The organism is Hymenobacter miniatus (genome assembly GCF_016427455.1).
GTDB classification, from domain to species: domain Bacteria; phylum Bacteroidota; class Bacteroidia; order Cytophagales; family Hymenobacteraceae; genus Hymenobacter; species Hymenobacter armeniacus.
The window spans coordinates 113,597-344,282 of the sequence record NZ_JAELXR010000002.1; the positions used below are offsets into that span (position 1 = coordinate 113,597).

Here is a 230,686-nt window from a genome sequence, read left to right on the forward strand (position 1 = left end):
CGACCTGGAAAAACCGGTCGGGGTTTTCCTTTTTGAAGGCGTCCATTTTGAGCGAGCCGGTGAGGTCGGCGCAGAGGGCCACCACGTTGGGGTTGGTTTTGCCCAGCTCGGCCAGGCCCGCGCCGAAGCCGCTGCGGGTGTCTTTCGATTCGGTGTAGGGGAAGTCTTTCATGGGGTTGTAAGGGAGGTTGAGACGGTCAAAACTCCCCTCCTTACCAAGGAGGGGACGTTGTCGCGCCAGCGACAACGGGGGTGGTTGTGGGCGTTGAACAACAACCGTCAACGCCCGCTAAAACAACTTTCAATCGAGTGAAGCACGCTATCCAGCGCCGACCAAATCAGCTTGTTCTCAAACCGGATTACCCGAATGCCCACAGCATTCAGGTATTCGGTCCGCGCCGCATCGTGCAGATTGCCTGACGCAGTGAAATGGCCTGCTCCATCTAATTCTACCGCAAGCTTTTCCTGCGGGCAATAAAAATCAAGAATAAACTCACCGACGCTATGCTGGCGCCGGAATTTGCGGCCGTTGAGTTGGCTGTTTTTTAAGCGGTTCCACAGCACGGCTTCGGCGGTGGTGAGGTTGTGGCGGAGGTCGCGGCGCTCGTCTTTTTTGTGGGAGAGGTTGTTGAGGATGGTCATGAGGTGTTGTTCTACATTCGGTTCGTTCAACGCCTACAACCACCCCAGTTTTTGCTTCGCAAAAACGTCCCCTCCTTGGTAAGGAGGGGAGTTTATCGTTCTATTTCATTTTCCAAAAATGGCCACCGACGTCGTTTGCCCGCTCCGGATGGTGAAGTTGCGCACGTCGGTGAACTTGCTGGCGGTGCTGGTGGCCGTGCGGAACACCAAGCGGTAAGCGCCGGGCTGCATGGGCAGGTTGATTTTGCTGCTGCCCCCGTAGGGCAAGTCGTAAATCCACGTCTGCGACTCGTCATCATTTAACTGATACAGGCTGCCGTAGCCTTTCAAATCCGACGTGATGTTGAGCGTGCCGGGCGCGGCGTAGGTGAAGGTGTACTCCTGGCCCTGCTTGATGGTGATGCGGCGCACGGTGCGCGGCAGCGTGAGGGCTTCCACTTCATAGTTGCCGGCCAGCAGCTTCTGGCGGGTGCCGAAGGTGCCGGCCGTGACGGTGGCGCCCGCCTGGCTGCGCACCACCGCCCGGATGGTGCCGTAGGGGTTGGGCGTGAGGGGCGGGTTTTGCAGCCAGAGGGTGCCCTGCGGCGTTTTGAAGGTGAAGACGTTGGCCTTGCCGGGCTTGATGGGCAGGTTGGCCTGGCGCACGGGCGGCACGGTGTTTATCACGAGGTCGTAGCTCTGCAGCGCGTCGATGTCGAGCACGTCGGGCTTGCCCTGGGCGTCGCGGTAGTGCACGTAGTTGTACTCCGGCTGCTCGGTCACGTTGTTCACGAAGGTCATGTTCACGTTCGTTTCCACGGGCTTGCCGTTGGCGTCGGTCAGGTTGACGGAGACGGTGGTCTTGCTCAGGGTTTGGGCAATGACGTCGTCCATCACCGTGCGGAAAGTCTTTACCTCGGCGGCGTTGTAGTACTGGCCCAGGCATTCGAGCTGCTTGCCAAAGTCCCGCTCGGCCCCGATGCCGATGACGAAGGGCTTGAGGAAAACGTGCTTGCGCTGCAGGGCGATGGAGGCCGCGCAGGGGTCGCGGTTGCACGATTCCAGTCCGTCGGTAATCAGCAGCAACACGTTGCGCGACGACTTATCCGTGGGGAAGTCGTTGGCCGACTGCTCCAGCGAATAGGTGATGGGCGTGTTGCCCTGCGCCTTGAGCGTGGTCAGCTTCTCTTTGATGGCCTTGGCGTTGCGGGGCGCAAACGGCACCTCCAGCTTGGAATCCTGGCAGTTTTTGTCGGCGTTCGGAAACTGGTGGCCGTACACGCGCAGGCCCAATTCCAGGTTGGGATAGGCGTTGAGCGAGTCGACCATTTTGCTGAGCATGCGCTTGGCCACGGCCCAGCGCGGCTGGCCCTCCCACGGCGCCATCATCGAGCCCGAAGCGTCGAGCAGGAACAGAATGCGGGTAACTTTGGGCTTCTCGGGCGCGGCGTTTTGGGCCTGGGTGTTTCCCCCAAAAAGCAGCAATACAAGCAATAAGACAGGCCAGACGTGGCGTCTCACCCCCGGCCCCTCTCCCAAGGGAGAGGGGAGCCAGCCGATTTTCGTTTGGAGCAAAACCGGTGTCCCCTCTCCTCGGGGAGAAGGGGTCAGGGGGTGAGGCGCCACGTCCGAACGGTACCACATGTTAGTAGTCGCCGTCGGTGCCCACTTTCAGCTGGTCGAGGGCTTCGGCCAGCTGCTTGTCATTGGGGGCCACGCCGTGCCACTTGTGGCCGTCCATCATAAAGTCCACGCCGAAGCCCATTTTCGTGTCCATGATGAACATGATGGGGCGGGCTTTGCCCGTGGCGGCCACGCAGTTTTCCAGCGTGGGCAGCAGGGCGTCGAAATGGTTGCCGTCGCCCTCAATCACCTGCCAGCCAAAGGCTTCGAACTTGCGGCGCAGGTCGCCCAGGCCCCCGATTTCGTCGGTCGAGCCGTCAATTTGCTGGCCGTTGCGGTCCACGATGGCAATCAGGTTGTCGATTTTGTGGTGAGCGGCGTACATGGCGGCCTCCCAGTTCTGGCCCTCTTCCAGCTCGCCGTCGCCCAGCAGCACAAACACGCGCTGCTTGTCGCCGTTCAGCTTTTTGGCCTGGGCGGCGCCGCAGGCCACGCTCAGCCCCTGGCCCAGCGAGCCCGAAGCCACGCGGACGCCCGGCAGGCCCTCGTGCGTGGTGGGGTGGCCCTGCAGGCGCGAGTCGAGCTTGCGGAAAGTGCTCAGCTCGCTCACCGGGAAATAACCGGAGCGCGCCAAACACGAGTACATGGTGGCCGACGTGTGGCCGTTCGACAGGAAAAACAGGTCTTGGTCCTTGCCGTCCATGTCGAAGGGCTCGGGGTGGTGCTTCATCACCTTGAAGTAGAGCGCCACCAGCAAATCGGTGATGCCGAGCGAGCCACCGGGGTGGCCCGAGTTCACGGCGTGCACCATGCGCACGATGTCGCGACGCACCTGCGTGGCAATTTCCTTGAGTTCCTCGATGGATTTTTCGGGTTTTTCGACGGTTTTGGCGGTGGTGGTATCGGCCATGAGTATGAAAGAAATTGAGTTCAGTGAGGTAAAGGTAGTGAACGGCATACGGGCCGAACAGGCGTTTTTCACGGCTGACCTATTGCAATCGGTCCCGATAGCGAGGCCGCGAAAAAGGTATGGAAGTGCCCCTGGACGGCAGCGATTAGGCGGCGAAAGCGCCCGCCATTCGGAGCGGCCTTGGGCTGCGCAAGCGGTGCCGCCGAAGCGCCCTAGAGCAGCTGAGCTGCGTGCTCTTTGGTGTCCACCTTCTTGATAACTTTCTCAATCAGCCCGTTTTCGTCAATCAAGAACGTGGTGCGAACGGTGCCCATGTAAGTTTTGCCGTAGTTTTTCTTTTCCTGCCACACGCCGTAGTCCTGCACAATTTTCTTCTCCGTATCAACCAGCAGCGGGAAGGGCAGGTCGTATTTGAGAGCGAATTTCTTGTGGGCCACCTCGCCGTCGATGCTCACGCCGAGGACCTGAATGTTGCTCGCCTTTAGCTCCTCCTGGTGGTCGCGCAGGTTGCAGGCCTGGGCGGTGCAGCCGGGCGTGTCGTCTTTGGGGTAAAAGTAGAGGGCCACTTTCTGGCCGCGGAAGTCGTGCAGGCTGACGGTGTTGCCGTCCTGGTCCTGGGCGGTGAAATCGGGGGCGGGTTGGCCGGGTTCGAGGGGCATGGTGGTTGGGGTTGTAGCGCGGACTTTTAGACCGCGAGTGAAAGATGTTTGATTTCGTGCATTCGCGGACTAAAAGTCCGCGCTACAAGCTGAGCGGAATCACCCGCTCGTTGCCGGCCTGGTCGGTGAGGCGCAGCTCGGCGGGTCCGCGCAGGCGGGCACCCAACGTGTCGCTGGCCAGGGTAAAGAGCAGGGCTTTCTTGTGCTCGTAGCGCAATAGCCGGAATTTGCCGCCGATGAGCAACCGGTAGCTGGCCAGGCCCGACATGTCATCACCCACCGAAAAGGCCAGTTGGCCGCCGGGGCGCCCAACCAGGCTGGCGCGCGGCGCGGTGGTGTCGCGCAGAATGCGGTAGGAGGCAAACTGGCGGATTTGGGCCGTAATCTGGCCCCGGTCGTCCCATTTGCCGCCCAAGTAGGCCTTGCCTCCTTTAGCCGTGGCCGCGTAGATGGCCGTGCGCGCCGGGTCGGTGGGCGGGGTGGCGGGCTTGAGGGTGAGGGTGGCCGTGTGGTAGAGGGGCAGCAGCGGCGAGCCCACCGTCCAGAAGCCGCTGCCGGTGGGCTCGGGCTTGAAGCTGGTGCTCAGGTACAAGTTGCCGAACAGCGTTTCGGGCCCGAAAATCAGGTTGAGGTGGGCCGTGGCATAGCTCGTTTCCTTGCCCGCAGGTATCATCACCTGGCGGTCAAACTTTTTGGTGATGCTACCAAAGCGAATGGAGTCGGGCAGGCCGGCGCGCAGGTCGTAGAGGTACACGTTTTCGCTGTTCTGCGTGTAGCTGGGCCGGATTTCGAGGCGGCGGTTGCCGCGCAGCAGCGTCAGGTTGGCGCCCACCGAGTCGGCGCTGGGGTCGGCCGCCACGGCTTTGAGCAGGTTGCGCGTCACCTCAAAGCGCAGGGCCGGCTTTTTCACGGCCGCCGAGCGGGTTTTGAAGTACTCGGGCTGCTCGCCGCGCACCACCAAGTGCACGGGCGTCTGGTTGTTGTAGGAGTCGGCCAGCGTGATGTCGATGTTGTACACCTTGCCGGCTTCCACGTTCAGGCGGCCCTTGGTGGGGCCGGTGGTGTACATCTGCAGGTCATTGCCCTCGTCCACCCACAGCTTTTGCAGGGTGCGCCCCTGGGTGTTTTGGTACAGGAAATCGACGAAGTTGCCCACCTGCCGCGTGCCCGTTGGGAACGGCACGGCGTCGATGTTGTGCTGATAAAACGGCTGTCCGTTCACCGTCACGGTCACCCGCTGGATGCCGTTTTTGTTCCAGGCATTGTCAAACCTATCAAAGCCCTGCACCAGCAGGCCCACCGTGCCAAAGGCGCTGATGGTATCGGCCCAGGTGGTGGTAGCGCCTGGCGCGGGCTGCAGCTTGGGCACAAACAGCGCCTTGGCAAACACCTTTTTCACCCGCGCCTCTATGCCCAGCGGCTCCAGCGCAAACGCCTGCAGAATGGGCCCCAAATGGTCCTGAATTTCTGGGAAGCCGCCCCACTGCAGCGGGTTGTATTGGCGGTCCTGGGCGTCGCGCACTTCCCAGTGCAGGTGCGGGCCGGCCGAGCCGCCGGTGTTGCCGCTCAGGGCCACCAGCTCGCCGCGCTTCACCGGAAACCGGTCTTTCTCGAAGAAGGCTTCCAGCTCGTAGCTCTGCTTGTCGTACTGGCGGCGCAGCAGCTCGGCCGCCACCGGCCCCCGAAACTCATTCAAATGCCCGTATACCGTGGTGAGGCCGTTGGGATGCGTGATGTAGAGCACGTTGCCGTAGCCAAACGACGACTGCTTCAGCCGCGAGATGTAGCCGTCGGCGGCGGCGTACACGGGCTGGTTCACCCCGCCGCCGGTCTTGATGTCGAGTCCGCCGTGGAAGTGGTTGGGCCGCAGCTCGCCCATGCTGCCGGCCAGGAAATTGGGCTTGCCCGGCGCAATGGGAAACATGAAATAGCCGGGGGCTACCGTGGGCCGGCCGGCTCTCAGCAGCTCGCTCACGGTGTGGCCGCGCTCGGCGGTGTCGGCTTCCTGCCCCCCTACTCGGCCGGGCTGCCCGGCCAAAAAGGCCAGCGCCATGCCAATTATCAACTTCGCTTTCTTCTTCAAAATCAACTTATGTCAACGGTCATGCAGAGCGCAGTCGAAGCACCTCGCGGGGGTAATAATTAGTACCCTGGCACGCGAGATGCTTCGACTGCGCTCAGCACGACGGGCTATATTCAACACACAACACTTTTCTACCGCACGTTCAGCTCCAGCAGCTTCTCCCCTTCCAGGTAGCCGGTCAGCTGGTCACCCATCTGTACGGCGGCCACGCCGGCGGGGGTGCCGGTAAAAATCAGGTCGCCCATTTTCAGGGAGATGTATTTCGACACGAAGCTGATGATTTTGGCGAACGGGTGCAGCATCAGGCTCGAATTGCCGGTTTGGCGGGTCTCGCCGTTCACCTCGAGGTGAAAGTTGATGTTGGCCAGGTCGGCGAACTCACTCACCGGCTTGAAGGTGGGCGAAATTGGAGCCGACCCGTCGAAGGCCTTGGCCAGCTCCCAGGGCAGGCCCTTTTTCTTGAGCTCGCTCTGCAGGTCGCGGGCCGTGAAGTCGATGCCAAGGCCGATGGCGTCGAAGTACGTGTGGGCGAAGGCCTCTTCGATGTGGCGGCCGTTTTTGCTCACCCGCAGCACCAGTTCCAGTTCGTGGTGAATGTCTTGCGAGAATTCGGGCAGGAAAAACGGCTGGCCGCGCTGCAGCAGCGCCGTTTCGGGTTTGAGGAAGATGACGGGCGCGCTGGGCACCTCGTTGTGCAGCTCGGCAATGTGGTCGGCGTAGTTGCGGCCGATGCAAATGATTTTCATGGAAGGAACGGGGGCAACGCGGAAGGAAGTCAAAACTACGCCCCCGGGCGGCCTTGCGACAACCCGACGGGCGGTTTTTGTGCCGCCCGCCGCGCGGCGGCCACAACATTTACCCGCCCTGCTGCCGTATAGGCCGCAACCGCGGGCGGCGGCCCCCGGCGGGCGGGCCGGCCCACTGGACCACCGCCCCGCCGGGTATTGTTTCCTTCTTTCTCCTGTACCATGCTCAAGAAACTCACCCTCGTTGCCAGCCTGGCCTTCGTGGCCGCCTGCTCCACGGTGCCCATCACGGGCCGCCGCCAGCTCAGCCTCGTGAGCGATACCGAAATCAACACCTTGGCCGCCCAGCAATACCGCGAGGTCATTGCCAAAGGCCCGCTCTCCACCAATTCGCAGGACGTGGCCTTGGTGCGCCGCGTGGGCCAGCGCATCCAGACCGCCGTAGAAACCTACTTCCGCCAGCAAAATGCCTCCGACCAGCTGGCCGGCTACCAGTGGGAGTTCAACGTGATTCAGGACAAGCAGGAAAACGCCTGGTGCATGCCCGGCGGCAAGGTTGCCGTCTACACCGGCATTCTGCCCATCACGCAGGACGAAAACGGCCTGGCCGTGGTAATGGCCCACGAAATTGCGCACGCCGTGGCCAAGCACGGCTCCGAGCGCATGAGCCAGGGCCTGGTGCAGCAGCTCGGCGGGCAGGCGCTGTCGGCAGCGCTTTCCACCAACGCGCCGGCCACCCAGCAGCTCGCGCTGCAGGCTTTTGGCGTGGGTTCGCAGATTGGCCTCTTGAAATACGGCCGCAACCAGGAGTCGGAAGCCGACCACCTGGGCCTGATTTTCATGGCCCTGGCCGGGTATAACCCCGACGGCGCCATCACGTTCTGGCAGCGCATGGATGCCCGCGAAAACGCCGCTTCGCCGCCCGAATTCCTCTCCACGCACCCCTCCAACGGCACCCGCATTGCCGACATCCAACGCGAGCTGCCCGAAGCCCGTAAGTACTACACAGCCCGCTAGTGCGTTGTAAGAAAGCCAGAATTATCCGGTGATAATTCTGGCTTTTTCTGCCTTCCTCCCCTGCTATGAAATTGCTTCCTCGTCTACTCGGTTTGGGTTTGTTGGGCCTGCTGCTGGCTTTGGTCACGATGTCGTGCGAAAGCAGCAAGACGGCCACCAACGAATTTGGCAGCCCCAATCGCATCAAAGGCGAGGTAATTGCCAAGCCCGAAAGCCGGCAAATCGTGCACTTCACCGATTCCAGCACCGAGTACAAGACGCCGCGCAGCGAGCTGGCCAAAGCGTTTATACGCCAGTTCAACGACGGCACCGTAATCGACAAAATCCAGGTGCGCAAGGCGCCCGTCGACGCCGGGACCGTGGCCACGTACTACCTCATCGGCATGGGCCTGCGGTCGGGCACGTTCCGGGCCATGGCCCTGCCCCTCACCAGCGGCGGCGACAACACCTTCTACCTCCGCCCCTCGGCCGAGCGCTACACCCTGAGCAGCACCGGCTGCCCGGCCTGCTTTTTCAATTTCGAAAACGGCCGCATTGTGGGCACCAGCTGCTCCGAAAGCTCCCCCGGCAGCCACTGCGACCTCAAGATTGAGCCCAACAACGAGCTATTTGCCAACGCCCGATGACCACGCGCACCAAATGGCTGCTTCGCGCCGCCCTCACCGCCCTGGCCCTGCTCATCACCACCGACAAGAAGCCTGCTAAAACACCTCCCACGCCCAAAAAGCCCGCCGACTAGCGGGCTTTTTGGGCGCCCCGGTTTTCAAGAATGCGCCAGGGCAAAATGCCGGATTCGGCTGGCGACGTCGGCGAGGTCGGCCCGCTCAATGGCGTGCGGAGTGTTGGACAGCACGGCGTAGCGCAGCTGCGGCAATTGCTCGGCTAATAGCCGGCTGGCGTCTCCCCTCTCGGGGGTGAGGTCGCCGTCGCCCATCAGCACCTGCACGGGCACGGCAATGGCGGCAAAGTCGGCCGCTGCCAGCGGCGGGGCGGCACCGGCGGCTTCCATCAAGCGGGCCGTGGCGCGCACCACGTCGGCCCAGTCGGCCGGGGCGTGTCGCTGGCGCAGCGCCTCCACGAAGGCCGGCACTTTGGCCTGCATCTTTTCCGGGTCGAGGAATCTGGTTTCGGCCGCCGCGCTTTCCGGCGACCAGTCCAGCTTGGTGCCCAGCGTGGTGATGCTGGCAAACCGGGCCGGCTCTTGGCGAGCCGCCAGCAGCGCCGCGTAGCCGCCCATGCTGTAGCCGAACACGTGGGCCGGCGCAGTTTCGTGCGCCCGCAGAAAACCCAGAACTTCCTCGGCAAAGTGCGGCAGGGTGAAAGCCTCCGGGCGCACGGCGCCGCCACCGTGGCCAGAAAACGCGAAGGATTTCACCGTGAAATCAGCCGACAACAGTTCCGCCAGCGGCTCCAGAGTTGCGGGGCTGCCCAAAGCACCGTGCAGCAATAGCAGCGTGGGTTTCATGCTCAGCCCGTGATTTCAGTAGCCAGCGCCGTCAAATCCAACCCATCAAACGTGCCCGACGACATCAGGAGCAGGTTGGCATTGGCCCACGGCTGCGCGCGCAGGAAGGCCGCCAGCTCGGCGCTGTCGGTAATCACCCGGATGTCGGGGCGCTGGAAGGCTTCGGCCACGGTGGTGGCGGCCAGCGGCGGCAGGCGCTTGTGCTCCAGCACGTGGGGGTTGAAGTACACCACGGCCACGTCGGGGGCGTCGAAGCAGTGCGCGTACTGCGGCAGAAACTCGGGGTTGAGGCTGCTGAAGGTGTGCAGCTCCAGGCAGGCCACCAGGCGCCGCTGCGGAAACTGCTTTTTCAGGGCCGTGGCGGTGGCTTTGAGCTTGCTGGGCGCGTGGGCGAAGTCCTTGTACACCACCGACGTCGCGCCCTCGCGCACCAGCTCCAGGCGCCGCGCCGCACCGGGGAACGAGGCCACGGCCTTGAAGAAGTCCTTGCCTCTGATGCCCAGCTGCTTGCAGACCTCCTTGGCCGCCGAGATGTTGCGCAGGTTGTGCTCGCCAAACACCTGAATGGGCACTTCCTCGTCTTTCTTGTTGATGAGGTAGGTCTTGCCGTCGCGAATGACGTGCTCGTGCGGGCCGTAGCCGATGTAGGTCACGTCGGGGTTGGTGGGCACGCTCACCAGCTGCACCTGCTCGTCGTCGCGGTCGTAGATGAGCACGCCGGCCTTGGGCGTCATGTCGGCGAAAATGCGGAACTGCTCGCGGTAGATTTCCTCGGTCGGAAACACGTTGATGTGGTCCCAGCTGATGCCAGAAATCACGCCGATGTGGTGCTGGTAGAGGTGAAATTTCGGCCGCCGGTCCACCGGCGACGACAGGTACTCGTCGCCTTCGATGATGATGATGGGCGCGTCGGTGAGCTGCACCATCAAATCGAACCCGGCCAGCTGAGCGCCCACCGCGTAGTCGAACTCGCGGCCGTGGTAGCGCAGCACGTGCAGAATGCAAGCCGTGATGCTGGTTTTGCCGTGCGAGCCGCCGATGACGATGCGCTGCTTGTCGCGGCTGGCTTCGTAGATGTACTCGGGGAAGGAATACACTTTCAGGCCCAGCTCCTGGGCGCGCAGCAGTTCGGGGTTGTCGGGGCGGGCGTGCATGCCCACAATCACGGCGTCGAGGTCGGGGGTGATGCGGGCGGCGTCCCAGCCCTCCTGGGCGGGCAACAGGCCGGCGGCGGCGAGGCGGCCGCGGGCGGGCTCAAAAATTTCGTCGTCGGTGCCCGTCACCTGGGCCCCCTGCCGGTGCAAGGCCAGGGCCAGGTTGTGCATGATGCTCCCGCCCACGGCGATGAGGTGGACGCGCTGCGGCGCAGCGGATTGCGGAAGAAGGGTGTCGGAAGCCAAGCGGAAGGAACAAAAAAGCTAAGCCGCGAAAGTACAAACGCCCGGCCGCCGGGGCCATTCCATAGCCAAAAGAATCGATTTTTCCACCTGCACATTTTCCCCTCCTTCCGGGTTAGCTTTGTATACGAGGCATGCCCGCTGTTTTTTTTAATCGAGCCGCCCGTTTTTCCCTTCCCGCTCTAATTCCCATACCAACCGATGCAAGACCGGATGGACGACCGCCTGAAACAATCCGCCGCCCGCGCCAAAGCCGCGCTGGCCAGCCGCGGAACGTCGGGGGTGGTCCCGTTTAACGCCAGCGCCGCTGGCAAGCTGCCGCCCCAGGCCCCCGAGCTCGAAATGGCCGTGCTGGGGGCCCTGATGCTGGAAAAAGACGCCCTCACCTCGGTGATTGACCTGCTCAAGCCCGAGAGCTTTTACAAGGACGCGCACCAGCGCATCTACCGCGCCGTGATTCGGCTGTTCGACAAATCCGAGCCCATCGACCAGCTCACCGTGGTGCACGAGCTGCGCGAAATGGGCGAGCTCGAGGCCTGCGGCGGCCCCTTCTACGTGGCCAACCTCACGCTGAAAGTGAACTCGGCGGCCAACGTGGAATACCACGCCCGCATCATCACCGAAACCGCCATCAAGCGCGAGCTGATTCGGATTTCGAGCGAAATTCAAAAGGACGCCTTCGAGGACACCACCGACGTGTTCAAGCTGCTCGACGACACCGAATCGGCCCTGTTTGAAGTGTCGGAATCGAACATCCGCAAGAACTTCGACGACATGCGCAGCCTGATGGGCAAGGCCATCAAGGAGCTGGAAGAGAAGAAGAACCAGAGCGACGGCCTCACCGGCGTGCCCACCGGCTTCACGGCGCTGGACCGCGTTACGAGCGGCTGGCAACCTTCTGACTTGGTGATTATTGCGGCTCGCCCCGGCATGGGTAAGACGGCGTTCGTGGTTTCGGCCATGCGCAACGCGGCCGTGGATTTCAAGAAAGCGGTGGCTATTTTCTCGCTGGAAATGTCCTCGCTGCAGCTCGTGAATCGTCTGATTTCGGCTGAGGCGGAGCTGGATTCGGAAAAAATCAAAAAGGGCAGCCTCGCCGACCACGAGTGGCAGCAGCTCAACCACAAAATCACGGCCCTCTCGGCCGCCCCGATTTACATCGACGACACGCCTGGCCTGAGCATCCGGGAGCTGCGCACCAAGTGCCGCCGCCTGCGCTCGCAGAAGGACGTGCAGATGATTATCGTCGACTACCTGCAGCTGATGAGCGGCAACACCGACGGCCGCGGCGGCAACCGCGAACAAGAAATCGCCAGCATCTCGCGGGCCCTCAAGGGCATTGCCAAGGAGCTGAACGTGCCCGTGCTGGCCCTGTCGCAGCTCTCGCGCTCGGTAGAAACCCGCGGCGGCGACAAGAAGCCGCAGCTCAGTGACCTGCGCGAATCGGGCTCCATCGAGCAGGACGCCGACATGGTCATCTTCCTCTACCGCCCCGAATACTACGGCCTCGACCAAGACGCCGAAGGCAATTCGACGCAGGGCGTGGGCGAAGTCATCATTGCCAAGCACCGAAACGGCTCGTTGGAAACGGTGCAGCTCAAGTTTATTGGCAAGTACACCAAGTTTGCCGACCTCGACGGCATGGGCGGCTTCGACCCCAGCGGCTACCAGCCCATGGGCCTGCCCGCCAGCAACTTCGATAGCGAGCCCAGCCCCTTCGCGCCGAACACCATTCGCCTGGGCTCGAAGATTAACGAGTCGCCGGTGCCCTTCCCGAAAAGCAACTTCAACGCCCACGAGGACCCGCCTTTTTAATTAATGGAGCCTGACATTGAGCCAGCCGAAGCGGCGGAAGAACTCGAAACCGTCCCTTTAGTGCCCCTGTATTCTAGCCAGGCCATCAAGTGGTTTTCCATTATTTTCAGTCCCATTGCGGGCGGAATAATGACTTCGCAAAACCTGAAGGATATCGGTCAGCCACTGGCGGCAAGCAATGCTCTGCTGGGTGGCATTGGTTTTACCATAGCGGTTGTGGTTTTTGCCTATTTAACCAATTTGTCAGGTGGGTTTGGCGGCTCTTTCTTTATTGGCTATCTGGGGGCCTTCGGCTTGGAATTTTACTTCAGCTACTTCGTTAAGAATCGGGACGCCTTTCCAGCCAAAAGCATCACCAAGGCCTTAATCATCAGCTTAAGTATTCTAGCAATTTTCCTGGCACTGGTTTACTATTCCATCGTGCATATGCAGCAGCCCGTTTCTGCATGACCCCGGAAATCACCTCAGTTACCCTCCTGCTGTTGAGCTTCTTCGCCTTCCTGGCCGGTCTCATCGACGGCATGGTGGGCGGCGGTGGCCTCATCCAGTTGCCGGCGCTGCTGCTGTTGCTGCCCCAGGTACCAGTGCCCACGGTACTGGGCACCGGCAAAGTGGCCAGCCTGGCGGGCACTTCGGCCTCGGCGTTTCGGTATTTGCGGGGGCTGACGGGCGTGCCCATTCGCTGGCGCACGGTGGCGGTGGCGGCCGTGGTGGCGGGCTGCTTTGCGCTGCTGGGCGCCCGCGCCGTGAGCGGCCTCAACAAGGAACTGGTGAAGCCACTAGTGCTGGCTCTGCTCGTGCTCATGGCCGCCTATACCTTCTGGCGCAAGGATTTTGGCAGCCTGCACGCCCCACGCCTGCAAGGCCGCCGCGAGTTGTGGACGGGCGTCGCGCTGGGGGCCGGCCTCGGATTCTACGACGGCTTTTTTGGGCCGGGCACGGGCAGCTTGCTGCTGTTTGCTTTCGTGGGGCTGTTTGGCTACGATTTTCTGGCCGCCTCGGCCTCGGCCAAGGTGGTGAACGTGGCTACCAACATTGCCGGGCTGGCTTATTTCATTTCCACCGGGCAGGTGCTGTTCCACGTGGCCGTACCCATGGCCGTGTGCAACGTGCTGGGCTCGTTGGTGGGCGCGCGGCTGGCCCTGCGGCAGGGCACGGGTTTCGTGCGGGTGCTGTTTCTGGCGGTCGTCAGCGCGTTTATCCTAAAGCTGGGCTGGGAGACGTTTGCTTGAGGTAGCAACTGTTACGCGGCTTGCAGTTCCGGCTGCTTCTTGCCCTTTTTGCGAATGCGGTTCAGCCACATGATGGTGCCTGTGACGGGAAACGTGGCGCCCAGCAAGGCAATCACGAAGGCCAGGATTTTAGTGGGCAGCCCCCCAATGGCGCCCGTGTGCACCGGCTTGAACAGCCCGCGGATGCGCTGGCCTACGGGCCGCTGCGCATACGTCTGCCCGCTGATGACCTGGCCGTAATACTGGTCGAGGTACACTTCATCGGTGGCATTCTCGGTGATGGCGCCGGGGCTCAACACGGCCACGCGGATGCTGCCCGTGGGCTCCTTGGGCAGTTGCAGCGAATAAGATTCCGCATTGGGCGCCTGCTGGCGGGCCAATGCCAGCACGGCATCGGCGCCCACTTTGGCGGTGGGCCCGCCAGCCGCGGCGGGCACCGCGGATACCGGCGGCTCGGGACGCTTCAGGGGCGAGTTGGTAACTCTGTTGATGGTTTGGCCCACCCAATCGAAGGACATGCCCACGCCGGTAAGCGCCATTACGAACAGAAAGAGCGAAGCGTAAAAGCCCAGCACGATGTGGAAGTCGTGGTTGAGACGCTTCCAGCCGCTGCCCCACTTCACGGTGAGGCGCGACGTGAGGGCCTTGCGGGCGGCGGGCCACCACAGCACCAAGCCAGTGCCCAAAATGAACAGGAATATCGAGGCGCTCACCCCCATCACCAGCTTGCCAATTTTACCGGCTACGAGGCCGCGATGCAACTGCTCCACGGTGTGGAAGAAGTTGTCGCGCGGGTTTATTTCGCCCAGAATGGCGCCCGTGTAGGGGTTCACGTAGAGGCGGGGGCCGCCGCCGTCGCCTTTGCCCTTGCCTTTGCCGGGGCCGCCTTCGCCGGGCTTCCCCGCGGCTGGCCCAGGGCCCTCGGCGCGGGCGTTGCCCTTGCCGGAGGGGTTGCCTTTGGGGCCGCCTTCCTTCCCGCCGGGGCCACCAGCCAAGCTCACCTCCACGCTACGGGCGGGGTCGGCGTATACCTTGAAGCCACCGATTTTCGCCTTGGGCTTGTAGGCCTGCACGGCGGCCGTGAGCTGGGCCAGCGACAGGGCGGGCGTGGTGGCCGGGGCCACGGCGTAGCGCTCCGGGTGCCAGGCCTGCTCCAGTTCTTTTTCAAAAGCCAGGATGCTGCCCGTGAGGCACACGAACACAATGACCAGCCCCGAAGCCAGGCCCAGGTAGAGGTGAATGTTGCGAATGAAGCGTTTGACCGGGCTTTTCATGGCAGGCAAATTACTGCGGATTACAGCTTGTAGCTCAGCGTGGCCGAGAAGGTGCGGGGGGCAATGGGGTTGATGCTGTTGTCGTCGTGCAGGTTGTAGCTCAACTCATTGAGCAGGTTGGCCATTTTGAAGCGCATCGAAAACCGGTCGTAGGAATACCCCAGCGAGGCATCGAACAGGAAGTAGTTGGGCACCGAAATCAGCTGGAAGGCGTCGCTGCCCGAAGCCCAGGGGCGGCCGGTGCTGGGGTCGAGCAGGCGGGTGTTGCGGCCGCCCACCCGGTCGCCCACGTAATAGGCCGAGAAGCCGGCGCTCAGGCCGCGCAGGGTGGCGTTGTTGGCAAAAGCATTGGCGAAGCTGTAGAACAGGCTGGCGTTGGCCGTGTGGGCGGGGTTGTAGCGCAGGCGGCTGCCGTTTTCGTAAATGTTGCTCTTGGTGTAGGTGGTGGTGTTGTAGCTGTAGCCGGCAATGAGCGAGATGCCGTTGAGGGGGCGGCTCTGCACGTCTACTTCCACGCCCTGGCTCGTCACTTCGCCGGCCAGTTCCTGCGGGGCGGCCACGCGGCTGCTGGCAAAGCGCGGGTCGGTGGGCAGAATGGCCTGGGCCTGGTTGCTGTTCACGATGCGGTAGCCCGTCACGTTGGCCGACAAAGCGCCTTTGAACAGCTCGTTCTTCATGCCCACTTCGTACTGGTCGATGAGCGACGGCGCCAGTGCCCCGCCCTGCTCGTCGAAGCCGGAGTTGGGCGTAAAGGAGTTCGAATAAGACGCAAACAGCGAAGTGGTTTTGATGGGCTGATACACCAGGCCCAGGCGCGGCGAAAACGCGTTGTCGTAGCGGCGGTTTTCGGCCACAGTAGCGGCGTTGGTAGCGGGCAGCGCCAGGCCGGGGTAGGTGTACACGTCGGTGGGGGTCTCCTGATAGCTCCAGCGCAGGCCGGCCAGCACCTTCACGTGGTCGAAGAGGTTGATGAGGTCCTGGGCGTAGAAACCGGCGCGGCGGGTGTTGCCCAGCGTGCGGGTGTTGTAGCGCATGGCGTCGTAGCCGCTCACCGCACCCTTGGGGCGGCCCAGCGTCCGGCTGGGGTCCAGGATGTTGAGTGAGTCGTAGGCTTGCGCGATGAACGACAGCGCGTTGGTGTTGTACTGGTCGGCATCGGCGCCCACCAGCACCGCGTGCCCAATGCGGCCGGTGCGCAGGGTGCCGGTCAGGTCGATTTGGGCCAGGTAATAGTTTTCGGCCGTTTGGGTGCGCTGCAGGTTGCGCAGCCAGTTGCCGTAGTTGCGGCCGGGCTTGATGACGTTGGCGGTGGGCCGGGCGGCGCTACGCAGCTCGTTGTCGTAGCGTTGGAAGCCGGCCACGGCCCGCACCTGCCAGGTGTCGGTGAGGCGGCTGGTGAGGGTGGCCGTGGCGCTGCTTTGGTTGGTAGCGTTGGTAGCGTCGGCCGTGTTCAGGAAGCGGGTGCGCGAGTCGAAAATCTGGTAGTTGATGGCCCCGATGCCGTAGTCGGGCGTGCGGTTGTCGCGCAGGTAGTCGCCCTCAATGACGAGGTCCGTCTTGGACGTGAGGCGGAACAGCAGCGAGGGGTTGACATACACTCGGTTGCTCTTCACGCCGTCGCGGAAGCTGTCGCCGCGCTCGTATGTGCCGTTCAGGCGGAAAGCCACTTTCTGGCTCTGGCCCACGGCGCCGTACACGTCAAACTGCGGCTTCACGAAGCCGAAGCTGCCCACGCGCAGCCCCACCGAGCCGCCGCGCTCAAACTGCGGCTTCTTGGTCACCAAGTTCAGGATGCCGCCCGCGGCTACGTTACCATACAGAATGGCGGCGCTGCCTTTCAGCACTTCCATGCGCTCCAGGGAGCTTACTTCCGGCATGATGCCGTTGTTGAAGCGCACCCCATTTTTGAAGGTATTGGCGCTGCTATAAGCGAAGCCGCGGCTGGCAATTTCTTCCTGGGTGCCCCCGGTGGCACCCATCACGTACACGCCGCTCACGTTGGCCAGCACGTCGCTCAGGCGCAGAGCCTGCTGCTGTTCCAGCACTTCGCGCTCGATGGTGACGGTGCTCTGGGGGTTGTCGAGGGGCGCGATGGGCATTTTGCCCACGCTCGGAGTGCGCTGGTTCAGGCTTTTGGCCCCCCGCACGGTCACTTCCTGCAACTGCTGCTCGCCGGGAGCCAGCCGCACGGGCTGGGCGGCCACGGTTTGGCCGGCCTTTACTTCCACGGTCACTTCCTGCGGCGTGCAGCCCAGGCACGTCACCGTGAGCACCTGCCAGCCGGCCGGCGCCTGCAGGCGAAACGTGCCATCGGCCGCCGAATTGACGCCCACGGTCGTACCCTTCACACGCACCGAAACCTGCTCGGCGGCCTGACCATCGGCCAGTTCGATGCGGCCGGTTACCTCCCCCGTCTGGTCGTGGCGCTTGGCATGGCGGTGATGCGGGGCATCCGATTGGGCGGCGCTAACCAATGGCAACAGGCTACCAACAACGAGCAGAGGAAGAAGAGCTGAACGCATAGCTTATTTAGACAGATTCAAAATACGGTGCAAAGGTGCAGCCTATTTAGAATTGTTCCAAATAAAGAATGCCTAAAATTCATTCACCAGCCACCCGTTGGCAAAGCTCAGCTATAAATCGACGACATAACCGTTTGGTTAACAACGGAAAAAGCCAGCTATATAGCTGGCTTTTTCTTAAAATACTCAAACAGCTACTGCCGGCGTGGCTGCGGCGGGTTAATCGTCTCAGGCCGCCTCGGCTTCCTGTAGGGCGTTGGCAGGGGTCAGGTTGAAGGCTTCGGCCAGCAACTCATAGGAGCGGCGGCGGTCCTCGAAATCGGCGGTGATGGTGACGGCGGTCAGCTCGTCTACCTCATATTCGGCGGCCAGTTGAATGAATTGGTCATGCACCTGGTCGGGGGTGCCGCTCACCACGCGGTTGCGGTTGTGCGCCAGGTGCGCTTGGTCTTCGGCCGTGAACTGGTAGGCGCGCACTTCCTCGGCCGAAGGGAACGCGCGGAATTCGCCCCGATTGAAGCGAATGAGCTGCATGTCCATGGCCTTGCGAAACTCGTTGGCTTTCTCTTCCGTCTCGGCGCAAAGCGTGAATACGGCCATGTTGGCCAGCGGCTGGGCCAGCTCGAGCGAGGGCCGAAACCGCTGGCGATACTGGCGCACGGCTGCCGGGCCGCCGTTGCCATTGATGAACTGGGCAAAGGAAAACGCCATGCCCAGGTGCGCCGCAAACAGGCCGCTCTGGCCGCTGGAACTCAGTATCCAGAGCTCCGGCGCGGTGGGCGACTGCGGAATGGCCATCACCCGCTCGTGAATGGTGTCGGGCACTTTCTCGTCGCGCAGGTAGGCTTGCAGGTCCATCAACTGCTCCACGAAGTCCTTCTCGTTGAACTGGTTGTTGGGGTTGAGGGCGTAGGCCGTGAGGCGGTCGGCGCCGGGCGCGCGGCCCATACCCAAGTCGATGCGGCCCGGAAACAGGCTTTCGAGCATGCGGAAGTTCTCGGCCACTTTCAGGGCGCTGTAGTGCGGCAGCATGATGCCGCCCGAGCCCAGCCGGATGCGCTGGGTGTGGTTGCCGAGGTGGGCAATGAGGACTTCGGGCGTCGAGCCGGCCAGGGTGTTGGTGTTGTGGTGCTCGCTCACCCAGAAGCGGGTGTAGCCGAGGCGGTCGGCCAGCCGGGCCAGTTCCACGGTTTCGAGCAGGGCCTGGCGGGGCGTAGCGCCCGGCCGGATGGGCGACTGGTCGAGGACGTTGAGGCGAATATTGGAGGGAGTGGTCATATTCAGAAATCAGGAGGAATAAGTGTACAGAACCGCGCAAGGGGCCGGCCGGTTCGCGGGCGTTGAGGCTGGCACCGGCATGAACAATTGCCGGCTCGGTTGTTACGCACCCAACCTTTTATCCATTCCTTTCTAATGAGCGACCAGAACAACGTCATCATCTCCGTAGCCGACGGCACCGAAATGCACGCCTACGCGGCGTTCCCGAGCAGCACCGGGCCGGTGCCGGGCATCATTCTCCTGCAGGAAGCTTTCGGCGTGAACCACCACATTCGCAGCGTGGCCGACCGCCTGGCGGCTGCCGGCTACGCCGTAATAGCCCCCGAACTGTTTCACCGCACGGCCGCGCCGGGGCTGGAAATTGCCTATTCCGATTTCAACACCGTGGCCGCCCCGCACTTTCAGGGCATCACGGTGGAGGGCCTGACGGCCGACCTGCAAGCCGCCCACGCCTGGCTCACCAGCCAGGCCCTGGTGATGACCACTAAAATCGGCAGTGTCGGCTTCTGCCTGGGCGGGCGCGTGTCGTTTCTGGCTAACGCTGTGCTGCCGCTGGCGGCCGGCGTGTCGTACTACGGCGGCGGCACCCACTTGCTGAAAGACCGCGCCGCCGAGCTGCACGCGCCGCACCTGTTCTTCTGGGGCGGGCTCGATGCGCACATCAAAAAGGAGCACATCGCTGCCGTTACGGATGCCGTGGAAGCTGCCGGCAAGCCCTACATCAACACCGTCATTTCCTACGCCGACCACGGCTTCCACTGCGACGAGCGGCCGAGCTACCACCCGCAAGCCGCCGCCGAAGCCTGGGCTCTGACGCTGGCCTTCTTCAAAGAGAAGCTGGGGGCGTAAGGCCTGGGTTTTGTTATTAAGATAGGACGTCATGCTGGGCTTGTCGAAGCATGACGTTCTTTTTGTTCGGCTACGCCACGACCCGCTCTGGCTCCGCTACCGCCTGCCGGCCCAGGTACTGCGCCATGCTGCTGGCCAAGATGATTTGCAGAGCATGATACAGCATCAGCGGTAGCAGGATGAGGCCGGTGGCGGCGCTGGCCGGAAAGAGCAGGCTGGCCATCACGCTGCCGTGCACGAGCGACTTTTTCGAGCCGCAGAACACCGCCACCACCTGGTCGGCGCGCGAGAAGCGCAACGCCCGGCTTAGACCCCAGACGATGCCAAACACCGCGAGGTAGAGCGCCACCATGCCCACGCCGAGCTTGACGATGTCAGCCACGCGGTAGCGGGCGAAGATGCCTTCGGCAAAGGAATCGCAGAAGGCCGTGAAGACGATGAGCAGGATAGTGACCTGGTCGAAGATGCGCAGGCCAGCCTTGTGCCGGTCGACGAAGGCATGGAAGCGGGAATTGAGCAGCACCCCCGCCCCTACCGGCAGCACCACCTGCCACAGCAGCTGCGTTGCCAGGCCCCACAGCTGGCCGCCGCCCGTGCCGGTGTGCAGCACCAGGCTGGTGAGCAGCGGCGTGAGCAAAACGCCCAACAGGCTGGAAATACTGGCGTTGAAAATGGCCGCCGGCAGGTTGCCGCCGGCAATGCTCACCATCACCACCGACGTGGACACGGTGCTGGGCAACGCGCACAGAAAGAAGATGCTTTGCCAGAGCAAATCGCCGCCAGCGCTGCCGAAGAAGGGCCTGACGAGCAGCGCCAGCGCCGGAAACAGCGCAAACGTGGCCAGCTGCACCAGCAGGTGCAGGCGCCAGTTGCGCATGCCGGCGCGCAGTTTTTCCACGCTCAGCTTCAGGCCGTAGAAGAAAAACACGAGGGCCACGCCCACGGTGGTAATGGTTTTCCAGGGCACGGGGCTGGCTTTGCTGCCCAGGCCGGGCTGCCAGTACGCCAGGGCCACTACGCCAATGAGCGCGAGCAGAAACCAGTCGAGCCCGGCGCGGGACAATAAGGCAGTGAAACGGTTGGGGGCTGGGGCAACGGGCTGCGTCATGCGCAAGAATACGCAAGTGGCGGCCTTTGGTCATCTATCTCGCCTGGCGTCCTCATCTGGCGTCCGCAACGCGAAGGACCTTCTCACGCCAGCACAATTGAGGCAAACGAGACAAGGTCCTTCGCGGCGCGGACGCCAGATGAGGACGCCAGGCGATGTGGATAGAGCCGGGCTACTGGTCGCCAGGGCCACTGCCGAGGCCGGGCGGCGGGGTGCCTTGCACACCCTGCACGTTGGGCACGCCCATTTTCTCTTCGCGCTTGCGCTGGTACTTGGCAAACTGCTGGGGGGTGAGCACGTCTTTGATGGCCGCGAGGCGGGAGCTGCCCACGGTTTCGACCACGCCGGCCAGCTTGCGCGGGTCGGCTTTGTAGCGCAGGCGGGCCGACTCCACGGCGTCGACGCTGCGGCGGTTGATGGCGCGCACTTTCTCGGTTTGCTGGGGCGTGAGGCCGAGGTTCTGCTGCATGTTGGTGGTCAGACCGTTGCTGATGGCGTCGACCTTGGCGGCGTCGGCCACGGGCATGGGCTCATCGGGGACCGGGCGGGCGGGCACGGTGGTTTTGGATTTCACGCTGGCCTGGCCCACCGGCTTCGTCTTGGTTTTGACGGTGGTGGACCTGGCCGGTGCCTGGGCCAGCACGGCCGGTGCGGCGGCCACCGCCAGCAGCGAGGAGAGCAACAGAACTTTCATAAAAACGGAGGGGGAAACACAATCACAGAAAAAGCGGGTGGCTGCGACGGGGTAAATATCGGCCGAAAACCCCGCTCTTTCAGCCCTTAACGCCCCGCCAACCACGTTTCGTGCCAGACCCCGCCGAAAATCGGGCCCGCAGGCCTCGTCCGTGCAACCTTTCGGGCCGGTTTGGCATACAACCTCCCATGAAAAACGACAAGCGCACTTCCAAGAACTGGCTACTGGCCGCCGGCCTCGGCGCGGCGGCCCTGGCCGCTACGATGTGGGGCAACCGCCGCGGCTCCTACGACCTCACCCGGCGCGTCGTGCTCATCACCGGGGGCTCGCGCGGCCTGGGCCTCGTGCTGGCCCGCCAGGCCGTGGCTGAGGGAGCCCGCGTGGCCATCTGCGCCCGCGACGAGGCCGAGCTGGCCCGCGCCCGCCAGGACTTGCTGAACGCCGGCGCCGCCGAAGCCGACGTGCTGACCCTGGCCCGCGACATCACCAACGAGGTAGAAGTGCGCACCATGGTGGCCGAAGTCGAAAACCGCCTCGGCGCCATCGACGTGCTCATCAACAACGCCGGCATTATCCTGGGTGGCCCGCTTGATAACATGGACTCGCGCGATTACGAGGACTCCATGGCCATCCATTTCTGGGCGCCGCTGCACGCCATGCAGGCCGTGCTGCCCAGCATGCGCCGCCGCGGCGAGGGCCGCATCGTCAACATTTCCTCTTTGGGCGGCAAGGTGGCCCTGCCGCACATGGCCCCCTACAGCGCCAGCAAATTTGCCTTGGTGGGCCTGTCCGAAGGGTTTCGGGCCGAGCTACACCAGCACGGCATCACTGTGACGACGGTGTGCCCCGGCCTGCTGCGCACCGGCAGCCCCGACCATGCCCTGGTGAAAGGGCAGCAGCAAAAGGAGTTTGCCTGGTTCAGCATCGCCGATTCTCTGCCCGGCATCACGATGAGCGCCGAGCAGGCGGCCCGCCAAATTTGGAACGCCTGCCGCCGCGGCGACGGCGAAATCATTCTCTCGCTGCCGGCTAAGCTCCTGGCCGCGTTCCACGGCCTGCTGCCCGGCACCACCACCGACATCCTGAGCTGGCTAAACCGCGCCCTGCCCGCCACCGGCGAAAGCCCCGCCGCCAACGTGCGCCGCACCGGCTTCGAGAGCGAAACCGAGCTTACCCGTTCGCCCATCACCACGCTCACCCGCAAAGCGGCGCTGAAAAACAACGAGGTGTAGGGCGTTTTGAGCTAACCTGTTTCCTATAACAACCGGTCACGCTGAGCGCAGCCGAAGCATCTCTCCCGCAGTAGTGAAAATCACTCTTGCGGGAGAGATGCTTCGGCTGCACTCAGCGTGACCGGTTGTTGATTACTCGTCAACGTCCCAACTATTTACAGAGTGCCGCGGCGTTTGCCGCCCACTTTGGCGCCCGAAATCTTGGTTTGGCGCTTGCTGTGGATGCCCAGGAAGCCGTTGTGGAACAGGCCGTGGTGGCCGTAGCGGCGGTAGATGGGGCGGTGGTTGCCGGGCGCAATCTTGCGGTTGGGGTTGCGCTTGGCGGTGGCGGCCGAAGCATCGGCGCTGGCGAACAGGCCCAGCAGAAGGGCCAATACAAAGAGGTTGCGGAGCATCGTGGAATCCAATTAAGAGTGGTAATTCAACTGCTAGTAGCGCACCTCTGCAGCGGGTCGCTTCTGGGTGGTTAACCCCGGCGGCGCCAAAATTATTGCAGCTTCGCTCCTGCCGCTCGACCATTTGGCCATCTGAGTCGACCAAACCCCGAGCCTAAACCCGTTTCCGGCCGCATTCTATTTTGCCAAATACACCATTGATTACCAATGGGTTTTGACACCAAGAGCCTTTTATCGCTCACTCAAGCGAGACCCCGACGAAAAAATGTGAAAAAAAGTTGCTCGCCGCCGCTCATTTGCGCCAAAATGCGGCCCAATTCTACATGCTGGCCTGGGCAAACGGGTGACAGCCGCGGGTCTTGAGCGAGGCCAGCGCGGCATCGAGCGAACCGCCTTTGGAGCTGCACAGGGCGCTGCCGCTTTTCTTCTGGCAGAAAGGGCAAGCGTGCAGGTCGCCGTCGGTGTCGACGTACAGGAACCGGTCGGCGGCGCCGCCGCACCCCATGCGGCGCTGGTGGTAGCCGTAGTAGTGCACCATGGGCCAGTCGAGGTAGTCGGGGCCGTAGTTCATCTCCAGGTAAAATTCCTCCAGCAAGGCCACCTGGGCGTGGCTCAGGTCCACGGCTTGGCCGGCATAGTGCCCCACGGCCCGCGGCTCCAGTATCTGAATGAAGGTGACGCCCAGCTGCCGGGCCAGAGCGGCGTAAGCCAGGAGGTTGGCCGGGGTGGTGAAGTCCTGCGTGACGCACAGCGAGAGGTTTACCACCAGGCCGGCTGCGTGGGCGTGGGCCGCGGCCTGCACGGCGTTGGCGTAGGCATCGGGCGAGCCGCGGAAGGCGTTGTGCTGGGCCGGCTCGTGGTGGTCGAGGCTGATGCTGACGCCCGTGAAGCCGGCGCGCTTCAGGCGCTGGGCGTTGTCGCGGGTGAAGTTGAAGCCTGAGGTGAACACCCAGAAATCGGTGCCGGGCCGAGCGGCTTCCACCACGGCCACCAAGTCGTTGACGCGCAGCATGGGCTCGCCGCCGCTGAAGAAAATCTGCGTCACGTGCCGGGCCTGAAACTGGGCCACCATGTCCTGGATGTCGGCCCGCGAAAGCACTTCTTTCTGATTGAGCGCATCCCACTCAAAGCAATGCTCGCAGGCCAGCGGGCACTTTTTGGTGATGGCCAGGAACACCAGATTCAGCGTGTCGGCGTCGCCGCGGAAGGGCACCAGCCGGTTCACCGTAGAGGCTATGTAGGTGTCGTAGGCCGGGCTGGGCATGCCGGGCGCGAAGTATTCGCGGAAATAGCGGCCGTCGACGTGGGCCACTTTTTTCACCTGCAGCGCGCCGTAGTAGGCATGCTTGAGCTCCTCAATGTGCGTCTTGGCCAGCTGCATGCGGGCTCCCGAGCGCATAAACCGCCAGAGCAGGCGCGCATCGGTGAGGTAAAACAGGGCCGTGGCCCAGGCCCGCTGCAGCCGCGAGGCGATGACGGCGGGCGGCAACGTGGGCGTGACCACCGGCGCCTCGGTGGCAGCGGCGTCGAGAAAGGGCAGGTCGGTGATGAGCGTGGCTTCCATGGGCACTAGCGTTGGGCGATGGCGGGGGCAAATTGCTGACTGGCGCGGCGGTATTCTTCCTTGGAAAACGCCACGAAGCGGCCCGGCTTTTTGAAGGCGTACAGCTCGGTGAGCTTGGGCAGGCCGCTGAACTCGCGCACGTGCTCGTAGTAGCCGCGGGTGTGCAGAAACGCCGTGCGGCGCATACCGGCGGCCGGCGCGGGCAGCCGGGTTTCGTAGGTGAGGTCGACCACGGTGCCGGCGTGCAGCTGCTTGAGGCGCAGGGTGTCCGCGGCGCGCAGGGCGGCGCGGGCGTCGTCGCCGCGCTCGGTGCGGGCGCTTTGCAGGTGGCAGTTGTCGAGCTGCACGGGCGCATTGGGGCTGCAGTCGAGGGCGGCGTAATCGACCTCCCAAAACATGAAGCCGCAGGCCAGCTTCACCCGCACCGTGCCGGCGGCCGAAGCGGGAAAATCGAGCGGCACCACCACGTCGCGCGCGGCCAGCGGGCCCACGGTGGGGATGGTTTCGGCCAGCTGCCAGCCCTGGCCGGCCTCCACGTACACCTGCAGCGGAATGTGCTGGTCGAGGGCCCACTGCCGGTTGACGGCGGCGGGCTGGGTTTTCTGCTGGGCCGCCCAGCCGTTGTAGGCCGCGCCAAATTTCTCGATGAACCGGCCGTAGAGGTAATCGAGCCACAACGAGTTCTGGGCGCGCAACACCAGCTTGCCGTGGCGCGCCGCGGCGGGCTTGGCGAAGGTCAGCACCACTTCGTTGGGGGCGTGGCCGGGCAGGTCTTCGCTGAACAACTCCACGCTATGGTCGGCGGCTTGCAGCTGGGCGGTGCAGTCGTGGCCGCCCAGGGTGCGGGCCTGCGTGGCCGGCTGCGGGGCCGTGAGGGTTTGCACCTGGCCGCGCTGGTCGAGCAGCACCTGCGTGCCGGCCGGGTGCTGGGCCACCCACAGCTCGGCTAGGTTGGTGTACTGACGCTCCTTGAGCTCGTTGCTGATTTTGAGTCGGTACTGGTTGCCTTTGGGCTGCAGGGCGGGCACCGGCAGGTAGTCGTCGCGCTCGGCCGGGGCAAAAATGGCCCCGCCGTAGGCCTCGCCTTCGAAATGGTAGGTCTGGCCGTCGAAGGCGTACACAAAGGGGCACGAGCTTTTGGTGAGGGCCACAATGACCAGCAGCAGCGCAAACACCCCAGCCGTGACGCCCAGCGTGCCCAGCACATAGGAGGCGGTGGTGCGGCCCGAGTCCTTCTCCACCAAATCAATCTGCTTGATGGCCGAAAACGGAATACTCACCTGGTCGCCGGTTCCGGGCTGCGCGTCGTTGACGTACACGTGCACGATGTTCAGCGCCACTTTTTTATCCTTCGATAAATAGCGCGGTGTTTTGCGGCCGGTTGGCAGCTCGCTGTATTTAGCCAGCGTGCCAGTGGCAGACTCGCGGGTGCCTTCCAGCGCTTCACCATTGAAATGCGGCTGCCGCAGCACCCATTCCGTGCTGCCCTGGTGCACCACGAAGGTTTTCGACTGGGCCAGCAGGTTCACCGTTTCCTTATCGGCCGGCTGGGTTTTGGTGCGGTAATAGTTGCAGCCCGTCACGAGCGGCCCGAAAGCGGCCAGCACCACCCAGGCAACTACAGCAGATACCGTCCGCAGACGAAACAGCCCCAGCAACCCGGGTACATGAGCTAGAGGTGTAATAAGTTGCTTCATAGCAGGGCACTGGCGGAGTAGAAATTATTTACTCCAATAGTACAAGTGCTGCTATTATTGTCAATATAAATATGTTTCACAATTCGACTTTATCACAACGTCAATACCCAATAAAAACCATTGTTTTACAAGTATTTAATCCCATATTTTTGAGACTTTACCACTTATATACTTCCCCAACGTAGCCCACCCGTCGCATCAAGCCGGATTTCGTACTGGTTGGCGCACGCACCCCGGGGCCACGCACCGCCATACCCGGTAGCAACGCGCCGGGACACGGTTAATGAATCCTGACCAGCACGGGAAACATCGTCGTAAACATGAGCGCTGCCACGTTGCGCCCATATTTGCGTCATGCATTTTCCCGTCGAGCTAGCCCTGGGCCCCGCGCGCCTGCCCGTGCACCTGCTGTGCGAGGTGCTGGCCTACTCCCTCGGCTACCGCCTCTACACGCACCTGCGCGCCGGCCACGCCGACCGCATCAGCAGCGCGCACCGCCAATGGATTTTCGTGGGCGCGGCCGCGGGCGCCCTGTTGGGCTCGCGCCTGCTGGGCCTGCTGGAGCACCCCGAGCTGCTGGCCCACCCGCCCGGCGGCTGGGTGTATTATTTCACCAACAAAACCATCGTGGGCGGCTTCCTGGGCGGCCTCATCGGCGTGGAGCTCACCAAAAAGCGTCTGGGCATCACGGCCAGCAGCGGCGACCTCATGGTGTTTCCCATTCTGCTGGGCCTGAGCATCGGCCGGCTCGGTTGCTTCTTCAGCGGCCTCGAAGACGGCACCTACGGCACGGCCACTCCCCTGCCCTGGGGCATTGATTTCGGCGACGGCATCCGCCGCCACCCCACCAACCTGTACGAAATCCTGTTTCTGGGGGCGCTGGCGCTGCTGCTGTGGGCGCTGGAACGGTGGCGCGGGCCCCTGGCCGATGGGCGACGGTTTCAGCTGTTTCTGAGCGGCTATTTGCTATTCCGGCTGCTGGTGGAATTCATCAAGCCCACGGCGGCGCTACCGGGGCTGGGCCTCACGGCCATTCAGTGGGCGTGCGTTGCGGGGCTGGGGTATTATGTTTGGGTGTGGACCAAAAGGGTAATGAAAAATGCATTGGCTATTGACTAGGCACCTACTTGCAAGCTTTTCATTCTTCACACTGTTCAGTGCATCAAAAATAAAAGCACAAGTAGCACAAAGCGAATTACTTATCACTGCTGAAATAACAGGCGCTGGTGCAATCATTTATCAACAAAGCCCAGTAATCAATAGCAATGTGAGCGGCTTTTTTGTGAAGCTTGTGGTAAAAAATAACTCACAGCTTGAGAAGTCACTTTGGTTCATGAACTGCTCGTGGCAAGAGAACTGGGTGACCGACCGTGCTGCTACTTTTCTATACAATGGTGGATGCACTAGAAATTTTCCTAAGAAAACGGTATTAAAACCGCAAGAATCAATAGCGTTTTATGGAATCTTGGTTCAAGCAGTTCAGAAAGAGACTCGTAAAAAAGAAATTACATATGTCATTCCGATTTCGACAGTGCAGAGAAGCATCTCCAATCCACTGGCTGGAAAAATGAAGTTTGGTTTTAAAGAAATTAATAATTACGAACCCGACAAACCTTTTTCCGAGCAGCTTTTGGAAGCTAAAACGTGGTGGAGTAATTCTATTGATTTAGATTTTACTAACAACTCTTTTCACAAGCAATAGGTCCCTCCCTGCCCATGCCCGAACGTCCTTACACCTACTACGATTTCACCATCAGCCTGTGCCCGCACTGCCTGCGCCGCATCGAGGCCAAAATCGTCTTTGAGGACGGGAACGTGTACATGCTTAAGCGCTGCCCGGAGCACGGGCGGCAGAAGGTGCGCATTGCCACCGATATTGAGTACTACAAGAGCACCCGCAACTACGTGAAGCCCAGCGAGACGCCGCGCCGCTTCAACATGGCCACGCACTTCGGCTGCCCCTACGACTGCGGCCTGTGCACTGACCACGAGCAGCACAGCTGCCTTACGGTCATCGAGATAACCGACCGCTGCAACCTCACCTGCCCCACCTGCTACGCCGAAAGCAGCCCCACTCACGGCCGCCACCGCACCTTGGAAGAAGTGGAAGCCATGGTGGACTTGGTGGTGGCCAACGAGGGCGAGCCCGACGTGGTGCAGATATCGGGCGGCGAGCCTACGCTGCACCCGCAGTTCTGGGAAATTCTGGACATGTGCAAGCGCAAGCCCATCAAGCACCTGATGGTGAACACCAACGGCGTGCGCCTGGCCAAGGATGAGGCCTTCGTGGCGCGGCTGGCCACCTATGCGGGCGCGTTCGAGGTGTACCTGCAGTTCGACTCCTTCCGCGAAAATGTGCTGCTGACCATGCGCGGCCGCGACCTGCGCGAGGTGCGCCAAAAAGCCATCGAAAACCTCAACAAATACAACCTCAGCACCACGCTGGTGGTGACGCTGCAGAAGGGCCTGAACGACGACGAAATGGGCGACATCATCGACTACGCCCTGAAGCAGAAATGCGTGCGCGGCGTCACATTTCAGCCCACGCAGGCGGCCGGGCGGCTCGACAACTTCAACCCCGAAACCGACTCGTTTTCGCTCACCGAAGTGCGCCAGGGCATCATCGACCAGAGCCCGGTCTTCACGGCCGACGACCTGCTGCCCGTGCCCTGCAACCCCGACGCGCTGGCCATGGCCTACGCCCTAAAACTGGACGGCGAAGTCTTCCCCCTCACCCGCTACGTCGACCCCGCCGACCTGCTCACCAACGCCGGCAACACCATTGTGTACGAGCGCGACCCGCGCCTGCGCCAGCACATGCTCAAGCTCTTCAGCACGGCCAATACCGTGGACACGGTGGTGCCCGAAATCAACCAACTGCTGTGCTGCCTGCCGCAGGTATCGGCCCCCAATCTGGGCTACGAAAACCTCTTTCGCATCATCATCCTGCAGTTCATGGACGCGCACAATTTCGACGTGCGGGCCGTGAAGAAATCCTGCGTGCACATTGTGAGCAAGGACTTGAAAATTATTCCCTTCGAGACGATGAACATCTTCTACCGCGACCCGGAGAAACTGGCGCGGCTGGAGGAATTGCGGGCCGAGCGGGTGGGCATCGTGTAATGGCATATGGCTGCTGAACCAACTGAAAAAAGCAAACATCGTTACGCTTGGCCCCTGGGCATCAACCTGGCGCTTTTGCTGCTGCTAGTGGGCCTCAACTGGCGAAATGTGTCTAATAGTGGCTTGGGCCTGCTGCTGCTGGCGTGCCTGAATATCCCCATCGGCTTCGTGTTTCTCCTGTTTGAATGGCGGCGCGAATCGAAATTTGCGTCGGGCTTTTTTCTATCGTTTTTTCTCCTGTTGATAATCGGGTTTGGCATGTGCGCCAGAGGGTCTCATCCCCGTCATGAGGTTGAAATCATCGAAGACCCTGCAGAAATTCACTAAAATCGGTATTCGCTTATGAACAAGCCCACCTTTGGCAGCATCGTTCGCAACAACCTGCTGATTCTGCTGGCCGCGGCCGTGGTGCTGGGAGCGGCCGCGAACATGGGGGTCGATGCCGGCATTTTCTTGTTCGGCTTTTTTTACCTAGGCCAGGCGCTGTACAACCTGATTCTGGCCTTTGCGCACCTGGGCGGCGGCCCCGAAGACGTGGGCGCCGCGCCCTACTTCGTGAGCATGTTGCTGGTGCTTATTGTAGGTTTTGGGGCGTGCTCAGGCATTTTAGTTGTTGCGGGCATCAACGGCGGCATGCACTGAGACCGGCGCGGGCTGGCATTTGGGGCAGGTGTAGGTGGCCCGGCCGCCCACGTAGTATTTGTCGATTTTGACGCTTTTGTGGCGCGGGCAGAAAGTGTGCGCGTCGTCGCTGGCGGGCGTGGCCGACGTGTCCCACTCGCGGGCGTGAATGAGAAAGCTGGCCGGAAAATGCCGGTAGTTGGCTTCCTGATTGATGGCCGTATTCAGCACCAGCTGCACGGCATTGTGCAGGGCTTTGCCTTCCTTTTCGGTCAGGGTCGCGCCGATGCGCTCGGGGTGAATTTTGGCCTGAAACAGCACCTCGTCCACTATCCAGTTGCCAAGGCCGGCGGTGATGCTCTGGTCGAGCAGCAGCGGCTTGAGCAGCGTTTTGCGGCGGCTGAGTTTCTGGTGCAGCTCGGTGGCGGTTATTTCCAGGGCGTCGGGGCCTATTTTCTTGGCCTTTTGGTGGGCGGCGGCGCTGTCGGCCAGGCGGATGCGGCCGAATTTGCGCGGGTCGATGAAAGCCAGGCGCAGGCCGGAATCTTCGAGGTGCAGGGCTACGCGGGTGAAGCGCGGGGCGTCGGGCTCGTCGCGGTAGGCGCCCACGTCGCCGGTCATGCCAAAGTGCAGCACCAGCACGTGGCCGTTGTCGAGTTCCAAAAAGCAGTTTTTGCCCAGGCGGCTGGTGCCCGTGATGGTGCGGCCCACCAGGCCGGCGCGCAGCTGGTCTTCGGGCGTGGCCAGCACGTGCGCATCGTTCACCTGCACGGCGGCAATGGTTTGGCCCACGGCCAGCTCGTCAATAAATCGGCGGTAGGTTTCGACTTCGGGTAATTCGGGCACGGAGAGGGAAAGGCTGAACGTTCGACATAAATCGGTCATGCTGAGCGGAGCCGAAGCATGACCGGTTTTTCCACTTTGCTAACAGCCCAGCCCGTTGCGGAGTTGCAACGCACTCCCTACAAATTCCCGCGCAATCCGCCTTCCAGCACCACTACCCCCGTCCCGCCAATCTGCACCGCTTCAATGGCCTCGCGCGGGCCGCTGATGCGCACCTGCACCGTGCCGGCGCGGCCCAGGTCATGGCCTTGTTCGGCCACGAATTCCGGCGAATGCAAATAGCCGTGGTGCCACAAATACGCCGCCATGCCGCCCGTGGCTGACCCCGTCACGGGGTCTTCCGAAATATCGGGCGGCGTGCCAAAGTGCCGGGCAAAAGTGTGGCCCGCGGGCGTAGCCCCGCCCAGGCAAAATAGGTGCGGGCTGAAAAAGTCGCTCGCGGCGCGGTAGGCCGCCAGGCCGGCGGCATCGGCCACGTGGGCGCGGCGCAGGGCGGCGTGGTCGCGCAGCAGCACCATGAGCTGCGGCGTGCCCGTGCTCACCGTCTGGATGGGCGCGCCCGGCAGCAGGTCGTCGGGCGTGAGGCCGAAAAGGGGTAGTACAGTTTCGGGCGCGTGCACGGCGCCGAAAACGGGCCGGCGCTGGGTCATCCAGACCATGGGCGGCTGGCCGGCCGCGCTCGGCAGCACATCCACCCGAATGGGCCCACCCGCTAAGTGCAGGGTGAGCACCAGCGGGGAGCCATCGGCAGGCAGCGCCACCCGGCCCGCGTGCAGCAGCGCCGTCACGGTGGCAATGGTGGGATGGCCGGCCAGCGGAATCTCCTCGGCCGGCGTGAAATAACGCACCGTGAATTCGGTACTGTCGGGCGCGGCCTGGTTCACAAACGCCGTTTCCGACTGATTGAACTCGCGGGCCAGGCGCTGGCGCAGGGCGGAGTCGAGGTCGTCGGCGTCGAGCACCACGGCGCAGGGGTTGCCGCGCAGGGGCTCGGTGGTAAAGGCATCGACAAGCAGAAACGGGAGCATGTGCAGCGGAACAAGTGGGCGGAATGAAACCGCGAAGGAACGGCAAAGCCGCTGCAAACGAACAATGCCCGCCTGCTTGCGCAAACGGGCATTGTTCAGGTACTCTACAACGAATTAAGACGGGTCGTGCACCTTGGCCACGCGCTGGCCGGCTTTGTCGTACACGTCGCCGCGGGCCGTGATGAACAGGCGGCGCTGCTGCGTATCAGTGAGCACGTAGGGGAAGGTTTCGCTGGTGGTGCGCGTGATGCGGCCCACTTCCTCGGCGTTGTCCTCGTCGTCTACGCGCACCACTTTCAGGGCGTTGGTGAGGTAGTAGCGGCGGCTGGGGTCGTTGCGGAAGGTGAGCTGGCCCACCAGCTTCACGGCGTTGCCGTTGGCCTGGTTGATGGCCACCATTTCACGGGCTTCCTGGTCGGCCTCTTCGGTGGGGAACAGGCGCACGGGGGTGCTGTCATACACGGCGGGGCGCACAGGGGCCTGCGGACGGCTGGCGGCCACCACGGCCGGAGCTGCCGAGGGCGCGGCCGACCGGGCGCTGGCCACAATCTGGCCGTTGGCCCGCTGCCAGCCCTGGCCGATGGCCAGCAGGCGCGGCGCCCGGCCGGGGTGCGTGGCCGAGCCGCCATCGTCGGGCACGGTGGCCATGGCGGCTTGCGCCTGGGCCAGGCTGGCGCCCAGCTTGCGCAGCACAAAGCCCGAGAACTCATCGGCTTCCAGCTCATCGGCCGGCTGCGAGCCGCCGGCACGCAGGGTGTGGCCGTTGAGGTGGTGGCCCATCTCGTGGGCCAAGATGCTGATGCCGGCCCAGTCGGTGTGCCCGGCGCGGTTGATGTCGTTTAGGAAATCGGGGTTGTAGAGCAGAAACCGCTTGCCGTTATACACCACGGCCGCGGCGTTGTCGACGTCGCGCGTGGCCCGCAGTTCGAAGCGGGCTTTGAGGCCCACGGCGTCGGTGATTTCGCGGATAACGTCGGTGGGCGCCGGGGCCGTTTGAGCCTGCGCGGCAGAAGTAAAACCAATAGGCAGCGCCAGCAGCAGCGGAGCGGCGAGCCGGCGGAAAAAGCGAGGGAGCAAAGCCATAGCGAAAGACGGGAGGTGAATGACTACTGACTAAAACCTAGGCAACTGAAGTGCCAAATATGAGAATCAGGCCCGGAAAAAAGCCCCATTACCGGCACTCAAAACGACTGCGACGCAGCACCGAAAGCAGCCAAGCTACCAGCGCTTTTGCCTAACGGCCGCGCCCGTGCTCACATTGCGGAGCCGCCGGCAAAAAGGCGGGCTCGGCAACCACGGGCGGGGCTGCTGAAATAACGATTTCCGGGAGGTAGCAGTTCAATTAAAAGAGTCGCGCCGGGGGCTGAACGGTTGCGTGCCAGCGCCGGGCTTTGCAGCGGCTTGTAGCTTTGCCGGCAGCGCAGGGCCAGGCCCCACCTTACACACAGCATGAACCAAGCCCACCTCCACCTCCTCGTCAACCATTTGCCGATAATGGGCAGCTTGTTTTCGGCCGTGTTGCTGGGCGCGGGCCTGGTGCAGCGCAACGCCTCGCTGATAAAAGCGGGCCTGGTGGCCGTGCTGGCGGCGGGTGTGCTGTGCCTGCCGACTCAGCTCACGGGCGAGGGAGCGGCGGCCATTGTGCAGGACCTGCCCCGCGTGAGCCGCGCCCTCATCCAAACCCACGCCGGCGCGGCCGAGCTGGGCTTTTGGGTGCTCGAAACGGCGGCGGCGCTGGCCCTGTTTGGCCTGCTCCTGCTCAAGCAGGCTTCGCCGCGCGCGGTGCTGGTGGCCTGGGCGGCGCTGGCGGTGGCCGCGGCTGGCTTCGGCCTGCTGGCGCGGGCCGGCTACCTGGGCGGCCTCATTCGGCACACCGAAATCCGGGAAGGCTTCGGCACGCCCGACGAACTGTAACCCGGCCCCGGCGCCCGCGTACCTCCGCCCATGCCCTTCCCCTTCTTCGGCGACGATAAATCGACCGTGGCCCGCCTGCTGGCCACCCTGCCCCAAACCGGCCGCCTGGAGTGGATTGGCCAGCGCCCGCTGCGGCGCGAGCCCCTGCTTTCGGTGCCCGAAGCCGAGCTCAAAACCGATTCGCACATGCTGGGCGACCACGCCCGGCCCAAGACGGGCGGCAAGCGCCAGGTCACGCTCATTCAGCAGGAACACCTGGCGGCGGTGGCCGGCTACCTGGGCCTGAACGCGCCACTGGACCCCGCCCGCCTGCGCCGCAACCTGGCCGTGAGCGGCCTGAACCTGCTGGCCCTAAAAAACCGCCAGATTCAAATCGGCGAGGAAGTCATTCTCGACATTACCGGTGAGTGCCACCCCTGCTCGCGCATGGAAGAAGAGCTGGGTCCCGGCGGCTACAACGCCATGCGCGGGCACGGCGGCCTCACGGCGCACATTGCCCAGGGCGGCATCATTCGGGTGGGCGATGTGGTGCGGGTGCTGAGTTGAACCGGCGCCGCGCCCCGAATTGCGAAATCACAAACGATTTCGGTAAATTCATATAGCTAACCGATGGGGTAGTCATGCTGCCAGGCAAGATGGCGAAGTGTTTTCGGGAACCGGTGAGGTGCCGGCCGCTCTGTTGGGAATACGCCACAGGGCATCTTCTTTTACGCGAACCACGTACCTTGGCCAATAACGGTTTTTAGCCCTGCGGGTGCTTGCAATGGGCCTTTTTTTGTTCTTTCAAACCTTTAAATCTTCATACATGACCACAAACTTACCTGCGTTGTCGGCCCTGGGCCGGCACCTTCGCTACTTGGGGTGCGCTGTATTGCTGCTGGCCAGCGCGGCTACGGCCCGGGCCCAAGCGCCGGCCCAGGCTACTACACTTTACGGCCTGGGCACTGCTACGCAGCCTATCGCCCCCAATAGCACCTTGTTCTTCCCGGCCGGGGCGGCCGTTGGCGACCAGGGCCTCATCACTTTTTTCACCGCGAACGCCGGCGGAAATGCCAACCCCGCCGCCTTTCCGGTAAAGATTGCCGGCGTGCAGGGGGCGCAGAAGCTGGTCGGCATCGACTCGCGCCCCCTCACCGGGCAGCTTTACGCCCTGGGCTACGACGCCACCGTCGCCTTCGACCCCACCAACGCGGTGAAAAACACGCAGCTCTACACGGTGAACGTGAGCACCGGGGTGGTCACGCCGGTTGGGAGCGGCGTGTCGCTGGACCTGGGCCAACCCACCAACCCGCTGTTCGTCTTCAACATCAGCTTCGATTTCAATCCCGTAGCAGACCAAATCCGGGTGCTGAGCAGCAACCGCAACAATTACCGCATCAGCCCGGTCGACGGCTCGCTGGTGGCCACCGACACGCCGCTGGCCTACGTTGGCGGCACCCCGGCCACCCCGGGAGTGGTGACGGCGGCTTACACCAATTCCACCATCGGCAGCACCAGCACCACGCTCTACGACCTCGACAAGGCCAACGGCAACATCCTGACCATTCAAAGCCCCCCTGGCGCTGGCACGCTTACCCGCAACACGCCTACCCTCATCTACAACGGCTTTGATAACCTGACCAACTCGCTGGCCCTGGGCCTTGATATTGCGAATAACTCAACGTTGGGCTATCTGATTCAAACGACGGTGGCCAACGGCAGCGGCATTTCGAGCACCAACCTGTTCGACGTGAACCTGCAGACGGGCGTGGTCGACAACAAGCGCACCGTGATTCCCACGGCCCAGTCGGCCGGCTTCAACGTGTTCGACTTGGCCGTGCCCATTGCTGCGCCGGTGTGCGATGCGCCCACCGCCCCCGCATCCAGCGGCGTGACCAGCACCGGGGCCACCATCACGTTTACCCCCAACACCTTAGCCACCAACTATACCGTGACGGTGACGCCCGCCGGGGGCACCGCCACCACCCAAACCGTGACTACCTCGCCGGTGACGCTGACGGGCCTCACGCCCAACACCACCTACACGGTGAGCATCGTGAGCAACTGCTTCGCGGGCGCGCTGTCGTCGAGTGCCGTGAGCACCACTTTCACCACGCTGGCACCGGCGTGCACCGCCCCCAGCGGCCTGGCCGCCTCGGGCGTAACCAACACCTCGGGCACCGTGACGTTCACGGGCAGCCCTTCGGCCACGAGCTATACGGTGACGACCGCGCCCGCCACCACCACCCAGACGCTGCCGGCCAACGCCACTTCGGTCAACTTCACGGGCCTCACGCCTAGCACGACCTATACAGTTAGCATCGTGAGCAACTGCGCCGCGGGCGCCACGGCCGCGCCGGTCACCATCGACTTCACCACGGCCGCGCCCAACCCGGCCCCGGTTATCACCAGCCTCAGCCCGAACTCGGCCACGGCCGGGGGCACCGGGTTTACGCTCACGGTGACGGGCACGGGCTTCGTGTCGGGCGCCGTGGTCAATTTCAACGGCGGGGCTCGCACCACCGCTTTTGTCTCGGGCACCAACCTGACGGCCAGCATTCCGGCCTCCGATATCAGCACGGCCGGCACTTACAACGTGACCGTGACCAATCCCGCTCCTGGCGGCGGCACGTCGGCCCCGGCCACCTTCACCGTAAACAATCCGGCGCCGGCCATCACCAGCTTGTCGCCGGCTTCGGTAACGGCGGGCGCCGCCCCGCAAACGCTGACCGTGACCGGTACCAATTTCGTGAGCGGCGCTTCGCAGGTAACTTTCAACGGCACGGCCCGCACCACCACGTTCGTGTCGGCTACCCAACTCACCATTGGCCTCACCGCCGCCGACCAGGCCACGCCCGGTACCTACAACGTGACGGTGACCACCGCTGGCCCCGGCGGCGGGACATCGGCCCCGGCCACCTTCACCGTGAACGCGGCGCCCTGCAATGCCCCCTCGGGCCTGGCAGCCAGCAACGTCACCAGCAACTCGGCCACGGTGAGCTTCACCGGCAGCGGCACGGCCACGGGCTACACCGTGACGACTTCGCCCGCTACCACCACGCAAACGCTGCCGGCCGGCGCTACTTCGGTCAATTTCACGGGCTTGAACCCCAGCACCGCCTACACGGTGAGCATCGTGAGCAACTGCGCTGGCGGGGCCACTTCGAGCGCTGCCACGGTGAACTTCTCCACCACGGCCGCCCCGCTCACGGACCTCACGGTGAGCACGACGCAACCCGTGCAGGGCAACTACAACAACGTTATCATCACCAGCACGGGCCTGGCCAACCTCACGGGCCCGCTCACGGTGGCCGGCACCCTGACCGTGCAAACGGGCGGCACCCTGGTGCAGAACTGCCAGCCCATTACCGGAACGGGCAGCTTCGTGCTGCAAGCCAATGCTAACCTGGTCATTTGCGACCCGGCGGGCATTGCCGCCACGGGCGCCACCGGCGCCATCCAAGTGTCGGGCACGCGCACCTTCAGCCCCGACGCCAGCTATGGCTATGCCGGCACCGCGGCTCAGGTGACGGGCCCGGGCCTGCCCAGCCGGGTGTTGAACCTGGCCGTTCAGAACGCGGCCGGCCTCACCCTGAGCCAGGCCGTGAGCGTCACCCAACGCGTGGTGCTGCAATCGGGCGACCTCATTACCAACGGCCAGACCCTGACGCTGCTTTCCTCGGCGGCCGGCACGGCCATTGTGGTGAACACCGGCGGCGTGGTGAACGGCGCCGCCACCGTGCAGCGCTACATCGACCCCACCCGCAACGCCGGCCTGGGCTATCGCCACTTCAGCTCGCCGGTGCAAAGCTCTACCGTGGCCGACCTGGCCACCAGCACTTTCACGCCGGTGGTGAACCCGAACTACAACACCGTAGGCAACACCGTGGTGCCTTTCCCCACGGTATTTAGCTACAACGAAACCCGCGTGAACACCAGCGGCGGCGCCGGCTCCGCGGACTTTGACAAAGGCTTTATGTCGCCCCCGGCGCTGAACAGCCTGCTCATCGTCTCGCAGGGCTACACGGTGAACATCGGCGCCGGCCAAGTGGTCGATTTCGTGGGCGTGCCCTTCACCGGCACCCTGTCGGTCAACGGCCTCACCCGCGGCACGCAGGCCCAAAGCGGCTGGCACCTGCGCGGCAACCCCTACCCCTCGGCCCTCGACTGGAACTTGGTGGTGAACAACGGCCGCCTCACCAACGTCGACAACACGCTGTATGTCTTCAAGAGCAGCGGCCAGTACACCGGCAGCTACGCCAGCTACGTGAACGGCCAGAGCACCAACGGCGGCACCAACCTGCTGCCCGTGGCCCAAGGCTTTTTTGTGCGCACCAGCACGGCCGGGGCTAGCGGCAGCATCCGCTTCACCGACGCCGAGCGCGTGACGAATTACGACACCACGCCCTTCCAGCGCGGCACCGCCGACACCCGTCCGCAGCTGAAGCTCAGCCTGAGCAACGCCGCCGTGGCCACGCAGGCCGCCGTCTATTTTGAAGCAGGCGCCACCGCCGGCTTCGACCGCGCCTTCGATGCCTACCACCTGCCGGCCCCCAACGGCCTGACCCTGGCCACCGAGGCCGGCGCCGAAGCCCTGGCCATCAACGGCCAGCCCGCCCTCACCGGGGCCGATGTGCTGCTGCCCCTGCAAGTGGCTTCGCTCACGGCCGGCACCTATACCCTGGCCGTCGATAACCTGGCCAACCTGCCCGCCGGCTACCACGCCTACCTGCGCGATGCCCTCAGCGGCACCTACACCGACCTGGCCGCGACGCCCGCGCTGAGCCTCTCGCTGGCGCCCAACGCCGCAGCCGGTGGCCGCTACGCCGTGCTCTTCACCACGCAGGCCCGCGTGCTGGCCACGGCGCCCGCCGCGCTGGCCCAGCTGGCCAGCGTATACCCCAACCCGGCCCACGGCGCGGCCACGCTGCTGCTGCCGGTGGCCCTGCGCGGCACCCAAGCCACGCCGGTGTCGGTGGTCGACAACCTGGGCCGCACGGTGCTCACGCGCACGCTGGCCCCCGGCACGGCCGAGACGCTGGAGCTGCCCGTCGGCGGCCTGGCGGCCGGTGTGTACTCGGTGCAGGCCCGCACCGCCGCTGGCCTGGTAGTGAAACGCCTGGTGGTCGAGTAGCCTCTGCTGCGAAACCACAGGGGTTTTCAACAAAAAGCCCCGACTGCCTGCAGTCGGGGCTTTTTGTTGCCTAATGGTAGGAATACGTGTACTGTCGATAAATGTGCAAGCAAGGCAAAACAGCTGATTTGCAGCTTGTAATAAAAAACCTTCCGCCAGTGGCGGAAGGCTTTCCTAGCTATGAAAACAACTGTCTCCTGTAGAAGACTTGGCAGTATCTACGCCAGATAGTAGGTAATTGGTTTGTCGGGTTGGATTTTATTGTCGTTTGATAGGCTGAACGGCTGTGGGGCCAGCACATCAAGGGTGCAGCCAATGGCCGGCCCCGCGGGGTAGCCGATTTTGCGAAAGTCGTTGCCGCAAATCTGGTTCGACATGGGCGGAAAGGAGAAAGTAGCAAGCCTGCTGTACGCGGGCCCTGGGGCGATTTCCGGCTTCGGAAGAAATGGAAAAGCCCCGTCAGTAGCAACCGACGGGGCTTTTTTGATGGCTCTGGTGTTTCCTCAGCTTGGCCAGCAGCTGGTGTCCGCACTCCGGGGCAAGAAGCGAAGCAATGCCCACAATACCAAACACGGCCGTTGCGAGTGGCTGCTACGCCAGCCAGCATGTTTGCTATATGCCTTAAATACGCTGTTACAACGCAATCAGTTCGGAAAATGACCACGCAAGACGTGTCTTTTTCATTATGTTTTGCTAAGTAAATTGTGGCCTATTGCTAAGTAGCTTGGGTTGAATCTATTCCGTTAGCATAACGTGTAAATCAGTTTAACTTTTTTGTTGAAAACGGAGTCTACGCTGGTGTTCAAAAGCGTATCCGATAAACAAACACGGGCGTCTTGCTCAGCGCAATCGAAGCACCTCTACCGCTTCGTTGTAGTGACTCAATTACTCTCATGGTAGAGATGCTTCGACTGCGCTCAGCATGACTGGCTAAGCGAAAGCGCTATGGCCTACGCCCCGTCCATCCGCACGATTTTCGGGGTGAACGAGCCCAGCACGTCCACCAACTCGCGCTGGCTGGCCATCACGGTGTAAATGTCCTTGTAGGCCATCGGCGCCTCGTCGAGCCCGCCGCCGATGAGCTCGATGCCGTGTTCGGCCAGGTGCTTGCGCACGCCCGATTCGGTCAGCTCCGCCTTGGCCCGCGTGCGCGACATGAGCCGCCCGGCGCCGTGCGAGGCCGAAGCCAACGACTCGGCCAGGCCCCGGCCGCGCACGATGAAGCCGGGCGCCGTCATCGAGCCGGGGATGATGCCCAGCACGCCCGCACCGGCCGGCGTGGCGCCTTTGCGGTGCACCACCACTTCGCGGCCATCGGCCAGCCGCTCCTTCCAGGCGAAGTTGTGGTGGTTTTCCACCTTGGCCACGGGCCGCTCGCCCAGGGCTTTGGCCAGCCGCTGGTGAATCTGGGCGTGGCAGGCCGAGGCGTAGTCGCCGGCCAGGTTCATGGCGGCCCAGTACTCTTGGCCGGCTTCGGTGTCGAGGTCGAGCCAGGCGAGGTGCTGGGCTTCGGTGGGCAGTTGGCACACGTCTTTGGCCAGGCGCGTGTAGTGTTCGGCAATGCCGGCGCCCAGGCCCCGTGAGCCGGAGTGCGAGAGCACCCCCAGGTACTGGCCCACGGGCACGCCCAACTCGTTTTCCGCTTCGCTGATTTCGACAATGCCGAACTCCACGAAGTGGTTGCCGGAGCCGGAAGTACCCACTTGCTCGGCCGCCTTGTCGCGCTTGTTTTTCAGGAAAGGGATTTCCAAAAATTCGTCGCGCTCCAACACGGCTGCGGCCATGCGCTGCCCTCGCTCCCAGCCCCGGCCGGAGCCAAAGCGGGTATTATTGAGCAGCAAAGTCCGCAGCTCCTGCACGCGCTGGGTAAGGTACTTGGCCGGCAAGTCGAACACCGACAGCGCCATCCGGCAGCCAATGTCGACGCCCACGGCGTAGGGAATCACCGCATTGTCGGTGGCCAGCACGCCCCCGATGGGCAGGCCGTAGCCGTGGTGGGCGTCGGGCATGAGGGCCCCGGCCACGGTCACGGGCAGTTTCATGGCCGTTTCCATCTGGTGGATGGCGCTGGGGTCGATGTGCTCGGCGCCGAAGGTGGCGTAGGGCTTGCGCTCCACTAGCGCAATGTGCCGCGAGGGCGCCGGTAGCAAGGCCGCCGCGGTGTGGCTCCAGTCGAGGTCGGTGAGGTAGTCTTTGGGGTTGGCTAAAAGTTGACCTAGCAAAGCGAGCTGGTCGGTTTGCGAGAGTTTTTTGAGGTGCTTGCGCTGCAATTGCGCGAGGGCAAGCCCAATGGCCCGGCCTTCGGGAAACCCGAGGGTGCGAAGGTCGTTGCCGCGTAAAAGAGTGGCCATAACATGGTCGTTGCACGAGGCAGAGAGGCTTATTTGCGTCTCCATCGTTGATGAAAAAAAGATAAAAACGGACTGGGCAACAGGGCACACCGCCCACATATGTGCTCTACCAACTGAGCTACCGCGGGCCGAAACCCGCGAGCCGGACTCGAACCGGCGACCCCATCGACCTGAACGAAGTATGGCGGTGCTACGGCACCAGCCCGTTTTTACTGACAAAACCGGAGCGACAGACGACTTGCGTTGAGCCAAAAGGCGACTTAACAGGTCGAAGGAACGCAAGCCTACGGCATCCGGCTGAGGTGTAGAGACGCAATATGTTGCGTCTCCTCGTTGAACGACTCGCCGGACGATTTCCTGACGACGAGACGTAAAATATTGCGTCTCTACTTCGTTCAATTTCCCAAAATCCCCGCCCGGGGCAACAGGCGCCCGGCCTCCTAGTCCTGCTCTAACCAACTGAGCTACGGCGACAGCCTTGCGGCAACTACCGGCGGGACTTGAACCCGCGTCCTGGGCAATCACAATGCGAAGTATGGCCGGGCTACGACACCTGGACAGGAATTAGACATGAAGTTTCCAGAAGGGGCAACAGGCGCCCGGCCAGCTGGTGCGGCCCTACCAATTTGCAGTCGCCCTGCCTTGCGGCAGCACTTCGGGAGTCGAACCCGCGACCGCCCCGGAGGTTGGTGCGAAGGAAGGCCCGGCTACGGCACCCACCCGGAAACGTATTTTTCCTCGGCTTCATCCGCCAGTTCAGGGCAACAAGCGGCTGGCGCGTCAGCAGTTGCCGAGGCAACAGCAGGGGATTCGAACCCAATCTCTCTGATTAACAGTCAGATTTCAACCAACGAAGTATCGCCCGCCTACGGCACCTGAACCATGCGGATGTCACCAAGATGGAACGGGCTGCCGCAGCGGGCGCCCGTTCCGGTCGGCGACTGCCCTTTAGGGCAGCCGTCGTCCTAGTCGTGGAGTCTGTGTTTTAACGTCATGAACGTGTTTTTTATTCTGCCTTTCGACAGTAAGTGGCAGTGATGCCCATTGAGTTAGGCAAAAAATTATTCGGGGAAGTGGCTTTTCAGCGCCATCGATTAGGTTTTGCCGCGAAGCAAGGAAAACGAGCGGCGGGCTACGATGGACGAAGGGACTCGAACCCTCGCCGCCGAAGCGGCCACCCGCTGTGCGCCCGCGAAGCAGGCCCAGCCTACGCCACCTTGCGCCGCGGCGGCCGGGGGTTCCGCTTTGTTGCCCGGCCGTTCAGCGTGGTTGTTACAAGTCAATTTTATCGATTTCCGACAGCGCCGAGCCGCCGTTGTCCAGCGCCTGGAGCACGTCGAATACTTTGTCGGACCAGCCGGCGATGAGGGCCACGCCCGTTTCGGGGCGCACCTCCAGCGGGGCGGTGCCGTGCCCGGCCAGGTCGAAAAGGTAGAGGCGGGCGCCGGGGGCCACGGTGCGGCGGTACTCGGCCCATTCCTGGGCTAGGGTGCCGCCGTCGCCGGTGCTGTTCCACAGCTGCACGTCGGTGAATACCATCACTTTGTCGACCACTTCCCGGTGCTCGCGCAAGTCGCGCACCACGAGGTAGCCGTTGGTGGAGTAGCCCACCTCGCCTTCGCGGCGGTAAAACTCTTCCACGTTGCGGAGCACCGGCCCGCGGGGCAGGCTGATGCGCTTCCACGTGTTGCCGAACATGCCGGTGGTCACGTGCTGGCAGCGGCTTTGCAGCAACATGCCCAGCACGAGGCTCACGTCGTAGAGCAGCACTTTGCTGCGCGCCGAAATGGGCTGATGCATGGAGCTCGACACGTCGCAGGCCACCACCACGCGGGTGTCGGGCCCGAAGCCGCGCAGGTTCACGGCGCTGTGGGCAATGGCCGTTTCCAGGGCTGCCAACACGCTGGCCACGTGGCCGCTTGGCACGGCTTTGACCTCTCGGTAGGCGGCCAGGAAGCGGAACGGCAGCTGCTTGCTGCGCGCCACCGCAAACCGGTCGGCGAGGGTATCGCACACCCGTTCCATCGCCGCAGCCGAGACATTGGCTTCGAGAATGTTGCGCAGGTTGCGCAGCAAGGCCATGTAGCCCAGCTTACCGCTCGCAATGAGCGTTTCCCAGGTCTGGCGAACGGCCGCTTGCCGCTCGGCTTCGGCGGCGAAGGCTTGCTGCCCCACTGCCGACAGCTCGGTTTCCCAAGTGTAGGGCGTGGGCAACTCGCCGCGCACCAACTGGTCGAACAAGGCTTGCTGGGCTTCATCGCGGGCTTTGGGGTGCACCACGAACAAGGCATCGCGCAAGCGCACCGCCCCGGCGCGGTCGTACTTCGCCAGCTGGTAGCCGTCGAAACGGTTGAAGCTGAGCGCCAGGCCTTTTTGCAACTGCTTCGAGACGCGGTTGAGGATTTTGGTGCCGCCGCGGCCGTTGGCCTGGGCGTAGTAGGCCAGCAATTCCGTGATTTCGTCGGGGCGCTGCACCACCCGCGCCACCAGGCGGCTCAGGAGGCTGTCGCCGCGGTGCAGGCGGGCCAGCTCCACGCACAGCACCAAGGGCACCGAGCGCAAGTGCAGGCTTTCGCGGGCATACACCGCCAATTGGGCCACGAAAAGCGGCTCGTTTTTGGCCACCAACTCCCGCAAGCGCGTCAGGCGGGTGTCGGCTTTTTCGTAAAACAGGTCGCTGAGCGCCGCCGTGGCAACGGCCGCGTACAGCTCGACCTGGGGCGTGAGGATGAAGGCGGCCGCGCCCTCGTGGTTGACGGTGGTGGGGGCGCGGTTTCGGGAGAAGAAGTTGAAGCGCATAATGGAAGGGGTGGGATGTAAATGGTGTAAGATTGAGTTGACTGCAGCGCGTTAGTCCTGCCAGTCGATGCCGACGTGTTTCGACAGCACCAGGCGGGCTTCGTTGAGCCATTGCATTATCCAAACGTGCTCCTGCGGAGTCATCCAGCGGTTGTATTTGCCGCGCACCTGCACCACGGTGCGGTGCGCGGTTACTTCGATGGTCAGGCCGCGAGTGCCGTCCACGGTTAGCGAGAAGATGCCGCAGCGGCCTTGGCGGCACGATTGCAGATAAGTAGCCACACAGTTGCGCTGCGCGTTTCCTTCTTCATGCAGCTGGCCAGCAGTGGTAAGCTGCTCGATGCGCACCGGCCCGGCCTGGAAATTGGCCACCGGCAAACCAGCCCAGCCGACATCGGGCGACGTGACGCCGCCCGACTGACGGCGCTCCCGGGCCAGGCCTTGGTGCCACTGCTCGGTGTGAGCCAGCACGGAAGCCATGCTGCGGCCTTTCAGCGTGAAACCTGGCTGGGCCGGCTCCGGCCCGATGCCGACGCTGCGCTTCTGATGAATCCAGTCGCAGACGGGACCAAAATGGCACGGGTCGACCATGGGCGCGGCCACGAAAAAGTCCACTACGCTCAGCCAGAAGGCATCGTCGACCAAAGGAGCCCGGCCCAGGCGCGATTCCATCAATGGGCCCCACCACGCCAGCGCATCGCGGGCGGCGAGCTGGGCGTAGCGCAGGGCCTCGCGGAAGGTGCAACCAGCGGGCGCTTCCCGCATGCCGTGCTCCAGTCGTTTGCTGATGCGTACCGGCAACCGAGGATAACTGCGCAACGAGTGCCCCTGTCCGAGGTGCACCGTCAAATCGGGCAGGCTCACGCCGTCTTCCACCAACGTCGGGCGCGTCCAGGATTCAATCAGCCAGTCCGGTGTGTTGCCGTACGGGTCGAATAAATGCCTGACCAAACTCGTCAGCTGCCGGAATACATTGTTGGTTCTGGCTTTCCAGTCGGCTATTTCGCGCACTCGCTTGGCGTATCGCTCGGCGAGGGCCGCCACGTTTTGGGCCAGTTCGGGGCGGTGCAACAACCCGGTGCGTTTGGCTGCCAAGGCCCGCAACGCCCCCAACATGTTGCCTTCCTCCGCGCTGCTGCGGCCCACTACGCAAGCTGCGTATAGCTGCGCCAGGGCCGAATCGACGCCCAAAGCTTCGTAAAGCGCATGGGGCGAGCCAAAAGAAAACATGTACTCTATTTGCTTAGACTGGGGCCAATTGCGCCAGTCGACGTGCCGCGAAAGCGCGACACCGGCCTGTTTCCAGCGGTAAGCTTCCGCCGAAATCGGTTTGTTACGGTTTGCCATAAAGCGGGGGCCTGCCCGCGGGCAGTGCCTAGCTAGAAGGTGAAAAGGAGGCGGGCGCACGCAGTCGGCAGCCCGATTTCTGTCGGTTTCGGGGCCACTCACAGCGGCCCCGGTGTTTAGAATCGGCCACTACTTGCAGTGGCCGTGCCGCCCCAGGCGGAAATAAGACGGAGCTGAATACGTGGAGGCGCATGTTAAAAAATCGAATTGACTAAGCGTGAAAAAAACGGGATGGTAAAGGCAAGTATTTGTGATTAATTAATTAGTCAATCTGCATTTGAATGTTAATTCAATTTGAAATATACGCACCTCTCCTGTCAAATAAAAACGTCGTTTTATTTGGGCATTAATCACACGAAAAAGCCCGGCTTTTTGTGGGCCGGGCTTGTCTGGTTCGCGGGGTTTACGCCGAGGCTATCGGCGTTTCCAACAAAGAAGAGAAGCACGGCCACACCGATTCCAGCGGCCACCATCGGGCCGTTTCGAGAACTGCTGGGGCAGGTAACTGGGGCGGATATGGGGCATGGGTTCGTGAGGTAAGCCGTTGATAACCGGCTGGCAACAAAAAACCCGAGCTTGTGGGCTCGGGCGGTGTCGGGTTTCAGTGGGGACTGAAATCAGGCAAACGTACCGAGCGGAAGCAGCCGACCGGGCTGCATCTTATCCGAATTGCTGGTGAATAGTTCGTGGCGGTACATGGTTGTTTGCTTTTGGTGCGACAAAGGTTTGTAATTAATTTTTATTGCGCAAATTATTTTCAAAATAATTTTTAAATATTTTTCACAAACCACAAAAACGATTGAATTAAGCAGAGTTTATGCGCAAAAAATTCAGCTGAGTTAGTGCAGTCAATAAACTTCGCCTACGCATTACGGGTATTATGCCCACATGCCGTGCCTCGCCACTTCCGACCACTACACCCTCGAACTGCCCGCCGGGCACCGCTTCCCCATCGCCAAATACGCCCTGATTCGGGAGCAGTTGCTGTGGCAGGGCATTGCGGCGCCGGCGGATTTCTACGAGCCCGGGCTGTGCGCCGAGGAAGACGTGCTGCGCATGCACACCGCCGAGTATTGGCACAAGGTGCGCGACCTGCAGCTGAGCCCCGCCGAAGTGCGCCGCCTGGGCTTGCCGCAAAGCCCGCAGCTGGTGCGGCGCTCGCTGAGCAGCAGCGCAGGCACGCTGCAATCGGCGCTGCACGCCCTGCGCGACGGCGTGGGCCTGAACCTGGCCGGCGGCACCCACCACGCCTTTGCCGACCGGGGCGAAGGGTTTTGCGTGCTCAACGACCAAGCCATTGCCGCCGCGCACCTGCTGGCGCACGGGCTGGCCAAGCAAATTTTGATTGTGGATTTGGACGTGCACCAGGGCGATGGCACGGCGGCCATTTTCCAGCACGAGCCGCGCGTATTCACCTTTTCGATGCACGCCGGGGCCAATTATCCGCTGCGCAAGGAACGTTCTGACCTGGACGTGGCGCTGGAGCTGGGCACCGACGACGCCGGGTATCTGCAGCTGCTGACCACGACGCTGCCGCCGCTGGTGGAGCAAGTGCGGCCCGATTTCATCTTTTACCAGGCCGGCGTGGATGTGCTGGCCACCGACAAGCTGGGCAAGCTGGCCCTGACGCCCGCCGGCTGTCGGCAACGCGACGAATTCGTGCTCGGCTTGTGCCACGCCCGGCGCCTGCCGGTGGCCGTGAGCATGGGCGGCGGCTACTCCGAGCGCTTGGCCGACATCGTGGACGCGCATTGCAACACGTTTCGGGTGGCGTTTGAGCTATGGCCGTAAAAAGGCAAATGCCTACCCCGGCGACATTGCCCAGAGGCGACCCAGCGGGGCAACTTGTACCTTTGCATTGATGAAAAAAGCCGATTCTGCGCACCCCTCCCCCATCACGGTACCCGTTCGGGTTGCTGAAGCGCCTGCGGGCACGCCGGCTCAGTTGGCGTTTCGACAGGCCATTCTGGACGTGGAAAACCTGCGCGAGCGGCTGCGCGACCTGCGCGCCGAGCAGGCCGAAGCCCGCCGGCGCTACTGGCAGCAGGTAGGCCCGGCGGCCGCCACGGTGGTAGCCGCGCGGCGCAGCCTGTTTCCGCCGCTGGAAGAAGCCCTGCTACTGGGCTACTTCAGCCGCCTGGAGGAGCAGCAGATTACGGAGCTGATACTCGGCAATGCGCGGGCGCTGGAAGACCGGTTTGGTGAGGACGAGGAGGCTATCATCCGCAAGTATGCGCCGCACGGACGGCCTGCCGCAACCAATGTTGACGCGGCCGAGCCTAAGCCGGGCAAGGCCAACCCAGCACCGGAATACACCCCCGACCCCACCCTGCCGCCCCACGAGCAAGCCGCGGCCGCCGCCCGCGTCCGCCGCAAAAACAAGGCGCAGCGCAAACAGGAAGAAGCTGCCCAAGCCGACCAGAAGCAGCTCGAATCCAACGCCAAAACCATCTACCGCCAGCTGGCCCGCACCCATCACCCCGACTTGGAGCGCGACCCCGAAAAGCAAGCCCATAAAACGGCCCAGATGCAGCGCATCACCGAAGCCTACGAGGCCGACGACCTCTACGCGCTGCTGCAGCTGCTGTCCGAATCGGGCCCGGCCGACGCCGAGGCCGACGACGTGCTGGCCCGCTACACCCGCGCCCTGCTGCAGCAGCAAGCCCAACTAAAGCAGGCCATGAACGAGTTGAAGTACGGCCCCAACGGCTTCGTCACGGGCTCGGGCAAAAAGCAGGAGCTCGAATTGCGCCAGCTCAAGCGCGACCTCCGCGCTGAGGCGGACTACGTGCAGCACGTGGCCCGGCTCATGGGCGAGGCCGAAGGCTTGCGCGACGTGCTGCGCCAGCTAGCGGCCGAAGGCGTGGACGCTATTTAAGCCCACGCCCTTGCAAGGCAGCATCACCCGGCCGTGAAATGGCGCCGCACCGAAGCCGGCAGATACGGAATGCTGAGCAGCTCCTGCACCGCCGCGGGGCTCTGCAGCACGCCGTAGTACATATCGGTGACGTCTTGAATGGTCACGGCATACGGCGAGCGGGCACTTAGCTCGATGGCATCGCCGGCCTGCACCACGCCCGGCTGCAGCACCTGGAAATAGATGCCGCTGCGGCCGGCGGCCACGAAGCGCGACACCATTTCGGGGTCGTTGAAGCGCAGGTTGAGCTTGTAGCAGGGCTGCCGGGGCTGGGCGGCGCGCAGCACGGCCGTGCCCATCCTAAACTCATCGCCTATGCGCACGTCGCGTTCGAGCAGGCCGGCCGTGGTCAGGTTTTCGCCAAAGGCCGCCGGGCCGACCAGGGCGCCCGGTTGCAATTCGGCTTCCCAGTAGGCGTAATGCTCGCTGGCGTAGGCATACACGGCTTTATCGGGGCCGCCGTGCACGCGCAGGTCGGCCTGCTGGTCGCCAGCTAGGTTGTTTCCTTCCAGCGACACGGGGCCGGCAACGGGTTCCTTGAAAATGGCGGTGGTAATGCCCCGCCCTATCCATTCCAGCGTGCGGGGCCGGCCTACATTGACAGAAAGAATGCGCATGATAAAACGACCGGAAAGTGGAAGCCCAGATTGGGGAAGGAAGCGGTGAGCCTTTTCCGCCGCCAAGATATCCAGCATTTCTGAGGCTGCTCGGCGCGCAGGCTTCCGGCCCTACCCGATAAAGGCCACCCCGGCCCGCACGACGGCTTCATCGCGCAGAATGCGGTTGTGGCCAAGGCCTTTGGTGGCGTGCAGCACCGCGCCGGGCCAGGCCGCCGCAATGTGCCGGCCTTCGGCAAAGGGAATGATTTCGTCGTCCTCGTCGTGCAGCACCAGCACTTGCTCGGTGCCCGCCGTAGGGCCAGCTACTGCCGCGCCAAAAGAATCGGCGGAGCGGCCAGTGGCCTGCTGCACGTACTGCGCAAACTGTGTCACGAACGCGGCCGGCAGCTGCAAGAAATCAGCAAAGCGCCCGGCCACGGCCCGGGGGCCCACCGGCGCACTCATCAATACCAAACGCGGCAAGGGCGCCCCGCCGGGCAGCCGCACCGGCAGGCCCGCCACCGACGCGGCCCCAAACGAATGCGCCACAATGGCGCGCACCTCCCCCACCGTATCGACCACGGCCTGCACCGCGCCGCCGAAGTCCGTTAGCGTCACCAGCTTGCCGCCCGAGGCGCCGTGGGCCGGTCCGTCCAGGGCCACCACGCGGTAGCCGGCGGCCAGCAGCGGCTGCACCCAGGCCCGCCAAAAGCTGGCCCGGTGCTCCCAGCCGTGCACCAGTACCACAGCCGGCGCGGCGGCCGGACCCCACTCGTACACGGCCACGGAGCCGGTAGCGGCGGGCACAGCGCGGCGACGGGCATCGGCCAGCGCGGGAGCCTCCCAGCTTTTTTCGGGCAGGCGGCGGGGCGTGCAAAACACCTTCCAGGCCGTGCGGAATGCCACCGCCGGCGCCACCGCCGAGAGCACCTTGAGTTGCCAGCGCAGCAGCCGCAGGCCGGCGGGCGGCGAGGGATAGCGCACGCGCGGCGCCCGGGCAATGGCTGGTTCTTCGGCCAGGTAGTAGTCGTGAGCGGGCGAGAAGGTGTTGGTCATAGCGCAGGCAAAAAGAGGTGAAACAAAAGCAGCGGCCCGAGCAGCCGTTCGGGCATTAGGCCAGCAGTTCCAGGCGGAGCTGGCTCACGATGGTGTGGTACGGGGTTTCGTCGTGCACGCGAGCCACCTGCAGGGCGCCGGCCAGCGTGGTGAGCACCTGCACGGCCTTGGCCGAGGGGCTGCCCACGAAGCGCAGGGCACCGGTGGCTTTGCCCACGGCCAGCACCTGGGCCAGCCAAGCCGTCAGCTCGCCGTTGAACGTGCGCAGTTCGGCCTGCATGGGCGCCGGCAAGGTCCGGAAATCTGCCGCCAGCGCGCCGAACAGGCACACGCGGCATTCCTGCCGGGCGTGGTTGTCGTACACCGCAAACAGCGCTTCGAGCTGCTCGGCAGGCGGCAGGTCGGCCACGCGGGGCAGGTCGCGCCACTTGCGCAGCCGCCGGAGCTGCCGGGCCACAATGGCCGTGCCCAGGTCGTCCTTGCTAGGGTAATGGTAATGAATAGCGGCCGGCTTCATGCCAAGGGCTTTGGCCAAGTGCTGGTAGCTAAACGCATTGAAGCCGCGCTCCAGCAACAGGTTTTCGGCCAGGTCGAGGATGCGGGTGCGGGTGTCGGGCGCCAGGGCGCCAGGAGCAGCTTGAGTTGTCATCTGGTCCCAAAGATAATACTTACTTACTAATTAGTAAGTATTTTGCATTGCGCATAAAAAACCCCTTCTCACGATTGTGAGAAGGGGTTTTGCCGCCGACAAAGGCTTTAATTCTTTATTACGCGCACCGTGTAGGTGCCGGCGGCCGTGGGCACCTGCACCAGATAGAGGCCAGCGGGCTGGTCGCTCAAATCGAAGCTGCTGGCACCGGTCAGGCTTGCGGGCACGCGGCGTACCACGGCACCCAGCGTGTTGATTACCACAGCGGGCCCGGCGAGGGGCTGGCCATCGGCGTCAACCAGCGCAAAGCGGCCGGTGCCGGGATTGGGCACCACCGCGGGCATGCCAACCGCTGCCGAGCCGTTCACGGCCACCACTTGCGAGAAGGATTCCGTGCCGTCGAGGTCGGTTTGGCGCAGGCGATAGTAGGCCAGGCCGGCCAGCGGATGCTCGTCGGCGAAACGGTACGCGCGCGGGCCACTGCTGCTGCCTTGCGCGGCCACGCGGCCCAGCGGCTCAAACGAAAGGCCGTTGCGGCTGCGCTCCACGGTGAAGTCGCGGCTGTTGTGCTCGGTGGCCGTGGTCCAGGCACAGGCCACGGCCGTGCCGGCCCGCTGAGCGCCAAAAGCCGTGAGCACCACCGGCAGGGAGCCGTTCGGCAGCGACGACACGGCGAACGGCGAGAAGCTGGTGATGCCCGTGCGCGACACCACGCTCGAATTGGCCACGGTGCCCGCCGAAGCGCCCTGCTGGGCCGTGTACCGGTCCCAGGCCCCGTTCAGGTAGTGATTGATGTGGGCCAGCGAATTCTGAAAGCCCGTCACCACGTCGGCGTCGTTCCACTGCAGTTTGAGGGTGAGGTTGGAGTTACCGCTCACCTCTTCGCCCACGAACCAGGTTTTCTTCACGTTGCGGTCGCGGGCTTCGGTTCCCACCACGCCCACTTCGTTGGCGTAGCGCACATAGGCTTCCGGGGCCACGCGCACGCTGTAGGTGTCTTCCGACTGCGCCTGGGTCTGGCTGAGCAGGGCCGGCGTGTACGACGTGGCCGACGTGCCCACCGGAAACAGCACTTCTACGCCGTCGCTCGACACGGTGCGCTGCAGGCTGCCCTTGCCGTTGGTCACGAAGAAGGTGTTGGCGCCGTTCAGGCCCGTGAGGGCGGCGCCTTTAAGCAGCAGCAGGTTGTAATCGGCCAGGCTGAGGATGGACGCGCCGGTGGTGTTGAAGGCCAGGCCGGCGTTCACCAGCACGTTGCCGGTGAGCGACTTGGGGCCGGTGCCCGACAGCTTGAGCGTGCCGTAGCTGGCGCCTTTCACGTTCTGGGTGGTGGTGCCGCCGTTCACGTATTCCACGGTGCTGCTGGGGTGCAGCGCGCCCAGGCTCAGATTGTTGTTTACCTGGTTAATCTGCAGCGTAGAGCCCGCGCCCACGTCCACCGTGCCCTGAATGAAGTCGTTGGCATTCACGTAAAGCGAGGCCGGCGACGACGGGGTGCCCACCACAATTTTCGAATTGGCGCCGCTCACCGTCCAGGTGCCGTTGATGCGGTCGGCGGAGCCCGTGTTGCCCTGCACGTAATAAATGGTGTTGTCGGCCGTGAAATTGGTCGGCGCGGTGCCCGTGCCGTTCACGTTGGTGCCCCAGTTGTTCTTTGAGTCCAGGTTTTTGTTGTCGCCGGGCAAGGAATAAAAGATGTTGGTTTGCGGCGTAATAACGATGTCGTCGACGCTCAGGCCGTTGCCGTTGGTAGACGAATTGAACACGTAGCCGAAACGCACCATGATTTCCTGCCCCGCCAGCAGGTTGATGCCCACCAGCGTGGTTTGCTTCACGCGGCGGTTGGTGGCGGCGTTGCCGTTGCGCGGCGCAATGGCCGTCGACGTCGACGGTGCCGGCACGCCCAAGTCGGCGATGGGCAGCCACGTCCCCGCAATCAGCGAGTTGATGGTGGCGTTCGTCGAGGTGGTCCGCTGGTAGTCCACCGTCACGTTGGCAGCCTGGGTCTGGCTCGAATTGTACCACTGCTCCATCGCATACTGAATTTCCAGGTTCACGATGGTTTTCGTGGACGAGTTCTTCAACCGGATGCCCACGTACCCTTTGCCCGAGCCGGTGGTGGTGCCGGCAATGCCGCCCAACGCGCGGTCGGTGCCGCCGGGAGCCCCGAAATGATACCACGAAGGCCCGTGGGGGGTGCCATCGGCGTCGACGGTGCCCGCCGCGGTGGCGCCCTCCGTTCCGTCGTCGGGCCCCAGCTTGGCCGACGTGCCGGCTCGCGTGTACGATTCCAACTCCACTCCCGCAAAGGTCCCCGTGTCGAGCACGTACTTGGCGTACACGCCCGGCAGCGTCGAATTGCTGCCAAAGGTGGCCTTGGTGCCCGCCAGTGCGTCAAAATTCTGCGAGTAGGGCCCCAAGCCGTTGGAAGAAGCGTCGGGGCTGTCTTTGAAGACGTACTGCGCCCGAACCGGCAACGCCGCCAAGCTTATCAGCATCGCCCCAACTAAGCATTGCATAAAAGATTGTTTCATATAAAAGAGTCAGTGGTAAAAGAGAACAAATTATATTATTACGCTATTCCAACTCGAAATTGCGCAACAATATTACAACGCACTCTACAAACCATTCACCCAATTATTAAAACCATCTTATTTCACATCAATAAGTTACCATTAAAAATGATTAACCCACAACGGCTGCACACAAATTTTCAACCCAAGACCGGTGCTTACTCCACGGATATCAGTTTTACTTATTTCAAGATTCTTCCGCACCTAATCCGAGTGCATCCACGGCAGCCTGCACAGCTTCGGCCCGGTAGGCGGGCGCCGTGGCGGGGGCCTTTAGCAGGCGCAGTAGACGCTGGTATTTCTGGCGGCCTTCGGCCAGCATCTGCTCGCTCACTTCGATGGTAAACACGCCAAACGGCTCCACCTTCTGCACGCCCACCAGCAGGAACCGCTCGGCGCGCAAGGCATCGGTATAGAAGGCGGCCTGGCGGTCGTAGTCGTAGGCTGAGCACTGCCAGAGGAAGTGGTCGGCGTCGCGCGCCATGGTGGTTTTGAAGTCGATGATGGTGAACGGCTGGTCGGCGTGGTCCACGATGAGGTCGGCGCGCAGCTTGCAGAGCGTGTCGGTCTGGGGCTCGGTGAAGAGCACGCTCACTTCGGGCTGGCCCACGGCCAGCAGCTCGTTCAGGCGCGAGTCGAGCTTCACGCCGTCCACCAGCCACCACACCAGCGTGTCGTTGAGACCGGGCTGGCCGGCCACGTAGTCGTTGGGTTCGAGCAGGGCCGTATGGAAGGCCGTGCCGAAGCTCAGGGCGCCGTCGGCGGCACTGGTTTGCGGGCGCGGCGGGCGCCCGTCGAGGGCATCGCGCAGGCGCGAGAGGTCGGAGTTGGCCACGGCGGGCAGGGCCCGGTAGGTGTCGTAGTCGAGGCGCAGCAGGTCGGGCCGGCGGAAAGTAGAATCAGATTCGGGCATAGGTAAAAAGGTAACAGCAAACTCGGCATAATGGCTCCGCCTGGGCTAGTACTAGCCGCGGGGCCCGACGGTTGCGGGCCGTTGTGCGTAGGCTCAGCTACGGGCAGCTCCTTGCCCGCCCTCACGCTGGCTTTCTTATGGCCCCCTGGATTCCTTACGCCCTGTTTTCGGCCCTTTTCGCGGCCCTCACCGCCATTTTTGCCAAAATCGGCATCAAAGGCGTCGACTCTGACCTGGCCACCGCCATTCGCACGGTGGTCATCCTGCTGCTGGCCTGGGGCATCGCCGTGGCGCGCGGGGCCACGGCGGGGCTGCCGGCGCTGTCGGGCCGCACGTGGCTGTTTCTGGTGCTGTCGGGGCTGGCCACGGGGGCGTCGTGGCTGTGCTATTTCCGCGCCCTGAAGCTGGGCCCCGTGAGCCGCGTGGCGCCCGTCGACAAGCTGAGCGTGGCCCTGGCGCTGGCGCTGGCGGTGGCGTTTCTGGGCGAAACCCTTTCGGCCCGCGGCGCGCTGGGTGCGGGGCTCATTTTGGCGGGCACCGTGGTGCTGGCCTGGGCCTGAGCTAGCCTTTCACCCAGCGCCACGTCACCGACAGGTTGATGACGCGGCCCTCCACTGGGGCCCACAGCTCGCTGAACACAGGGTTGCCCAGGGGCGGGCTCACCACCCGCTCGCGCCGCGTCTGGCGGTAGTCGAGCAGGTTTTCGCCGTTCAGGGCCACCGTCCAGGCCTCGGTGTGGTAGCGCACAATGGCCGCAAACAGCGGGTAGCCGGGCGTGGTGCGACCGTCGGAGAGGTACTGCTGGCCGGTGTAGGAGGCCTCCACCCCGGCGTTGAAATTCTCGGCAAAATCGACCAGCGCCACGGCGGCAAACTTGTGGCGGGCCGACAAGGGCAGTCGCTCGTTCACGGCGTCGTACTGCTGGCGGGCATCGGTAAAGACGTAGCCCAGGTAGAGCTCGGTTTTATCGGCCCGCAGGCGCACGTAGGTTTCCAGGCCGCGCGTCGAGAGCGGGTCGGCGGCGTTTTGCCAGGTGAGAAAGTTCTGCCCACTAGGGCCGGCAAAACCGCTGCCGTTCAGCACCAGCGGGTCGGCCAGCCGCGTGTAGAAAAAGGACTGGTTCACGTTCAGCGTGAGCGGAGTATCGAAGCCGGCGAAGGTGCGCTGGAAATTCACGTCGCCGTTGATACCGAGCGACGTTTCGGCCCGCACGCCGCGCAGGGGCTGCACCAGCGGGTAGTCGCGCTCGTCGAGGCTGTTGATGTAGGGCACGGCCGCACGGTAGCCCAGGCCCCCGTTGAGGCGGGCCGTCACGGCCGGACTGGCTTTGTAGAGCAGGGCCACCCGCGGCAGCAAAAAGCCCCCAAACTGGTTGTGGTGGTCGTAGCGCAGCCCGGTTTGCAGGTTGAGGGCCGGCAGCAGGCGCCAGTCGTCTTGCACAAACGCGCCCACCGTGGCGTAGCGGTACGGGCTGCGCAACGGCGTAGCGCTGCGGTTGAACGAGCCCAGCTGCTCGCCGTTAGCATCGAGGCCGGCCACCACCGTGTGCCGCCCGTAGCCGTGCCGGTAATTGACTTCGGCGAAATACGTAGTCTGGAACGCCGTGAAACTGGCGATTGGCGTGTTCACGTCGCGCACAAAGTCGGTGCCCGTGGCCTTCACCGTAAGGGCGCCCCGCGCCACGCTGTCGTTCACATACAGCAGGTCCACGGTGTTGCGCAGGCTGGTGTTGTCCACGTAGAACAGCCGCCCGCTGGCGATGTCGGGGCCGCGCTGCAGTACCTGCAGGTCGCCGGCGCGGCGGCTCTCGGCCGTGCCGTTGTAGCCCAGCGCCAGCTGGCTGTGCGCGTTGGGGTAAAAGAAAAGGCGCGGGTGCAGATTGATGCTGCGGGCCCGGGGCACGTCCACAAATCCGTCGCCGTCCACGTCTTTTTCCTTTTGATTAACAAGGCCCACAAACGCGGTATAGCCCCAGCGCGCGCCGCGCTTGGCTGCAAAACCGGTCAGGTCGCTCTCACGCAGGGTGGTTTGGTTGAAGCTGAGGGCGTAGCTGGGCCGGTCGAGGGTGGGCGTTTTACTCACCAGGTTCACCAGGCCGGCAATGGCGCCGCCCCCGTACAGCGTCGAATTCGACCCCTTAATCAATTCCACCTGCCGCAAGTCGAGCGGCGGAATGGTGAGCAGGCCAAAGGAGCCCGCAAACCCGCCGTACAGCGGCACGCCGTCGCGCAAAATTTGGGTGTATTGCCCCGGCAGGCCCTGCAGGCGCAGGTCGGCGTTGCCGGTGGTGGGCGACGTGGGCTGAATCTGAGCGCCGGCAAAGTCCCCCAGCAGGCCCGCAATGTTGGCGGGTTTGATGCTGCTTTCCTCCTCCAGCTCCTCCAGGCCCAGCACTTCCACGCGCGTGGGCAGGTCTTCGATGCGGGAGTTGGTACGGGTGGCCGTCACCACCACTTCGTCAATTTCTTCGGCGCTGGGCGCCAACTGCACCGTGAGCGCACCACCCGCCGCGGGCGCCACTGCCAGCCGCGCCCGAAACCCCAGCGCGCTGATGCGCAGGCGCGTACCGGGCGCCGGGGCCGGGTCGAGCACGGCCGCGCCCATGACGTCGGTGGCGGCGCCCACGCCCGTGCCGGGCACCGCCACGCTGGCACCAATCAGGGGCTCGTGGCGGGCCGAGTCGCGCACCTGCACGCGCAGGCCCTGGCCCCGGCCCGTCAAGGGCAGCACAAGCACCAGCAGCAACCCCGCCACACGCCACAGCATCCGGAGACGGTAAGCCGTCGACATCATGTCATTCATAATGCATTTTTAAACAGCGGCGTGAATGGCCAATTTTACGCAGTAAAAAGCCTGCTTTTCCGCTGCCAGCGCTCCACTTTGGCCGCAATTTCTTTCAGGCCCAGGTTGTGAATGCTGCCGAGGTGCGTGGTCTGGAATTCGCGGTGCGGCACGTAGCTGCCGTCTTCCACGGCGCGGCCCACCTGCTGGTAGGCATCGCGAAACGGCACCCCGGCAATGATAAGCTGGTTGATATTTTCCACCGAAAAAATAGCGTCGTATTTCTCCTGCTCAATTGCCCCCGGCTTAATCTTGATTTCGGGTAAGGCAAAGAGGAGAATATCGAGCAAGTCCGCAAACTGCACCATGGGCCCGAACAGCAATTCTTTCAGCAGCTGAAAGTCGCGGTGGTAGCCGCTGGGCAGGTTGCTGGTGGCCAGGATAATGTCATTAGGCAACGCCTGCAGGCGGTTGGCGTGGCCGCGCACCAGCTCAAACACGTCGGGGTTTTTCTTGTGCGGCATAATGCTGGAGCCCGTCGTGAATTCCTTCGGCAGCGTCACAAAGCCCAAATCCTGGCTGTTGTACATCACCAGGTCGTAAGCCATTTTGCCCAGCGTGCCCGCCGCCCCGGCAATGGCAAACGCCAGCGTTTTTTCGGTTTTGCCGCGCAGCATTTGCGCGCCCACGCTGCTCACGGCCACGCTGCCGAAGCCCATTTCGCGGGTCGTCATTTCGCGGTCTATCGGAAAGCTGCTGCCGAAGCCCGCGCCGGAGCCCAGCGGATTCTGGTCGGCCACGGTATGGGCCGCTTCAAACAGCGCCAAATCCAGCAGCAAATGCTCGGCATACGCCGAAAACCACAGCCCGAAGCTGCTCGGCATGGCAGCCTGAAAGTGCGTGTAGCCCGGCAGAAAATCGGCATGGTGCGCCTCAGCCTTTTGCACCAGTACGCGCACCAACGCCACTATTTTCGTCGCAATGCGCTCGGTGTAATCCTTCAGAAACAGTTGAATGGCCGTTAGCACCTGGTCGTTGCGCGAGCGGGCCGTGTGTATTTTTTTGCCGGCGTCGCCGTACTTCTCGGTGAGGTAATGCTCGATTTTGGAATGCACGTCTTCAAAATCAGCCTCAATGGTAAACGTGCCCGCGTCTACTTGCGCCAGCAATTCATCCAATCCGGCAATTAATTGCTGCCGCTCTTGGTCAGAAATCAAACCGGCTTTGGCCAGCATATTGGCCTGCGCCTTCGACGCCAGCATATCAAACGGCGCCAGATACATATCCAATTCCCGGTCGCGCCCCACCGTGAATTTCTCAATGGTGTCGTTTACCGAAAATCCTTTTTCCCAAATTTTCATGGTTCCTGTCTATTAAATCAGTTCAGAGCGTCATGCTGCGCCGCAATGAGATGCAGCAGCGCTTTACTTCGCGGATGCTATACGAGCAACGCGAAGTAGTAATTCGTTTCACTTAGAAAGTAAAATCCGACAGCAGCGCGATATAATCCCGAATGCCTGCGTCAATTTCACTAAGCAAAATGTATTCGTTGGGTGTATGCGAGCGGGCACTCTCGCCCGGCCCCATTTTGAGGGTTTCAAACGGCATCATCGACTGGTCCGACAGCGTGGGCGAGCCATACATCTGTTTGCCCATGGCCTTTCCCTTTCGAATAAGCGGATGTTGGTCGCTGATGCGGGAAGAATTGAGATGAGTGGAGCGCGGCGTTATTTCCGACTGCACATTTGCCCGAATTATCTCCAGCACTTCCTGGTTGCTGTACAGTTCGTTGGTGCGCACATCGACCACAAATTGACAGCGGTCGGGCACCACGTTGTGCTGCGTGCCGGCGCTAATCTGCGTCACGGTCGTTTTCACCGGACCCAGTAGCGGCGACACTTTCGGAAACTGATAAGTGCGCAGCCACTGGATGTCATCAAGGGCTTTGTAGAGGGCGTTTTCGCCTTCGTCGCGAGCCGCATGGCCGGTTTTGCCATGCGCGGCGCCGTCGAGCACCAGCAGGCCTTTTTCGGCAATGGCCAGTTGCATGCCGGTGGGCTCTCCTACTATTCCCAGGTCAACTTTCCCAAATTCCGGCAGCACGCTGCGGATGCCATTAGCGCCGGAAATTTCTTCTTCCGCCGTTATTGCGCAAATTAAATTAAATGTATTTGGCTTATTCCGAAAATACAGAAACGTGGCGAGCAGACTCACCGCCGCCGCCCCGGCGTCGTTGCTGCCCAAGCCAATTAATTTATCGCCTTCTAGAACTGCCCCAAAAGGGTCGTAATTCCAGCCCGCACCGGGCTTCACCGTGTCGTGGTGCGAATTGAGCAGAATAGTGGGCTTCTGCGCGTCAAAGTTCTCCGAGAAAGCCCATACGTTATGCTGTCGCCGGTGCGGCGTTGCGCCGTGCGCATTCAGAAACGCTTCTATCAGGGCGGCCGTGCCAGATTCTTCCCGCGAAAACGAAGGCGTTTTTATCAGTTGAACCAATAACGCCACGGCAGCATCGCGCAATTCGGTTATTACGTCAGGCATAGCGTGGTATGAAGCGTGTCGTCGATGTAAAGCGCATGCTCAATAATTACTTTTTCCACCCCGAATTGTAGCGCGTCGAATGCGTTTTCTAACTTCGGCAGCATGCCGTCGGCAATTACACCGCTTTCCTTCAGCAATGCGTAATCGGCTAGATTAATTTTTGGAATTACCGACGTTTCGTCGGTAATATCCGTCAGCACGCCGCGTTTTTCGAAGCAGAAATGCAGCTCCACTTCGTACTGCTTGCACAAAGCCTTGGCCACCGAGGCCGCAATGGTATCGGCGTTGGTATTTAGCAATTGTCCCTGGCCGTCGTGATTGATGGGGCAGAGCACCGGCGTGAGGCCCAGCGCCAGAAACTGGTGCAGCATGTTGGTATTCACGCTGGCTTCGCTCAAATCGCCCACAAAGCCGTAGTCGATTTCCCGCACCGGGCGCTTCACGGCCTGAATAACGTTGCCGTCGGCGCCGGTCAGGCCCAAGGCGTTGACGCCCAGCATTTGCAGCGTGGCCACAATTTGCTTGTTGGTTTTGCCCGCGTAAAACATCGTTACCAAATCCAGCGTGGCGGCGTCGGTGATGCGGCGGCCGTTTACCATGCGCGGCGCTATGCCCAATTGCCGCAGCATGTCGCTGGCGCCTTTGCCACCGCCGTGCACCAATATTTTCGGGCCGCTAATGCCGGAAAACAATCGCAGAAATTCCTGCAATTCGGCTTCGTGGTCAATAATGCCGCCGCCTATTTTAAATATTTTTACTACCGAATTCATCAACCCTTCACGTTAGCGTTGGCCCGCGGTGCACGGAGGCCCAGTCAAAAAATAACACAGAAATGTTGCGGGCAAAAGTAGGGCCTTTTACCTTTGCGCCAGATTTGAACCACTTGGTTCTCGGCTTCGTTACAGCGCCGAATCGCCTCATTTTTGCCATGACCCGTTCGGTTTCCTTGTTCACTTTGCCCGCCCCCGCCGCCTGGCCGGGAGTAGCCGGCGTGTGCGAAACCGCTTGCGCACTGGTTCGACGACCCTAGCGGCTTCAACAGCCGCATGTTGGCCCCTTGGCCAGCCCTTTTGAGCCGGGCTAGTATCCGCTCACACTTACAGACAGGTTTGGGCTTTAGCAGGAGTTTCCCGTATACAGCGGGTTTCCGGACAGCCGCGTATCTATCCCTAAGTATTTCCTCAATCAATGACAATTCGGGTTGCAACGCCAGCGGACGCACAGTACGCTGAATTATTATGCCAGTGGTACATCGAGTCGGCGAAGACGCGCGGCACGGGCATCGCCAAGCGCGAGCCGGCCTACGTAGCCAAAAAGATGGAAACCGGCGACGCCATCATCGCCTTCGTCGACGACGAACTGGCTGGTTTTTGCTACATCGAAACCTTTGACGACAAGACGTTTGTGGTCAACTCGGGGCTGATTGTGAACGCCGAAATCCGCAAGGGCGGCGTGGGCCGAGCCATCAAGCAGGCCGTGTTCGAGCTGTCGCGCACCAAGTACCCGCAGGCCAAGATTTTCGGTATCACGACCAGCCTGGCCGTGATGAAAATCAACACCGACCTGGGCTACGAGCCCGTCACCTTCTCGGAGCTCACCACCAGCGAAGACTTTTGGAAAGGCTGCAAAAGCTGCAAAAACTACGGCATCCTGATGGAGAACGAGCGCAAGATGTGCCTCTGCACCGGCATGCTCTACGACACGCCCGAAAAGCAGCTCGTGCAGGTACAAGTGCCTGATTTTGCTGCGCACATCACGCCGCCGTTGCCCATCGGCACCGACCCCGCCCCTACTCCCTCTGAAACCGATTCTGCTCAGTAATAATGAAGAAAAAAGCCATTCTCGCCTATAGCGGCGGCCTCGACACCTCTTTTTGCGCCGTGTATCTGTCGCGCGAGCTTGATTTGGAAGTGCACACCGTCATCGTCAATTCCGGCGGTTTCACGGCCGAGGAGTTGGCCGCCATCGAGAAGCGCGCCTACGAGTTGGGCTCGGTGAAGCACGAGGTGATTGACGTGACCACCCGCTTCTACCAAGACTGCCTGCGCTATCTGCTGTTTGGCAATGTGTTGAAGAACGACACTTATCCGCTGAGCGTGAGCGCCGAGCGCATGTTCCAGTCGCTGGCCATTGCCGAATATGCGCGGGCCAACGAGGCCGACTACATCGTGCACGGCAGCACCGGCGCCGGCAACGACCAAGTGCGTTTCGACGTGGCTTTTGCGGTGATTGCGCCCAAAACGGAAATCCTCACGCCTATCCGCGACCTGAAACTGTCGCGCCAGGCCGAGATTGAGTACCTGCAAAAACAGGGCTTCGAGATGAGCTGGGAGAAGGCGAAATACTCCATTAATAAGGGCATCTGGGGCACCAGCGTAGGCGGCGTCGAAACGCTGACTTCGCACGAGGCCCTGCCGGAAAGTGCTTATCCGTCGCAGTTGCAGCGCCAGGATTCGGAGCGCGTGGAAATCACCTTTGAAAAGGGCGAGCCCGTGGCGCTGAATGGCGAAACGCTGGAGCCAGTGGCCCTGATTCAGAAGCTGAACGAGCTGGGCGCGGCCTTTGCCGTGGGCCGCGACATTCACGTGGGCGATACCATTCTGGGCATCAAGGGCCGCGTGGGCTTTGAGGCGCCCGCGCCGCTCATCCTCATCAAGGCGCACCACCTGCTGGAGAAGCACACCAGCACGCGCTGGCAGCTGCTGCACAAGGACTACATCGCCAACTGGTACGGCACGCTGCTGCACGAAGCGCAGTACCTCGACCCAGTGATGCGCGACATGGAAGCCTTCCTCACCTCGTCGCAGAACCACGTGTCGGGCAAGGTGTTCGTGCAGCTCAAGCCCTACCAGTTCGACCTGCTCGGCGTGGAGTCGAAATACGACATGATGCGGTCGAAAGTGGCCACCTACGGCGAGGAAAACAACGCCTGGGATTCGCGCGATGCAAAAGGTTTCATCAAGATTTTCGGCAACCAGCTGAAGATTAGCAACAGCCTGCACGATGAAAATTAAGGCCGGTATCGTGGGCGGCGCCGGCTATACGGCTGGCGAGCTCATCCGCATTCTGCTGCACCACGAGTTCGTGGAGTTGAGCGGCATCGTGAGCTCCTCGAACGCGGGCAACCCCGTGTACCAGGTGCACGACGACCTGGTGGGTGAAACTGATTTGGTGTTTGCCTCCGAACTGGCCGGCGATGAGGACGTGGTGTTTCTGTGCCTCGGCCACGGCAATTCCAAAGCGTGGCTCCAGAAAAACGCCCCGCCCGAAACCACGCACATCATTGACCTGAGCAACGACTTCCGCCTGAACGCCGATGCCGAGTTTGAAGGCCGCGAGTTTGTGTACGGTCTGCCGGAGCTGAACAAAAGCCGTATCCAGCAGGCGCAGAGCATTGCCAACCCGGGCTGCTTCGCCACGGCCATTCAGCTGGCGCTGTTGCCGCTGGCCCAGGCCGGCCGCCTCACCCACGACATCCACGTGTCGGCCATCACCGGCTCGACCGGCGCGGGCCAGAGCCTGTCGGAAACGGTGCATTTCTCGTGGCGCACCAACAACGTGTCCATCTACAAGCCCTTCACGCACCAGCACCTCGGCGAAATCGGCGAGAGCTTGGCGCAGCTGCAGCCGCAGTCGGAAACCGAGATGCACTTCATCCCCTACCGCGGCAATTTCTCGCGGGGCATTTTCGCCAGCGTCTACACGCCGTCGGATTTGACGCAGGACGAGGCTCGAGAGCTGTATAAGCAGTTTTATGCTGAAGCGCCGTTCACTACGGTTTCGGACAAGGAAATTCACCTCAAGCAGGTGGTTAACACCAACAAATGCCTGCTGCACGTGCAGAAGCAGGGCAAGCAGTTATTAATTGCCTCGGTGATTGATAATCTGGTGAAAGGCGCGTCGGGCCAGGCGGTGCAGAATATGAACTTGCTGTTCGGGCTGCCGGAAACGACGGGGTTGAATTTGAAGGCGGGGCTTTTGTAGTGTAATAGCAAACCGTAAATCATGTCTAGCGAAATCCGTCTTCTCTCCGAAATAATCCGATGCGTTCCAACTGGTTCTATCTGGCATATTTCAAGCGACTCTTGGGCTGGCATCAAGACAACTTTTGGCTCGCTTCTAGTTGACAATGCTGGTGATTGGCAGATATTGATTACGGATGAGAATAGAGATGCTGTAATTCAAAAAGCAGAAGAAGAGGAAGTAGCTGAAAAGGGAATCCACATGGATATAGAATCAGAAAATCAGACGATTCTATTCAGAAGCTATGATGCGATGTGCACCATCATACTTAATAAGGAATTTTACAGAGAGCTAAACACAACCAATGTTTCAAGCGAGCTTGAAATTATGCTCGATTAAATCTGCATAAAGATAATTCTCCCCTATAACCATGGAGCTTTTCAACGTTTATCCCATCGTCAACATCACGCCCGTGAAGGCGCTGGGCGCCAAGCTGTGGGACGACCAGGGCCAGGAATACCTGGATTTCTACGGCGGCCACGCCGTTATTTCCATCGGCCACAGCCACCCGCACTACGTGCAGCGCCTCACCGAGCAGCTGCAAAACATCGGCTTCTATTCCAACTCGGTGCAGATTCCAATTCAGACGCAGCTGGCGCACAAGCTGGGCCAGGTGTCGGGCTACGAAGACTACGCGCTGTTTCTGTGCAACTCGGGCGCCGAAGCCAACGAGAATGCGCTGAAGCTGGCCTCCTTCCACACCGGCAAAACCCGCGTGGTGGCGTTCAAAGGCGCGTTTCACGGCCGTACTTCGGGCGCGGTGGCGGCCACCGATAACCCGAAAATTGTCGCGCCTTTCAACGCCGGCCACGCCATCAGCTTCGTCGATTACGACCTGAAGGCGGTGGCCGAAATCCTGCACGGCGGCGATGTGTGCGCGGTGATTATCGAGCCCATTCAGGGCGTGGGCGGCATCATCATGCCGTCCGACGAGTTTTTGCAGGGGCTGTCGCTGCTGTGCGGCGCGCACAACGTGCTGCTCATCGCCGACGAGGTGCAGAGCGGCTACGGCCGCAGCGGTAAATTTTTCGCGCACCAGCACGCCGGCATCCGGCCCGACATCATCTCCGTGGCCAAGGGCATGGGCAACGGCTTCCCCATCGGCGGCATCCTGATTGCGCCACACCTGAAGGCCTCCTATGGCCTGCTGGGCACCACCTTTGGCGGCAACCACCTGGCTTGCGCCGCTGCGCTGGCCGTGCTGGAAGTTATCGAGGCAGAAGCCCTGGTAGCCCATGCCGCCGAGCTGGGCCAGTACCTGCGCCAGGAGCTAGCAGCCAACGCCGGCGCCGAAGAAATCCGGGGCCGCGGCCTGATGGTGGGCATCAAATACGATTTCCCCATCAAGGACGTGCGCGACAAACTCCTCTCGGAGCACCATATTTTTGTGGGCAATGCGTCTGACCCAACGGTCCTTCGCCTGCTGCCGCCCCTGAATATTACCAAAGCTGAGGTCGACCGGTTTCTAGAAGCGCTGTATGCGCTGACGGGAAAAATGGTGGAAGCCGTCCCGCAGGCCTCGGCACTCGACTAAATCATCTGCGGCGGAGACGCATCTTTGCGGCACCATGTTGAATTTGCTTTGACCCCAGGCCGATGAAAGCCTCAACCATTGTCATCATCGTGTGCTGCTTCTTGTCCATCGGGTACGGGCTCTACATAAAATATTTTGCCCAAGCCTACCAGGTGTACCAACGCGTAAATCGAGTGAAAGAAGGCATGACGCGGCAGCAGGTTGTTAAGGCCCTGGCTACGCCGGACTCGGTTTACTGGGAGAAGTCGAACGGCGACTCCCTGCTGGTGATGGACTACAACATTGGGGCAGACTCATCGGCTACCATGCAGGTTCTATTTCGCGGTGACAGCGTGCGGGTAGTAAAATTTCACGAATAGAAAACGGCTGAAACAGGCCGCCGTCAATCCGTCTTTAACTACAACAACACAGTGGAAAACACGAAATTGGTCAAACTAGTCCTCGAAGACGGCACCGAAATTCAAGGTTCCTCCTTCGGCGCATTTACCTCCGCCGCGGGCGAAGTGGTGTTCAGCACGGCCATGACCGGCTACCCCGAAAACCTCACCGACCCGTCCTTCGCCGGCCAGATTCTGGTGCTCACCTACCCCATGGTGGGCAACTACGGCGTGCCCGGCGAGGAGTTGTACGAGTCGATTTCGAAGATTTTCGAGTCGGACAAAATTCACATTGCCGGCCTCGTGGTCAATTACTACTCCGAGGAGCACAGCCACTGGAACGCCGCCAAGAGCCTCGGCGACTGGCTGGCCGAGTACAACATTCCCGGCATTTTCGGCGTCGATACCCGCATGCTCACCAAGAAGCTGCGCGAGAAAGGCGCCATGCTGGGCAAAATCGTGGCCGAAGACGACATTCCGCTGCACGACCCCAACCAGGACAACCTGGTGGCCCAGGTGAGCCAGCCCGAGGTGCAGCACTACGGCAGCGGCCAGCACAAAATCGTGCTGGTGGACTGCGGCACCAAAACCAACATCATCCGCTGCTTCCTGGAGCGCGACGTGGAGCTGATTCGGGTGCCCTGGGACTACGATTTCACGAAAATCGACTACGACGGCCTGTTTCTGAGCAATGGCCCCGGCGACCCCAAGATGTGCGAGGCCACCATCGGCCACCTCCAAACGGCCCTGCAGCAGGACAAGCCCATCTTCGGCATTTGCCTCGGCAACCAACTCATGAGCCTGGCCGCCGGCGCCGACACCTTCAAGCTGAAATATGGCCACCGCAGCCACAACCAGCCGGTGCTGCTCACGGGCACCAAGCGCAGCTTCATCACCAGCCAAAACCACGGCTTCGCGGTGGACACCGCCACGCTGCCGGCCGAGTGGGAAATGCTCTTTGAAAATTTGAACGACGGCACTTGTGAAGGCATCAAGCACAAGACCAAGCCCTTCTTCTCCACCCAGTTTCACCCCGAAGCCGCCGGCGGACCAGAAGACACCGAATACCTGTTTGATGACTTTTTGAAAGCGGTAGAAGAATATAAGGCCACCGCAAACTAGACCGGAAAGCTAGTTTTCTTCCTTGAGAAAGGCGGAAAACTAGCTTTCTAGCTTACGTCCCGCTTTAACATTTAACATCCAGCTCTCCTCTTGGTGAAGAGTAAGGCCGGGGGAACAACGCCCCGCCAGCACAATACGAAATGAACAAACCCAACAAAGTCCTCATCCTTGGTTCTGGCGCGCTGAAAATCGGCGAGGCCGGCGAGTTCGACTACTCCGGTTCCCAGGCCCTCAAGGCGCTGAAAGAGGAGGGCATCCGCACCATCCTCATCAACCCCAACATCGCCACCGTGCAAACGTCGGACAACATTGCCGACGACGTGTACTTTCTGCCCGTGACGCCCTTCTTCGTGGAGGAAGTCATCAAGAAAGAGCAGCCCGATGGCATTCTGGTGGCCTTTGGCGGCCAAACGGCGCTGAACTGCGCCGTGGCCCTGTTCCGCGCCGGCGTGTTCGAGAAATACAACGTGAAGGTACTGGGCACGCCTGTGCAGAGCATCATCGACACCGAGGACCGGGACATTTTCAAGGACAAGCTCGACCAGATTGGCGTGCTCACGGCCCGTAGCGTGGCCGTGACGACGATGGAAGACGCCCTGGCCGCCGGTGAGAAAATCGGTTTCCCCATCATCGTGCGGGCGGCGTTTGCGCTGGGTGGCCTGGGCAGCGGCTTCGCCAACAACATGGACGAGTTGCGGGCCCTGGCCCAAAAGTCCTTCACCACTTCCGACCAGATTCTGGTGGAAGAATCCCTGAAAGGCTGGAAGGAAGTGGAGTACGAAGTGGTGCGCGACCAGTACGATAACTGCATCACGGTCTGCAACATGGAGAACTTCGACCCCATCGGCATCCACACCGGCGAGAGCATCGTGGTGGCCCCGTCGCAGACGCTCAGCAACCGCGAGTACCACAAGCTGCGCAGCATCGGCATTAAGACCATTCGCCACCTGGGTATCGTGGGCGAGTGCAACATTCAGTACGCGCTGGACCCCGTTTCGGAAGACTACCGCGTGATTGAGGTGAACGCGCGCCTCTCCCGCTCCTCGGCGCTGGCCTCGAAAGCCACGGGCTACCCGCTGGCCTTCGTGGCGGCCAAGCTGAGCCTGGGCTACTCGCTGTCGGAGCTGAAAAACAGCGTAACGCAGACGACCTCGGCGTTTTTCGAGCCGGCCCTGGACTATGTGGTGGTGAAGTTGCCGCGCTGGGACCTGGGCAAATTTGAGGGCGTGAACCGGCAGATTGGCTCGGCCATGAAGAGCGTGGGCGAGGTGATGGCCATCGGCAAATCCTTCGAGGAAGCCATTCAGAAGGGCCTGCGGATGCTGGACACCGGCAAGCGCGGCTTCGTGGCCAACAAGCCCGAAACCGTGGACAACGCGACGATTGACAAGCTCCTGAGCGAGCCTAACGAGGAGCGCATCTTCGCCATCAACCTGGCCTTCGAGGCTGGCTACACGCTGCAGCAAGTCCACGACCTGACCAGAATCGACCACTGGTTTTTGCAGCGCCTGCTCACCATTTTTGAGCTAGGCAAGAAGCTGGCCGCTGGCCGCAGCAACGGCGTGGACGGCCTGGAAACCCAGCTGCTGCGCGAGGCTAAAAAAGCCGGTTTCTCCGACCAGCAAATTGCCGTAAAGCTGCTGGGCGAAGGCGATGTGAAGGCCGACGAGCTGCTGGTGCGTGCCCGCCGCAAGGCCCTGGGCGTGCTGCCCGTCATCAAGCAGATTGACACGCTGGCGGCTGAATTCCCGGCCAAAACCAACTACCTCTACAGCACCTACCACGGCACCGAAAACGACCTGGAGCCCGAAACCGACAAGTCGGTGCTGGTGCTGGGCTCGGGCGTGTACCGCATCGGCTCGTCGGTGGAGTTTGACTGGTGCGGCGTGAACGCCGTGCAAACGGCCGCCGCCGAAGGCTACAAAACCATCATCATCAACTACAACCCCGAAACCGTTTCGACCGACTACGACGTGTCGGACCGGCTGTATTTCGAGGAGCTGAGCTTTGAGCGGGTGATGGACATCCTGGAGTTTGAGCAGCCGGAGGGCGTCATCCTCTCCACCGGCGGGCAAATTCCGAACAACCTCGCCACCCGCCTGGCCGAGGCCAAAGCGCCCATCCTGGGCACCGCGCCGGCCCGCATCGACGAGGCCGAAAACCGCCACAAGTTCTCCAGCATCATGGACGAGCTGGGCATTGCGCAGCCCCGCTGGAAGGAACTGACTTCGCTCGAAGCCATGCACGAATTCGTGCAGGAAGTGGGCTTCCCAGTGCTGATTCGGCCGAGCTATGTGCTGTCGGGCGCGGCCATGAACGTGGTATCGAACCCCCACGAGCTGGACGCCTTCCTGCAAACGGCCGTGGAAGTGAGCGCCGAATACCCGGTGGTGGTGTCGGAGTTCATCCAGGACGCCAAGGAAATTGAGCTGGACGCGGTGGCCGACAAGGGCGAAATCGTTAGCTACGCCATTTCCGAGCACGTGGAATTTGCCGGGGTGCACTCCGGCGACGCCACCATGTACTACCCGCCCCAGAAGGTGTACGTGCGCACCATCCGCAAGCTGAAAGTCATCGCCGAGAAAATTGCCCGGCGCTACGAAATCAGCGGCCCGCTGAACATTCAGTTTCTGGACAAAAACGGCGAAATCCGGGTGATTGAGTGCAACATCCGCGCCTCGCGCAGCTTCCCCTTCGTGTCGAAAGTGTCGGGCCACAACCTGATTCAGAAGGCCACGCAGGTGCTGCTGGGCAAAAAAGTGGAGCGCGACGACAGCGAGCGGGTGTACGACCTGCCCTACGTGGGCGTGAAGGCCCCGCAGTTCTCCTTCACCCGCCTGCCCGGCGCCGACCCGGTGCTGCGCGTGGATATGGTGAGCACCGGCGAAGTGGGCTGCCTAGGCGACACCGCCGAGGAAGCCCTGCTGAAATCGATGCTGAGCGTGGGCTACAAAATCCCGCAGAAAACGGTGCTGATTTCCGGCGGTCCCCTCACCTCCAAAGTCGCCCTGCTGTCGGCCACGGAGCTGCTGGTGAAGAAAGGCTACACCATCTACGCCACGCAAGGCACGCACCGCTTCTTCGCCGAAAACGGCATCCCCAGCAGCCTGCTCTACTGGCCCGATGAAATGCAGGAGCCCAACGTGCTGACGTACCTGAAGGACAAGAAAATTGACCTGGTCATCAACATCCCGAAAAACCTGTCGAAAGGCGAGCTGGATAATGACTACAAAATCCGCCGCACCGCCATCGACTTCGGCGTGCCGCTGCTGACGAATGCGCGGCTGGCAAAGGCCTTTATTCAGGCCTTCTGCACGCTGGAGATGAAGGACTTGAAGATTAAGAGCTGGAACGAGTATAAGGCGATGTAATCATTAATCCCCACCAAAAACACATCTCGATAGAACGTCATGCTGTGCACAGCTCAAGCATTTCTGCCACGCAATCAGAGTTGGTTTGTGGAAGATGCTGCGCTTGGGCTCAGTATGACGTTCTTTTTTCCTGATACAAACGAATGAAAAACTTCACCTCCTTCGCCGACGCCGGCGATTACCACGCCCTCCTCAAGCAAGCGCTGGAAATCAAGGCCAACCCCTACGGCTACCAGCACGTCGGGCGCAACAAAACCGTCGGCCTCATCTTCTTCAACCCCAGCCTGCGCACCCGCCTCAGCTCGGTGAAGGCGGCCTACAACTTGGGCGCCCAAGCCTGGGTGCTGAATGCTGGCGCCGACTCCTGGACCTTGGAAATGGCCGACGGCGCGGTGATGAACGGCGGCACCCAGGAGCACATCAAGGACGCCATCGCAGTGATGAGCCAATACTGCGACGTGCTGGGCGTGCGCACCTTCCCCAGCCTGAAGGACAAGGCCGAGGACTACGGCGAAGTCGTATTTAACAAGATTCTGCAGTACGCCACTGTGCCCGTCATCAGCCTGGAAAGCGCCACTCTGCACCCGCTGCAGTCCTTCGCCGACCTCATCACCGTGGCCGAAACCAAGCAGAAGGAGCGCGTGAAAGTGGTGCTCACTTGGGCGCCGCACGTGCGCGCCCTGCCCCAGTGCGTGCCCAATTCCTTCTGCGACTGGTTCTCGGAAATCGATTGGGTTGATTTTGTCATCACCCACCCCGAGGGCTACGAGCTCGACCCCAAATTCACCAAAGGCGCCCGCATCGAGTACGACCAGCGCAAAGCGCTGGAAGGCGCCGACTACGTGCAAGCCAAAAACTGGAGCAGCTACCTCCAGTACGGCCAGGTGCTGCAAAACGACCCCGCCTGGATGCTCACCCCCGAGCACATGGCCCTGACCAGCAACGCCAAGTTTCTGCACTGCCTGCCCGTGCGTCGCAACGTGGAAGTGTCTGATGCCGTGCTCGACGCGCCCGGCTCGCTCATCATCCAGGAAGCCGGCAACCGCACCATCTCCATGCAAACCGTGCTACACGAACTGTTGAAGTAGCCGCGGTTGCTCCCATAATTAAGAAGCCCTGCAGCGAAAGTTTCTGCGGGGCTTTTTTCGTTTGCCTTGTTGTTGGATTGGAGCTACGCGTTCGGAACTTGCTGCAACTGGACCGACCGAAAACGAAAGCGCCCCATCCTGTTTCCAGAATGGGGCGCTTTGCTGTGATCCCGCTGGGATTCGAACCCAGGACCCGTACATTAAAAGTGTACTGCTCTACCAGCTGAGCTACAGAATCGTACTTTGCACCTTGGAAGGGCGTTTCCTTCTTTGGTGGCACAAAAGTACTACCAGCTCCCGAACTACACAACCTTGATTCAAAAAAAAGTATTCTCTTTCGCTCGGCGGCCCCTTTTAATCGGTTTAATCCTCCTGCCGCTCTGGGTATTGGGTGCGAACCCGGCCGCAAAAAAAAATTTGCAGGCTCCAGCCGTCAACCCTGCCGTGAGCCTTCGTCAGGCCGACTCGTTGTTTGCGGCGGGCCGGTTTGAAGCAGCTGCTGCCGGATACCACCGCCAAGTGTGGCGGCAGCGGCAGGTATCGTCCGAGCTATTGCTGAAACTGGCCTATGCGCAGCAGCAGTTGGGGCACTACCCCGCCGCACTTTTATACCTGAGCATGGCGCAGGCTCGGCAGCCGCGGGTGCGCACGTGGCGCCAAATGGCGGCCTTGGCGGCCCAACACCGCCTGGTGGGCTACCCAGCCACTTGGCAGCAGGAGCTGCGCGTACAGGCGCACCGCTATTATTACCCCGGGCTACAGGCGCTGCTGGGCGGCGCCATTGTGGGAGCCGTGTGGCTGCTGTGGCGCCGGGCGGGCCGCGCCGCCTGGCTGGGCTATGCGGCCTACGTGGCCCTGCTCGCAGCCTATTTGCAATGGTTGCGGCCCGTGCCTACGGGGCTGGTGGCCCGTGCGGGGGCGGCCCTGATGGCGGGGCCCAGCGCCGGCGCGGCCTGGCTGAGCACCGCGGCCACCGGCGACCGCCTGCCCGTGCTGGGCCGACAAGACATTTGGTACCGGGTGGAATGGCAGCGCAAGGTGGCCTTTGTGCGGGCTGCCGACCTGCTGGTGGTGGAATAACCCGCCAACGCGCATAGCCGGTGCCCAGGGTTGGCCCGGCGCCGGTACTTTTGTGCCATGTCTGCACCGCTCACCCTCACTGGCCTGTACCTCTACCCCGTTAAATCCCTCGGCGGCTATGCCGTGGCGGAGGCCGACGTGACCCCGCGCGGGCTGCGCCACGACCGCCGCTGGCTGCTGGTGGATGAGCGCAACCGCTTCATGACGCAGCGACAACAGCCCGAGCTGGCGTTGCTGGCCGTGACGCCCGCCTACAATGGCTTCCTGATTTCGCACCGGCAGCGGCCGGAGCTGCTGCCGCTGTTCATTCCGTTTGAGGCAACGCCTGACCGGACGCTGTTTGTGACCGTGTGGGACGACATTCTGTGGGCGTGGCGCGGCACGCCCGAAGCCGATGAGTGGTTCACGGAAGCCGTGGGCCGTCCTTGCCGCTTGGTGTACATGTCGGACATGGTGCGCCGCGATGTAGAGCCGGCCCTCAACCCCGAAGGCCAGTTGGTGAGCTTTGCCGACGGCTACCCCTTTCTGCTGCTGGGCGAAGCGGCCCTGGCCGACCTGAATACCCGCCTATCCCACCCCGTGCCGATGAACCGCTTCCGGCCCAACCTGGTGTTTGGCGGCGGTGCGGCCTACGAGGACGACCAATGGGAGCAGTTCCAAATTGGTGATTTGCCCTTTCGGGCCGTGCGGGGCTGTGGGCGCTGCGTGCTGACGACCATCGACCAAGCCACGGCCCAAAAAAGCCCGGTGGGCGACCCGCTGCGCACCCTGGCTACCTACCGCCAGGCTGAAAACAGCGCCCTGTTCGGCCAGAACGTGACCGGTCCGGGCCACGGCCGCCTGCGCGTGGGCGATGCCCTGACGGTACTCAGCCGCAAATAACCGGCGCGGATTCTGCTATAAGCTCTGCTATAGGCTCCGCTGCAACTCCTGCGCTGGCGGCCGCGTTGTGCTAAGCCCGGCCCTACGCCGGGCTTTTGCATGGAACTGGACTATTTGCTGCATTTCATGGCCGAGCTGGCGGCCAACAACAACACGCCCTGGATGGCCGCCCATCGCCCCGAGTACCAGCGGGCCCGCGCGGCCTGCACGGAGCTGGTGCGACAAGTATTGGCTCGCGTAGCCGCCACCGACCCCGACCTGGCCAACCTCACCACGGGCGACGTGATGTTTCGCCTCCACAAAAACGACCGCGCACACCGCGACCCGGAGCCCTACAAGCGGCGCATGGGCGCCGGCCTCAAGCTGGGCGGGCGGCACGCGCCGCGGGCGGGGTATTTTTTGGCCATTCAGCCCGAAGGCAAGAGCTGGCTGGGGGCGGGCACCTTCCACCCCACCCCCGAGATGCTGGCCGCCATTCGGCAGGAAATCCACTACAACGGCGAGGCCTTCCACCGGCTGCGGCAGGCGCCGGAGCTGCTGCGCTACTTCCCCGAGGGGCTTGACACCACCGGCCCGCAGCTCACCCGGCCGCCGCGCGGCTATGCGGCCGACGACCCAGACCTGGCGTGGCTGCGGCTGAAATCCTTCGGCGCCGGCCGGTTCTATACCGATGCCGAGGTACTGGCGCCTGGGTTTGTAGCCGAGATAGTGGCCGCTATTGCGGCGGCGCGGCCGCTGGTAGATTTCTTTAACGAAGCGCTGCCGGAAGCAGGGAAACAATAATACTCTTGAGCAACGCTCCGGCCCAGCGGAAATCGTTCCGCTGAACCGGAGCGCCGCTCCTGGGTACTCGTTCAGACGACGGCCGAGCGCTTAGAACAGACCGAACAGCGTGGTATTAATCTTGTCGATGATGGTGCCGAGGTCTTCGGGGTTGCGCACGTAGTCGAGTTCGCTCACGTCCACGATGAGGGAGCGACCGGCGGTGTAGGTGCTAATCCACTTCTCGTAGTGCTCGTTGAGGCTTTTGAGGTATTCGATGCTGATGCTGTTTTCGTAGTCGCGGCCGCGCTTCTCAATCTGGCTCACGAGCTTGGGCAGGTCGGCGCGCAGGTAGAGCAGCAGGTCAGGCGGCGCCACCAGGTCAATCATCGACTCGAACAGGGCGTAGTAGTTGTTGTAGTCGCGAGTTTCGAGCAGGCCCGACTCGTGCAGGTTGGCCGCGAAGATGTGGGCGTCTTCATAGATGGTGCGGTCTTGAATGATGCCCCGGCCGGCCTTCTGCAGCTCTTTGATGCGCTGGGTTTGGCGAAAGCGGCCGTTGAGAAAATACACCTGCAGGTGGAACGCCCAGCGGGGCATGTCGTGGTAAAAATCCTTGAGGTAAGGATTGTCGTCCACGTCTTCGAGGAAAACCTCCCAGCGGAAATGCTGGGCCAGTTTGTGGGCCAGCGTGGTTTTACCAGCCCCGATGTTGCCGACGATGGCGATGTGCATGCGCTACGAACGAAAAAGACGAGAGAAAAGCAGAACCCCAAAGGTAGCAGCGGGGCTGTACATCACCTTATCTATTCATCATCGTATATATTTGGGACTACCGGTGAAATGGTTGTAATTTCCTGCCATGCACTTCCCCGCCCCTACCCAACTATTGAGCCTGACGGATGGCCACGGCGCGCCCTTGGCCGAATATTTTTACTACCCCGAGCATGAACTGCTGTACGTGCGCTGGCACGGGCAGCTCACGGGCGCCGAGCTCATCCGCGGGGTGCAGCAAGGAGCGCAGTGGCGCGACAAGCTACATTATTCACTCATTCTCAACGACAAGAGCGACACCGGCGGCGACTGGAGCGACGCCCTGCCTTGGTTGCTCTACGAGTGGCTGCCCCAGGCCCTGAGCGCCGGGGTGCGGGCCATGGCCTACCTGTTTTCGCCCGACCGCGAAAACCAGTTTGCCAGCCACGAGTTCATTGCGGCGCTCAAACCCCACCTGGCCATCGAGCAGTTCGACGACCTGGAAACGGCCATGGCTTGGCTGGTGCAGCAGCGGGCCAACCAGTCGGCCCGGCTGGACTAGTCCAGCTTCTCTTTCACGGTGCGGGCGCTGCGCAGGGTGTGGAACTCGCCTTGGAAACTGCGGATGCGCAGGCGCTCTTCGAGGGGCAGGTCGGTGCGCACTTGCTCGTAGCGCTGGTTGAGGCGGGCGAGGACCTGCGCGGCGGCTTCCCACTGCTGGGCGTTCCACTGGCGGCGCTCGTCGCGGGTGGTGGCAATAAACCGCTCGTAGAGGTCGGGCAGTTGGTCGGCCGTGGTTTGGGCCAGGTTCACGTCAGAGTTGAGAAAGTGCTGCTGCACGGGGTCGGAAGCAGACTGGCGGCGCGCGGCAGAGGCCGCGCGGGCCTGGGCGGGCAGGCTGCTGGTGGGGCGCGAGCCAGTGAGTTCGCCGCGCTTCAACAATTCTTCCTGCGTCGCGTTTTGGGCCTGGCCGGCGAAAGGCAGGGCGGCAACGAACAGAAAAAAGAGGGAGGCAGATTTCATGGTGAGGCGAAAAAGGTGGTGCAATGGGCGGTTTTAACGCAAGGAGCGCGCCAACCGTATGAAACGGGCGGCCGGTTTCGGTTTTTTCGCCGCAATTTCGTGTTTTGCCGCTTATGACTTCTGACGCCCAACTCGCGCCGCCGCGCATCGAGCCCGCTACGCTCCAGGACATTCCCACCATCATCGGCCTGGCCGAAGCCACCTGGGAGCCCACCTACCGCTTCATCATCTCGCGCGAGCAGATTGAGTACATGTACCGCGTCATCTACACGCCAGCCTCGCTGAAGCGGCAGATGGCCGAGCAGCACCACTCTTTCCTGCTGGCGTATGTCGACGGCGAGCCGGCGGGCTTTGCGTCGTTCAGCCCGCTGCCGGCCGAGGAGGACGGCCACAACGGCTACAAACTGCACAAGATTTACGTGCTGCCCACCCGCCAGGGCCAGGGCCTGGGCGTGCACCTCATTGAGGCGGTGGAAAACGCCGCCCGCGCCGCCGGCGGCCAGTTCCTGGACCTGAACGTGAACCGCTACAACCCCGCCATCTCCTTCTACGAGCGGCGCGGCTTTGCGCGGCAGCGCGAGGTGGACGTGCCCATCGGGCCCTACTTCATGAACGATTACATCATGCGCAAGACGCTATAATTTACCTTTTTCAACCAACAACCCATGGCCACCAAACTCACCGTCCTTTCCAATGGCTCCCTCCGCGTGGAGGGCGAAGACATCGAACTCGTCGACGCGCAGGGCACCCCCTACGGCCTCGGCGGCCGCCAGCGCATCAGCATCTGCCGCTGCGGGCTCTCAAAGCAGAAGCCTTTTTGCGACGGCTCGCACAAAGGCCATTTCGAGCACGACGCCACCGCGTTCGACCTGCCCGCGCCCAAGCCGGTTGTGTAGCCCACCGCCTCCAGCAAAAAGCCCGCTGACCTATTTGGCCAGCGGGCTTTTTCGTTTTTGCGAAAGCCCCTACTCCACCACCAAGCGCTGCGATACCTGGCCGCAACGCAACACGTACACCCCGGCGGGCAGGCCGCGCAGGTCCAGCACAGCCTCGGCCCCGGCCGGGGCTGGGTAGCAACGCGCCACCCGGCCCAGCGCGTCGGTCAGCGTCAGGGACTGGCGGGGGGCGCCGGCGGACAGGCGCAGCGTGGCTGTGCCGTGGGCTGGGTTGGGGAACAGAGCCGCGAAACCAGCTTGCGCCGCGCCGCGGGCAGCTAGCGGGACGCTGGGGTCGTAGATGCCGAAGCGGGACATGACCTTGCTGCCATCGGCAACGCCGGTGAAGGCCCCGCCGACGTACACCTTGCCGCTGACTCCCACGGTCAGGGCGGTAACGTTACCGTCGAGGCCGGTGCCGAGTGGGCCCCAAGTAGTGCCGTCCCAGTGCGCGGCGCGGGCCGCCGCCACCCCGTCGAATTGCGTGAAATTGCCGCCCACGTACACGTCGCCGTTGCCGGTTAGTCTGAGCGCGGAGACGCTGCCATTCGTGCCGTTGGCGGCGCCCGTGCCGATGGGCGCCCAGGCGGTGCCGTTCCAGCGGGCCACGCGGTTGGCCGGCGCCCCGCCGGCCTGCGTGAAGCCGCCGCCCGCGTACACATCGCCGTTGGCGGCCACGGCCAGCGCATTCACGGTGGCGTCGATGCCGTTGGCCGGGCCCACCCCCAGGCTGCTCCAGGCCGTGCCGTTCCACCGGGCCACGTGGTTGGCGATGGTGCCGTTGGCCAGGCTGAAACTGCCGCCCGCGTACAGGTCCCCGTTGCTGGCCAGGGCCAGCGCGCTCACGCTGCCGTCGAAGCCGGTGGCGAAGGCCGCGCCCAGCGTGCTCCAAGCAGTGCCGTTCCACTTTGCGATGAAGGCAGCAGCCACATTCCCGGCCTGGGTGAACGTACCGCCGACGTACAGGTCGCCGTTGGGGGCCAGGGCCAGGGCATTCACGGCGTTGTTGACGCCGCTGGCGGCGCCGGAGCCCAAGCTGCTCCAAGCCGTGCCGTTCCACCGGGCCACGTAGCTGATGGCGGCGGAGCCGATTTGCGTGAAGGCGCCGCCGATGTACACGTCGCCGTTGGCGGCCACCGCCACGGCCCGGATGGTGTTGTTGACCGCGCCGGTGCCCACAGCGCTCCAAGTGGTGCCGTTCCAGCGGGCCAACCCGTTCACCACGGCGCTGCCGGCCATGCGGAGGTCGCCGGCCGCATACACGTCGCCGTTGGAGGCCGTCGTCAGCGCATAAATCGCGGGATTATAGGTAATGCCGAACACGCCGTTCAGGCCGGTGTTCACGGTGTTCCAGGCCGTGCCGTTCCACCGGAGCAGGTAGTAGGCGGCGGCCCCGGCAATGGAGTTGGCGCTGGTGCTGGCAGCGTACAGGTCGCCGTTGCCGGCCACGGCCAGCGCATTTACCGTGGTGCCGATGGCGTTGGCGGGGGGCGTGCCCACGGCGCTCCAGGCCGTGCCGTTCCAGCGGGCTACCCGGCTCACGGTGGTGCCTCCGGCCTGCGTGAAATTGCCGGCGATGTACAAGTCGCCATTGGCGGCCAGGGCCAGCGTTTCAACGGCCGCGCCCCCGTTGGTGGTACCCGTGCCCAAAGAGGTCCAGCCGGCACCGTCCCACCGGGCCACGTTGCCGGCGGGGGCGCCGCCCGCCTGCGTGAAGAAACCGCCCACGTACAGGTTGCCGTTGGGGGCCACGGCCAGGGCGTAAATGCCACCGTTGGTCCCGTTGGCCGTGCCCGCGCCCAGGGAGGTCCAAGCGGTGCCGTTCCAGCGCGCCACGTTGTTGGCCGGTAAGCCGCCGGCCTCGGCAAAATTACCGCCCGCGTACACGTCGCCATTCGGAGCCACGGCCAGCGCGGTAACGGGGCGCCCGCCCCCACTGCCCAAGCTGATGCCGGCGCCGAGGGCGCTCCAGACGGTGCCGTTCCAGCGGGCCACGTTGTTGACCGGCAGGCCCCCGGCCTGGGTAATGGTGCCGCCCACGTACAAATCGCCGTTCGGGGCCACCACCAGGGCGGTGGCAAAGCCGTCGAGGTCGCTGGCGGCGCCGGTGCCCAGGCGGCTCCAAGCGGTGCCGTTCCACCGGGCCAGGCCGTTGGCCGGCACGCCCCCGGCCTGACTGAACAGACCGCTCGCGTACACGTCGCCGTTCGGGGCCACGGCCAGCACCAGCACTTCGCGGTCGGTGCCGTTGGCCGCGCCCGTGCCCAGGGGGCTCCAGGCCGTGCCGTTCCAGCGGGCCACGTAGTTGGCCGCGATGTCACCAATTAGCCGGAACGCGCCCCCCACGTAGATGTCGTTGCCGGACCGCACCACGGTGTTGATGCGCCGCTCGGCGCCGTTCAGGCCCAGGCCATCTTGCCACCGCTCGTCCCCGGTCCCGGCCACGCCCGCGGGCCGAAACACGGGCCGCCCGTCGGAGGCGGTGCGCATCCGAAACTGGCGGGCGTCGAACGAACCGGCTGCTCCGGGTTTTAGGGTGCCGTCGGGGTTGAGGGCCGCGGCCAGCGAGGGCGTGGCGGCCCGCGCCAGGGCGGAAAGGCTCAGGGCGAACAGCAGCAGGAAGTAGCGTAACGGGTGTTTCATGCCGCGGCCAGAAGCAAATACTCTGCCTGAAATCCCGCACCGAAGCCGGTCCCCCACTCCACCACTAGGCACCGGGACACCTGCCCGCAGCGCAGCACGTACACCCCGGCGGGCAGCCCGCGCAAGTCCAGCACGGCCTCGGCGGCGGCCGGGGCAGGGTACTGCCGCACCGGGTGGCCAGCGGCGGTGTTAGTTTAGTTATCAGGCAAGTCCTACGCCTTTTTCAGGCCCGCTTTCGGGCCGTGACTGGCGTGTACGATGACGCGAGCTTTTTTGTACTGAGCCACCGGTTCGGGCAACTCGTCCACGAGGCTGGGCAGGCGCACGGCCAGCGAACGATTCCTCTGCCTACCCGGCGGCCGGCTTGGCGCCGGGGGCCAGCATCACCCACAGGTGCAGGCGCACGAGGTCGCCCATCGAGTCGCAGGCGTCGAACGCCTGGGTGTGGTGGTAGCGGTTGAGCTCGGTTTTGAGCTGTTCCACCTTGTCCGGCGGGGCCAGTTCGTGGGAGCGCATCACATCGAGCAGGGACTTGAGGCGGTGGCGCTCGGCGCGGGCGCGGCCGGCCATGAGGGCGCGCTCTTCGGTTTGGTACTGGCGCACGGTTTCGGGCTTGAGCAGGGCGGCGCACATGGCCACCACCGGGGCGTTGTCTTTGAAGGAGCGCGGCAAATACATGCTCCGGCGCCCCTCGTAGCTCTGCTGGTCGAAGTCGATGGCCCGCACCCGGTACTGCTCGTCCTCGAAGTCGGGCGTAACGGCGATGACGTAGTTGTAGGCGCGCATGTCGCCCAGCAGCCGCACGAAGCAGCGCTCGTTGAACTTCACAAACTCCTTGGCGATGCGCACCTGATTGAGGTGGGGCTGCGTGAGGTGCCGGGCAATGAAATCGTCGCCGGGAATGCCCACGATGTGCTCTTCAATCAGCGTGTCGCCGCTCACCAAGAAGTTGATGGAATTCGGCGAGAGCAAGTGCTCCAGTTCCAGGCCGTATAGGCGCGAGGCGTCGGCCTGCTTCACGTAGAAGTAGTCGTAGTTGTCGTTGAAGCGGTTCACGATGCGCACCCGAAACGGCTGCGAGTTGCCGAACTCGCAGTAGTCGATGCGGTCGGCCACGAGGTGTTGCGTGAACGACATATCTCCCGCCGTTTTCAGCTGCGCGTACACCTCGGTGAGGCCCCGGCTGAGGTCCTGCATTTCGGGGCCTTCGAAATAGACTGTTTGCCAGAGCGTGTCCTTGCCGGTGCGGTCCAGCAGCGGGAAGGAGTTGCTGAAGCGGCGCAGGTCGGCGTAGGCCACGGGCAGGGCCACGTCGCGGTCGTAGTCGCGCAGGTACTCGCGCAGGGCCTGGGTGAGCGGGTACGAAGGCTTTTTGCGGGAGATGTCCATGGCGGGGGTTGTGGGAGATGAAAAAAGAACGTCACGCACCTCTTGCGCCCGCGCAGCCGAAACATCTCTACCGCATTAGCACCTAATTACTAGCACGGTAGAGCTGCTTCGGCTGCGCAGACGCAAGAGGTGCATGACGTGCTGACGGTGTGCGTTACGCTTATCCGGCCAGCTCGTTCACCAGCTCCACGTATTGCTGGCGGGCGGCGTCTTTGCTGGTGCCGCGCAGGCCGTTCCAGGCGTCGTATTTGGCAATGGCTTTGAAGTCGAAGCCGCCGGGGCGGTCGCCGCTGATGTCGCCTTCGGTGGCTTGCTTGTAGAGGGCGTAGAGCTGCAGCAGCACCATGTTGGAGGGCTTGCTGGGCAGCTGCTGGGCGCGCTGGCTGGCGGCGTCAAATTCTTCTTGCGTGGTCATGGTTGGGGGTTGGTTTGCGGTGGATTTGAAGTAAGGCGGCCGGGTGTACCTTGGCAGCTCATTCACACAAACGTATGACGCGCCACTCTATTCACACACTCGCCACGGCCGTTTTTCTGCTGGCCACCGCCCCCGCTTTTGCCCAAAAAACCTACTTGCACTGCGGCAAGCTGCTGGACGTGCGAAGCGGCAAGATGCTGAGCCAGCAAACGATTGTGGTAGAAAAAGACCGAATTGTGGCCATTCAAAGCGGCTACACCGCGGCGGGCGGCGCGCAGGATAAAATCATCAACCTCGAAAACCGCACCGTGCTGCCTGGCTTCATCGACTGCCACGTGCACCTGGAATTTCAATCGAGCCGCAACACCTTCCGCGAGGGCTACACCCTCAACCCCGCCGACATCGCCTTTCGGGCCCAAGGACACGCCCTGACCACGCTGCGCGCCGGCTTTACCACCGTGCGCGACTGCGGCGGCACGGGCGTGAACACCAGCCTGCGCAACGCTGTGGCGCAGGGGCTGGTGCCTGGCCCGCGCATCTTTTCGGCCGGAATGCCCATTTCGGCCACCGGCGGGCACATGGATGAAACCGATGGCTTGAACGAGGACCAGATTCAGAAAGCCGGCCACCCGATAAACCTCGCCAACGGCCCCGACCAGTGCCGCCAGGCCGTGCGCGAGCAGTTCAAGCGCGGCGCCGACCTCATCAAAATTGCCAGCACCGGCGGCGTGCTCGACCTGAGCAAAGACGGCACCGGCGCCCAGTACACGGAGGAAGAAATAAGGGCCGTGGTGCAAACGGCCAAAGATTTGGGCCTGCCCGTGGCTTGCCACGCCCACGGGGCCGAGGGCATCAAGCGGGCCGTGCGGGCCGGCGTGACCAGCATCGACCACGGCTCGCTGATGGACGACGAAGCCATCAAGCTCATGGCCAAAACCAGGACCTGGTACGTGCCCACGCTCATCGCCGGCAAGTCGGTGGCCGACACCACGCGCACGCACCCCGGCTACTTTCCGCCCGTCATCGCCGCCAAGGCGCTGAACGTGGGCACCAAGATGCAGGGCACCTTTGCGCGGGCTTACAAAGCCGGCGTGCGCGTGGCCTTTGGCACCGACGCCGGCGTGTACCGCCACGGCCAGAACGCCAAGGAGTTCGGTTACATGACAGAGGCCGGCATGCCGCCGCTGGAAGCCATTCGGGCGGCCACACTGAACGCCGCCCAGCTGCTGGGCGAGCCCGACGACCTGGGCGCGCTGGAAGCCGGCAAATACGCCGACATCGTGGCCGTGGCCGGCGACCCGCTGCAAGACGTGGCGGTGCTGACGCAGCCCACCTTTGTGATGAAAGCCGGCGTGACGTACCGCCAGGAATAGCGCGCCCGCGGCGGCCATTCAAGCTCAACCTGCCTTATTTTTAGGCCTTAAGCGGTAGGCGCTAATAAGCTGGGCCGCAACCCCGGCAGCCGGCGGGGGCGTATGCGGTGGCCAAGCCCCACCTGTTTGCGCCATGAAAAAACCCGACGTCGAAGCCCTCGTTCAGCAGTTTCTCAAACACAAGCTCACCCTGGCCCTGGCCGAAAGCTGCACCTGCGGCCTGGCGGCGGCGCAGCTGGCCCCGGCCACGGGCGTGAGCGAAGTGTTGCTGGGCTCGGTGGTGACGTACCACACCGAGGCCAAGCAGAAGCTGCTGGGCGTGAAAAAGGAAACCCTGGCCACCTATTCGGCCGAGAGCCAGCAAACCACCAACGAAATGGCCCTGGGCCTGCAGAAGCACCTGCCGGCCGCCGACGTGCACGTGGCCGTGACGGGCCTGTGCGGCGACGGCGCCTCGGCCACGCCCGACAAGCCGGTGGGCACCACCTTCGTAACCATCTTACTGGACGGCCACGCCCACGAGTACCGGGCCGAGCTGACCGGGACCGCCGATGAGCTGCGCCAGCAGGCGGCTTCCCTCATCTACGAGAAGCTGATGGACCTGCTGGAGCGCCGGCAAGTGGCGGCCGTGGCCGCCCAGCCCAGCAGCACCCGCCCGGGCCGAAAGGCCAGCACCGCTGCTTAGCGCCCGCCCGCTTCGCGGTAGAGACGGGTGACGCGGAACAGCCCGGTTTTGCGGTCGAAGTCGGTCAGGCTTTGGTCGGGCCGGATTTTGCTTAGCGAAGACACAAAAATGGGGTTGCTGGCCCCGTAGGCCTCGCGCAGGTAGCGGGCCGTGAGCGGAAAAATGAGTCCGGTGAGGCCGCGGCTGAAAAAGTAGCGCGGAGCCGAGTACGGCCCCATGGCGTTGGCGCCGGGCGTGAGCACGGCCGGGCCGCTGCCGCCCCCGCCCCCCGGCACAACGCTGCTGGTGTAGATGGCCAGGGTGTCGGCGGCTTCGAGCTGAAACTCGCCGCCTTGGTAGAGCCGGCGCGTACGGCCCTTGCTCGACACATAGCCCCACACGCTGTCGGGGGCCACGCGCAACTTTTCGGTACGGGAGCCGCGCGGCACCACCACCACTACCATGCCGTGCTTGTCGGGGTAAAATGCATCGACGCCGGCCGGTGCGGGCTGGCGGCGGTGGTAGGCGGCAGCCGTGCGGTAGGCGCCCGGCGGAATAGCAAACGCCTGGGCACTGACCGGCCCGGCCAACAACGCCCCCACAACAACCAACGACCAGCGAGCAAACGACATAAGCAAAAGGGAAAAAGCGGCAACTGAGCCGCTAAAGATACACGGCCGCGAAGGCCGGGGGCTCCCAGCCTGCCCCTGCAAAAGGGCTAAATTTCCGAAGGACGGCAAATGTCCCGGGCATTGCCGAACTTTGGGCAGGGCCAGTGTGTCCGGTCCTCGCATCTTTCCATTTTTCATGAAAAAAACCATCCTGCCGCTGCTGCTTGCGGCCCTCATGCTTGCCCACGGCACTGCCGGCGCCTGGGGTTTTTTCGGCCACCGCACCATCACGCAGGTGGCGGTATACGAGTTGCCGTCGTCGCTGCAAGCCTTCTATTACCGGCACATGGGCGACCTGGTGCGCCAGAGCACTGCGCCCGATGAGCGCCGCAACGACGACCCCACCGAGGCGCCCAAGCACTACATCGACATGGACCACTACTCCGAAGACAACCCCTTCGGCAAGATGCCCCGGCAATACGACAAGGCAGCGGAAAAATTCAAGCCCGACACGCTCAAGAAGTATGGCACCGTGCCGTGGGTGGTGATGGAAGTGAAGGACAACCTCACCGAAGCTTTCCGCCAGCGCGACACCACGGCCATTATCAAGTATTCGGCCGAGCTGAGCCACTACGTGGGCGACGCCTTTGTGCCGCTGCACACCACCATCAACTACGACGGCCAGCTCACCGACCAGAAGGGCCTGCACAGCCTCTGGGAAAGCCAGCTGCCCGAGCGGTTCATCAACGACTACAAGCTGGTGGGTGAGCCGGCCAAGTACGTGAAGGACCCGCTGGCGGCCATCTGGGAGGTTATTCAGCAGAGCTACGGCTTCTTGGGTGAGACGTTTGACCGGGCCACCAAGATTGAGAAAACCATGAAGCCCGACGTGCGCTTCACGTTCTCGCACCGCTACGGCAAAACCTCGCGCCGCTATTCCGATGCCTTTGCCGATGCCTACGAGAAGGAAGTGGGCGGCATGGTGGACTACCGCCTCAAGGGCGCGCCCACGCTGGTGTCGTCGCTGTGGCTCACGGCCTGGCAAGACGCCGGCAAGCCCGACCTGAACGCGCTGATGACGCCCAGCAAGCCCACCAAAGAAGAAAAGGAGAAGCTCAGCACCGAGCTCTCGGCCTGGAAGAAAAACACCCTGGCTCAGGACCAGCTGCTGCTGGCCCAGCAGAAGGTGAAAAAGGTAGAAACCGCCGACGAAATCAAGTCGGCCAAGGAAATGGCCGAACCGGCCGCCACCGAAGCGCCCGACGGCGTACCCGCCTCAGCGCCGGCCGCTGCCCCCGCCCCCACGCCAGCCACCGACAAGGTGAAGGTAAAAACCAAAGGCAAAGACGGCAGCGAAAAAGTGAAGCTGAAGGGCGAGTAGCCTCGGCAAGGCTATGCCGTGACGAGGTGCTCACGAGCTAAGGCCGGCCTTTACGCGCAGAGAAGCGGCGCAGCAATCGCAGAACGTTCTGCGATTGCTGCGCCGCTTATTTTTGTACGCTAAGTGGGCCCCAAAACCGCCGGAAGCGTATTTTCGGCCATGAACCGCTTCCTCTTTGCCGGGCTGGTGTTGCTGGCCGCCTGCAACCAAACGCCGCCTCCCACGGCCGCGCCCCAAGCCAAGCCCGCTGTGCCCGGCCCCGACCTGGCCACCCTCGCCGATAGCACCGCTCCCGCCGCCCTGCTAGCCTACGGCCGCCAATACCCGGGCTCCGAAGTGCTGATAAAGACGCGGCTGGGCAACATCCGGGTGAAGCTCTACGACGACACGCCCATGCACAAGGCCAACTTTCTGCTGCTGGCCCGCAAGGGCGTGTTCGACGAAACCATGTTCAACCGCGTGGTGAAGGATTTTGCCGTGCAGGGCGGCCAGACCTACAACGCCCGCACCATTCGGCTAAAGCGCTACCGCCTGCCGCCCGAGTTCCGGGCCGAGCATTTCCACCGCAAGGGCGCCCTGGGCATGGCCCGCTACGACGACGAGCAGAACCCCGGCCACCTGTCGTCCAACACCGATTTTTACTTTGTGGTGGGCGAAAAGATGGCGCCGTTTCAGTCGCAGGCCATGGCCGGCCGCAAGCTCACGCCCGCCCAAGTAAAAGCATACGCCACGGTGGGCGGCGTGCCCTCGCTCGACGGCAAATACACGGTTTTTGGCGAAGTCATCGAAGGACAGGACGTGGTGGACAAAATTGCCAACGAGCCCGTGGAGTCGGATAAATGGCCAGTGACGGACATTCCGATGAAAGTGGAAGTGCTGAAATAGCCCCGCCCACGGCCGGAGCTAGTGCCAAGGCTCTTCGGCCAAAAAGGCTTCGAGCAGGGGCACCAAGTCGGCGGTGTGCTCGGGCAGCGTGGACGGCACAAACTGCGAAAACTGCGCCGGCTCCAAGCTGCGAAAGCCCATCGACCAGTCGGAAAACGCCCGGGCCTGCACCGGCCCATCGGCCAGCTTGGTCACGCTGCGGTGGCGGAAGTCGGCCGCGATGGTGTCGTAGAGAGCGTGCACCACTGTGGCTTCGCCTTCCAACACCTGCAAAATGTGGCCTTCGCTGTGCAGCAGCACGCCCGTCACGGCCAGGTGCGCATTTTTCCGGCGCCAGGCGTCTAGCTGCTGCTGGAGTTCGGTTTCGGAAAGGGCCACACCAGCGGTACTAGTGTAAACAAGTTGGTGCATGGTAGGGGCGTAAGGAGGGTCCAAAACTATGTGTATTCGTACGCTCTTGCAACCTCGACTGTAAGGCTCACTTTACCAAATAAAAAGGCCCGCCCCCAGGGGGAGCGGACCTTCTCGTATCAGGCGCGAAAACAGTTCTTCGTGCGAGATTCAGGTACAGCGTTGCAAAGAGCTTACCAGATTTTCGCGCGGTTCGATGCCGAGCGCACCATTTTGTCGCCGTCTTTGCACTGGAAGGCCTTGTGAAACTCCGGGAAGTTCTGCAGCGGCCCGATGGTGCGGTAGTGGCCCGGCGAGTGCGGGTCGGTTTGCACTTGCTGGCGCAGGGCCTCGGGGCGCTGGTTCACACGCCAGATTTGGGCGTAGCTCAGGAAGAAGCGCTGCTCGGGCGTGAAGCCGTCAATCAGCTTGCCGGCTTTGGCCTGGGGCGTCTTCATAAAGGCCTGGTAGGCGATGGTCAGCCCGCCGAGGTCGGCCAGGTTTTCGCCCATGGTCAGCTTGCCGTTCACGTGCACCGAGTCCAGCGGCGTGAAGGCGTCGTACTGCTTGCCCACCACGTCGGCCTTAGCCGTGAATTTCTCACCATCTTCTTTGGTCCACCAGTCGCGCAGGTTGCCTTCCGAGTCCACTTTGCGGCCCTGGTCGTCGAAGCCGTGGGTCATTTCGTGGCCAATCACGGCGCCGATGCCGCCGTAGTTCACCGCATCATCCGCTTTGGGGTCGTAGAAGGGCGGCTGCAGGATGCCAGCCGGGAACACAATCTCGTTGAGCGAGGGGTTGTAGTAGGCATTCACCGTGGGCGGGGTCATGCCCCACACGGTGCGGTCCACGGGCTGGCCAAACTTGCTCAGGTTGTCCATGGTGTAGAATTCGGACACCGCAAACAGGTTATTCAGGGCGCTTTCGCGGCTGACGGTCAGCTTGGAATAGTCTTTCCACTTGTCGGGGTAACCAATTTTCACCACGAAGGCATTCAGCTTTTTCAGGGCTTCGGCTTTGGTGGCTGGGCTCATCCACTCGGTGGCCTGAATGCGCTCGGCGTAGGCCTGACGCATGTTTTCCACCATGGCCTTGGCGCGGGCCTTGGCGGCGGGGCTGAAGTCCTGGTCCACATAAATCTGGCCGAAGGCTTCACCCAGCGCACCGTCGGTGGCGGCGAAGGCGCGCTTCCAGCGGGCCTGGGGCACCTTGGCGCCCGTGAGCACCTGCGTGAGGCGGAAGCTCTCGTCCACGTAAGCCTTGGGCAGCGCCGACGTCACGCCTTCCACCAGGTGGAAGCGCAGGTACTGCTTCTGGTCGGCAATGGGCTCTTCCTTAATCATCACGTTGGCCTCCTTCAGGTAGTCGGGCTGGCCCACGATGATTTCCTTGGCGCCGCTCAGGCCGCTTTCTTTCAAACGCAGCGGAATGTTGAGGTTGGGGTAGGCCGCGGCCACCTGGTCCACAGTCATCTTGTTGTAGTTGCTTTCGCGGTCGCGCAGGGCCACCCGGTCGCGGCTGGCTTTGGCCATGCGCGTTTCGATGCGCGTCACGGCATCGGCGTTGCGCTCGGCGGTGGCCTGGTCGTCGCCCAGCAGCTTGAAGGTGTTCACCTGGTAGGTGCGATAGGCGGCCCGAATGGCTTTCGAGCGGGCGTCGTCTTTCAGGTAGTAGTCGCGGTCGGGCAGGGTGAGGCCACCCTGGCGCATCTGCACGGCATACACGTTGCTGTTTTTAGCGTCCTGGCCCACGGCCAGGCCGTACCAGCCCTTGCCGTAGTTTTTGGGGTCGGCGAGGTAGCGCTGCACCCCGGCCACGTCCTGAATGGCGTTAATCTTGTCGAGGCGCGGCTGCAGGTATTTCAGGCCCGCCTTTTCCACGGCCACGCTGTCCATGGCAGCGGCGTAGAAGTCGCCCACTTTCTGGGCGTTCGAGCCGGGCTTGGCGGTGCGGTCGGCTGCTACTTTTTCCAGAATGCCGCGCACCACGTCGCGGTTGCGGTTGCGCAGCTGGTTGAAACCGCCCCAGCTGGTTTCGGACAGCGGAATGGGGTTGTTCTTCATCCAAGTGCCGTTGGCGTACTGGAAGAAGTCGTCGCAGGGCGACACCGAGCGGTCCAGGTTGGCCAAGGTGATGCCCACGCCCGACTGGCCCGTGGTGTTCACCGTCGTTTTGGTCTTGCCCGCGCTGCTGCTCTTGGTTTTAATCTTGGTTTGGGCCTGGGCAGCGCCAGCCGCCAGCCCCAGCACCGCTGCCGACAAAGCCGCGCGCCGCAAAAAAGAAAATTGGGTCATATTGAAAAGATTTGAGCGAAACGTTAGGAAGTGCAAGTTACAACGCCCATTTGGGCTTAAGAAATTCAAAAAAAGAAAAGAAAGAATGAAAGATTAGCAACAGTCGCCAATTCCTTCCTTCTTTCTTTTCGCATGCCAATCAAGCGTTCAGCTTACCAGATTTTGGAACGGTCGGCTTGGGCGCGCATCATCTTGTTGCCGTCCTGGCAGCCGAAGGCTTTGTAAAACTCCGGCATGTTCATGAGCGGGCCGTTGGTGCGGAATTGCGCTGGCGAGTGCGGGTCGACCTGCACCTGCTGACGCAGGAACTCGGGCCGCGCGTTGGTGCGCCAAATCTGGGCGTAGGCCAGGAAGAAGCGCTGCTCGGGCGTGAAGCCGTCAATCAGCTTGCCGGCTTTGGCCTGGGGCGTCTTCATAAAGGCCTGGTAGGCGATGGTCAGCCCGCCGAGGTCGGCCAGGTTTTCGCCCATGGTCAGCTTGCCGTTCACGTGCACCGAGTCCAGCGGCGTGAAGGCGTCGTACTGCTTGCCCACCACGGCCGCCTTGGCGTTGAATTTGTCGGCGTCCTCTTTGGTCCACCAGTCCTTCAGATTGCCTTCGGCGTCGTATTGGCGGCCCTGGTCGTCGAAGCCGTGGGTCATTTCGTGGCCGATGACGGCGCCGATGCCGCCGTAGTTCACCGCGTCGTCGGCCTTGGGGTCGTAGAAGGGCGGCTGCAGGATGCCAGCCGGGAACACAATCTCGTTCATCGGCGGGTTGTAATAGGCGTTCACCGTGGGCGGGGTCATTTCCCACTCGTTGCGGTCAATCGGCTTGCCGAAGTGCTTGATTTGGTCTTCGTTGGCCCACTCGCGGGCGGCCAGCATGTTTTTCAGGTAGCTCTCGCGCGTGATGGTCAGGCTCGAATAGTCCTTCCATTTGTCGGGGTAGCCGATTTTTACCACGAAAGCATTCAGTTTTTTCAGGGCCTCCTTCTTGGTGGCTTCGCTCATCCAGTCGGTGGCCTTGATGCGCTCGGCGTAGGCCACGCGCAGGTTCTCAATCATCTGCTTGGCACGGGCCTTGGCCGCGGGCGAGAAAGCTTTGTCCACGTAGAGCTGGCCGAAAGCTTCGCCCAGGGCGCCGTCGGTGGCGCCCAGCATGCGCTTCCAGCGGGGCTGCTGCTTTTTGGCGCCGCTCAGCGTTTGCGAAAACTTAAAGTATTCGTCGCCAAACGCCTTGGGCAAGGCCGGCACCACGCTGCTCACCAAGTGGAAGCGCAGGTACTGCTTCTGGTCGGCGATGGGCTCGTCCTTCAGCATGTTGCTCACTTCTTTTAGGAACTCGGGCTGGCCCACGATGACCTCCTTGGCGGCGCCCAGGCCGCTTTCTTTCAGCGTGAGCGGCAAGGCGAGGTTGGGGAAGGCGCCGTCGGCCTGGGCCAGCGTCATCTTATTGTAGTTGGCGTAGGGGTCGCGCAGGTCCACGCGGCTCTTGCTGGCCTTGGCCAGGCGCGTTTCGATGCGCTGTACGGCGGCGGCGTTGGTTTTGGCCGTGGCCTCGTTGTCGCCCAGCATTTTGAAGGTGTTCACGAGGTAGGTCTCGTAAGCCGTGCGGATGCTCTTGGAGCGAGGGTCGTCCTTGAGGTAGTAATCACGGTCGGGCAGCGAGAGGCCGCCTTGGTACATCTGCACCGCGTATTGCGTGCTGATTTTCTGGTCCTGGCCCACGCCCGAGCTGTACCACACGCTGCCCACGTGGGCTTTGGGGTCGGCCAGCAGGCGCTGCATCTCGCCCAGGTCCTTCACGGCCGCGATGCGGTTGAGGTGGGGCTGCAGGTATTTCAGGCCGGCGGCCTCAATGGCGGCCGAGTCCATGGCGGAGGCGTAGTAGTCGCCTACTTTTTGCGCGTTCGAGCCTTTGGGGGCCTTGGCGGCGTTCTTGGCGGCATCGTTGAGGATGGCGCGCAGGGTGGCGTTGTTGTGGTCGGCCAGTTCGTTGAAGGAGCCCCAACGCGACTCGGCGGCCGGAATGGGGTTGTTTTTGAGCCAGTTGCCCGACGCGTAGTGGAAGAAGTCCTCGCAGGGCTTCACCGAGGGGTCGATGTTGGCGATGTTGACGCCGACGCCTTTTTGCGCCGCAGCGGGTTTGGCGGTTTGGGCCGAAGCGCTGGTGGCCATCAGGCTGCCGAGCCCGAGCACGGCCAGACCAATGCGCCGCGCAACAGAAGTTGAAATCATGAAAAAAGTGTTGGAATGGGAAATGATGCCGTGAAGGTACAGACGGCCCTGCATCCGGAACGCTGCACCGCCGCAGAGAAAAAGCAGCCTGCCGGGCCCGGCACCGCCCAAAACACGCCCCCGTGCCATAGCCCATCCACACCGCCGCCCGTAACTTGCGCCAATGCCGCTCTACAACCGCCGCCCCGAGCTTCCATCCTTGCTGCCGCCGCCCCCGCTGGGACTGGCCGACCTGCTGGCCCGCGTGCGCCAGGCCCTGCAGCAGCAGTTGGCCGACTCCTATTGGGTGGTGGCCGAAGTGGCCGAGCTCACCGCGCCGCGCTTTGCCGGCGCGCACTGCTACCTCACCCTCACCGAACAAACCACCGACGGCCGCGGCACGCCCCTCAAAGCTCAGGCCCGCGCCACTCTCTGGAGCCAGCGCTTCCAACAGATAGCCCCGGCTTTTGAGCGGCACACCGGTCAGCCCCTGCGCCCCGGCCTGAAGCTGCTGCTGCGCGTGCAGGTGCGCTTCCATGAGCAGTACGGCCTCAGCCTTGACGTGCTGGCCATCGACCCGAGCTACACCGTGGGCGAGTTGGCCCTGCAGCGGCTGCGCACCCTGCGCCAGCTGGAAGAAAAAGGCTTGCTGGAACGCCAGAAGCTCCTGGCGCTGCCTTTGGCGCCGCAGCGCCTAGCCGTCGTCTCCTCCCCCACTGCGGCCGGCTTCCAGGATTTTGTGCAGCAACTGGACGAGGCGCCCTACGATTTTGCCCTCACGCTATTCCCGGCCACGATGCAGGGCGACGACGCCCCAGCCAGCATTCGCGCCGCGCTGGACGGCGTGCGCGCCCGCCGCCGCCAGTTCGACGCCGTGGTCATTATTCGAGGCGGCGGCAGCCGCACCGATTTGCTGGCGTTTGACGAATATGGCCTGGCGGCGGCAGTGGGGGCGTTTCCGCTACCCGTGCTCACGGGCATCGGGCACGAGCGCGACGAAGCCGTGGTGGACCTGGCCGCTCACCGCGCCCTAAAAACGCCCACCGCCGTGGCCGCTTTTCTGGTGGAGCGCCTAGCCCGCCTCGAAGCCGCCTTGCTGGGCTACGGCGAGCAGGTGGCTGCCCTGGCACGCCGCCAGCTCAGCCAGCGCCACGCCCGCCTCGACCAGCTTAGCGGGCGCAGCCGCTACGCCGCCCACCGCCAGCTCGATGCCGCCCGCGACGCCTTGCGCGAGCGCGCCCGCCAGGCCACGCTCAGCCCCCGCGAGCAGCTGCGTCAACTGGGCCTGGGCCTGGAACGCTACCGGCATCAGTTGCCGCGCGCCGCGCGCCGGCGGCTGGCCCGCGAGCAGCGCGGCCTGCGCCGGCGCGGCCGGGCCCTGCTGAGCCGCTTCATTCGCCACCACCGGCGCCGGCGCGAAGACGTGCTGCGCCGCCGCTTCCGGCTGCAGCTCACCCTGGAGCGCCACCTGCACCGCGCCGAGCTGCGGCTGGCCCGCGCGGCTGCCGTGCAGGAATACCTGGCCGGGCCTTCACAGCCCGCTCATTCCCAATCGTAATTATTGCCACCCCATGACGTATCGCGAAGCCATTGAAGAACTAGAAACCATATTGCGGGCCCTGGAAACAGACGCCGTGGATGTAGACGACCTCACCGCGCGGGTCGAGCGCTCGGCAGAGCTTATCCGGCTGTGCCGGCACAAGCTGCGACACGCCGAGGCGTCGCTCGACCGCGTGTTTGACACGCTGGACGAAGAAGACGATTCTGACGAATTGGCTGACGACGAAGAGGTTGAAGACGAAGAAGAACCAGAAGCGGACGACGACGACGACGACGAACACGACCATTTGCCCGGCGGCCCCGGTCGGGCGTGGTAAAGATTTTTTAATCCAAATATTGTTTGACGTCGCCACCGCCTATATTTGGCCTATCCATCCAACCCAAACTTTTTTTTATTACATTTTTTACCCCCTTTTATGGCATTTGACGGCAACGAAGGCAGTCCCATTACCGAAGCTCGCGCAACCGAGTTAACCAAAAACTACCGTGAAGCAAATCCCGGCCAGGTGCAATCCTACTTCTTGGGCCGCAAAATCATCGAAACCCTGCTGGGGCAGGGCGGCATGGGCATTCGCATCTATTACGGCCTCGACAGCGGTGTGCCGCAATTGCTGGCCGTAGGGGCCGATGCCAACGAGAACGACCAGTTGGGCGACGGCTTCATCATTGCCGACGAAGGCGTAGGTGGCCCGCCGCGCTCCGGCCAGTCCAACTTCCTGAACAGCTAACCGTTTTGTCCTAGTTTGCCCTACCCGGCCCGATGCTTACCAAAGAACAACTCCTTGTACTGACCGATTCGCTGATGCTGGTAATGCAAGCCAGCATCGTGGTGCCTATGGTGGTGGTCTGGACGCGGCGCAAGCATTTTTCGCCCGTGGTGAAGCTGCTGAGCAACTATGTGTACATCTCGGCCTTCTTCGTGGTAGCCATAAAGGTTTTGTTCCCGGCGTTCCTGCCCACCAATCTTTGGCTGATTGCCGGGTTCAACTGCAGCAAGGTGGTTCTGTTTTGGGCCGTTTACCGCCAGGTGCTGCACTCGGCGGTGCAGCGTCGGGCGCTTGGCATTGCCACCTTGGTGATGGTGCTGAGCACCGCAGCCGTGTACTGGCACGAAAGTATATTGGGGGTGGCCTATGGCCGCATCATGCAGTGTGCCCTGCTGGCCGCTGCCGCCATGGCGTATTTGGAGCAAACAATGAGCTACACGCCCACGCAACGCATGTGGCACGACGCGCTTTGGCTGCTCAGCGTGGGGCAACTGGTCTATTCGGCTGGTACGGTCACGGCCTTCAGCCAGGAGTACCTTTCGGTCACCATTTACGACCAAAACTGGAAGTTCATCATTGTGGCCCTGGTGGGGATGGTCTTCAATTGGTTTCTCACCCTGGCCTTTTTGCGAGCGAAGCGGGAGGAGGCCGCCGTTCCGCACACGACTGGCCCCCAAATGGCCACTTACTAGCGGCTGACCCGCTCCCGGCAACCCGCCCGCCAACGGTTGCGCTACAACTCCGGCGCTTGTGCTCCTGCCTTTGCTCATCATAAGCAGCTTTTTTTTTACTTCTTTGTGCCATCGCCCCCGGGGGCTTCCATGTGAATAGCCTTTTACCGTTGTTTCTCCTCACTCCGACATTGCTCCTGCTCGTGCTAGGGCTGGTGTGGTTTGTGGTACGCTACCAACGGGGACAGCTGCGCCAACAGCAGGAGGTGGCGCAGCTGCAGGAAGCCGCGCAGCAACAAGCCCTGGCCGCGGCGCTGGTGGCCCAGGAAGACGAGCGCCAGCGCATTGCCGGTGAGCTGCACGATGGCGTGGGCACCATTCTAGCCCTGGCCAAGCTGCACTTATTTGCCCCGGGCAGCCCGCCCTCGCCCGAAGCCAGTGCCCTCATCGACCAGGCCGTGGCCGAGGTGCGCCGCATTTCGCGCAACCTGCAGCCCGCTACCCTGCAGCAGCTGGGCCTGACGCAGGCCCTGCGGGCGCTGGTGCAGGCCGTGCCCGCCGACCACGGACCCGAGGTGCGCCTGGAGCAAGACGGCCACCTGGGCCGCCTCATTCCGCCGCACGAGCTCATGGTGTACCGCATTGCCCAGGAGCTGCTTACCAACGGCTTGCTGCACGCCCAAGCGTCGCACATTGTGCTGCGCGTGGGCGCCAGTCCCGGCCTGCTCACCCTCACGTATTCCGACGACGGCCAGGGCTTCGACCTAGCCGCCCTGGAGGAGCTGCCCCCGCCCGGCCCGCACGGCCAGCCGGTGGGCATGGGCCTCATCAACCTGCGCAGCCGGGTGGCCGTGCTGGGCGGCCAGCTGCACTACCAGTCCCAGCCCGGCGCGGGCACCCGCGTCGAGGCCATTTTACCCGTTACGCTGCTGCCCGCGGGCACGCCAGCGCCTACTTTCACGCTCAATACATGACCTCACCCTCCGCCTCCCCGGCCACGGCTGTGCCCGTGCGCCTGGCCATCGTCGACGACCACATTCTGTTCCGCAAGGGCCTGCGGGCGCTGCTGAGCGGCTACGCGGGCATCGAAGTGATATGCGAAGCCGGCAACGGCCAGGAGCTCCTGGAGCTGCTCGACCAGGGCAGCCGCCCCAACGTGGTGCTCATGGACATGCAAATGCCCATCCTCGACGGCCTGCAAACCACGCGCCTGCTGCGCACCCAGTTCCCCAACGTGCGCGTGGTCATCATTTCCATGCACGACGACCCTTCGCTGGTGACCACCGTGCTGGCCGAAGGCGCCCACAGCTACCTGGTGAAAAACACTTCGCCGGAAGAAATGCGCAGCGCCGTGCTGGCCGCCGCCGCCGCCGGCAACCGGTAGCGCTGCACTCCTGAGCACACAGAAAAGCCCCGCCTCCTGATGCAGGAAGCGGGGCTTTTCTGTGTGCTTGGGTGGCTGAACTACAGCGTGGCCGACAGGCCGAGGGTGAAGGTGCGGCCGCGGTTGAAGAAGGCCTGCAGCAGGTCGAGGCTGCTGCTGTTGGAGTTGGAGCGGTTCGACACGTCGGTGAAATAGAACTCATTCAGCACGTTCAGCACCGAGCCTTTGATGCCCAGGCGCAGGCGGTCCTTAATCACCGGCTTGAAATCGTAGCCGAAGTGAAGGTCGAGGTTGCGCGAGGTGGGCAGGCGGTACGAGTCGGTGCTGGTGGCCTGGTCGATAATGGTTTCGGGGTTGAAGTCGGCGTAGTACTTGGTGAAGAGCAGGAACGAAGGCCGGATGTAGGCGCCGCGGAAAGGCTCGTAGCGCAGGCCAATCTGGAACTGGTTCTGGGCGGCGTCGCCCACGTGCACGCCGTCGAGGTACACGGGCTGGTCCACCACGTCGGGGTTCACGAAGGAGCCGTCTTCTTTGGTCTGATTGAGCAGGCCCTTGCCGGTCCAACGCCAGTCGCCGAGCGAGATGGCCGCGTTCAGCTGCAGGCGGCGGCTGATTTCCTGGGCCACGCTCAGCTCCACGCCGGCGTGCCGAGCGTTCACGTTGCGCACGTTGCTGTAGATGGCCTCGCCGGTGGCCGTCGACACCGAGGTAGTGGTTTTGTTGGCCCACAACGTGTAGTAGGCGTTCAGGGTCACTTTCAGGCTGGGGTAGTTGATGCCATAGCCAATTTCAGCGCTCGAAATGCCCTCGGGCTTCACGTTGTCGTAGCGGCGGCCGGTGGTGGTGTAGAGCAGGTTGAAGAACGGCACCTTGCTGTTGTAGCCCACGTTGAAGAAAATGTTGTCGTGCTCGGTGAGGTTGTAGTTGGCCCCGCCTTTCACGCTGAAGCCCGTGAAGCTGGTCCAGTCCGTCGACACGGGGCTGCCGTCGGCCCGCACCTTCTGGTAGTAGTCGATGCGCTTGTAGCTCACCTGCGAAAGCGTGCCGCTGATGACGGCCGAGAGCAGCGGCGTCTTGTATTCGAGCTGCGAGTAGCCGCCCAGCCAGCGCGTGCGGCCGTCGTAGTTGTAGCCCAGCTTGTCGCCCACGTAGAGCTTCTTGTTGGGGTCGGCGTTCTGGTCGCGGCCAGCGGCGGGAGCCAGGGCGTAGTCGGCGCCCACCAGGTCGCGGATTTCGCGGTAGTGCAGGCCGGTGTAGTCGCGGCCGTCCAGGCCGGCCGACAGGGTCAGCTTGTCGCTCAGCAGGTAGTCGCCGCCCACCACGAAGCCGTACCAGCGGTGGCTGTTCACGCTGTTAATCAAGAACTGCGTGGCTTTGCGAGTGGGGTTGGCGGGGCTGTTGTAGTTGTCGTCGTAAATTTTCTGAAAATCGGTCTGGCCGGTGATGTTGTTCTGGCTGATGGTGGTGGAGTTGCCGCTGGTGAGGCCGCTACTGCCGCCGCCCGTGCCGTACGAAGCATACAGCACCGTGGAAATAAATAGCTTGTTATTCACCTGCCACAAGTCGTTGAGGTTAATCTGGGGCTTGTGATAGAAGTTGGTGCGCTCGTTTAGCACCTCCTGCCCGTTGCTGGTTTTCACGCCGTTGTTGATGGTGTAGCGGTCCAGCGTACCCCAGTAGGGATTGTACTTGAAGCCCCGGTCGCCGTACTTGTCGAAGCGAAGCTGGGAGATGCCCAGTTCGCGAGCCTTCTCGTACGACATCGTGCTCACCGCCACCGGAAACGAGCGTTGGCCATGCTTCTGGGGCGAGCCCAGGGCCGTCAGCGACAGGCTGTGCTTGCCCAGTCGCTTGCTCACATTGCCGAAGTAGGTCCAGGCGTCGTCGAAAGTCTTGTCAACCCAGCCGTCGGAGGTGCGGCGCGAGCCGTACACCGTCACGGCCCAGTCGCCTTTCAGTTGGCCACTGCTCAGCATGAGCGAATATTTCTGATAGTTGTTGGAGCCGCCTTCCACGCGGGCCAGCACCGATTTCTTATCGTCGAAGCCTTTGGTGAGCACGTTGATGGTGCCGCCCACCGAGGGCACGGCAATCTTGGAGGCCGACAGGCCGCGCTGCACCTGCAGCGACTTCGTGACGTCGCCCAGGTCCCAGTTGCTCCAGAACACGTTGCCGTTTTCCATGTCGTTCACGGGCACGCCGTTGATGAGCACGGCCACGTTGCGCTGGTCGAAGCCGCGCACGTTGATGCGCGAGTCGCCGGTGCCGCCGCCGCTCTGGGTGGCGTACACGCCGGGCGTCTCGTTGAGAATCATCGGCAGGTCGCGGTTGGAAAGCGTTTCGCGCAGCTTCACTTCGTTCACGGCCGAGAAGGCCACGGGCGTGGAGCGCTCCTGGGCCTGGGCCGCCACCACGGTCACTTCTTCCAGGCTCGCGTTGTCGGAGCTCAGGCCGAAGGTGGCCACCACGCTTTGGGTCGTGATTTTGACGGTTTGGGTGGCCGGCTTGTAGCCGATGAAGCTGGCCTGCACGGTGTAGGTGCCGGCGGGCAGGTTCGGAATTTTGTAGCCACCGTCGGCATCGGCGCCGCTACCGGTGTTCTGGCCGCTGCCGGTGACCTGCACGGTGGCGCCGGGCAAGGTCTCGCCGGTCACCTTATCCAGTACCCGCCCGCGGATGGAAAACGTGGTTTGCGCCATGGCCGGCAGGGAAAGCAACCCGGCAAAAAGGACAGTAACAAAGTGCTTCATACCAAAAGAAAAGACCCCGGCACAGTCCGGGGACAACAAATATACAGCACAGCCGGGGCCGGCAAGGGCGCCTCGAAGTGAAATGAGGGTATGAAACTGTCAACCAGCCAGGCCGCTCCGCTCCTTCCAGCGTGGCCTCACAAAGCCGATTTTGCGCTTTTCCGGGCAATTGGGAATCAGTAGCTTTGGCTCATGAATCGTTTGTTGCCTTTCTCTGCCCTGCTGGGCGGACTTTTGCTTGCTGCGTTGGCTGGCTACTCCCAGTCGCAGCCCTACCGCTTCACCCTGCAGGCCGAAAAGCTCGACGCGCCGGCCAGCCCCTGGCAGGTGACGCGCGTGCTCGACCTGCGCGCCGACCGCAGCCAGCTGGGCAAGGTGCGCCGGGGCCTCGGCAACGAAACGGCTTCGGCCGACTTTATCCACCCTTTGGCCGCCGAACTGACGCAGTTTCTGCGGGCTCGGCAGCCGGTGCAGGCGGGCGCCCGGCCCGTGCTCGTGCGCGTGTTCACGCTGGCTCTGGCCGAAGACCTGCGCGCCAACTCCGAGCACGCCGAAGCCGAGCTCGTGGCCGATTTCCTGCTGCCCCAGCCCGACAGCACCTTTCAGGTGTTGCTGCGGGTGGGCGAAACCACCCGCCGCGGGGGCCTCGACGTCACGAAGTTTCACCCGGCCAACGTGGCCTTGGTGCTGCAGCAGGGCCTGCGCAAGCTGGCGGCGCTGTCCGCCCCGCTCCCGCCCACCGAAACCCTGAGCCGCGCCGATGCGCTGGCCGGCCGCGGCGGCGTGGCCACGCAGCGCTTCGCCATTCAGGGCGCCGCCGAGCCCGCCCGGGGCTTTTACCGCAGCTACCAAGAATTTCTCAGCAATGCGCCCAGCGAGCCCGACTACCCGTTTGCCATCACGCACGTGGCGCACACGGGCAAGCGCTGGGCCGGCACCGACGAAATCCAGGTGAACTACCTCGGTACTGACGATGCCCACCCCACCCGCCCCCTGTATACCGGCAACCTGTGGGGACTGAGCGACGGCAAGGAGGTGCTGATTGCCTACCGCAACCGCTTCTACAAGCTGCTGCCCGCGGCCGATGGCCGGAGCTACACCTTCACGGGCCCGCCGGTGTTTGATGAAAAGGCGGCGACCAACGTGGCCGTGGCCGGCGTGATGGGCGGCGCATTGGGGGCCGCCCTGGCCGGCGCGGCCAACGGCACCAACGTGATGGCGCCGTACGAGCTGCACTTGGTCAGCGGCCGCGTGGTGGCTGCCCAAGACGCGGGCCAGACCGACGCCGACGGCTTTGCCACCGCCCCCGACACGGCCAAAATCTACGTGTACCGCCGCCCCGACGCGGCCAAAGACCACGTGGTAACTTTCAGCGCGTCGGGCCGGCCCGCGGCCACGCTTCAGGCCCGGCAGTGGACGGCTCTTACCTGGCAAGACCGGCGGCAGGAGCTCAAGCTCTGCGTGCAGGCGGGCCAGGGACCGGAGTCGTGCAAGGCTTTTGTGCCCGATTTTAGCCAACCCACTTACCTCGAATGCGTGGTGCCGGCCGGGGGTGGTGCTCCTACCCTGCGGCAAGTGCCAGCCAAGGAGGGCCTGTTTGAGCTGCGGCGCATTCAGCGCTTGGCCAAAGCAGATAAATAACGTCGCGCCCCGCCTTTCTACCACTTAGCCATGCCACACAACTTTTTTATTTCTAACACCTTGGCTCGTTTCGCACTCACGGTGTGCTTCGCGCTTGGGGCGCTACAGCTGGCGGCACAGTCGCCGCTTTCGCCGCAGGGCAGGCCCTTCTACCTCGACCTGCACGCCGAACGCATTGCGGTGCCCGAACGGCAATTTTACATCGAGCAAGTGGTAGACGGCCGGGGTGCGCAAACCGCCATTGGTCTGATAAACCATGGGCTGAACAACAACTTCGCGGCGGTGCTCTTCCGCAACGGCCTCGAACCCGAGCTCACCACCTGGCTTCAGCAACAGGTGACGCAGCGGCCCACCGACCGCCCGGTGGTGCTGTGTGTGCGCCAGCTGCGGGTGGGCGAAACCGTTACGGTGAAAACGCTGGGATATGCGAGCACGGCCACGGCCGACTTGGTGGCCGACGTGTACGAACACCGACCCGATGGCTACCACTTTGTGAGCAACGTGGCCGAACGCATCAGCACCCGGGGCGTGAGCGCCGACTATGAGCACATTCGGCACCTGGCAAGCCTGTTGGAAAAGTGCCTCTACCAAGCCAGTAAGGCCAATTTAGACGTAGCTGCCAAGCGCCCGGCCCGCACCCTGGCGCAACTCGTGGCCGAACGCCCGCAGGTTGTGCGGCCAGCCATTTTGCGGGCTGCTTATCCCCGTGCCGGCGTGTACTACACGGTGGAAGATTTCCTGGCCAACCGGCCCGACAGCACGGCCAATGTGGACCTCGATACGGTGCGGTCGGCCCGCGTGGGCGGCAACTCATCGGAGTGGGACGGCACGGTGCTGCTGAAGGCCCAGGTGCGCACCGCCGCGGGAGCCCGCGTCAACAAAAACAACGTGTGGGGCTTCTCCGACGGCTGGCAGTCCTACATTCGCCACGTAAATCTCTACCACCCCCTTTCGCAACAAGCAGAAATTTTCACCTTCGTCGGGGCGGCCCCCGTCGATGTGGCGGCCCAGAATCAACAAGCCGTCAGAACGGCCGAAAACCAAGGACGTGGTGGCGGCCTTTTCGGCGGGCCGATGGTGGGCACCACCGGCAAGCCCATTGTGTACGGGGTGGACTGGCGCTCCGGCCTGGCGGCGCCGGTGCTAGACGCCAGCACGCGTCCGCGCCACGACACGGCCTTTGTATACGTGTACCGCCCACCGGGTGGGTCGCCCGCCCCCCAACGCCTGCTGCTCAACGACCGCGAGGTGGGGCAGTTGAAACCGGGCCAGTATCTGGAACTGGTGTGGCCCCACTTCGGGCGGCCCATGCGCCTGAGCGTGGGCACGCCCGGCGGCCCAGCGCTGCTGCTGGCACCCAGCACCACGGCGGCCAACTACGTGCGGCTGGGACCCAAGACCGCCACGCCCTGGCAGTGGATGCCCGCCCGCCAGGGCGAAGCCGAAGTGGACGCCCTGGAAAAGCAGCGCAGCCGCTAGCCTAGGCCAGTTCCGTGCTGGGGTCCCAGAACAACTTGGCGAAGTCCACCACCCGGTCTTCCTCCACCCGTATGCCCTCGGCCTCCAGGGCTTCCTGCATGGCAAAGGGCGTGGCGTAGTGCAGGCGGCCAGTGAGGTGGCCCAGGCGGTTCACCACGCGGTGGGCGGGCACGTACTGGCCGGCGGTGTGGGCGGCCATCATGGCGTAGCCCACGGTGCGGGCGCCGTGCCGGGCGCCGAGGTAATGCGCAATGGCGCCGTAGGTACTTACCCGACCCCGCGGAATGAGGCGGGCCACTTCGTGCACGTCCTGAAAAAAATTGCGCGGCTCGGGCGGGTTGTGGTCGGTGGGCTTCATCGGGGCGAAGGTAGTCTCGGTCTGGGTGTTGGCCCTCTACGTCTAGTTTCAACACCCCGGACGCAACTTTCGGGGTAAAAACTGGACTTTTGCAGTCAGAATTCAATTCCGGATGACCCAAATTTCGCCTCCATTGGTTGGGGGCCGAACATCCGCCGGCGCTTGTGCGTTCTTGCCTACTATGCCATTGGAAAACACCACCGTTGCCTCGCCCAAAACCTGGGAAACCACTTCTACACCTGCTCTCAGCGCAGCTCCGCCACCCGCGCAGCCCGACCCCGAAACGCCGCCCTCCAAGGGCCGCGGCTGGCTGGGCTGGCTGATTGCGGCACTGCTCATTGGTGCCCTGGTATTTGTGAAAATGAAGTATTTCCCCAGCAACGCCGCCGGCGAAAAGAAAGGCGGCGACAAGGGCGCGGCCGGCAAAGGCGGCCCCGGCGCTGATGGAGCCAGCAAGGGCGGCAAAGGCGGCGGCGGCGGCGGCGGCCCGCTCCCGGTGCAGGTCTACGTAGTGAAAGCCACCAACCTCACCGACGAAGTGGCCGCCACGGGCTCGGTGCTGCCCGAAGAGTCGGTGGTCATCAAGAGCGAGCTGTCGGGCAAAATCACCAGCCTCAACATCAAGGAAGGCCAAACGGTGGGCCAGGGCCAGTTGCTGTTCAGCATCAACGCCGACGAGGCCCAGGCGGCCATTCGCAAGCAGGAATACAACATCAAGCTGTTTCAGGACCAGGAGCGCCGCCAGCGCATTCTGCTCGACAAAGAATACATCAGCGCCCAGGAATACGAGCAGTCCAACAACCAACTGCTTACGGCCCGGGCCGACCTGCAGGCCCTGCGCGCCACGCTGTCGAAGGCCTACGTGCGGGCACCGTTTGCCGGCGTGCTGGGCCTGACCACCGCCACGGTGGGCACCTACGTGAGCCCTGGCGCCGAAATCACGACGCTCTCGCGGGTGAAACCGGTGAAGATTGATTTTGCCGTCCCGGGCCGCTTCGCCACCAACGTGAAAGTGGGCGATGTGGTGAGCGTGCTCGACGAAGCCACCAACAAGAAGTACGACGCCAAAGTCTACGCCATCGACCCGCAGATTGACCCCGTGAGCCGCACCCTGCCCGTGCGCGCCCGCTACGCCAATACCAGCAACGAGCTGCGCCCCGGCGCCTTCGTGCGCGTGAACCTGCAGCTGGGCGAAACCACCTCAGCCCTGCAAGTGCCCACCGAATCGGTGATTCCGGAGGCCAGCGGCTACAGCGTGTACACGGTGAAACGCAACAAGATGGTGCCAAAGAAGGTGAAAATCGGCATCCGCTCCGACAAGGTGATTCAGATAACCGACGGCTTGGCCGTGGGCGACTCGGTGCTGCGCACCGGCATTCTGCAGGTGAAGCCCGGCGACCGGGTGAAAGTAACGAAGTAAGAACCTTCTCCCCGCCTTGCCAAGGAGGGGACATTTGCACGCAGCGAAATTGGGGTGGTTGAATCGTTGAACGATGCCCGAACGATGTGGCCGCGAGTCGTACAACGCCACAACCACCTCCGTTCGAGCCAAGGGCTCGAACATCCCCTTCTTTGGTAAGGAGGGGAGCTTTACGTTCTATCAGCAGCAGCTATGAGCCTTTCCTCAACCAGTATTAACCGGCCGGTTCTCGCCATTGTGATGAGCCTGGTCATCATCATCTTCGGGGTCATCGGCTTTCGCTACCTGAGCGTGCGCGAGTACCCGAGCGTGGACCCGCCCATCATCACGGTGCAGGCCACGTACACCGGGGCCTCGGCCGATGTGATGCAAAGCCAGGTGACCGAGCCGCTCGAAGAAGCGTTGAACGGCATCGCCGGCATCAAGAACCTGACGTCGAACAGCCGCGACGGCCGCACCCAGATTACGGTGGAGTTTGACCTCGACGCCGACCTGGAAAGCGCCGCCAACGACGTGCGCGACAAGGTATCGGGCGCCCAGGGCCGCCTGCCGCGCGACATCGACCCGCCCATCGTGAGCAAGGCCAACGCCGACTCGCAGCCCATTGTGATGACCTACCTGAGCAGTAACCAGCGCACCCTGCTGGAGCTGACGGACTACGCCAACAACACGCTCAAGGAGCGCATCCAGACCATTCCGGGCGTGTCGGAAGTGCGCATCTACGGCGAGCGCAAGTACTCCATGCGCCTGTGGCTCGACCCGGTGAAGCTCTCCGCGCTGCGCGTGAGCCCGGTGGAAGTGCAGTCGGCCCTCACCCGCGAAAACGTGGAACTGCCCAGCGGCGCCGTGCAGGGCGAAGCCACGCAGCTCACGCTGCGCACCATGGGCCGCCTGAGCACGGTGGAGGACTTCAACAACCTGATTATCCGCAAAGACGAGGTGTCGCTCATTCGCCTGTCCGACATCGGCTACGCCGAGCTGTACCCCGAAAACGACCAGACCATTTTCAAGGTAAACGGCGTGCCCATGGTGGGCCTGGCCGTGATTCCGCAGCCGGGCTCAAACCAGATTGACATCGCCTCGGAGTTCAACAAGCGCATCAAGCTCTACGCCAAGGACCTGCCCAAGGACCTGGTGCTGAAGCCGGGCTTCGACAACTCGGTGTTCATCCAGAAATCCATCAGCGAGGTGGAGCACACCATCATCGAAGCCTTTGTGCTGGTGGTCATCATCATCTTCCTGTTTTTGCGCGACTGGCGTTCCACCATCATTCCGGTGGTGGCCATTCCGGTCTCGTTGGTGGGCATTTTCTTCGTGATGTACCTGCTGGATTTCTCCATCAACGTGCTCACGCTGCTGGCCATCGTGCTGGCCATCGGCCTGGTGGTCGACGACGCCATTGTGGTGCTGGAGAACATCTACAGCCGCATTGAAGGCGGCGAGGACCCCAAAACGGCGGCCATCAAGGGCTCGGAGGAGATTCTGATGGCCGTGGTGAGCACCACGGTGGTGCTGGCGGCGGTGTTTCTGCCGGTGGTGTTTCTCACGGGCATCACGGGGCGTTTGTTCCGCGAGTTCGGCATTGTGGTGGCGGGCTCGGTGCTGATTTCGGCCTTTGTGTCGCTCACGCTCACGCCCATGATGTGCTCGAAGCTGCTGAAGCGCCAAGAAACGCACAACTGGTTTTACCGCAAAACTGAGCCCTTCTTCGAGAAAATGATTGGGGCCTACCAGGACAGCCTCAAAACGTTCCTCAGCAACCGCTGGCTGGCCTGGGTGATGATAGTGGTGACCGGCGGCGGCATTTATTTTTTCATGAAAAGCCTGCCGTCGGAGTTGGCCCCCATCGAGGACCGCAGCCGGGTAAACATCAACGCCACGGGGCCAGAAGGCGCTTCGTTTGAGTTCATGGACAACTACATGACTCAAATCACGAAGCTGGCCTTGGATTCGGTGGGCAATAAGGACCTGAGCAGCGTGTTCGCCGTGACGTCGCCGGGCTTTGGCGGGGGCTCAAACTCGGGCACTGCCCGCGTGCTGCTGGTAGAAGCCGACGCCCGCGAGAAGAGCCAGGACGACATTGCCAAGAAGCTGACGGCCGGCGTGAAGCGCCTGTCGGCGGCCCGCACTTCGGTGAGCCAAGACCAAAGCATTGGCGGCGGCGGGGGCGGCGGCGGCGGCCTGCCGGTGCAGTTTGTGATGCAGAACCAGAGCTTCGACAAGCTGCGCGAGGCCGTGCCCAAGTTTCTGGACCTGGCCCGGCAAGACCCCACCTTCCAGTTTGTGGACGTGAACCTGAAGTTCAACAAGCCAGAATTGCGCGTCAACATCGACCGCGAAAAGGCCCAAAGCCTTGGCGTGAATGTGCAAAGCATCTCGCAAACCCTGCAATCGGGCCTGAGCGGGCAACGCTACGGCTACTTCATCCGCAACGGCAAGCAATACCAGATTATCGGCCAGGTGGCGCGCGAAGACCGCAACCAGCCGCTGGACGTGCGCCTGCTGTCGGTAAAAAACGACAAGGGCGAGCTGGTGCAGCTCGACAACGTGATTCGGCTGGAGGAAAGCAGCACGCCGCCCCAGCTCTACCGCTTCAACCGCTACAACTCGGCCACGTTTTCGGCTTCGCTGGCGCCGGGCAAAACCCTCGGCGACGGCATCGCGGCCATGCGCGCCATTGCCGAGAAGAACCTCGACGAAACCTTCACCACCGAGTTGGCGGGCACCTCGCGCGACTTTGAGGAAAGCTCCTCCTCCCTCCTCTTCGCCTTCGGCCTGGCCCTGGTGCTGATTTACCTGGTGCTGGCGGCGCAGTTTGAGAGCTTTCGCGACCCCGTGGTGATTATGATTACGGTGCCGCTGGCTTTGTCGGGCGCCTTGCTCAGCCTGTGGTACTTCAACCAGACGCTCAACCTGTTCTCGCAAATTGGCATCATCATGCTCATTGGCCTCGTGACGAAAAATGGCATTCTCATCGTGGAATTTGCCAACCAGCGCGTGGAGAAAGAAAATGTGGACTACATGACGGGCCTCGTAGAAGGCGCCACGGCCCGCTTCCGCCCCATTCTGATGACGTCGCTGTGCGCCATTCTGGGCATTCTGCCCATTGCCATTGCCACCGGGGCGGGCGCGCTCAGCCGCCGGGCCATGGGCATTGGCGTGGTGGGTGGCTTGTTCTTCGCCACCGCGCTCACGCTCTACGTGGTGCCGGTGATGTACTCCTATTTCGCCACGGCCAAGAAACACAAGCCCAAAGTGGCCGAAGCCGCCTCCGAGCCGGTAACGGCGTAGGCCAATGCGCAATTCTTCTTCTTGCTAAGAAGGAGAATCAGCTGTTCTGAAATCTCTCCATGAAACGATTACCTCTTTTCTTTCTAGTGGTTGCTCCGCTGCTCGGCCACGCGCAGGTGCCTAAAAGCAGCGTGCCGAAAGGCGGTGTGCCCACGTCGCGGTCGCGGCAGCTCACCAAGCCCGCCAGCGTGGCCGATGCCCCGCCGCTGTCGCTGCAACAGGCCGTGGCCGAGGCGCTGCAGCACAACTTCGGCATTTTGCTGGCGCGGCAGGACGAGGCCATTGCCCAGAACAATGTGACGCGCGGCAACGCCGGGCAGCTGCCCAGCCTGACCGGCAACCTGACCCGTACGTTCAACAACAACAACATCAACCAGAAATTTGGCGAAAACGACCCACGCATCGTGAACGGGGCTACGTCTAACGCCTTCAACACCAACGTGACGCTGGGCTGGACGGTGTTCGACGGCTTTGGCATGTTCATCGCCTACGACCGGCTGAAAACCCTGCGCCAGCAGCAGCAGCAAATCACACGCGCCACGGTGGAGGAAACCGTGGAGACCGTGACCAACGCCTACTACGACGTGGTGCGCCAGGCCGGCAAAATCACCTCCCTGGAAGCCGCCCTCAAGATTGGCCAGGCGCGCATCGACTTGACACAGGCGCAGGTAGACGTGGGCGTGGCCGCCAAAGTAGAAGTGCTGACCGCCCGCGTGGACTACAACGCCGACCGCAGCTTGTTTCTGCAACAGCAGCAGGCCCTTTCGGCCGCCAAAATCCGGCTAAACAACCTGCTGGGCCGCAACACCCGCACCGATTTTGCCCCCAGCGACAGCCTGACCGTGACGCGCGACCTCAACGAAGCCGCCATCACCGAAGGCATCAAGACGCGCAACCCGCGGCTGGCGCAGGCCCGTCTCGGCACCGAAGTGGCCACCTACGACCGCCGGCTGGCCCGCTCGGCCCGCTTTCCGCGCATCGGGCTGGTGTCGGGCTACGGCCTCACGCGCAACATCAACAACGCCGCCTTTGCGGGCACGGTGCTCACGTCCAGCGTGAACCAGGTGCAGGGCCTGAATTACGGCATCACCGCTTCGGTGCCCATTTTCGACGGCTTCAACTTGCGTCGCCAGGAGCAAAACGCCCGCGTGGTCGAAGAGCAAAGCAAAATCAGCCTCGACCAAGTGAGCCTGCAGCTCGACGCCGACGCCGCCACGGCTTTCGCCCAGTACCAGAACTTCCTGCAGCTGCTCGACCTCGAAGAAGCCAACATTCAGCTGGCCCGCCAGAACGTGGACATTGCGCTGGAGCGCTACCGCCTGGGCCTGCTCACGCCGCTGGCCCTGCGCGAAGCCCAACGCACCCAGCTCGACGCCGAAACCCGCTTGCTCGATATCCGCTATTCGGCCAAACAAGCCGAAATTCAGCTGCGCCGCCTGAGCGGCGACCTGGTGCAGGCGCAGTAATAACGCCTGCTGCAGTGCACAAAAAAGCCCCGCTTATATAGGCGGGGCTTTTTTGTGCGCAAGGTCAGCGCTGGTCTGGCGTGTTACTCTTTCACAAATCGCTTGGTTTCGCTGCCCGATTTGGTGGTGATTTTGTAGAAGTAGGTGCCGGCGGGCAGGTCGTGCAAATCCAGCTGTTGGGCGTGGGCGCCTTTCTCGACCTGGCTTTCGGTGAAGAGCGTGCGCAGCTTGGTGCCGGTGGCATCGAGCAAATCGACCGACACGGGGCCGGCTTTCTTCACCTCGTACTCCATTTGGGTGGTGGCCGCGGCCGGATTGGGGTAGAAGCTGGTGGCTCCCAGCGTGGGCTCGGCGGCGGCGGCCGGGGCGCTAGCGTCCATCAGCAGGAATTTGGCAGCCCGGAAAAACCGCGGCTGACCGCCATGACCGCGCCCCTCGAAGCGGGCCAGGTGTGCTTGCTGCTCGGGCGTGGCGTTTTTGAGGACGATGGCGTGAATATCGGTGTTCCACTTTTCGCGCTGCGGCTGCATTTCTGCGGCCAGCTTCGTCAGGGCGGCGTCATACTTTTGCGCCATTTCGGACACTTTTAGCATGATGTCGCGCATGTCGCGGTGCAGCTGGTGCAGCTGCTGGCGCTGGGCGTCGGTTGGCTCGGGGCGCTGGCCGGAAGCAGCGCCGGCGGGGTGCAAGCTCTGGCGCAGGGCCTGGCCCTGGGCCTGCAGCGCCCGGAGCTGGGTGCGATACGTAGCCAGCTGGGCCCGGTCTTCGGCGGCAAGCTGGGGTTCCAGTTTCTGGCGCTGCTGGCGTAGCACGGGCTGCACGTTGGCCGCCATATAGGCTTGCACTTCGGCGCGGCCGGGGCCTCCGCCGGGCCGATGCTGGGGCTGGGCCAGGCTCGTTAGGCCCGTAGCCAGCGTGACAAATAACGACAGGCCCCATACTGCGAGTGAGTTTCTTTTCATAGGACTTCGGCTTAAGTGCTGGGATTTCAACGAATACTCCATAGACGCAGGGCTCGCCGCCGGGTTTAACTCCGGTCCTGTTTTTTTGCCGGCCCGACCTCCGCACCTTCCACCAATCCGGGATTTACAGGCACTCCCGGAACACGATGGGCGGCGTTTGGGCGATGACCGTGCTGCGGCCCGGCGCCGTGTTGCGATGCAGGTAGAAGTAGCATGTAAGCGGCCGCTTCAGGCGCGGGTTGGCCCAGATGCGGGCCAGCGGGTATTCCACCGTTAGCGTATCGTGGCGGCTCGATACCGAAATGACGCCCTGCTGGCCGCTGGAAAACGTCATGCGCGGGTCGGTGCTTTGAAATTTGATGGACACCGCAAAGCCGTGCTCCGACTGCTCCGGCCCGGCAATGGTATACACCACCTTGGCTTTGAACACCGACTGCGAGGTGGGCACCGTGCACGGCGGTTGGTTGAGGACCAGCAACTCGATGCTGCTCGGCGCCGGCCCCTGGCGCGCAGCACCGACGGGCGCTGAAGCCATCAACGCCGCTCCCAGCAACGCGCACAGCCAGGCAGTAAGTTGTTTTTTCATAGCAGGCGAGTAGTTCATTGCCTAAATAAACAGAAAAAGGCCGGCCCCGCGGCGGGACCGGCCTTTTTGCCGGTTTGTAAACGAGCGGATTACTCCACCACCACCTTGCGCACCACGGGCGTGCCGTCGATGCTCAGGCGCAGCGTGTAGACGCCCGCGGCCAAGCCGCGCACATCAAACTCCTCACTGATGCCTTGGCCGGACGGGGCGCTCAGCAGCTTGCTCAGCACGGTCTGGCCCAGCGCATTCACCAGCGTGGCCGACACGGCGGCCTTGCTGCTCAGCACCGGCAGCTGCAGGCGGAACGAAGTCGAGGCCGGGTTCGGGAACAGCTGCGTTTGGGCGGCCAAGGCCTGCGCGGGCGTGGCGGCCAGCACCCCGGCCGTGCGGAACTCCAGCGAGAAGCGGCCCGGAGCCGTGGTAGCGGCCAACGTGAAGGCGTAGTTGCTGCCCGTGTTCAGGGCCGTGCGCGTGCCGGTGAGGGCATCCACCAGCGTCACAGCACCGGTGAAGTTGGCCACGTTGGCGGCCTCGAAGCGGTAGCTACCGGCTTGGGGCACCTGCACCGCCAGGGGCACAACTACGGCAGCACTACCCAATAACGGCAACCCGTTGATGGCCATTTCCTGGCCATTGGCTACCGAAGCCAGGTTGAGGCCGCTGGGGTTGGCCAGCTTGGTGGCATCGAAATCCGCGTCGCGCCCGGCGGTGGCGCCGGCTTCAAAGTACACAAAGGCTTCGTCGAGGCCGGTGCCGGCGCCGCTCAGCTGCAGGTGCACCTGCGGGCGCACGTCCACGGTGCCGCGGCCAAACGCCGGCTGGGCGGCAAACGTGGTGACGCGGTTGGCGTTGTTCAGGTTCACGGCGCCAGCGCTGCCCTGGGCCGCCACCCGCACGAAATAGCCCGACGCCGTGGGGATGAGCGGGGAGCCGCCCAGGCCGTTGGCGTAGCTACGGTAGCTGCCGCCGTACTGGCCGCTGCTCTGGAATACGTACACGGCGGCGTCCATGCCGGGGCGTTGGGCCGCCGTCACGGTGCTCCAGTCCAGCGGCGCCGGGTACGGGTTGCCGAGGAACTGCCAGCCGCCGTCGGCGCTGGTGTAGGCCAGGCCGCCCACGGTCTGCGCACCGTTGTTGAGGGTGCCCACGAAGTCGACCAAGGCCGTGTTGGGCGCGTTCACGGTGTAGCCGCGGTTCGGCGTCATGGCCACGCCGGATGCGGGCACAAACCACCCCTTATCAAACCCGACGTAGTTGGACGTGACGGTGCCCACGCGGCCCTCATCGTAGCCAAACACGTTGGGGAAAGGCGTCACGGTGCCCGGCGTGGACGAGGTGTTGTAGGCGGTGGTGAAAATGGGCGAGAAGCCGGTCGTGGCCAGGTCGTTCACGGTGGTGTTGCTCACCGGCGCCGAATAGTGGCGGTAGCCAATGGCGTTGGTGCTGTTGATGTAGCGCTGCACCGTGGCCGGGCCGTTCACCACGCTGCCCTGGCTGCCGTTGTCGAGCACGGCCGTGCCGGCCGCCGAGGAGAGCAGCGTAAACGCTTGGCCGCTGGTGTTCAGATTGCCCACTTGCAGCGTCACTTGCTGAGCCACGGCCACGGCCTGGCTCAGGCTCAGGCCAGCGGCATTGGTCACGCCGAGGGCCGACACCTGCGCGGGTAGGCCGGGGCCCGTCACCTGGGCCACTGTGCCGTTGTAGATGTAGGCCGCTGCCGGGCTATAGGTGCGGGTGCCCGACACGCGAATAGCGCCCAAAGCCCCCGTCGTGTAAATGCCGGCCGCGTCGCAGATGGCCAGCCCGCCGCCGGCCTGCAGCGCAAAGTTGCCCGTCCCGGTAATGGGCTGGCAGTTCTGAATGAGCAAGCCGCTGGGCTGCACCGTGAGGGTGCCAGCCACGGAGAGCGGGCCGGCCACAATGGCGTTGCCACCAGCCGCAATGGTGACGTTGTTGTAATTGCCCGCAATAGGCGTGGGCGAAGTAGGCGTGCCGGTGGTCACCGTCAGGTCGGGCAGCGTGGCGGCCGTGGCGTTGCCGCTCAGGTTGATGACGTAGGTGGCTTCGTCGGCGTCGTCGTTGACGAGGGTCACAGAGCCGGTGCGCGTGCCGGGCGCCGTGGGCCCGAAGACGAAACTAAGCGCCAGCGAGCCGCCCACCGGAATAACATAGGGCGCCGGACCACTCGCCGCAACGGAAAAGTCGCCCGATGGCACCACGCTGCTAATCGTCAGAGCAGCCGACCCGGTGTTCAGGACCGTGAAGGCCACGGGGCTGAAGCTGCCCACTGTGGTGCTGGGAAAGCCGCTGAAGGTGCTGCCACTAGCGTAGCTGGTGCTGGCCTGCTGCACGTCGATTTCCGGCGTCGGCACCGCCGTGCCGTTGCCCGTCAGGTTTACGGTGTAGGTAGCGCCGGTGCTGGCATCCGAAGTGATAACCAAGGTGCCCGTGCGCGGGCCCAGCGCCGTGGGCGTGAAGGTCACGCTCACGGTAGCCGTGCCGCCGGCCGCTACGGTAGTGGGCGCCACGCCGCTCACCGCAAAATTGCCGGTGGTGGCAATGCTGCTGATGGTGAGGGCTCCGGTGCCGCCGTTGGTCAGCGTGAACACCACCGGTGCGCTGGTGGTGGCCAATGTCTGGTTGCCGAAGGCATACGCCGCGCCATTGCTGGGGTAGGCCGTGCCGTTTTGCGTCACGGCTAAGGTGGCCGTGGGCGCGGCCGCGGTGCTGAGCGTGGCCGCCGCCGACGTGGTGCTGGGGCTGCTGAAGCCCGCGTTGCAGGTCGAGGTAGCCGTCACGGAGTAGCTGCTGCCGGCCGTGAGGCCCGTGAGGGTCACGGGCGAGGCGCCCGACGCCGTGATGGAGGCCCCGCCCGCCGTGGGCGTGGCCGTCACGGTGTAGGGACCCGAGCCGTTCGGGCCGGGGGTCACCGTTACGTCGGCCGTGGTTTGGGTGATGTTGGTAAAGGTGGGCGTGCCGGGGGCGCTGCAGGCCACCAGCACGGGGTTGGCCGTCACCGAGAGGTCGTCCACGGCCAGGCCGTCATCGGCGCCGGAAGCATCAGCGTCCAGCCACCGAATGAAAAAGGTGGCGCCGGGCGCAATGGACAGGCCCGTAATCAGGCCCGAAACGGCCGTGCGGTTGGCGGCTGCGTTGCCGTCTTTGGCGCCGGTGGTGGCCGTGCTCGGCGTCACAAAGTCGAGCGCATTGAAATCGGCGTACGTGCCGGCGTTTACGCCCGTGGCCGTGGTGCTGTACTGAAAATCGAGCTGGTCGGCGCGGCCGGCCGTGCCCAGGCGCCATTCCTCACCGGTGTAGCTGATGCCCAGGCTCGTAATGGTTTGGCCGGTGTTGTTGACGTATTGGGCGCCGAAGCGCGAAGTCACCGAACCGCTGAGCACCGAGCCCAGGGCCCGGTCGGTGGGCACGGCGGTGCTGCCGAAGCTGTAAGTATCGCCGCTATTGGACGAGCCCGTGCCGGCCGTGTAGTTGGCGTCGCCGCCGGCTTCAAAAAAGTCGAAGCCCGTGGGCAGGGTGGTTTTGGCCGCGGTACCGGTGGCCGCCAGGGTGTTAAAATCCTCCGTCACGGGCGCATTCACCGCCGCCAGGCTGATGGGCACTAGCGTAAAGACGCCGGTGGCCGTGAGCGTGCGGGTGCCGCTGATGCCGCTGGGCGTGGTGACGGCTACCGGATAAGTGGCCGTGGCCGACTGCGCCGGCGGCGTGATGCTGGCCGTGAGCGTGGTGCTGCTCACAAACGTGGTGGCCAGCGTAGCGCCGTTGAAGCTCACCGTGGCGCCGCTCACGAAATTGGTACCCGTGAAGGTGACCGTGGTGGCCTGTCCGGCCACAATGGAAGTAGGATTGATGCCCGTAAGCGTGGGCGCCGGCAGCGGGTTCACCGTGAAGGCGGCCGCGGCCGAGGCCCCGCCGCCCGGCGTGGGGTTGGTCACCACCACGTTGTACGTGCCGTCGGTGGCCACGTCGCTGGCCAGGATGGCGGCCGTGAGCTGCGTGCCCGACACAAACGTGGTGGCCCGGTCAACGCCGTTAAAGCTCACCACCGCGCCGCTCACAAAGCCGCTGCCGTTCACCGTGAGCGTAAAGGCGCCATCGCCGGCCGTGGCCGACGACGGCGCCAGGCTGCTGATGGCCGGCGTGGGGTTCAGCCCCTCTCCTTGCAGGGCAAGGGAGTAAGTGCTTTCGTCCTGGTCGTTGCTCGTCAGCACGAGCGAGCCCGTGCGGGTGCCCGCCGACGTGGGCGCAAACACCACGCTCACCGTCACGGAGCCATTGGCGGGCACGGTGGCCGGCGTGGCAAGGCCCGACACCGAGAAGTCACCCGTGGCAGTGATGCTGCTGATGCTCAGGGCATCGGTGGTGCTCAGGTTCTGAATGGTGAAGGTCACCGCGGCGCTGGACGCGCCCGTAGCCGTATTGGCAAAGCCGCTGTAGGTGCTGCCCGTGAGGAAAGTAATGCCTCCCTGCTGCAGGTTGATTTCGGGGTTGGCCGTGGAGTTCTGCCCTTGCCCGCTCAGGTTGATGACGTAGCTACCCTCATCAGCGTCGCTGTTGGTGATGGTGAGCGTGCCGGTGCGCGTGCCGGCGGCCGTGGGCGCAAAGCTGACGCTGAACGTGGCCGAGCTGCCCGCCGCTACGGTAGTGGGAGCACCACTCACCGAAAAATCGCCGGTAGCCGCGATGCTGCTCACGGTCAGAGCCGTGCCGCCGGTATTTTCAATGGTAAATGTTTTGGTGTCGGCGCTGCCAATGGTAGTGGTGGAAAAGCCGCTGTAGGTGCTGGCCGTGAGGTAGGTAACGGCGCCGTCGGTCACGTTGATTTCGGCCGGGGTGGGGCACGGGTTGGCCGTGGTGGCCGAGTTGCGGGGCGCTGCCGCGGCCAGCGCGAAATCCGCGCTGTTGTTGTTGGTATCGGTGCAGCCGCCGGCCGCCCGGAAAATGGCCTGCTGGTTGGTGATGCTGGTGGCGGGAAACGGGCTGGTTTCCGACGCATTGGCCGCCGTGCCATAGCCCAAGAAATCCACCACGTTGGTGCCGGTGGGGGCTCCGGCGGCGTAGGTTACGGTGGTGGCGCTGTTGGCCAGCGCAATTTTGCCCGCCGTTGCGCTCAGGTTCAGGCCGCTGGCGCCTGTCACGTCCGACGTGATGGCCGCGCCCACCGTGGCACTGGCGGCGCCCACGCGCACCAACAGGTACTTGCCCGAAGCAATGCTCACGGTTGACCCAAAGGTTACAATCGAGTTGAAAGTACCTGTGCTCGAAGCATATTGTAACGACCAGCCACTTAGCGACTGCGCGCCCGTGCCGCGGTTGAACAACTCGACGTAGTCGGAATTATACGTGGCGCTCGCATTACCGCCCGCCCCGTACACTTGGCTGATGACGACCTGGGCCCGCCCCGTCAGGGGCAGCAGCAAGGCCAACGCATACAACAGTTTCAGCCAGCGAGCCGGCCGATGATACGTAAGGAGTTTGCTCATATGAAGAAGATGAAAGTGAGAAATAGAGTATGCACAAAAACCATGAAGCCTGTCTCTGATGTCCGGCTCCGCCCGCCCGGCGCACGCCAAACTTGCATCTAAAGTAGGATATATTAGACGTATCGCCCAGGCCGGTAACGATTCCTTTACCTCAGGGCCCGCAGCTGCTCCAACGCTTCCTGCGTTTGCTTCTGCTTGCTGGCCTCTTTCTCTTCTTCCGACAGCGGCTTTTTGGGCGCAGTGCCGTAGAATGCCAAGATGTTTTGACGGGCCACCGGGTTCAAGTTCTCAAACTTCTTGTTGGCCAGCTTGCGCACCCATTCGCCGTAGGTTTCGTCGGCCAGGCCGTATTCGCCGGCGTGGGTGGGGTGGCCGGTATCGAAGTCGATGTTGGTCAACGTGAGGGGCGCGGCGGCCGTGTCGGCGGGCTGGCGGGCAACGTCGGAGCAATACTTCGCCATCACCGAGCGGAAGCTGCCACGGAATATCTTCTCGGCCTCCGGCGTGGGCAGCTTGAAAGCGAACGGCTTGAGCGGCCCGATTTTGGGCAGCACACGAATGAAATAGGAAATAATGCGCGCCCCAAAGCCCGGCCGCTGGTAGTCGTTGCCGTACTCTTTGCGGAAGGCCTTGGGGTGGTTGCGCTGCATGTAGTCGCGCCGCCGGGCGCCGGGGCTCAGCTTCAGAATGTCTTTGCGCTTGTAGTGCCACGCGGCCCGCGCCGCCTGCGGAATGAGCTGGCTTACGGCAAAGCGAAAGCTGGCAATGCTCAGGTCCACGTTCACGATGACCTGGCCCAGCTCCAGGCCGTAGGTTTTCACAAAGGCACGCTCCAGCGCCGATTTACTCACTTGAAAACCAATTTTTTGGTGGTAATCCTGGCTGTGGTACTTGCCGCTGGCCAGCTGCACCACGTCAAAGGAGAACTCCAGCTGCCCGTGCTGCACCTTGCCTTGCTCATAGGTCACCACGTCGCCGTACTTGGCTTTCAGGTCGGGGTACACCAGGGGCACGGCGCGGTTGGTGCCTTCGGAATGGCCGTTGCGGTCGGCCGCGTAGTGGGCCAGCGCCCCCAAGGCAAAGGCGTAGTCGTTGCGGTCCTCGGCTTCCAGCAGCAGGTTGCGCACGAAGTCGCCCGAGCGCACGTAGTGCGTCAGGTTGGTGAACAGGGCCGAGCCGAACGGGTAGTAGCCCATGTCCTGGATAATGGCCCCACCATAGGCATAGGCCTTGGCATCAATCAATTGCTCCGGGGTGGAAGTCGGGTAACGCTTCAGAATGGCCGGCACCAGGCATCGCTCCCAGGTCGAATCAATGTTGGCCTCGTGGGTGAGCACGGCGTAGGCGGCCGCGGGGCGCGCAGAGAAAGCCAGCCCCAGGGCTAGCAGCAAAAGAGTAAAGCGAGGCATGGACAAAGGCAAAGCACAACGTTAGGTGCCTGCAACGACAAACGGGCCCGCGCCGTTGTCAGCAGCGCTGCTCAGGCCCTTGCCAGCCACCATAGCCCGGCCGCCACCAGCGCCCCCACCAGCGTGTTGAGCAAGTTCACCGCGTTGTTGGTCAGCAGCCCCCGGCGCTCCAGCGTGGCCCCCAGCACCGAGTCGGCCAGGTTGCCAGCCGTGCCGGCCACCAGCAGCCAGCCAAACCACGGCCCCCAGCCACAGCCGAAGCAATACGCTCCGGCAATCACCGCGCTGCCCGCCAGGCCCAGCAGCGTGCCTTCAAGGCTCACCACCCCATTTTCGCCCCGTGCGTCGGGTCGAAACGTGAGAATGTTGTAATACCGCCGCCCATACACATTGCCCAGCTCGGACGACAGCGTATCGGCGGTGGCGGCCGCGAAGCTGCCGGCCAGCATCAGCTGGCCCAGCGGCGCGAAGGCCGGAAACGCGCCGCTTAGCAGGCCCAGCCCGGCCGCCACCCCGCCGTTGGCCAGCACCTGCCCGGCCGTGCGGCGGCCTTTGTTGGCCTCGGCCAAGCCCAGGCGGCGCTTATCGGCCACGCGCCAGCTCGAACCCGCCGTGCCCAGCCCGAAAAAAAGCCCCAGCAGCCCCAGCCCTACAAAGCCTGCTCCCCAGTAGATGGCCAGGCCCACGGCCCCGCCCAGCCACACGCCCGCGGCCGTCAGCTTGCCGGCCCGGGCCGCGTAGCCCATGCCCAACGCAAAAAAAAGTGCCACCAGGGCCAGTTGCCACGCCTGCGTCATGTATACAGCGCAGCCGCTTATAGCAGGCCCGGCAGCCCTTTCACATTTAGCCGCGCAAATTTTTGCACCCGTGCAAACCGCGCCGTGGTTTCGGCTAGTTCCTCGTCGCTGGGCAAAGAAGTGGGCACTTCGGTATGCAGGCGCGCAAACACCGTAGCCGCAATGTCCATGTAGCCGAGCAGCAGCAGGTACAACTGCTTTTTCTCCTCTTCGGCGTAGCCCTTCTGCCGTATGGCCTTCGTCAGGGTATCGAGTTGGGTGGTTTCGTCGGTGAACAGGTCGCGCAGGGCCCGCCGACGCTGCCCGTACACGTCCAGCTCTTCGGCCGTGGCCGCCGAGGCAGCAAACGGAAACGTCCCGGCGGCAAAGGCCACGGCCCCGGCAAAAGCGGCTTCGGCCTCGTACACGGTGGCCAGGTGCTTTTGCAGGCTGGTCCACAGCCCCGTCCGGGCTTTGTCGAAGGCAGAAAGGTCGTTACTCATGTGGGCAAAACAATTAAAACGGTGAATCAACAAAAAGAGGCGCTTCTTCTGCAAGAAGCGCCTCTTTTCAACGAAGTAGCCGATGCTTAGGCGTTTTTCTTCGGCCGGCCGGGCTTTTTGGCGCCGCCTTCGCTGGGGGCTTTGGGCGTCCGGGGCTTGCGGGTGCGCGGCGTCGACACGTAGCCGTCGGCCAGTACGGCTTCCATCTCACCCAGCGACGCCTGCAGGGCGCCCAGGGCGGCGGTCACCTTGCGCAGGGCGCGCTTCAGGTCGGTCTTTACCGCGTCGGCTTGTTGCGCCGATTCCACGACTTTCTGGAATTCATCAAAGTTTAAGGCCATATGCAGCAAATAATGAAGTGTGGCCAAAGATAGAATGTCATCGATATACTTGCACCGCCCGGCACGTGGGCCACCGCCCACGCCGCCGGCGCCTGCCCGGTTGAATGATAAAACAAAAACCCCGTCTCCGGACTGGAAACGGGGTTTTTGTTACGTAGAGAGCGAGGGATTCGAACCCCCGGAGGTTTAACCCTCAACGGTTTTCAAGACCGCCGCAATCGACCACTCTGCCAGCTCTCTGGGTCAATTGTGTAGCGCGCTGTGGTATGCGTGAGCAACAAAAAAGGCTTTTTCCAGCGCAGAAAAAGCCTTTTAGTAGAGAAGGGGGGATTCGAACCCCCGATACCGTTGCCGGTATAACGGTTTTCGAAACCGTCGCATTCGACCACTCTGCCACCTCTCTATGCAGGCCCCCGAGTGATTGGGGAGTGCAAAAGTAGAAAGGAATGCGGAATGAAAAACGAGGAGCGAAGAAAAAATTTCACACTTTTTTCTATCCCGTTCAGTATCAATTCCTCATTCTGCGTTCCGCATTCTTAGCTGCTCGCGCATCATCTGCCGGCGCCGGCCGGTGATGGCGTCCATGCTCACGTTCACCTCAAAGCCGATGATGAGCGTCATGCACACAAATTCGAGCCACACCATAAAGCCCACCAGCGCCCCGATGGAGCCGTAAAAGGTGTTGTAGGAATTGAAGATGCGCACGTAGAGCGTGAACAGGAACGACACCAGAAAGATGAGCAGCGTGGCCACCACGGCCCCGGCCGAGAGCAGCGGCCACTTGTCGTGCACGGGCGGCACAAAGTAATAAATTACGCAGGTGGTGCTCAAAAACAGGCCCACCAGCGAGCCGTAGCGAATGAGCGTGAGCACCAAATCGGTGAACCGCTCGGGCACGATTTCATAAAACACCAACCCGTCAATCAGGTAGGTGCCGAAGAAAATGCCGGTGATGGCCAGCACCAATATCAGCGACAGCACGAAGGTGAGCGCCGTGGCAATCATGCGCTTGCGCAAGTAGCTGCGGTGCTTAAACCACGGGTACTTCTTCTCGAAGGCGTCGAGCAGCGCCATGATGCCGTTGGAGCTGAGCACCAGCGCCGTGCCGAAACCAAAGGACAGCAAACCGCCGTGCGGAATGTTCACGATGTCCTCGATGGTGGAGGCGGTAGCGGCGTACAGCTCCCGCGGCATAAAGTCAGCCAGGAACTGGAGGATGTCCACGTTCAGGTTCGGCACGGGGATGTACGGAATGAGCGTGAACAGGAAGATGATGGTCGGAAACAGGGCCACCGTGAGGTTGAAGGCCATGTAGGCGGCGCGCTTTTCCAGCGAGTCGAGCCGCAGCTCGTGCAGGATGCGGTCCAGAATGTCGTAGACCGAGGCCTGGCCGCCGGGCAGCCGCAGCCGCTTCAGGCCCACAATGACCCGCCGGTAGGTGCGCTGGCGGCGCACATCGGGGAAGCGGGCACGGCGGATAGCGGCGGGGGCTTTCAAGAGACAGTTAACAGTTATCAGTGAACAATTAACAATACCAGCTGCGAAAAGCGCTTTGCTAACGGTTAACGGTTCGCAGCTTTTCTACTTCCGAAACGCGGCCGGCGCCGGCGCATCGGGCAAAATGGCGCTGGGCTTGGGCAGCACCGGGCTTTCCAGGTCGTCTTCGCTAAAATACGGCGCCAACTGCTGCTGGATGCTCTCGGGAATGGGCACGGGCCGGCCGGTGGTGGTTTTCACAAACACCATGAGCGTGTGGCCTTCGGTGAGCAGCTCCTGGGCTTCGTTATAAATTTCATATTCAAACAATACCCGCGTACCCTCCGGCGGCTGGCGCAGCAGCAGGCGCACTGTGAGCAGGTCGTCGTAGCGCGCGGGGCGGCGAAAGCGGGTGCGCAACTCCCCTACCGGCATGCCCACGCCATCAGCCTCCAGCTCCTTGTAGCTGATGCCGAGCTTACGAAACGCCTCGGTGCGGGCTACTTCAAAGTAAGCCGCGTAGTTGCCGTGGTAGACGTAGCCCATCTGGTCGGTTTCGGCGTAGCGCACGCGGATTTGAATATCGGAAATGTACATGGGTTTATATTTCTTCGGTGGAATTCAGGTCGTAGAGCGTAACCAAATCCAACAGGTAATGGCCAATTATCTTCACCAAATACAAATCGATGACTACCACCAAAAAAGCATTTTCATCATCGGTAGAAACCGATACATGTATGTACTGACCTGATGGGCTCTGATAGACATAGCGGACTATCCCGTCCAATAACCTGAAGCCTTCTAAATCCGATTCTGGTACTGCTTCAACGTACAGCCAAATATCCAGAACAGGCTCCGCGGTTTGCGACACATCCAGCATGGGTGCTGCGAATGTTTCTTGATATTCTTCGTAGCTCAGCTTGTGTGTTTGCATAAACCCATGCCGGTTATTTAATACCAGCTCTGTTTAATGCTGCCTGGTAGCGGCGGGCGTTGGCAATGTGCTCCGTCTCGTTGGTAGCGAAGGCGTGGTAGCCGCTGAAATCTTCTTTGGCGCAGAAATACAGGTAGTTGTTGCTTTCCGGCTTCAGCACCGCGTCGATGCTGGCGATGCTGGGCAGGTTGATGGGGCCGGGCGGCAGGCCGGCGTACTTATAGGTGTTGTAGGGCGAGTCTTTTTGCAGGTGTACGTTGAGCACGCGCTTGATGGTGAAGTCGCGGTTGGCGTACACCACGGTGGGGTCGGCTTGCAGCTTCATGCCGCGCTTGAGGCGGTTGAGGTACACGCCGGCAATGCGCGGCCGCTCGTCGGCGTGCTGCTGCTGCTCGGCTTCCACGATGCTGGCCAGGGTGCTCACCTGGGCGCGGGTCAGCTTGAGCTTTTCGCGCTGGGCGTCGCGCTCGGGCGTCCAGAACTGCTCGTAGGCGGTTTTCAGGCGCTGCATCAGGCGCTTGGCCGAGGTGTTCCAGTACGTGTCGTAGGTGTTGGGGATGAACATGGTGAGCACCGTGGTGGTGTCGAAACCCAGGCTTTTGGTGTAGGCGGGGTCGCGCAGCAGCGAGTCGAGGCGGGCGGCGGGCACGTCGACCTGGCTGGCCAGCTTGGCCACCAGCTCGTTGCGCAGGCGCACCGTGTTGAAGGTGAGCTTCACCGGCGACTGCGAGCCGCTTTTGAGCACGTTGATGAGCTGGCGGTTGGTGAAGCCGTCTTTCAGCTCGTAGTTGCCGGGCTTCACGGCGCCGGGCTTGTCGTATTTCATGAGCCGGGCCACGAAGTGCAGCGAGAGCTTGTCGACCACGGCCCCGGTCTTATCAACGGCATTCAGGGCCGTCTTCCAGTCGGCCCCGCGCGGTATCACCACGTAGGTGGGCTTGCCCTTGGTTTCGATGTTGGCGGTGAAAAACACCTGGTAGAAATAGTAGGAGAAGCACACCAACGCCAGCGTGAACACGATGCTGACGACGCCCCAGCGCCGGCGGCGCTTGAGGGCTTGGTTGCGGTAGTCGAGGGCCGTCTTTTTGGCAGGCTGGGACATGGGAATGGCGAAGAAAAGCGAGGGAGCGGCGCCAAAAGTACGAAGCCCGGCAACCCGGACGCGCGGGCCGTGCGTAGTTGGTTCGTTCCGGCCGGGCGTAGTACCTTGCCCGCCCCTTCGGCTTGGCCGGCCCCGCGCCGCCGCCGGGGGCTGTTCATCGCCGGCTGCGGCTGGCCCTCACGCCTTCAATCCCCACCACACCCCATGCCCGCCACTCTTCTTCGCATTCACCCCGAAAATCCGCCGCAAAACCGTATTCAGCAAGCCGTTGAGGTACTGCGCAAAGGGGGAGTCATTATTTACCCCACCGATACCGTGTACGGCATCGGCTGCGACGTAACCAATGCCAAAGCCGTGGAGCGCGTGTGCCGCATCAAAGGCATTCACCCCGACAAGGCCAACCTGAGCTTCATCTGCTACGACCTGTCGCACATCTCCGACTACGCCCACGGCATCACCACGGCCACCTACAAAGTCATCAAGAAAGCCCTGCCCGGCCCGTTCACCTTCCTGTTCGAGGCCAGCGCCAACGCCCCCCGCTTCGGCGGCGTGAAGCGCAAAACCGTCGGCATCCGCGTGCCCGACAACCAGATTATCCGCCAGCTGGTGAAGGAGCTCGGCAACCCCATCGTGAGCACCTCGGTGCGCGAAAGCGAAGAAACCCTGGAAGAATACGTGACCGACCCAGACCTGATTTACGAGAAGTACCGCCTGCTGGTAGACCTCGTCATCGACGGCGGCTTCGGCGGCAACACCCCCAGCACCATCGTCGACTGCGTGAACGACGAGTTTGAAATCGTGCGCGAAGGCGCCGGGGACATTGAGCAGTACTTGTAGAAACCGTTTGCAGCCAGTGAAATAAAAAAGGCCGTTCTGCTAGCAGAACGGCCTTTTTTATTTCACTAGCTGCGCTTGTGCTTCCACCGTCGGTGCGTCCACAAATACTGCTCGGGCGAGGCGCGCATGTCCTTTTCCAGTTGCCGGGCAAAGGCCTCCGTGACCGGAAAGGTGCCCGCCGGGGCGTTGGCTGCCTCCCTCCCATCGGGCAGCTCCGTGAACGTGACTTCGTAATACCCCCGCCGCACCCGCCGGATGCCCACGTAGAGGACCGCGCAGTCGAACTGCACGGCCAGCCGGTCGGCGCTGGTATAGAAGCTGGTGTCCTGGTTCAAAAAAGTGGTCCAATAGGGCCGGTCCTCCGGGCCGGCGGCCTGGTCGGTCAGCAGGCTCAGGGTGTGCCCCTGGCCTTTGTGGGCCACCAGGTACCGGAGCGTGGCGAGCATGGGCACGGCATCGGCCCCCAGGCGGGTGCGCAGGCGCCGCATGAAGCTTTCGAAAAACAAGTTGTTGAGCGGCTTGTACACGCCCGCCGCCCGGCCCGGAAACGCCAGCGCGGCGCCGCTCAGTATCCATTCCCAGTTGCCCATGTGCGAGCCCAGCGACAGCACCAGGCGCTTGTCGGCGAAGTGGCGCGTCATCAGCTCGGGGTTCACGAAGCGCATGCGCTGGGCCAGTTCGGCGGGCGAGATGGCGGCCAGCTTCAAAATCTCTACCACCACCTGCGAGAAGTGGCGGTAGAACGCCTTGCCGGTGCGCTCAATTTCGGCCGGGCTTTGCTCCGGAAACGAGTTGCGCAAGTTGTCCGTCACCACGCGCCAGCGGTAGCGCACCACGTAGGCCAGCAGGAAATAAATGCCCTCGGCCAGCCCGTAGAGCACGGCCAGCGGCAGGTGCGCCAGGCCCAGCAGCAGCCAGCGCAGCGGCTCGAAGTACCAGGCATAGGGCCGGCCGGTGCCGGAAAGCGCGCCTTTGGTGGCCATGCTTAGCGGGGCACTGCTGCGCCCCCGGGCGCAAATTCGGCCGAGGCCCGCTGGCCAATGACGCGGTGGCCGGCCAGCAATTTCTTGTTGCCGGGCCCGCCGTACACCTCAATAAACAGCGTGAAGGGCCCGTCGGGCAGCGGCCCCAGCGGCATTTGCCCCGCGATGGTGGTGGGGCGGCCCGTTTGCGGGGTGAGCGAGGCGTCGGCGTCGGCGGCCGAGCCGTCGGGCGTGGTGAGGTGGTAGTGCACGCGCAAGGGCTGGCCCTGGGGCGCGTTGTGCAGCTCCGTGTAGAAGAAGATGTTGTCGGCGCCGCGGCCGTAGGTGCCGCCCGGCGCGCGGGTGAGGCGGTAGCCGCCGCGGGCAAAGTTGTCGTCGCCCCCGCTCTTGGCGGCCGGGCGGGCCAGCAGCACCACGTCGCTCAGGAAGGGGCCGGCGGGCGCTTCCAGCACCAAGGGCTTTTCGACGGTGGTTTCGCCGTTGGCGCTGCGGTACTGGTCCTTCACGGTGCCGCGCAGGGTGTACTTGCCGTCGGGCAGGTAGATGCGCTTCAAAAAGCTCTGCGGGTTTTTGATGGCGATGGTGGTGTCGTTGAGCACCGGCGGCTTCAGCGTCACCACCTCGTGGTAGGCGGAAGTGCCGTCGGCCTTCAGCACGTCGAGCGTGACGGTGGCGGCCGACTGAAACGAGCGGGGCGCCCGCTGCCGGTACGTCAGCGGCTGCGTGGGCACGGTCACGTAGATTTCGACTTCGGCGCCCTTCTGCACCTTGTCAATGTTGCGGAAACGGGCCACGTCGAGCAGCAGCTGCGGCGGGCCGGCCTGGGCCGCCAGCGCGGCCATGCCAATGAGGAACGTGAGGAGAAAGCGCATAGGGCAAAAGTACGGCGGGGGAAAAGGACGCATTAGCAGGTGCGGGCGGCAGCAGTGCAGGCCTCCTACAAACATTTACCGTGCCCAAGCGTTAATTTCGCGCTATGCGCTCCACCCTCGCCTTCTTTCTGGGAATCCTGATGCTGCTGGGCAGCTTCATTCCGGAAAATGACCTGGGCGAGCTGGCCAAGCTGCCAGAGCTGGTGAAGCACTACGAATACCACCACTCCGCAGCCGGCGGTGGGCTGAGCTTCAGCGAGTTCATTGCCGAGCACTACGGCGCGGGCACCAAGCACTACGCGGGCTGCACGCTCTCGCCCCGCCACCAGCAAGACCACCACAACCTGCCCCTGCGCTGCCACCACGGCTGCGTACAGCTCAGCTTCGTGGTAACGCCCGTGACGCGGTTGGTGCTGGTGGCCCGGCCCGAAACGGCCGCTGCACGGGCCTACCGCGCTGCCACCGCGCCGCGCTACGCCTTCAGCCTCAGCGCCTCGCTGGGCCAGCCGCCCCGAGCCTAGCCCGCTTGCGCCCCCGGACGCAGTGTGCCCGCGCCTGACCAGGCCCCGGCCCCCGAACTCCGGCTCCTCCCCTCTCTTATTGGAATGTTAGCGCCTTCCCCGGGCCGGCTGTTTCGCCGCGTTCGGGCCGGGCCATAGCGCACCGTATCGCATGATTTCGGCAATCATTTCTTTCAGCATCCGCAACAAGATATTGGTGGCGCTGATGCTGGCCGGGCTGCTGGCCTGGGGCATTTTTTCGGCCGCCAGCCTGCCGCTCGACGCCATTCCGGACGTCACCAACAACCAGGTCCAAGTCATCACCCAAAGCCCCGCGCTGGCGGCGCAGGAGGTGGAGCAGCTCATCACCGTGCCGCTCGAATTGCAGCTGCGCACCATCCCGGGCGTCACCGAAATCCGGTCGATTTCCCGCTTCGGGCTGTCGGTGATTACCGTGGTGTTTGAGGAAGACGTGGACACCTACCACACCCGCCAGCTGGTGGCCGAGAAGCTCAAAGTAGCCGAGGCCGACCTCGGCCAGGGCCTGGGCGCGCCGGGCATGGCGCCCATCACCACCGGCCTGGGCGAGATTTACCAGTACACCATCAAAGTCGACAAGGGCTATGAGAAGCGGTACGGCCTGGCCGAGCTGCGCGAAATCCAGGATTGGCTGGTGAAGCGGCGGCTGGCCGGCGTGAATGGCGTGGTGGACGTGAGCAGCTTCGGCGGCTACGTGCGCGAGTACGAGGTGAGCGTGGACCCCACCCGCCTGGCCGGCGCGGGCGTGAGCATGGCCGAGCTCTACGAGGCCCTGCAAGCCAACAACGGCAACGCCGGCGGCAGCTACCTGGAGCGCGGCCCGCGCGCGTTTTTCATTCGGGGCGAGGGCCGGGCTACGTCGTTGCAGGACATCGGCAACATCGTGGTGAAGCCCGTGGCCCGGCCCGGCCAGGGCGGCGCGCCGCTGCTGGTGCGCGACATTGCGGCCGTGCGCTTCGGCCACGCCGTGCGCTACGGCGCCATGAACCGCGACGGCCTGGGCGAAACCGTGGGCGGCGTGGTGCTCATGCTCAAAGGGGCCAGCTCCGAGGCCACCATCAAAAACGTGAAGACCCGGGTGGCTGAGATTCAGCAAACGCTGCCCAAAGGCCTCGTCATCGAACCCTTCCTCGACCGTACTAAGCTGGTGGACAAGGCCATTCACACCGTGGTCAAAAACCTGATTGAGGGCGGCATCATCGTGGTGGTGGTGCTGCTCTTGCTGCTCGGCAACCTGCGGGCCGGGCTGGTGGTGGCGGGCATGATTCCGCTGTGCATGCTCTTCGCGCTGGGCATGATGAAGACCTTTGGCGTATCGGCCAACCTCATGAGCCTGGGCGCGTTGGACTTCGGCCTCATCGTGGACGGGGCCGTGATTATCGTGGAGGCCGTCATCGCCCACCTGCTGCACGAGCGCCTCAAAGCCGCCCACGAAACCATGGACGACATCACCGAGGGCGTCACCAACCGGCTCATGAAATCGGCCCTGTTCGGCCAGCTCATCATCCTGATTGTGTACTTGCCCATCCTCTCGCTCACCGGCGTGGAGGGCAAGATGTTCCGGCCGATGGCCCTCACGGTGAGCTTCGCCATTCTCGGGGCCATGCTTATGTGCCTGACCTACGTGCCGGCCGTCACGGCCTGGGCTTTGAAGAAAAACATTAGCGAAAAGCCCAACCTGGCCGACCGCATTGTGGGCTTTCTGCACCGCGGCTACGACCCGATTATTCGGGCGGCGCTGGGGATGCGCTGGCTGGTGGTGGGCGTGGCCGTGGGGCTGCTGGCGCTGGGCGGCTTCGTGTTTTCGCGCTTGGGCGGCGAGTTTATTCCGCAGCTCGATGAGGGCGACTTTGCCATGAACGTGACCCTGGCGCCCGGCTCGTCGCTCGATGAAAGCATCCTGATAACGGGCCGGATTCAGCGCATTCTCAAAAGTCAGTTTCCGGAAGTGCTGCAGGTGGTGGGCAAAATCGGCACCTCCGAAATTCCCACCGACCCCATGTCGCTCGAAGACGGCGACATCATGATTATCCTGAAAGACCACGCCGACTGGACCAGCGCCAGCACCCGCGAGGAGCTGGCCAACAAGATGCAGAAGGCCCTGGCCGGCGTGCCCGGCGTGAGCCTGGAGTTTCAGCAGCCCATCCAAATGCGTTTCAACGAGCTGATTTCGGGGGTGAAATCGGACGTGTCGGTGAAGATTTACGGCGACGACCTCGACCTGCTCAAGGCCAAGGCCGACGAGGCCGCCGCCATTATTCGCCCGCTGCAGGGCGTGGGCGACATCAAAGTGGAGCAGATTATCGGCCTGCCGCAGCTGCGCGTGATGTATGACCGCGCCAAGCTGGCCCAGTACGGCCTGCGCGTGATGGACCTCAACACCCTGCTGCAAACCGCCTTCGCCGGCCAGACCACCGGCCAGGTGTACGAAGGTGAGCGCCGCTTCGACCTCGTGCTGCGCCTCGACTCGCTGCACCGCCGCGGCCCCGACGACCTCAACCAGCTCCTCGTGTCGCTGCCCGATGGCGGCCAGATTCCGCTCAGCGAAGTGGCCACCGTGGCCCTGAAACCCGCCCCGGCCCAGATTTCGCGCGACGACGCCCGCCGCCGCGTCAACATCGGCGTGAACGTGCGCGGCCGCGACGTGCAAAGCCTCGTGCAGGACATCCAGAGCAGGCTAAAAACCGGCCTGCGCCTGCCGCCCGGCTACAGCGTCGTGTACGGCGGCCAGTTCGAAAACCTGAACCACGCCAAAGACCGGCTGGCCATCGCCGTGCCTGTGTCATTGGTGCTGATTTTCATGCTGTTGTTCCTGGCCTTCCGCTCGGTGAAGGAGGCACTGCTGATTTTTACGGGCATTCCGCTGGCGGCCATTGGCGGCGTGCTGGCGCTGGGGCTGCGCGGCATGCCGTTCAGCATCTCGGCCGGCGTGGGCTTCATTGCGCTGTTTGGCGTAGCGGTGTTGAACGGCATTGTGCTGGTGGCCAGCCTCAATGAGCTGGCCACGGCCGGCGTGCGCAAAATCCGCGAGCGGGTGCTGCGCGCCACGGAGGAGCGGTTTCGGCCGGTGCTGCTCACGGCTTCGGTAGCTTCGCTGGGCTTCCTGCCCATGGCGCTGTCGAACTCGGCCGGCGCGGAGGTGCAGAAGCCGCTGGCCACCGTCGTCATTGGCGGGCTGATAACGGCCACGCTGCTCACGCTGGTGGTACTGCCGGTGCTCTACACCTTCTTCGTGGACGACGACGAGCCCAGCCCCGAAGCAGCGGCCGAAGCCGCGCACGAAGCCCAAGTGGCCGCCGAAACGGGCGGTACATCCGGTGTGCCGGCGGCAGTGCTGCTGTTACTGGGCGGGATGTTGCTGGTGCCGGCCGCCAGCCGCGCCCAGGCCACGAAAGCTCCCACCGATGCGCCACTCAGCATTGCGCAGGCGCTGAGCACCGGCCTGGCGCAAAGCCCGCTGGTGCAGTCGGCCACGTTGCAGGCCCAGCAGCAGGCGGCCCTGGCCCGCAGCGCTTACGACCTGCCCCGCCTGACCATTGACTACCAATACGGCCAGATTCAGGGCTCGCTCAACGACCAGACTTTCAATATTCTGCAGCAGTCGGCCTTCCCCACCGTGTATGGCGCGCAGCGCCAGGTACTGCAAACTACGGCCGAGGCCGGCACTATCCGGGCACGTGCCCAACGTCGCGAGCTGGCCCGTAACATCCGCTCGGGCTACTACAATCTGCTGGTGACCTACCGCCTCGCGGCCCTGCTGCGCCGGCAAGACAGCCTTTACCAGCGCGCCGCCCGCGCTGCCCGCATCCGCTACCAGGTGGGCGAAACCAACCGCCTGGAGCAGGTTTCGGCCGAGGCGCGGGCCCGCGAGTTGCAAAACCGCCTCGCCACCCTGCGCTCCGAGCTGCTGGTGCAACGCCGCCAGCTGGGCCTGCTGCTGGGTCGGCCCGGGCTGGCCAGCATCGACACCACCGCCAGCCCCCGCGCCGTGCTGCTGCCCGCCGACACGGCCGCCTTCACGCCCGCCACCAACCCCACGCTGGCCCTCTACCAGCAGCAGTTCACCCTCAGCCAGCAGCAAACCAAGCTCGAAAAGCTGCGCCGTCTGCCCGACCTCCGGGCCGGCTATTTCACCCAAACCATCAACCACGAAAAGGGCTTCAACGTGGCCCAGGCCGGCATTGCGGTGCCGCTGCTGGGTGGGGCCCAGCGCGCGCGCATCGCCGCCGCCAAAATCGGCGAGGAAGCGGCTCAGGTACAGCTCAACTACGCCAATACGCAGTTTGGCACCCAGCTCAGCACGTTGCGCCAGCAGCTGGCCCGCGCCCAGGCTTCGCTGCTTTACTATGAGAACTACGCCCTGCCGCAAGCCCGTCTCATCCTCGACACGGCCGAAAAAAGCCGCCGCGCCGGCGACATCGAGTACGTGGAATACGTGGTGAACACCCAGCCCGCCTGGCAAATCCAGGAAGCCTATTTCGAGCAGCTGCGGCAATACAACGAGCTGGTGGCCAGTATTCAGGCCCTGGCCGGAACCGATGCTCAATAAGCAGTGAACAAAAAACAACACGTCATGCTGAGCGAAGCCGAAGCATCTCTACCGCGCAAGTAATCGGCATTGTACCAACGAAGCGGCAGAGATGCTTCGACTACGCTCAGCATGACCGGCCCAACAAAACCAAGAAATATATTCCCATGAAATTCCTGCCCTACCTCACCCTCTTCCCCTGCCTCGTGGCCTGCAGCAGCAAAACCGAAACCGCCGCCGAAAAGCCCGCCGCGCCCCCGCCCCGCGCGCCCAATGAAGTCTTCCTCTCCAAAGCCCAACTGCAGGCCGCCGGCATCGAGCTCGGCACGTTCACCCGCCGCGACCTGGGCACCGAAGTGCAAGCCACCGGCCAGATTGACGTGCCGCCGAACCACAAAGTATCCATCACGGCCATCATGGGCGGCTACGTGCAGCAGCTCCCGGTGCTGCCCGGCCAGCACGTGTCGCGCGGCAGCGTGCTCGCCACCCTGCGCAACCCCGACTACCTCAAGCTGCAGCAGGACTACCTCCAAAGCAAAGCCCGCATTGTGTTCCTGCAGCAGGAAACGGCCCGCCAGCAAGTCCTCAACGACGAGGACGTGGGCGCGCGCCGCAAGCTTCAGCAAGCCACTTCCGAGCTGCGCACCGAGCAGGCCGCGGCCGGCAGCCTCGCCGCCCAGCTCCGCCTCATCGGCCTCGTGCCCGAGCGCATCAGCGCCAGCAGCATCAAGCCCAGCGTGCCGCTCATTGCGCCCATTGGCGGCTACGTGAAGGCCGTGCTAGTCAACCCTGGCCAGTTCGTGAATCCGCAGGACGTCCTCATCGAGCTGGTCGACCGCTCCGACCTGCACCTGGAGTTAAAAGTGTTCGAGCGCGATATCGCCAAGGTGAAAGTGGGCCAGGACATTCTGTTCCGCGTGCCCGCTCAGGGGGCCAGCGCCCGCCCGCTGCCGGCCACCGTTTTCCTCGTCGGCAAAGCCTTCGATGACGACGGACGCACCGTAAGCGTGCACGCCCACCTGCACGACAGCGGCCCCGATGCCGCTGCCACCGCGGCCCTGCTGCCCGGCCAATACGTCAGTGCCCGCATCCTCACCGGCCGCACGCCCCAGCGCACCCTGCCCGAAGACGCCCTCGTGCCCGGCGGCGACATCAGCTACGCCTATTATCAGGTAAAGTCCGACGCCAAAGGCAGCACCTTCCGGCGCTTCAGCCTCCGCCCCGGCGCCACCGACCAGGGCCAGGTAGCCGTGCGCCCGCTGGATAAGCTGAGCGACACCACGCATCTGGTCGTGAAGGGTGCCTACTTCCTCGACGCCGAGCGCAGTAAAGGCCAGGGCGGAGACGAGTAGAGGCGCATATTTGCGTTTCTACACTGCCCATGATTCTCCTCACCGAACTGCACTACTTCCCGCCGGCCGCGCTTTTCGCCGAGCTGCAGCGCGCCGACGGCCTGCTCCTCGAAGCCCACGAGCATTACCGCAAGCAAACCTACCGCAACCGCTGCCTCATCCGCACGGCGCAGGGCGTGCAGCCGCTCACGGTGCCGGTTATTGATGGAAACCGGGCCGAAAAAGTGGGTGTTTCTGAAATTGAAATCGACTACCGCCAGAACTGGATTCACCGGCACTCGCGCACCTTGCAAACGGCCTACGGCAATAGTCCGTATTTTGAATATTATGCCGACTACCTGCACGATATTTACGTACGTAAGCCTATCTTGCTTTTCGACCTCAACCTGCAATTCCTGCGCTTATTGTTGCGCTGTTTTCGACTGACCCTGCCCCTCCACCTCACCGCCGAATACCACGCCTACCACTCCACGCAACCTTCTTTCGAGAATGTTGGTCTTCTAGCTAGCCCGTCCGCCGCCGCCATCGTGGACCGACGCGACTGGCTGACACCCAAAACGGCCTCCCGCGAGCCCGAACCTGACAGACCGGCAGCCCACACCCTGGTGAGGCCCTATCCGCAGGTGTTTGGCCCAGGTTTTGAGCCGGGCCTGAGTGTGCTGGACCTCTTGTTTTCGCAGGGCCCGGCCGCCGGCGGATTTTTACTGTAAAGTTGTGGCGAAAAGCAGCAACCTGTAAATTTCCTCCGACGTTAGATTAAAAGCCTGCGGGCCGCAACCGGTCCGAACCTTCGCCCGAACCAGCTTGTTTTCAAGCTACATCGGCCCAACCCGTTATTCGAGTTATTGCCCGACGCGGGGCTGTCTGATTTTTCACTACGTTTATTGGCATGGAAGCTAAATTCTCAAACCGCGTCAAAGAGGTTATTTCCCTGAGCCGGGAGGAAGCCATCCGTCTCGGTCACGACTATATCGGTACCGAACACCTGCTCCTCGGCATGATTCGCGAAGCCGAAGGCACGGCCCTCGGGCTGCTGCGCAAGCTGGGCGTGTCCATTGATGAGCTCAAGTTCTCGCTCGAACAGGCCACCCGCAACACCGCCACGCAGGGCACCAGCATCACCGGCTCGATTCCGCTCACTAAGCAAACCGAGAAGGTATTGAAAATAACCTACTTGGAGGCCAAAATCTTCAAGTCCGAAATCATCGGCACCGAACACCTGCTGTTGTCTATCCTGCGGGACGAAGACAACATATCTTCCCAAATTCTTTCCAAGTTTAACGTGAACTACGAAACTGTGCGCGACTCGCTGGATTACCATGGCAATGCCGGCGCTGCCCCGCAAAACCGTACGCCCGACACCGACGACGACGACAATGACAAACTGTTTGGCTCGTCGGGCCCCGGCGGCCGCGGCGGTTCGGGCAGCTCGGCGGCCAAGAAGCCGGGCGAAAAATCGCGCACCCCTGTGCTCGACAACTTCGGCCGCGACCTCACCAAGCTCGCTGAAGAAGATAAGCTTGACCCCATCGTGGGCCGCGAAAAAGAAATCGAGCGCGTGGCCCAAATCCTGAGCCGCCGCAAGAAAAATAACCCCATCCTCATCGGTGAGCCCGGCGTGGGTAAAACCGCCATCGCCGAAGGCCTCGCCCTGCGCATCATCCAGAAAAAGGTAAGCCGCGTGCTCTTCAACAAGCGCGTCGTGACTCTTGACTTGGCTTCGCTGGTAGCTGGTACCAAGTACCGTGGCCAGTTCGAGGAGCGCATGAAGGCCGTGATGAACGAGCTGGAGAAGTCGCCCGACGTGATTCTGTTCATCGACGAGTTGCACACCATCGTGGGCGCCGGCGGTGCTTCGGGTTCGCTCGATGCTTCCAATATGTTCAAGCCGGCTTTGGCCCGCGGCGAGATTCAATGCATCGGCGCCACCACGCTGGACGAGTACCGTCAGTACATCGAGAAAGACGGTGCCCTGGCCCGTCGTTTCCAGATGGTGATGGTGGACCCCACCACGCCCGAGGAAACCATCGAAATCCTGCACAACATCAAGGACAAGTATCAGGACCACCACCACGTGGTGTACACCGACAAGGCCATTGAGCAGTGCGTGATGCTGAGCGACCGGTACATGTCGGACCGTTTCCTGCCGGACAAGGCCATCGACATTCTCGACGAAGCCGGTGCCCGCGTACACATCAACAACATCGTGGTGCCCGAGGACATTCTCTCGCTCGAAGAGCAGATTGAGAACATCAAGGGCGAGAAAAACCGCGTGGTAAAATCGCAGAAATACGAAGAAGCCGCCAAGCTCCGCGACACCGAGAAGAAGTTGCTCGACCAACTCGACAACGCCAAGAAGTCGTGGGAGGAAGAGACCAAGAAGAAGCGCTACACGGTGAAAGAGGAAAACGTGGCCGAGGTAATCGCCATGATGACCGGCATCCCCGTTTCGCGCGTGGCCCAGAACGAAAGCCAGAAACTCCTCAACATGAACGAGGAGCTGCAAGGCAAAGTAATTGGCCAGGACAAAGCCATCAAGCAGCTGGTGAAAGCTATTCAGCGCACCCGCGTTGGCTTGAAGGACCCCAAGAAGCCCATTGGCTCGTTCGTATTCCTCGGCCCGACGGGTGTGGGTAAGACGGAGCTGGCCAAGGTGCTCGCCACCTACCTCTTCGACAAAGAAGATGCGCTCGTGCGCGTCGACATGTCGGAGTATATGGAGAAGTTCAGCGTATCGCGCCTGGTGGGCGCGCCTCCCGGCTACGTGGGTTACGAAGAAGGCGGCCAGTTGACGGAGAAAATCCGCCGCAAGCCGTACTCGGTCATCCTGCTTGACGAGATTGAGAAGGCGCACCCGGACGTGTACAACCTGCTCCTGCAAGTGTTGGACGACGGTATCCTGACCGACGGCCTCGGCCGCAAGGTGGACTTCCGGAACACCATCATCATCATGACTTCGAACATCGGGGCGCGTGACCTGCAGGACTTCGGCGCCGGCATCGGCTTCGGCACCAAGGCCCGTCAGGAGAACATGGACGAGATTACGAAGGGCACCATCACCAACGCCCTGAAGAAGACCTTCTCGCCCGAGTTCCTGAACCGCTTGGATGACGTTATCGTCTTCAACTCACTGGAGAAAAAGGACATTCACCGCATCATCGACATCAGCCTCAGCAAGCTCCTCTCGCGGGTGCAGGCCCTGGGCTACCGCGTCGAGCTGACGGAAGCTGCTAAGGACTTTGTGGCCGACAAAGGCTACGACCCCAAATACGGTGCCCGTCCCTTGAACCGCGCCATCCAGAAGTACATCGAAGACCCGATTGCCGAGGAAATCCTCAAGGCCCAGGTGGTGCACGGCGACGTGATTACCGCCGACTACACCGATGGCGCCGAGGAACTGACTTTCTCGGTGAGCAAGAGCGGCGAGGCCCAAAACCTCGCCAGCGACGAGCGCCCGGCCGAAACGCCGGAAGCTCCCGACGCTGACACGAAGAAGTAAACTGTCATTAGATTGCGCTTAAAGGCTGGCCTCCCTGCGGAGACCAGCCTTTTTTGTTTTGCTGCCTGCGCTGCTTCCAACTGCCCTACTATATAGACGGAGTATATTTTATAACTTATCCATTAACTTACGCCGCAATTATGCTCAAGCCCCGCTGATTATAATGATTTTAACATTTTACTAGTATGAAAATCCTGAGAAGAGCTTTACTAGCCGGAGCAGGCGCAGCATTGGCTGGCCAGGCCCTGGGCCAGGCGGCTCCGGTAGCCCCCATCAAGCCCAAGGTCTTCACCGACTTCGGCATCACCCGCACCGATAACTACTACTGGCTGAACCAGCCCACCGACCCGGCGGTGCTGAAGTACCTGAATGCCGAAAACGCTTACTACGACCAGCAAATGGCCGGCACCAAGGAAACCCAGAAAAAGCTGGCCCAGGAAATCAAAAACCGCATCAAGCAGGAAGACTCCTCCGAACCTTATCGAGACAACGACTACTATTATTACACGCGCTACGAATTCGCTTCGGAGTACCCCATCTATTGCCGCAAGAAAGGCAGCTTGATAGCCACCGAAGAAGTGTTGCTGAACGGGGACGAGATGGGCACCGGCCGGCCGTATTTCCAGATTGGCGACTGGGCCGTGAGCGACAACAACCAGCTGCTGGCCTTCTCCGTCGACACCGTGAGCCGCCGCCTGTACACGCTGCGGTTCAAGAACCTGGCCACCGGCAAGGACTACCCCGAGCGCATTCACAACACCAGCGGCGAAGCAGTGTGGGCCGCCGACAACAAGACCGTGTTCTACGTGCGCAAGGACGTGAAAACGCTCCTGCCCTACCAGGTGTACCGCCACACGCTGGGCACCGACCCCAAGACGGATTCCTTCGTGTACGAAGAGAAGGACAACACTTTCAACGTGTCCATCAACCGCTCGAAGTCGCGCAAATACATTGGCATTGACCTCAACAGCTCGCTGTCGTCGGAGTACCGCTACCTGGAAGCCAACGCGCCCACGGCCCAGCCCAAGGTGTTTCAGAAGCGCGAGCCCGACCACCTGTACCAAGTAGAGCACCTGGGCGACAAGTTCTACGTGCGCACCAACTGGCAGGCGCCCAACTACCGCCTGATGATGACGCCCGTGGCCACCACCGGCAAAGCCGCGTGGACCGACGCGCTGCCCCGCAACCCCGTCATCTTCCTCGACAATTTTGAGGTGTTCAAAGAATACCTGGTGTTGAATGAGCGAAAGGGCGGCCTGCGCCAGCTGCGCGTGGTGAGCCTCAAGGACAAGCAGGAGCACTACATCCCCTTCGATGAAGCGGCCTACACTGCCACCGTTGGCGTAAACCGCGAGATTGACACGCCGCTGCTGCGCTACAATTACACCTCGCTCACCACGCCGCCGTCCATTTACGAGTACGACATGAGCACGCGCACCGGCACGCTGCTGAAAGAGCAGTCGGTGCTGGGCAACTACAATAAGTTCGACTACGTGACGGAGCGCGTGTTTGTGAAGTCGCGCGACAACAAGTTCATTCCCATGTCCATCGTATACAAGAAGGGCACGAAGCTGGACGGGAGCGCGCCGCTGCTGCAGTACGCCTACGGTTCCTACGGCTTCTCGCAGGACCCCACTTTCAGCGCCGCCCGGCTGAGCTTGCTGAACCGGGGCTTTGTGTATGCGCTGTGCAACATTCGGGGCGGCCAGGAAATGGGCCGGCAGTGGTTTGAAGACGGCCGAATGGCGCACAAAATCAACAGCTTTAATGACTTTATCGACTGCTCCGAATACCTCACCAAGCCGCGCGAAGTGCAGGTGGGCGCCACCAAGCTGAAGCAGCAGTTCACCTCGCCCGCCACGCTGTTTGCCATGGGCGGCAGCGCCGGCGGCTTGCTCATGGGCGCCGTGGTGAACATGCGGCCCGACCTCTACAAAGGTGTCATTGCCGCCGTGCCCTTCGTGGACGTGGTCACAACGATGTCGGACCCTAGCATCCCGCTCACCACCAGCGAGTACGACCAGTGGGGCAACCCGGCCAACGAGGAGGAGTTCAAGTACATGCTGTCGTATTCGCCCTACGACAACGTGAAGAAGCAGGCGTATCCGAATATGCTCGTCACCACCGGCCTGCACGACTCGCAGGTACAGTACTATGAGCCCGCCAAGTGGGTGGCCAAGCTGCGCGCCCAGAAAACCGACAAGAACCTGCTCCTGCTGCACACCGACATGGCCGCGGGCCACGGCGGCGCCTCCGGCCGCTTTAAGTCCATCGACGACACGGCGCGGCATTACGCGTTTATGCTGATGCTGTTGGGTAAGAACATTTAGCGCGTTTTGGGTTCTTAACCGGAAAGCCCTTCATGCTTCGGCTGCGCTCGACGTGACGGGCTTTTTATGACTCCCGTAATCTACCCGTAACCTACCTTTGGTATCCCATTCCCGCGCACCCTTCCCACCCGCGCGCTTAGCCTCACTCATGCCCGACCCGCACGCCCACGCCCACCTCTCGAAAACCGAACTGCTGGCCCGCAAAAACGAAGAAGCCCTGCTTGGCGGCGGCCAGGCCCGCCTCGACGCCCAACACAAAAAAGGCAAGCTCAGCGCCCGCGAACGGATTGACTTGCTGCTGGACGAAGGCTCTTTTGAAGAGATTGGCAAGTTTGTGATGCACCGCTCCAAGGATTTTGGGCTCGATAAAGAATATTACCTCGGCGACGGCGTGGTGACCGGCTACGGCACCGTAAACGGCCGCCTGGTGTACGTTTTCTCGCAGGATTTCACGGTGTTTGGCGGCTCGCTGAGCGAAACGCACGCCGAGAAAATCGTCAAAATCATGGACCTGGCCATGAAAAACGGCGCGCCCGTCATCGGCCTCAACGACTCGGGCGGTGCCCGCATTCAGGAAGGCGTGGTAAGCCTCGGCGGCTACGCCGACATCTTTTACAAGAACACCCTCGCCTCGGGCGTGGTGCCGCAGCTCTCGGCCATCATGGGGCCATGCGCGGGCGGCGCCGTGTACTCGCCGGCCATCACCGACTTCATCCTGATGGTGGAAAACACGAGCTACATGTTCGTGACCGGCCCCAACGTGGTGAAGACCGTGACCCACGAAAACGTGACCAGCGAAGAGCTGGGCGGCGCCAGCACCCACTCGGCCAAGAGCGGCGTCACGCACTTCAGCTGCGCCAATGAGGTGGTGTGCATCAACCACCTCAAGCAGTTGCTAAGCTACATGCCGCAGAACTGCGAGGAAACCGCCCCCGCCCAGCCTTACGAAGCCGCCGGCGACGAAAGCCGCCCCGTGCTCGACGGCATTGTGCCCGAAAACGCCAACCAGCCCTACGACATCCGCGAGGTGATTGAGGGCATCATCGACGAAGGCTCTTTTCTCGAAGTGCACCAGAACTTCGCCGAGAACATCGTGGTGGGCTTTGCTCGCCTAGCAGGCCGTAGCATCGGCATTGTGGGCAATCAGCCGGCCGTGCTGGCCGGCGTGCTCGACATCAACGCCAGCACCAAGGCCGCCCGCTTCGTGCGCTTCTGCGACTCGTTCAACATCCCGCTGCTGGTGCTGGAAGACGTGCCCGGCTTCCTGCCCGGCACCGACCAGGAGTGGCGCGGCATCATCACCAACGGCGCCAAGCTGCTCTACGCTTTCTGCGAGGCCACCGTGCCGCGCATCACCGTCATCACCCGCAAGGCCTACGGCGGGGCGTATGACGTGATGAACTCCAAGCACATCGGAGCCGACATGAACTACGCCTGGCCCACCGCCGAAATTGCGGTGATGGGCGCCAAGGGCGCGGCCGAAATCATTTTCAAACGCGAAATAGCCGCTGCCGAAGACCCCGAAGCCAAGCTGCAGGAAAAGGTGGACGAGTACCAGGAAAAATTTGCCACGCCCTACCGCGCCGCCCACCGCGGCTTCGTAGATGAAGTCATCTTGCCATCACAAACGCGTCAGAAATTGATTCGCGCCTTCAAGATGTTGGAAAACAAAGTGGACACCATGCCGCGCAAGAAACACGGCAACATTCCGCTGTAACCCGTTTGTCATGCTGACGAAGGAAGCAGCTTATCACGGCCCCTTCGTTACCTCTTCTACCTAGCAGCGCCGACGTGATAAGATTCTTCGCTGCGCTCAGAATGACAGTTGCCATGCGTCCCGAATCCTTCGAGTTCCTCGAAAAATATCTCAACAACCCCTCCCCCACCGGCTTCGAGAAAGAAGGCCAGAAATTGTGGCTGGAATACATCAAGCCGTTTATCGACGAATATTTTGTCGACACCTACGGTACCGTGGTAGGCGTGATTAATCCCGAAGCGAAATACAAAGTCGTCATCGAAGCACACGCCGATGAAATTTCGTATTTCGTCAATTACATCACCAAAGAAGGCTACCTCTACCTGCGCCGCAACGGCGGCTCCGACCCCTTGGTGGCTCCCAGCAAACGCGTCAATATTTTCGGTGAAAAAGGCATTGTGAAGGGCATTTTCGGCTGGCCGGCCATTCACGTGCGCAAGGTGGAGCAGGACAAGGCCCCCACCATCGAAACCGTGTTTCTGGACTGCGGCGCGAGCAGCGCCGACGAAGTGGCCGAAATGGGCATTCACGTGGGCTCGGTGGTGACGTTTGAGGACGAATTCACGGTGCTCAACGACAAGTTTTACGTGGGCCGCGCGCTCGACAACCGCGTGGGCGGCTTCATGATTGCCGAGGTGGCACGCATGCTGAAGGAGAACGACAAAAAGCTGCCTTTTGGCCTCTACATCGTAAATGCGGTGCAGGAGGAAATTGGCCTGCGCGGCGCCGAAATGGTAGCCCACCGCATCAACCCCGACGTGGCCATCATCACCGACGTGACGCACGACAGCCAGTCGCCGATGTATGAGAAAAAGACGGCCGGTGATATTTCCTGCGGCAAAGGCCCCGTAATTACCTACGGTCCGGCCGTGCAAAACAACCTGCGCGACCTCATCATCGAAACGGCCAAGCAAGCCGAAATTCCCTTCCAGCGCGCTGCCGCCACCCGCGCCACCGGCACCGACACCGATGCCTTTGCCTATTCCGGTTCCGGCGTAGCCTCAGCCCTGATTTCGCTGCCGCTAAAATACATGCACACCACCGTGGAAACCGTGCACAAGGACGACGTGGAGAGCGTAACACGCCTGATTTACGAGACGCTGCTGCGCATCGAGGACGGGCACGATTTCCGGTATTTTAACTAAACAGGACGCTAGCTAAATCTGTCATCCTGAACGCAGCGAAGGACCTTCTTACGTCGCAGCAATTTGCTCAAGCGTAATAAGGTCCTTCGTTGCGCTCAGGATGACAGATTTTTTATATGGAACTACCCAACATCCCTTCTCTTCCGCTCAACGTCACCGACCAGATGGGCCGGCGCGTGGCGGTGCCGTTTCCGCCGCGCCGCATCGTGTCGCTGGTGCCGTCGCAAACGGAACTGCTGTTTGATTTGGGCGTGGGCGACAAGGTGGTAGGCGTCACCAAATTCTGCATTCACCCGGCCGAGGCGCGCACGCAGGCAACGGTAATTGGCGGCACCAAGAATGTTGATTTTGAGAAAATAGCTGCTCTTAAGCCCGATTTAATTATTGGCAATAAGGAAGAGAATTATCAGACCGGCATCGAGCAATTAGCTGCTAATTATCCGGTGTGGCTGAGCGACATCAGCAACCTGCCGGAAGCATTGGACATGATTTGCCGCGTTGGCTTCATTGCGGGCGCCAAGAAAAAAGCCGATGCGTTGGCAGCGGAGATAGAAGCCTCTTTTGCAGCCCTGGAAACGGCCGCTACTGCTGCTACAAACCAGCCCGTTTCCGTCGCCTATTTCATTTGGCGCAAGCCGTATATGGTGGCCGCAACCGGCACGTTCATCGATGACCTGCTGCGCCGGGCCGGCTTTACCAACGCGTTTGCGGCCCAAAGCCGCTACCCGGAAGTAAGCGCCGACCAATTAGCCGAAGCTGCTCCGCAGCGGATTTTCCTTTCCTCTGAACCTTATCCATTTGGAGAGAAGCATCTCGCCGAATTTCAGGCAATTTGCCCAGCTGCAAAAATTGCTATTATCGACGGCGAATTATTCAGTTGGTACGGCAGCCGACTGCGAAAATCGGCGGCGTATTTCAGTCAGCTTCGCTAATTGCAAAGCCGCTTTTCGCCAGTTCTTTCCAGAATTGCGGGTACGATTTTTTAACTACCGTTGGCGCCTCGATGGTGAGCGGGCCCTGCAGAGCCAGCGGTGCAAAGGCCATGGCCATGCGGTGGTCGTGGTAAGTGGCTACGGACTGGCCGTTGACCGCAAACCCGTTGGACTCGGTCCGGAACCGGCCTTCGCCCAGGTCGCGCAAGTCGCCGCCGAATTTGGCCAGCTCGGCTTGCAGGGCCGCGATGCGGTCGGTTTCCTTGATGCGCAGGCTTTCCAGGCCGGTCATCTCAACCGGCTGGTTGAGGGCGGCGGCCACCACGGCAACGGTCTGGGCCAGGTCGGGGCAGTCGGTAAAATCCAGCGTCAGCGGCTCCGTGCTGGCCGCGGCGGGCTGCTGCTGCAAGTGTACCGCATCGGCCAGAAAAGTGGTTTTCACGCCGAAATGCGTCATCATTTCCGCAATGGCCTGGTCGCCCTGCAAAGATTCCCGGCGCAGCCACGGCAGGGTGATTTCGGAGCCAGCCGGAGCCAGCGCCACCATGGCGTACCAATAGCTGGCGGCTGACCAATCCGATTCCACGGTGTAATCGGTGGCCTGGTAGGGCTGGGGCAGCACGGTTAAGGCATTGCCCTCGGCCGAATAGCGGGCGCCAAACCGCTGCATGAGCGCGGCCGTCATGTCGATGTAGGGCCTGGAGCCGACGTGGCCCGTCAGCTCCAGGCGCAGGCCGCCGGGCAGGTAGGGCCCCACCATCAGCAGCGCGGAAATGTACTGGCTGCTGATGTCGCCGCGTACGGCCAGCCGGGTGGGTGCGCCATCGGATTTCGCACTGAAGCCTTCGATTTGCAGCGGCGGGTAGCCTTCCTGGTTTTCATATGAAATGCTGGCGCCGGCCTGGCGCAGGGCGTCCACCAGCACGCCAATAGGGCGCTCCTGCATGCGTGCCGTGCCCGTGAGGCGGCCGCGCCAGTTGGTCACGCTCAGATAGGCCGTGAGGAAGCGCATGACGGTGCCAGCGTCTTCGGCGCTGAGCTCGGAACTGCCCGGCGCGGCGGCCAGCAGGCGCTGCATGAGTTGCGTGTCGTGGGCGTCAGAAAGGTTGCCGATGGTGCCCCCGCCCGCCAACGCTTGCAGGATGAGGGCGCGGTTGGCTTCGCTCTTGGAAGCCGGAAGGTGGGCGGTGCCGCGCAGCGGGCCGCCGGGCCAGGATAAGTGCATGGGCAAATGGCGCATGCTACGGCTTGCGCTCTTTATAAATTCAACGATGGGAGGGACGCAAGCGAAAGCGTGCGCGGCGGCGCTACGACTGCAACCGGTGATAGTACCGCAGCGACTCGGCAATTTCATTCACCGTCACGGGCTGGTCGAATACGCCGTGCCCGATGCCGTTGAGCATGGTGCAATTGATGGTGGCGCCCGTGTTTTTCTTGTCCTGCAGGGCAAATTCGGCAATGGCCGCCGTTTCCATCAGCACAAAGGAAAGCTTGTCGAACACCGAGAACACAAAGGTTTCGATTTTGTCGAGCTCCTCGGCGCTCAGCAGGCCGCGCTGCACCGAGAGCCAGCTTTCGCAGACGATGCCCGCCGCCACGGCCTCGCCGTGCAGGGCTTCGCGGCCGGGCTGTAGCAGCAGGTAGCTTTCGATGGCGTGGCCCACGGTGTGGCCGAAGTTGAGCAGCTTGCGCGGGCCGCTTTCGAGCGGGTCCTGGGCCACGATGCGCTGTTTGAGCGCCACCGACTCTTGGATGATGCCGGTCCAATCGTCGGTGAGCCAGCCCAGGCGGCGATTGAGGTCGAAAGCGTTGGCGTCGGCAATGAGCCAGTGCTTGATGACTTCGGCGTAGCCGGATTTGAGCTGGCGCGGGTCGAGGGTGTGCAGAAACCGCGGCTCGATAAACACGGCGGCTGGCGCCTGGAACACGCCCAGCTGGTTTTTGTAGCCCTGAAAGTCGACGCCGGTTTTGCCGCCCACGCTGGCGTCTACCTGCGCGAGCAGCGTGGTGGGCAACTGCACAAAGCGGATGCCGCGCTTGTAGAGCGCCGCCGCGAAGCCCCCCAAATCCGTGACCACGCCGCCGCCCAGGTTCACCAGCACGGCGTGGCGGTCGGCGCGCTGCTCGGTGAGCTGGCTCCACACCGTTTCGCAGCTGCTCAAGGTTTTGTATTCTTCGCCAGCCGGGATTTCGATGAGGCAATAGTTGGCCGGCAGGTGCGGCTCGAGCAGCGGCAGGCACTGCCGCGCCGTGTTGCCGTCGACCAGCACAAACACCCGGCTTACGGCCGGCCGGTACAGAAATTCGGCCAAAGCCGGCAGGGCCTCGGGCCCAATGATGACGGAACTATCCATGGGGCAAAAGTCAGGATAAATTTTTCAGGGAATTCGCTGAGGCGAGAGCAACCATTCGGCGGTGGGGCCGGTCAGAGGGACAACGGCAGGCCCGGGCCCTCTTCTCGACGGGCCTACTGCTCGCGGCATTTCTCACTTTCTTTCTGCTTTCTGCTATGAAACGACTCGCTCACGCCTGCCTCCCGGCGCTGCTGCTGGCGGCCGGTGTGCTCGCCGGGTGCTCCAAAGGCGCGGTATCGCCCGAAGACGCCCAGGCCAACTTGCTGGTGGGCCACTGGGAACTCACCCAAACCGACGGCGGCCTCTCGGGCAAAGTCACGCCCGCCAACCCGGCCCGACGGGAAGAAATCATCTTCACCACCGATAAGCAGGCCACTTTCCTGCTCAACGGCGCCGTGACCGCCGCCACCCCTTATTCGCTGTTTCAGGCCAACTCCTACGTCAACCGCCGGCCCCAGACCTTCCTGCGCTACGGCGCCCGCACCGGCAGCGAAAAAGAGTTCATCGAACGCGTGTCGGCCACCGAGCTGGTCATCGTGGAAGATTACGCCGACGGCCTCGGCTATTACTACAAACGCCGCCTCTAGTGCGAGGGGCGCCAGTTGCTTTCGTCATGAAATTCTCCTTTTGCCTTCGCCTGCTTTGGGCAGCGCTGGCGGGCTTCGGCCTGCTGAGCTGCGACACCTCCGACGACGCTGCGCCCGAAGCCGTGGGCACCGGCCTGCCCGGCACCTGGCAGCTCGTCAAGCTGGAGTGCGAATGCCTGCCCGGCGTGCCCCCCGAAACCGCCGAGTTCACCGACAGCACTTTTGCGGTGTACAGCAACGGCCAGCTCACGGCGCGGGGCTCCTACACCGCCGTGCCCGGCATCATCACCTGCGGCACCACCAACAATTCAACGCCCGGCCTGCGCTTCACCGAGAAGCTGACCACGCCTTTTTTCCGGCACGACGCCCAGGTGACGGTGCAGGGCAATACGCTGGTGCTCGATTACGGCCTGCCCTGCGATTATCCCCGCAAAACCTACCGGCGCCTCCGCTAGCCGCTACAGGCCCGGCCCGTGGTGCTGCACGCCGTCTACCTGCGGGCGGCCGTTGAGCACCTCGGTTTGCTTGCGAATGCTCTCAATGTGAATGAGTTTGTAGAGCTCGGCCACAAACTTCTCGTTCACGTTGAGCTTGCGGGCCCACTCCTGCCGGGTGCTGAAAATTTCCTGCCAGCGGTCGATTTGCAGGATTTTCACGTCGTTTTCCTTTTTGTACTCGGCCAGCTCCTCCACCAGGGCCATGCGGCGGGCCAGAGCTTCCACAATCTCGCGGTCGGCCACGTCCATCTTGTGGCGCAGGTCTTCGGCCTTGTTGAGGTATTCGGCGTTGTTGGAGGAACGGTAGCGGTATTTCAGCTCGCTCAGGATTTCGCCCAGGCGCGCGGGCGTCACCTGCTGCTCGGCGTCGCTGAGGGCGTGGTCGGGGTCGGGGTGGGTTTCGATGATGAGGCCGTCGTAATCGAGGTCGAGGGCCTTCTGGGCGATGGGCAGCAGCAAATCGCGCCGCCCGCCGATGTGGCTGGGGTCGCAGATGAGGGGAATGTGCGGGAAGCGCGTTTTCAACTCAATGGGCAGCACCCAGGTGGGCGCGTTGCGGTAGCGGCTGGGCGCAAACGTGCTGAACCCCCGGTGAATGGCCGCCAAATCGGTGATGCCGGCCCGCTCCATGCGCTCTAGGGCGCCGGCCCAGAGGGCCACGTCGGGGTTCACGGGGTTTTTCACCATCACGGGCACGCCGGTGCCGGCCAGGGCATCGGCCAGCTCCTGCACCGCAAAGGGGTTCACGGTGGTGCGCGCGCCCACCCAGAGCACGTCGATGCCGTGGGCCAGGGCTTCTTCCACGTGGCGGGGCGTGGCCACCTCGATGGCGGTGGGAATGCCGGTTTCGGCCTTCACGCGCTGCAGCCAAGGCAGCGCCACTGCGCCCATGCCCTCGAAGGAGCCCGGCCGGGTGCGCGGCTTCCAGATGCCGGCCCGAAACAGGTCGATGTTGCCGAGTGCCTTGAGGCCGTGAGCGGTGGCCAACACCTGCTCTTCGGTTTCGGCCGAGCACGGACCGGCAATGAGAATGGGATGGCCCTTGTGAGCCAACAGTCGGGTGAAGAACGTATTAGAGTCGGAGGGCATCAGAACAGGGCCAGATGAAGGAAATTTGTGGCCAGACGCCGCAAATTCCAACAAACGTAACTCGTTTCCCCCGAACGTTGTTTACCGGCTACCTTCGTCCACTGGCGCCCTGCTGCCCCAATTCCCACCGCTTTATTTTCTTATCCATGTCGCCCGACGCTCCTACTCAAGCCCCGCCGATTTCCTTCGATGACACCCGCGTGGCGTTTGCTTCCAAGTCCGACGCCCAGCTGCGTAAAGTCTACGCCCTGTTTGCGGCCATGAACAACGGCAGTCTGGTGAAAACCGGCAGCGGCCTCATGAAAACGGCCTTGAAGTGGGGCCTGCCCGGCACGAAATTCCTCATCAAGCACAGCATTTTTGAGCAGTTCTGCGGCGGCGAAACCATTGCCGAGTGCCGCCCCGTGACGGCCGAGCTGGGCAAATACAACATCGGCACCATCCTCGACTACTCGGTGGAAGGCGAAGGCAGCGACGCCAGCTACGACCACACCCGCGACGAAATCCTGGCCACCATCGACGAGGCCCACCGCTCCAAGCACATCCCCTTTTCGGTGTTCAAAGTAACCGGCGTGGCCAACGTGGCCATTCTGGAGAAAATCCAGGCCGGCAAGCTGCTCACGGCCGCGGAAGAAGCCGCCCACGCCCGCGCCGTGGCCCGCGTAGATGCCCTGTGCGCCCGCGCCCACCAGCACGGCGTGCGCATCTTCGTTGACGCCGAGGAGAGCTGGTTCCAGCACACCATCGACCTGCTGGCCTACGACATGATGGCCAAGTACAACCGTGAAACGGCCATCGTCTGGAACACCTACCAGCTCTACCGCCACGACCGCCTCGACGCCCTCAAAGCCGCCCACGACGCCGCGGCCGAAGCCGGCTACTACATCGGCGCCAAGCTGGTGCGCGGCGCGTACATGGAAAAAGAAGCCCGCGTGGCCAAGCAGCGCGGCTACCAAAATCCCATCAATCCCACCAAAAACGCCACCGACGCGCTCTACGATGAGTCGTTGCGCTATTGCATCGAGCACATTGACCGCATCAGCATTTGCGCCGGCACGCACAACGAGGCCAGCTCCCTGTTGCTTACCCAGCTCATGCAGCAGGCGGGCTTGGCGCCCAACGACCCGCGCGTCTGGTTTGCCCAGCTCTACGGCATGAGCGACAACCTCACCTACAACCTGGCCAACGCCGGCTACAACACCGCCAAATACCTGCCCTACGGCCCGGTAGCCGCCGTGATGCCCTACCTGCTGCGGCGGGCCGATGAGAACACCGCCATTGCGGGCCAGAGCAGCCGCGAGTTTCTGCTCATTCAGAAAGAAATTCGGCGGCGGCGCGGACAATAAATTCGGCGGCAAAAAGTCGGCATTCGCCGGCCAGATGGGCTCTTGACGGAGCCGTTGGGCGATTGCGCAGCATTTTCGGAACGATTGTGGTATGGGCCGACCCCGCGGGGCCAAAAATTAGCACCTGCAAGCACTTCTATATGTAGTGCCGGGCAGCTAAAATTCGCTAATTTTCAGCCCCCAAAACGGTTTTTTGTTCATTCAAAGCCCTATCATGATTGGTCGCATTCGCACGTATTTGATTCGCTATTCCCGGCTGCAAACCGGTACCGTAAGCTACCTCACGTTGGTGCAGGAAGCTGAATTGGGGTTAAATCTTGATATTTCTCACGAAAAATCTCGGCTCAATGAAATGCTGGCCGAAATCTCGGCCACGGAGCACGAAGAAGGCCGCCCGCCGCTAAGCTGTCTGGTGAAGGTGCAAGGCTCTAAGGGCCAAGGCGACAACTTCTACAAGCTCTGCGAGAAGATGGGCATGGGCGAGTGGCGCAGCCTGAAACAAGACGAGGATTTTCTGAAAAATCTCATCAGAGAATGCCGGGATTTTTGGCGCAACGAAGCCAACTTTCAACAGTTTGCCCGGACCTCGGCTGACGACTAAAAAACCACGGTTGCTGGACTAAGAAGAGAAAAGTTGGAAAACTAGCGGGATGTAACCTCTACCACGGTGGTCCCGTTAAGAGCCTCAACTAGCCGGGTAGGCTGGTTTTCTTTTCCACATTTTCAATTCCTTCCTAGCATGAACACCAACGATTCGAATAACCCGCAGAATACCGGCACTGGCGCAGGCTCTAACTACGGCACCCAAAACACGGGCACCGGCATGGGCAACAGCACTGGCCTGAGCAATGAAGGCACCAGCTACAACGCCGGCACCGGCGTAACGTCCGGTACGGGCACGTCGAGCACTTCGGGCGCCTCGCTGGGCAACGTAAATAACGCCACCGACGGCGACGACTTCAGCGCCACCCAAAAAGGTGCCGCCGCCGCTGGCACCGCCGGTGCCGTAGTAGGCCGCGCCATCGATGGCGTGCAGAACACCGCCGACCATGCCGCTCACGCCGTGACCGGCCAGCCCTACGATTCGAGCCCCAGCACGAACCTGACCGGCATGTTCCGTGACCGTAGCAGCGCCGAGAAGGCCTATCAGTCGCTCTCGTCGCGCGGCTACGGCAAAGACGACGTGAACTTGCTGATGTCGGACGAAACCCGCAAAACCCACTTCGGTGATGACACCGCCCACACCGACCTCGGCGACAAAGCCATGGAAGGCGCTGGCGTGGGTTCGGCCATCGGCGGCACGGCCGGTGCCATCATCGGCGCCATTGCGGCCATCGGTACTTCGGTGGCCCTGCCCGGTCTGGGCCTCATCATTGCCGGCCCGCTGGCCGCTGCGCTGGCCGGTGCCGGTGCCGGTGGCCTCACGGGTGGCCTGGTAGGCGCCCTGGTGGGCTCGGGCATCCCCGAAGAGCACGCGGCTGAATACGAGCAAGGCGTGAAGAACGGCGGCATCGTGATGGGCGTGAAGCCCCGCAACGAAGAGGACGCCCGTTACTTCGAAGAGGAGTTCCGTCGCCACAACGGCGACAAGATTTACAAGTACTAAGTACGTCGCAGGTTCCGGCCTGCTCGTCCTGAAAAAAGCCTTTCCCGTCTGGGAAAGGCTTTTTTGTTGCAACCTTCGGCCGACAGGCCTAGTTCTTATACTGTGCGCAGTCAGCCTTACCGCGGGCGGGCACTTATTTCACCCGCCAGGGCGTTTTCAACGTACACTTTACGGCCCCCACGCGCCTAGTGCCGGCCGTATATTTGAATTTCAACTCCGTTTTATTTTCCGCAAATGTCTTCCCCCCGCTTGAAAGTCGGGCTGTACGCCTTTTTGGTCGCGGCCGTGTTTGTTCTGGCATCTTACCGGTTGTTCCGCCGGGCCGACTCGGCAGTGCCGAGCAAGGACCAAGTGCTTATTGGCCTCATGCTGAGCGGGCTGAATTCGCAGCATTACCAGCCTGAGAAAATTGACGACGCGTTTTCCAAGCGCGTGTTCGACCTGTACCTGAAGCACCTCGACAACCGCAAGCAGTTTTTGCTGGCGAGTGATGTGGACCAGCTGCGTCGCTACCAGACCCAGATTGACGACGAGGTGAAGCGCGGCACACACGAGTTTCTGGACCTGAGCACCAAGCTCATGACCGACCGCACCAAGGAGATGCAGGCCTTGTACCGCGAACTGCTGGCCAAGCCTTTCGATTTCACGGTAGACGAAACCCTGCAAACCGATTTTGACAAGGCGGCTTTCCCCGCCGACAAAGCCGCCCAGCGCGAGCTGTGGCGCAAGCTGCTGAAGTACGAAACCCTGAGCCGCGTTTCGGAAATGATGGACGCCCAGGAGAAGGCCAAAGACGCCAAGCCCACCGGGGCCACTGCCGCCCCCAGCGCCGCCAACGCAGAAGCGCCCACCGCCGCCGAGCCCGTGCGTACCCCCGCTCAAATGGAGGCCGAAGCTCGCAAGCGCGTGCTGAAGTCCTACGACGAGCAGTTTGAGGACATGGCCGACATCGACGCCAACGAGCGGATAGCGGAATACGCCAACACCATCGCCAACACTTACGACCCGCACACCGAGTACTTTGCCCCCAAAGCCAAGGAAGATTTCGACTACGAAATGACCGGCCGCTTCGAGGGCATCGGGGCCACGCTGCGCGAAAAAGACGGTTTGATTTACGTGGATGAAATTATTCCCGGCTCGGCCTCGGCCCGGCAGGGCGACCTGAAGAAGGGCGACGCCCTGCTGCGCGTGGCCCAGGGGGCCGCCGAGCCGGTGAGCATTGAAGGCTGGCGCACGGCGAAAGCAGTGACGTTGATTCGGGGCAAAAAAGGCTCGGAAGTGCGCCTCACGGTGCGCAAGCCCGATGGCAGCACCAAGATTATTCCCATCGTCCGCGATGTGGTGGTGGTTGACGACAAATACGCTCAGTCGTCGGTTATCACCGACAAGGGCCAGAAAATTGGCTACCTCCGCCTGCCCGGCTTCTACGCCGACTTCAACGACAACGGCGGCCGCAGCTCGTCCGACGACGTGAAGAAGGAGCTGGCCAAGCTCAACGCCGAAGGCGTGAAGGGCGTGATTATGGACTTGCGCTTCAACGGCGGCGGCTCTTTGGGCGATGCGGTGTCGATGGCCGGCCTCTTCATGGAAAGCGGCCCCATGGTGCAGGTGCGCGACGGCCAGGGCCGCACCCAGGTGCTGACCGACAACGACCCACGCGTGCAGTACAGCGGCCCGCTCGTGATTCTGGTGAACAAATACAGCGCCTCGGCGTCGGAGATTCTGGCGGCGGCCATTCAGGACTACAAGCGCGGCGTGATTATGGGCTCGACCAGCACCTATGGCAAGGGCACCGTGCAGCGCATCTTCGACCTCGACGAAGCCCTGCCGGCCGAGCTGAACAGCGTGAAGCCCATCGGCTCGCTTAAGCTGACCACCCAGAAGTTTTACCGCGTGAACGGCGGCTCGACCCAGTTCAAAGGCGTGGTGTCGGACATTGTGGTGCCCGACCTCTACTCCTACCTCGACCAAGGCGAAAAAGAATCGGACTACCCGCTGAAGTGGGACGAGATTCAGCCCGCTCGCTACCGCCCCTGGAACGAGGCCCCCAACCTGGAAAAGCTGCGCGCCAACAGCAAAGCCCGCGTGGCCACCAACCCCAGCTTTAAGGTGATGGACGACATGGTGAAGAGCATGCGCAAGCGCAAAGACGAAAGCGTAGTGTCGCTCAAGCTGAGCGCCTTCCGGGCCGAGCAGCAGGAATCGAAGCTGATTTCGGACCGTTACGAGGCTGCCCAGAAAACCACCACGGCCCTCGCCTTCTCGCCCCTGGCCGCCGACATTCGGGCCGTGGGCGGCGATACCGTGAAGGTGAACCGCGCCGCCCGCTTCACCAAAGGCCTGAAGAAGGACATCACCATTGGCGAAGCCGTGGCGGTGATTCAGGATGAGATTAAGCAATAGCCATTGGCAACTGCACGCTAGCCGTTTGCAAATCAGGCACTAGCTTAGTTGTAGCAAAAGCCCCTGCACCTCGTGATGCAGGGGCTTTTTTGGCACCTTTTTGGCATGACAACTAAATTAGCAAACAGACTAGCAAGAGCTTGCTACAAGAAAATTTTACTATTGGATTCAACTCATTGATTTACAATAACAATATTGATTAGTAAATTTGACAAAAAAGTTAGTAATTAGGCAACTAAAAACCCGCCGAAAGCTGTTTACCTGACATGAAGACTACAGAGGAAACCCGCATCATTCCGCTCAACCCGCAGGTCGACGCGCCTGCCGATGAGCTTCAGCAAAAGCTAGCTGATGAAAACTGGCGTAAATCAATCCCAGCGCAGGTTTTCCTCAACTATTTCTTTGCCATCAACTATCACATTCAGGAGAACGACGACGTGCTCGGCGGCCTCCAGAACCTGCCCTTCTTCCGCAGCCACACGGCCGAGCTGAACGACGCCGACGTGGCCGCGCTCACCAAGCTGCTGCACACTAGCTGGAGCACGGAATACGCCCTGCGGGCCACCGCCGAGCTAGGCGACGAGAACTTCCTGCGCAACGCCCTGCACTGGACGTTCCCGCAGGCGTACCACGCCATCTTATCGGGCCTGCAGGCGTTCCTGTACACCACCGGGGTGCGCTCGAATAACGGTCAGCTCATCCGCCGCGAGGTGGGCCGCTTGGTGGTGAAGAATGCGTACCCGCGCCCGGTGTCGTTTTACGCCGCTGGCGCGTACGGCGACTTCAGCATTCACCGCCTGCCGCTGGCTGGCTACAAGGCCGGGCTGCACATTGCCAGCAAGGAGATTGACGCGCAGGCCCAGATTGGCCAGATGCTGCGCACCACGCGCAAAATGAAGGCGCAGTGGACCCGCCAGCAGGTGCAGGCCAACCCCAACACGGCCATCCGCAGCCAGAAGACGGGCCGCCCGCTCGATAAGTGGACGGCGGCGCACTGGCAGCAGATTACTTGGCGCCTGGGCTACACCACCATCTTCGACCTGCTGGGCCGCCTGCGCATTTCGGAGAGCACCCGCGAGATTGAGCGCTACGTGGAGGCCGATATTGATTTCCGCCTGTTCCACAGCTCGCTGCTCAACATCGTGAGCTACCTCAACGGCATCCACGAGACGTACGTGGCGAAGGCTTTGGGCCTGGAGCGCTACCGCGAGCTGGTGGCCGAGCTGCCGGTGCACTTGCAGTCGGGCTTCGTGCAGGAGCGGTTGCGCACCCGCGTCGAGCCGGTGCTGGCCCCCACGCCGCCCACGGCCCCGGCCATTGCCGCCGAAGGCCAGCAGTTCCGCATGGCTGCGTAAAGCTGAACCACGGATTTTTCGGAATCCGCGGATTTTGTGAACGGAAAGCCGCTCCGGTTTCGGAGCGGCTTTTTTCATGCCGTACTTTTGCGGTTCACTTTAAGCACCACGTCCCTACCTGCCTCCGCAGGCAGACTGATTTTCCGGCTTAGCCAACCGTCCACGAAATCCGTGGAATCCGAAAAATCCGCACGAATCCGTGGTTCAGACAATCATATGCAGCACCTCAGCGAACAGGAATTACAGCGCCGCCACAAACTCGAAGAACTGGAAAAGCTGGGCATTGAAGCGTACCCGTCGGAACTGTTCGACGTGACGTTTTACGCCAAGGAGATTCACGACAATTACCACCCCGAGCTCAACAACTTCCAGGAGGTGGCACTGGCGGGCCGGCTGATGTCGCAACGCGTGATGGGCAAGGCTTCGTTTGCGGAGCTGATGGACACGTCGGGCCGCATTCAACTGTATGTGAACCGCGACGAAATCTGCCCCGGCGAGGACAAGGAGCTATACAATACCGTATTTAAGAAGCTGCTCGATTTGGGCGACTTCATTGGCGTGAAAGGCCACGTGTTCAAAACGCAGGTGGGCGAAACGTCTATTCACGTCACGGAGCTGAAGCTGTTGGCCAAGGCGCTGCGCCCACTGCCGGTGGTGAAGGAAAAGGTGGACGAGGCCACCGGCGAAAAAGTAACCTACGACGCCTTCACCGACCCCGAGCAGCGCTACCGCCAGCGCTACGTGGACCTGGTGGTGAACCCGCAGGTGCGCGACACCTTCATCAAGCGCACGCAGCTGGTGCAGTCGATGCGCAATTTCTTGAACGACAAGGGCTACCTGGAGGTGGAAACCCCGATTCTGCAGCCGCTGTATGGCGGCGCGGCGGCGCGGCCCTTCACTACGCACCACAACACGCTGGACATGACGCTGTACCTGCGCATTGCCAACGAGCTGTACCTCAAGCGCCTGATTGTGGGCGGCTTCGATGGCGTGTACGAGTTCAGCAAGGACTTCCGCAACGAAGGCATGTCGCGCTTCCACAACCCGGAGTTCACCCAGATGGAGCTCTACGTGGCCTACAAGGACTACGCCTGGATGATGGACCTGGTGGAGGAAATGGTGGAGCGCGTGGCCATGGCCCTGCACGGCCAGACGGAGGTGAAAGTGGGCGAAAACGTCATCAATTTCCAGCGTCCGTGGCAGCGTTACACCATGTTCGAGGCCATTGAGAAATACACGGGCGTGGCCATTGGCGAGATGGACGAGGCCGCCCTGCGCGAAGCCGCCGCCAAGCTGAACGTGCACCTCGACCCCAGCATGGGCAAGGCCAAAATCATCGACGAGATTTTCGGCGAGCACGTGGAGCCCAAGCTCATTCAGCCCACGTTCATCACCGACTACCCGGTGGAAATGTCGCCGCTGGCCAAGAAGCACCGCGACCGGCCCGGCATGGTGGAGCGGTTCGAGGCCATTTGCAACGGCAAGGAAATCTGCAACGCTTTCTCGGAACTGAATGACCCCATCGACCAGCGCAAGCGCTTCGAAGACCAGCTGGAGCTGGGCAAGCGCGGCGACACCGAGGCCATGGTGCTCGACGAGGACTTTCTGCGCGCCCTGGAGTACGGCATGCCGCCCACGGCCGGCCTGGGCATCGGCATCGACCGCCTGAGCATGATTATGACCAACTCGCACTCCATCCAGGACGTGCTGTTTTTCCCGCAGATGAAGCCGGAGAACGTGCAGAAGGAAAAGCCCGAAGCCGAGGAGAAATAAAGGCTCTGCACGGTTTGTAGCCGTGACGGTTAAAAAATCGAAAAGCCCCACACGAAATGTCGTGCGGGGCTTTTCTTTTTTACAACCTTCTTACCCTTCAAACCGCTGTTTTTGTCAGAAGCTTGCGATGGATACGTCTGATTTTGCTACTGAATTTTTTGACCTAATTCAGCAGAAGCTCCTACGACCGGCAATTTTACTGACAATACGTTTCGGCCTTCTTTCAAGACGGTTGTGAGGGATTTTACGGAGCCGCAGGGACCAGGTTACAAGAATGCCAAAAATGCCAAAATTATGTTTCTCCCCGGCAGGGTGCTACCCGCGCGGCTGGTGGCGGGCGTCGTCGAAACCGTCGTAGTCGGCATCGGCCTGCGAAAAGTCTCCCCCTGCGTCAAGGCCTTGCAGGAGGCGGTCGGCGGCTTGCTTGTCTTCGCTCAGGCTGGCGTCGGCGTTGGTGTGGCCAGGGGCTTGGCCCTGGGCCTTCGCCAAGGTGTCTTTGAAGAACTTGCTCAGGTCGCCGCCCCACTTGGTGGCCGAGCGTTTGAGGTGGGAGCGGGCGTCGTCGCCGGTTTCGGGGGCCAGCAGCAGGCCCGCCACGATGCCGGCCGTGGCGCCGGCCAGCAGCGAGAGAATGACTTTGCCTTTGTCGTCTTTCATGGGAATGCAGATTTGTAGTAAGAAGTAATGAGCAGCAAGTAGCACGAAGGCAGAATTGTCTCACTTCTCAATACCTGCTACTCACTACCACTCAACGGCAAACCCCGCCGACTTGTTGGGGCAGCAAAAAGCCCCGCACCTGACGGCGCGGGGCTTGTGCTTGCCTAACGCGAAGCGTCGGCTTACAGGTCGTTCAGCATTTTGGTGATTTCAGCTTTGCCTTTGCCGAGCTTCTCCTGCAGGCGGCCTACGAGCTGGTCGCCCTGGCCTTCGGCGTAGGTCAGGTCTTCGTCGGTGAGTTGGGCGTATTGGGCCTTCAGCTTGCCTTTGGCCTCGTCCCAGTTGCCTTTGATTTTGAGGCTGCTGCCGGGCAGGGTCACGCCGAGGTCTTCGAGCTTGCCGGCGTATTCTTTGAATTTAGCTTCGAGGTCGGCGCCCAGCTTCGAGGCTTGCTCGCCGAGCTGGCCGCTGTATTTGGAGGCAACGCCTTTCCAGTTTTCGCGCGTAGCCGAGCCTTTGTCGGGGGCCAGCAGCATACCGGCGATGATGCCAGCGCCAGCACCGGCGAGGGCGGCCAAAAGTACTTTACCGGCGTTGTTGTCTTCTTCGTGGTACGACATGGTAATGGGTAATGAAGGGTGATGAAGTGAAAGTAGGCCAGGGGAAACGCGGAACCGAACACAAAACCAAATATTTTGTTTTAGCCCCGCGATTGGTCTGGCTGCCTATACGAAGGCCAACGCCAGGGGTTGAGCTTAGCAATAAATTTTCCGCAACGCCACGGCCGGAAAGTGCCCCTGAACCACGGGCGTGCCTGGTTCCGCCCGGGGCGGCGTAGATTCGCCCTTCTGCTGCCCGGCCCCATGAGAAAGCTCCTGCCCCTATACCTTGCCCTGCTGCTGGCCCCGGCCTGCCGCCGCAACGCGGCGCCCGCTGCCGCCTCGTCCGATTGCATCGACCCGGCCAAAGTAAATCCCGGCGGCATTTGCACCATGGAATACAACCCCGTGTGCGGCTGCGACGGCAACACCTACGCCAACGCCTGCGTGGCCGGCAACGCCGGCGTGCGCTCCTTCACCAAAGGCCCCTGCCCGGAAGCCCAGCCCAAATAACCCGTTCCTCACCGTTGACCTCTGCCCAAGCCCGCTACCGCGACTTCTGCCGCACCGCGCCCGACGTGCCGGTGTTTGCGCAGGCGTGGTACCTGGACGCGTGCCGCGAAGGCGGCGCCTGGGATGTGGTGCTGGCCGAAGAAAACGGCCGTGTGGTGGCCGCCCTGCCCTATTTTTTTAAGCAAAAAGGGCCTTTCCGCTACGCCACCATGCCGCCGTTTGTGAAGTGGCTGGGGCCGTACGTGCTGCCCGAGTTTCGGGGGGTGCCCAAGAAGGAGCATGTGCTGTTGGAGGAGCTCATCAGGCAGCTGCCCCCGCTGGCGGCTTTCAAGCAGAACTTTTACCCCACCAGCACCAACTGGCTGCCTTTTTACTGGCAGCAATTCCGGCAAACCACCTACTACACCTACCGCCTCCATGACGTGCACAACCTGGCGCAGGTGGAGGCCGGCCTCAACCGCAACATCCGGCGCAACCTGCAGAAGGCCCGGGAACAGGTGCGGGTGGTGCACGACCTGGGCCCCGAGCGGTTTTACGAGGTCAACAAAATGAGCTTTGACCGGCAGGGACTGCCCATGCCCTACTCGTGGGCGCAGTTTGAGCGGCACGATGCGGCGCTGGCGGCCAACGGCGCCCGGCAGCTGTTCTTCGCCGTGGATGCGCAGGAGCGCATCCACTCGGCGGCGTACCTCATCTGGGACCAGCAGGCGGCTTATTACCATCTTTCGGGCGACGACCCGGCCCTGCGCGACAGCGGCGCCGGCATCCTGCTGATTTGGGAAGCCATTCGATACGCCAGCGAGGTGCTGGGGCTGGCCTGCTTCGACTTTGAGGGCAGCATGCTGCCGGCGGTAGAGCGCATTCGGGTGCAGTTCGGGGCGGTGCAGACGCCGTATTTCTTTGTGTGGAAATACAACTCGCGGCTTTTTGAACTGTTGGAACGCGTGAAGCCGTAGAGACAATAATTTTAAGAACGGTCATGCTGGGCGCGGTCGAAGCATGACCGCTCTATCTGAAAACCTTATTCTGTTCTTCCAATGTCCGAAAAACGCTACGTTCTGAACCCCTCCCCTTTCATCGTGCCCACCACCGACGGCAAGCTCATCGAAGAGCACGTGGGCGGGGCCAGCACCGGCACGACCGCCTACAGCCTAGCGCACATGGTGGCGCCGCCGCACTGGAGCGAGCCCCACCAGACGCCCACTTTCGATGAAATCACGATTGTGGTGCGGGGCCGGAAGCGGTTTGAAATCGACGGCGACGTGGTGGAACTGCAGGCCGGGCAGGCGCTGCTCATCAAGGGCGGCGCGCGGGTGCGCTACTCCAACCCGTTTGAGGCAGAGTGCGAGTACTGGTCTATCTGCGTGCCGGCGTTCAGCCCCGACACCGTGAACCGCGAGGCGGAATAGCTGCGGCCGTATTCTTCGCTCAATCAGTACATTTAGCCTCATGGACCAACGCATCATCGACCTTTTTGACGAATACACCCACGCCCCGCTGTCCCGCAAGGACTTCATGGAGCGGCTGGTGAAACTGGCCGGCGGCACGGCCCTGGCGTTTTCGGCCCTCTCGGTGCTGGAGCCCGGCTACGCGGCCGCCGCCACGGTAGCGCCGGCCGCCGACGACCTCGAAACCGAAGACGTGAGCTGGCCCGGCGACGGCGCCACCGTGCGCGGCTACCTGGTGCACCCCAAAGGCAAGAAAAAGCGCGGCGCAGTGGTCGTCATCCACGAAAACCGCGGCCTGACGCCCCACATCAAGGACGTGACGCGGCGCGTGGCGCAGGCCGGCTACCTGGCCCTGGGCGTAGACGCGCTGAGCGTGGCGGGCGGCACGCCGGCCGATGAGGAAGAGGGCCGGAAGCTTATCGGGCAGCTCGACCCGCTGAAAAACCTGAACAACTACCTCGCCGCCCTCACCTATCTGCGCGGCCGGCCCGACTGCAACGGCCGCACCGGCGCCGTGGGCTTCTGCTGGGGCGGCGGCCTGGTGAACCAGCTGGCCGTGCACGACCCGAAGCTCGACGCCGGCGTGGCCTACTACGGCGCCCAGCCCAAGGCCGAAGACGCACCCAAGATTAAGGCCAGCATGCTGCTGCACTACGGCGGGCTCGACCAGCGCATCAACGCCGGCATTCCGGCCTACGAAGCGGCCCTGAAAGCGGCCGGCACCAAGTACGAGCTGTACGTGTACGAGGGCGCCAACCACGCCTTCAACAACGACACCTCGCCGGCCCGCTACAACGCCGAAGTGGCCAAACTGGCTTGGGACCGCACCTTGAAACTATTCAAGGAAAAACTGGGCTAGCCGGGCAACCGCGCCGTTTTTAGCGGCATCTTTGCGGTATCGCCCCGGTATTGATGTCGCGTAAGAAGCTACCTCTTCTCTTAGTTGCGCTGGCGTGCAAAGTCAGCAGCAGCATGGCCCAAAGCCAGCCGACCCCGGCCCGGCAACCGGCCCCCGACCCTGACTATCAGGAATTGACGGTGCCCGTGCCGCGTGCCGTGTCCCTGGTCACGGACGTGGCGGCGGCGCTGTTTTCGCGCAGCCCCGAGGGCAAGAACAAGGTGCAGGACATTGTAGACCGCCGCCGCAAACGCTCCGAGACGGGCGACCAGAGCCTAAAAGTCAGCATTCCGAAAAACGGCCTGACGCGCACGCTGGGGCTGGTGGAGTAGAGCGCTACCGTAGCGCCTCACCCCCCAGCCCCCTCTCCTAAGGGAGAGGGGGTGCCAGCCGACTGCTTGCGTTAGGCCCCCCTCTCCTTTGGGAGAGGGGCCGGGGGCGAGGCGCCCGCTTGTCTCTACTGCGGCTTCGCAGCCGCTGGCAGGGGCTTGCGGGGCAACTTCTGGTCGCGCATGGCGGCGTCATACACAAAGCTGGCCACTACCACGGAAGCCTGCTTGAGGTCGTCGGCGATGAGGCGGTCGTAGGTGTCCTGGTTGGTGTGGTGGGTGACGGGGAAGTAGTCAAGGCCGTCTTGAATGAACTGGAAACCGGGCAGGCCCACGGCGTCGAAGGCGATGTGGTCGGTGCTGCCGGTGTTGCGCAGCGTCACGGTGCTGGCACCGAGGTCGGCGAAGGGCGCCAGCCACTGCTGGAAAATGGGCGCTACGGCCTCGTTGCCCTGGGCGTAGATGCCGCGGATTTTTCCGCCGCCGTTGTCCAGGTTGAAGTAGGCCGCCAATTTTTCGTGCTCGGGCTTGAGCTGCATGGTGGCGGGGTCGGCAAAGTGGTTTTTCACGTAGCCGCGCGAGCCGTGCAGGCCTTCCTCTTCCTCGCCCCACAGGGCAATGCGGATGGTGCGGCGCGGCTTCAGGCCGGTGGCTTTGAGGATGCGGACGGCCTCCATCATCACGGCGCAGCCGGCCGCGTTGTCGGTGGCGCCGGTGGCGGCGTGCCAGGAGTCGAGGTGGCCGCCGAGCATCACCACTTCCGATTTCAGCTTTTTGTCGGTGCCGGGAATTTCGGCTACCACGTTATAGCCCTTCAAATCCTGGGTTTGGAAGCGGGTTTTGGTTTCCATCTCCACTTCCACCGGCACGCCGGCCTCCACCAGCCGGATGAGGCGCAACTGGTCTTCGGGCGCGGTTTCGATTTCGGGCAGCGCGGGCTTGGCGTCGGCAGCGTAGGGCGCGCCGTTGCTGGTGTTGAAGGTGCCGTAAATGCCGCCGCGGGCGCTGAGCACGCCGGCCGCGCCTTCGGCCACCAGCATATCGGCCACGGCGGTGCGCAGGGCGGCCATGGCTTTGCGGCTGGCCAGCATAGCGGCGTCGGGGGCGGTGCGGGCAGGGGTGCTGGCCGGCTCAGTCATCTTCTTCAGGTCTTCGTCGGTATAGCGGCGGATGGCGCCTTCGGTGGCGGGCTTGAGGGGCGCGGCCACGCTCATCACCACAATTTTGTCGCGCAGCTGGCCTTTGTACTGGGCCAAGTCGGCCTCGGTGGCGGCTTTCATCACCACCACTTGCTTGCGCACGGGGCCGGGCGTGCTGGGCGTCCAGGCCTTTGGGATGCCCACCAGGGCGTGGTAGTAGGGCGCCGTCATGGCCACGTAGGATTTCTCAATATCCCAGCCGCGGCCGAAGTCGCCCCAGGCTTCGATGTTGGCGTTCGTGAGGCCGTACTTGGCCAGCTGAGCCTTGGTCCACTCATTGGCGCGCTTCAGGCCGTCGGAATTGGCGAGGCGCGGGCCGTTCACGTCGGTGAGGTAGAAGGCCGTTTCCATCACCTTGGAGCGGTTCATGCCCTCGTCGCGGATTTTGGCCAGAGCCGCCGCATCGAGCTTTTCGGTGGTTTGGGCAATGGCGGGCGCCAGGTTGGCTAGCAGTCCGGCCAGAGTCAGGAGCGCAAGTTTGTTCATTGAATGAGCTGTAAGGAGGTTTTTCCGTCTCTAAGGTAGGCAATACTGAAGGGGCGCCACAGCCCATGAACGCTTCTCAAGCGCCATAAAACGCCTTTTGGCACGAAATGCCGCGATGGTATCGGCGGTTCGGTCTGGCAATTCGGCCGCTTGGTCGGTGCCCGGCGCCTGCCCGTCCAGCTTGGCTTTTTCGGCCGCTTTTCGGCCGGTCGTTTGCAAATACCCTGGCAGAACGAATCGATTCACCCCTTCTGGCGCCCGCTGCCTGCAGCACACGAGCCCAACCTTATTAACCCTCCCATCCCTCACCTTCTTCATTCAGAAATCATGAAAGCCTCCTTGTTTTCCCTCCTCGCCGCCGCTGCCCTGTTCACGTCGTCTGCCGCCTTCGCCGCCGAAGGTCCTTTCGACCATCGCTACGACGACCGCAACAGCAAAGACTTCAACTACGGCTACGACCGCAACCACCGCGTGACCGCCGCCGAAAAAGCCCGCTGGGAAGCCGCCCACCGCAACGACCGCCGCGACAACGATGACCACTTCGACCGCAACCAGAACTATGGCTACGACCGCAACCACCGCGTAACGGCCCAGGAGCGGGCCCGCTGGGAAGCCCAGCAGCGCGCCCAGCGCGAAGCCCAGGAACGGGCGCAGCGGGAAGCGCAAATCCGGGCGCAACGGGAAGCGCAAATCCGGGCGCAGCGCGAAGCCCAGGAACGTGCCCGCTGGGAGGCGGCCCACCGCCAGTACGGCCGCCGCTAAGTGCCTGCCGCTCTAACCCCGCCGCTAAAGTCCCGTTCTATGCTCTGGAACGGGGCTTTTTCGCGGTAAATCCGTAAGCTCCCCTTTTTTTCAATTTCTCACCCCACTTTCAACATGAAAAAGTACCTGTTGCCCCTGTTCGCCGCGTTCGCCTTCACCGTTGGCACCGCCGCTGCGCAAACCTCCCCCACCACTTCCCCCGACGCCGCTGGCATGCAGGGCCCGGGCCGCGGCTACGGCCGTATGCAAGGCTCGCCCGAAGAAATGGCCAAGCGCCAGACCGAGCGCATGACCCAGGAGCTGGGCCTTAGCTCCGACCAGGCCGCCAAAGTGCAGCAAATCATGATGGCCCGCGGCCAGGAAATGCAGTCGATGCGCGGCCAGATGGCGGGCGGCGACCGCGAAGCCATGCGCACCCAGATGCAGGCCATGCGCACCAAGTACGACGCCCAGTTTAAGGAAGTGCTGACCGCCGACCAGTACACCAAATACACCGCCATGGAAGCCGACCGCATGAACCGCGGCGGCGGCCGTGGCATGGGCGGCCCCGGCATGGGCGGCCCCGACGGCGCCGGCATCGACAAGATGAAGGCCAAAACCGACGATGGCGACAAAATCAAAGCCAAAGAAGACAAGCTGAAAATCAAGGAAGCCAAGGCCAAGGCCAAAGCCGACAAGGTGAAGGTGAAAACCGACAAGTAGGCCTTCGCGCAGCCCATGGGCACAAAAAAGCCCCGCTCAGCTGAGCGGGGCTTTTTTGTGCCCATGGGCGGCCGGGATGTTGTTCGGGCCTAGGCGTCCAGCCCGCGGCTGATGCCCATTTCGAGGCCCCGCAGCTCGGCCAGGCCGCGCAGGCGGCCGATGGCCGAGTAGCCGGGGTTGGTTTTCTTGTTGAGGTCGTCGAGCATCTGGTGGCCGTGGTCGGGGCGCATGGGCAGGCTCACGCCGCGCCGGCGCATGGCCAGCACCAGCTCGCGCATCACGGCGTACATGTCCACGTCGCCTTCCAGGTGGTTGGCTTCGTAGAAATTGCCGTCGGCGTCGCGCTGGGTGCTGCGCAGGTGGATGAAGTGAATGCGCTCGGCAAACTGACGCACCATGGCGGGCAGGTCATTATCAGCCCGCACGCCAAAGGAACCGGTGCAGAAGCACAGCCCGTTGGCGGGAGAGGGCACGGCGGCGGCCAAGGCGGCTACATCGGCCGCAGTACTCACCACGCGCGGCAGGCCCAGAATGGGATACGGCGGGTCGTCGGGGTGAATGGCCAGGTTGATGCCCACCGCCTCGGCCACCGGCACAATTTCCTGTAGAAACTGAATCAGGTGCTCGCGCAGCCGGGCCGCGTCGATGCCCTGGTAGGCATCAAGCGCCTGCTGAAACTGGGCCAGCGTGAAGCTTTCCTCGCTGCCCGGCAGGCCGGCAATGATGTTGCGCTGCAGCAGCTGGCGCTCGTCGTCGCTCATGGCGGCGAGGCGGGCTTCGGCCCGGGCCAGTTCCTCGGCGGTGTAGTCCTGGGCGGCATTTTGCCGCTTCAGCAGCAGCGCATCGAAGGCCACGAAGGCGGCTTTTTCGAAGCGCAGGGCCCGGGAGCCGTCTTCCACCTCGTAGGCCAGGTCGGTGCGCGTCCAGTCCAGCACGGGCATGAAATTATACGTCACCGTGAAGATGCCGCAGGCCGCCAGGTTGCGCAGGCTCTGCTGGTAGTTGGCGATGTAGCGCTGGAAGTCGCCGGTGCGGGTTTTGATGTTTTCGTGCACGGGCACGCTTTCCACCACGCTCCACGCGAGGCCGGCGGCGGCCACTTCGGCCTGACGCTTGGTGATTTCTTCTACGGACCAGACCTGGCCGTTGGGGATGTGGTGCAGGGCCGTCACCACGTCGGTGGCGCCGGCCTGGCGGATGTCGGCCAGGCTCACGGGGTCGTTGGGGCCGTACCAACGCCAGCTTTGAATGATGGGCATTTTATGGCAGGAGTTGTAGAGACGCAATACGTTGCGTCTCGTCGTTGCTGATGTTGTTAGGTCTGCGCGGTTACGTTTTGCAGGCGGCGCGGTGCCGGACGTTCAACGGCGAGACGCAATATGTTGCGTCTCTACATTGTTCCGCGGTCCAATTATACCCCGCTGAAGGCATTAAAACCGCCATCTACCACCACCGTTTCGCCGTTCACGAAGCGGGAGGCGTTGCTGAGCAGGTAGATGAGCGTGCCGGTCAGCTCTTCGGGCTCGCCGAAGCGCTGGAAGGGCGTGTGGTCGATGAACTTGCGGGCACGGTCGGTGTGCGAGCCATCGGCGGCCACGAGCAGGCTGCGGTTTTGCTCGGTCAGGAACACGCCGGGCGCAATGGCATTCATGCGGATGCCGCCGCCGTAGCGCTGGCCCAGCTCGTTGGCCATCCAGCGGGTATAGCCCTCAATGGCCGTTTTGGCCAGGGTGTAGCCCATCACGCGGGTGAGCGGACGCTGGGCCGTGAGCGAGGAAATGTTGACGATGGACCCCGTGCCCTGCCCCGCCATCACGCGGCCAAACACGGTGGTCGGAATCACGGTGCCGAACAGGTTCAAATCGACGGCGCGGCGGGTGTCCTCAATGCCCACGTCGAACAGGTTCTGGTCGGGGCCCACGGTGGCGCCGGGCATGTTGCCGCCCGCCGCGTTCACCAGCCCGTCGATGCGGCCCCAGGCGGTCATGATTTTGTCGCAGGCAGCGCGCATCTGGGCCGGGTCGAGCACGTCGCCGAGCACCACCAGCGCTTCGCCGCCAATGGCCCGAATGGCCTCGGCCCGCGCCTGGGCCCGCGCGGCGTTGCGGCCCAGAATGGCCACTTTGGCGCCCGCCTCGGCCACGGCCAGCGACATGGAAGCGCCCAGCACCCCGGTGGCCCCGGTGATGACGACGATTTTATCTTCTAACGAGAATTGATTCGGCATACTTAAAGGGTGGTAGACTTTTAAAATGTGGCGCAACTGAATAAGGTGGGCGTCGTGTCGCGGCTGCGCTCGGCATGACGCCTCATATGGCCCCCCTACGGCAGCAGCTCCACCGTGCCTTCGAGGCGGATGTCGTCGGAGGCGCTGCCCACCATCAGGTTGAAGGTGCCGGGCTCGGCGGCCCACTGCAGCTGGTTGTTGTAGAAAGCCAGCTTGTTCGGGTCGAGGGTGAAGGTGATGGTTTGGCTTTTGCCGGGCTTGAGGCTGACTTTGCGAAAATCCTTCAGCTCCTTGAGCGGGCGCACCACCGAGGCCACGGGGTCGCGGAGGTAGAGCTGGGCCACCTCCTCGCCGGTCACTTTGCCGGTGTTGGTGAGCGTGAAGCTGACCTGCACCGACTCGCCGGCTTTGAGCTGCGGGCGGCTAATGTTGAGGTCGGAGTACTTGAAGGTGGTGTAGCTCAGGCCGTGGCCGAAGGCGTAGCGCGGCGTGCTGGGCGCGTCGATGTAGGCCGATTTGTAGCGAATGTCGCCCGGCTTGGTGACGGGGCGGCCGGTGTTGTACTGCTGGTTGTAGGCAATGGGAATCTGGCCCACGTTGCGGGGGAAGGTGATGGGTAGCTTGCCCGCGGGGTTGTAGTCGCCGTAGAGCACGTCGGCCAGGGCCAGGCCGCCTTCCGAGCCGGGCCACCAGGCGTAGAGAATGGCATCGGCCTGCTCGGCAATGGCGTCAAAAATGAGCGGACGCCCGCCAAACACCACCACGGCCACCGGCTTGCCCGTGGCCTTCAGGACTTTGAATAGTTCTTCCTGCACGCCGGGCAGGTGGATGTCGGTGCGCGACTTGGCTTCGCCGCTCATGTCCCAGGCTTCGCCCACGGCCAGCACCACGAGGTCGGCGTTGCGGGCCGTGGCCACGGCCTGCTCGAAGCCGGCGCGGCTGTCGCCGGTCACCGCACAGCCCTTGGCGTACAGCACCTCGGTGGCTTTGCCGGCGCGCTGGCGCAGGCCGTCGTAGAGCGAGGTGATGCGCGTGGTGTCGGTGTCCACGGTCCAGCTGCCGTTGAGGTCGCGCTTAGCCTTGGCCACGGGGCCGATGAGGGCAATGCGGCGCAGCTGCTTGATGAGGGGCAGCGTGGCGCGCTCGTTTTTCAGCAGCACCAGCGACTTTTTGGCCATCTGGCGGGCGGCGGCGCGGTTTTGCGGGTCGGCCAGCACTTGCTGCTCGCGCTTCTCATCCGAGAAGCGGTAAGGGTCGTCGAACAGGCCCAGCTCAAATTTCTTGCGCAGAATGCGGCGCACGGCGTCGTCCACCACTTCCATTTTCACCTTGCCGCTCTGCACCAGCTGGGCCAGGTTCTGGCTGTACACGTCGGCTTCCATGTCCATATCGGAACCCGCCGTGATGGCTTTTTGGGCTGCATCCTTCTTGTCAGCGGCGTAGCCCCAGGTCACCAGCTCGCCGATGGAGCCCCAGTCGCTCACCACGAAGCCGGGGTACTGCCACTGGCCTTTCAGGACGTCGCGCTGCAGGTAGCTGCTGCCGGTGGCCGGCACGCCGTTCAGGGTGTTGAAGGAGTTCATGAACGTGGCCACGCCGGCATCGGCGGCGGCCTTGAAGGGCGGCAGGTAGGTTTCCCAGAGCTGCTGGGGGCTGAGGTCCACGGCGTTGTAGTCGCGCCCGCCGATGGCGGCCCCGTAGGCGGCGAAGTGCTTGGCGCAGGCCATAACGGCATCGGTGCCGCCCAGCTTTTCGCCCTGAAAACCCAGCACGCGGGCTTTGGCAATCTGGGAGCCGAGGTAGGTGTCTTCACCAGCGCCTTCCATCACGCGGCCCCAGCGCGGGTCGCGGCCCACGTCAACCATGGGCGCAAACGTCCAGTGAATGCCCGAAGCAGCCGCCTCGCGGGCGGCCACGTGCGCGCCCAGCCGAATGGCGTCGAGGTCCCAGGAAGCGGCCTCGCCCAGCGGAATCGGGAAGGTGGTCTGGTAGCCGTGAATGACGTCGAGGCTGAAAAGCAGCGGGATTTTGAGGCGCGACTTCAGCGCTTCGGCCTGAATTTCGCGCGTGTCCTTCACCCCTTTCACGTTCAGCATGGAGCCCACTTTGCCGCTGCTGATGCTGCTGAGCAGGGTGCTTTTGCGGTCGCTGGCCGGGCCAGTTACTTCTCGGCCGGAATACTGGTTGAGCTGGCCCACTTTCTCTTCCAGGGTCATCTGGGCCAGCAGCGCCGTCACGCGCTGGTCGATGCTGGCATTGGCGGAAGGCGCGGGCGCGGCGGTCTGGGCCAGGGAGGCGGCGCCGGGCAGCAGCAGGCCCAGCACCAGAAGCGGCTTGGTAAGCAAACGAGTCATTCGGAAAGCGGAAAAAAGCCACCGGAGCGGCCGGAAAAAAGTGCGAATACTGGCGGCCACCGGCCATAGCGCCCCCGCCCGAGGCTTCCGTTGTACGTTCCCACCATCACCAGGAAGCAGCGGGTAAACCGGGAGAGCTATGTTGAGAATGGGTGTTTCGGGCCGGCGGCCGCCAGCTATACGCAGTGCCCTGGCGGGCAGAGAAGAGAGTGGGTTGGTTAATTTTTGCGGGAAGGGTGGCGTTGCAGGGCCTGCATGGCGGCCGCGTAGCGCCGGCCCAGCAGCCGGGCCGAAGCCGCGTTGAAATGCGTGTGGTCGCCGATGTCGGCCGTGCCCTCGGCGCCGATGTAGGAATAGTTGGAAACCTGAGCTGCTAGTGCCGCCACGGCTTGGTTGACGCGCCGGGCGGCTTCGTTCGGGTGCGGCTGGCCGTCGGGGCCGGCTTTGTTTATCTGAAAAGCGGGCAGCTGCCCGGCCACGAAGGGCACACCGGGCTCCCGCAGGTCGGTACGCAGCTGCGCAATCAGCGCCTGGAGCTTCTGCTCGTACGCGGCGCTTTTTTCGGGGGTGCTGTCGGTTTCGCCCTGGTGCCAGATGATGCCGGCCAGCGTGCCCGTGCGCAGGGCCGTGCGGGCGCGGGCCAGGGCATCGTCGTAGGGATGGGTTTTGGTGCCTTCGAAGTAGGCGCCGGGCACCCAGGCGTCGATGCCGGAGCCGCCCACCGCGCACGGAATCAAACCAATGGTGAGGCCGGGGGCCTGCGCCGCCATCAGCCGGCCGAAGCTCAGGCCCGGCCCCACGCCGGCAATGGCCTTATCGAAGTGAAGGGGGTCCTGGGCCACTTCCCACTGCCCGGCCGGGTTCAGCCGCAGCACGCGCGCGTTGGGCACGGTGTCCTCGGCTTCTACCAGGCCGCGCCCGGCCATGTTCGACTGGCCGATGAGCAGGTAGAGGCGGAACTTCTCCTTTCTAGCAGGCGGCGTTGCGGCTTGGCGCAGGCGCGGCTTCAGGGCTTGCGCGCGCAGCCCGGTCGTTGGCAGCAGGGCCACGAGCAGGAAGTATAGCAGAGGCAAGCGGCAGGAATTCATGGAACGGAATAAAGACGCAATATTTTGCGTCTTGTCGTTACTGATGTTGTTTAGGGAGCGCGGGTCTGGGGGTCGGAGCGGTTCCAGTCGTTCAACGAAGAGACGCAACATGTTGCGTCTCTACCTCGGTTTGGCAATTATTGCGGCTGGCGCTGGTCGAAGAAATCGGCCAGGTGGTACATCTGCTGGTTGAGCTCGCGCATCTTGTCCAGCAGCGGCGGGTAGGGCTCCAGGTAGTTGTCCACGATGCCCTTGTTGGCGTTGGTGTTCGAGGGCTCGGCGCCCACCAGGGTGGGGTCGTTGTCCTGGTACTTGAACCAGTGCCAGCCCACGCAATTCTTCGATTCGAGCAGGCCCAGCGTGAAATTCTGGTAAAACTGGCCGCGGTCGGCCTGGGTCTTCACCACCCAGCCGGCGCCGGCGGTGTTGGCCAGGCCGGGGGCATCCTCCCCTTTCACGTACCATTCCGTCACCATGAAGGGCTTGCCGGCGAAAAGCTCCCAGTCGCGCACCCAGGTTTTTTCGGGCGTCCAGTTGTTGTAGTAATTGATGCTCACCACGTCGAGGTACTTGCCGGCCACTTTCATCAGCTCGGGGTAGTAGCGCTGGGCGCCGTGGAAGCGGCAGCCGAGGTACATGTGGTTGGGGTCGTACTTTTTCATGGCCGTGGCCACGATGCTGAAGTAGCGGTCGGCGGCGTAGGCCAGGAAGTCCTGCCGGTTCTGGTCGGTAATGGTTTCGAGGGTGATGTTGCGCTCGTCGGCCCACTTTTTGGCGGCCTGGTAGCCGGGCTCGGTGGTGGGCAGCTTGAGGTAGCCGTCGAGATTTTTGCGCAGCAGCGGCATCTCGTTGTCGGAGAAATAGCCGAAGAGGTTTTTGTCCTTCTTGTTGCTGGCCAGAAATTTGGCCCGCTCCTCCACGTACTCGGCAAAGCCGGGGTCGAAGGTAAAAATCACGTCGTTGGGGTAGCCTTTGTGGCCGGGCTGCACGTAGGTGCCGCCGCGCTTGCTGCCGTAGCCGCTCATCAGGTCCAGGTTGATGGTGTAGGCCAGCGGCTGGTCGGCCTTCTGGTTTTCGGCCTGAATCTCCTTGGTGGCCGACCACGCCCCCGCCCCATTAAAGCCATTGGCAAACAGAAATTTGCGGGTGGCCGTCATCCAGCCGGCGCGGTCGGTGTACTTATCGGCCAGGGCCTTTTTGGTGCGCTCCGAGCTGCCGGGCTGCACGTCGTTCGGGGCGTTGTGCAGGAAGTAGTAGCCGTCGGGGTCCACGGCCCACCAGCGGCCGTCCACCTTCTTCACGTAGAAGAAGCCGGTGGCCTTGGTCTTCTTGTCGAGGCGCCCGCCGTACTTGTCCAGCTTCACGGTGGCGGGCTTGAAGCCCTGCAGCGTGGCCACGGTGCGCGTGGGGTAGTTCTTGTACTCCGTAAAGCCCGCCTTGCCGTCGACGGTGGAGTTGTTGATGGTTTTCTTGGCGGCCACGCGCAGGGTGTATTCGGCGCTGTCGCGGGAGGCGGTTTGGGCGTGGGCAGTGTAGCTGAACAGGCAAAAACCAGCAGCTAGAATCTGCTTAGATGGCAGACGATGTAGAGACGCATATTTGCGTCTCGTCGTTGAACTATCGCCGTCGATTGTGCGGACGACGAGACGCAAATATGCGTCTCTACGAGTGGCGGACTCAAACATCATTTTCCGTCGTATTTAGTTGCCATCTGCCGGTAGTAATCCTGCAGCACATAAAACGCTTTCTTCTTCACGCCGGTGCTCGAAATCAGCCCCTTGCGGTTGAAGCCGTTCTGATACACCGGGTGCTGGCGGCGGGTGGCACGGAAGTCGGCCAGAATCCAGGGCGTCATGCCGCGCAGGCCCTTGATGGTACTCAGCATCTTGAGCTGGTTCACGTAGAGCGCCTCCTGGTACTCCTCGCTCCAGCGGGTTTCGGCATCGCCGTGGTAGCCGGCCAGCGCATCGCCGCCAAACTCACTGATGACCACCGGCTTGTTGTACTTGATGTCGAAGGTGTACTTCGTGATTTCGCTCGGGCTGCCGCCCCAGTACCAGCCGGCGTACTCGTTAAAGCTGGTCAGGTCCAGCGACTCGCCCAGCTGGTCGTCCACGTGCACCACGTTGTCGGGGGTGCGGTGCAGCTCCAGGGCGGCCGCAATCAGGCGGGTGTCGTCGAGGGCGCGGGCTTTGGCCACCAGGCTGGTCATGAATTTCAGACGGGGGTCGCCGAGCGGCGTTTCGTTGCCCACGCTCCACACCACCACGCTGGCGCGGTTTTTCCCCATCGAAATCAGGTCCGAGAGCTGGGCTTCGGCGTTTTGGTAGGTGGCGGGGTTTTCCCAGGCAATGGTCCAGTACACGGGCACTTCGGCCCACACCAGCAGGCCCATCTCGTCGGCCAGCTTCAGCATGGCTTCGTTGTGCGGGTAGTGGGCCAGGCGCACGTAGTTGCAGCCCAGCTCCTTGGCCCAGGTGAGCAGCATGCGCAGGTCGCCCTCGCCGCGGGCCCGGCCCGGAATCAGCGGGTTCTCGTCGTGCATCGAAATGCCGCGCATGAAGATGGACTTGCCGTTGAGCAAAATGTCCTGCCCGCGGGTCTGGATGGTGCGAAAGCCGATGTTGTCGGTCACGGCGTCGGCGCCGCTGCTCAGCCGCACCGCATACAGCTTGGGGCTTTGCGGCGACCACAGCTTGAGCTTTTTGGCCGGCAGGCTGAACGCGGCGCGGCCGTCGGCATCGGTCTTCAAGGTTTGCTTAATGCCTGCTTCGGCAATGGTCAGCGTCACGGCCTGGTTGGCCTTGGCGGGGCCGTCGAGCTGCACGTAGCCGGCCAGCTTGGTGGGGTCGTTTTTGGCCAGCTGCACCTTGTAGTCCACCACGAAGGTTTCGGGCGCTTCGGCCACGAAGACGTCGCGCGTGATGCCGCCGTAGTTCCACCAGTCGGTGTTGATGGTCGGGACTTCCTCGGCGTGGCGGGTGTTGTCGGCCTTCACCACCACGAAGTTGTCGCCGGTGGCGCTCAGCTGGCTGGTGATGTCGTACTGAATGGGCGTGAAGCCGCCCTTGTGCATGCCCAGCTTCTTGCCGTTGAGGTAGATGTGCGCCTCGTAGTTGATGGCCCCGAAGTACAGGAAGTAGCGCTTGCCGGCCGCGGGCTTCAGGCTGAAGCTCTTCTTGTACCAGATGGTGCCTTCGTAGTACAGCAGCTTGGGGTCCTGCGAGTTCCAGTCGCCGGGCACCATCAGGCCCGCCGATTGGTCGAAGTCGTACTCAATCAGCTCCGGCTCCTGCCTGGAGCTGGGCTTGGCATTGTCGTAGTAGCCGCCTTTGCCGGTTTTCGACTGGTCGAACGCCATGCGGCGGTAGTCGTAGAAGCCGTTTTCGTAGGGGTCGATGATGTAGTTCCAGCGGCCGTTGAGGCTGAGCACCTTGCGGCCCGGCGCGTGCTGAATGAGGGTCTGGGCCGGGGCCGCCGGGGCGGCAGCGAAACCGGCGGCGCACAGCAGCGCCGCCAGCAGCCGCTTCATCGGGGAAAGAAAGGTCATGGGCAAGGAAGGAAGTGGGAAGGCAGAAAAAATGGCGAGTGGATGAGGCGACAGCCCCGGCCCTTGCAGAGGCCATTGGGGGCTGTCGCGGGCTCATCGCCTCACCATTTTTCCATGTGGCCTAGTTGTAGCCCGGGTTCTGGGTCAGAATCGGGTTGGTTTGGATTTCCTGCACCGGCAGGGGGAAAAGCAGGTCGTTCGGGTCGATGCGGACCGCGGAGTTGTAGCGGGCAAAGAAGGCGTTCATCACCGGAATGGCACGGTCGGTGCGCACCAGGTCGAACCAGCGGTGGCCTTCGAAGTTGAGCTCCAGGCGGCGCTCCAATTCGATGCGGTCGCGCAGGGCGGTTTGGCTGATGGTGGCCGGCAGGTCGACGGTGGCGTTGGCCGTGGCCACGGGCAACCCGCGCGAGCGGCGGATGACCTGGTTGATGGCCGCCAGGGCGGCGTTGGGGCCGGTGGCCTCGTTCACAGCCTCGGCGTACATGAGCAGCACGTCGGCTTGGCGCAGCACTATCCAGTCGTTTTCGGCGTCGGTGGCCGCGGTGGGGTTGTCGATGTACTTCTTGGTGTAGTAGCCCAACGTGGCCGCCGAGCCCGTGGGCAGCACGTACGACGTGGCGGCGCGCACGTCGGATGCGCCGCTGGCCGTGAAGGCGGCAATCAGGTCGTTGTCCACGGTGTTGAACTGCTGGCCGGTGAAGGCCGCGCCCAGCAGGGCCGTCGACTGCGTGGTGCCGTAGGCGGGCATAAACCACGTGGTGAAGGCGCTGCCCAGGCCCAGCGTGCCCTTGGTGTAGCGCGCCGCGAAAATGATTTCGCTGTTCATCTCGTTGGTGGTGGCGAAGATGTTGGCGTAGGTGGCCTGCAGGGCGTAGGTGGTGCCGGTAGCTAGCGGCTGCAGCTTGTCGGCGGCGGCCTGATATTTCTTCTGCGTCAGCAGCACTTTGCCAAACAGCGCCGTGGCGGCGCCCTTGGTGGCGCGGCCCAGGTTGGTGGTGCCGGTGTAGGTCACGGGCAGGTTTTTTTCGGCAAAGTCGAGGTCCTGCTCAATCTGGGCATACACCTCGGCCACCGGCCGGCGGCCAAAGGCGTAGGCGTCCTGAATGGCCTGCAACTCCTGCGTCACCAGCGGAATGTCGCCCCAAATGCGCACGGCGTTGAAATACGTCAGGGCCCGCAGGAAGCGCACCTCGCCGTAGTAGCGGTTGCGGGTGGCATCGGTGAGCTTCACGGCGCCGGCGCGGCTGAGGATGAGGTTGCAGCGCGCAATGGTGCGGTACGTCGAGAGCCAGTAGCTCTGGATGTGCTGGTTGTCGCTGAAGAGCGTGAAGTCGTTGAACTCGTTCAGGCGCTCGCCCGAGGTCACGGTGTAGCTGTTGTCCGACGGAATTTCGGCGAAGATGAACCAGCCGCGGCTGCCGCCCGCCCGCCCGTAGAGGTCCTGCAGCGACGAGTACGCCGCCGTCACGCCGGTGAGGATGCTCAGCGAGTCCTTGTAGCTCTCCGTGGTGGGCACGCGCGTGGGGTCGTTCAGTTCGATGAAGTCCTTCTGGCACGAGGTGGTGCCCAGCACGCCCAGCCCCAGCACCGTGGCCACGGCCGCGCCCGAGAAAAATTGATTGAAAGTCATGGCGGGAATTAATTAATAGTTATTAGTTGCTGGTTGTCAGTTGTTAGCGGGCTGCAATTGTCGCTTTACACTGACAACTGACAACCAGCAACTGACAACCAACTAGAAGCCGACCTGCAGGCCCAGCGTGACGGTGCGGTTCATGGGGTAAGAACCCTGGTCGACGCCGTAGGTGGGGTTGGTGGTGTTGCCGTAGTTGTTGGCTTCGGGGTTGTAGCCCACGTACTTGGTGAAGGTGTACAGGTTCTGCACCGAGGTGTAGACGCCGGCGGTTTGCAGGCCGGCTTTCTTGGCCCAGCCCACGGGCAGGTTGTAGCGCAAGGTCACGTTGCGGATGCGCAGGAACGAGCCGTCCTGAATGAAGTAGGAGTTGAACTGGGTGCGCAGCGAGGTGGCGGTGGTGGCAAAGGGGGTTTTGCCGTCGCCGGGGTTGTCGGGGCTGCGCCAGCGGTCCACCAGCTGCACGCGGCCGTTGGTCTGGCCGGGGGCGTTGAAGGTGTACCGGTCGCCGGCGTACAGCACGTCGTTGCCCTGCGAGCCCTGCAGCGTGATGGCCAGCGACAGGTCCTTGTAGCCAAACGTGTTTTGCAGGCCGTAGGTGAAGTCGGGGAAGGGGTTGCCGATGACGCCGATGTCGAGCGAGTTAATCTGGCCGTCGCCGTTCACGTCCTTGAACTTGAAGTCGCCCGGCTGCACGGCCAAGGTGCTGCCCGTCCACTTAGGGCTGCCGTCCACGTCGGCCTTGTCGCGGTAAATGCCTTCCTGCTGGTAGCCGTAGAACACGCCCAGCGGCTGGCCCGGCACCACCCGAATGGAGCTGGTGTAGCCAAACACGGCGTCGAAGGTGATTTGCTCGTTGGCGCCGGCCAGGGCAATTACCTGGTTGCGGTTCAGGGAGACGTTGAGGGCCGTGTTCCAGGTGAAGGGGCCGTTCACGATGTTGGCCGTGTTGAGCTGGAATTCCAAGCCGCGGTTGCGCACCTCGCCCACGTTGGCCAGGGCCCGCGACGAGTAGCCCAGAATGGCCGGGATGTTGCGGTTGAGCAGCAGGTCGGTGGTGTTGCGCTGGTAGGCGGCCACGGTCAGGTAGATGCGGTCGCGGAACAGGCCGAAGTCGAAGCCGGCGTCAAACTGGGTGTTAGTTTCCCAGCCCAGGTTGCGCAGGGCCAGGCCGTTGGGGGCAAAGCCGTAGTTGCGCACGCCGTTGCCGTTGCCAAACACGTAGTTGGCGGCCGTCTGGTAGCTCTGGTAGTTGTAGTCGCCGATGTTGTTGTTGCCCGTCACGCCGTAGGAGGCGCGGAACTTCAGCTCCGAAATGGCCGGAATGCCCTTGATGAAGGTTTCCTCGCCGGCGCGCCAGGCCAGGGCCACCGAGGGGAACGTGGCGTAGCGGTTGTCGGGGCCGAAGCGCGAGGAGCCGTCGGTGCGCAACGCGGCCGTCAGGATGTAGCGCTCCTTGAAGGAGTAATCGACGCGGCCGAAGAGGGAAACCAGCGAGTTGGCCGAGTAATTGGTTTGGCCGAAGAGCTGGCCGGCTGCCGTGGCGTACTCGATGTCGGGCGTGGTGTAGGTGCCGGTCTGGCCCAGCACGGTGCTGCCCTCGTTCTGGTTGTACTGGGCCGAGTAGCCGGCCAGCAGGGTCACGTCGTGGTCGGCGCCCAGCTTGCGGTTGTAGGTGGCCGTGTTTTCCCACACCCAGTTCAGGTTGGTGTTGTTCACCTGCCGGGCGTCGATGTTGTTGAGGATGGGGTTCGAGAGGTTGGCGCTGGCGTTGTTCACGGTGCTCAGCGTGGCCGGCACGTAGATGGCGCGGCGGTTGTTTATCAGCTCGGCGCCGAAGTTGGTGCGCAGGTTCAGGCCCTTGAGTAGTTCAAAATCCAGGAAGGCCGAGCCCAGCCCGCGCACCGAGCTGGTGCGGTCCTTATACAGGTCGATGGTGGCCACGGGGTTGAGCAGGTCGCCGGGCGTGGTCACGCCCGAGCCCGAGTTGCGGATGGCGCCGTAGTCGCCGTTGGCCAGGTACACCGGGATGATGGGCGGCAGAATCAGGGCCGCCGTCACGATGGCCGTTTCGCCGCCGGGGCCGCCCCCCGAGATGTTGCCGCCGTTGTAGCTGCCCGAAATCGGCTTCACGTCGGTGCGCGAGAAGTTGGGGGCCAGGCTCAGGCCCAGCTTCAGCTTCTTGCTCAGCTGCGCGTCGTAGTTGGCGCGCAGGGCGAAGCGGTCGAAGCCGGTGTTCTTCACCACGCCCTTCTGGTTGAAGTAGCTGCCCGAAATGTAGAAGCGCGACGAATTGGTGCCGCCCATGGCCGACAGCTGGTACTGCTGCTGCGTGCCGGTGCCAAAAATCTCGTTCTGCCAGTCGGTGTTCGGCAGCTCGGGCGCGCCGGGCGCCAGCTGGGCCGGCAGGGCGCGGTTGCCGTTTCGGAAAGATTCGCGCAGGTAGTCCAGGTACTGCTCCCGGTCCATCAGGTCCACCTTTTTGGCCACGTTCACCACGCCGGCGTTGGCCGTGAAGTTGAAGCGGGTTTTGCCGTCGTTGCGGCCGCGCTTGGTGGTCACAATCACGATGCCGTTGCCGCCGCGCGAGCCGTAGATGGCGCAGGCCGCCGCATCCTTTAGAATCTGAATGCTTTGAATGTCGCCGGGCGGAATCTGGTTGTAGCTGTCGGCGCTGTTGAGCGGGTAGCCGTCCACCACGTACAGCGGCGAGTTGCCGGCCGAAATAGAGCCCAGGCCGCGCACGCGAATCACGGCGCCCTGGCCGGGCTCGCCCGAGGGCTCCGTAATCTGGGCGCCGGCCACCAGGCCCACCAGGGCTTCGGACGGCGACGACACCGGAATCAATTCCACCTGCTTGGCCGAAATCGAGGAAATGGACGTGGCCAGCAGCTTCTTCTCCTGCACGCCGTAGCCCACCACCACCACTTCTTCCAGCGCCTTCGAGTCGGGCGCCAGCGTGGCGTTGATGGAGGTGCGGCCGTTCACGCTGGCTTCTTCGCTCAGGTAGCCCACGAAGGTGAAAACCAGCGTGGCGTTGTCGGGCGCTTTGATGGTGTAGCGGCCTTCCACGTCGGTCTGGGTGCCGTTGGTGGTGCCCTTCACGATGACGTTGACGCCGGGCAGGCCGGCGCCTTTCTCGTCCAGCACGCGGCCGGTAATGGTGATGTCGGCCTTCACCCCCCGGGCGGGTGCGGGCGCAGCGGCCAGGGCCAGGGTGGGGGCACTCAGCCCCAGGCTCAGCGCGGGCAGCAGCACCAGGGGCCGCAGGTAGCGCCGAAAATCGGGTCGTATAATTTCCGTCATGGTGGTGGGGTGGGTTTGGTGACGATGGGAGGGCCGCGGCGGGCGGTAGGCGGGCCGGCGCTGGCAGCAGAAAAAGTGGCCTAAAGCCAACAGCAAGCGCGGTCAGTGAAGACTTACCCAACCGATTGCCCTGCGAAGTACTGGATTCTTCTGGCCGATTGCAGCTAATGGCCAGGTCTTTATTTACGCAAACGTTTTCGGTAGCTGCGCCCAAAATGGCGGTTTTCCGGGGCCCAACCGTTAGGTTTGTGTATTGCGGCTTTGCCACTTGTTGTAGAAAATTGTCTCTTCTTTTCTTCCGTCTTCCCCCGTTCCTGCCATGACGCCCGTGAACCTGAAGTCGCTGGCCGAGCAACTCAACATGTCTATCGCCACGGTTTCCAGAGCCTTGCGCGACAGCCACGAAGTGTCCGAAGCCACCAAAGCGCGCGTGCGGGCCCTGGCCACGGCCCTCAACTACGAGCCCAACGCCTACGCCAGCAGCCTGCGCCGCAACCTGAGCAAGACCATCGGGGTCGTGATTCCGAAAGTGGCCAACCACTTTTTTGCCCTGGCCATCAACGGCATCGAGGAGGCCGCCCGCCAGAGCGGCTACCACGTCCTCATCTACCTCACCCACGACGACTACGCCCGCGAAGTGTCCATCGTGCAGCACCTCAAGGGCGGGCGCATCGACGGCCTGCTCATGTCGGTGGCCAGCGGCACCGAGGACTTTGCCCACCTCAAAAGCCTGCAGGAAACCAACCTGCCCATCGTGTTTTTCGACCGCGTGTGCGCCGAAGTGCCCACCGCCAAAGTGACCACCAACGACTACGAAAGCGGCTACCGCGCCACCGAGCACCTCATTCAGGCCGGCTGCCAGCACATTGCCCACCTGCTCATTTCCAACAACCTGTCCATCGGCCAGTTCCGGCAGCAGGGCTACCTCGACGCCCTGCAGGCCCACGGCCGGCCCCACGACCCCGACTTGGTGCTGTCCGGCGTGATGGACAACGAGCAAAACGTGGTGCTCATCCGCGAGCTGCTGGAGCGCCGGCCCGACATCGACGGCATCTTTGCCTCGGTCGAGCGGCTGGCCATCAGCACCTACCACGTGTGTCGCGAGCTGGGCCGCCGCATTCCGGAAGACATCAAAATCATCGGCTTTTCCAACCTGGAAGCCGCTTCGCTGCTCGACCCTCCCCTCTCCACCATCACGCAGCCGGCCTACGACATTGGGCGCGAAGCCGCCAAAATCCTGCTGCGCGCCGTGGAAAAGAAGAAGCCTGTGCTGCCCAACCAAAGCCTGGTGCTGGAGTCGACGCTGTTTGAGCGCGACTCCACGGCCCGCGGCTAAGCCGGCGCCGGGCTGTAAACGCACAAAGGCCCGCTCCTGCGCAGGAGCGGGCCTTTTTTCAGGTGGCCTGACCGGTTTCACTGAGCGCGCTATTCCAGCACCACGCGCTTGGTCAGCAGCTGGGTGTCGGCCTGCAGGCGCAGCGTGTACACGCCGGCGGCCAGGCCGGCGGTGCGGAACTCGGCGCTGGCGCCGGCCGCATTCAGCCCAATGGTGCGCACGAGCACCGCCTGGCCCAGGGCGTTGAACAAGGTGGCGCGCACCTCGCGCTGGCCCGACAGCGGCGGCAGCAGCACCGTGAAGCTGGTGCGGGCCGGGTTCGGGTACACGCTCACGGCATCGGCGGCCAGCTCAGCTTTAGAAGCCGTAACCGTGGCCGCGCCGAACGCCAGGCTGAAGCGCCCGTTGGCCGCGCCCGCCACCAGCGTCACGGAGTAGTTGCCGCCAGCCACCAGCAGTTGCTGGGCGCCCGTCAGGGCATCGCGCAGGTACACGCGCGCCGAGCCCAAATTGCTCAAATCGGCCACCGCAAAGGCATAGGTACCGGCCTGCGGCACGCGCACGCTGAGCGGCACCACCACGTCGGCCACGCCCAGCGGCGCCAGCCCGCTGATGGCCAGCGGCGTGCTGCCGGCCAGCGTGGCCAGGTCCAGGCCGGTCGGGTTGGGCAGCTTGGTGGCGTCAAATTCGGCATCGACGCCGGCCGTGGCGCCTTGCTCGAAGTACACGTAGGCGTCGTCCTGCAAGCCGGCCCCGCTCAGGGCGAGGCGCAGCAGCGGGCGGGCGTCCACGGTGCCGCGGCCGAAGGCCGCCTGCGGGCCGAAGGTCGTGACGCGGTTGGCGTTGGTCAGGTTCACGGCGCCGGGCGTGCCGGGGGCCGACACGCGGGCGAAGTAGCCCGAGCCGGCCACAATCAGCGGGGAAGCGCCCACGCCGTTGGCGTAGCTGCGGTAGGTGCCCGCGTATTGGCCGGTGCTGTGGTACACGTACATGGCGGCGTCCATGCCGGGGCGTTGGGCGGGCGTCACGGTGCTCCAGTCCAGCGGCGCCGGGTACGGGTTGCCGAGCAGCTGCCAGCCGGCGTCGGCATCGGTGCCGCGGCTGAGGGTGCCGGAGGCCTGCGCGGCGTTGTTGAACGTGCCCGTGAAGGCCACGGGCTGGGCCGAGGCGGGCGCATTCACGCTGTAGCCGCGGCCGGGCTGCATCAGGTCGGCGCCGCTGCTGGGCGAGAACCAGCCTTTGTCGAAGGCCCCGAGGTTGGAGGTCGCGGTGGCAATGCGGCTTTCATCGTAGCCAAACGCCGTGGGGAAGGGCACCACGGCGCCGGGCGTGCCGCTGGTGTTGTAGCCGGTGTTGAAGGTGGGCGCGAAGCCCGGCGTGCCCACGCTGCTGAGGGGCGCCCCGGCCACCGGCGAGCTGTAGTGGCGGTAAGCCGGCCCGGTCACGGTGCTGGTAATGGCGCGCTGCATGGTGCCGGCGCCGGTCACCACGCCGCCGGTGTTGTCGAGCAGGGCCGTGCCGGCCGCCGTCGACAGCAGCGTGAAGGCCTGGCCGCCGGTAACGAGGTTGCCGTTTTGCAGGCGGGCCACCTGGGCCACGCTCAGCGGCTGGCTCAGGGCGAGGGTGCGGTCGGTGCTCAGGGCGGCCGTGTTATTCACCGTCAGGCTGCGCACGGTGGCGGGCAGGCCGGCGCCGGTTACCTGGGGCGCGGTGCCGTTGTAGGTGTACACGGCATCGGCCGAGAACGAGCGCGGGCCCGTGAGCTGAATGGCGCCCGTGGCCCCGGTGGCGGCAATGCCGGCCGGGTCGCAGATGTGCAGCTCGGCGCCGGCCTGCAGCTCGAAGCTGCCCGCGCCGCCCAGCACCGCGCAGTTGGTGAGGAGCCTACCGCCCGTGAGTACCCGCACCGTGGTGGCCACCGTGGTGCCCAGCTGCAGCGTGAGCGTGCCGCCGCTCTGTACCGTGATGCTGTTGTAGCTGCCGCCGGCGCCCATGCTCTGGCCGCTCAGCACCACCAAATCGGGCCCAATCAGGGCATTGCGCAAGCTCTGGATGTAGGCGATGTTGGGCGTGCCGAAGCCGAAGCCCCAGTTCAGGGCCGTGCTGCCGGAGGCGTTGGCTTTGCCCGTGCCGTTGTAGTCGGCCAGGGTCTGGGTTGGGTTGAGGGGGAAAACGAATTTGCTCGGGCTGCCGCCGTTGTCCAGGTCCGGCGCGGCCATCTTGTAGCCCACTATGGCCTGGTAGTTGGCCGTGACGGCGCCGCCGGCCCCGGCAATGGCCCCGCGGGTGGCAAACGCGTGGAGAGAGCCCGCGAGGCCCGCCGCGCCCGAGCCGGCCGCTTTCACCATCACCATGTCGTACTGCGTGACGTTGAAGATGTTGCCGCCGCCCACGTTGGTGAGGTAAGTAGTATTGCCGAGCAGCAGGTCCAGGGTGTAATCGGAGGCGTCGGTGTCCTGCCCGTAGCCGGCCGGGCCGGCCAGCTGGCGCAGCACCACGGTGGTGCCGCTGCGCACATCGGCCCAAAAGGCGGTGTTGTTGAACTGGTACTTGCCGCCGGTGTCGGCCGTGCCGTTGGATTCAAAATCCTTCACCACCATGCCGCGCAGGTCCACGTGGTCCTGCACCACCAGCAGCTCCACGGCGTCGAGGTTGCCGGTGCCGTCGTTCGAGCCGTTGTATATGCGGTTCACCACCACGGGCGGGGCCGGATTGGCCAGGCCGCGCAGGGTCAGGATGTAGTTGATGTTGTTGGCGCCGAAGCCGTCGCCCCAGTTGCGGCTGGCGGTGCTCGACGTGGCCACGGCCGTGCCGTTGTAGTCGGCCGTGCTCTGGGCCGGGTTGGTGGGGTACAGGAACGAGCCCGCCGGCAGCGTGGTGCTGTAGGTGAGCTTAGGCCCGGCCACGGCGGTGTAGAAGCCCGACACCGGGCTGCCGCCGTTGTTGCTGGCCAGGGCGTGCACGGCGTTGTCGGTGCCGGTGGGGGCGCCGGTTTTCAGCAGCACCATGTCGGTGCCCGTGATGTTGAAATTCTGGCCGGCGCTGCCCAGCGCGTCGAGGTAGGTGGTGTTTTCCAGGAAGAGGTCGAGCTTGAAATCGGCCGGGTTCAGGTCTTCGGCGTAGCCCGCCACGTCCGACACCAGGCGGCGCAGCACGATAGTGGTGCCAATGCGCAGGTCCTTCCACAAGGCGTTGTCCTTGAACTGGAACTTGCCGCCGTTGTCGGTGGTGAGGTTGCTCTCGAAGTCTTTCACAATCAGCCCGCGGATGTCGAGGTGGTCCTTCACCACCAGCAGCTCCACGGCGTCTTTGCTGCCGTCGAACACGGAAGCGGCCTCGTTGTAGGTGCGGTTCACCACAATGCCCGTCATCGGCTGCTCCTCGAAGGTGAGCTTGGAGAAGTTGAGGCTGGCGCTCACGATGTCGAACTTCAGTGTCGCATTCGGCGAAGCCTGCAGGTACACGTTGTTGATGACCAAATCCTGGTAGGTGCCGAAACCGCCCGTGGCGGGCACGCTCACCACGCCCGTGCGGTCCACGTCGTTCACGCTCAGCCGCAGCAAGCCCGTCGATGTCGCGCCCGTGGATACCCGCACGGTGACTTTGTAGAGGCCCGTGCGCAGCACGTTCACCGAGTATTTCAGCCACTCGCCGCTGGCCGAGTAGCCCACGTTGCCGTAGCCGGCGTCGCCGTTTTCGGTGTCTACGGCTTCATTGGGACGGGGCACGGTAGGGTCCACGGCCGCCCCGCGGTTGGCTGCGTCCGAGTCGTTATACGCCGCGCCCTGGCCACCGAAATCGTACTCCACGGCCCGCACCACGCCCGGAATCACGGCCGGCGTGCCGTTGTAAGGGGTTCGCACGCAGGCGCTCACCTGCACGTAAGCCGGCTTGCTTACCACAATGGTCGTGTCGGGGTTCACCAGCGTCAAGGTCACGTCTTTGGGGCCGGCCGTGGCGTAGGTCACCGCAATGGGGCCTTTGCCGCTGGCGGTAGCCGGCGTGGCGCCCGCGCCGAAGTTCCAGTCCAGGATGGTGTAGCCGCCCAGCACGGCGGCCGTATACGTCACGGCTTCGGGCGCAATGCAGCTGAAGGTTTTGTCGGCCGAAAACGCCAGCTGCGTGTAGCTCTGGTTGGGCCCCAGGTAGGTGGGCGGCAGCGTGTTCTGGGCGTGCTGCAGCGAGTAGATGATTTTGCGCGTGAGTTGGCCCTGGGCGTTAAACAGCAGCACCAGCGTCGACTGCGCGTAGAGCCGGTTCGAATACGCGGCGTTGATGCCCGCCGGCACGTTGACCTTGAGCGCACTGGCGCCCGCAATGGCCGTGTTGTCGAGCTGCACCGTGAAATCGTAGTCGTCCACGTCGCTTTCGTTGAGCAGCATCACGGCCGTGGTGCCGTTGTCGGTGCTGCTGAGCACTTTCACCAGGGCCTGGTTGTCGGTGGCATTCAGGTTGGTGCCGTGCAGGTTTTCCGACACCAGCATCTCGTGCCAAAAGGCCGAGCGGGGCTTGAACGTGGCCGCCGTGCCGCCGTCGATGTAGCCCAAATCGCCGGCGCCGCGGGCCCCGCTGCCCTCGTGTATGGACCAGGGCTGCATCGACACGGCTTCGTACTTCATGCCCACGCCGAACACCTCGGCCCAAAACTGCCCGTTCAGGAACGAGTGCACGCCCACGCCTTCCACGGTGTTGTTGCCGGGGTTGGCGTAGTCCACGTTGAACTCGGTGAGGGCCCAGCGCAGGGCGTTGGTACCGGTGCGGTTGTTTTTGTCGTTCGCGGCGGCCATCAGGCCCAACAGGTTCACCACGTTGTTGGTCAGGTTGGTGGTGCCGCCTATTACCCCGGCCCGCGTCTGGGTGCCGTTGAAGGGGTAGGTGTGGAAGGAAATGACGTCGACGTAATAGCGCCCATTGGCGTCGGTGCCGGTGATGTCGTTGGCGCCGCCCACCAGCGCGGGGAAGTAGCCCCCGCCGTAAGACGCGTTTTCGGGCCCCACGATGAGGATGCTGGGGTCCACGGCTTTCATGGCCGAGGCGAAGGACTTGATGTACGCCTCCACGCCCGCAATGCTCACCGGGTTGGGCTGCGACGCCAGGTCGGGCTCGTTGCCGATAATCCAGTACTTGATGTTGCGGCCCATCGTGATGTTGACGTGCTGCACTACTTGCGCCGCTTGCGCCGCCGTGAACCGCCCGCGGCCCTCCGACACCTGCACCATGGGCTCGGCCCCGATGCGGCGAATGGAGTCAATCAGGGCAATGTATTGGGCGTTGGTGACCAGGTTGGAGTTCACCCCGTTGCCGCCGATGCGCACCATGCGCACTTTCGACTGCTTCACCAAGGGCCACAATTTATCGAGCTGCCCGTTGAACACCTGTGTGCCCAGCGCCGTGGGCAGCCAGGCGTTTTGGCCCGCGAGGTAGGGCGAAATGGTTTGGCCGGAGGCCGCGCGCAGCACGAGCCAACTCAGCGCGAAAAGGGATAGCAGTCGCTTCATAAACAGGGTGGGATTGGGGGTGAAAAGCAGCGCAGGGGCCGGCGGCTACGGTTGCGGCCGGCACGGGAATTCCGGGGCCCGCGCGGCGGGCCAGTTCGGCGGGGCCAGGGCCCGTTCCCAGGGTAGTTTCCGCTACGGTGCGTGGCCGTGCAGAGGGGCCGGATGCAGCAGTAGCGCGATTAAAGGTATTGGCATCCCAAACCGGAAAGCAAGGAAACTCACCGATTTATCTATGAAAACGTTTGCGGAAAACTACCGCGACGCCCCTCCCCTGCTTACCGAGCAAAAGGCCCCTCAATGCTGCGCAAGCAGGTTATTACGAAGCATCTCCCCACCGGCTCAGGCTTTTTTCTGAAACAGAAAGCTGATGATGCGCGGCACGCCGCGGCGGTCATCCGCGTCGAAAAACTCGCGCAGCTCAACGCATTGCAGGCCGTGGGCCTGCGCGGCGGCCAAGTAGTCGGATAGGTGGTGCGTGTGGCATTCCACCGTCACCTCGGCGCCTTCGGCCAGGTAGCGGGCCTTGCTGCCCAGGTACTGCTTGAAGGGGTGCAGCTCGCCCACGTACAGTAGGCCGCTGGGCCTGAGCGCGCGGCCGCACTGCTGAAACACGGCGCCCAGGTCCGGGATGTGCTCCAGCATGAGGCTGCACGTCACCAGGTCGACGGCGGGCGGCGCCCAGGTCCACGGCTGCGTCACGTCGGCGGGCTGAAAGCGCACGTTGGCGCTGGCCAGTTTGGCCTGGGCGCGGGCCAGCATCTCAGCCGAAAAATCCACGGCCGTGACCTGCGCGGCTTTGGCGGCCAGCCACTCGGTGTTCTTGCCCGTGCCGCAGCCCAGTTCAATAACTTCCGAAAACGGCACCTCGGCCAGCAGCTGCCGGATGGCCACGGCTTCCAGGTCGCGGGTTCGGTTGGCGACCGTGTCGTACGTGTCGGCCCAGGCGTTGTAAGCGGTTTGCACGTTCATGGCCCAAAGTAAACCCGTCAGGCCCCTTTGGTGGCCGGCAGCAGCTTGTCGGGGGTGATGGGCAGCTCGCGCACGCGCTTGCCGGTGGCGTGGTACACCGCATTGGCCACCGCGGCGCTGAAGCCCACCAGGCCGATTTCGCCCAAGCCTTTGGCGCCCATGGGGTCGAGCAACGGGTCGGGCTCGTTGATGAATTCGACTTCGATGCTGGGAATGTCGGCGTTCACGGGCACGTGGTAGTCGGCCAGGTCGTGGGTCACCACGCGGCCGTAGCGGTGGTCGAGGCGGGCCTCCTCCATCAGGGCCAGCCCGATGCCCCACACCACCGAACCCAGCACCTGGCTGCGGGCCGTTTTGGCGTTCAGCACCCGGCCCGCGTCCACCACCGACACCACCCGGCTCACGCGCACCTCGCCGGTGAGTGGGTGCACCTGCACTTCCACGAAATTGGCGCAAAACGATTTGCCGGAATACTGCTCCATTTCCGGCGCTTTCTCGGCTTTCTGCGTCACTTCCAAAGCGGGCAGCCCGTGCTGCTTCAGCACCTCACCAAAACTCAGGCGCCGGTTTTTCTTAGTTGAAATGACGAAGCCGTTTTCCGCCGTCAACTCCTCGGGTTTTACCTTGCCCAGCGCGTTGCCGGGCACGCGCACGGCCAGGTCCAGCAGCTGCTTTTTCAGGGCCGCGCACACCTCGTGCACCGCCGAGCCCACCGACGTGGCCGTGTGCGAGCCGGCCTGCAGCGGCGCTTCCGGGTAGGCCGCGTCGCCCAGGTCGAAGCGGATGTTGGCCGCGGGCACGCCGCTGGCATCGGCCGCAATCTGGGTCATGATGGTGGCGGTGCCGGGCCCCGTGTCGGCGGTGGCGCTTTGGATGACGAGGGAGCCGTCGGGCAGCAGGCGGGCGTGGGCCGTGGCGGGGCTGCGCTCGGCTTTGTAGATGCCCGTGCTCATGCCCCAGCCCACCAGCCACTCGCCGTGGCGCAGGGTGCGCGGCGCCAGCGGGCGCTTGGCCCAGCCGAAGAGCGCCGCGCCGCGCTCGTAGCATTGGCGCAGGTGCTTGCTGCTCCAGGGCTTGTCGTTTTCGGGGTCGCGGTCGGCGTGGTTTTTCAGGCGCAGGGCCAGCGGGTCCAGGTTCAGGGCCACGGCCAGCTCGTCCATCGCCGATTCGAGGGCGAACGAGCCGCTGGTTTCGCCGGGGCCGCGCGTCCAGGCGGGCGTGCTCAGGTCGAGCGGCACGAGGCGGTAAGTGGTATCGAGGTTGGGGGTGCGGTAGGCCGATTTGGTGGGGTGCACGATGCGCTCGGCAAACTGCTCGTGGCGCGAGGTGTTGCCGTAGGCCCGGTGCGTGATGCCCACCAGCGTGCCGTCGGGCGTGGCGCCCAGCCCAATTTTCTGCATCGACTGCGGCCGGTAGCCAACTAGGTTGAACTCGTGCTCGCGCCGGTTCATCAGCTTCACCGGCCGGCCCACCTTCTTCGCCCCGAGAATGGCCGCCACTTCCGGCGGCCAGATGCGCGACGAACCCCCAAACGCCCCGCCCACAAACTGCGAATGCACCCGCACGCTCTCGGCCGGCAGCTGAAACATGCGCATCAGGTCCTGTTGGGCCAGTTTTGGGCCCTGCGTCTTGGTGTACACCGTCAGCTTGTCGCCTTCACACAGCGCAATCACGGCGTGCATCTCCAGGGGGTTGTGCACCTGCATGGGCGTGCGGTATTCGGCCTCGATGTGCACCGGGGCGGTTTTGTAGGCGTCGGGCTGACCGCGCAGGTGGTCTTTTTCCTTCTTGGGGGTCTCGTTTTTGCTGAGGCTCGCGGCCAGGTCGGTCTGGTGCGGGGCCACGTCGTACTCCACGCGCACCAGCGAGGCCGCGTAGCGGGCCTGCTCCAGCGTTTCGGCCACGGCCAGCGCCACGGGCTGGTTGCTGAAATGCACCTGGTCGTCGTAGAACACTTTGATTTCCTGCCCTTCCACCCGCGGGTTGGCGCTGGCTTTGGCGTCCTGGTAGCCGGGCACTTTCGGTGCGTTCAGGTGCGAGACGATGCTGAGCACGCCGGGCGCTTTTTCGGCCGCGGCCACGTCCAGCCGCTTGATGCGGCCGCGGGCAATGGCGCTGCACACCAGCACGCCGTGCACGCAGTCCTTCACTGCGTGCTCGGCAGCGTAGCGGGCCTGGCCGGTTACTTTCAGGCGGCCGTCCACGCGGTTCAGCGGCACGCCGGTGCTGGGCGTTGGGAGAATGGTTTTTTCCATGGCAGTCAGGCAGAGGAGGCCCTGACTTTACGGCGAGGAAAGGTGGGCGTTTCACCAATAAAGCACTCCCGGGGCTCAGCTGTGGTTTCCATCCTGCTGGCGCGGCTTTCGTGCAGCGTAACCCGCGCCAGAGCGAGGGCCTGGTCGCAGCGGACCTAAGGCCGGCCGCGCAACCAATGCTGGGCGTTTTCGAGCGAGTCGAATAAGTGGATGTGCAGCAGGTCGCCGATGCGGACCTGCAAGTCTTCGATGGCCAGTTGCCCAAAAATGTCGGGCGAAAGCACCTGGGCGAAGTAGCGCAGCCCGGCGCTCACAATGAGCGGCGTCCACACCTGCTCAATCCAGTCGTTGGCGGCCGAAAAGTCGCCCACCAAGTCGCGGTGGTCATTCAGCAGCTTCGGGCAGGGTTCCTGGCGCAGCATATCAACGTAAGTCAGGCCCCCGTCCATGACCGAGCCCAGCGTTTGCCGGCCGTACCACCGAGCGTGTATCCAGTTCTCGGCGCGGTTGCGCTCTACGGTGAGGTACACGCTGCCGTCCCCCCGCGTCAGGGATGTCATTGACTGTGAGGACTGGGCTGAAGTAGTGGCGGAGGTAGCATCCATGGTGCAAAGATGGGAGCGGGCTCGTCAATGAGGAGAAGCCGGATGGTCGCGTGTATACGGAAGCCCAACGCACTTTGGTAGTCAACAAACCACCAAAACAACCCCACCCCCGCCCCCCTCGTCTAACCGGCTCCACTCCTTCCCCGCTTAGATGAGTCTCTGGCAAATCATTACACGCCTGCTGCCCTTTGTGCGGCCCTACCGGCCGCTGGTCATTGCCACGCTGCTGCTCACGCTAGTGGGCTCGCTGGCCGCGCAGGTCAATCCCTTCGTGCTGCGCTACATCGTCGACAACGTGCAGGGCCTGCTCGACCGGCACGAGGCGCTGGCCGCCGGCTGGCCCATGCTGGCCGCGGTGAGCGGCATCCTGCTGGGCAAGGAAATTATCAACACCTTCATCACCTTCGGGCAGAAATACTACGGCGAGAAAATCCGCATCAACGTGTCGAGCACTTTGTCGCAGACGGCCGTGAGCCGGATTCTGAGCTACGAACTGGGCTTTTTTTCCGACGAGGGCAACCAGACCGGCAAGCTCCAAACCCGCATCGACCGCGGCGTGGAGAGCCTCATGAAGCTGGTGCAAAACTTCTTCATCGACATCCTGCCGCTTTTTGCCAACGCCATTGTGGCCTTGGTGGTAATGTTCGTGGCCAACAAATGGGTGGGGCTGGTGGCGCTGGCTATCCTGCCGGTGTACTTCTGGCTGAGCTTCCGGCAGGCCGACCGCCTGCAGGGCGTGCGCCGCGGCCTGCAAAAGCTGCGCGAAGAGAAAAACCACGGCATCATCAGCATCATCGACTCCATTGTGGTCATCAAAAGCTTCGTGCGCGAAGCCTTTGAGGCCAACAAGCAGGCCGACACCCAGCAAAAGCTGGTGAACGCCCAGCTGGTGACGCGCAAAACCAACTTCCGCTACGACGGCCTCAAAACCTTCGTCGAGCAGATTGGCGTGGTCATCATCATCGTCCTCACGGCCTACCTCGTGCTCGACCGCCAGATTTCCATCGGCGCCATCATGTTCCACATCCTGCTCTTCAACAACGTGTCGGCGCCCATCCGGCAGCTCCACCGCATCTACGACGAGATGAACGAGGCCCTCACCTACTCCGAAGGCTTCTTCGCCATCCTCGACGCCGACGCCGCCATTGAAGAAACCGGCCCCTTGCAGCCGGCCGACGTGCGCGGCACGTTCGAGATTTGCAACGTCGATTTCACCTACCCCAGCGGCACCCAGGCCCTGCACGACGTCTGCCTCACCATCGAAGAAGGCAAAACCACCGCCCTCGTCGGCCTCAGCGGCGCCGGCAAAAGCACCATCATCAACCTGCTCTGCAAGTTCTACGCACCCGATTCCGGCAAAATGCTCCTCGACGGCCGCCCCCTGGCCGACTACGACACCCACGCCCTGCGCCAGCGCATCGGCCTAGTGCTCCAGAAAAACCACATTTTCAAGGGCACCATCGAAGAAAACATCCGCTACGGCGACTTCACTTCCACGCAGGCCGAAATCGAAGCCGCCGCCAAGCAAGCCTACCTGCACGACCAGATTCTGGACCTGCCCCGCCAGTACCAGTCCGATGCCCAGCAGCTCAGCGGCGGCCAGCAGCAGCGCATCGCCATCGCCCGGCTCTTCCTCAAAAACCCGCCCATCATCTTCCTCGACGAGCCCACCGCCAGCCTCGACGCCATCGCCACCGAGCAAATCAAAAACTCGCTCGACGCCATCAAGCAGGGCCGCACGGTGGTCATCATCTCCCACAGCCTCGCCCAAATCGTGGATTCGGACTGCATCCACGTCATGAAAAAAGGCCGCCTCGTGGAAAGCGGCACCCACGACGAGCTCTACGCCAAGCACGGCACCTACCGCGAAATCTTCGACGCCTCGGCCCGGAGTTTAAATATTGAAAAACTGGCGAAGACGATGGCCGACGACGGGGACGAGGTGCTGGATACGGCTTCGTGAGGTAGGTTATTTTTATCGAACTCCGAACCACCAGTTTGGAGCTACTTGTCTCCAACGCCTAACATCATAGCACGTCGAAATTGGTGTAGTCCTTTTTTGATAAGCGTAGCCTAATTGGCTATCAAGCGCACCACTGGCATAAAAAAAGGCTTCTTCGTATTTATCTGACGGCGTACAGGCAACCGCAGTGAAAAGAATTCCTTTTGTTTTTAAAATGGTATTTGCCTGCTTCGTGTCAATTTTATTTAACAAAATATCATTTGCAACGGACTCTAACTCTACTTTATGTACTGCGAAATGCTTTTCTCTTTTAAGGCTTTCGTAATCTCCACCGAGAGACAAAGCCATTATGTTAAATATCAAAAGCAATAACGAATTTCCAATACCCAATAGCTTCCTCTTAACACTCATCATATAGATTCCCCAACCAATTAAGGAAGCTGTACCCCAGAAAACAGAGGTAAGGCCTAACATAAGACCATAAGTTGGGTGATAATCTCCGAGAGCCCAGTAACAGGCCACCCATGTAGGTGCAAGCAACAGAAACAGGCCTAAGTAAATGCCGAAGCTCCTCATAGTAACTGGCTGAATCATTTGTTGAAATTTGTCAGGAATGCTTTCCGGATATTGACGCGAGTTTAGTCAGTTTAGCTTTCTAATGTACTTGCTGATGACCATCGAAGACCTCCAAGCCCTATGCCTGCGCCTGCCCGGCACCACCGAGGACCTGAAATGGGGCGTGCATCTGTGCTTCAGCGTGGGCGGCAAAATGTACCTCGGCACCTCGCCCGATGCCCTGCCGCCCACCGCCTCGTTCATCGCCCCGCCCGAGGAGTTGGAAACCCTGCTCGAAAGCCCCGGCTTCAGCCCCAACAAGCACCTGGGCCGCTACGGCTGGGTCACGATAGACAACATTGCCCGCCTCGGCCCCGCGCAATGGGAGCGCTACCTCCGGCACTCCTACCGCACCGTGCGCGCCAAGCTGCCGCGCAAGGTGCAACAGCAATTAGAGGCCCTGTAGCCACGCCGCGGCACTTCCGGCGGTAACCTCTGCCAAACCGGACTCGTTAGGAAACACTCCTTTCCTCCTAACCTTTCCACATTTTATGGCAACCCAAACCGCCCTCATCACCGGCGCCAGCAGCGGCATTGGCCGCGAGCTGGCCACCTGCTTCGCGCAAGACAAATTCAACCTCGTGCTCGTGGCCCTCGAGCCCGACTTGCTCAACCAGGCCGCCTCGGAGCTGCGCCAGCAATTCGGCGTCGAAGTCACGACCATCGCCAAAGACCTGTTCAAGCGTGACGCACCGTTTGAGGTGTACAACGAAATCAAGCAGAAAGGCCTGCAGATTGACGTGCTGGTGAACGACGCCGGCCAGGGCCAATACGGCACCTTCGACACCACCGACATCAACCGGGAGCTGGACATCATTCAGCTCAACATTGGCGCCTACGTGGTGTTTGCCAAGCTCTATTTGCAGGAATTCAAGGCCCGCAACGAGGGCAAAATCCTGTTTGTGGGCAGCATTGCCGGCGAGCTGCCTGGGCCGCTGCAGGCCGTGTACCACGGCACCAAGGCGTTTGTGAACTCCTTTGTCGAATCCATCCAGGAAGAAAACAAGGACTCGAACGTGACCATCACCAACCTGCTGCCCGGCATCACGAAGACGGATTTCTTCAACAAAGCCCACATGACCCAGGCCAAAAACGTGGCCGAAGGCCAGGGCATGGAGCCCGCCGAAGTGGCCAAAGAAGGCTACAAAGCCCTGATGAACGGCGAAAGCCGCATCATTGCCGGCGTGATGAACAACGTGCAGGTGGGCTTCAGCAAAGTGATGCCCGACCCGCTGGTGGCCGCCCAGGTGCACCAGCAAAGCGCGCCCGTAGACGGCGACGAAAGCGCCCGCTAGCCGCGTTCTGGAGCCGGTTGACCCATAGCGCGGACCACCGAGCCCGCGCTACGAGTCGACCGGCTTCATGAAACGTACGCCATTTGCTCAGCAACTTTGCCGGCCCGCTCACGTTTTGGGCGTTCCCCCAATTTTGCCGCGTCTTGCGCGGCTCCTGCATGCGTCTTTTTGTTTTTTCTCCGCTGAGTGCTTCGGCGCGCGGGCACCTGCAACGGCTGGCCCCCTCCGACCTGGAAATCATTTTCTGCAACGACCTGCCCACCGAGCAGCAGTTTCCGGCTTTTCAGGAAGCTGACTTGCTGATGGGCAACCCGCCACCGGCCTGGTTTGCGGCCGGGGCCCCGCCCCAGCTGCAGTTCTGGCAAATCGACTCGGCCGGGTTCGAGCGCTACCGGCAGGTGCAGCTGTCCATTCCGGTGGCCAACATGGGCGACTTCTTTGCCTGGCCCTGCGCCGAAACCATGGTGGGCGGCCTGCTGGCCCTCTACCGCCACCTGCCGGAGCTGGCCGTGCTGCAAGCGCAGCGGAAATGGGTGGGCGGCGCTTTTGTGCGCAACCGCGCCGGCCTGCTGCGCGGCAAGCGCGTGGTGGTGCTGGGCGCCGGCGCCATTGGCGTGGCCGTGCGCCAGCAGCTCAGCGGCTTCGAGTGCCAGGTGCAGCTGCTGGCCCGCACCGACCCCTCGGCCCAGTTGCACACCAAGGAAGAGCTGAAAGCGGTGCTGCCCGATACCGACATCGTCATCAACACCCTGCCGGGCAGCGCCGTGGGCTTTTTCTCGGCCGAGTTGATTGAGGCCATGCGCCCGGGCAGCATCTACGCCAGCGTGGGCCGCGGCAACACCACCGACGAGCCCGCCCTATTGCGCCTGCTGCAAGCCGGTTACCTTGGCGGCGCCGTGCTCGACGTGACGGCCATCGAGCCCCTGCCCGTCGACAACCCGCTCTGGCACTTGCCCAACGTGCTGCTCACCCAGCACACCGGCGGCGGCCAAGCCCTCGAAGACGAAAGCAAAGTCGACGTATTGCTCGAAAACCTGCAGCGGCTGCGCACCAGCCAGCCCCTGGAGAACTTGGTGGAGCTGAGCAAGGGGTATTGAGTAGAAGCAAAAGAACAGAACGTCATGCTTCATTGTGCGCTGCATGACGTTCTTTTTTCATTACCCAACTACCGCACCGGCACCCACGGCGCACCAGCCGCGAAAATGGCTTTGAGCGTGTACTGCTTGGCCTCTGCCGCGGTGAGCTGGTGCGACCACGCCACCCGCGCTTTCGGGTTAGCGCCCGGGCCGGTCGATTTGTACTCGGCGAAATAGGCCGTCTTTTCGTTTTCGGGGTTTTTCCAGTTGTCCCAGGCGGTGGGCGTAATGTGGGCGCCCATGGCGGTGTTGAGGTACACCACCCTGGCATTAGGGCGCCAGGGCCGGCCCAGGTTCACCTTTTTGGCCAACGCGGTGTCGGCGGTCAGCTTGCACTGCATAAACACGAAGCCAAACGCCTGCCCGGCCGGCGTAGACGCCGCCGTGATAAACGAGTTTTTCTTGCTCCTGATGGTGCAATGGTCGAACACGGCCGTGCTGGCGCCGAAAATAAAGTCGGTGGTGCCTTCGATGTAGCAGTCTTTGAAGTACTGGCGGGTGCCGCCCGTGGCCAGCAGCAGCACGTCCTGGTTGCCCACCATGCGGCAGCGGCGGAAGGTGGCGCGGTCGCCTTCCACGTGCAGGGCCACGGCCTGGCCGGCGGTGTAGCCCGCGTTGTTCTCGAAGGTCAGGTTTTCGGCCGCGAAGTCGGGCGCCTGCACCAGCACCGAGTGCGAGGTTTGGGTATTGTGCCCGGCCGTGTCGCCTGTGTGGTCGTTGAACGTGATGACGGTGGTCGCCGCGTCGTCGCCCACCAGCCGCAGGTGGGTTTTGGCGGCGGGCACCACCAGCTTTTCGCGGTAAGTGCCCTTCTTGATGCGGATGGTGACGGTGGTCGGCGACTGGTTGGGCGCCGCGTCCACGGCTTCCTGCACGGTGCGGTAGGTGCCAGTGCCATCTTGCGCCACGGTGATGGGGCCGGTTTTGGGAGAAGTTTGGACGTGCGCGGAGCAGGTGAGCAGCGCGGCGGCCAGGGTCAGCAGTTTCATTTGGGGTGAGGGTTATTTGGCTTCGGGGTTCCAGCCGTGCAACACGGTGTCGCGGGTATAGAGCCGGGCCTCGGCCTCGGTGAGCTGGTGCGACCACGGCGCGCGCCGGGTGGGCGCGGCGCCGGGCCCGCGGCTTTGATACTCGGCGTAATAGGCCGTTTTCTTGTTCGACTCCTTGTCCCAGGGGTCCCAGCCCTCGGGCCGAATCACGGCGCTGAGCTCGCAGTTGAGGTACACGGTTTTGGCGTAGGGCCGCCAGGGCCGGCCCAGCCCAAAGCTGCCCGCGGGCGCGTCGCCCCCTATGCGGCAGCGGCTGAACACGTAGCCAAACCGGGCCGTGTCGGGCGTGGAAGCCGCCGTAACGAAGCCGCCCTTCTTACAGAAAATCTCGCAGTCCTCGAACCATGCCGTGCTGGAGCCGAAGATGAAATCCACCGTGCCTTCGATGTAGCAACCCTTGTAAAACTGCCGGCTGCCGCGCCCATACGTGTACAGCGTGTCTTGAAAACCCAGAAAGCGGCAGTTCACAAACGAGGCTTTGTCGCCATCGACCCACATGGCCACCGCCTGCCCCACCGGCCCCGACGAGTTCTGAAACGTCAGGTTCTCGGCCGAAAAATCGCCGCCGTAGATGTAGCAGCTCGCCGAGCCCGACGTGCCTTTGTCTTCGCCGAAGATGTTTTTCTTCTGGTTGTAGTCGTCGTAAGTCAGGATGGTGCGGTCCCGGTCTTCGCCGATGAGGTGAACGAATTGCTTGGAGCCGGCCAGAATCAGCTTTTCCTTGTAAGTGCCTTTTTTGATAAAAATGGTGGTGACCTTCTTCCGAAAGTCGGGCACGGCGTTGAAGGCCTCCTGCACCGTGCGGAACCGGCCGGAGCCGTCCTGGGCCACCACAAAATCATAGCCGAAAGCCCGGCCCAGCGAAAGGCTGCTCAGCAGCAGCAACAACAGGAAATGCCTCATGGAAATGCGGAAGTTGGAGCCGCAAACCTAGCAGCCAGTGCAGGCGAAACCGCCGGTTTTCTGCGCAATCGTTCCCGGCCGGTACCGGCATTTTCTTTTTCCCCGGTGTGCAATTGGGCAATAGGCTGCATCAACAAGCTGCATTACCACTTTCATCTGCCTACATGCGATTAGTCTTACTGCTCTGCGCCTGCCTGTTCCCCACCGCAGCCTTTGCCCAAGCCACCGTTTCCGGCCGTGTGGTGGACGCCAAATCTGATGAAGGACTACCCGGCGTGACTGTGCTCCAGACCGGCACCACCAACGGCGTGTCGTCCGACGTGCACGGCTACTTCTCCTTCTCCGTGCCGGGCCAGCCCGACAGCGTGGCGCTCACCGTTTCCTCCATCGGCTACCTCACCCGGCGCCTGCGCGTGGCGACAGGTAGTACCCGCATTGTTCGCTTGACGCCGGATGAAAAGGCTTTCGTCGCGGATGCCGGGGTCATGCACTACCCCTACCTCGGGGTTGGGCTCAGCAGTGGCACCCGCTATGCTCCATTTGGCGCCACGCTGCTACTGGGTGGCCGGCATTTCCTTCACCTTCCCATTTCAGCAACCGGGAGCTTCCAAACTAACTTTTCCAGCAACCACAGCCTGTTGCTTGGTTTGGTATTACCACCCATCCGCGAATACGGCCGCGTAACCGTCGGAGAGGAAATTCACTACGACCACTTGCAAGCAACGGCGCCCAGTCTTCGTTTCAGCAGCTACACGTTCACCACCAAGTTGCGCATTTATCGGATTGGGCATTTGCTGATGCCTACTTTATTGTTGGGGGCAGGATACGGCCGCTACCAATCGCTGCACTCCGAGGCGTTGCCCGAACACGGCTACGGCTATTGTTTCGGGTTGCAGCACGAGTTTCTGCCATATCCATTTCGTCTGTTTGCCACGGCCCAGGCCACTCACTGGCCTACTTTCTGGCAATGGCAGGGCCAGTTGGCCCACCCGTTCGCCAGGCATTTTTGGGTAGGCATCGAAGGAAACTACCTTCGGCAATACGCTGAGGTTTCCCTGACTGTGAGCCGCTATTTTTACAAAGGCATTTGAAAAAGGAAATCCCGACCAATTGGTCGGGATTTCCTTTTTTCAGCCGGTCAGGCCTATTCCTGCATGCCCGAAACCTTCGTCAGCACGTCCACAATCTCGGCCGAGATGCCGGTGGTGCTGAAGCCGCCGTCGTGCATCAGGTTCTGCATGGTTACGTAGCGGGTCAGGTCCGAGAAGAGCGAGATGCAGTAGTCGGCGCAGGCCTCGGCCGGGGCGTTGCCCAGCGGCGACATCATGTCGGCGAAGTTGTAGAAGGCGTCGAAGCCGTTGATGCCGGTGCCGGCCGTGGTTTTGGTGGGCGACTGCGACACCGTGTTTACGCGCACTTTTTTGAGCTTGCCCAGGCGCTGGCCGTAGCTGCGGGCAATGCTTTCGAGCATGGCCTTGGCCTGCGTCATGTCGGTGTAGTCGAGGAAGGCGCGCTGGGCCGCGATGTAGCTCAGGGCCACCACCGAGCCCCACTCGTTGAAGGCGTCCTGGCGCTCGGCCACGGCCAGCATCTTGTGCAGCGACATGGCCGATACGTCGAGAGTCTGCTGGAAGAATTTGTAGTCCAACTCGCCGTAGTGCTTCTTCTTTCGGATGTTGGCGCTCATGCCAATGCTGTGCAACACGAAGTCAATCTTGCCGCCCAGCTTCTCCTGCGCGCCCGAAAACAGCGCCTCCAGCTCTTCCGTGGAGGTAGCATCGGCCGGAATGATGGGCGCGTTGCACTCCTCGCTCAGCTTGTTGATTTCGCCCATGCGCATGGCCAGCGGCGCGTTGGTGAGCACGAAGCGCGCCCCTTCGGCGTGCGCCCGCTGGGCCACTTTCCAGGCAATGGATTGGTCGTTGAGCGCGCCGGAAATGATGCCGACTTTGCCGGCGAGGAGGTTGTTAGCCATGATTTTTAAGGATATGAGGGAATGCGGGTAGGAGGGTACCAGGGGCCACAGGCCGCCAAACCCGGCGCAAGTTAGCTATTCCTTCCTACCCTCCTACCCCCATGCCCTCCTACCCTAGCTCACCGCTTCACCCCGCAGCGCCAGCAGCTCGCGGGCGCTCTGGAAGGCGTTCTCGCTGGGCTTGGCGCCCGCAATCATGTGCGCGATTTCCTTGATGCGGTCCTCCTGGTTCAGCTCGCGGATGCGGCTCACCGTGCGGTCGGCGCGGTCTTCCTTGTACACAAAGTAGTGCACGTCGCCGGCCGCGGCCATTTGCGGCAGGTGCGAAATGGCCACCAATTGGTGCTTCTGCGCCATCTGCTGCATCATGCGGCCCACCTTCACGGCAATCTCGCCGCTGATGCCGGTGTCAATTTCGTCGAACACTATCGTCGGCAACGCCGTCTTGTCGGCCAGCATGTACTTGATGCACAGCATCAGGCGCGAGAACTCCCCGCCCGACGCGGCCTTGCTCAAGGTCTGGGGCTGGGCGCCTTTGTTGGCCGTGAAGAGAATGTTCACCACGTCGATGCCGCTGGCCGTGGGCGCGCCCACCGAGTTCTGCACCACAATGCGGGCGTGGGGCATGCCGAGGTCGGCCAGCAGCAGGCCCAGCTGCTTCTCAAAGTTGGGGAACGACTTGCGGCGGCTTTCCGACAGCTTGGCGCCTTGCTTGGTCACGGCCGCCAGGGCCGCGTCCGAGTCTTTGCGCAAGCGGTTGATTTCCTTGTCCAGGTTCAGCACCGAGCTCACCTTCTGGCGCAACTCGTCGCGCACCGCAATCAGCGCGTGCAGGTCGCGCGCCTGGTGCTTGCGCTGCAGCGTGTAGAGCACGTTGAGGCGGTCCTGCAATTCCTCGGCGCGGGCGGGGTCGCCTTCGGTGCGGCGCTCGGCCACCTCCACTTCGTCGGCAATGTCGTGCAGCTCAATCAGGCAGCTTTCCAGGCGCTCGCGCAGCTCCTTGAAGTTGTCAGCGTAGCTGGCCACCTGCCCCAGCAGCACGGAGGCCTCCTTCATGGTGCCGGTGGCGCAGCTTTCGCTGTCGCGCAGGCCGTGCAGCGCCTGGCTCAGCTTGTACTTAATTTCCTCGGCGTGTTCCAACTGCTTCACCTCCTGCTCCAGAGCGTCTTGGTCTTCGTTGTCGAGGCGGGCTTCTTCCAGCTCATTCAGCAGAAAGCTGTTGTAGTCCAGCTCCTTACTGGCCTGCGCCGCTTGGCTTTCCAGCGTATTGAGGTCGGCTTCCAACTTGCGGTAGGTCCGGAAAGCGTTGCTGTACTGCGTGCGCTGCGGCACCAGCCCGGCAAATAAGTCCAGCAAATTGAGCTGAAATACGGCATCACCCAGCAGCAGCGTGTCGTGCTGCGAGTGAATGTCCATGAGGTTGGCCCCGATTTTCCGCAGGGCGTCCAGCGTCACGGGCGTGTCGTTCACGAAGGCGCGCGACTTGCCGTTGGGGCTGATTTCGCGCCGCAGAATGCAGTGCGTGTCGTAGTCCAAATCTTCGGACTCGAAGATGTCCTGCAGCTGGTAGTTGGCAATGTCGAACTGCCCCTCAATCACGCATTTGCGCTCGGTGTCGAACAGCATGCGCGAGTCGGCGCGGTTGCCCAGCAGCAGGCCAATGGCGCCCAGCATGATGGATTTGCCGGCTCCGGTTTCGCCCGTAATAATGTTCAGCAGTGGCGACGGACGCAGCTCCAGCTGCTCAATCAGCGCGTAATTGTTAATTCGTAAATCGACAAGCATAACTTATGTAAAGTCGTCTGATAGCGAGTTGTCCGTCGTGCTGCGCTTGCCGAAGCATCTCTGCTGCACAAGCAATTCATTCACTATTGCAGTAGAGATGCTTCGGCAAGCGCAGCACGACGTTCTTTTTATTTTGTATTTCAGGTTGTTACTTCAACACGGTTTGGTATTTGGCCGAATTGCCGGGGTCGACTTCGGTAAGCATGGCCACCAGCTGCTGCTTCTGCGACTGGTCCGGGCTGGTGCGGAAAATGTTGGCGATTTCCTCGGCTTTGGCATCGAAAAAAGCCCGGAAAATCAATGCGCCGGGGCGCGTGATGGCGGCTTTCTGGATGCCGGTGAGGGCGGTCATCACCGAGGCACGGGCTTCTTCCGGCTTTTCGATGAAGACGTCCATGCCCAAGCGGTAGTAGTTGTATAAGCCGGTGCGCACGGCTTCAAACTGCGGGTCGGTGAGGTTGTCGAGCAGGAAGTGGCGCTCGCGCGAGCCCGTGCCACGCCACCCTTCGTCGGGTTCGTTGGTGCTGGTTTGGTTGGCCGAGTAGTTCACGATGTTGCGGGCCAGCTCGTAATAGGGCGTTCCCCCGAGCTTGCCGAACGTGTCGCGGTCGATGCCGATGACGAGGTAGGCGTAATAGCTCAGCAGCGACGACAGGTTGGAGTCGAAGCTATTGGGCGAGAAACGCAGCGACATCTGCGGCGAGTAGTTGAAATTAAAGCTCTTGTCGTTGATGCTGATGACGTTGGTTTCATAGCCCGTGCCGTACACCGGCCGCGTCGACACCAAGCGCATGATGCAGTTGTAAGTGCCGTTCTGCGGGATGGTGGTGATGCCGATGAACATGCGCAGGCGAATGCGCTCGGCGTCGCGGTAGGTCTGGGTGGTCCAGGCGCGGTTGTTGAGAAACTCGCGGATGTCCTTCTGCATGCTCGTGACGATGGTGGGGTCCGAAATGGTCACGTTTTCGGTGGTCACCGTCACTTCGGCCAGCAGCTCCTGGGCGTGGGCCACGGGGCCGGCCAGCAGCAAAACAAGTATCGGCAGGGCCGCGAGGAGTTTTCGCAACATGGTTTTCAATGAGTGGCGGCCCGGCGGGCCAAAATCAGGCTTACCAGTCCGCGGGCCACATCGGCTTTGGACTGCAACTCAAAATTAACGATTTGGCCGGCGGCGTCCAGCACGGTCACCTTATTGGTGTCGTGGCCGAAACCCGCGCCCGCGTCGCGCAGCGAATTCAGCACCACGAGGTCGAAGTTCTTGCGCTGCAGCTTGCCCTGGGCGTGGGCCAGCTCGTTCGTAGTCTCCAACGCAAAACCGACCGCAAATTGTTCAGCCCGCTTGCGCTGGCCGAGCGTGGCGGCAATGTCCACGTTTTTGACCAGCTCCAGCGTGAGCGTGTCGCCCGATTTCTTAATCTTTTCGGCCGCCACGTGGGCCGGGCGGTAGTCGGCCACTGCCGCCGCAAACACCCACACGTCGGCCGTTTCGGCCGCGGCCGCGGCGGCCGCAAACATTTCCGCCGCCGTTTCCACGCGCACCGTGCGGATGCGCGGGCTGGCCGGGTTCGCCAGCTGGCTGGGGCCGCTGACCAGGGTTACTTCGGCGCCCTCGGCCGCAAAGGCTTCGGCCAGCGCGTAGCCCATCTTGCCAGTGGAGCGGTTGCCGAGGAAGCGGACGGGGTCGAGGGGTTCGTAGGTAGGACCGGCGGTGATAAGGACGCGCATTTTTTTAGGGATGAAAAAGCTCCCAAAGAACGTCATGCCGAGCCTAGCGAAGCATTTCTCCTTCCAAGAGTATTCATTTACTATTGTGGTAGAGATGCTTCGGCTGCGCTCAGCATGACGTTCATGAAGTTGCTTCGCCGCTAAAAAACCGCTCCAGCTCCGTCACCACGTCTTCCGGCTCCAGCATGCGGCCGTGGCCGCTCAGGCCGCTGGCCAGCTCACCGCTGGGCGAGTCGAAGACGTGGTTGCCGAAGCTGCGCAGGCGGGCCAGGTTCTGCGTCACGGCCGGGTGCGCGAACATATCCAGGTCCATGGCCGGGGCCAGAAACACCGGGCAGCGGGCCGACAAATACACCGCGCACAGCAAATTGGGGCACAACCCATTGGCTAGCTGGCCGATGGTATTGGCGCTGGCCGGCGCAATCAGCAGGGCATCGGCCCACAGGCCCAGCTCCACGTGGTTGTGCCACTCCCCAGCTGCGGCATCACGCAAAAAGCCCGTCAGAACGGGCTTTTTCGAGAGCGTGCCCAGCGTGAGGGGCGTCACGAAAGCGGCAGCCGCTTCGGTGAGGATAACCTGCACTTCGGCCCCGGCCTTCACGAGCAGGCGGGTGAGCGGCGCGGCTTTGTAGGCCGCGATGCTGCCGCTCACGCCCAGCAGAATGCGGCGGCCGCGGAGGGGGCTGGCTGATTGGTTGCTGGTTGTTTTTTCGGGCATGAAGCTAGAAACTGGTAAACAAAGAACGTCATGCAGAGCGCAGCCGAAGCATCTCTACCGCGAGAGTAACGAATTACTTCCTCGGTAGAGATGCTTCAGCTGCGCTCAGCATGACGTTCGTATTAGCGAACCCGACAGCCTTAGAACAGCTCGCGGGGAATCGGCACCTCTTCCGGCTCGGGCGTGGTGTAGGCAATTTTGCCCTGCAGAAACTCCTCGATGGCCAGGCTGGTGGGCTTGGGCATGCGCTCGTACTGCTTCGACACCTCGATTTGCTCGCGGTTCTCGAACACTTCCTCCAGGTTGTCGACCGTGGAAGCAAACTCGGCCAACCGGTCGTTCAACTCTTCTTTCAGCTTCACCGACAGTTGGTTGGCGCGCTTCGAAATCACGGCGATGGCCTCGTACACGTTGCCGTTGTCGCCGGTGATGTCGGCGATGTTGCGCGTCACGATGGAGCTCGACGGGGTGTTGGGATTGGGTTTCATGGGCATGGAATTTAGTTGTCAGTTGCTGGTTGTCAGTTGTCAGGCTGTGCAGCTGGCAAGTCCGGGACTAACAACTGACAACCAGCAACTGACAACTAATATTAATTGGATGCCGCGGCTGGCGTCGCCTTCAGCCGGGAAATTTGGGCCTGGCTGACGTCGTACATGTCCTGCGCGGCTTTCAGGTTCTTGCTTTTGGGATAGGCGTCGAGGAACTGCTGGTAGAAGCTCACCGCCTCCAAATAACGCTCGCGCTGCTTGGATTCGATGCTTTCCTGGGCCCAGGCGTATTGGGCGCTGAGGCGCAGGAAGGCGGCCTGCTCGGCGTAGGCCGAGGCGGGGTATTGCTGCTGAAAATTGGTGAGGGCCACCACCGCCGCTTGGTTGTAGCGGAGCTGATAATACAGCCGGGCGCTTTCGAAGGCCTTGTTTTCCAGCTTCTTTTGCAGCTCCTGCGACATGCTCTCGGTTTCGCCCTTGAACTTGCTTTCGGGGTAGCGGTTCAGGAAATCCTGAATCGACTCCAGCGCCGAAACTGTGTTGGTTTGGTCGAGCTCGTAGCCGGGCGAGTCCAAAAACAACGACCGGGCGTTCAGGAAGGTGGCTTCTTCGGCGTACTCCGAGTTGGGGTACGTGTCGATGAACTGCTTGAAATAGAACGCGCTCAGCACATAGTTGCGCTGCTTGAAGTTGGTATTGGCGAAGTAGAACTGGGCCTTTTCGGCCTCGGGGCGGCCTTTCAGCAGCGGAATGAGGTCTTCGAGCAGCGTGCCGGCCCGGAAATAGTCGCCTTTGTCGTAGTACTGCACGGCGGCTTCGTACTTCTTATTGACGTCGGTGCTTTTCAGCAATTTTTGGTAGCCGCTGGCGCAGGAGCCCAATAAGAGCGTGCTAACGAGCAGAAACAGAACCGTGAGGCGGGAAATCGGCATAAGGGGTGCAAAGGTAACGATTTGAGCCGGCGAAGGCAAACGCGGCGCCAACTCCGGCTGGCCCGCCCGCAGCAAGAGTGCCGGGCCGGGGCCAAAGGTTGCAGCTAGCGCCGCACGGTGGGCGTCGGCAGCGGGGCTGTGGCCGGCGCGGCGCTGGCGTTGGGTTTGGCCGCGGGCGCGGCTTTAGGTGGGGTTGCGGGCTTGGGGCTCGCGGGTTTGGGCGTTGTTTTTTTGGGCGTGGGCTTGGCGGCCGGGCGGCGCTTGGTGGGCGTGGCCTTTTTCTTAACCGGCTTGCGTTTTTTGGGTCGGTCGTCGAACTGCTTGCCCAACACCTGGCGCCGGGTGGGGCGTTCCGCGGCGCGCCACTTGTAGCCTTTCAGGCGCTCGTCGTCGGGCTTGAGCTCGTGCGGCGGGATGAACTTGGCCTCGGGGTTCGAGAGAACGGTGATTTTGTTGAGCTTGCTTTCCAAAAACAGCAGCCGCATGTTGGCCGACAGCACGCGGTTCATGCCGGTGGTGGCGGTGTCGTTATCCAGGGCGTAGAAGATGCTTTCGGCGTTGCCCAGCACGTCCACGCGCCGCAGCTGGTTGTCGCGAAAATAGGCCATCATGCTGCGGCCCTTGGTTTGGTTGAAGTTCAGGAGCGTATCCTGGCTCACGGCAAAGGCGTTGCCGTAGAGGCGCATCTCGTCCACCTTGCCGCGCTTCGAGCGAATTTGCATGGAGTCCGACGTAAGCTGGTTTTTGGCCTGCCACAGCACCGGGGCCTGGTTCAGGTAAATGATGCTGTCCTGCCGGTCGTAGGTCAGCGAGTCGCAGATGCCCTGCAGGTTGCCGCGGAATATCTGCACCTTGGGGTAGGCGTAGAGCACCGTGCGCGTGGTGGTCTGGCCGGGCCGCGCCTCGATGCTGATGAGCGTATCGGCGGCCATGTACAGGGTGTCTTTCTGGCTGCCGATGTTGCGCACCACGGGCCGGCCGCCGTAGAGCTTGGTGCGGCCCAGGCCACGCCAGTACTTGCCTTGGTCGCCGCGCAGGGTCAGGTTGTCTTTCTTGGAGATGAGTGAGACGTGGCCTTTGGCTACGCCGTACTGCTTGGTTTCGTCATACACCAGCTGGTCGCCGCCCAGCAGGTAGTTGGGCGTGTCGATTTTGGCGTTTTTCTTGAAGTTGGAAACCCGCGTGATGGTGTTGTAGGTGCCGCCCTCGGCGTAGAGGTTGCCCTGCTTGCCTTTGATGCGGGTGGGGCCGTTGAAATAGGCAATTTTGCTGACCGTGTTGTAGCGCAGCGTGTCGTTGTTCAGCTCCGAGTCGGGCGTCACGAGGTGCACGTTGCGCTTGAACACGAACACCTTGCTGTTGGTGTCATAGAAGCCCTGCTCGCTGTCGAGGGTATTCTGCGGGTCGGTGAGGTGGCCGGTTTGGGTGTAGGAAGCCGTTTTGCGGTTCAGGTCGTAGTCGAGGGCCGGCGTGGTCAGGGTCATGCGGGTGTCGCGCATCACCACGTTGCCGGTCATGCGAGCCGTGCGCTTGGTGCCGTCGTAAAAGCCACGGTCGCCGGTGATGGTCATGGTGTCGCTCTGCACCACGCGCACGTTGCTGAAGGCCTCCACCTGGTTGGTTTCGGTGTATTGGTAGGCCGAGTCGCAATACAGAAACACGTCGTCCTGCTGAAAACTGACGTTGCCCAGCAGCTTGCGGATTTTCACGCCATTGAAGATGCCGCCCACCAGCTGGCCGGTGGTCAGGAGCTTGATGGGCGAGCCTTTGGTGCCCGGACGCGGCGTGCCGGCGGCAGGGGCCGGCGCGGTGGTGACCGGCACGGGCGTGCCCGTGCCCGGCGCGGTGGGGCGCTGCGCCTGCCCCAGCAGCGGCAACAGAATCAGCAGAAGAAAAAAGACGCGCGAGAAGAACATTCGGGGGGCAAAGGTACGGACGGGGCCCGCGCTAACGGCCATCTTTGCGTGGTAGTGTTCGCGGGTCAGCCGGGCACTCGCTTTGCTTATGCTCGATACCGTTCGCCGCTTCATTGAGGAGCACCACCTGTTTTCCATCGACAACGACCCCATCCTCGTGGCCGTCAGCGGCGGGTTGGATTCGGTGGTTTTATTAGACATTCTGCACCGGCTGCGGGTTCAGGTGGCCGTGGCGCACTGCCACTTCGGGCTGCGCGGCGAAGACGCCGACGCCGACGAGCAGTTTGTGCGCAAGCTGGCCAAGCAGTACGGCCTGCCCTATTTCGCCGAGTTTTTTCAGACCAAAGCCTTTGCCGAGCAGGAAGGCATTTCGACCCAGATGGCGGCCCGCCTGCTGCGCTACCGCTGGTTCGAGCAGGTGTGCCAAACCCAGGGCCTGGCCTACGTGGCCACCGCCCACCACCAGCGCGACCAGGCCGAAACCATGATTTTGAACCTCACGCACGGCACCGGCTTAGCCGGCCTGCACGGCATTCAGGTGAAAAACGGCCACGTGGTGCGCCCGCTGCTGGGCGTGGGCCGCGACGACCTGCACGACTACTTGGTGGAGCGCGGCCTGCGCTGGCGCGAAGACGACAGCAACGACAGCCCCGTGTACCAGCGCAACCTGCTGCGCCACGAGGTGCTGCCCGTGCTGCGCGAAATCAACCCCAACCTGGACGAAACCATGGCCGGCACCGCCGAGCGCGTGGGGGGGGCCGAAGAAATCGTGCGCCGCTACGTGGCCGACACCGCCGCCCAGGCCCGCCGCGACGAAGCCGAAGTAACCTACCTCAACATCGCCACGCTGCAAAAAACGGCCGCCACCGCGCTGGTGCTGCACGAGCTGCTGCGCCCGTTCGGCTTTTCGTGGCTGATTGTGAAAGACATCGTGGCCGCTTTCCCGGGCGAGAGCGGCCGGCGGTTCGATTCGCCCACGCACCGGCTGGTGAAGGACCGGGAGAACCTGGTCATCACGCCGCGGCGCACCTCGCAGTTCGGCACGTTCCAGCTGGCGGCGGACCAAACCGACCTGCTGGCCGACGGCATGCGCCTGAAAGCCGAGCTCCACGACGACGCCCGGCACTTCATCATTCCCCGCTCGAAAAGCACGGCGGCGCTCGATGCCGACAAACTCAAATTCCCGCTCACGCTGCGGAAGTGGCAGGAAGGCGACTGGTTTATGCCGCTGGGCATGAAAGGCAAAAAGCTGCTCAGCGACTTCCTCATTGACCAGAAAGTGCCGCTCAACCTGAAAGACGACGTGCGCGTGCTGACCACGGCCGATGGCAAAATCTGCTGGGTGGTGGGCTGGCGCGTGGATGACCGGTTCAAGGTGGAAGACAGCTCCGAGCGGGTACTGACGGTTCAGCGCATGTAGAGACGCGTATTCGCGTCTCGTCGTTGACCGATGATGCCCTTACGCCTGCCAACGACGCGAACACCGAGACGCGAATACGCGTCTCTACATGCCTTTTGGTTGTGCCTTCCTTCGCGGGGAGGTACTTTTACCCGCGAAACTCCAACCCTCCCAATTCTTCTCTTATGAAAGTTACCGTAGTCGGAGCCGGCAACGTGGGCGCAACCTGCGCCGATGTGCTCGCCACCCGTGAAATTGCCAACGAAATTGTACTGGTCGACATCAAGGAAGGCATCGCCGAAGGCAAAGCACTCGATATCTGGCAGAAAGCGCCGATTATCGGCTACGACTCGCGCACCGTGGGCGTGACCAACGACTACGCCCGCACGGCCGGTTCCGACGTGGTGGTGATTACCTCGGGCCTGCCCCGCAAGCCCGGCATGAGCCGCGACGACCTGATTGGCATCAACGCCGGCATCGTGAAATCGGTGACCGAGCAGGTGGTGGCCCACTCCCCCAACGCCATCATCATCGTGGTGAGCAACCCGCTCGACGTGATGACCTACCAGGCCCACCTCACCGCCAAGCTGCCCCGCGAAAAGGTGTTCGGCATGGCCGGCATTCTCGACACGGCCCGCTACCGCGCCTTCCTGGCCGAGGCCCTGAACGTGAGCCCCAAAGACATTCAGGCCGTGCTGATGGGCGGCCACGGCGACACCATGGTGCCCCTGCCCCGCTACACCACCGTGGGCGGCATCCCGGTTACCGAACTGATTTCCAAAGAGAAGCTCGACGCTATTGTGCAGCGCACCGCCGTGGGCGGCGGCGAGCTGGTGAAGCTCATGGGCACTTCGGCCTGGTACGCGCCCGGCGCGGCCGCGGCCCAAATGGTGGAAGCCATCGTGCGCGACCAGCGCCGCGTGTTTCCCGTGTGCCTGGAGCTGCAAGGCGAGTACGGCATCAACGGCGTGTACCTCGGCGCCCCGGTTATTCTGGGCAAAAACGGCGTAGAGCGTGTGATTGAGCTGCAACTGAACGACGAGGAAAAGCAACTGCTCGAGACCTCGCGCGGCCACGTGAAAGAGGTAATGGATGCCCTCGACAAAATGAGCAGCGCCCAGCCGGCGTAGTGCTTTTTGCTTAACTGAAAAAAGGCCAGCGCTTTCCCGCGCTGGCCTTTTTTTGTTCGACTGAAGCGCCGCATTATATGCTTACTTTGCCATATTATTATCTAATTCCGTGCCTCGTCCATGAAAAAAGAGCTTATCAATTCGTTCGACAAGGTGTACCTGACCATCGAATTGGATGACGCCCAGGGCTGGATTTACAACAACTGGGTGGGCGTGCTGCCCACCGAGAAAGTGATTCGGGGCTGCCAGGCCACCATCGACTTCCTGCGCGACTGCCCTTGCCCCCAAATGCTGAACGACAACCGCGAAGTCATCGGCTCGTGGAGTTCGGCCAACGACTGGATTGCCAAAAACTGGATGCCGCAGGTGCTGCGGCTGGGCCTCAAGCGCTTTGCCCACGTGGTATCGCCCGGCATTTTCGGGCAAGCCTCGGCCGAGGAAATGGTGACGCGCGTGGGCACCCAATTTGAAATGCGCCTTTTTCAGGACATTGAAATGGCCAAAAGCTGGCTGCGCTCGGCATAACCAGCCTTCTGCGTCCTTATTACTGCTGGCTGGCCCGGAAAAGCTTTTGCTTTTCTTCCTTGCTAAGGCTTTCGTAGCCGGAGCGCGAAATCTTGTCCAGAATGGTGTCGATTTCGTCTTGCAGGGGCTGGCCGGCGGGGGCAGGCTTCTTGGCGCCGCTGGCCGAGGCAGCGGCCACGGGCTCGGCGCGGCGCGGGGTGCTCACGCGCATGGCGGGCTGGCGGTGGGTGAGGTTGCTGAAGAAGTTGCCCACGGCCTGCACGGGCCGGCCCAGGTCGCGGCCCGCCTGCAGCTGCTTGATAAACACAAAGCCGAGCAGGGCGCCGCCCAGGTGGGCAATTTCGCCGCCGGGGTTGCCGCCGTTCACGCCGGCCAGGGAAATGAGCACCACCACGGCCGCAATCCACTTAATCTTGACCGGGCCGATGAGAATCAGCATGAAGGTATAGTCGGGCAGCAGGGTGGCACCGGCCACGATGATGGCCGTAACAGCCGCCGACGCGCCCACCATGGGCGTGCCCACCCCGTCCTGAAACGCGGGCACGAAGTTGTAGGTGAGCAGAAACACCGCGGCCCCGGCCAGCGCGCCGAGGATGTAGATGCTCACCAAGCGCCGGTCGCCCAGGTACTCGCGCACCAGCTGCCCGAACCAGTAGAGGTTGAGCATATTGAAGAGAATGTGAAAAAACTCTTCGTGCGTGAATGCATAGGTCAGGATGGTCCACGGGTGCCGGATGAGCACGGGGAAAGCCGAGGATATCTGAAACTGGCTGATGATGAGCGGATAATACCCAATGGCACTGCTAAACTTCAGAATAAACTTCAGCAGGATGAGGCCCGCAAACACCAGCACGTTCAGCCAGATGAGCTGGATGAGGGCGTTGTCGCGGCGGTTGAAAGCGGTACGGATATCTTGAACGATGCTCATGGCACGGGTCCGGGATGAAACAGATGCAACGAAATTTGCGCGCAGTTGGTGGCAGTGCGCGGACGGATTTTTCGGTCAGCTCTTAATAAAACCGCTCCCGGCCGCCTTCCCAGTACTTCACCACGATGAAGCCGATGAGCAGGCCGCCGAGGTGGGCAAAGTGGGCCACGTTGTCGCCGGGCACACGGTGCACGCCCTGGTAGAGCTCAATCAGGGTGTACCCAAACGCCAAGTACTTGGCCGCCACCGGAAACGGGAACGGAAAAATGAACAGCTTGGTGTTTGGAAACAAGTAGGCAAACGCGAAAATGAGGCCGAACAGCGCGCCCGAAGCGCCCAGCATGCCGCCGAATTTCGAGTTGCGGGTTTCTTCCACGGCGCCGTCCACGGCGTCGGTGGCGGCTTTGATGTATTCCTGGTTTTGCGGGTTGCGCTCCAAGGCGTGGGCCAGGGTTTGGTAGCCGGTGGCTTCCGGGAAATACGAGCTGAAGAAACGGTCGAAATCGGGGCCGTTCGGCGATTGGTGAAACTCCTGCCGGGCCTGTTCCATGCGGTAGCCTTCGTAGCCGCGCACGCCTTCGTAGAGCAGGCCCGCGCCCACGCCGCAAATCAGCCAGAAAGTGAGGAAGCGCGACGCCCCCCAGCGCTGTTCCAGCAGCGGCCCAAACACCATCAGCCCCAGCATGTTGGAAAACAAGTGCCCCCAGCCGGCGTGCAGAAACATGTACGTAAAGAACTGCCAGGGAAAGAAGTACGGCGAACCGATGGGATACAGGCTGCCGATTTGGGTGAGGAGCGGCAGCAGGTTCATTTGGGCCAGCAAAAACGCGACGTTCACAATCAAGAGGTTGCGAACGGTGGGGGTGATGTTGAACATGCAGGGAGGATAGGGCGCCGCGCAAGCCGCGCGGCCGGGGCTTACTTACGGAAAAAATCGGCCAGCTGCTGCCCGTCGAGCAGCACCAGGGTTTTGCGCCCGTCAGGGGTGTAGCCGGGGGTTTGGCAGGCAAAAAGGCGGTCGGCCAGGGCATTGAGCTCGGCTTCGGGCAGGCGGGTGGCGGCGGTGCTGGCGGCCACGCGCCGGGCCAGGGCGCGCGCCAGGCCCTCGCTTTGGTCGAGCTTGAGCGGGCCGGCGGCCGTGCGGAACTGCTCAATCAGGCTTTCCAGCAGCTCTTTTTCGTTTTGGGGCGGCATGCCGGCCGGAATGGCCTCCACGGCAATGGTGTTGGGCCCGAACTCCACAAAAATGAAGCCCAGCGCGTGCAGCGGCTCGGTGAGCTCGCGCAGCACGGCAAAATCAGCCGGCGAAAACGTGACCGTGCGCGGAAACAGCAGCGTTTGCGACGTGCCCACGGCCCGGCCCAGCTCCTGCCGGTACTGCTCGTAGAGAATCCGCTCGCGGGCCGCTTCCTGCTCAATCAGCAGCACGCCCGACTTCACCGGCACCAGCACGTAGCGCTGTTGCACCTGCAGGGCCCGGCTGCCCGGGCCGCCTTCGCGCGCCGGCGTGGCGGTACCGGCTTCGGGCACCGCAAACGCCAGGGCAAAGTCGGTGGGGGCCGGCGCGGCCGGCGCAACGGGCTCGGCCGGAAAGTCGGCTTCGAAACTGCGTACCACGGGGTTGTCGGCCCCCACGGTCAGGTCGTCGCGCACGGGCTGGCCCAGTTCGCGGTAAAATGCTTCCAGCTCGCGCCGGGCCTGCTCGGTGGGGCGTGGCGGCAGGCCGCGCTCGTAGCCGTCGCGCCGCACTTCGGGCGAGAAGTTGGAGAAGCCCGAGCTATTGGCCGACGGGCCGCGGGTAGCGGCCGAGGCCGCTGCGGCCAGGGCATCGGGGCGGTAGGCGTCGTGGCTGGCCGCGGCGCGGGCCGCGGGCGTGGCGGCGGGCAGGTGGTCGTGGGCCGTGACGGGCGCCTCGCCGGTGCCTTTGCCGGCGCGCAGCGGCCGGATGGGCGCAAAATTCACGTCGCCGTCGAAGTCCAGCGACGGCGCGATGTTGTGGATGCCCAGGCTTTGTTTCACGGCGGCGCGCACCACGGCGTAGACGGTTTTCTCGTCCTCGAACTTTATTTCCGTCTTCGTGGGGTGCACGTTGATGTCGATGGCCTTGGGGTCGAGCTCCAGAAACAGTACGTAGAACGGGTGGGTGTCGCGGGCCAGCAGGCCTTCGTAGGCTGCCAGCACGGCGTGGTTGAGGTAGGCCGAGCGGATGAAGCGGTTGTTGACGAAGAAAAACTGGTCGCCCCGGCTTTTCTTGCTCGACTCGGGCTTGCCCACGAAGCCGCGCACCGAGATGGAATGCGTCACTTCCTCGCAAGCGGCCAGTTGCTCCTTGTAGCCATTGCCCAGCAAGGCCACAATGCGCTGGCTGAGCTTGCCGGCCGGCAAGCCGAACACCTCCAGGTCGTTCTGGTAGAGCGAGAAGGCAATCTGCGGGTTGGCCAGCGCCACGTGCTGAAACTCGTCGAGGATGTGCCGCATTTCCACGGCGTTGCTTTTGAGGAAGTTGCGCCGGGCCGGCACGTTAAAAAACAGGTTTTTGACGGAGATGCTGGTGCCGTCGGGGCAGGCGGTGGGCTGCTGGCTGGTCACCTGCGAGCCTTCCACCAGCAGCAGGGTGCCGGTGTCCTGGTCGCGCTGCTTGGTGCGGATTTCGACCTGGGCCACGGCCGCGATGCTGGCCAGCGCCTCGCCCCGAAAGCCCAGCGTGCGGATTTTGAACAGGTCATCGGTTGAGCGGATTTTGCTGGTGGCGTGGCGCTCCAGGCTCATGCGGGCGTCGGTCGGACTCATGCCGGCGCCGTTGTCGACGACCTGCACAAGCTGCTTGCCGGCTTCTTTCACAATGAGTTGCACCTGGGTGGCGCCGGCGTCGACGGCGTTTTCCAGCAATTCCTTCACCACCGAAGCGGGGCGCTGCACCACTTCGCCGGCCGCAATCTGGTTGGCGAGGTATTCGGGAAGCAGGTGGATAATATCGGGCATTTCGGGAAAGCTAGAGGCGGGTAGAGGAAATGAGCGTAGCTGCGCTAACGGGCACACAGACAAGCGAAAACGTGCCCGGCAATAACCGGAAACTGAACGCGTTGTAAACCCCCGACGGGGTTTTCTGCGTACCTTCGCGGCTAAATAGCGGAGTTCCAGCTTGAAAATTTCCGGCAGTGCCGGGGGTATTTCAAGCCGCAACCGGCTTCGTTTGGAACCTCCAAACCCAGCCACCGGGTTCCGCTGTTACCCACGACAAAAGTACGGCCCCCGCGGCCCGATTGCCTCTTGAACCAACCCATCAACTCCACGGGGCTCCTGCGCATCCCTCTTCAGCTGAGCCTGGCCGCTTTGCTGCTGGCCGCGGGCCTTCTGCTGTCGTTTTCGGAAGTTAAAAAGCTGCCCGCCGACCCGCTGCCGGCGTCGCCCAAGGAAATGGCCTGGGTCGACAGCGTGTTCAACTCGCTCACGCCCGAGCAGCGCCTGGGCCAGCTATTCATGGTGGCCGCCTATTCCAACAAAGACCGCAGCCACGTGGAGCGCATCGAGCGCTTGGTGCGCAACCAAAACATCGGCGGAGTGATGTTCCTGCAGGGTGGCCCCAAGCGGCAGGCCCTGATGACCAACCGCTTGCAGGCCGCCGCCAAAGTGCCGCTGCTCATTGCCATGGACGCCGAATGGGGCCTCGACATGCGCCTCGACTCCTCGGCCCACTACGCCAAGCAAATGACGCTGGGCGCCATGGACGACCCCAAACTGGTGTACCAGATGGGCCGCGACATTGCCCGCAAAATGCGCGCCCTGGGCGTGCACATCGACTTCGCGCCGGTGATTGACGTGAACTCCAACCCCGGCAACCCCGTCATCGGCAACCGCTCGTTTGGCGAAGACCAGAACCGGGTGGGCGCGCTGGGCATTGAGTATATCAAGGGCTTGCAGGAAAACGGCATCATGGCCGTGGCCAAGCACTTTCCCGGCCACGGCGACACCGACACCGACTCGCACGTGTCGCTGCCGGTCATCAACACCGACCTGGCCCGGTTGCAGAAAGTTGATTTGGTGCCCTTTCAGCAGTCGTTCGAGGCCGGCGTGATGGGCGTGATGGTGGCCCACCTCTACATGCCGCTCTTCGACACCACCAACGCCAAGACCACCACGCTGTCGCGGGCCTTGGTGACGGACTTGCTCAAGGACAAAATGGGCTTCAAGGGCCTGGTTTTCACCGACGCGCTCAACATGAAGAGCGTGAGCAAGCTCTACAAAGACGGCGAATTGGATGCCATGGCTTTGGCCGCCGGCAACGACGTGTTGCTGTTTTCGGAAGACGTGCCGGCCGCGCTCAAGCGCATTCAGGAGGCAGCGGCCAATGGCGCCCTGAAACAGGAAGATTTGGACCTGCGCATCAAGAAGATTTTGCGGGCCAAGTACTGGGCCGGCCTGGCCAGCTACAAGCCGGCACGCCTCGCCACGTTGCGCGACAGCTTAAACCAACCCTACACCAAAGTACTGGCGCAGAATATTTTCGAGCACGCCGTGACGGTGGTCAAGAACGACGACAAGCTCCTCCCCTTCCAACGGCTCGACACGCTGCGCATTGCGGCCATCACCATCGGCACGCAGGCCGAAGGGCCGTACGCTACCATTTTTAATAAATACCAGCCCGGCCCGGTGTACGCCGTGCCCGACCGCTACGCCCCGGACAGCACGTTTGCGCGCATTGCCAGCCGGCTCACGGGCTACAACGTGGTGGTGGTGAGCCTGCACGCCATGAACAACACGCCCAGCCACAGCTACGGCATCGGCGACGGGGCACTGAAGTTCATCAAGCAGCTCGAAGCCAATAAGGGCTTCAAGACCGTGGTGGTGGCCATGGGCAACGCCTACTCCCTGAAATTTCTGGAAGACGCCCGCACGCTGGTGTGCGGCTACGAAGACCACTACGCCGCGCAGCTGGTGGTGCCGCAGGTGCTGTTTGGCGCGCTGCCGGCCCGCGGCAAACTGCCCGTCACGGTGTCGCCCACCATGCGCGTAACCACCGGCATTGCCACCCCCGACCTGCACCGCCTGCGCTACGCCGCCCCCGAGAGCCAGGGCCTGAGCTCGCGCGTACTGGCTCAGATTGACAACATCGCGTTGGAGAGCCAGACCTACGCCGCCGCCCCCGGCTGCCAGGTGCTGGTGGCCAAAAACGGCACGGTGGTGTTTGACCAGAGCTACGGCTACTGCACCTACGACCAGTCTCAGCCCGTGACCAGCAGCACCTTGTACGACCTAGCCTCGGTGACGAAAGTGGCCGGCACGCTGCAGGCCGTGATGTACCTCAAGGACCAGGGCAAGCTCAACATTGAAGAGAAAGTAGCCACTTACCTGCCTGAGCTGGCGCGCACCAACAAGCGCGACATGACCGTGCGCGATGTGCTACTGCACCAGGCGGGCCTCAAGCCGGGCATCCCCACTTGGGAGCGCACCATGCGCGACGGCCAGCTCAAGCCTACGTTCTACGCCAGCATTCGCTCCGATGACTTTCCTAACGAGGTGGCGCCCGGCGAGTACAGCACTAAAGCGGCCGACGACTCGGTGTGGGCCTGGACCATGCGCTCGGGCCTGCTACCGAAAGTGAAAGGAAAGTACCCCACGGAGTATTCCGACCTCAGCTTTATTGTGATGAAGCGGGTGTGCGAGAAGATTCTGAAGCAGCCCATTGAGAACTTCCTGCAGGACAATTTCTACCGCCCGCTGGGCCTGGGCAGCATGACCTACAACCCACTGCAGCGCTTCCCCAAAAGCTGCATTGCGCCCACCGAGAAAGACACCTACTACCGCCGCGAGCAGCTGCAAGGGACGGTGCACGACCAAACTGCCGCTTTAGTAGGCGGCGTGGGCGGCCACGCCGGCCTCTTCGCCACCGCCAACGACCTAGCCGTGCTGATGCAGATGAACCTGCAAAACGGCAACTACGGCGGCGTGCGCTACTTCCAGAACCCGGTGGTGACGGAGTTTGCCCGCCCGCAGAACGGTGGCCGCCGCGGCCTGGGCTGGGACCACGGCGACCCCAGCAAGCCCGAAGGCCCTACCAGCAACCTCTCGCCGGCCAGCACCTTTGGCCACACCGGTTTCACGGGCACCTGCGTGTGGATGGACCCGGACAATAACATCCTCTATGTCTTCCTCTCCAACCGCGTGTACCCCGACGCCGGCAACAACAAGCTGCGCCAGTACAACATCCGCACGCGCATTCACGAGGTGATATACAAGTCGTTGGCGGCGGGACCGAAAGTGGTGGCCGACAGCGGCAAATAGCATCCCACCCCATCCTCTCAGTAGCGCTTTCTACTGCTTTCTCCTTTTTTGCGCAAGTTCTATGTGCAGGTAGGCAGCGGCACCGAAGGCAACAGCTGCGGTATTTACGGTTTGGTAATTGGCGGCACGTATCAGAAGCGGGCGGTTGGAACGGCCACCTTCGGGGCCACTGCATCCAACCCAGCCGAGCCGAAAGAAACCTCTGTCGTTGGTGATGGCCGTTTTGAGCCCGCAGTCTTCCCGGCAAGTGTAGCGGGCCTGAACCACTGCTCCTCGGATTGGCTTGCCGGTAGCAACGTCAACCACCCGGCCTTGTGCATAGGTGGCAACAGTATCGAAATAAGCGAGAGTAACAGGTGTAATTCGCCCGTTGCCCAATGCGTACACTTTCGCCCCATCACCTTCGATGCTGCAGCGGGTACACATTTCGTAGCCCATCTCCCGGACAACTTCCTGCGTAACCCATTTTTGCGCGCGGGCATTAACCGCTCCCAATAAAAACAGGCCGAGAAATGCAGCTTTCGTTTGTGGCGGCTTCATGGGCAGACCGGTTTATGCGGACGGGCTAAAGCTACGTCCTGTGCATCATTTTGCCTGCTTATCCGTCAATGCAACAAACCTTGCGGTTTTCGGTTGGCTAAGCGCAACAGCATTTCTCTATGAACATCGGCATCGTTTGTTATCCCACGTTTGGCGGCTCGGGCGTGGTCGCCACGGAACTGGGCAAGGCCCTGGCCCAACGCGGGCACCGCGTGCACTTCATCACCTACAGCCAGCCGGTGCGGCTCGACTTCTTCAACGAAAACCTCTTCTACCACGAGGTGTATGTGCCGGCGTATCCGCTGTTCCAGTTTCCGCCCTACGAGCTGGCCCTGACCAGCAAGATGGTCGACATTGTGCAGAACGAGAAGCTCGACGTGCTGCACGTGCATTATGCCATTCCGCACGCCTCGGCGGCCTTCATGGCCAAGCAAATCCTTCGCTCGCGCGGCATCAATATTCCGGTCGTCACCACGCTACACGGCACCGATATCACGCTAGTGGGCAAGGATTCCAGCTTCGAGCCGGTGGTCACGTTCAGCATCAACCAGAGCGACGGCGTGACGTCGGTTTCGGATGACCTGCGGCGCGAGACTTACGAGTATTTCGCCGTGGAGAAAGACATCACCGTCATTCCCAACTTCATCGACCTGCATCGTTTCAAAAAGCAGGAAAAAAGCCATTTCCGGGCCGCCATCGCGCCGGAGGGCGAGAAGCTGCTCATCCACACCAGCAACTTCCGCACCGTGAAGCGCGTGGAAGACGTGCTGCGCATTTTTGTGGGTGTGCGGGAACAGATTCCGGCCAAACTGCTCCTCGTGGGCGACGGCCCCGACCGCAACCGCATGGAAAAGCTCGCCCGCGACCTCGACGTACACCGCGACCTGCGCTTCTTGGGCAAGCTCGAAGCCGTGGAGGAAGTGCTCAGCGTGGGCGACTTGTTCCTGATGCCCTCCGAAAACGAAAGCTTCGGCCTCGCCGCACTCGAAGCCATGGCCTGCGAAGTACCCGTGGTGAGCACCAACGCCGGCGGCATCCCCGAGCTGAACGTGCACGGCGTGACGGGCATGATTAGCGACATCGGCGACGTGCCCGACATGGTCAAAAACGCCCTCTACGTGCTTGCCGACGAAAACCTGCCGCGTTTCAAAGCGGCTGCCCGCGCCCGGGCCGAGGAGTTTGCCGTGGAGAACATCGTGCCACGATACGAGGAGTGCTACCAACGAGCCATTGAGGCCGTGAGCGCGGCGGTATAGAATCCCACCGGTCATTGCGAGGGCGCAGCCCGTGGCAAACGAAGTTCAGCGTAGCTAATCCTTCTTCTCTGTGCTACCAGCCTTGAGATGCGCTAACCCAATCAAAAAAAGCCCCGGCACTGCGTAGTGCCGGGGCTTTTCACATTAAAAGGCCTGTCGCTGAGAATAGGACGGATTGCTTCGCTGCGCTCGCAACGCCAGCCGATTCCTAAAACAAGCTCGCCGCTTCGTTTTTCACCACCGCAATGGCTTGGGCAGTGGGCTCGGCGCCGTCCATCATCAGGCCTTCCAGAATGCGCTTGGCCAGCTCGGTGCCACGGGCCTGAGCGGGATTCTGGATGCCGTGGAAGGCGCGGTTTACCATGGTGAGCACGTTTTCTTTGGCTTCCTTCACCAGTGTCCAGGCGTCGGCCGAGATGTAGAGCTGCTGCGAGAGGTTGTGCTCGTACTCGGCCCGGATTTCCTGCTGCAGCAGGCGGTGAAACTCCGGCGCGGTGGAACCGGCGCTGCTCAGGCGCACCAGAATATTGTTGGGCGAAATGCGCTCCAGAAACAGGATGGCGCGCTCGTAGGCCTGCAGGCGCAGGGGCAGCGTGGTTTTATTGCTTTCGAGCCGCAGCTCGATGAGGCGGCGCTGCTGCTCTTTTTCCAGAAACTCTTTGAACAGGAAATAAATGGCCCCGGCCACAATTAGCGCGGGCAGAATGATTTTGAGCAGGTCGTAGAAATAGGTGGTCGAATCCATTGGTTAAGTTGTCAGATTTACTGAACGTCATGCCGGGCGCCGCGTAGCATCACGCGTGCTTTAGCTAACTAGTTATCCCACGCGCAATGCTGCGCGGCGCCCGGCATGACCGGTTTGGTTAAACGCGCGCCGCAAGGCGCTATTGCGCAAACTTACGCCGTGAACCGCCGGCCCCCAACTGCTGTTTACCCCCCGAAGCAGCCGCGCACAACCCACGACCGGCTGCCGTATCTTTGCTATCCATCTCTCTCTAAATCGACTTTCACATGGCTGCTGTTGCCACCCTCGCCCCCATTAGCCTCACCGACCGCGCCTTGGTCGAAGTGAAAAACATCATTCAGGAAAAGAACGTCCCGGCCGACTACGGCCTGCGCATTGGTGTGCAGGGCGGCGGCTGCTCGGGCATGAGCTACCTGCTGGGTTTCGACAAAGCCAAAGACGCCGACGAAACCTACGACCTCGACGGCCTCAAGCTCATCATGGATAAGAAGCACGCCATGTACGTGCTGGGCATGGAAGTCGACTTCCAGGACGGCCTCAACGCCCGCGGCTTCGTCTTCAACAACCCCCAGGCCAAGAGCACCTGCGGCTGCGGCTCGTCGTTTTCGGCGTAAGCATTTATCATCGTCTGTCATCCTGAGCGCAGCGAAGGACCCTATCAAGCCTGAACAAGTCGTTCAAACGTGAGAAGGTCCTTCGCTGCGCTCAGGATGACAACAGAGTCAAAAAGCCCCGGCCCACCAGCCGGGGCTTTTTCGTTTACTTTCGTGCCATGCGCTTTTTCTCCTTTCGCTATTCCTTAGTACTGCCGGCGTTGCTGGCCGCTGGCGCCGCCCAGGCCCAGAAATTCACGGCCCCGGAGCTGGCCCGCTGGAAGCAGCAGGCCCAGCAGGTGAGCATCACGCGCGACACCTGGGGCGTGCCGCATATCTACGGCAAGACCGATGCCGACGCGGTGTTTGGCCTGCTGTATACGCAGTGCGAGGACGATTTTGAGCGCGTAGAGGCTAACTATCTCGATGCCATTGGTCGCCAGGCCGAAGTGGACGGCGAAGCGGCGCTCTACCACGACTTGCGGGCCCGCTTGTTCATGGACAGCACCCAAGCCCTGGCCATTTACCGCAAGTGCCCGCCCGACATGAAAAAGCTGCTCGACGCCTTCGCGGCGGGCACCAATTATTACCTTGCCACCCACCCCACCGTGCGGCCCAAGCTGCTGCGCCGCTTCCAGCCCTGGATGCCGCTCATGTTCAGCGAGGGCAGCATTGGGGGCAACATCAGCGTGGTGAGCACGGAGCGGCTGAAGGCCTTTTACAGCCAGAAGAAATCCAGCTCGTGGATTGACACTGACTTCGAGAAGAAAGACCGGGAGCCCACCGGCTCCAACGGCTTCGCCATTGCGCCCGCCAAAACGGCCAACGGGCACGCCCTGCTGCTTATCAACCCGCACACCTCGTTCTACTTTCGCTCTGAGGTGCAGATGGTGAGCCAGCAGGGCCTGAACGCCTACGGCGCCGTGACCTGGGGCCAGTTTTTTGTGTACCAGGGCTTTAATGAGCACTGCGGCTGGATGCACACTTCCAGCCAGGCCGACTCGATGGACGAATACCTGGAAGCCATTGAGAAGAAGAACGGGGCGTTTTTTTATAAATACGGCGGCAAGCTGCGCCCCGTGCAGGTAGAGAAAGTGTCGTTGCCGTACCGCGACGGCGACCGGATGCTGCGCCGGGAGTTCACCGTATACCGTACGCACCACGGCCCCATCGTGGGCCAGAAAACCGACCAGCAATGGGTGGCCGTGCGCATGATGAACGAGCCGCTGGCGGCCTTGCAGCAGTCCTACGTGCGCACCAAGGCCACGGGCTACGCCGGCTTTCAGGAAGTAATGAAGCTGAACGGCAACGCGTCCAACAACACCGTTTTTGCCGACAGCAAGGGCAGCATTGCCTACTGGCACGGCAATTTTATGCCCCGCCGAGACCCCAACTTCGACTGGAGCCAGCCCGTGGACGGCAGCAACCCCGCCACCGAGTGGAAGGGCTTCCACGGCGTGAACGAGCTGGTGCAGGTGCACAACCCCGCCAGCGGCTTCATTCAGAACTGCAACTCTACGCCCTACACCGTGTCGGGCCCCGGCAGCAGCCCGGTGGCGGCTAAGTATCCGAAATACATGGCGCCCGATGCCGAAAACTACCGCGGCCTCAACGCCGTGCGCGTGCTCAGCCGCAAGGCCGTTTTCAGCCTCGATACGCTGATTGCCGCCGCCGACGACCCGCACCTCACCGCCTTCGACGACATGCTGCCGCCGCTGCTCACGGCCTACCAGCCCACCTCGGCCGAAAAGGCCGCGGCCCCGGCCCTCGACGAGGCCGTGCAGGTGCTGCGCGCCTGGAACCACAACTACAGCAAAACCTCGGTGGCCCAAACCGTGGCCATCTATTGGGCCGAGCGCCTGCTGGCCAAAGCCCGCGCCCGGGTGCCCGCCGCCCAGCCGCAACTCGACTACATCAGCTTCACCAAGTTTGCCCTGGCCGACACCAGCCCGGCCGAAAAAGTGGCTGCCCTCACCGAAGCCCTCGACGACCTGACCCGCGACTTTGGCACCTGGAAGATGCCCTGGGGCGACGTCAACCGCTTCCAGCGCCTCACCGGCAAGGTGCAGGAGACATATGACGACGTGAAGGCCAGCCTGCCGGTGGCCTTCACGTCGTCGGCCTGGGGCTCGCTGGCCGCGTTTGGGGCGCGCACCTACCCCGGCACCAAAAAGCGCTACGGCAACGTGGGCAACAGCTTCGTGGCGGTGGTGGAGTTTGGGCCGCGCATCACGGCGCGCTCCGTGGTGACGGGGGGCCAAAGCAGCCGGCCGGGCACGCCGCATTTCACCGACCAGTCCGATTTGTACGCCAACGGCCGCTTCAAAGAAGTGCGCTTTTACCCGGAAGACGTAAAGGCCCACGCGGAGAAAACCTACCGTCCAGGCGAGTAGTCGGTTCTACTCTATTATTTCTCACTTCACTCGCTCAGCCCATGGACATTAAATATCTCTCCGATGACAAAGGCAAAATAACCGGCGTCTTCATCCCCATCGAAGAATGGGAGCGCCTGCAAAAGCAATACAACATCACCGAAGAGGCTCCGGCCGACTCGGGCGCCAAGCTCCAGCAGTCGCTGGCCGATGCGCTGAAAAAAGCGAAGCCTAGCGAGAAGTAGCCACGTGTGGCCACTAGGAAAACGTAACTGGTAGTTCACAAAAAAGCCCGGCAATGCCGGGCTTTTCGTTTTTCTTCTCTCCGCGTTTTAGCGGCCGAAGTCGTCCTGCACGCGCACGATGTCGTCCTCGTCCGAAGGATTGGCGGCGTCGGTGTGCTGCCAGATTTCGGCCAGCACACCCCAATCCTTAAGGCCTACCAGGCGGTGGCGCTCACCCTGCTTCAGCACAATGCGCTCGCCGACCTGATGGGTTTTCACCTCGCCCTGCTCGTCGGTGTCGCTGGTGGCCACGCCCACGGGGCCCTGCACCACCTGCCAGATTTCGGCGCGGCGGTGGTGGTACTGCCAGCTCAGGCGCTGCTGCGGCGCCACCACCAGCACCTTGGGGCTCAGCTTGCCCGCAATGCGCAGGTTTTCAACCGACAGGCCGTTGAAATAGGTATCGGCAAATTGCTGCGCCTGGTCCTCGTCAATCACGAAAAAACCACCCCAGGGGCGCGTGGGGTCTTCCTTGGCAATGGTGAAGCCCTGCTGCCGGAGCTGCGTTGCTATTTGCTGAAAGAGGGCTTCTTTTTGAAGTGCAGAAGTAGGCATGAAATCACCAGGGAGAGTATTCGTCCGAAATTGGGGCTGCAATTTAGCAAATGACGCGCGGCTAGTCGGTGCCGTCGGCTCCGCCAGGCGCGCTGGGCTCGGGGCTGCTTTCGTGTGAGTGACGTTGCCAACGCGACACTGTCATTTCAAACTTCGCTTCGCCAGTTGGCAGCATGTCCATAAACTGCCACCCGGCCTGCCGGTAAAATGCTTCGGCACGCGTGCCCGGCGCGGTGCTCAGCCATACGGTTTCGGGCGTTTGGCTGAAATACCAGTTCAGCATGGCGTCGTGCAGCGTCCGGCCAATGCCTTGCCCCGCAAAATCGGGGTGCACAAACAAGGCCCAAATGCTGTGGCCCTGTAAATCGGCAATGGCAAAGCCCACGGTTCGGCCGTCGGCTTCGGCCACCCAGCCTTTGCCGCGCCGCGTGAGGTGCTCCACGTAGTCAGCAAACGTCACGCGACCGGGCGTATGGAGCACGTTTTCCCGGACGGAAAGTCGGACGTCGGACATCGCCGCAATGTCATCTATTTGGGCTTCTCTTAGCAGCATAGCAGGTTGCGCGGGGCCGGAAAAGGGCCCGGGTGTTTCCTTTAATACGTCTTGCTGGCGTCGGCCGGCACCACCACCACGTAGTCGGCTACGTTCACCTGCTCCTTCTCCAGCGCCTGCAGTTGCTCCTGCGTCACCACGCTCAGGGTGCGCACGCGCAACTTGGGCGCGTATTGGCGCAGGTAGGCCACAATGCCGTCGTGGTGGTCGGAGTGGTAACTACCGTTGAAGTGCAGCAAGGTTTGGCCGGACTGGCGGCTGGCGGCGATGAAATGGGCCATGGTGGCATCCTTCAAGGCCTGGGCCTGGATGATGTTCTGGGCCCCGCCGCCGTGGGCGCTGCCCGCGCCGCCAAACATGGCCGCCATGTTTTTGTAGCCGGGCAGGTCGTAATCCACCTTCAGCGGCAGTGGCGCCAGCAGGGCGCGGTCGGTAGCGGGCAGGTTATCGAGGGCCGTGAGGCTGCGCTGGGCCACTACCCGGGCAAAGGGCCGCGGGGCATTGGTGCCGATAACAGGAATCTTCTTGCCGCGGGCAAACTGCAGCAGCGGGCGGTAGTCGGTGCCGTAGTTGGGCCACGGGCGGGCCAGGCGCTCGAAGGTCGTATCGGCCAGCATGCCGACGGCGTATTGCGCCACCAGCGGCTGCACGTCGCGCTCAAACATCTCCATACCCAGCACCAGTTGGCCAGGCTTCTTTAGCTTCAGCAGGTCTTTGGCCACCTGCAGTTCCAGCCAGTGGGCCAGGGCATCGTTGTGCTGCTCGCCGAAGAGCACCACGTCGGCCTGGGCCAAATCGCCCAGCATCTGGTCGTAGTCGGCTGCCTGGCCGGTGGCGGTGAAAAGGCGGTAAGCCGGCCGGTCGCCGATGAAGCTGGCGAGGCCAATGAGAAGCAACAGGAAGCTAGTGAGGCGAAGGAATCGCATGGAATGGGAGAGTGTGATTATAAAAGAACGTCATGCTGGGCTTGTCGAAGCATCTCTACCGCGGAGAGTAATCAATTACTGCTGCGGTAGAGATGCTTCGACAAGCCCAGCATGACGTTCAAAGTTCGTCAGGCAAGCCTGATTGTTTACCCTTTATAGAACATCCACTTGCCCAGCTCTTTATACGTCACCTTCTTACCGTACATCAGCACGCCCACGCGGTAGATGCGGGCCGCCACCCACACCGTGCCAATAAAGCCTAGGATGAGCAGGAAAATGGACAAGGCCAGCTGCCACATCGGCACGCCAAACGGCAGGCGAATGACCATGGCAATGGGCGAGGTAAACGGTATCATCGACATCCAAAAAGCCACCGGTCCGTCGGGGTTGCGCAAAATGACCGACACGCCCACGATGTAGCTCAGGATGAGCGGCATGGTAATCGGAAACATGAACTGCTGGGTATCGGTCTGGTCGTCGACGGCCGCGCCCACCGCCCCAAACAACGCGCCATACAGCAGGTAGCCGCCCAGGAAGTAGATGATGAAGCCGAACAGGATGGTGCCGATGGGCAGGTTGCCGAGGGTGGCGAAAATGTTCATCCGTTTGCCGGGGTCCATGTTTTTGGTGGAGTTGTCCACGCCCTTGTCGAACCGCTCGCCGGCGCTTTGCGGCTCGTCGGCAGTCGTTGCGGCCGCTCCTGGCCCATCGGGAGCAGGGCTGGCCGCCACTTCCGTTTTGGGCTTGTCTGTCTTCGTCACCATCGGCAGCAGCACCGAGCTAACCCCGAACGACAACAGGCCCCACATCAGGAACTGCGTGAGGCCCACGGCGGCAATGCCCACAATCTTACCCATCATCAGGTCAAACGGCTTCACCGACGACAGCATCACTTCCATGATGCGGCTCGACTTCTCCTCCCCCACGCCGCGCATAATCTGCACGCCGTAGATGAAGATGAACAGGTAAATGGCCAGCGCCAGCGCATACGCCGTGCCCGACGTGGCCAGGGCGTTGCTGTCGGCTTCCTTGCCGGTTTCGTCGAGGCTGATGGCCTGCAGGTCCACCTTCGAGCGCAGGCGGTCGAGCTGTTCTTGCGAGAGGCCCGACTTCTGCATTTTCAATTCCGAAAACGCCTTGTTGAGGGCATTTTCCACGGCCAGTTGCTTTTTCAGGCTGATGTTGCCTTTGCCGAAAAACTGCACGCCCTGGGGCTTCTCCACGTCGAGGCCAGCGGGCAAGTACACTAGGCCGTCGTGCTTGGCTTTCTGGAAGCCCTTTTTAGCGTCGGCCAGCGTGCCGGTGGCGGTTTCGAAGCGCAGCTGCGGCGTGCTCACCAAGTGGCTGGCCACGTTCAGGCCGGAGTCGTCGCGCACTTCCACCACGTCGGTGGAGTCGTTGTCGGAGCTGGCAATTTTGGCGATGAACACGCCGAAGCCCGCCAGCAGCAGCGGCACGGCCAGCGTGAGGATGATAAAGGCCCGTTTGCGTACCCGGGTAAGGTATTCGCGTTGGGCAACGAGTAAAAATTTAGAAGCCATGATGAAGGTGTTTCGCGGTGAGGATTAAACGGTTTCTTCGACCAGCGTTTCGGGCATGGTTTCGCGCACGCGCCGGATGAAAATCTCGTTGATGCTCGGGATTTTTTCGCGGAAGGCTTCCACCTCCACCGCCCCGATGAGGTAGCGCAGCAGGTCGTTGGGCCGCACGCCGGCGTGCAGCTGCACCCGGGCGTAGAAATGGCCGTTTTCGCGCTCCTTCTGCTCCACCACTTCGAAGTCAGGGTGCACCACGATGAGCTTGCCCTTGCCTTCTACCTCGTAAGTGTTGGTTTTGAACTGGTCGCGAATCACGCCTACGGGCCCGTCCAGCACCTTGCGCGAGCGGTTTATCAGGGCAATGTTGTCGCACATTTCCTCCACCGATTCCATGCGGTGCGTGGAAAAAATGATGGTGGCGCCCTGCTTGCGCAGCTCCAGAATCTCGTCCTTAATCAGGTTGGCGTTGATGGGGTCGAAGCCCGAGAAGGGCTCGTCCAGAATAATCAGGCTAGGCTCGTGCAGCACCGTGGCAATGAACTGCACCTTCTGCTGCATGCCCTTGCTGAGGTCTTCCACGTTTTTGCTGGCCCATTCTTTTATCTCAAACCGATTGAGCCAGTGCTTGATGCGCGCCGTGGCGTCGGAGCGGCTCAGGCCGCGCAGCTGGGCCAGGTAGAGCAGCTGCTCGCCCACTTTCATCTTTTTGTAGAGGCCGCGCTCCTCGGGCAGGTAGCCGATTTGGGCGATGTGGCTCGGGTTCAGCCGCTCGCCCCGGAACCGGATTTCGCCTTCGTCGGCGCCCGTAATCTGGGTGATGATGCGGATGAGCGAGGTTTTGCCCGCGCCGTTGGGCCCGAGCAGGCCGAAGATGCTGCCCTCCGGGATGGCGAGGCTCACCCCGCTGAGGGCGACGTGGTTGGCGTAGGCCTTGCGCACGTCGATGGCTTCCAGAATTGGTTTCACAGAAAAAAAGAGTTGGTTGGCGGGTTAAATGTAGAAGAATGTCGCTGAGCAAATGTATCAAGCCCGGTCCTCACGCCCCAGCCAATGGTCCTCAAACGGCTGCCAAACGCCCCCGAACGGAGAATAAGCCGGATGAGCCGGAGCCGGCAACTTTAGCGCGACACCACCGGCTCGGCCAGCTCGCGCAGGTTGGCTTCGAGGCGGTCGAGGTGCTGGCCGTAGAGGCGCTGCAGGTAGCGTTTCGTCACGCTGGCCACCGGCAGGTAGAGCAGCGCGGGCAGCACCAGCACCAGCAAGGCCACCAGCAGCGCTAGGCCCGGCCACGTGGTGAGCCAGTTGTTGCTTTTGGTGGTCGAGACCACCATCAGCACATTCAGCAGCCCGCCCACCGGCAGCATGGCCAGCGTGAAGCGGTAGTAAAAGCGGATGAGGGCCCGCAGGCCGCTGTCGAGGCGCAGCAGGTGGGCGCGCAGGTCGCCGGCGGGGTCGTCGAGGCGGCGCAGCAGGTGCAGCTTGCGATACAGATACCCGATGCAAACAGCCCCAATGGCGGCCAGCACCCAGCCAAACACCCGCAGCCAGAACTGCGGCCCCAGCCAGGCCAGCACCAGCGCCCCCACCAGCACCCCGAAGTTGATGTAGAGCTCCAACCGGGCGCTGCGCCGCAGCTTGTCAAGTATGCCATCGGACTGGCGGGCCAGCAACCGGGTGAGCGCGGCGGCATCGAGCGGGGCGGGCGCATCGGCCGCGGGCTGCTGCCACTGGCGGCGGAGTTCATCGAGTTCCATCATCGGGCGGCGGGGACTAAGAGGGCGCGGAGTTTTTCCTGCACGCGGTGCATTTTTACGCGCACGTTGTTTTGGGTAATGCCCAGAATGTCGGCCATTTCCTCATAGGGCCGGTCTTCGAGGTATAAGAGAATGAACGCCTTGTCGACTTCCGACAGCCGGCCGATGGCCTGGTAGAGCAGGGCGCGGTCGTCGGCATCGAAGCCCGTTTCCGGGGCCTGGGCCACGGCCAAGGCCTCGGCGTCTAGCTCCGTGGGGGCCGGGCGACGGGTGCGCTGGCGCAGGTTCGAGATGGCCACGTTCAGCGCAATGCGGTAGAGCCAGGTGCTGAGCTTGGCGTTGGGCTGGGGCACATAGCGCGGCCACGCCCGCCACAGCTGCAGCACCATCTCTTGGAAGAGGTCCTGCCGGTCGTCGGCGTCCTGACAGTAGAGGCGGGCCACGCGCCGCAGCAGCGGCTGGTACTCGTGCAGCGCGGCAACAAAATCAGCGGACGGGGTGGCGGAGGCCATGCGGTGGGGGAGAGTTTCGGGAAGTGAATCGCATGGCTGCAAAAGTCATTACAACTGCCGCGAAAATTTCCGCAAGACCCGCTATTAATTCGTCATGCTGAAGGACAAACAAAAAGCCCCGTCCGACCACAGGTCAGACGGGGCTTTTCAATTATTAGCCTTCGGGCTTACTGAAAATACTCCTTCACCTTCTCGAAGAAGCCCTTTTCGTTCTTGCCAGGGTGCGGCGTGAAGTTGTCGGAGTCGCGCAGCTTCTCCAGCAACTCGCGCTCCTGGTTGCTCACGTTTTTGGGCGTCCACACGTTGAGGTGGATGAGTTGGTCGCCGCGGCCGTAGCCGTTGATGTCCTTGATGCCCTTGCCGCGCAGGCGCAGGATTTTGCCGGGCTGGGTACCGGGGTCCACCTTGATTTTCACCTTGCCTTCGATGGTCGGCACTTCCAGATTGGCGCCCAAGGCGGCATCCACGAACGAGATGTACTGCTCGAACATGATGTTGTTGCCGTCGCGCTTCAGGAACTCGTGCGGCTCCTCCTCAATCTGAATGAGCAAGTCGCCGGGCACGCCGCCGCGCTCGGGGAAATTTCCTTTGCCGTTCATGCTCAGTTGCATGTCGTTGGCCACGCCGGCGGGGATGTTGATGGGAATCACTTCCTCGTGCAGCTGGCGGCCTTCGCCTTTGCACACGTCGCAGGTGGCCACAATGGTTTTGCCCTCGCCGTTGCAGGTGGGGCAGGTGCTGCTGCTCACCATCTGGCCCAGCATGGTGTTCACCACGCGCTTGGTCTGGCCCTGGCCCTGGCAGGTGGGGCAGGTTTTGAGGTCGGTGCCGTTTTTGGCGCCAGTGCCGCTGCAGGGCTGGCAGGCCACGTAGCGCTTCACCTTGATTTTCTTCTCGACGCCGTTGGCGATTTCCTCCAGGTCCAGCTTCAGCTTGATGCGCAGGTTCGAGCCCTTGCGCTGGCGCCGGCCGCCGCCTTGGCGCCCGCCCCCGAAGAAACCCTCGAAACCGCCGCCGCCGAAAATGTCGCCGAACTGCGAGAAGATGTCTTCCATGTTGGGGCCGCCGCCGTTGCCGCCCACGCCTTGGTGGCCGTACCGGTCGTAGCGCGCCCGCTTGTTGGCGTCGCTGAGCACCTCGTAGGCCTCGGCGGCTTCCTTGAACTTGTCTTCGGCCGTCGGGTCGTCGGGGTTTTTGTCGGGGTGGTACTTAATGGCCATTTTGCGGTAGGCCGACTTGATTACGTCGCCCTCCGCGTTTTTGGCGATGCCCAATATCTCGTAATAATCGCGCTTGGTAGCCATCGTTTTCTAAAATTTATTCTTAGGCAGAATGCACAAAGGTACTACTGCCCAAGCACCACTTTGGCGTGGCGAATTACTTTGTCACCTAAATAGTAGCCTTGCTCCACCACGTCCACGATTTTGCCTTTCAGGTCGTCGCTGGGCGCAGGAATCTGGGTGATGGCCTCGTGCAGCTCGGCATCGAAGTCGCCGCCCTTGGCTTCCATGGCGGTCAAACCCTTTTGCTGCAGCGTTTTGTTCAGTTTATTCTGAATAATGTCGATGCTTTCGCGCACAGCGTTGGCGTCTTCGGTGGCGGCGGTGGCGTTGCGGGCGCGCTCGAAGTCGTCGAGCACGGGCAGCAGGGCCGTCATCAGCTCCTGATTGGCGGTTTTGAACAGTTCAATCCGCTCCTTGGTGGTGCGACGCTTGTAGTTCTCAAACTCAGCGGCCAAGCGCAGGTACTTGTCCTTGAGGTCGGCCAACTCGGCGTCGGTGCGGGTGCCTTCGGCGGCGGGGGCGCCGGTGGCTGTCATGTTGGGGTCGGTGGTGCCGCCGTCAACATCGGTCATTTCGCCAGCAACGTGGTTGGGGTCGGCGGTCAGGTTGTCGTCCTGGGGCAGGGTGGTTTCGTCAGCCATTTTGGGAAAGATTCGTCGGAAAGGGTTTTTCACGGGCTTAGCCGGTTAGTCAAGCTGCGGGCGCAAGGAACTTGCCAAAGGGGCGCAGGCTGCCATAGTGGCACGAGGCTTACGCCCGAAGGTGGGCTTGTCGGCGGCCCCTCACCAGCCGTTCGTATTCCCGCTTGCGGCAAAAAAAGGCCCAGATGCCAATGGGAAAGGTGAGCAACGCAGCCGTCGCGTAAGAGGTAAAGTCGCTAAAATCAAAGAATTGTGATGTCGTTTTGTTCGCATAACTTCCAAACACAAACACCAAAAAGGGCGGCAAGCACGCGTACCCCCACCACTTTATCCCGTAAGCCACGTTGTTGCGCTGCGGCATCGCAACCCTTCGCGCCGTAGCACTGAGCAACCAAAAAGGTGAAGTAGCCAGCAAGGCTTTCACCACGAATAGCATAAATATCAGAAAGTAAGGAAGGCACGCTATCAACACGAATAAGCCGATTCCTCCTGTCGTTACTATAAAGGCTACGACAGCAAAGAAAAGTACCCCAAAGAGATTCCCGATTTTCATCTCACTACTCGTGCAGCGCCTTCCAAATCATGTCCTTCAGCGGCATGATGTTCTTATTAGTTAGGCTAGAAATGAAGACGGACGGCACCTCCACTGGCAGCGTCTGCCGAATCTCAGCTTCCAGCTCCTCGTCTATCATGTCGGACTTGGTGATGGCCAGCAGGCGCTTCTTGTCCAGCAGTTCGGGGTTGAACTGCTCCAGCTCGTTCACCAGCACCTGGTATTCGGCGGCGATGTCGGGGCTGTCGCAGCTTATCATGAAGAGCAGCATGGAGTTGCGCTCGATGTGGCGCAGGAAGCGCGTGCCCAGGCCCTTGCCCTCGGCCGCGCCCTCGATGATGCCGGGAATGTCGGCCATCACGAAGGATTTGTAGTCGCGGTAGGCCACCACGCCCAGGTTGGGCACCAGGGTGGTGAAGGCGTAGTCGGCAATTTTGGGCTTGGCCGCGCTCACCACCGAGAGCAGCGTGCTCTTGCCCGCGTTCGGGAAGCCCACGAGGCCCACGTCGGCCAGCAGCTTCAGCTCCAGGATGACGACGGCTTCCACGGCGGGCTCGCCGGGCTGGGCGTACTCGGGCGCTTGGTTGATGGAGTTCTTGAAATGGTCATTGCCCCAGCCGCCGCGCCCGCCCGGCACCAGAATGGCCCGCTGGCCGTGCTCCGTGATTTCGAGCATCGTTTCCTGGGTTTCGGCATTGCGGGCCACCGTGCCGAGGGGCACTTGCAGCACCACGTCGTCGCCTTGGGCGCCGGTGCGCAGGTTTTCGCCCCCGCCCTCGCCGTCTTTGGCGAAGACGTGCTTTTGGTACTGCAAGTGCAGCAGCGTCCAGAGCTGGGAGTTGCCTTCGAGGATGATGTGGCCGCCGCGGCCGCCGTCGCCGCCGTCGGGGCCGCCGTTGGGCAGGCCCTTGGCCCGGAAGTAGTGGCGCGAGCCCGCGCCGCCTTTGCCCGAGCGGCAGATGAGTTTGACGTAGTCGATGAAGTTATTGGAAGCCACGGAAATTGGGAATGGATTGTAAACGAACTGTCATCCTGAGCGCAGCGAAGGACCTTACCAGGTTTGAAATAAGGGCTGAACAAGCGTTCTGGCCGGTTTTTCTAACGTGATAAGGTCCTTCGCTGCGCTCAGGATGACAGTCGGGTTAAAAGCTGACGGTCGTGTTAAAAACGTAAAGTTACGCCTTCACCTCGCTTGTGGCCTGAGCCGGGCTTTCGGGCACGGCGGGCTTGTGCTGGTCGATGATGGCGCAAATCTGGCCGAAGATGCTGTCGATGGCACCGATGCCGTTGAGGGAGTGAAATTTTTTCTGAGCAGCGTAGTAGCCGGCCACCTGGGCGGTTTCGGTGTTGTACACCGTCACGCGGCGGCGGATTTTGCTTTCGTCCTGGTCGTCGGGGCGGCCGCTGGTTTTGCCGCGCTCCAGCAGGCGGGTCACCAGCTCTTCCTCGGCCACTTCCAGCGCAATCATGCAGTTGATGCCGCTGTCGTGTTGCTGCATCAGCTGGTCGAGGCGCTCGGCTTGGGGCACGGTGCGCGGAAACCCGTCGAAGATGAAGCCGCCGGCCGTGGCCTTGTGGGCTTGCAGCGCCGAGTCAATCATGCCGATGACCACCTCATCGGGCACCAGCAGCCCTTCATCCATCAGCTTTTTGGCCTGCAGGCCAAGCTCCGTGCCCTGGGCAATCTGGGCGCGCAGCAAATCGCCGGTGCTCAGGTGCACAAGGTTGTACTTGGTGATGAGTTTCTGGCTTTGGGTTCCTTTGCCGGCACCGGGAGGGCCAAACAGCACAATATTCAGCATGTGGGTAATGAAGCGTTTTCGCTAAGGGAAGGGTGAGGTGGTTTGGGCAAGTTAATCAATCGGCGCCAAAAGCGTGGGCTACACGGCCACGTACACATCGGGCAGGTTGCGGCCCAGCCCGTCGTAATCCAGCCCGTAGCCCACCACAAAATCGTTGGGAATCTCGCGCGCCACGTAGCGTACGGTGAGTTCGTGCCGCAGGCTGGCCGGCTTGAAAAAAAGCGCCGCGATTTCGACCGACGCCGGGCCTTTGGCCAGCAGCGTGGGCAGCAGGTGGTGCATGGTGGTGCCCGTGTCCACGATGTCTTCCACGATAATCAGGTCGCGGCCCTGCACTTCCTCGCGCAGGCCCAGAATTTCCTGCACCAGGCCGCTGCTCTCGGTGCCCTCGTAGGAGGCCACCCGAATGAAGACGATTTCGCACTCGCCGGTGTACTTCTTCAACAAGTCGGAGGCAAACATGAACCCGCCCGTGAGCACCACCACAAACAGGGGCTGCCGGCCGGCGTACTCGGCGCTGAGGCGGGCCGCCAGCTCCGTCACGGCTTCATCCAATTGGGCCGCCGACAAGTAGGGGCGAAAAGCTTTGTTGTGGATGGTAATCTGGGAATGGCCCATGCGGCGCATGAAGGACTGATGAGGCAACAAAGCTACTATCGGAACCACGGATTCGCGCCGACTTATCGGATTCTGCGGATTGTGTGGCCGTTACCGCACTCCCTGATTGGGGTTCAGAATAGAGCAAGTGCATAAAAAAGGCTGCTCACAGGAGCAGCCTTTTTTACAGCACCTACGCAATCCGTGGAATCCGAAAAATCCGCCCAAATCCGTGGTGCAGGCATTATTTCACCTCGCCCATGGCGGTGAAAATGACGCGAAAAGCAGCCGGGGCCAGCACCTCGGCGTAGCGCACGTGCGGGCGGGCGGCTACTTCGGTGTGGTTTTCCAGTTGCACTGGGGCCATGCCGCGCTCGCCGCCTTTCTCGGCGATGTGGGGCGCAATCACCAAGGACACGATGCTCATCAGTTTGATGAGGATGTTCATGCTAGGGCCGGAGGTGTCCTTGAAGGGGTCGCCCACGGTATCGCCGGTTACGGAGGCTTTGTGGGCGTCGGAGCCTTTATACTCCATCTTGCCGTTCACCATCACGCCTTTTTCGAAAGACTTCTTGGCGTTGTCCCAGGCGCCGCCGGCGTTGCTCTGGAACATGGCCATCAGCACGCCGCTCACCGTGACGCCGGCCAGCAGGCCGCCCAGCACGTGCGGGCCGAACAGGAAACCCACAATGATGGGCGAGAGCAAGGCAATGGCGCCCGGCAAAATCATTTCGCGAATGGCGGCGGTGGTCGAGATGGCCACGCACTTCTCGTACTCCGGCCGGCCCGTGCCTTCCATGATGCCCGGAATCTCGCGGAACTGCCGGCGCACTTCCTGCACCATGGCCATGGCCGCGCGGCCCACGGCCGCAATGGCCAGCGCCGAGAAGATGAACGGAATCATGGCCCCCACGAAGAGGCCGGCCAACACTTCGGCATTTGAAATGTCGATGGTGTCGATGTGGGCCGTGCCCATGAAGGCGGCAAACAGGGCCAGCGAGGTGAGGGCGGCCGAGGCAATGGCGAAGCCTTTGCCGGTGGCGGCGGTGGTGTTGCCCACGGCGTCGAGAATGTCGGTGCGCTCGCGCACTTCCTTGGGCAGTTCGCTCATTTCGGCAATGCCGCCGGCGTTGTCGGCGATGGGGCCGAAGGCGTCGATGGCCAGTTGCATAGCCGTGGTGGCCATCATGCCGGCGGCGGCAATGGCCACGCCGTAGAGGCCGGCGGCTTTAAAGCTGAGCACAATGCCCGCGGCCAGCACCAAAATGGGCAGTACCGTCGACTCCATGCCCACGGCCAACCCCCCGATGACGGTGGTGGCGTGGCCGGTGCTGCTTTGCTGCACAATGCTGTTCACCGGGCGCTTGCCCATGGCCGTGTAGTATTCGGTGATGATGCTCATCAGCGTGCCCACAATCAGGCCCACCACCACGGCATAGAATACGTGCATGGCATCGAAGCTGATGCCGCGAATGGTGAAGGTGCCCGCCGGCAAAATCCACATGATGAGGAAATAGGAAGCCACGGCCGAGACAATCACCGAAACGTAGTTGCCCAGGTTGAGGGCGGCCTGCACGTTGCCACCTTCTTTCACCCGCACGCAGAGAATGCCGATGAGCGAGGCGATGATGCCCATGCCGGCAATGGCCATGGGCAGGAAAATGGGCGAGAGGCCGCCGAACTGGTCGCCGGTTACGGTCACTTCGCGGCCCAGCACCATGGTGGCCAGAATAGTGGCCACGTAGGAGCCGAACAAGTCGGCGCCCATACCGGCCACGTCGCCCACGTTGTCGCCCACGTTATCGGCGATGGTGGCGGGGTTGCGGGGGTCGTCCTCAGGGATGCCGGCTTCTACCTTGCCCACGAGGTCGGCGCCTACGTCGGCAGCCTTGGTGTAGATGCCGCCGCCCACGCGGGCAAACAGGGCAATGCTTTCGGCCCCAAGCGAGAAGCCGGTGAGGACTTCGAGGGCTTTTTCCATTTCCTGCCCGTTGGCCAGGCCGCTGGGTACGAACATTTTATAAAACACAATAAACAGCGAGCCCAGGCCCAGCACGGCCAGGCCGGCCACGCCCATGCCCATCACCGAGCCGCCCGAAAACGACACGTTCAATGCGCCGCTGAGGCTGGTTTTGGCTGCCTGTGCGGTGCGCACGTTGGCCTTGGTGGCAATCTTCATCCCGATGAAGCCAGCCAAGGCCGAAAACACCGCACCAATGATGAAGGCAATGACAATGACCGGGCTCGAATTGCCGCTGGTGCTGCCCAGGTAAAACAAAAAGGCCCCGGCAATCAAGCCAAA

The 230,686-nt window shown here is 62.7% G+C and carries 190 protein-coding genes, 3 tRNA genes and 1 pseudogene (2 of these 194 cut by a window edge); 87 read left to right on the forward strand and 107 right to left on the reverse strand.

The genetic code is table 11. The annotated features are described in order from the left end of the window. From JAO73_RS03600 to JAO73_RS03630, 7 genes are all read right to left on the reverse strand, one after another. On the reverse strand, positions 1–172 hold the beginning of the coding sequence (locus tag JAO73_RS03600; RefSeq protein ID WP_198975801.1) for a transketolase family protein. It extends 785 nt beyond the left edge of the window; 172 of the gene's 957 nt are visible here — the first part of the coding sequence; its start codon is at positions 170–172; the stop codon falls past the left edge of the window. A gap of 107 nt (positions 173–279) precedes the next feature. Further along, positions 280–642 (reverse strand): endonuclease domain-containing protein, encoded by a 363-nt coding sequence (locus tag JAO73_RS03605; RefSeq protein WP_190923442.1) that lies wholly within the window; start codon positions 640–642, stop codon positions 280–282. Positions 643–747: 105 nt separating this feature from the next. Further along, positions 748–2,106 carry a vWA domain-containing protein gene (locus JAO73_RS03610; RefSeq protein WP_233168679.1) on the reverse strand — a complete coding sequence of 453 codons (1,359 nt, stop codon included), beginning with the start codon at positions 2,104–2,106 and terminating at the stop codon, positions 748–750. A gap of 160 nt (positions 2,107–2,266) precedes the next feature. Beyond that, positions 2,267–3,154, reverse strand: a complete 888-nt coding sequence (locus JAO73_RS03615; RefSeq protein WP_198975803.1) for a transketolase — start codon at positions 3,152–3,154, stop codon at positions 2,267–2,269. Positions 3,155–3,366: 212 nt separating this feature from the next. Further along, the gene (gene bcp / locus JAO73_RS03620; protein WP_198975804.1) at positions 3,367–3,813 is read right to left on the reverse strand and encodes a thioredoxin-dependent thiol peroxidase; all 447 of its coding nucleotides are present in this window, start codon (positions 3,811–3,813) and stop codon (positions 3,367–3,369) included. Between the two features lie 82 nt (positions 3,814–3,895). After that, entirely contained in the window at positions 3,896–5,866 is a 1,971-nt protein-coding gene (locus JAO73_RS03625; RefSeq protein ID WP_198975805.1) for a M23 family metallopeptidase, read from the reverse strand. A 161-nt stretch (positions 5,867–6,027) separates the two neighbouring features. Next, entirely contained in the window at positions 6,028–6,642 is a 615-nt protein-coding gene (locus JAO73_RS03630) for a fumarylacetoacetate hydrolase family protein (RefSeq protein WP_198975806.1), read from the reverse strand. Positions 6,643–6,864: 222 nt separating this feature from the next. Between JAO73_RS03630 and JAO73_RS03635 the strand changes: the two genes are divergently transcribed. Together JAO73_RS03635 and JAO73_RS03640 are read left to right on the forward strand one after the other, a co-directional pair. Next, on the forward strand, positions 6,865–7,659 hold the full coding sequence (locus tag JAO73_RS03635) for a M48 family metallopeptidase (protein ID WP_198975807.1): 795 nt from the start codon (positions 6,865–6,867) through the stop codon (positions 7,657–7,659). Between the two features lie 65 nt (positions 7,660–7,724). Beyond that, entirely contained in the window at positions 7,725–8,285 is a 561-nt protein-coding gene (locus JAO73_RS03640) for a hypothetical protein (protein ID WP_190923253.1), read from the forward strand. Between the two features lie 137 nt (positions 8,286–8,422). On the opposite strand, the gene JAO73_RS03645 is transcribed toward JAO73_RS03640, so the two are convergent. Beyond that, positions 8,423–9,124 carry an alpha/beta fold hydrolase gene (locus JAO73_RS03645; protein ID WP_198975808.1) on the reverse strand — a complete coding sequence of 234 codons (702 nt, stop codon included), beginning with the start codon at positions 9,122–9,124 and terminating at the stop codon, positions 8,423–8,425. A 2-nt stretch (positions 9,125–9,126) separates the two neighbouring features. Beyond that, complete coding sequence (locus JAO73_RS03650) at positions 9,127–10,524, reverse strand: UDP-N-acetylmuramate--L-alanine ligase (RefSeq protein WP_262896047.1); 1,398 nt, start codon at positions 10,522–10,524, stop codon at positions 9,127–9,129. A 198-nt stretch (positions 10,525–10,722) separates the two neighbouring features. Here JAO73_RS03650 and dnaB point away from each other — a divergent pair, with 198 nt between their 5' ends. Genes dnaB through JAO73_RS03665 form a run of 3 tightly spaced genes read left to right on the forward strand, consistent with a single transcriptional unit; the run spans position 10,723 to position 13,568 of the window. Beyond that, positions 10,723–12,336, forward strand: coding sequence for a replicative DNA helicase (gene dnaB / locus JAO73_RS03655; RefSeq protein ID WP_198975809.1), 1,614 nt, complete (start codon positions 10,723–10,725; stop codon positions 12,334–12,336). A 3-nt stretch (positions 12,337–12,339) separates the two neighbouring features. Continuing rightward, positions 12,340–12,786: a hypothetical protein gene (locus tag JAO73_RS03660; RefSeq protein ID WP_198975810.1), complete on the forward strand. Its 447-nt coding sequence runs from the start codon at positions 12,340–12,342 to the stop codon at positions 12,784–12,786. Beyond that, complete coding sequence (locus JAO73_RS03665) at positions 12,783–13,568, forward strand: sulfite exporter TauE/SafE family protein (RefSeq protein ID WP_198975811.1); 786 nt, start codon at positions 12,783–12,785, stop codon at positions 13,566–13,568. Before JAO73_RS03660 ends, JAO73_RS03665 begins: the two co-directional genes overlap by 4 nt. Positions 13,569–13,579: 11 nt before the next feature. Here the strand turns inward: JAO73_RS03665 and JAO73_RS03670 are convergent, their stop codons facing one another. The 3 genes from JAO73_RS03670 to JAO73_RS03680 form a co-directional block, all read right to left on the reverse strand. After that, entirely contained in the window at positions 13,580–14,842 is a 1,263-nt protein-coding gene (locus tag JAO73_RS03670; RefSeq protein WP_198975812.1) for a PepSY-associated TM helix domain-containing protein, read from the reverse strand. A 20-nt stretch (positions 14,843–14,862) separates the two neighbouring features. Next, the gene (locus JAO73_RS03675) at positions 14,863–17,364 is read right to left on the reverse strand and encodes a TonB-dependent receptor (RefSeq protein WP_198975813.1); all 2,502 of its coding nucleotides are present in this window, start codon (positions 17,362–17,364) and stop codon (positions 14,863–14,865) included. A gap of 228 nt (positions 17,365–17,592) precedes the next feature. Beyond that, positions 17,593–18,642 carry an LLM class flavin-dependent oxidoreductase gene (locus tag JAO73_RS03680; protein WP_198975814.1) on the reverse strand — a complete coding sequence of 350 codons (1,050 nt, stop codon included), beginning with the start codon at positions 18,640–18,642 and terminating at the stop codon, positions 17,593–17,595. Between the two features lie 135 nt (positions 18,643–18,777). Here JAO73_RS03680 and JAO73_RS03685 point away from each other — a divergent pair, with 135 nt between their 5' ends. Continuing rightward, the gene (locus JAO73_RS03685) at positions 18,778–19,491 is read left to right on the forward strand and encodes a dienelactone hydrolase family protein (protein ID WP_198975815.1); all 714 of its coding nucleotides are present in this window, start codon (positions 18,778–18,780) and stop codon (positions 19,489–19,491) included. Between the two features lie 70 nt (positions 19,492–19,561). Here JAO73_RS03685 and JAO73_RS03690 read toward each other — a convergent pair whose 3' ends face one another. Beyond that, complete coding sequence (locus tag JAO73_RS03690; protein WP_198975816.1) at positions 19,562–20,599, reverse strand: bile acid:sodium symporter family protein; 1,038 nt, start codon at positions 20,597–20,599, stop codon at positions 19,562–19,564. Between the two features lie 172 nt (positions 20,600–20,771). Beyond that, positions 20,772–21,293, reverse strand: a complete 522-nt coding sequence (locus JAO73_RS03695; RefSeq protein WP_198975817.1) for a hypothetical protein — start codon at positions 21,291–21,293, stop codon at positions 20,772–20,774. A 188-nt stretch (positions 21,294–21,481) separates the two neighbouring features. Between JAO73_RS03695 and JAO73_RS03700 the strand changes: the two genes are divergently transcribed. Further along, positions 21,482–22,525 (forward strand): SDR family NAD(P)-dependent oxidoreductase, encoded by a 1,044-nt coding sequence (locus JAO73_RS03700; RefSeq protein WP_198975818.1) that lies wholly within the window; start codon positions 21,482–21,484, stop codon positions 22,523–22,525. Between the two features lie 155 nt (positions 22,526–22,680). Here the strand turns inward: JAO73_RS03700 and JAO73_RS03705 are convergent, their stop codons facing one another. The 3 genes from JAO73_RS03705 to JAO73_RS03715 form a co-directional block, all read right to left on the reverse strand. After that, entirely contained in the window at positions 22,681–22,920 is a 240-nt protein-coding gene (locus tag JAO73_RS03705) for a hypothetical protein (RefSeq protein ID WP_198975819.1), read from the reverse strand. A gap of 319 nt (positions 22,921–23,239) precedes the next feature. Continuing rightward, positions 23,240–24,484 carry a radical SAM protein gene (locus tag JAO73_RS03710; RefSeq protein WP_198975820.1) on the reverse strand — a complete coding sequence of 415 codons (1,245 nt, stop codon included), beginning with the start codon at positions 24,482–24,484 and terminating at the stop codon, positions 23,240–23,242. A 5-nt stretch (positions 24,485–24,489) separates the two neighbouring features. Continuing rightward, positions 24,490–26,181, reverse strand: coding sequence for a hypothetical protein (locus JAO73_RS03715; protein ID WP_198975821.1), 1,692 nt, complete (start codon positions 26,179–26,181; stop codon positions 24,490–24,492). A 354-nt stretch (positions 26,182–26,535) separates the two neighbouring features. Between JAO73_RS03715 and JAO73_RS03720 the strand changes: the two genes are divergently transcribed. From JAO73_RS03720 to JAO73_RS03740, 5 genes are read left to right on the forward strand one after another with little or no spacing between them, the layout of a single operon-like run. Further along, positions 26,536–27,300 carry a prolipoprotein diacylglyceryl transferase gene (locus JAO73_RS03720; RefSeq protein ID WP_198975822.1) on the forward strand — a complete coding sequence of 255 codons (765 nt, stop codon included), beginning with the start codon at positions 26,536–26,538 and terminating at the stop codon, positions 27,298–27,300. After that, entirely contained in the window at positions 27,293–27,883 is a 591-nt protein-coding gene (locus tag JAO73_RS03725; protein ID WP_198975823.1) for a hypothetical protein, read from the forward strand. Before JAO73_RS03720 ends, JAO73_RS03725 begins: the two co-directional genes overlap by 8 nt. A gap of 14 nt (positions 27,884–27,897) precedes the next feature. Then, the gene (locus JAO73_RS03730; protein ID WP_198975824.1) at positions 27,898–29,304 is read left to right on the forward strand and encodes a radical SAM protein; all 1,407 of its coding nucleotides are present in this window, start codon (positions 27,898–27,900) and stop codon (positions 29,302–29,304) included. Between the two features lie 6 nt (positions 29,305–29,310). Continuing rightward, positions 29,311–29,631, forward strand: coding sequence for a hypothetical protein (locus JAO73_RS03735; protein WP_198975825.1), 321 nt, complete (start codon positions 29,311–29,313; stop codon positions 29,629–29,631). 15 nt (positions 29,632–29,646) lie between these two features. Beyond that, entirely contained in the window at positions 29,647–29,946 is a 300-nt protein-coding gene (locus JAO73_RS03740) for a hypothetical protein (RefSeq protein ID WP_198975826.1), read from the forward strand. Here JAO73_RS03740 and mutM read toward each other — a convergent pair. From mutM to JAO73_RS03755, 3 genes are all read right to left on the reverse strand, one after another. Beyond that, the gene (gene mutM, locus JAO73_RS03745; RefSeq protein WP_198975827.1) at positions 29,911–30,771 is read right to left on the reverse strand and encodes a DNA-formamidopyrimidine glycosylase; all 861 of its coding nucleotides are present in this window, start codon (positions 30,769–30,771) and stop codon (positions 29,911–29,913) included. The two genes, JAO73_RS03740 and mutM, sit on opposite strands and share 36 nt — an antisense overlap. A gap of 116 nt (positions 30,772–30,887) precedes the next feature. Then, positions 30,888–31,796 (reverse strand): PhzF family phenazine biosynthesis protein, encoded by a 909-nt coding sequence (locus JAO73_RS03750; RefSeq protein WP_233168680.1) that lies wholly within the window; start codon positions 31,794–31,796, stop codon positions 30,888–30,890. A gap of 114 nt (positions 31,797–31,910) precedes the next feature. Next, positions 31,911–32,879, reverse strand: a complete 969-nt coding sequence (locus JAO73_RS03755; RefSeq protein WP_198975828.1) for a M48 family metalloprotease — start codon at positions 32,877–32,879, stop codon at positions 31,911–31,913. A 366-nt stretch (positions 32,880–33,245) separates the two neighbouring features. Here JAO73_RS03755 and JAO73_RS03760 point away from each other — a divergent pair, with 366 nt between their 5' ends. The 3 genes from JAO73_RS03760 to JAO73_RS03770 all read left to right on the forward strand — a co-directional run bounded on the left by JAO73_RS03760 (position 33,246) and on the right by JAO73_RS03770 (position 38,823). Further along, entirely contained in the window at positions 33,246–33,710 is a 465-nt protein-coding gene (locus JAO73_RS03760) for a hypothetical protein (protein WP_198975829.1), read from the forward strand. A 30-nt stretch (positions 33,711–33,740) separates the two neighbouring features. Then, entirely contained in the window at positions 33,741–34,256 is a 516-nt protein-coding gene (locus JAO73_RS03765) for an MOSC domain-containing protein (protein ID WP_198975830.1), read from the forward strand. A gap of 259 nt (positions 34,257–34,515) precedes the next feature. Then, the gene (locus JAO73_RS03770; protein WP_198975831.1) at positions 34,516–38,823 is read left to right on the forward strand and encodes a choice-of-anchor Z repeating domain-containing protein; all 4,308 of its coding nucleotides are present in this window, start codon (positions 34,516–34,518) and stop codon (positions 38,821–38,823) included. Between the two features lie 218 nt (positions 38,824–39,041). Here the strand turns inward: JAO73_RS03770 and JAO73_RS03775 are convergent, their stop codons facing one another. The 4 genes from JAO73_RS03775 to JAO73_RS03790 all read right to left on the reverse strand — a co-directional run bounded on the left by JAO73_RS03775 (position 39,042) and on the right by JAO73_RS03790 (position 45,203). Further along, positions 39,042–39,200, reverse strand: a complete 159-nt coding sequence (locus tag JAO73_RS03775; RefSeq protein ID WP_198975832.1) for a hypothetical protein — start codon at positions 39,198–39,200, stop codon at positions 39,042–39,044. 573 nt (positions 39,201–39,773) lie between these two features. Continuing rightward, positions 39,774–41,174 (reverse strand): RtcB family protein, encoded by a 1,401-nt coding sequence (locus JAO73_RS03780; protein WP_198975833.1) that lies wholly within the window; start codon positions 41,172–41,174, stop codon positions 39,774–39,776. A 1,272-nt stretch (positions 41,175–42,446) separates the two neighbouring features. Continuing rightward, positions 42,447–43,973 (reverse strand): TROVE domain-containing protein, encoded by a 1,527-nt coding sequence (locus JAO73_RS03785; RefSeq protein ID WP_198975834.1) that lies wholly within the window; start codon positions 43,971–43,973, stop codon positions 42,447–42,449. Between the two features lie 51 nt (positions 43,974–44,024). Then, positions 44,025–45,203 (reverse strand): PcfJ domain-containing protein, encoded by a 1,179-nt coding sequence (locus tag JAO73_RS03790; protein ID WP_198975835.1) that lies wholly within the window; start codon positions 45,201–45,203, stop codon positions 44,025–44,027. 1,005 nt (positions 45,204–46,208) lie between these two features. Between JAO73_RS03790 and JAO73_RS03795 the strand changes: the two genes are divergently transcribed. Both JAO73_RS03795 and JAO73_RS03800 read left to right on the forward strand, forming a co-directional pair. Beyond that, positions 46,209–47,111 carry a histone deacetylase family protein gene (locus tag JAO73_RS03795; RefSeq protein ID WP_198975836.1) on the forward strand — a complete coding sequence of 301 codons (903 nt, stop codon included), beginning with the start codon at positions 46,209–46,211 and terminating at the stop codon, positions 47,109–47,111. Positions 47,112–47,181: 70 nt separating this feature from the next. Continuing rightward, positions 47,182–48,198 carry a J domain-containing protein gene (locus tag JAO73_RS03800; RefSeq protein WP_198975837.1) on the forward strand — a complete coding sequence of 339 codons (1,017 nt, stop codon included), beginning with the start codon at positions 47,182–47,184 and terminating at the stop codon, positions 48,196–48,198. A gap of 23 nt (positions 48,199–48,221) precedes the next feature. Here JAO73_RS03800 and JAO73_RS03805 read toward each other — a convergent pair whose 3' ends face one another. From JAO73_RS03805 to JAO73_RS03825, 5 genes are all read right to left on the reverse strand, one after another. Continuing rightward, complete coding sequence (locus tag JAO73_RS03805) at positions 48,222–48,854, reverse strand: MOSC domain-containing protein (RefSeq protein ID WP_198975838.1); 633 nt, start codon at positions 48,852–48,854, stop codon at positions 48,222–48,224. Positions 48,855–48,965: 111 nt separating this feature from the next. Continuing rightward, the gene (locus JAO73_RS03810; protein WP_198975839.1) at positions 48,966–49,892 is read right to left on the reverse strand and encodes an alpha/beta fold hydrolase; all 927 of its coding nucleotides are present in this window, start codon (positions 49,890–49,892) and stop codon (positions 48,966–48,968) included. A 55-nt stretch (positions 49,893–49,947) separates the two neighbouring features. Beyond that, positions 49,948–50,541, reverse strand: coding sequence for a TetR/AcrR family transcriptional regulator (locus tag JAO73_RS03815; protein WP_198975840.1), 594 nt, complete (start codon positions 50,539–50,541; stop codon positions 49,948–49,950). 107 nt (positions 50,542–50,648) lie between these two features. Beyond that, entirely contained in the window at positions 50,649–53,075 is a 2,427-nt protein-coding gene (locus JAO73_RS03820; protein WP_198975841.1) for a T9SS type A sorting domain-containing protein, read from the reverse strand. A 226-nt stretch (positions 53,076–53,301) separates the two neighbouring features. Then, entirely contained in the window at positions 53,302–54,027 is a 726-nt protein-coding gene (locus JAO73_RS03825) for a PD-(D/E)XK nuclease-like domain-containing protein (RefSeq protein ID WP_198975842.1), read from the reverse strand. A 137-nt stretch (positions 54,028–54,164) separates the two neighbouring features. On the opposite strand from JAO73_RS03825, the gene JAO73_RS03830 reads away from it, so the two are divergent. After that, the gene (locus JAO73_RS03830; protein ID WP_198975843.1) at positions 54,165–54,587 is read left to right on the forward strand and encodes an EamA family transporter; all 423 of its coding nucleotides are present in this window, start codon (positions 54,165–54,167) and stop codon (positions 54,585–54,587) included. Between the two features lies 1 nt (position 54,588). Here the strand turns inward: JAO73_RS03830 and JAO73_RS03835 are convergent, their stop codons facing one another. The 4 genes from JAO73_RS03835 to argB form a co-directional block, all read right to left on the reverse strand. After that, entirely contained in the window at positions 54,589–56,820 is a 2,232-nt protein-coding gene (locus JAO73_RS03835) for a TonB-dependent receptor (RefSeq protein WP_198975844.1), read from the reverse strand. Between the two features lie 44 nt (positions 56,821–56,864). Next, a complete protein-coding gene (gene argH, locus JAO73_RS03840; RefSeq protein WP_198975845.1) occupies positions 56,865–58,169 on the reverse strand; it encodes an argininosuccinate lyase in 1,305 nt (434 codons plus the stop codon). A gap of 112 nt (positions 58,170–58,281) precedes the next feature. Continuing rightward, entirely contained in the window at positions 58,282–59,328 is a 1,047-nt protein-coding gene (locus tag JAO73_RS03845) for a M20 family metallo-hydrolase (protein WP_317191196.1), read from the reverse strand. A gap of 8 nt (positions 59,329–59,336) precedes the next feature. After that, a complete protein-coding gene (gene argB / locus JAO73_RS03850) occupies positions 59,337–60,119 on the reverse strand; it encodes an acetylglutamate kinase (protein WP_198975847.1) in 783 nt (260 codons plus the stop codon). 418 nt (positions 60,120–60,537) lie between these two features. Here argB and JAO73_RS03855 point away from each other — a divergent pair, with 418 nt between their 5' ends. The 9 genes from JAO73_RS03855 to JAO73_RS03895 all read left to right on the forward strand — a co-directional run bounded on the left by JAO73_RS03855 (position 60,538) and on the right by JAO73_RS03895 (position 70,864). Next, positions 60,538–61,170 carry a GNAT family N-acetyltransferase gene (locus JAO73_RS03855; protein WP_198975848.1) on the forward strand — a complete coding sequence of 211 codons (633 nt, stop codon included), beginning with the start codon at positions 60,538–60,540 and terminating at the stop codon, positions 61,168–61,170. Between the two features lie 2 nt (positions 61,171–61,172). Beyond that, positions 61,173–62,363 (forward strand): argininosuccinate synthase, encoded by a 1,191-nt coding sequence (argG, locus tag JAO73_RS03860; protein ID WP_198975849.1) that lies wholly within the window; start codon positions 61,173–61,175, stop codon positions 62,361–62,363. Beyond that, positions 62,353–63,333, forward strand: coding sequence for an N-acetyl-gamma-glutamyl-phosphate reductase (argC, locus tag JAO73_RS03865; protein ID WP_198975850.1), 981 nt, complete (start codon positions 62,353–62,355; stop codon positions 63,331–63,333). Before argG ends, argC begins: the two co-directional genes overlap by 11 nt. A 21-nt stretch (positions 63,334–63,354) precedes the next feature. After that, positions 63,355–63,711, forward strand: a complete 357-nt coding sequence (locus tag JAO73_RS03870; RefSeq protein ID WP_198975851.1) for a hypothetical protein — start codon at positions 63,355–63,357, stop codon at positions 63,709–63,711. A 31-nt stretch (positions 63,712–63,742) separates the two neighbouring features. After that, positions 63,743–64,906, forward strand: coding sequence for an aspartate aminotransferase family protein (locus JAO73_RS03875; protein ID WP_198975852.1), 1,164 nt, complete (start codon positions 63,743–63,745; stop codon positions 64,904–64,906). Between the two features lie 62 nt (positions 64,907–64,968). Further along, complete coding sequence (locus JAO73_RS03880) at positions 64,969–65,265, forward strand: hypothetical protein (protein ID WP_198975853.1); 297 nt, start codon at positions 64,969–64,971, stop codon at positions 65,263–65,265. A gap of 66 nt (positions 65,266–65,331) precedes the next feature. Beyond that, positions 65,332–66,405 carry a glutamine-hydrolyzing carbamoyl-phosphate synthase small subunit gene (carA, locus tag JAO73_RS03885; RefSeq protein WP_233168681.1) on the forward strand — a complete coding sequence of 358 codons (1,074 nt, stop codon included), beginning with the start codon at positions 65,332–65,334 and terminating at the stop codon, positions 66,403–66,405. 140 nt (positions 66,406–66,545) lie between these two features. Next, entirely contained in the window at positions 66,546–69,776 is a 3,231-nt protein-coding gene (gene carB / locus JAO73_RS03890; RefSeq protein WP_198975855.1) for a carbamoyl-phosphate synthase (glutamine-hydrolyzing) large subunit, read from the forward strand. A gap of 143 nt (positions 69,777–69,919) precedes the next feature. Then, positions 69,920–70,864 (forward strand): Rossmann-fold NAD(P)-binding domain-containing protein, encoded by a 945-nt coding sequence (locus JAO73_RS03895; RefSeq protein WP_198975856.1) that lies wholly within the window; start codon positions 69,920–69,922, stop codon positions 70,862–70,864. A 165-nt stretch (positions 70,865–71,029) separates the two neighbouring features. Here the strand turns inward: JAO73_RS03895 and JAO73_RS03900 are convergent. After that, positions 71,030–71,102: transfer RNA gene (locus JAO73_RS03900), tRNA-Lys, on the reverse strand. 206 nt (positions 71,103–71,308) lie between these two features. On the opposite strand from JAO73_RS03900, the gene JAO73_RS03905 reads away from it, so the two are divergent. From JAO73_RS03905 to JAO73_RS03915, 3 genes are all read left to right on the forward strand, one after another. Beyond that, positions 71,309–71,944, forward strand: a complete 636-nt coding sequence (locus tag JAO73_RS03905) for a hypothetical protein (protein WP_198975857.1) — start codon at positions 71,309–71,311, stop codon at positions 71,942–71,944. Between the two features lie 57 nt (positions 71,945–72,001). After that, entirely contained in the window at positions 72,002–72,826 is an 825-nt protein-coding gene (locus JAO73_RS03910) for an MOSC domain-containing protein (protein WP_198975858.1), read from the forward strand. A gap of 99 nt (positions 72,827–72,925) precedes the next feature. Then, a complete protein-coding gene (locus tag JAO73_RS03915; protein ID WP_198975859.1) occupies positions 72,926–73,609 on the forward strand; it encodes a DUF2461 domain-containing protein in 684 nt (227 codons plus the stop codon). 90 nt (positions 73,610–73,699) lie between these two features. Here JAO73_RS03915 and JAO73_RS03920 read toward each other — a convergent pair whose 3' ends face one another. After that, positions 73,700–74,323 (reverse strand): deoxynucleoside kinase, encoded by a 624-nt coding sequence (locus tag JAO73_RS03920; protein ID WP_198975860.1) that lies wholly within the window; start codon positions 74,321–74,323, stop codon positions 73,700–73,702. 127 nt (positions 74,324–74,450) lie between these two features. On the opposite strand from JAO73_RS03920, the gene JAO73_RS03925 reads away from it, so the two are divergent. Next, entirely contained in the window at positions 74,451–74,903 is a 453-nt protein-coding gene (locus JAO73_RS03925) for a hypothetical protein (protein WP_198975861.1), read from the forward strand. On the opposite strand, the gene JAO73_RS03930 is transcribed toward JAO73_RS03925, so the two are convergent. Further along, positions 74,900–75,364, reverse strand: a complete 465-nt coding sequence (locus tag JAO73_RS03930) for a hypothetical protein (protein ID WP_198975862.1) — start codon at positions 75,362–75,364, stop codon at positions 74,900–74,902. The genes JAO73_RS03925 and JAO73_RS03930 overlap by 4 nt on opposite strands. A 113-nt stretch (positions 75,365–75,477) precedes the next feature. On the opposite strand from JAO73_RS03930, the gene JAO73_RS03935 reads away from it, so the two are divergent. Further along, entirely contained in the window at positions 75,478–76,005 is a 528-nt protein-coding gene (locus JAO73_RS03935; RefSeq protein WP_190923195.1) for a GNAT family N-acetyltransferase, read from the forward strand. A 24-nt stretch (positions 76,006–76,029) separates the two neighbouring features. Then, positions 76,030–76,260 carry a CDGSH iron-sulfur domain-containing protein gene (locus tag JAO73_RS03940; protein WP_198975863.1) on the forward strand — a complete coding sequence of 77 codons (231 nt, stop codon included), beginning with the start codon at positions 76,030–76,032 and terminating at the stop codon, positions 76,258–76,260. A 69-nt stretch (positions 76,261–76,329) separates the two neighbouring features. On the opposite strand, the gene JAO73_RS03945 is transcribed toward JAO73_RS03940, so the two are convergent. From JAO73_RS03945 to JAO73_RS03955, 3 genes are all read right to left on the reverse strand, one after another. After that, positions 76,330–78,942 (reverse strand): T9SS type A sorting domain-containing protein, encoded by a 2,613-nt coding sequence (locus JAO73_RS03945; RefSeq protein WP_198975864.1) that lies wholly within the window; start codon positions 78,940–78,942, stop codon positions 76,330–76,332. Between the two features lie 348 nt (positions 78,943–79,290). Next, on the reverse strand, positions 79,291–80,331 hold the full coding sequence (locus JAO73_RS03950; RefSeq protein ID WP_198975865.1) for a hypothetical protein: 1,041 nt from the start codon (positions 80,329–80,331) through the stop codon (positions 79,291–79,293). A gap of 160 nt (positions 80,332–80,491) precedes the next feature. After that, entirely contained in the window at positions 80,492–80,746 is a 255-nt protein-coding gene (locus tag JAO73_RS03955) for an acyl-CoA-binding protein (RefSeq protein ID WP_198975866.1), read from the reverse strand. 74 nt (positions 80,747–80,820) lie between these two features. On the opposite strand from JAO73_RS03955, the gene JAO73_RS03960 reads away from it, so the two are divergent. Beyond that, complete coding sequence (locus tag JAO73_RS03960; RefSeq protein WP_198975867.1) at positions 80,821–82,119, forward strand: metal-dependent hydrolase family protein; 1,299 nt, start codon at positions 80,821–80,823, stop codon at positions 82,117–82,119. Positions 82,120–82,252: 133 nt separating this feature from the next. Beyond that, positions 82,253–82,804 (forward strand): CinA family protein, encoded by a 552-nt coding sequence (locus tag JAO73_RS03965; RefSeq protein ID WP_198975868.1) that lies wholly within the window; start codon positions 82,253–82,255, stop codon positions 82,802–82,804. Here JAO73_RS03965 and JAO73_RS03970 read toward each other — a convergent pair. Then, complete coding sequence (locus JAO73_RS03970) at positions 82,801–83,415, reverse strand: hypothetical protein (RefSeq protein ID WP_198975869.1); 615 nt, start codon at positions 83,413–83,415, stop codon at positions 82,801–82,803. The genes JAO73_RS03965 and JAO73_RS03970 overlap by 4 nt on opposite strands. A 175-nt stretch (positions 83,416–83,590) precedes the next feature. Between JAO73_RS03970 and JAO73_RS03975 the strand changes: the two genes are divergently transcribed. Beyond that, entirely contained in the window at positions 83,591–84,775 is a 1,185-nt protein-coding gene (locus tag JAO73_RS03975) for a zinc dependent phospholipase C family protein (protein ID WP_198975870.1), read from the forward strand. A gap of 159 nt (positions 84,776–84,934) precedes the next feature. Continuing rightward, a complete protein-coding gene (locus JAO73_RS03980) occupies positions 84,935–85,660 on the forward strand; it encodes a peptidylprolyl isomerase (RefSeq protein WP_198975871.1) in 726 nt (241 codons plus the stop codon). An 18-nt stretch (positions 85,661–85,678) separates the two neighbouring features. Here the strand turns inward: JAO73_RS03980 and JAO73_RS03985 are convergent, their stop codons facing one another. From JAO73_RS03985 to JAO73_RS03995, 3 genes are all read right to left on the reverse strand, one after another. Beyond that, positions 85,679–86,071, reverse strand: coding sequence for a BLUF domain-containing protein (locus tag JAO73_RS03985; RefSeq protein WP_198975872.1), 393 nt, complete (start codon positions 86,069–86,071; stop codon positions 85,679–85,681). 173 nt (positions 86,072–86,244) lie between these two features. Then, positions 86,245–88,344: a M13 family metallopeptidase gene (locus JAO73_RS03990; protein ID WP_198975873.1), complete on the reverse strand. Its 2,100-nt coding sequence runs from the start codon at positions 88,342–88,344 to the stop codon at positions 86,245–86,247. Positions 88,345–88,496: 152 nt separating this feature from the next. Beyond that, on the reverse strand, positions 88,497–90,563 hold the full coding sequence (locus tag JAO73_RS03995; protein WP_198975874.1) for a M13 family metallopeptidase: 2,067 nt from the start codon (positions 90,561–90,563) through the stop codon (positions 88,497–88,499). Between the two features lie 163 nt (positions 90,564–90,726). Between JAO73_RS03995 and xseA the strand changes: the two genes are divergently transcribed. The 6 genes from xseA to JAO73_RS04025 all read left to right on the forward strand — a co-directional run bounded on the left by xseA (position 90,727) and on the right by JAO73_RS04025 (position 94,924). Continuing rightward, positions 90,727–92,100 carry an exodeoxyribonuclease VII large subunit gene (gene xseA / locus JAO73_RS04000; RefSeq protein WP_198975875.1) on the forward strand — a complete coding sequence of 458 codons (1,374 nt, stop codon included), beginning with the start codon at positions 90,727–90,729 and terminating at the stop codon, positions 92,098–92,100. 13 nt (positions 92,101–92,113) lie between these two features. Further along, positions 92,114–92,419, forward strand: coding sequence for an exodeoxyribonuclease VII small subunit (gene xseB, locus JAO73_RS04005; protein WP_198975876.1), 306 nt, complete (start codon positions 92,114–92,116; stop codon positions 92,417–92,419). A 189-nt stretch (positions 92,420–92,608) separates the two neighbouring features. Further along, positions 92,609–92,830, forward strand: a complete 222-nt coding sequence (locus tag JAO73_RS04010; protein ID WP_198975877.1) for a hypothetical protein — start codon at positions 92,609–92,611, stop codon at positions 92,828–92,830. Positions 92,831–92,862: 32 nt separating this feature from the next. Then, a complete protein-coding gene (locus JAO73_RS04015) occupies positions 92,863–93,561 on the forward strand; it encodes a hypothetical protein (RefSeq protein WP_198975878.1) in 699 nt (232 codons plus the stop codon). Positions 93,562–93,731: 170 nt separating this feature from the next. Beyond that, positions 93,732–94,514: a sensor histidine kinase gene (locus JAO73_RS04020; protein ID WP_198975879.1), complete on the forward strand. Its 783-nt coding sequence runs from the start codon at positions 93,732–93,734 to the stop codon at positions 94,512–94,514. Continuing rightward, on the forward strand, positions 94,511–94,924 hold the full coding sequence (locus tag JAO73_RS04025) for a response regulator (protein WP_198975880.1): 414 nt from the start codon (positions 94,511–94,513) through the stop codon (positions 94,922–94,924). Before JAO73_RS04020 ends, JAO73_RS04025 begins: the two co-directional genes overlap by 4 nt. 80 nt (positions 94,925–95,004) lie before the next feature. On the opposite strand, the gene JAO73_RS04030 is transcribed toward JAO73_RS04025, so the two are convergent. Then, the gene (locus JAO73_RS04030; protein ID WP_198975881.1) at positions 95,005–97,674 is read right to left on the reverse strand and encodes a TonB-dependent receptor; all 2,670 of its coding nucleotides are present in this window, start codon (positions 97,672–97,674) and stop codon (positions 95,005–95,007) included. Between the two features lie 192 nt (positions 97,675–97,866). On the opposite strand from JAO73_RS04030, the gene JAO73_RS04035 reads away from it, so the two are divergent. Together JAO73_RS04035 and JAO73_RS04040 are read left to right on the forward strand one after the other, a co-directional pair. Then, complete coding sequence (locus JAO73_RS04035; RefSeq protein ID WP_198975882.1) at positions 97,867–99,315, forward strand: hypothetical protein; 1,449 nt, start codon at positions 97,867–97,869, stop codon at positions 99,313–99,315. Between the two features lie 60 nt (positions 99,316–99,375). Beyond that, positions 99,376–100,794 carry a hypothetical protein gene (locus tag JAO73_RS04040; RefSeq protein ID WP_198975883.1) on the forward strand — a complete coding sequence of 473 codons (1,419 nt, stop codon included), beginning with the start codon at positions 99,376–99,378 and terminating at the stop codon, positions 100,792–100,794. Between the two features lies 1 nt (position 100,795). Here JAO73_RS04040 and JAO73_RS04045 read toward each other — a convergent pair whose 3' ends face one another. Beyond that, positions 100,796–101,152, reverse strand: a complete 357-nt coding sequence (locus JAO73_RS04045) for an MGMT family protein (protein ID WP_198975884.1) — start codon at positions 101,150–101,152, stop codon at positions 100,796–100,798. Positions 101,153–101,333: 181 nt separating this feature from the next. Between JAO73_RS04045 and JAO73_RS04050 the strand changes: the two genes are divergently transcribed. The 3 genes from JAO73_RS04050 (at position 101,334) to JAO73_RS04060 (ending at position 107,329) form a co-directional block, all read left to right on the forward strand. Further along, positions 101,334–102,572 (forward strand): efflux RND transporter periplasmic adaptor subunit, encoded by a 1,239-nt coding sequence (locus tag JAO73_RS04050; RefSeq protein WP_198975885.1) that lies wholly within the window; start codon positions 101,334–101,336, stop codon positions 102,570–102,572. A 192-nt stretch (positions 102,573–102,764) separates the two neighbouring features. Continuing rightward, a complete protein-coding gene (locus JAO73_RS04055; RefSeq protein ID WP_198975886.1) occupies positions 102,765–105,863 on the forward strand; it encodes an efflux RND transporter permease subunit in 3,099 nt (1,032 codons plus the stop codon). A 59-nt stretch (positions 105,864–105,922) separates the two neighbouring features. Beyond that, entirely contained in the window at positions 105,923–107,329 is a 1,407-nt protein-coding gene (locus JAO73_RS04060) for a TolC family protein (protein WP_198975887.1), read from the forward strand. A gap of 83 nt (positions 107,330–107,412) precedes the next feature. On the opposite strand, the gene JAO73_RS04065 is transcribed toward JAO73_RS04060, so the two are convergent. The 13 genes from JAO73_RS04065 to mltG form a co-directional block, all read right to left on the reverse strand. Further along, positions 107,413–108,291, reverse strand: coding sequence for a T9SS type A sorting domain-containing protein (locus tag JAO73_RS04065; protein ID WP_198975888.1), 879 nt, complete (start codon positions 108,289–108,291; stop codon positions 107,413–107,415). Between the two features lie 124 nt (positions 108,292–108,415). Then, complete coding sequence (locus tag JAO73_RS04070; RefSeq protein ID WP_198975889.1) at positions 108,416–108,877, reverse strand: hypothetical protein; 462 nt, start codon at positions 108,875–108,877, stop codon at positions 108,416–108,418. A gap of 89 nt (positions 108,878–108,966) precedes the next feature. Further along, positions 108,967–114,378: a choice-of-anchor Z repeating domain-containing protein gene (locus JAO73_RS04075; RefSeq protein ID WP_198975890.1), complete on the reverse strand. Its 5,412-nt coding sequence runs from the start codon at positions 114,376–114,378 to the stop codon at positions 108,967–108,969. A 146-nt stretch (positions 114,379–114,524) separates the two neighbouring features. Continuing rightward, positions 114,525–115,787 carry a zinc dependent phospholipase C family protein gene (locus tag JAO73_RS04080; protein WP_198975891.1) on the reverse strand — a complete coding sequence of 421 codons (1,263 nt, stop codon included), beginning with the start codon at positions 115,785–115,787 and terminating at the stop codon, positions 114,525–114,527. Between the two features lie 71 nt (positions 115,788–115,858). Next, positions 115,859–116,584: a DUF92 domain-containing protein gene (locus tag JAO73_RS04085; RefSeq protein ID WP_198975892.1), complete on the reverse strand. Its 726-nt coding sequence runs from the start codon at positions 116,582–116,584 to the stop codon at positions 115,859–115,861. A gap of 17 nt (positions 116,585–116,601) precedes the next feature. Then, a complete protein-coding gene (locus JAO73_RS04090) occupies positions 116,602–117,066 on the reverse strand; it encodes a hypothetical protein (RefSeq protein WP_198975893.1) in 465 nt (154 codons plus the stop codon). Positions 117,067–117,152: 86 nt separating this feature from the next. Next, positions 117,153–117,407 (reverse strand): hypothetical protein, encoded by a 255-nt coding sequence (locus tag JAO73_RS04095; RefSeq protein WP_198975894.1) that lies wholly within the window; start codon positions 117,405–117,407, stop codon positions 117,153–117,155. A gap of 155 nt (positions 117,408–117,562) precedes the next feature. Further along, positions 117,563–117,647: transfer RNA gene (locus JAO73_RS04100), tRNA-Ser, on the reverse strand. 76 nt (positions 117,648–117,723) lie between these two features. Beyond that, a tRNA-Ser gene (locus JAO73_RS04105) sits at positions 117,724–117,810 on the reverse strand. Between the two features lie 113 nt (positions 117,811–117,923). Beyond that, positions 117,924–118,904 carry a YihY/virulence factor BrkB family protein gene (locus JAO73_RS04110; protein WP_198975895.1) on the reverse strand — a complete coding sequence of 327 codons (981 nt, stop codon included), beginning with the start codon at positions 118,902–118,904 and terminating at the stop codon, positions 117,924–117,926. Between the two features lie 84 nt (positions 118,905–118,988). Further along, entirely contained in the window at positions 118,989–119,480 is a 492-nt protein-coding gene (locus tag JAO73_RS04115; RefSeq protein WP_198975896.1) for an acyl-CoA thioesterase, read from the reverse strand. A 4-nt stretch (positions 119,481–119,484) separates the two neighbouring features. Further along, a complete protein-coding gene (locus JAO73_RS04120; RefSeq protein WP_198975897.1) occupies positions 119,485–119,817 on the reverse strand; it encodes a hypothetical protein in 333 nt (110 codons plus the stop codon). Between the two features lie 13 nt (positions 119,818–119,830). After that, positions 119,831–120,919 (reverse strand): endolytic transglycosylase MltG, encoded by a 1,089-nt coding sequence (mltG, locus tag JAO73_RS04125; protein ID WP_190923160.1) that lies wholly within the window; start codon positions 120,917–120,919, stop codon positions 119,831–119,833. A 204-nt stretch (positions 120,920–121,123) separates the two neighbouring features. Between mltG and JAO73_RS04130 the strand changes: the two genes are divergently transcribed. Continuing rightward, a complete protein-coding gene (locus JAO73_RS04130) occupies positions 121,124–121,756 on the forward strand; it encodes an L-threonylcarbamoyladenylate synthase (protein WP_190923159.1) in 633 nt (210 codons plus the stop codon). Positions 121,757–121,821: 65 nt separating this feature from the next. On the opposite strand, the gene JAO73_RS04135 is transcribed toward JAO73_RS04130, so the two are convergent. Beyond that, positions 121,822–122,739, reverse strand: a complete 918-nt coding sequence (locus JAO73_RS04135) for a lysophospholipid acyltransferase family protein (protein WP_233168682.1) — start codon at positions 122,737–122,739, stop codon at positions 121,822–121,824. 2 nt (positions 122,740–122,741) lie between these two features. After that, a complete protein-coding gene (locus JAO73_RS04140; protein WP_198975898.1) occupies positions 122,742–123,611 on the reverse strand; it encodes a hypothetical protein in 870 nt (289 codons plus the stop codon). 104 nt (positions 123,612–123,715) lie between these two features. Between JAO73_RS04140 and JAO73_RS04145 the strand changes: the two genes are divergently transcribed. From JAO73_RS04145 to JAO73_RS04185, 9 genes are all read left to right on the forward strand, one after another. Continuing rightward, positions 123,716–124,132, forward strand: a complete 417-nt coding sequence (locus JAO73_RS04145; protein ID WP_198975899.1) for a hypothetical protein — start codon at positions 123,716–123,718, stop codon at positions 124,130–124,132. A gap of 151 nt (positions 124,133–124,283) precedes the next feature. After that, a complete protein-coding gene (locus tag JAO73_RS04150) occupies positions 124,284–128,699 on the forward strand; it encodes a CusA/CzcA family heavy metal efflux RND transporter (RefSeq protein ID WP_198975900.1) in 4,416 nt (1,471 codons plus the stop codon). Positions 128,700–128,845: 146 nt separating this feature from the next. Next, positions 128,846–130,030, forward strand: coding sequence for an efflux RND transporter periplasmic adaptor subunit (locus JAO73_RS04155; RefSeq protein WP_198975901.1), 1,185 nt, complete (start codon positions 128,846–128,848; stop codon positions 130,028–130,030). Positions 130,031–130,059: 29 nt separating this feature from the next. Then, entirely contained in the window at positions 130,060–130,740 is a 681-nt protein-coding gene (locus JAO73_RS04160) for a WbqC family protein (RefSeq protein ID WP_198975902.1), read from the forward strand. A gap of 179 nt (positions 130,741–130,919) precedes the next feature. Continuing rightward, on the forward strand, positions 130,920–133,529 hold the full coding sequence (locus tag JAO73_RS04165; protein WP_198975903.1) for an ATP-dependent Clp protease ATP-binding subunit: 2,610 nt from the start codon (positions 130,920–130,922) through the stop codon (positions 133,527–133,529). 185 nt (positions 133,530–133,714) lie between these two features. Next, positions 133,715–135,859 (forward strand): S9 family peptidase, encoded by a 2,145-nt coding sequence (locus JAO73_RS04170; protein WP_198975904.1) that lies wholly within the window; start codon positions 133,715–133,717, stop codon positions 135,857–135,859. 148 nt (positions 135,860–136,007) lie between these two features. After that, positions 136,008–137,576, forward strand: coding sequence for an acyl-CoA carboxylase subunit beta (locus tag JAO73_RS04175; RefSeq protein WP_190923151.1), 1,569 nt, complete (start codon positions 136,008–136,010; stop codon positions 137,574–137,576). A gap of 113 nt (positions 137,577–137,689) precedes the next feature. After that, positions 137,690–138,760, forward strand: coding sequence for a M42 family metallopeptidase (locus JAO73_RS04180; protein ID WP_198975905.1), 1,071 nt, complete (start codon positions 137,690–137,692; stop codon positions 138,758–138,760). A gap of 116 nt (positions 138,761–138,876) precedes the next feature. After that, positions 138,877–139,692, forward strand: coding sequence for a helical backbone metal receptor (locus tag JAO73_RS04185; RefSeq protein ID WP_233168683.1), 816 nt, complete (start codon positions 138,877–138,879; stop codon positions 139,690–139,692). On the opposite strand, the gene JAO73_RS04190 is transcribed toward JAO73_RS04185, so the two are convergent. Together JAO73_RS04190 and aroB are read right to left on the reverse strand one after the other, a co-directional pair. Next, positions 139,676–140,917, reverse strand: coding sequence for a 3-phosphoshikimate 1-carboxyvinyltransferase (locus JAO73_RS04190; protein ID WP_233168684.1), 1,242 nt, complete (start codon positions 140,915–140,917; stop codon positions 139,676–139,678). The two genes, JAO73_RS04185 and JAO73_RS04190, sit on opposite strands and share 17 nt — an antisense overlap. 82 nt (positions 140,918–140,999) lie before the next feature. Then, entirely contained in the window at positions 141,000–142,046 is a 1,047-nt protein-coding gene (gene aroB, locus JAO73_RS04195; protein ID WP_198975907.1) for a 3-dehydroquinate synthase, read from the reverse strand. Between the two features lie 155 nt (positions 142,047–142,201). Between aroB and JAO73_RS04200 the strand changes: the two genes are divergently transcribed. Further along, positions 142,202–142,633, forward strand: coding sequence for a hypothetical protein (locus JAO73_RS04200; RefSeq protein ID WP_198975908.1), 432 nt, complete (start codon positions 142,202–142,204; stop codon positions 142,631–142,633). 26 nt (positions 142,634–142,659) lie between these two features. Beyond that, the gene (locus JAO73_RS04205) at positions 142,660–143,088 is read left to right on the forward strand and encodes a hypothetical protein (RefSeq protein WP_198975909.1); all 429 of its coding nucleotides are present in this window, start codon (positions 142,660–142,662) and stop codon (positions 143,086–143,088) included. A gap of 3 nt (positions 143,089–143,091) precedes the next feature. On the opposite strand, the gene JAO73_RS04210 is transcribed toward JAO73_RS04205, so the two are convergent. After that, on the reverse strand, positions 143,092–144,219 hold the full coding sequence (locus JAO73_RS04210) for a chorismate mutase (RefSeq protein ID WP_198975910.1): 1,128 nt from the start codon (positions 144,217–144,219) through the stop codon (positions 143,092–143,094). A 146-nt stretch (positions 144,220–144,365) separates the two neighbouring features. On the opposite strand from JAO73_RS04210, the gene JAO73_RS04215 reads away from it, so the two are divergent. The 6 genes from JAO73_RS04215 (at position 144,366) to lysS (ending at position 152,702) form a co-directional block, all read left to right on the forward strand. Beyond that, positions 144,366–145,565, forward strand: a complete 1,200-nt coding sequence (locus JAO73_RS04215; protein ID WP_198975911.1) for a proline dehydrogenase family protein — start codon at positions 144,366–144,368, stop codon at positions 145,563–145,565. Between the two features lie 193 nt (positions 145,566–145,758). Further along, positions 145,759–146,166: a hypothetical protein gene (locus JAO73_RS04220; RefSeq protein WP_233168685.1), complete on the forward strand. Its 408-nt coding sequence runs from the start codon at positions 145,759–145,761 to the stop codon at positions 146,164–146,166. A 138-nt stretch (positions 146,167–146,304) separates the two neighbouring features. Then, the gene (locus tag JAO73_RS23475) at positions 146,305–147,171 is read left to right on the forward strand and encodes a hypothetical protein (RefSeq protein ID WP_410504869.1); all 867 of its coding nucleotides are present in this window, start codon (positions 146,305–146,307) and stop codon (positions 147,169–147,171) included. Positions 147,172–147,405: 234 nt separating this feature from the next. Further along, positions 147,406–149,574, forward strand: a complete 2,169-nt coding sequence (locus JAO73_RS04230) for a carboxy terminal-processing peptidase (protein ID WP_198975912.1) — start codon at positions 147,406–147,408, stop codon at positions 149,572–149,574. Between the two features lie 266 nt (positions 149,575–149,840). Next, on the forward strand, positions 149,841–150,929 hold the full coding sequence (locus tag JAO73_RS04235; protein ID WP_233168686.1) for a hypothetical protein: 1,089 nt from the start codon (positions 149,841–149,843) through the stop codon (positions 150,927–150,929). A gap of 216 nt (positions 150,930–151,145) precedes the next feature. Then, positions 151,146–152,702: a lysine--tRNA ligase gene (gene lysS / locus JAO73_RS04240; RefSeq protein WP_198975913.1), complete on the forward strand. Its 1,557-nt coding sequence runs from the start codon at positions 151,146–151,148 to the stop codon at positions 152,700–152,702. 315 nt (positions 152,703–153,017) lie between these two features. On the opposite strand, the gene JAO73_RS04245 is transcribed toward lysS, so the two are convergent. Both JAO73_RS04245 and JAO73_RS23320 read right to left on the reverse strand, forming a co-directional pair. Beyond that, on the reverse strand, positions 153,018–153,359 hold the full coding sequence (locus JAO73_RS04245; protein WP_198975914.1) for a YtxH domain-containing protein: 342 nt from the start codon (positions 153,357–153,359) through the stop codon (positions 153,018–153,020). Positions 153,360–153,541: 182 nt separating this feature from the next. Then, on the reverse strand, positions 153,542–153,979 hold the full coding sequence (locus JAO73_RS23320) for a CsbD family protein (RefSeq protein WP_198975915.1): 438 nt from the start codon (positions 153,977–153,979) through the stop codon (positions 153,542–153,544). Positions 153,980–154,222: 243 nt separating this feature from the next. Here JAO73_RS23320 and JAO73_RS04255 point away from each other — a divergent pair, with 243 nt between their 5' ends. From JAO73_RS04255 to JAO73_RS04275, 5 genes are all read left to right on the forward strand, one after another. Continuing rightward, positions 154,223–154,471, forward strand: coding sequence for a Kazal-type serine protease inhibitor family protein (locus JAO73_RS04255; RefSeq protein WP_198975916.1), 249 nt, complete (start codon positions 154,223–154,225; stop codon positions 154,469–154,471). Between the two features lie 14 nt (positions 154,472–154,485). Continuing rightward, complete coding sequence (locus JAO73_RS04260; RefSeq protein ID WP_198975917.1) at positions 154,486–155,427, forward strand: GNAT family N-acetyltransferase; 942 nt, start codon at positions 154,486–154,488, stop codon at positions 155,425–155,427. 81 nt (positions 155,428–155,508) lie between these two features. Continuing rightward, a complete protein-coding gene (locus JAO73_RS04265; RefSeq protein WP_198975918.1) occupies positions 155,509–155,880 on the forward strand; it encodes a cupin domain-containing protein in 372 nt (123 codons plus the stop codon). A 40-nt stretch (positions 155,881–155,920) separates the two neighbouring features. Then, positions 155,921–156,778 (forward strand): dienelactone hydrolase family protein, encoded by an 858-nt coding sequence (locus JAO73_RS04270; protein ID WP_198975919.1) that lies wholly within the window; start codon positions 155,921–155,923, stop codon positions 156,776–156,778. Positions 156,779–156,831: 53 nt separating this feature from the next. After that, entirely contained in the window at positions 156,832–157,149 is a 318-nt protein-coding gene (locus tag JAO73_RS04275; RefSeq protein ID WP_198975920.1) for a hypothetical protein, read from the forward strand. Positions 157,150–157,274: 125 nt separating this feature from the next. Here JAO73_RS04275 and JAO73_RS04280 read toward each other — a convergent pair whose 3' ends face one another. After that, positions 157,275–158,831, reverse strand: a complete 1,557-nt coding sequence (locus JAO73_RS04280) for a M28 family metallopeptidase (protein WP_198975921.1) — start codon at positions 158,829–158,831, stop codon at positions 157,275–157,277. Positions 158,832–159,158: 327 nt separating this feature from the next. Here JAO73_RS04280 and JAO73_RS04285 point away from each other — a divergent pair, with 327 nt between their 5' ends. Both JAO73_RS04285 and JAO73_RS04290 read left to right on the forward strand, forming a co-directional pair. Further along, positions 159,159–159,593 (forward strand): hypothetical protein, encoded by a 435-nt coding sequence (locus JAO73_RS04285; RefSeq protein ID WP_198975922.1) that lies wholly within the window; start codon positions 159,159–159,161, stop codon positions 159,591–159,593. A 114-nt stretch (positions 159,594–159,707) separates the two neighbouring features. Beyond that, positions 159,708–160,295, forward strand: coding sequence for a DUF4890 domain-containing protein (locus JAO73_RS04290; RefSeq protein ID WP_198975923.1), 588 nt, complete (start codon positions 159,708–159,710; stop codon positions 160,293–160,295). Positions 160,296–160,384: 89 nt separating this feature from the next. On the opposite strand, the gene uxuA is transcribed toward JAO73_RS04290, so the two are convergent. The 8 genes from uxuA to JAO73_RS04330 form a co-directional block, all read right to left on the reverse strand. Next, a complete protein-coding gene (gene uxuA / locus JAO73_RS04295) occupies positions 160,385–161,554 on the reverse strand; it encodes a mannonate dehydratase (protein WP_198975924.1) in 1,170 nt (389 codons plus the stop codon). 152 nt (positions 161,555–161,706) lie between these two features. Continuing rightward, positions 161,707–162,522, reverse strand: coding sequence for an SDR family oxidoreductase (locus JAO73_RS04300; protein WP_198975925.1), 816 nt, complete (start codon positions 162,520–162,522; stop codon positions 161,707–161,709). 95 nt (positions 162,523–162,617) lie between these two features. Beyond that, positions 162,618–164,876 carry a beta-glucosidase BglX gene (gene bglX, locus JAO73_RS04305; protein WP_198975926.1) on the reverse strand — a complete coding sequence of 753 codons (2,259 nt, stop codon included), beginning with the start codon at positions 164,874–164,876 and terminating at the stop codon, positions 162,618–162,620. 218 nt (positions 164,877–165,094) lie between these two features. Beyond that, the gene (locus JAO73_RS04310) at positions 165,095–165,964 is read right to left on the reverse strand and encodes a sialate O-acetylesterase (protein ID WP_198975927.1); all 870 of its coding nucleotides are present in this window, start codon (positions 165,962–165,964) and stop codon (positions 165,095–165,097) included. A 137-nt stretch (positions 165,965–166,101) separates the two neighbouring features. After that, the gene (locus JAO73_RS04315) at positions 166,102–167,616 is read right to left on the reverse strand and encodes a hypothetical protein (protein WP_198975928.1); all 1,515 of its coding nucleotides are present in this window, start codon (positions 167,614–167,616) and stop codon (positions 166,102–166,104) included. Between the two features lie 32 nt (positions 167,617–167,648). Further along, positions 167,649–169,514, reverse strand: coding sequence for a glycoside hydrolase family 2 protein (locus JAO73_RS04320; RefSeq protein ID WP_198975929.1), 1,866 nt, complete (start codon positions 169,512–169,514; stop codon positions 167,649–167,651). A 121-nt stretch (positions 169,515–169,635) separates the two neighbouring features. Then, positions 169,636–171,147 (reverse strand): RagB/SusD family nutrient uptake outer membrane protein, encoded by a 1,512-nt coding sequence (locus tag JAO73_RS04325; protein ID WP_198975930.1) that lies wholly within the window; start codon positions 171,145–171,147, stop codon positions 169,636–169,638. Between the two features lie 102 nt (positions 171,148–171,249). Next, positions 171,250–174,453 carry a SusC/RagA family TonB-linked outer membrane protein gene (locus JAO73_RS04330; RefSeq protein ID WP_198975931.1) on the reverse strand — a complete coding sequence of 1,068 codons (3,204 nt, stop codon included), beginning with the start codon at positions 174,451–174,453 and terminating at the stop codon, positions 171,250–171,252. Between the two features lie 319 nt (positions 174,454–174,772). Between JAO73_RS04330 and JAO73_RS04335 the strand changes: the two genes are divergently transcribed. Then, positions 174,773–175,789 carry a LacI family DNA-binding transcriptional regulator gene (locus JAO73_RS04335; RefSeq protein WP_198975932.1) on the forward strand — a complete coding sequence of 339 codons (1,017 nt, stop codon included), beginning with the start codon at positions 174,773–174,775 and terminating at the stop codon, positions 175,787–175,789. An 89-nt stretch (positions 175,790–175,878) separates the two neighbouring features. Here the strand turns inward: JAO73_RS04335 and JAO73_RS04340 are convergent, their stop codons facing one another. From JAO73_RS04340 to JAO73_RS04355, 4 genes are all read right to left on the reverse strand, one after another. Then, positions 175,879–181,287 carry a DUF8693 domain-containing protein gene (locus JAO73_RS04340; protein WP_198975933.1) on the reverse strand — a complete coding sequence of 1,803 codons (5,409 nt, stop codon included), beginning with the start codon at positions 181,285–181,287 and terminating at the stop codon, positions 175,879–175,881. A 339-nt stretch (positions 181,288–181,626) separates the two neighbouring features. Then, positions 181,627–182,256, reverse strand: a complete 630-nt coding sequence (locus JAO73_RS04345; RefSeq protein WP_198975934.1) for a class I SAM-dependent methyltransferase — start codon at positions 182,254–182,256, stop codon at positions 181,627–181,629. A 17-nt stretch (positions 182,257–182,273) separates the two neighbouring features. Next, the gene (locus JAO73_RS04350; RefSeq protein WP_198975935.1) at positions 182,274–184,511 is read right to left on the reverse strand and encodes a xanthine dehydrogenase family protein molybdopterin-binding subunit; all 2,238 of its coding nucleotides are present in this window, start codon (positions 184,509–184,511) and stop codon (positions 182,274–182,276) included. 155 nt (positions 184,512–184,666) lie between these two features. Continuing rightward, positions 184,667–185,116: a hypothetical protein gene (locus JAO73_RS04355; RefSeq protein ID WP_190923119.1), complete on the reverse strand. Its 450-nt coding sequence runs from the start codon at positions 185,114–185,116 to the stop codon at positions 184,667–184,669. A 151-nt stretch (positions 185,117–185,267) separates the two neighbouring features. Between JAO73_RS04355 and JAO73_RS04360 the strand changes: the two genes are divergently transcribed. Next, the gene (locus tag JAO73_RS04360; protein WP_198975936.1) at positions 185,268–187,079 is read left to right on the forward strand and encodes an ABC transporter ATP-binding protein; all 1,812 of its coding nucleotides are present in this window, start codon (positions 185,268–185,270) and stop codon (positions 187,077–187,079) included. A 12-nt stretch (positions 187,080–187,091) separates the two neighbouring features. Here the strand turns inward: JAO73_RS04360 and JAO73_RS04365 are convergent, their stop codons facing one another. Further along, positions 187,092–187,673: a hypothetical protein gene (locus JAO73_RS04365; RefSeq protein ID WP_198975937.1), complete on the reverse strand. Its 582-nt coding sequence runs from the start codon at positions 187,671–187,673 to the stop codon at positions 187,092–187,094. Positions 187,674–187,749: 76 nt separating this feature from the next. Between JAO73_RS04365 and JAO73_RS04370 the strand changes: the two genes are divergently transcribed. The 3 genes from JAO73_RS04370 to JAO73_RS04380 all read left to right on the forward strand — a co-directional run bounded on the left by JAO73_RS04370 (position 187,750) and on the right by JAO73_RS04380 (position 190,086). Then, positions 187,750–188,100 carry an MmcQ/YjbR family DNA-binding protein gene (locus JAO73_RS04370; RefSeq protein ID WP_198975938.1) on the forward strand — a complete coding sequence of 117 codons (351 nt, stop codon included), beginning with the start codon at positions 187,750–187,752 and terminating at the stop codon, positions 188,098–188,100. 85 nt (positions 188,101–188,185) lie between these two features. Next, positions 188,186–188,989, forward strand: coding sequence for an SDR family NAD(P)-dependent oxidoreductase (locus JAO73_RS04375; RefSeq protein ID WP_190923116.1), 804 nt, complete (start codon positions 188,186–188,188; stop codon positions 188,987–188,989). A gap of 158 nt (positions 188,990–189,147) precedes the next feature. Next, entirely contained in the window at positions 189,148–190,086 is a 939-nt protein-coding gene (locus JAO73_RS04380) for a D-2-hydroxyacid dehydrogenase (protein ID WP_198975939.1), read from the forward strand. A gap of 68 nt (positions 190,087–190,154) precedes the next feature. On the opposite strand, the gene JAO73_RS04385 is transcribed toward JAO73_RS04380, so the two are convergent. Continuing rightward, positions 190,155–191,114: a pectinesterase family protein gene (locus tag JAO73_RS04385; protein WP_198975940.1), complete on the reverse strand. Its 960-nt coding sequence runs from the start codon at positions 191,112–191,114 to the stop codon at positions 190,155–190,157. A 12-nt stretch (positions 191,115–191,126) separates the two neighbouring features. Continuing rightward, positions 191,127–192,077, reverse strand: a complete 951-nt coding sequence (locus JAO73_RS04390; protein ID WP_198975941.1) for a pectinesterase family protein — start codon at positions 192,075–192,077, stop codon at positions 191,127–191,129. Between the two features lie 164 nt (positions 192,078–192,241). Here JAO73_RS04390 and JAO73_RS04395 point away from each other — a divergent pair, with 164 nt between their 5' ends. After that, positions 192,242–193,168, forward strand: coding sequence for a carboxypeptidase-like regulatory domain-containing protein (locus JAO73_RS04395; RefSeq protein ID WP_198975942.1), 927 nt, complete (start codon positions 192,242–192,244; stop codon positions 193,166–193,168). Positions 193,169–193,221: 53 nt separating this feature from the next. Here the strand turns inward: JAO73_RS04395 and JAO73_RS04400 are convergent, their stop codons facing one another. The 7 genes and pseudogenes from JAO73_RS04400 to JAO73_RS04435 form a co-directional block, all read right to left on the reverse strand. Next, positions 193,222–194,052, reverse strand: coding sequence for an enoyl-ACP reductase FabI (locus tag JAO73_RS04400; RefSeq protein ID WP_198975943.1), 831 nt, complete (start codon positions 194,050–194,052; stop codon positions 193,222–193,224). A 114-nt stretch (positions 194,053–194,166) separates the two neighbouring features. Further along, positions 194,167–195,837: a DNA repair protein RecN gene (gene recN, locus JAO73_RS04405; protein ID WP_198975944.1), complete on the reverse strand. Its 1,671-nt coding sequence runs from the start codon at positions 195,835–195,837 to the stop codon at positions 194,167–194,169. A gap of 148 nt (positions 195,838–195,985) precedes the next feature. Further along, the gene (gene porD, locus JAO73_RS04410; protein WP_198975945.1) at positions 195,986–196,906 is read right to left on the reverse strand and encodes a type IX secretion system protein PorD; all 921 of its coding nucleotides are present in this window, start codon (positions 196,904–196,906) and stop codon (positions 195,986–195,988) included. 5 nt (positions 196,907–196,911) lie between these two features. After that, positions 196,912–198,280 (reverse strand): annotated as a pseudogene (locus JAO73_RS23480) (bifunctional phosphopantothenoylcysteine decarboxylase/phosphopantothenate synthase). Between the two features lie 140 nt (positions 198,281–198,420). Then, complete coding sequence (locus tag JAO73_RS04425; protein WP_190923106.1) at positions 198,421–198,768, reverse strand: DNA-directed RNA polymerase subunit omega; 348 nt, start codon at positions 198,766–198,768, stop codon at positions 198,421–198,423. 101 nt (positions 198,769–198,869) lie between these two features. Then, the gene (locus JAO73_RS04430; RefSeq protein WP_198975948.1) at positions 198,870–199,700 is read right to left on the reverse strand and encodes an outer membrane protein assembly factor BamD; all 831 of its coding nucleotides are present in this window, start codon (positions 199,698–199,700) and stop codon (positions 198,870–198,872) included. Between the two features lie 104 nt (positions 199,701–199,804). Next, positions 199,805–201,616, reverse strand: coding sequence for an OstA-like protein (locus tag JAO73_RS04435; protein ID WP_198975949.1), 1,812 nt, complete (start codon positions 201,614–201,616; stop codon positions 199,805–199,807). 88 nt (positions 201,617–201,704) lie between these two features. Between JAO73_RS04435 and tilS the strand changes: the two genes are divergently transcribed. From tilS to JAO73_RS04450, 3 genes are all read left to right on the forward strand, one after another. Beyond that, on the forward strand, positions 201,705–203,036 hold the full coding sequence (gene tilS, locus JAO73_RS04440) for a tRNA lysidine(34) synthetase TilS (RefSeq protein WP_198975950.1): 1,332 nt from the start codon (positions 201,705–201,707) through the stop codon (positions 203,034–203,036). A 164-nt stretch (positions 203,037–203,200) separates the two neighbouring features. Then, complete coding sequence (mdh, locus tag JAO73_RS04445; RefSeq protein ID WP_198975951.1) at positions 203,201–204,145, forward strand: malate dehydrogenase; 945 nt, start codon at positions 203,201–203,203, stop codon at positions 204,143–204,145. Between the two features lie 120 nt (positions 204,146–204,265). Then, entirely contained in the window at positions 204,266–204,670 is a 405-nt protein-coding gene (locus JAO73_RS04450) for a hypothetical protein (protein ID WP_198975952.1), read from the forward strand. Positions 204,671–204,689: 19 nt separating this feature from the next. Here the strand turns inward: JAO73_RS04450 and JAO73_RS04455 are convergent, their stop codons facing one another. The 3 genes from JAO73_RS04455 to mutL form a co-directional block, all read right to left on the reverse strand. Continuing rightward, complete coding sequence (locus JAO73_RS04455) at positions 204,690–205,598, reverse strand: rhomboid family protein (RefSeq protein ID WP_198975953.1); 909 nt, start codon at positions 205,596–205,598, stop codon at positions 204,690–204,692. An 82-nt stretch (positions 205,599–205,680) separates the two neighbouring features. Next, positions 205,681–206,475: a rhomboid family intramembrane serine protease gene (locus tag JAO73_RS04460; protein WP_198975954.1), complete on the reverse strand. Its 795-nt coding sequence runs from the start codon at positions 206,473–206,475 to the stop codon at positions 205,681–205,683. A gap of 41 nt (positions 206,476–206,516) precedes the next feature. Then, a complete protein-coding gene (gene mutL, locus JAO73_RS04465) occupies positions 206,517–208,580 on the reverse strand; it encodes a DNA mismatch repair endonuclease MutL (RefSeq protein ID WP_198975955.1) in 2,064 nt (687 codons plus the stop codon). A 288-nt stretch (positions 208,581–208,868) separates the two neighbouring features. Between mutL and JAO73_RS04470 the strand changes: the two genes are divergently transcribed. After that, positions 208,869–211,880 carry a serine hydrolase domain-containing protein gene (locus tag JAO73_RS04470; protein ID WP_233168687.1) on the forward strand — a complete coding sequence of 1,004 codons (3,012 nt, stop codon included), beginning with the start codon at positions 208,869–208,871 and terminating at the stop codon, positions 211,878–211,880. A gap of 30 nt (positions 211,881–211,910) precedes the next feature. Here the strand turns inward: JAO73_RS04470 and JAO73_RS04475 are convergent, their stop codons facing one another. Further along, positions 211,911–212,420 (reverse strand): hypothetical protein, encoded by a 510-nt coding sequence (locus tag JAO73_RS04475; RefSeq protein WP_198975956.1) that lies wholly within the window; start codon positions 212,418–212,420, stop codon positions 211,911–211,913. A 119-nt stretch (positions 212,421–212,539) separates the two neighbouring features. On the opposite strand from JAO73_RS04475, the gene bshA reads away from it, so the two are divergent. After that, positions 212,540–213,676, forward strand: coding sequence for an N-acetyl-alpha-D-glucosaminyl L-malate synthase BshA (gene bshA / locus JAO73_RS04480; RefSeq protein WP_198975957.1), 1,137 nt, complete (start codon positions 212,540–212,542; stop codon positions 213,674–213,676). Between the two features lie 208 nt (positions 213,677–213,884). Here bshA and JAO73_RS04485 read toward each other — a convergent pair whose 3' ends face one another. Beyond that, entirely contained in the window at positions 213,885–214,421 is a 537-nt protein-coding gene (locus tag JAO73_RS04485; RefSeq protein WP_190923096.1) for a DUF7935 family protein, read from the reverse strand. A 266-nt stretch (positions 214,422–214,687) separates the two neighbouring features. Here JAO73_RS04485 and JAO73_RS04490 point away from each other — a divergent pair, with 266 nt between their 5' ends. The 3 genes from JAO73_RS04490 (at position 214,688) to JAO73_RS04500 (ending at position 217,631) form a co-directional block, all read left to right on the forward strand. Next, complete coding sequence (locus JAO73_RS04490) at positions 214,688–215,035, forward strand: HesB/IscA family protein (RefSeq protein ID WP_046243208.1); 348 nt, start codon at positions 214,688–214,690, stop codon at positions 215,033–215,035. A gap of 158 nt (positions 215,036–215,193) precedes the next feature. Further along, positions 215,194–217,407 (forward strand): penicillin acylase family protein, encoded by a 2,214-nt coding sequence (locus JAO73_RS04495; RefSeq protein ID WP_198975958.1) that lies wholly within the window; start codon positions 215,194–215,196, stop codon positions 217,405–217,407. A 41-nt stretch (positions 217,408–217,448) separates the two neighbouring features. Next, positions 217,449–217,631 (forward strand): hypothetical protein, encoded by a 183-nt coding sequence (locus JAO73_RS04500; protein WP_198975959.1) that lies wholly within the window; start codon positions 217,449–217,451, stop codon positions 217,629–217,631. A gap of 87 nt (positions 217,632–217,718) precedes the next feature. Here JAO73_RS04500 and JAO73_RS04505 read toward each other — a convergent pair whose 3' ends face one another. The 14 genes from JAO73_RS04505 to JAO73_RS04570 form a co-directional block, all read right to left on the reverse strand. After that, positions 217,719–218,225 carry a cupin domain-containing protein gene (locus tag JAO73_RS04505; RefSeq protein ID WP_198975960.1) on the reverse strand — a complete coding sequence of 169 codons (507 nt, stop codon included), beginning with the start codon at positions 218,223–218,225 and terminating at the stop codon, positions 217,719–217,721. A 61-nt stretch (positions 218,226–218,286) separates the two neighbouring features. Continuing rightward, on the reverse strand, positions 218,287–218,706 hold the full coding sequence (locus JAO73_RS04510; RefSeq protein WP_317191197.1) for a GNAT family N-acetyltransferase: 420 nt from the start codon (positions 218,704–218,706) through the stop codon (positions 218,287–218,289). Between the two features lie 113 nt (positions 218,707–218,819). Beyond that, positions 218,820–219,704: a ChaN family lipoprotein gene (locus JAO73_RS04515; RefSeq protein ID WP_198975962.1), complete on the reverse strand. Its 885-nt coding sequence runs from the start codon at positions 219,702–219,704 to the stop codon at positions 218,820–218,822. Positions 219,705–219,850: 146 nt separating this feature from the next. Beyond that, the gene (locus tag JAO73_RS04520; protein ID WP_198975963.1) at positions 219,851–221,245 is read right to left on the reverse strand and encodes an ABC transporter permease; all 1,395 of its coding nucleotides are present in this window, start codon (positions 221,243–221,245) and stop codon (positions 219,851–219,853) included. Between the two features lie 24 nt (positions 221,246–221,269). Further along, positions 221,270–222,208: an ABC transporter ATP-binding protein gene (locus tag JAO73_RS04525; protein WP_198975964.1), complete on the reverse strand. Its 939-nt coding sequence runs from the start codon at positions 222,206–222,208 to the stop codon at positions 221,270–221,272. Between the two features lie 152 nt (positions 222,209–222,360). After that, a complete protein-coding gene (locus JAO73_RS04530) occupies positions 222,361–222,999 on the reverse strand; it encodes a hypothetical protein (protein ID WP_198975965.1) in 639 nt (212 codons plus the stop codon). Next, positions 222,996–223,508 carry an RNA polymerase sigma factor gene (locus JAO73_RS04535; RefSeq protein WP_198975966.1) on the reverse strand — a complete coding sequence of 171 codons (513 nt, stop codon included), beginning with the start codon at positions 223,506–223,508 and terminating at the stop codon, positions 222,996–222,998. Before JAO73_RS04535 ends, JAO73_RS04530 begins: the two co-directional genes overlap by 4 nt. Before the next feature lie 167 nt (positions 223,509–223,675). Then, the gene (dnaJ, locus tag JAO73_RS04540; protein WP_198975967.1) at positions 223,676–224,812 is read right to left on the reverse strand and encodes a molecular chaperone DnaJ; all 1,137 of its coding nucleotides are present in this window, start codon (positions 224,810–224,812) and stop codon (positions 223,676–223,678) included. Positions 224,813–224,853: 41 nt separating this feature from the next. Next, positions 224,854–225,432: a nucleotide exchange factor GrpE gene (locus JAO73_RS04545; RefSeq protein WP_198975968.1), complete on the reverse strand. Its 579-nt coding sequence runs from the start codon at positions 225,430–225,432 to the stop codon at positions 224,854–224,856. Positions 225,433–225,674: 242 nt separating this feature from the next. Beyond that, a complete protein-coding gene (locus JAO73_RS04550) occupies positions 225,675–225,893 on the reverse strand; it encodes a hypothetical protein (RefSeq protein WP_198975969.1) in 219 nt (72 codons plus the stop codon). Positions 225,894–225,989: 96 nt separating this feature from the next. Beyond that, complete coding sequence (gene obgE / locus JAO73_RS04555; protein ID WP_198975970.1) at positions 225,990–226,982, reverse strand: GTPase ObgE; 993 nt, start codon at positions 226,980–226,982, stop codon at positions 225,990–225,992. A 178-nt stretch (positions 226,983–227,160) separates the two neighbouring features. After that, positions 227,161–227,787, reverse strand: coding sequence for an adenylate kinase (locus JAO73_RS04560; protein WP_198975971.1), 627 nt, complete (start codon positions 227,785–227,787; stop codon positions 227,161–227,163). Between the two features lie 78 nt (positions 227,788–227,865). Next, entirely contained in the window at positions 227,866–228,405 is a 540-nt protein-coding gene (locus JAO73_RS04565; RefSeq protein WP_190923080.1) for a phosphoribosyltransferase, read from the reverse strand. A 223-nt stretch (positions 228,406–228,628) separates the two neighbouring features. Then, positions 228,629–230,686 carry the 3' portion of a sodium-translocating pyrophosphatase gene (locus JAO73_RS04570; protein ID WP_198975972.1) on the reverse strand. Its footprint extends 180 nt past the window's final position, so only the last 2,058 of its 2,238 coding nucleotides appear in the window; its start codon lies off the right edge, out of view; its stop codon occupies positions 228,629–228,631.

What these genes read in the sequence shown, in the direction of transcription:
- JAO73_RS03605 (WP_190923442.1), bottom strand. Translation starts at nt 642, where the DNA reads ATGACCATCCTCAACAACCTCTCCCACAAAAAAGACGAGCGCCGCGAC.
- JAO73_RS03615 (WP_198975803.1), bottom strand. Translation starts at nt 3,154, where the DNA reads ATGGCCGATACCACCACCGCCAAAACCGTCGAAAAACCCGAAAAATCC.
- bcp (WP_198975804.1), bottom strand. Translation starts at nt 3,813, where the DNA reads ATGCCCCTCGAACCCGGCCAACCCGCCCCCGATTTCACCGCCCAGGAC.
- JAO73_RS03625 (WP_198975805.1), bottom strand. Translation starts at nt 5,866, where the DNA reads ATGGCGCTGGCCTTTTTGGCCGGGCAGCCCGGCCGAGTAGGGGGGCAG.
- JAO73_RS03630 (WP_198975806.1), bottom strand. Translation starts at nt 6,642, where the DNA reads ATGAAAATCATTTGCATCGGCCGCAACTACGCCGACCACATTGCCGAG.
- JAO73_RS03635 (WP_198975807.1), top strand. Translation starts at nt 6,865, where the DNA reads ATGCTCAAGAAACTCACCCTCGTTGCCAGCCTGGCCTTCGTGGCCGCC.
- JAO73_RS03640 (WP_190923253.1), top strand. Translation starts at nt 7,725, where the DNA reads ATGAAATTGCTTCCTCGTCTACTCGGTTTGGGTTTGTTGGGCCTGCTG.
- JAO73_RS03645 (WP_198975808.1), bottom strand. Translation starts at nt 9,124, where the DNA reads ATGAAACCCACGCTGCTATTGCTGCACGGTGCTTTGGGCAGCCCCGCA.
- dnaB (WP_198975809.1), top strand. Translation starts at nt 10,723, where the DNA reads ATGCAAGACCGGATGGACGACCGCCTGAAACAATCCGCCGCCCGCGCC.
- JAO73_RS03660 (WP_198975810.1), top strand. Translation starts at nt 12,340, where the DNA reads ATGGAGCCTGACATTGAGCCAGCCGAAGCGGCGGAAGAACTCGAAACC.
- JAO73_RS03665 (WP_198975811.1), top strand. Translation starts at nt 12,783, where the DNA reads ATGACCCCGGAAATCACCTCAGTTACCCTCCTGCTGTTGAGCTTCTTC.
- JAO73_RS03670 (WP_198975812.1), bottom strand. Translation starts at nt 14,842, where the DNA reads ATGAAAAGCCCGGTCAAACGCTTCATTCGCAACATTCACCTCTACCTG.
- JAO73_RS03675 (WP_198975813.1), bottom strand. Translation starts at nt 17,364, where the DNA reads ATGCGTTCAGCTCTTCTTCCTCTGCTCGTTGTTGGTAGCCTGTTGCCA.
- JAO73_RS03680 (WP_198975814.1), bottom strand. Translation starts at nt 18,642, where the DNA reads ATGACCACTCCCTCCAATATTCGCCTCAACGTCCTCGACCAGTCGCCC.
- JAO73_RS03685 (WP_198975815.1), top strand. Translation starts at nt 18,778, where the DNA reads ATGAGCGACCAGAACAACGTCATCATCTCCGTAGCCGACGGCACCGAA.
- JAO73_RS03690 (WP_198975816.1), bottom strand. Translation starts at nt 20,599, where the DNA reads ATGACGCAGCCCGTTGCCCCAGCCCCCAACCGTTTCACTGCCTTATTG.
- JAO73_RS03695 (WP_198975817.1), bottom strand. Translation starts at nt 21,293, where the DNA reads ATGAAAGTTCTGTTGCTCTCCTCGCTGCTGGCGGTGGCCGCCGCACCG.
- JAO73_RS03700 (WP_198975818.1), top strand. Translation starts at nt 21,482, where the DNA reads ATGAAAAACGACAAGCGCACTTCCAAGAACTGGCTACTGGCCGCCGGC.
- JAO73_RS03705 (WP_198975819.1), bottom strand. Translation starts at nt 22,920, where the DNA reads ATGCTCCGCAACCTCTTTGTATTGGCCCTTCTGCTGGGCCTGTTCGCC.
- JAO73_RS03710 (WP_198975820.1), bottom strand. Translation starts at nt 24,484, where the DNA reads ATGGAAGCCACGCTCATCACCGACCTGCCCTTTCTCGACGCCGCTGCC.
- JAO73_RS03715 (WP_198975821.1), bottom strand. Translation starts at nt 26,181, where the DNA reads ATGAAGCAACTTATTACACCTCTAGCTCATGTACCCGGGTTGCTGGGG.
- JAO73_RS03720 (WP_198975822.1), top strand. Translation starts at nt 26,536, where the DNA reads ATGCATTTTCCCGTCGAGCTAGCCCTGGGCCCCGCGCGCCTGCCCGTG.
- JAO73_RS03730 (WP_198975824.1), top strand. Translation starts at nt 27,898, where the DNA reads ATGCCCGAACGTCCTTACACCTACTACGATTTCACCATCAGCCTGTGC.
- JAO73_RS03735 (WP_198975825.1), top strand. Translation starts at nt 29,311, where the DNA reads ATGGCTGCTGAACCAACTGAAAAAAGCAAACATCGTTACGCTTGGCCC.
- JAO73_RS03740 (WP_198975826.1), top strand. Translation starts at nt 29,647, where the DNA reads ATGAACAAGCCCACCTTTGGCAGCATCGTTCGCAACAACCTGCTGATT.
- JAO73_RS03750 (WP_233168680.1), bottom strand. Translation starts at nt 31,796, where the DNA reads ATGCTCCCGTTTCTGCTTGTCGATGCCTTTACCACCGAGCCCCTGCGC.
- JAO73_RS03755 (WP_198975828.1), bottom strand. Translation starts at nt 32,879, where the DNA reads ATGGCTTTGCTCCCTCGCTTTTTCCGCCGGCTCGCCGCTCCGCTGCTG.
- JAO73_RS03760 (WP_198975829.1), top strand. Translation starts at nt 33,246, where the DNA reads ATGAACCAAGCCCACCTCCACCTCCTCGTCAACCATTTGCCGATAATG.
- JAO73_RS03765 (WP_198975830.1), top strand. Translation starts at nt 33,741, where the DNA reads ATGCCCTTCCCCTTCTTCGGCGACGATAAATCGACCGTGGCCCGCCTG.
- JAO73_RS03770 (WP_198975831.1), top strand. Translation starts at nt 34,516, where the DNA reads ATGACCACAAACTTACCTGCGTTGTCGGCCCTGGGCCGGCACCTTCGC.
- JAO73_RS03775 (WP_198975832.1), bottom strand. Translation starts at nt 39,200, where the DNA reads ATGTCGAACCAGATTTGCGGCAACGACTTTCGCAAAATCGGCTACCCC.
- JAO73_RS03780 (WP_198975833.1), bottom strand. Translation starts at nt 41,174, where the DNA reads ATGGCCACTCTTTTACGCGGCAACGACCTTCGCACCCTCGGGTTTCCC.
- JAO73_RS03785 (WP_198975834.1), bottom strand. Translation starts at nt 43,973, where the DNA reads ATGCGCTTCAACTTCTTCTCCCGAAACCGCGCCCCCACCACCGTCAAC.
- JAO73_RS03790 (WP_198975835.1), bottom strand. Translation starts at nt 45,203, where the DNA reads ATGTTTTCTTTTGGCTCGCCCCATGCGCTTTACGAAGCTTTGGGCGTC.
- JAO73_RS03795 (WP_198975836.1), top strand. Translation starts at nt 46,209, where the DNA reads ATGCCGTGCCTCGCCACTTCCGACCACTACACCCTCGAACTGCCCGCC.
- JAO73_RS03800 (WP_198975837.1), top strand. Translation starts at nt 47,182, where the DNA reads ATGAAAAAAGCCGATTCTGCGCACCCCTCCCCCATCACGGTACCCGTT.
- JAO73_RS03805 (WP_198975838.1), bottom strand. Translation starts at nt 48,854, where the DNA reads ATGCGCATTCTTTCTGTCAATGTAGGCCGGCCCCGCACGCTGGAATGG.
- JAO73_RS03810 (WP_198975839.1), bottom strand. Translation starts at nt 49,892, where the DNA reads ATGACCAACACCTTCTCGCCCGCTCACGACTACTACCTGGCCGAAGAA.
- JAO73_RS03815 (WP_198975840.1), bottom strand. Translation starts at nt 50,541, where the DNA reads ATGACAACTCAAGCTGCTCCTGGCGCCCTGGCGCCCGACACCCGCACC.
- JAO73_RS03820 (WP_198975841.1), bottom strand. Translation starts at nt 53,075, where the DNA reads ATGAAACAATCTTTTATGCAATGCTTAGTTGGGGCGATGCTGATAAGC.
- JAO73_RS03825 (WP_198975842.1), bottom strand. Translation starts at nt 54,027, where the DNA reads ATGCCCGAATCTGATTCTACTTTCCGCCGGCCCGACCTGCTGCGCCTC.
- JAO73_RS03830 (WP_198975843.1), top strand. Translation starts at nt 54,165, where the DNA reads ATGGCCCCCTGGATTCCTTACGCCCTGTTTTCGGCCCTTTTCGCGGCC.
- JAO73_RS03835 (WP_198975844.1), bottom strand. Translation starts at nt 56,820, where the DNA reads ATGATGTCGACGGCTTACCGTCTCCGGATGCTGTGGCGTGTGGCGGGG.
- argH (WP_198975845.1), bottom strand. Translation starts at nt 58,169, where the DNA reads ATGAAAATTTGGGAAAAAGGATTTTCGGTAAACGACACCATTGAGAAA.
- argB (WP_198975847.1), bottom strand. Translation starts at nt 60,119, where the DNA reads ATGAATTCGGTAGTAAAAATATTTAAAATAGGCGGCGGCATTATTGAC.
- JAO73_RS03855 (WP_198975848.1), top strand. Translation starts at nt 60,538, where the DNA reads ATGACAATTCGGGTTGCAACGCCAGCGGACGCACAGTACGCTGAATTA.
- argG (WP_198975849.1), top strand. Translation starts at nt 61,173, where the DNA reads ATGAAGAAAAAAGCCATTCTCGCCTATAGCGGCGGCCTCGACACCTCT.
- argC (WP_198975850.1), top strand. Translation starts at nt 62,353, where the DNA reads ATGAAAATTAAGGCCGGTATCGTGGGCGGCGCCGGCTATACGGCTGGC.
- JAO73_RS03870 (WP_198975851.1), top strand. Translation starts at nt 63,355, where the DNA reads ATGTCTAGCGAAATCCGTCTTCTCTCCGAAATAATCCGATGCGTTCCA.
- JAO73_RS03875 (WP_198975852.1), top strand. Translation starts at nt 63,743, where the DNA reads ATGGAGCTTTTCAACGTTTATCCCATCGTCAACATCACGCCCGTGAAG.
- JAO73_RS03880 (WP_198975853.1), top strand. Translation starts at nt 64,969, where the DNA reads ATGAAAGCCTCAACCATTGTCATCATCGTGTGCTGCTTCTTGTCCATC.
- carB (WP_198975855.1), top strand. Translation starts at nt 66,546, where the DNA reads ATGAACAAACCCAACAAAGTCCTCATCCTTGGTTCTGGCGCGCTGAAA.
- JAO73_RS03895 (WP_198975856.1), top strand. Translation starts at nt 69,920, where the DNA reads ATGAAAAACTTCACCTCCTTCGCCGACGCCGGCGATTACCACGCCCTC.
- JAO73_RS03910 (WP_198975858.1), top strand. Translation starts at nt 72,002, where the DNA reads ATGTCTGCACCGCTCACCCTCACTGGCCTGTACCTCTACCCCGTTAAA.
- JAO73_RS03915 (WP_198975859.1), top strand. Translation starts at nt 72,926, where the DNA reads ATGGAACTGGACTATTTGCTGCATTTCATGGCCGAGCTGGCGGCCAAC.
- JAO73_RS03920 (WP_198975860.1), bottom strand. Translation starts at nt 74,323, where the DNA reads ATGCACATCGCCATCGTCGGCAACATCGGGGCTGGTAAAACCACGCTG.
- JAO73_RS03925 (WP_198975861.1), top strand. Translation starts at nt 74,451, where the DNA reads ATGCACTTCCCCGCCCCTACCCAACTATTGAGCCTGACGGATGGCCAC.
- JAO73_RS03930 (WP_198975862.1), bottom strand. Translation starts at nt 75,364, where the DNA reads ATGAAATCTGCCTCCCTCTTTTTTCTGTTCGTTGCCGCCCTGCCTTTC.
- JAO73_RS03935 (WP_190923195.1), top strand. Translation starts at nt 75,478, where the DNA reads ATGACTTCTGACGCCCAACTCGCGCCGCCGCGCATCGAGCCCGCTACG.
- JAO73_RS03940 (WP_198975863.1), top strand. Translation starts at nt 76,030, where the DNA reads ATGGCCACCAAACTCACCGTCCTTTCCAATGGCTCCCTCCGCGTGGAG.
- JAO73_RS03945 (WP_198975864.1), bottom strand. Translation starts at nt 78,942, where the DNA reads ATGAAACACCCGTTACGCTACTTCCTGCTGCTGTTCGCCCTGAGCCTT.
- JAO73_RS03950 (WP_198975865.1), bottom strand. Translation starts at nt 80,331, where the DNA reads ATGGACATCTCCCGCAAAAAGCCTTCGTACCCGCTCACCCAGGCCCTG.
- JAO73_RS03955 (WP_198975866.1), bottom strand. Translation starts at nt 80,746, where the DNA reads ATGACCACGCAAGAAGAATTTGACGCCGCCAGCCAGCGCGCCCAGCAG.
- JAO73_RS03960 (WP_198975867.1), top strand. Translation starts at nt 80,821, where the DNA reads ATGACGCGCCACTCTATTCACACACTCGCCACGGCCGTTTTTCTGCTG.
- JAO73_RS03965 (WP_198975868.1), top strand. Translation starts at nt 82,253, where the DNA reads ATGAAAAAACCCGACGTCGAAGCCCTCGTTCAGCAGTTTCTCAAACAC.
- JAO73_RS03970 (WP_198975869.1), bottom strand. Translation starts at nt 83,415, where the DNA reads ATGTCGTTTGCTCGCTGGTCGTTGGTTGTTGTGGGGGCGTTGTTGGCC.
- JAO73_RS03975 (WP_198975870.1), top strand. Translation starts at nt 83,591, where the DNA reads ATGAAAAAAACCATCCTGCCGCTGCTGCTTGCGGCCCTCATGCTTGCC.
- JAO73_RS03980 (WP_198975871.1), top strand. Translation starts at nt 84,935, where the DNA reads ATGAACCGCTTCCTCTTTGCCGGGCTGGTGTTGCTGGCCGCCTGCAAC.
- JAO73_RS03985 (WP_198975872.1), bottom strand. Translation starts at nt 86,071, where the DNA reads ATGCACCAACTTGTTTACACTAGTACCGCTGGTGTGGCCCTTTCCGAA.
- JAO73_RS03990 (WP_198975873.1), bottom strand. Translation starts at nt 88,344, where the DNA reads ATGACCCAATTTTCTTTTTTGCGGCGCGCGGCTTTGTCGGCAGCGGTG.
- JAO73_RS03995 (WP_198975874.1), bottom strand. Translation starts at nt 90,563, where the DNA reads ATGATTTCAACTTCTGTTGCGCGGCGCATTGGTCTGGCCGTGCTCGGG.
- xseA (WP_198975875.1), top strand. Translation starts at nt 90,727, where the DNA reads ATGCCGCTCTACAACCGCCGCCCCGAGCTTCCATCCTTGCTGCCGCCG.
- xseB (WP_198975876.1), top strand. Translation starts at nt 92,114, where the DNA reads ATGACGTATCGCGAAGCCATTGAAGAACTAGAAACCATATTGCGGGCC.
- JAO73_RS04015 (WP_198975878.1), top strand. Translation starts at nt 92,863, where the DNA reads ATGCTTACCAAAGAACAACTCCTTGTACTGACCGATTCGCTGATGCTG.
- JAO73_RS04025 (WP_198975880.1), top strand. Translation starts at nt 94,511, where the DNA reads ATGACCTCACCCTCCGCCTCCCCGGCCACGGCTGTGCCCGTGCGCCTG.
- JAO73_RS04030 (WP_198975881.1), bottom strand. Translation starts at nt 97,674, where the DNA reads ATGAAGCACTTTGTTACTGTCCTTTTTGCCGGGTTGCTTTCCCTGCCG.
- JAO73_RS04035 (WP_198975882.1), top strand. Translation starts at nt 97,867, where the DNA reads ATGAATCGTTTGTTGCCTTTCTCTGCCCTGCTGGGCGGACTTTTGCTT.
- JAO73_RS04045 (WP_198975884.1), bottom strand. Translation starts at nt 101,152, where the DNA reads ATGAAGCCCACCGACCACAACCCGCCCGAGCCGCGCAATTTTTTTCAG.
- JAO73_RS04050 (WP_198975885.1), top strand. Translation starts at nt 101,334, where the DNA reads ATGCCATTGGAAAACACCACCGTTGCCTCGCCCAAAACCTGGGAAACC.
- JAO73_RS04055 (WP_198975886.1), top strand. Translation starts at nt 102,765, where the DNA reads ATGAGCCTTTCCTCAACCAGTATTAACCGGCCGGTTCTCGCCATTGTG.
- JAO73_RS04060 (WP_198975887.1), top strand. Translation starts at nt 105,923, where the DNA reads ATGAAACGATTACCTCTTTTCTTTCTAGTGGTTGCTCCGCTGCTCGGC.
- JAO73_RS04065 (WP_198975888.1), bottom strand. Translation starts at nt 108,291, where the DNA reads ATGAAAAGAAACTCACTCGCAGTATGGGGCCTGTCGTTATTTGTCACG.
- JAO73_RS04070 (WP_198975889.1), bottom strand. Translation starts at nt 108,877, where the DNA reads ATGAAAAAACAACTTACTGCCTGGCTGTGCGCGTTGCTGGGAGCGGCG.
- JAO73_RS04075 (WP_198975890.1), bottom strand. Translation starts at nt 114,378, where the DNA reads ATGAGCAAACTCCTTACGTATCATCGGCCGGCTCGCTGGCTGAAACTG.
- JAO73_RS04080 (WP_198975891.1), bottom strand. Translation starts at nt 115,787, where the DNA reads ATGCCTCGCTTTACTCTTTTGCTGCTAGCCCTGGGGCTGGCTTTCTCT.
- JAO73_RS04085 (WP_198975892.1), bottom strand. Translation starts at nt 116,584, where the DNA reads ATGACGCAGGCGTGGCAACTGGCCCTGGTGGCACTTTTTTTTGCGTTG.
- JAO73_RS04090 (WP_198975893.1), bottom strand. Translation starts at nt 117,066, where the DNA reads ATGAGTAACGACCTTTCTGCCTTCGACAAAGCCCGGACGGGGCTGTGG.
- JAO73_RS04095 (WP_198975894.1), bottom strand. Translation starts at nt 117,407, where the DNA reads ATGGCCTTAAACTTTGATGAATTCCAGAAAGTCGTGGAATCGGCGCAA.
- JAO73_RS04115 (WP_198975896.1), bottom strand. Translation starts at nt 119,480, where the DNA reads ATGTACATTTCCGATATTCAAATCCGCGTGCGCTACGCCGAAACCGAC.
- JAO73_RS04120 (WP_198975897.1), bottom strand. Translation starts at nt 119,817, where the DNA reads ATGCAAACACACAAGCTGAGCTACGAAGAATATCAAGAAACATTCGCA.
- mltG (WP_190923160.1), bottom strand. Translation starts at nt 120,919, where the DNA reads ATGTCCCAGCCTGCCAAAAAGACGGCCCTCGACTACCGCAACCAAGCC.
- JAO73_RS04130 (WP_190923159.1), top strand. Translation starts at nt 121,124, where the DNA reads ATGCCCGCCACTCTTCTTCGCATTCACCCCGAAAATCCGCCGCAAAAC.
- JAO73_RS04135 (WP_233168682.1), bottom strand. Translation starts at nt 122,739, where the DNA reads ATGGCCACCAAAGGCGCGCTTTCCGGCACCGGCCGGCCCTATGCCTGG.
- JAO73_RS04140 (WP_198975898.1), bottom strand. Translation starts at nt 123,611, where the DNA reads ATGCGCTTTCTCCTCACGTTCCTCATTGGCATGGCCGCGCTGGCGGCC.
- JAO73_RS04145 (WP_198975899.1), top strand. Translation starts at nt 123,716, where the DNA reads ATGCGCTCCACCCTCGCCTTCTTTCTGGGAATCCTGATGCTGCTGGGC.
- JAO73_RS04150 (WP_198975900.1), top strand. Translation starts at nt 124,284, where the DNA reads ATGATTTCGGCAATCATTTCTTTCAGCATCCGCAACAAGATATTGGTG.
- JAO73_RS04155 (WP_198975901.1), top strand. Translation starts at nt 128,846, where the DNA reads ATGAAATTCCTGCCCTACCTCACCCTCTTCCCCTGCCTCGTGGCCTGC.
- JAO73_RS04160 (WP_198975902.1), top strand. Translation starts at nt 130,060, where the DNA reads ATGATTCTCCTCACCGAACTGCACTACTTCCCGCCGGCCGCGCTTTTC.
- JAO73_RS04165 (WP_198975903.1), top strand. Translation starts at nt 130,920, where the DNA reads ATGGAAGCTAAATTCTCAAACCGCGTCAAAGAGGTTATTTCCCTGAGC.
- JAO73_RS04170 (WP_198975904.1), top strand. Translation starts at nt 133,715, where the DNA reads ATGAAAATCCTGAGAAGAGCTTTACTAGCCGGAGCAGGCGCAGCATTG.
- JAO73_RS04175 (WP_190923151.1), top strand. Translation starts at nt 136,008, where the DNA reads ATGCCCGACCCGCACGCCCACGCCCACCTCTCGAAAACCGAACTGCTG.
- JAO73_RS04180 (WP_198975905.1), top strand. Translation starts at nt 137,690, where the DNA reads ATGCGTCCCGAATCCTTCGAGTTCCTCGAAAAATATCTCAACAACCCC.
- JAO73_RS04185 (WP_233168683.1), top strand. Translation starts at nt 138,877, where the DNA reads ATGGAACTACCCAACATCCCTTCTCTTCCGCTCAACGTCACCGACCAG.
- JAO73_RS04190 (WP_233168684.1), bottom strand. Translation starts at nt 140,917, where the DNA reads ATGCACTTATCCTGGCCCGGCGGCCCGCTGCGCGGCACCGCCCACCTT.
- aroB (WP_198975907.1), bottom strand. Translation starts at nt 142,046, where the DNA reads ATGGATAGTTCCGTCATCATTGGGCCCGAGGCCCTGCCGGCTTTGGCC.
- JAO73_RS04200 (WP_198975908.1), top strand. Translation starts at nt 142,202, where the DNA reads ATGAAACGACTCGCTCACGCCTGCCTCCCGGCGCTGCTGCTGGCGGCC.
- JAO73_RS04205 (WP_198975909.1), top strand. Translation starts at nt 142,660, where the DNA reads ATGAAATTCTCCTTTTGCCTTCGCCTGCTTTGGGCAGCGCTGGCGGGC.
- JAO73_RS04210 (WP_198975910.1), bottom strand. Translation starts at nt 144,219, where the DNA reads ATGCCCTCCGACTCTAATACGTTCTTCACCCGACTGTTGGCTCACAAG.
- JAO73_RS04215 (WP_198975911.1), top strand. Translation starts at nt 144,366, where the DNA reads ATGTCGCCCGACGCTCCTACTCAAGCCCCGCCGATTTCCTTCGATGAC.
- JAO73_RS23475 (WP_410504869.1), top strand. Translation starts at nt 146,305, where the DNA reads ATGAACACCAACGATTCGAATAACCCGCAGAATACCGGCACTGGCGCA.
- JAO73_RS04230 (WP_198975912.1), top strand. Translation starts at nt 147,406, where the DNA reads ATGTCTTCCCCCCGCTTGAAAGTCGGGCTGTACGCCTTTTTGGTCGCG.
- JAO73_RS04235 (WP_233168686.1), top strand. Translation starts at nt 149,841, where the DNA reads ATGAAGACTACAGAGGAAACCCGCATCATTCCGCTCAACCCGCAGGTC.
- lysS (WP_198975913.1), top strand. Translation starts at nt 151,146, where the DNA reads ATGCAGCACCTCAGCGAACAGGAATTACAGCGCCGCCACAAACTCGAA.
- JAO73_RS04245 (WP_198975914.1), bottom strand. Translation starts at nt 153,359, where the DNA reads ATGAAAGACGACAAAGGCAAAGTCATTCTCTCGCTGCTGGCCGGCGCC.
- JAO73_RS23320 (WP_198975915.1), bottom strand. Translation starts at nt 153,979, where the DNA reads ATGTCGTACCACGAAGAAGACAACAACGCCGGTAAAGTACTTTTGGCC.
- JAO73_RS04255 (WP_198975916.1), top strand. Translation starts at nt 154,223, where the DNA reads ATGAGAAAGCTCCTGCCCCTATACCTTGCCCTGCTGCTGGCCCCGGCC.
- JAO73_RS04265 (WP_198975918.1), top strand. Translation starts at nt 155,509, where the DNA reads ATGTCCGAAAAACGCTACGTTCTGAACCCCTCCCCTTTCATCGTGCCC.
- JAO73_RS04270 (WP_198975919.1), top strand. Translation starts at nt 155,921, where the DNA reads ATGGACCAACGCATCATCGACCTTTTTGACGAATACACCCACGCCCCG.
- JAO73_RS04275 (WP_198975920.1), top strand. Translation starts at nt 156,832, where the DNA reads ATGTCGCGTAAGAAGCTACCTCTTCTCTTAGTTGCGCTGGCGTGCAAA.
- JAO73_RS04280 (WP_198975921.1), bottom strand. Translation starts at nt 158,831, where the DNA reads ATGAACAAACTTGCGCTCCTGACTCTGGCCGGACTGCTAGCCAACCTG.
- JAO73_RS04285 (WP_198975922.1), top strand. Translation starts at nt 159,159, where the DNA reads ATGAAAGCCTCCTTGTTTTCCCTCCTCGCCGCCGCTGCCCTGTTCACG.
- JAO73_RS04290 (WP_198975923.1), top strand. Translation starts at nt 159,708, where the DNA reads ATGAAAAAGTACCTGTTGCCCCTGTTCGCCGCGTTCGCCTTCACCGTT.
- uxuA (WP_198975924.1), bottom strand. Translation starts at nt 161,554, where the DNA reads ATGCCCATCATTCAAAGCTGGCGTTGGTACGGCCCCAACGACCCCGTG.
- JAO73_RS04300 (WP_198975925.1), bottom strand. Translation starts at nt 162,522, where the DNA reads ATGCCGAATCAATTCTCGTTAGAAGATAAAATCGTCGTCATCACCGGG.
- bglX (WP_198975926.1), bottom strand. Translation starts at nt 164,876, where the DNA reads ATGACTCGTTTGCTTACCAAGCCGCTTCTGGTGCTGGGCCTGCTGCTG.
- JAO73_RS04310 (WP_198975927.1), bottom strand. Translation starts at nt 165,964, where the DNA reads ATGAATTCCTGCCGCTTGCCTCTGCTATACTTCCTGCTCGTGGCCCTG.
- JAO73_RS04320 (WP_198975929.1), bottom strand. Translation starts at nt 169,514, where the DNA reads ATGACCTTTCTTTCCCCGATGAAGCGGCTGCTGGCGGCGCTGCTGTGC.
- JAO73_RS04325 (WP_198975930.1), bottom strand. Translation starts at nt 171,147, where the DNA reads ATGACTTTCAATCAATTTTTCTCGGGCGCGGCCGTGGCCACGGTGCTG.
- JAO73_RS04330 (WP_198975931.1), bottom strand. Translation starts at nt 174,453, where the DNA reads ATGACGGAAATTATACGACCCGATTTTCGGCGCTACCTGCGGCCCCTG.
- JAO73_RS04335 (WP_198975932.1), top strand. Translation starts at nt 174,773, where the DNA reads ATGACGCCCGTGAACCTGAAGTCGCTGGCCGAGCAACTCAACATGTCT.
- JAO73_RS04340 (WP_198975933.1), bottom strand. Translation starts at nt 181,287, where the DNA reads ATGAAGCGACTGCTATCCCTTTTCGCGCTGAGTTGGCTCGTGCTGCGC.
- JAO73_RS04345 (WP_198975934.1), bottom strand. Translation starts at nt 182,256, where the DNA reads ATGAACGTGCAAACCGCTTACAACGCCTGGGCCGACACGTACGACACG.
- JAO73_RS04350 (WP_198975935.1), bottom strand. Translation starts at nt 184,511, where the DNA reads ATGGAAAAAACCATTCTCCCAACGCCCAGCACCGGCGTGCCGCTGAAC.
- JAO73_RS04355 (WP_190923119.1), bottom strand. Translation starts at nt 185,116, where the DNA reads ATGGATGCTACCTCCGCCACTACTTCAGCCCAGTCCTCACAGTCAATG.
- JAO73_RS04360 (WP_198975936.1), top strand. Translation starts at nt 185,268, where the DNA reads ATGAGTCTCTGGCAAATCATTACACGCCTGCTGCCCTTTGTGCGGCCC.
- JAO73_RS04365 (WP_198975937.1), bottom strand. Translation starts at nt 187,673, where the DNA reads ATGATTCAGCCAGTTACTATGAGGAGCTTCGGCATTTACTTAGGCCTG.
- JAO73_RS04370 (WP_198975938.1), top strand. Translation starts at nt 187,750, where the DNA reads ATGACCATCGAAGACCTCCAAGCCCTATGCCTGCGCCTGCCCGGCACC.
- JAO73_RS04375 (WP_190923116.1), top strand. Translation starts at nt 188,186, where the DNA reads ATGGCAACCCAAACCGCCCTCATCACCGGCGCCAGCAGCGGCATTGGC.
- JAO73_RS04380 (WP_198975939.1), top strand. Translation starts at nt 189,148, where the DNA reads ATGCGTCTTTTTGTTTTTTCTCCGCTGAGTGCTTCGGCGCGCGGGCAC.
- JAO73_RS04385 (WP_198975940.1), bottom strand. Translation starts at nt 191,114, where the DNA reads ATGAAACTGCTGACCCTGGCCGCCGCGCTGCTCACCTGCTCCGCGCAC.
- JAO73_RS04390 (WP_198975941.1), bottom strand. Translation starts at nt 192,077, where the DNA reads ATGAGGCATTTCCTGTTGTTGCTGCTGCTGAGCAGCCTTTCGCTGGGC.
- JAO73_RS04395 (WP_198975942.1), top strand. Translation starts at nt 192,242, where the DNA reads ATGCGATTAGTCTTACTGCTCTGCGCCTGCCTGTTCCCCACCGCAGCC.
- JAO73_RS04400 (WP_198975943.1), bottom strand. Translation starts at nt 194,052, where the DNA reads ATGGCTAACAACCTCCTCGCCGGCAAAGTCGGCATCATTTCCGGCGCG.
- recN (WP_198975944.1), bottom strand. Translation starts at nt 195,837, where the DNA reads ATGCTTGTCGATTTACGAATTAACAATTACGCGCTGATTGAGCAGCTG.
- porD (WP_198975945.1), bottom strand. Translation starts at nt 196,906, where the DNA reads ATGTTGCGAAAACTCCTCGCGGCCCTGCCGATACTTGTTTTGCTGCTG.
- JAO73_RS04425 (WP_190923106.1), bottom strand. Translation starts at nt 198,768, where the DNA reads ATGAAACCCAATCCCAACACCCCGTCGAGCTCCATCGTGACGCGCAAC.
- JAO73_RS04430 (WP_198975948.1), bottom strand. Translation starts at nt 199,700, where the DNA reads ATGCCGATTTCCCGCCTCACGGTTCTGTTTCTGCTCGTTAGCACGCTC.
- JAO73_RS04435 (WP_198975949.1), bottom strand. Translation starts at nt 201,616, where the DNA reads ATGTTCTTCTCGCGCGTCTTTTTTCTTCTGCTGATTCTGTTGCCGCTG.
- tilS (WP_198975950.1), top strand. Translation starts at nt 201,705, where the DNA reads ATGCTCGATACCGTTCGCCGCTTCATTGAGGAGCACCACCTGTTTTCC.
- mdh (WP_198975951.1), top strand. Translation starts at nt 203,201, where the DNA reads ATGAAAGTTACCGTAGTCGGAGCCGGCAACGTGGGCGCAACCTGCGCC.
- JAO73_RS04450 (WP_198975952.1), top strand. Translation starts at nt 204,266, where the DNA reads ATGAAAAAAGAGCTTATCAATTCGTTCGACAAGGTGTACCTGACCATC.
- JAO73_RS04455 (WP_198975953.1), bottom strand. Translation starts at nt 205,598, where the DNA reads ATGAGCATCGTTCAAGATATCCGTACCGCTTTCAACCGCCGCGACAAC.
- JAO73_RS04460 (WP_198975954.1), bottom strand. Translation starts at nt 206,475, where the DNA reads ATGTTCAACATCACCCCCACCGTTCGCAACCTCTTGATTGTGAACGTC.
- mutL (WP_198975955.1), bottom strand. Translation starts at nt 208,580, where the DNA reads ATGCCCGATATTATCCACCTGCTTCCCGAATACCTCGCCAACCAGATT.
- JAO73_RS04475 (WP_198975956.1), bottom strand. Translation starts at nt 212,420, where the DNA reads ATGAAGCCGCCACAAACGAAAGCTGCATTTCTCGGCCTGTTTTTATTG.
- bshA (WP_198975957.1), top strand. Translation starts at nt 212,540, where the DNA reads ATGAACATCGGCATCGTTTGTTATCCCACGTTTGGCGGCTCGGGCGTG.
- JAO73_RS04485 (WP_190923096.1), bottom strand. Translation starts at nt 214,421, where the DNA reads ATGGATTCGACCACCTATTTCTACGACCTGCTCAAAATCATTCTGCCC.
- JAO73_RS04490 (WP_046243208.1), top strand. Translation starts at nt 214,688, where the DNA reads ATGGCTGCTGTTGCCACCCTCGCCCCCATTAGCCTCACCGACCGCGCC.
- JAO73_RS04495 (WP_198975958.1), top strand. Translation starts at nt 215,194, where the DNA reads ATGCGCTTTTTCTCCTTTCGCTATTCCTTAGTACTGCCGGCGTTGCTG.
- JAO73_RS04500 (WP_198975959.1), top strand. Translation starts at nt 217,449, where the DNA reads ATGGACATTAAATATCTCTCCGATGACAAAGGCAAAATAACCGGCGTC.
- JAO73_RS04505 (WP_198975960.1), bottom strand. Translation starts at nt 218,225, where the DNA reads ATGCCTACTTCTGCACTTCAAAAAGAAGCCCTCTTTCAGCAAATAGCA.
- JAO73_RS04515 (WP_198975962.1), bottom strand. Translation starts at nt 219,704, where the DNA reads ATGCGATTCCTTCGCCTCACTAGCTTCCTGTTGCTTCTCATTGGCCTC.
- JAO73_RS04520 (WP_198975963.1), bottom strand. Translation starts at nt 221,245, where the DNA reads ATGGCTTCTAAATTTTTACTCGTTGCCCAACGCGAATACCTTACCCGG.
- JAO73_RS04530 (WP_198975965.1), bottom strand. Translation starts at nt 222,999, where the DNA reads ATGATGGAACTCGATGAACTCCGCCGCCAGTGGCAGCAGCCCGCGGCC.
- JAO73_RS04535 (WP_198975966.1), bottom strand. Translation starts at nt 223,508, where the DNA reads ATGGCCTCCGCCACCCCGTCCGCTGATTTTGTTGCCGCGCTGCACGAG.
- dnaJ (WP_198975967.1), bottom strand. Translation starts at nt 224,812, where the DNA reads ATGGCTACCAAGCGCGATTATTACGAGATATTGGGCATCGCCAAAAAC.
- JAO73_RS04545 (WP_198975968.1), bottom strand. Translation starts at nt 225,432, where the DNA reads ATGGCTGACGAAACCACCCTGCCCCAGGACGACAACCTGACCGCCGAC.
- JAO73_RS04560 (WP_198975971.1), bottom strand. Translation starts at nt 227,787, where the DNA reads ATGCTGAATATTGTGCTGTTTGGCCCTCCCGGTGCCGGCAAAGGAACC.
- JAO73_RS04565 (WP_190923080.1), bottom strand. Translation starts at nt 228,405, where the DNA reads ATGGGCCATTCCCAGATTACCATCCACAACAAAGCTTTTCGCCCCTAC.